Genomic DNA, 230,686 nt, shown 5'->3' on the forward strand with positions numbered 1-230,686 from the left:
TTTATTAACATGCTTGCTTTATTAGGCTGGAATGATGGAACTGAGCAGGAAATTTTCAGCATAGAACAACTGATTGAAAAATTCTCTATAGATCGCGTAAGCAAAGCAGGGGCAAAATTTGATTTTGAAAAAGCAAAGTGGTTCAATCATGAATATATAAAGAAATCAGAAGCAGCATCTTTAAAGCCTGAAATTCTTAAACTTTTAAAAGAACAAGACATAATTATTGCAGATGACGAATATCTCTTAAAAGTGATTGATATGGTAAAAGAGCGCCTTACTTTTTTGCAGGATTTTTGGGAACAGAGTTCATTTTTTTTCAACACTCCCGAAGCGTACGACCTGAATGCTGTTCAACCTAAATGGAATGATTCTAAAACTGAATTTTTTAAAATATTAAGCAGCGAATTCGCAGCATTCAATACCTGGGAAGTACCAGAGATTGAAGCAGATTTTAAAAGACTGATGGGCAGCAACAGCCTTAAACCGGGAGATTTATTGCTTCCTTTACGGGTTATGCTTGTAGGAGGTAAATTTGGTCCCGGCGTATTTGATATTGCTGCACTGTTAGGTAAAGAAGAAACAATAAAGCGTATTCAAAAAGCCATTATTGCATTTACCGAAAAATAATTTTACAAGAAAAATATAATTTGCTGTAACCGCAATTTAATAAGGTCAGTCATATAAGTATGAAAACAAAACTTATCTGGCTGATCTTTTTATTTTTAAATATTTCCTCTTTGGTAAGGGGAGAAGATCGAAAAATCACGACAAGCGATTCGGTTAATTTATTCATCAGTATAAAAGGGAAAGGAATTCCCTGTTTATATATTCATGGTGGTCCCGGTTCCGGATCTTCCTGGCTGGAAGCTTTTAGCGGTAAAATGCTCGAATCAAAATTCCAAATGATTTATCTGGATCAGCGTGGAGTTGGTCGTTCATCCAGCCCGGCAAATAGCGATTATTCTCTTCACAGGATGCTGAAAGATTTTGAGGAAATCAGGCAACAACTGGGAATTGCAAAATGGATTGTTTTAGGTCATTCATTTGCAGGAGGAATTCAAACTTCATATGCTGCAAATTATCCTCAATCTATATCGGGAATGATTATGCTGAACGGTACGGTGAATATTGCCGAATCATTAAAAGGTGTTGTTGAATACACCCGCAAGCGTGTTCCGACAGGCAAGTTGCAGGAATTGGATAATACTAACCTGCCCCTGATGAATCAGATGATGATTTGTCATCAGGCTTTGGGTGAAGATGTTTATAAAATGTATTATCGTGATAAAGCTTCCGCTGATACCATGAATGCGGTTATGGCAAAAATCTCTAACTGGAATCATGATTTTTCTTCCAAAGTTATAGCCTATTCCGAGTACTTTCAGGATTTTAGTCAGCTGACTGAAAAAATTACCGTACCCGTACTGGTTTTCAGTGGTATGACCGATTATGCCATTGGTCCTGAGCATCACCGCCTGATCCGCTTTCCTGAACAAATTCTGGTGAGAGCAAATGTGGGCCATTTACCATTTATAGAGGGCAAAGATGATCTTGAAAAAGCAATTAGCCGGTATTTAACTACGTATTTTAGGTCCGATAAAACAAAATCATAAAAGCTTATTCTTTGTATTTGTCCAATGAAAATGATAAACAGAAAGGAGTATTGAATTAATAATAGCTGTTTCCTTTCAAAAGTAATTCCTGATTTTCAGCGTTGCAAACAGCAAAGCTGAATCCTTTCTGAATCGCATACGAACCATATTCTCCTTTTTTATTAAGGGCAATAAAAGAAACCTGAATATGCTTCGCATTTTCAGGTTTCTTTTTAATGATCCGCATCACTGCTTCTTTGCAGGCATCAGCCGGAGAATATCCATTCCGCATCAACTCAACAACCAGAAAACTTCCCACATTCCGAATTACTTCTTCTCCAACTCCGGTTGCTGTGGCACCTCCAATTTCATTGTCAATGTACAAGCCTGCACCAATAATAGGCGAATCACCCACACGGCCATGCATTTTGTAAGCCATCCCACTGGTTGTGCAGGCTCCGGATAAATTTCCAAAACTATCTAAAGCCAGCATTCCTATTGTGTCATGATTATATTGGTTTCCCGGAAGTTTGTCAGGTCGGAAGGATTTATTTTCACTATTGATAATGGGTTTATATTCTGCTTTTTTTAGCCATGCTTTCCAGGCTTTTTCAGATTCTGAAGTTAATAATTTGACTTTTTTAAAGCCTTGTTCTAAAGCAAATTGCAAAGCGCCATCACCAACCAGCATTACGTGAGGCGTTTTTTCCATTACTTTACGGGCAACAGAAACAGGATGCAGAATTTGTTCCAATCCGGCCACGCTTCCGCAATTCCCAAATTCATCCATAATGCAGGCATCAAGGGTTACTTTGCCATCACGGTCAGGTAATCCGCCAAAGCCAACGCTTTGATTTTTAGGGTCAGCTTCCGGAACCCGGACACCTTTTTCTACGGCATCTAAAGCACGGCCATTATTATTAAGAACCTCCCATGCAGCCATATTCGCAGCGATTCCAAAATCCCAGGTTGAAATTACAACAGGTTTACTTTCAGAAGAGTGGTCTGATTTTACAGAAATAACTTCAGCAACCGAATTTGCCGCTATAAATAAAGATGCTCCGGTTAATACAGAAGTGTTGATGAATTTCCTTCGGGTATACATTGGTTTGAGTTTAAAAGTCTAAAATAGACATTCGCCTGATTTTTTATCATAACATGAAATTACTATATTGACATACCTGATTATGAGCGGTTCTAAAGGGTTTTACAATTTAATAATAAACATATGGCACTTAAAAGAAGAGCAACATCAACATGGACAGGCAGTGGATTAGAAGGTTCGGGCTTGCTAACCGGTCCAAGCGGGGTTTTAAATCATACACCATACAGTACAAAAGCACGTTTTCAAAATGAAGATGGGAAAGATGGCACTAATCCGGAAGAGCTGATTGCCGCCGCCCATGCAGGTTGCTTTAACATGGCCCTGAGTTTTCAGATTGACGGAGCAGGATTTACTGCCAGGGAACTGGAAACAACCTCTACTCTTACCATTGATAAGAATGGTAATGATTATGAAATTACAGGGATTGTTCTGAACCTTAAAGGTTCTGCAAATGGAATGGATGAAGCGAAATTTAAGGAACTTGCTGAAATTGCAAAACAAAACTGCCCGGTTTCAAAGGTGCTTTCATCAGTTCCGATTACGCTGCAGGTCAATTTTATTAAATAAATATTTTGTTTTTAGCTCTTGTCCATCAAAGCAACTATCTGAACTGTTCTCATGGATAAATCTCAAATATATGTTAACATAATAGAGGGGCTTTAAGCTTATGGGAATAGTAGCAAGTTTTTTAGAAAGTACTACAAGCGGAGAGGAATTGTTAAGGTTTGTACCCATTCTTGAAAATATATCAGATTTTGTTTGGATAACAGACATACATGATAGGATTATTTTCATCAATAGGGAAGCTAGGGATGCGTTAGATTACTCTGAAACAGATTCTGATTTATTAATAGAAAATCTATACTTACCATCAGCTTATAAGATTTTTAAGGAAGAAGGAGTTTTATCTGCTATACGTACTGGAATCTGGAAAACCCAAACAACCTGGATAGCAAAAAATAAAAGAGAAATTATAGTTTCTCAATCTCTTTTGTGCCATAAATCAAAAGAAGGAGTTCCTCAATATTTTTCCGCCATAGCCAGAAGTAATCCTGCCGTTAAAAATTCTGAAGAAGAATTATTGAAAATGAATGAGCAGTTGAGAAGTTTATCTGCACACCTTTTAAAAATTCGCGAAGAAGAGAGGTCGCGAATTTCACGAGAAATACATGATGAGCTTGGCCAATTACTTACGGGTATGAAAATGGATGTATCATGGATCAATAAAAGGCTAAAGAGTGAAGATTCGGCAATCCAAAATAAGATTGTTAGTTTGCTTGATCTCATAGATATGACTATTAGTTCTGTCAGGAGAATTTCTTCAGATCTGCGACCAGGTATTTTGGATGATTTTGGTTTATCTGAAGCTTTGGAATGGCAAGCAATTGAATTTCAAAAACGAAGCGGCATAAACTGCCATTTAGATTTAAGAGTTGATCTTCCATTAATTGATAAAAATCTGAGTATTACTTTATTCAGAATTTTTCAGGAAAGTTTAACGAATATTACAAAGCATTCCCAGGCTCAGAATGTGTGGTTACAAATAAAAACTATAGATAATTTTATTAATTTCAGAATAGAAGATGATGGAATAGGAATGGATATTTCCACCATAAAAACAAAATATACATTGGGGTTAATTGGTATGCAGGAACGTATTAATATGGTTAATGGCGAGTTTTCTGTCACTAGTTCTCCTGGAAACGGAACAGTGATAACTGTAAACGTTCCTATTATTTCACATCCGGATAATTGATCAAATGAAATGATACGAATTCTAATAGCCGATGATCATTCAGTTGTCCGAAAAGGGATTATTCAAATTATTGAAGAAGATTTTCCATTTTCAATTGTTCAGGAAGTTAACACCGGAGAAGAACTTGTGAAGCATGCATTAACTTCAAGTTGGGACATAATAATCAGTGATATTTCTTTGCCGGGACGCAGCGGTATAGATGCGTTGCATCAGATTAAATCAGCAAAACCTCAGTTACCGGTGTTAATTTTAAGCATGTATCCCGAGGAGCAATATGGTATTCGGGTTTTAAAAGCTGGTGCATCCGGTTATCTTTGCAAAGAATCTGCATCTGAGGTGTTAGTGAAGGCTATACACAGTATTCTTTCCGGGAAAAAGTATATAACAGCTACGATAGCCGATGCAATGGTTTCTAAATTAATGAATGATCAGAATTTAATGCCTCATCAATTATTATCTGATAGAGAATTTGAGGTAATGAAACTGATTGCAAAAGGTATATCTCTGTCTGAAATTGGAAATTTGCTGTCAATAAGTATAACTACTGTAAGCACTTACAGAACCAGAATTTTTCATAAAATGCATTTGCATACCAATACTGCATTAACGTTATATGCGCTCGAGCATAAATTATAATTTATTAAAGTTTCTTGTAGAATAATTACTACAAACAACTACTCACGTATTTCTACGTATTATAGCTATAAGTTCTATAATCTCTTCCTTGATTATTAGCTAAATTTAGAAATGGGATTGTTAATGGAAGTAACAAAAATCCATGTTCTGGTTATTGAGAAAAACCCAATTATATCCAATAGATTAATTAGTCTCATACAAGGAGTGCCGGAAGTGGACAAGGTAATTTTTGCCGATACTTTTAAAAAGGCATACAGGATTTTACAGAATTGCAAAATACACATAGTTTCTCTGGGGATTAAGGTATCTGACACAAATATTCTGGAATTATTAGCCGTCTGTAAATATGAACAACAATGTACCTTATTTATTTTGGCAGAAGATCTTCAGGATCGGTATAAATTACAATATGAGTATTTGGAGATAAAATATTGGCTTGATAAAGCCAGAGATTTTGATATGATACCTCAATTAATTTCTCAAATTGCAAATGAATTAAACCCGGCCCAAAAGCTAATTTAAGGTAATCTGAACTTTCAAAGCGATAAAGAATTACTGGACGTGATTTTTTGCTTTACTTATAGTTCTGCTGAAATTAGAATCAATAATTATCCAAATACGGGAACTTACAATATCCTAAAATTGCTCGCATCGAGTTTTAAAAGCAGGCTGGTAGGTGCTTATGAAATAAACAAATTAATCAAATCTCTTATGATGATTGTAGAAAATAAGACTCATGAAGCAGGGCGTCAAAGTATGATCAAAGAAATGAAATTCCGAAACACTTCTTCAAAGCAAGTATTGCGAAGTTCGGGCGAATTAATTAATGCTTCACAGTCGGCAAGAGCTGGTAATTGGGAATGGGACATCGCTCCCGATGCTTTGAAGTGGGACAATGTAATGGAATCTATAAACGGTATCAGTTCTGAATGTTTTGCAGGAGGATTAGAAGCCTGGGAAAAATGCATGCATCCGGATGATATTAGCCGCATCCGAAATGAAATCTATCTTGCGCTTACAGGAAAGAAGCATTTTGATACCGTTATCCGGATTGTGTGGCCGGATAATTCCTTTCATTTTATTAAAGCCGTAGCTACCATGCTAAAAAATGAAGAGGGAAATCCTGAGTATATGTTTGGATCAGTATGGGATATCACCGAAGAAAAATTCCAGGAACAGGAAATTATCAAAAGTGAAAAATTTTACCGCTCATTAATTGAAAACAGCCGGGATATAAAGTGCTTGTCAGATTTGAAAGGAATTATAACATACATAAGTCCGTCAGTTAAAGAAATCCTGGGTTTTGAACCAGATGAGCTTACCGGGAGGAATAGATTGGACTTGATTTTTTCTGAAGATCACAAAATGATCAATGAGAAAATACAATTATTATTAAGCTCTCCCCGAGAAACAGTTAAGGTTGAAATGAGATGCATCGACATAAACAACAAAATAGTGTGGTGTGAAGGTTACATCAGCAACTTACTTGACGTATCCGGAATACATGCAGTTGTATTAAATTTTTGCGATATAACTGTAAGAAAAGAATTTGAAGCAAAGATTGAAAATCAAAATACCGAACTTCTTAAAATTAATACCGAGCTGGATAATTTTGTTTATTCAGCATCCCATGAAATGCGGGCTCCATTATGTTCCATATTGGGACTTATAGATTTAGTATCCTATGAAGAAAAGGATATGGATAAAATCGAATTCTTTAATATGATGAAACAAAGTGTAGAGAATCTGGATAATTTAATCCGTGATATTGTTGATTATTCAAGAAATAATCGTCAGGAAGTTAAAATTGAGGAGGTCGATTTTAAAGATCAGATAACAGAAAGTATATTAAATTTAAAGTACTTACCTGAAGTACAAAATATCAGGATAGATACAGAAATTAAAAAAGAAACCAATTTTTACACCGATAAAAAGCGGATTGCAATTATTATTAATAACCTTTTAAGCAATGCTGTAAAATATCAGCAAGCGAAAATTGCTAATCCATTTATCAGAATATCCGCAAACATAACTGCCCAAAATGCATTTCTTACCGTTAGCGATAATGGATCCGGTATACCCGAAAATCATCTTGATAAAGTATTTAACATGTTTTACAGAGCCTCATCCGCTAAAAGAGGCGCCGGATTGGGTTTGTATATCGTAAAAGAAATTGTAGAAAAATTATCCGGCGAGGTATTTATCTTCTCAGAAGAAGGAGATGGTACCACAGTGTATGTATCAATTCCGAACCGTGTAAATCAATTCAATTAACGCGTCTCTTAAACTTTTTTCTTTGATAAAGAAAGTTCTGTAATACTTTTAAAATTCCGCTTTTCGGAACATTAGAAAAAGATCGAAGGGTATTTATAACGGGTACAACTTTGAAAAATTAACAGGTGATTCTTGCATGTCTGATCAAGCAACGACTGCAAAAAGAGAATTTTGATCACCTGATTTATGTTCTGAGTGAAGCGGGCGTTACATTGGAAAGTAATTAAGCACTTCATTGAAAAATGGGAGGAATGGTTTATGTATTCCCGAAATAGTTCTAAATTCAACACATGCAATCAGCCGCCAAAACTCCCGATGAATATATAAATTCTCTTCCTGAAGATCGTAAAACTGCAATTTCTGAACTAAGGAAAAATATTTTAAATAACCTCCCGGATGGATTTACAGAGACTATGAGCTATGGAATGCTGGGATATGTGGTTCCGCATTCAAAGTATCCGGCGGGTTATCATTGCGATCCCAGACTCCCATTACCTTTCATAAGTATTGCTTCGCAGAAGAATTTTATTGCAGTTTATCATATGGGCATTTATTCAGACAGCAAATTAATGGATTGGTTTATAGATGAATTGAAGAAACAATCCATATCCAAACCGGATATGGGTAAGAGTTGTATCAGGTTTAAAAAATTGGATCAGATTCCTTACAGCCTGATTGGTGAACTTGCTTCAAAAATGAGTGCAGATGAATGGATCAGTAAATATGAAAGTACTTATAAAAAGAAATCTTAATTAAGGAACAAATTGTTAGGCCTTATTTTTTTCTTCAATCCATTTAGACATGTATTTTGTTCCGGAAATTGTATGGTGCATCAGCATTGCACCCGTAAAATTCCGATGCCTGTGTTTGGAAAGATTATTTTTAATTTCTAAAATTCTATGGATTAATTCCAAGCCGGGAACTTCCAATGAGTAACATTTATTTATGATCCATATACCACGTTTCTGTGCATTTTCCCATTCCCGTTGATCGGTATATAATTTAACAGCCGCTTCGGCAATTCCATTTGCGTCGTCGGCAATAAATCCGCTCCATTCCAGCCCCGGATGCATGCCTTCGGCACCAATATACGTAGTTACACTCGGTGTACCGCATTGCATGGCTTCTATTAACTTTCCCTTAATACCAGCGCCAAAACGTAATGGAGCCAGACACACTCTGGCCGCTGTAACAACCTGAGCAGCATTTTCTGCCCTTCCTTTTATAAAAAAACCTTCTGCCGGCTTATTAAGTTCATTCACTTTTTGTGACGGATAAGCTCCATAAACATGCATTTCTGCACCGGGTAATTTTTTATGAATTATTGGCCAGATTTCCTCCTTTAGATATAAAACTGCATTCCAGTTAGGCTCATGCAAAAAATTTCCTATGGTAATAAAATTCTTTCTTGAATCAAAAGTCGGCCATTTGCTACTATCCTCCGGATTTATGGGCTCCAGTAAAAATGGAATATAATGAAGCAATGAATTATCAACCTTAAAAAAGTTGAGTAGTATGTTCATTTCTACATCAGAAATAATCAAAGATAAATCGCACCTCAAAATACTGGCTACTTCCCTTTTAGCAACACTGGATACAAGGTCATCTTCAGTAAATTCTCTTTTCTCTTTGAAGGCTTGTTGACGTGCTCTTCTAAGACTGTGTAAATCTTCGGTATCTAAAATGCGAATTGCATCCGGACAATTTTCTGCTACCCGCCATCCAAATTGTTCCTCGATCATAAAGCGGTCAAACAGCACTATATCCGGATTTAGGTTCTTGATAAATAGATCGAAGCCTGAATCATTTAATGAGATAGTGATTCTATCAATTTCCAATTGAGCAAAATCAAACATGTAATCACTATCGGAAGCTGCACTGGCAAATGTTACTTTCCAGTTTTGTGATATAAATAAATGAACTAACTGGATCATCCGCATGCCTGCAGCTGATGAATTAGGCTCTGGCCAAACGAAACCGATAATTAATACATGTTGTTTTGAATTTGTCATTTATTTTGAAAGCTCGGCAAATTTATCATTTTATAAATAGTAAGGTGATTTTGATGGCTGAATGCTGTGACCTAAAAATCAATTTAATTATATTTAAATCAGTCCAAACGAATGCTCAGCAAGAAAAAGCAAAAGAAGTTTCTTCTGAATAAATGCGTAAATATTATTTATTATATGAACGCATTTTGCCAAAGAAAGAATGCAGAAGATCTGCATCAAATGCGTGTTGAGATTAAAAAATTAAATGCCTTTATTTTCTTTTTAAAAAAGCAATTCGGCAGCAATTTCTATGCAAATATATTATCTCCTGTTAAAAATATTTTTAAAGAGGCCGGTGTAATCAGAACTGCACAGGTTAACTTAGAACTTGCAAAAAAAATTGATCTCAAAAATCCTAATGTGATTAATGATCTGATTAAAAGAATTGATACAGGGTCGTTGGAATTTTGTATGAATAGGTTGGAAGCCAGCAAAATGATGCAGCGATTTGTACTACAAATGTTGCCTAGTCTCAAAGAGATACGAACTTCCAGAATCAAAAAGTTTTTTAGAAAAGAAATTGAAAAATCAAATCCGCAATTGCTAGGAAAACTCAGTACAAAAGAATGGCATCATTTGAGGAAAAAAATTAAAATTCTCCTGTATGTTCATCAATTTTTAAATGAAGATATTCAGATGAAAATAAAATTAAATCGCTCTTACTTAAATAATCTGCAGGAATCAATTGGAATGTTGCATGATGTTGAAATTGTTTCAGGATTGATAGATAGAAATGAACGGGCCGGAAAAGCACTCGTTAAAAAATTGGGTGGCGAAATGGCTTTGCAAGAGAGATGTTTACATGAAGAAATTCAAAATTATAATTCTAAAGTTTTCTCACGCGGGTAAAAAAATAAAAAATAATTTGACAAAAATTTTAAATATTCATTATCTTGTACTTAAATAATTAAATTAATAAGATTTTATTATTTTTTTGGGGGTGATGCCAGAGTGGTCAAATGGGACGAATGGTAAATTCGTTAATTTTTGTTTACGGAGGTTCGAATCCTTCTCCCCCCACAATTTCTTGCACTTCCCTGTTTCTAAGGGTGATTTTAGACAATGAAGTTTGAGTATAAATATTCCTGTAAAGATTTTAAAGATAATTTTATGGAATATTTATACTCTTAAATCTTACAAATCTGTTTTAATTTTCAGCTCTTTTAACTGAACTTCAGAAATAGTTGAAGGCGAATCAATCATTACATCTCTTCCGGAATTGTTTTTAGGAAAAGCAATTACATCTCTGATTGAATCCAATCCGGCAAAAATGGAAACAAGGCGATCAAAGCCAAATGCTATTCCGCCATGCGGAGGTGCTCCATATTCAAAAGCATCCATTAAAAATCCAAACTGTTTTTGAGCCTCTTCATTGCTGAAACCAAGATGTTTAAACATTAAAGCCTGCAATGTACGGTCATGAATCCGGATAGACCCACCTCCAATTTCAGTACCATTAATTACCATGTCGTAAGCATTGGCTCTAACCTCGCCCGGATTAGTATCTAAAAGGGCAATATCGTCAGGTTTTGGTGAAGTAAACGGATGATGCATGGCGTGGTACCGCTCATTTTCCTCATCCCATTCTAAAAGCGGAAAATCAAGAACCCATAATGGTGAAAACACATTTTTATCGCGTAAGCCCAGACGGTTTCCCATTTCAAGGCGTAATTCACTTAACTGCTTCCGGACTTTTTCAGTAGGGCCGGCCATTACTAAAATAAGGTCACCGGGTTCAGAATGGTATAATTCTGACCATTTTTTCAGTTCATCTTCATTGTAGAATTTATCCACTGATGATTTCAGTGTTCCGTCGGAGTTGTGGCGTAAATAGATTAATCCGGTAGCGCCAATTTGTGGTCGTTTGATAAAATCGGTCAGTTCATCCAATTGCTTACGTGTATAAACCGCACAATTTTTGGCTTTTATTCCAACTACCAGTTCTGCATTGTCAAAGACAGGAAATCCTTTTTCTTTAACCAGTTCATTCATTTCAACAAACTGCATTTCAAAACGTGTATCGGGCTTGTCAGAACCATATAAGCGCATGGCATCTGCATAGGTCATCCGGGGAACATCTGCAAGATCAATGTCTTTGACATTTTTAAACATTATACGGATTAAACCTTCAAAAACATTTAGAATATCTTCCTGCTCAATAAATGCCATTTCGCAATCTATCTGTGTAAATTCAGGCTGACGATCCGCACGCAAATCTTCATCGCGAAAGCATTTTACAATCTGGAAATATCTGTCGAAACCCGACACCATCAGCAACTGCTTAAACGTTTGCGGCGATTGCGGAAGGGCATAAAATTCTCCCGGATTCATACGGCTTGGGACTACAAAATCTCGTGCCCCTTCCGGAGTTGATTTGATCAGAACCGGAGTTTCTACTTCTATAAAGTCCATTCCGTCCAAATATTTTCGGACTTCCTGGGCCATTTTATGTCGTAATACTAAATTATTTCTAACGGGATTTCTGCGAAGATCAAGATAACGGTATTTCATCCGAAGATCTTCTCCGCCATCGGTTTCATCTTCAATTAGAAATGGCGGTAATTTGGCGGCATTTAAAACCTCGAGACTGGAAACTTTAATCTCTATTTCGCCGGTTGACATTTTTAAATTTTTGCTGGAACGCTCAATTACTTTACCGCTTACTTTAATCACAAATTCACGGCCTAATTCACGGGCCTGAGCTCTTAAAGCTGCATTGTCATCCGAATTAAAAGTTAACTGAGTAATACCGTAGCGGTCACGCATATCAACAAAGGTCATCCCACCCAGATCGCGTGATTTTTGGACCCAACCTGTTAAGGTTACCTCTTTTCCCAGATCGCTGATAGTTAATTCGCCGCAGGTATGTGTTCTAAGCATTATTTTAAATTTAAATACCTGCAAAAGTATGATTTTTGATGGTATTGTCAGGCGTGGTTCTGTTCAATAATTGCTGTCAAATTTTCTACCCAATCTTATTACATAAAAAATTATACATTTGTCAGATCAATAAGGGGTGCCTTGTTTGCGAAATCAAACACAAAAACAGGCTGAGAACATACCCATCAAGGAGAGTAACAAGTTTTTAAAGCAGAAATTACTGCACAAAACCGTCACTTTCTAAGAGCACCTGATCCGGATAATGCCGGCGGAGGGAGGTAAAAAGTTAATAATCTATGCTTAACCCCTATGCATAGCAGTTTTAACTCATAAAAAACACACATTGAAAAAGATTACATTGATTGCCATCACGGCAATTCTGATTCCGTTCATTTCATGGGCGCAATTTTCATTAAGCGGAAAAATTTCAGACAAAAAAACAGGGAAATTTCTTGCCGGAGCAAGCATTAAGATATTAAACCCTGAAATTAAAATTCAGAGTAATGCCGATGGACAATATTTGTTAACAACACTTCCAAAAGGAAGTTACAGCCTGCAGGTTTCTTTTCTCGGTTTTAAAACAGAGATAATCGCAATTGAATTAGACAAAAGCAAGGTGCTTGATATTGCTTTAGAGCAAAGCAGTCTTTTAACCGAAGAAGTAATTGTAAGTGCAACACGTGCCCGACAGAATTCTTCCTCAACGTATCAGAATATTAGTAAAGCTGAACTTGAAAAAAATAATCTTGGTCAGGATTTGCCTTTTCTGCTTAACCAAACCGCTTCAGCTGTAGTTACATCTGATGCCGGAGCCGGCATCGGTTATACGGGAATCCGCATACGGGGAAGTGATCCAACTCGTATAAATGTGACTATAAATGGTATTCCATATAACGATTCTGAAAGCCAGGGAACATTTCTTGTAAATCTGCCGGATTTTGCATCCTCGGTAGACAATATTCAGATTCAACGCGGTGTTGGTACATCTACAAACGGAGCCGGAGCTTTTGGTGGAAGTATTAATATTCAAACAACAACCCGTTCTGATTCGGCTTATGCAAGCTTAAACAACACATACGGATCATTCGATACATGGAAAAATACGCTGAATCTAGGTTCGGGACTGATTAGCAATCATTTTAGTTTTGACGGGAGATTATCTCAGATTAAATCTGATGGTTACATAGACCGGGCTTCAACAGATCTCAAGTCTTATTTTGCCAGTGCTGCCTATTATGGAAAGCAGAATATTCTTAGGGCAAACATTTTTTCAGGTAAGGAAAAGACGTACCAGGCATGGAACGGCGTGCCTGAAAGTTTGTTGGTTATAAACCGTACGTATAATGGTTTTACCTACCAGGATCAGACAGATAATTATACTCAAACCAATTATCAGTTACTTTATTCACAAAATGTTTCTCCACAAATTTCTTTAAACGGAGCTCTGCATTACACTAAAGGGAAAGGATATTTCGAGGAATTTAAAGAAGATCAAAATCTGGAAGCTTACGGTCTTCCGTCTTTTGAAAGTGATGGAGCCACCATTAATCAAACGGATTTGGTCCGCCGCCGCTGGCTGGACAATGATTTTTATGGGTTAACCTATTCTTTAAACTATAATCCGCTAAACTATTTAAAGGTGACATTAGGCGGTGCATATAATGAATATAATGGCAAGCATTTTGGCGAAGTGGTTTCTGCTCCGTATCCGCAGGCTATTAATGGAAAAAATTACTACGAAGGACTTGGTTTTAAGACAGACTTTAATGTTTTTGGTAAGACAGAATGGCAACTTGGAAGACTGAATATATTTACGGATTTGCAGTATCGCAGAATCTCTTATAAAATTAATGGAACAGATAAAAACAGGTTTGCCCTTAACAATAATGAGCAATTAGGTTTTTTTAATCCGAAAATTGGGTTTTCTTATCAGCTGAATCCAGAGAGTAATATCTATGTATCATTCGCAGTAGCTAATAAAGAGCCTAACCGGGATGATTATATCAATTCAACAGATATGAATCAACCCAAATCTGAAAATCTCAAAGATATTGAGGCTGGCTTTAGGTTTGGGAAACAGAATTTTAATACCGCCATAAATGGTTTTGCAATGATTTATAAAGATCAGTTGGTATTAACCGGAAAAGTGAATGATGTTGGAGAATATATCCGTCAGAACGTACCTCAAAGTTACCGTATTGGTGTAGAAGCCACACAATCATGGCAGCTCAGCCCTCGCTTAAACTGGAATTTCAATGCAGCATTAAGCAGTAATAAAGTTCAGCGTTTTACCGAATTTGTAGATGACTATGACAATGGCGGTCAGCTGGTAAATAACTACAAAAATACGGATCTTGCTTTTTCACCGTCGTTTGTCGCTTCTTCAGAGTTTGCTGTAAAACCTTTTCAAAAAACAGAAATTGCATTATTAAGTAAATATGTAAGCAAACAATATCTCGATAATACTGGCAATACAAATCGGAGTATAGATGCATTCTTTGTAAATGACCTTCGCCTAAGTTACAATACAGCATTTAAGCGATTAAAAAATATTGGCTTAACCTTGCTTGTAAATAATATTTTTTCTGAATTGTATGAAAGTAATGGCTATACATTCAGCTATTTATATGATGGTAATTTTACAACAGAAAATTTTTATTACCCACAGGCAAAACATAATTTCCTGCTGTCATTAAATGTAAAATTTTAGAAATCACCTTTAGTTAACGTAAATATCACAATGATTTAAAATTTCATTGCTGATATTCGCGTTTTCTTTAAAATCATTCAAATGAAGATCAAATACCTGCTGTTCCTGCTATTATTTAGTTTTACACTTCCTTCCTCAGCCCAAAAAACAAAATCAGGTAATCCGCAAAATAAACTGGCCCGGCCGAAATTGGTTGTTGGTATTGTAGTGGATCAGATGCGGTATGATTTCCTATATCGTTTTTATAACAGGTATGAGTCCGGTGGATTTAAGCGTTTACTGAACGAAGGATTTAGCTGTGAAAATGCAAGCATTGATTATATACCCACTTATACTGCTATCGGCCACAGTACGGTTTATACAGGATCAGTTCCTTCTATTCACGGGATTGCCGGGAATGATTTTATTATTCAAACCACCGGAAAAACATTGTACTGCACAGCAGATTCAATAGTTAAAACTGTAGGAAGTACCTCTGCTGCCGGTGAGATGTCTCCAAGAAATTTATTATCCACTACGGTTACTGATGAGCTTAAAATGGCTACTAACTTCCGATCTAAAGTAATCGGAATCGCGATGAAAGACCGTGGCGCAATTTTACCTGCCGGACATTCTGCAAATGCGGCCTATTGGTTTGATGATCTGACCGGAAACTGGATCAGCAGTACCTATTATATGAATGCTTTACCCAACTGGGTTCAAACATTTAATCAGTCAAAGCGTGTAGAAAAATACATGAAACAGGACTGGAACACTTTGTATCCTATATCAACATATACTCAAAGTTATCCGGATAGCAACAGGTATGAAGGAAAGTTTTCTAATTCTGCTCAGGGTATTTTTCCGATTAAAACTTCGGCTATGCTGGCCAAAGGATTTGGCGGAATCCGGAGTACTCCGTATGGTAATTCAATTACCCTTGATCTGGCAAAAGCAGCAATTGAAAATGAAGCTTTGGGACAAAATTCAGATACAGATTTCTTAACAGTCAGTTTTTCATCAACAGATTATATCGGACACCAGCTGGGGCATAATTCAGTAGAAATAGAAGATACTTACCTGCGCCTGGATCATGATTTATCTTCTTTCTTTACTTTTTTAGATTCTAAAATGGGAAAAGGAAATTATACGGTTTTTTTAACCTCAGATCATGGTGCAGCTACCAATGCTAACCTGCTGAAAGATAAAAACATCCCGGCAGGCTTATGGCCCGGAAAAGAAATTTTAGCGGATCTTAATTCTTTGTTATTATCAAAATACAAAGCTCCCGGACTGGTAATTGGACTGGGTAATTATCAGGTTAACCTTAATAATTTACTAATTGCAAAAAATAAGCTAAATGAACAGGAAATAGTTACGGATTGCATTGCTTTCTTAAAAAATAAACCGGGAGTTGCTTTTGTAGTAAACATGCAAAATATTCAGAATTCTTCAATTCCTGATGAATTGCGCAGCCGGATTGTGAACGGATATAACGCCGAACGGAGCGGTGCTATTCAACTAATTTTAAAACCGGGCTGGTATCTGGGTTACAGCAGCACCGGTACAACACACGGAACCTGGAATTCTTACGATGCGCATATTCCTTTGTTATTTATGGGCTGGGGAATAAATAAAGGCAAAACCAATCAGGCGGTACGCATGACGGATATTGCACCTACTGTTTCTGCACTCTTACATATTCAGGAGCCAAACGGATCAATTGGAAAACCCATTGTTGAAGTATTAAAATAGAATGAGAAAATACATTTCCCGATTTCATTACCTTACTCAGGATCTTCCTCATCGAAGTCATGCAGAACAAACACAAATTGCCTGCGAAGCCGGGGCAAACTGGATACAGTATCGCTGTTTCAGTAAAGATGATGAGGAACTGATAAATGAAATACATCAGGTTGCTTCTATTTGTGATGACTGGGGAGCTACATTAATATTAACCGATCATTATCATTTGCTTCACCTGGTAGATGCGCAGGGCGTTCATCTGGAAAATATAGAAGCGGATTTTAAAATGATTCGTGAAAGAATTACGGATGAAAAAACTTTAGGTGCTTCCGCGAATTCCATAGATGACATTTACCGTATTTCCACGTCAGGCGTGGTTGATTATATTGGTTGCGGCCCATACGCCTTTACCAAAACTAAGCCTAATGATTATCCGGTATTGGGTTTTGAAGCATACCGAAGCATCATTTCTAAAATGAATGATCAGCAAATCGATATTCCTTTGATTGCCGTGGGAGGCATTAAACCGATGGATGTTGATGATTTGCTTACCACAGGAATACAGGGAATTGCTGTTTCTGCAGCAATTAATGCCGAGGAAGATCCATACTCAGCATTTAAAGAGTTTTATAAAAAGATTTCTTTGTAGGAAGTTGTAAAATTGCTTCGCTATTTTTGTTACATGTCGTCGCACCATATCATCCGTGAAAAACAGGAGCCAGCCCTGTTAATTATGTACTTTAAAGATTTTGACGATGAATATCTCGGGCAATTACTGGAATGGAGTCCAACTGTAATTGTACCAGAGAATATCTATGATCATGCCGAATCGCTTGGAATTAAAATTGATGGGATTGTAACTACTAATGCTGACATCTCAACTCAGGAAAATACAGCTATAATCTTAACCGTAGATAATCCTTTGGAGGATGCTCTAAAATACTTATCGGGAGAACAATATCCCGCGGTAAATATTATCGCAAAATCCTTTTCACTTAAAGATTATGCTTTGTTTGTTGATGATATAAATTTGGTAATTTTTTCTGGAGGAAAAAAAATCTATCCCGTACGTTCAGGATTCAGCAAATGGCAGGCTGCCGGTGAACAGCTTGAGCTGATGCATAACGTATCTAACCTGAAAGTTGAGGGATTGTATTATCTGACAGACCATATTTTGGAGACCGAAAAAGATGGTTTTTATACGCTCATCTTTCCGCAGCCATTTATATTTATTGCAGAATTTATTTAAATGATTATTCGTAAGGCTCAACTTTCTGACATTTCTACAGTTCACGAACTGGCAAACAAAATTTGGTGGCCAACTTACCACGGAATTATTCCTGATGACCAGATTGCTTTTATGTTGCAGGATATGTATTCTGAAAATGCGTTACTAAATCAGATGAGCCGGGGTTATCACTTTCTAATTGCAGAACAGAATAGCATCCCGGTAGGATTTGCATCTTATTCTTTGACCGAGCCGGAAAATCACGTTTTTAAACTTCAGAAATTATATGTTTTAAGCTCTGAGCAAGGAAAGGGGACTGGTAAAAAACTGATTGAGGAAGTAATTTCTATTGTGAAAATGCAGCATGCTGAGGTTCTCGAATTAAATGTAAACCGGGGAAATAAGGCTTTTCATTTTTACGAAAAACTGGGTTTTGAAATTTATCAACAGGTTGATATTCGGTACCACCAGTATGTTCTCAATGATTTTATAATGCGAAAGAAAATTTAACAACCATTACAGGCTTACGAATTTTTAAATCCGCAAGCCCGAGGGTTAATTGCTGATTATTTATCCAGCTTAGGAATTCTTTTAGGAGTATCTGCTCCTGCAATAATGCTCTTCGAACTTAGTGCAATAGCCCTGATCGTGGAAACAATGTTAGATACATCGAGCGTTTCAAATTCGTCATTTACGGTATGGTAAAATTTATCTGTATCAATTTGATCTGTAGAAATAGTATGAGCGGGTACGCCAAGAGCGGCTAATGTAGCATTGTCACTTCTGTAAAAAAGTTTTTGAGCAGGATATGGATCCGGGTAAAAGTTAAACTGCGTATTCTCCAGATTTTTTTGCAGAATTTCTGCAAAGTCTGATTTTTCATAACCGGTTACAAAAGCTGTGTTTTTTCCAAACTTGGAATCTTTGCCAATCATTTCAATGTTAAACATTGCAACCACATCATCCGGATTAAGCTGCTTAGAAAAATATTGCGAACCAAAGCCGCCAATTTCTTCTGCTGTAAAAGCAACAAAAATCAGAGTTCGCTCATTATTGTTAAGCTTTTTGTAATATTTAGCCAGAGAAATTACGGCGGTAATACCTGTTGCATCATCATCAGCACCATTTGCTATTGAATCGCCTTCTACAGATTTTACAATTCCTAAATGATCATAATGACCTGAGAAAACAACCAATTCTTTTTCCTTTGATTTGCCTGGGAACATTCCAACAATGTTGGATAGACTCAGAGTTTCAATTTTATTTTTAAAATTTACTGAAAAAGAAGTAGCCTCATTATATCCCAATGCAAAAATAATAGCCGTATTTTCATTTAAGTCGTCCACAACACGTGCACGCGAACTGAAATCTTTCAGGCGTTTAAATGCATCAGCATGTACCTGATCAACCAGTACAAAGGCTGATTTTTCAGACCTGATGATGCTTCGGTAACGGTCCATAAGGCTTTCTCCCGATTTGATAGTCAGTACTTCTACCTTATCCGCCTGACTTAAATTCAGTGCTTCTTTATCAGAAATAATGACGGCGGCCGTTGCAGGCACTAATTTACCATCTATAATAACTTCTAAAGTTTGAGGCTTGAGACGTTTCATCTCAAAAGACTGCCTGAAATTATTTTTGCCTTCGAGTGGTTGTAAACCAATAGACTTAAACTCGTTTTCAATGAAAACCGCGGCCTTTTCAATTCCGGGAGTAAAAGTAGCTCTGCCCTGCATTTCATCAGATGATAATGTTTTGATGATGCGCTCGACATCGTTTTCTTTAACAAGTTTGTTTGGAGTTTTTACAGCGCAGGAGGCAAGCAAAAGAATTGAGAACAGTCCCGGAAGTGTTTGCTTTATTAACATGTAGTTTTGAGTTTAATATTATTTTAAAAGGTCTGATTAGTTTAATGAAGAGGATAACCAGCTTTTTCTGAATTTTTCCATTGCTGGAGTTAGCTTTAATCCGGCCTTTTCTGCGGGTACAATTTCCATAGAATTATTAGCCTGCAGTTTAACTTTTACATTTTTAATTGTTTTGCGATGCTCGTAGGTTATTTCCACTTCTTCACCGGGCTTGTGCTTTGCCAGAATAGTTTCCAGGTCGGCAGATGATTTCGACTCATCAGAACCAATTTTTAATAGAAAATCGCCGATATCTAAACCAGCTTCATACGCCGCAGTTCCTTTCAAGGTATTCATCGCTACACGTAATTTTCCGTTTACCGGGGATAACCGAACCATTCCAATTGAAGCTTTATCAGCCATCGGATGTCTTAATACCAGTCCAGCTTTAGCTAATAATTTTTTGTAATCATTCTTATCCGTTCCATATACGTACCGAGTAAAAAAGTCATCCGCGAAAGCAGTATTGGTTAATTTCGAAAGCACTTTTTGCAAATCTGAAACGGTGTAAGGAATCTCGGTTTTACCGTGAGTTACCCAAACAGCTTTCATATAGTCATCCAGGCTCAGATTAAATTCGGAGCGTAAACGGAGATCTAAAGCAAGTGCGATAGTTGCACCGTAGATATAATACGATGTGAAAATATTCACCTGATTGGTCTGATCGACTGCTACGCCGGCATCAGCAAAAACGGCATATCTGCTCATTTGTGTAGCCGGAAATGTATTGGCTCCCGGAGCATTTAATACACCGTTTAAAAGATTTTTTAAAGTTCCGCAATATGTATCCAGATCTCTGTAACCGGCTCTTTTTAGTATTAGTTCGCCATAATATTGGGTAAATCCTTCGGCAAACCAAAGTTCGTTACTCATATTGGCATGCTCAAAATTAAAGGGCTCTAATGTTTTAGGACGAATCCGTTCCACGTTCCAGGCATGAAAGAATTCGTGCGAAAAAGTACTTAGCAGATCTTCTTCGTTTCCGGAGATTTTATCAGTACGCTCAACAATTACAGTCGAATTACGATGCTCCATGCCATCTCCTGCGTTTTCAGTATTTACATCCTGTAAAAAGGTATAGGTGCCGAAATCAAAAGTTGGGAGTTCTCCAAAAACAGCTTTGGCTTCAGTCACCATTCGCTCTACCATTTTTGCATATCCATCTATTACAGTCTGGTCATCAGCTGAATGTGCACTTAAACGAATAGTCTGAACATTTTTGTCCGTGTTAATATCTTTCCAGGAACTTAGTTTAAATGCAGAAAGTTCAACAGGACTGTCTAAAAAATATTGAAGGTTTGCAGCTGTGAAAATTTTGGCATCTGTATCAGGTTTTAACTGAGTAGCTACTTTCCATCCATATTTATCCAGATCATTTATCTGAAGCTGAATGGGGCGCTGCTCAAAACCTTGTGCCCACATAAAAGTAGCGGGCATATTCATATGAGCATGCGTTTCATCAATCCCCAGGTAAGTTCCGTCGATCCAGTTACCGAAAATGGTATAAGAAACTGTTAACTTTCCATTGTGATCCGGTATTTCGTAAACATCGCCCTGAACCTGGTTAATTGTTAGCGATTTCCCCTGCTCGTTGGCAGCCTGCACATTGTATACATTTTTTCCAAATTCATGCGTGGCATACCTGCCCGGTGATGAACGGCTCATACGAACAGTTAATTTTCCGGCCGGTATTTCTGAAATACTCATGCTGATGCGTGCTTCGTGATGAACAGCATTCGGAAATGAAATAACGTATTTTACAGGTTCATCAGCAACTGCTGCAAATGAAAAAAAGAACAGTATAATTGAGGATAAGGAAAGTATTTTTTTCATCTATTAAAATTATAATCGGGTTTAAAATAGAATTAATAGATGAATATCTGAAATTATCCCGTAAATGTGACAATCCGTATCAGGCTTCCCAATTATATTGCCGGAGATCCCTGACCGAGGTCTTTTTTATAATCTCTTTTTGTTTTTCTATTTCAGTTTCTACACGGGTATCCTGAACGCCGTTGGTAACTGCAATATCATAATCTTTTCCACGGTAAGAACCATGCATCGCTGCTTCCTCTGTATTTTGAAGTGCTACATCATATGGTCCTTTATTGCTCATTAACTTCACAAAAACAGGTAAACACTCGAATAATATAAAGAGGAAACCAATAAATGTAATAGCCAGATAATTATCCAGATCCCGTTTACCATCTTCCTTAAAAGTTAACTGCCCCAAAGCCCAGTTTCTGTCGGCAAAACCTGCAACATTAGAAAGACTGTCGAGCTGATAACCGCTAAACATACGCTGATCTGAAAGGCCGTCCAGTTCCTTTCGCCGGTTAAAGAAGTTGTCCATATTGAGCATTTCTGCCCGGATTGCTTCTAACCGTTGCTCTTTTTGCAATACCAGTGATTCTTTTTGTTTGGCATAAGTTCCATAGCCTGTAATGCCCGAAGTTTGATTGGTTTTATCACCAAATACTTCCTGATTTAAAATATATCTGGATTGCTTGATATCCTTCTCCAAAGAATCTTTCTCACGTTTTAAATCAGCCGTTTTACCTAGTTCGGAACTATATTTATTAGCGAAGGTTTTATTTAGGGTATCAATTTTGGAGCGCTGGCCATTTAAATAACTGGTTTTTAATTTCTGACGAATCTCCTTATCAAATATTTTTAGTTCCAGCGGACGTGAAATAACCAGTCCGATCATAATTGCCAGTAGAATTCGCGGAGTTGCCTGCATTATCTGCTGGTTGGTTGATCCGCTTTTACTGATACTGGATACAATGTAACGGTCCATATTGAAAATGGCCAATCCCCAAATTATTCCAAAAAAGAATGCAAAAAAGATAGCAGCCGGACTTCCGGAAAAAACAAAGTACATGGCATAACCGCCGGAAAGTGCTGCAAAAAATGCGGTAAAAAATATGGTAGCTCCAATTCCAACATATTTATTATGTTCTGTAGGATATTTTTGAAGTGTACCTACATGAGCTCCGGAACAGAACCAGAAAAAATCAGTTATGCTTTTCATTGAAAATTTTATTGTCTAAGATATGTTATTGTTGAGTTTGCCTATTATTTCTTAAGATTTCGGAGCAGTTAATATTCATAGTCATAAAAATTTGAGGGAGTTATGAAATAAGATTGGTTTAAAACCCTCCCTGATTTTTTAGTATCAATTAATGATCCGAAAATAGTTTAAAATTAAACGATTAGCTTTTAAACATGTTACTTAAATGCAAATATATTGCACATCTGATTGCACCAATTCAATAATAAAGATTTTGAGTGATTTTAGCATCTATTTGATATGCATTAAAAACGATACCTTTGATTAACAAGTTAATAAGCAATGAAAGAAATAACAGTACTGGAATTAAAACAAAAAATTGAAGCTGGCGAAGATTTTCAACTGATCGATGTTCGCGAACAATTTGAATACGAAATGTCTAACCTTAACGGCGAAAATATTCCTTTGGCAGGCATTCTGATCGAGGCAAATAAACTTCAGAAGGATAAACCGGTAATTATTCAATGCCGCAGCGGTGCCCGAAGTACAGCCGCCATTATACAGTTAGAAAAGCAGTTTGGCTTACAAAATTTATATAATCTTAAAGGAGGCATTTTAGCCTGGGCAGCTGAGTTTGATCCGGGAATGCAGGTTTACTAGAACAGAATGATACTAAAAATCCTGATAAATATTTTTTTGAACATAGCCATATTTACGTTAGTATTAAGCTTGTTCTGGTGTTTCAACCATCAATATTATGCTTACGGGGCAGGAGCACTGCTTGCTTTGGGTATGTTTATTTATCTCAAGATCCGGGTTATAAAAAGCGTCAGAAAGATGACGAAGAATCCTTGATTTTTCTTAACTTTCAAAGATAAAATGGGGCTGGATTATTTCCGGCCTTATTATTTATTCACCTAACCCATTCATTATGTTTTTAATTGTACTCGGAATTTTCATCGTAATTGTTGGTTTTTTTATGTCCGCTCAGGATACGCAAGCATCCCGTTTTGGGAATGTTGTGCGCATTGCCGGCGTTGTGGTTATTGTAATAGGAGCTTTAACTTCCATGTTTAAAGTTATAGAGGCCGGGCAGGTTGGCGTTAAAACTGTCTTCGGAAAAGTAGATCAGGATGTTTTATACAGTGGTTTGAATGTTATCAACCCAATTGCCGAAATAACAAGTTTCGATGTAAAAACCCAAAATTATACGATGTCCGGAGGAACGGATGAAGGAGGTAAATCTGCTGATGATGCCATGCGGGTCTTATCTGCAGATGGTCTTGAAGTGATCATTGATCTTTCTGTACTTTTCAGGGTAACGGCATCGTCTGCGCCAAATATTTTAAAAGAAATTGGAACAGATTATCTGGATAAAATTGTACGGCCGATTGCCAGAACTGCTATCAGAGATAATGCTGTAGCTTACGATGCAGTCTCTTTATATTCAAGTAAACGTGCCGAATTTCAGGCAAAAATATATCAGAACATTGGTAAAAGTTTCGCAAAAAGAGGCCTGGAACTTGAATCAATTCTGGTGAGGAATATTACTCTTCCGGCTTCCGTTAAAACTACGATTGAATCAAAAATTAATGCGGAACAGGATGCGCAAAAGATGACCTTTGTTTTGCAGAAGGAGCGTCAGGAAGCGGAACGTAAGCGTGTAGAAGCTCAGGGTATTGCAGATTATCAGAAAATTTTATCTACGGGTTTAAGTGATAAGCAATTGCAGTATGAATCTATCAAGGCTCAAAAAGAAATTGCATTATCGCCAAACTCAAAAGTTATTATTATGGGTAACAGCAAGGGTTCCTCAATAATTTTAGGAGGAAACTAATGGAACAACTCTTCCTGTTATGCGGGAAGAGTTATCTTACTTAATAATTGTGTTTATAAAATATGACTGAGTATGAGGAAAAGGCGTACCATGAATTAATTTTATGGCAGCAAAAAATGCAGAAAAAACCATCCATAATAGATCGGATGACTAAAGACCTGCAAACTAAAATCAACAGTTATATCCCCGAAAAAATTCATACGGCTATTACGGTCACTATCAGAAAAATGCTTGAAGCTGTATTGTTTGGAGCAAAATACAGTACGAAAAAGCCAAAGGAAGATTCTTCTTTATTTTTAAGAGAAGCCTATGTGCGGGAGCGGATTGAGTTCTATCGTAAAACAGCATCTGCTGAGGGCGCTATTACCGGAGCAGGCGGAATTCTGTTAGGCTTTGCAGATTTTCCAATCCTTATCGGGATAAAAATTAAATTACTGTTTGATATAGCGGCCCTATACGGACATGACGTTAAGGATTATAAGGAACGCTTGTATATCCTGTATATCTTTCAGCTGGCTTTCTCAAGTCAGAAAGGTCGTAATGAAGTTTATAAAAAAATTGCCGACTGGCAGGGTTATACCTCAACACTGCCGGAAGATGTATCTGAATTTGACTGGCGGACTTTTCAGCAGGAATACCGCGATTATATTGACATTGCAAAAATGGCTCAATTAATTCCGGTTATTGGTGCTGCTGTTGGTGCGGTGGTCAATTATAAACTCATTAATAAACTGGGAGAAACAGCAATCAATTGTTACCGGATGCGTAACATCAGTAAATTGAAAATCTTGAAGAATTAAAGATTTTAATTGAATTTAGTTCATTAAGTTTCCGCTTAGATCTACACGTACATTAAACGGTTGCAAGTACTTATCGGCCAGAACGGCAAATTCTCTTCTGTTTATTGCACGTTTAGGCTCATATTTAGTGCTGAACTTAAAGCTGTCTTTCCAGCCCTTTTCAATTTCTTTTCTTAATTCCTCTCCGCGAGCAACACTAAACATAAACAGGTTAATGACATCCTCAATACTGAGTTCTTCCATTTTGTTATCGGCAAACCAAATCTGACTTCTTGAGTAAAATTCTTTCATTGGAATCCGTAATTCGGCTGCCGAAACTGTACCCAGAGTATCAAAAATGAATTGTTCAGTAGAATCCGCCTTGGCTGTTTTCAGATTAATTAATCCGGTTAACGCAATATGCTGGAAAGCCATCGCATCCCGATCTTTAAAGTCAATGTCAGCAAAAGGAACCATGCGGCTTTCGAAAGCAAGTAATTCGCCTTGAATAACCCGGATGTTGAGGTTTTTAGTGGTGGTTTTAAAAAAAGCACAAAAGGCTGCAGAAGCGCCTGCAGCTTGTCCCGCGGACATAGAAACAGGTACAAATTTACCTTCTCCCCGAGGGACAATAATAAAATTCTCAATCCCGGAAGGCAATAAGCTGGCTAATGGAACCGGGAATTCGCTGCGGCTTCCGTTTTCAGTAATCAGTTCTCCGTAACCAACACTTGTCCGGTAAACTTTCGATAAGTATTGATTTTTATCTGTAGATGCCGAAAGGCTAAGAATTGTTTTTCCGGGATTTATGTTTAATAATGAGCTGGCCTTAAAATCAGAACTGGCGTCAACCAAAACGTCAGTTTTAACAGACTTCCCCGAAGTTAATTTAATCTCCCAGCCCTTGCCATTCTTTTCAATTTTTCTAAAATCAGTATTTAATAAAACTGTTAGATTTTTTACAGTATCAGTAATGCCTTTAATCAGTTGAGATAATTCTCTGCTGCTTAAATTTTTGGACAATAGCGAATCTGCCACAGCTGGCTTCGAGCCTTTTTTACCAGAAAAATGATTTCTGATTTTGTTCAGATAATCAATATCTTTTGCGGTAAGCGCAGTAGAAATCTCAGTTTCGGAGGAAAGCAGAATAGTTTTAACTCCCGAACGTGAAGCCTGAATTGCTGCTGCTAATGCTCCTGCTGTGTTTCCACTAACAACTACATCTGTACGGGTGGTTTGTGAAAAAGAAGGTATGCTAAAAAGGGTGAATAAAAAGATCAGGCTATATTTATAATTCATTTGTTAAATCGTATTAATGCAATGTGTTCTCAAACATAAAAAAATACGAGTTATTATTCATCACAGATTTTTTGTGAATTCGGCTGCAAGAAAATGGCTTTATTATGAACCTTTAATAATCTCTTTTTTATAGGTTCAGGGCTTTTAAGTTCTGGAACTAGTATTTGTAAAGCCATAAATTTTCAGATCGAAAATTTATAATTAATTTACCTGTAAAATCAAACAGCATATGCGGAAAATATTGTCAGTCAGCCTGATCGGCTTAGTACTTCTATCAATCAGTTTTGTGTTGGGCGCATTCGTTGCCGATAAATCTGCTGATGGTAAAATTACTTTAGCAATGATTCTTCAAGCACAAAAAATAATGGGTTTGGATTTTACGGATGCAGAAGCTGATTCTATGCTTACTGATGTGAATGATCAGCTTGATAGCTATGTCGCTCTATGGAAACTTCAAATACCTAATGAGGTTTCACCTGCTCTGAATTTTAATCCGCTTCCGGCCGGTTACCAGTTTCCTGATAAGGCAAATTATTTTAAAACGAATGAAATAAAAGGCGTTTTGCCCGTCAATCGTGAGGAGCTTGCATTCTATAATATCCGTCAGCTTTCATACCTCATAAAATCCCGCCAAATATCATCCGTAGAATTAACCAGATTTTTTATAGATCGGTTAAAAAAATACAATCCTGTATTGCTCAATGTGGTGACTATTACCGAAGAAAGGGCTATGAAGCAGGCCGCAAAAGCAGATGCGGAAATAAAAGCCGGAAAATATCGGGGTCCATTACACGGAATTCCTTTCGGGGCAAAAGATTTGCTGGCTGTAAAAGGCTATAAAACTACCTGGGGTTCTGTTGCTTATAAAAATCAGGATATTGATATGGATGCTACGGTAATAAGCAGGCTGGAAAATGCGGGTGCTGTATTGATTGCCAAAACTACGCTGGGTGAATTAGCCATGGGCGATGTTTGGTTTGGAGGTAAAACTAAAAATCCCTGGGATATTAACCGTGGTTCCAGTGGTTCTTCAGCTGGTTCGGCCTCGGCAGTTGCTGCCGGCTGCATGCCTTTTGCAATTGGGTCTGAAACATTGGGTTCCATCGTTTCGCCTTCTACAGAATGCGGAACTACCGGATTGAGGCCAACATTTGGGCGCATAAGCAAACACGGCGCTATGGCTTTGAGTTGGAGTATGGATAAACTGGGCCCCATTGCACGCAGCGCAGAAGATTGCGCCATTGTCCTTAATTCTATAGAAGGTGTTGATCAAAAAGATCTCAGTGTAATTGCGGCTCCATTTACTTATATATCTCCGGGTGCCAGTTTAAAAGGTGTAAAAATTGGCTATCTGAAAACCGAATTTGACCGTGCATATCCAAACCATAAAAACGATAGTCTGAGCCTGATTAAACTGAAAGAACTGGGTGCAGAGTTAATACCGGTGGAAATACCTAATATGCCTTACGGCGATATGACCATTGTTTTATCTGCTGAGGCTGGAGCTGCATTTGATGAATTAACACGAAGCAACCGCGATGACTTATTGGTAAAGCAGGATAAAAATGCCTGGCCAAACGCCTTCAGATCAGCAAGATTTATTCCTGCAGTTGAATATATTCAGGCGAACAGGGCCCGCTCACTCCTGATAGAAAAACTGCAATCTATGATGAAGGGAATTGATCTTTACATGGCTCCTTCCTTCAGCCAGAATTTAAGAGCTACTAACCTAAGCGGTCACCCATGTGTTGTTTTGCCAAATGGTTTTAATAAAGAAGGCAGGCCTTCGAGTATTACCTTCACCGGACAGCTTTTTGGAGAGGGTAAGCTATTGCAGGTTGCCGAAGTATACCAGAACTCAACCCAGTTTAATAAACAGCATCCTAAAATGAATTTTGCATTCTAAATTTGAAACAGAACATACCGGCAGTTTTTGAGCTTCAGAAAGCGCATAGCCTAACTCTTAGAAATACCAGCGCTTTACAGCGGATAAATAAACTCAGGAAACTCAAAGCAGTTATTGAAGCACATGAGAAAGAAATTTATGCTGCTTTATATGCAGATCTGCGGAAATCTGAATTCGAAGCTGCTTTCTCTGAAGTGTATTTCAGTTACGGCGAAATAGATTTTGCAATCAAGAACCTTTCCGGTTGGATGAAACCCAAAAAGGTAGCGGTAACGATGACCTCTATTCTCACTAAAAGCAGGATTTATTACGAACCGAAAGGAACCAGCCTGATTATTGCTCCGTGGAATTATCCTTTCCAGCTGTTAATTAGTCCCCTGATTTCTGCAATTGCAGCCGGTAATTGTGCTATTCTAAAACCTTCGGAAATTAGTGTGGCTACAAGCGCTTTAATTTTTAAAATGATCACCGATAATTTTGATGTAAGCGAAATAGCCTGCTTTGAAGGAGATGTAGAAGTTTCTAAAGCGTTGCTTGAATTGCCTTTTGACCATATATTTTTTACCGGCGGAACCCAGGTAGGTAAAGTTGTAATGGCTGCCGCGGCTAAAAACCTGACTTCTGTTACATTAGAACTTGGCGGAAAATCGCCGGTTATAATTGATGAACATATCAATCTTCAGAAAGCGGCTGAAAAAATTGTGTGGGGCAAGTTTATGAATGCAGGTCAAACGTGCATTGCCCCGGATTATATCCTGATTAAAAAAGAGCAGGAAGAGGAGTTTGTCAGACATGCTTCAGAAGCAATTGATAAAATGTATCGCCCGCAAGGCAAACTGGATAAAGGCAATTATGGCAAGATCATAAATGAGAAAAATTTTAACCGGTTGAGTGATTTGCTGAAGGACGCAGTTTCAGAAGGTGCCACCATCAGAGTTGGCGGCAGTCAAAATTCAGAAGATGCTACCATTGAACCTACGTTGCTTTCGGCCGTCAATCCTCAGAGTAAATTGATGCAGGAGGAGATTTTTGGTCCGCTATTACCTATATTAAATTACCGGAATACCGATGAAGCGATTAATTTTGTAAACCGGCGCCAAAAGCCCCTTGCTCTGTATATTTTTTCTGATGACAAGGAGGTAACCGGGAAAATTTTAAAGAATACTTCTGCCGGTGGTACAGCTGTGAACGATGTACTGGTCCATATTTCAAACCCCAACTTGCCTTTTGGCGGAGTTAACTCCAGCGGTACGGGGAGTTGTCACGGATTTTTTGGATTTAAAGCATTTTCTCACGAGCGTGCAGTACTTTTTCAATCTTCTTTAAATTTTAATAAGATGATATATCCTCCATTTAATCAGAAGAGTGGTATTTTAAAATGGCTTAAGAAACTGATGTAAAGATCAGGTTCTGAAGATTGCTTTAATGAGCAAAAAATCTTTACACTTTGCTGTAAACGCAGTATTTCAGATTCAATCCACTGTATATTTTTACTCATATAACGATGTAACAAACTGAATAAAAACAGTCTATTACTTATGATTTTATTTCAATCAAATTTTTGCAGGAGCCTTATTCTTTTACTACTGCTTACAACTCTTCCGACAATAGCTTTTAGTCAAAGTAAAAAAGATCAGATTGATATGCTGATGAAAGAGGCTCATGGACTTGGTCTTTTCAATGGCAATGTATTAGTCATGCAATCCGGTAAACGGATTTACAGACAATCTTTTGGTTCGGCTGATGCTGCCGGCAAAATCGAGCTGAGCAGAAAATTTCGCTTTAATATTGGTTCAATTGCAAAGGAGTTCAATGCTATTGGTATTATGATGCTGAAAGAACAGAATCTGCTGAGTCTGGATGATGTTATTTCAAAATATTTACCCGAGCTTCCGGCCTGGTCCAACAAAGTAAAGATTCGAAATTTGCTGCAATATGCAAGCGGTGTACCAAACAGTCCATGGAAAGACATGCGTGGAGATCAGGATAATATGAATTATTTGAAAAATGTGAAGGCGCTTGATTTCGAACCGGGAACAAAATACGCTTATAATAACAATAATGTTTTTCTGCAGAGGCAAATCATTGCCAGGATAAGCGGAATGTCTTTCAATGATTTTGTTAGGAAAAGAATATTAAAACCGATTGGGATTAAAAATGCAATTATTGATCCATCGGCTGCTGAGCCTTTGATTGCCAAAGCCTTTTCCAATACGGGCGTGTATGATGATTTGACACCACCTTTTTCTGGCTGGACAAATTTAAATGTAGATGACTTTTATACTTTTTCTGAAGCAGTCAATTCTTTTAAACTGATCTCTCCGGCTTCTACAAAAGAATTACTTATGCCTTTTTCAACAGGAAATCAATCCGGGCTTGGTAAGGGAGAAATGCAGGGAGATTTTTTGATTAATCATACACATGACGGATCTGCATATAACTACCAGGCATTGTTAGTCAGCCAGCTGGACAAAGAACTCACCATTATTCTCCAGACAAACAATCAGCAGAATAACCTCTATCCAATCAGCCGTTCGATTCAATCTATCATGGATAATTTGCCGTATGCAAAAATCAAAAAATCATTCCTAAAAGTTTATAGCGCTGAAATGGAGAAAATGGATGGAAAGCAAATTCTTTCTTTCTACCAGCAGACGAGGCTAAAGGAGTATAATAATTTTAATTTTGACAGTGAAGATTTGCTTAATGATGTTGGATATTTTTTGATCCGGCAAAAAAAGCTCAGTGATGCTTTAGAGATATTTGTTTACAATGCGCAGCTGTTTCCCGATTCCGCCAATGTATTCGACAGTCTGGCTGAGGCCTATCTAATGTTAGGAGACAAAGTCAAAGCTTTAGCAAATTATCAGAAAGCAGTAGCACTAAATCCCGCCCTGGAATCTGCAAAGAAAATGGTTGCCGAACTGGAGAAATAAATAGTCTGTTAACTTTTGTTATTTTTATTGGATTATAATATTTCTTTTAAAATGGATCTAACTCAGCACTAACAAAAGAGTGTAGGTTTATTAATCACGACCATCAGTTTCTGTTCAGCAAGTACAGATCAGCCGTGAATTGTTTCTTTTTTACCGTAATTCTGGACAACCTGAGCTTCGTAGGCCAGAAAATCTTTCCAGCGTTTTTCAACGTCAATCTTGCCGGCATATTTGCGGGCTAGTGTAATGAATGTAGTATAATGGCCGGCTTCACTTACCATCAGTTCATAATAAAAATCAGCCAGCTGCTTATCATTAATATGTTCTGACATTACTTTAAAGCGCTCACAGCTGCGGGCTTCGATCATGGCCGAAAAAAGTAAACGGTCTACCAGCTGCTGTTGCCGGCTTCCGCCCTTTACCAAAAACTGCATTAATTCATTCACGTAATTGTCTTTACGTTCACGTCCAAGCGTATAGCCGCGTTCCAGGATAATATCATGAACCCGTTTAAAATGGTCCATCTCTTCCTGTACAAGCAAGGCCATTTCCTGCACAAGATCAGAAAGATTGGGATTCTGAACAATCAGCGTAATTGCATTGCTGGCCGCTTTCTGTTCACAGAATGCGTGATCAGTTAATATTTCCTCAATATTACTCTCAACAACATTTTTTACCCAAAGCGGATCTGTTGGAAGCTGCAGTTTTAATATGGTTTTTTCGTTACTCACGCAGCAAAATTAAAAACTTCCGCGTAAAGAAACGATGAAATTACGCCCCGGCGCACTAATACCTGATGCAAAAACCCGGTAATTACGATCAAGAATGTTTTCAAGAGCTGTTTGAATTCTAAAGTTTTTATTTAAATCGAGCCCTGCCCGTACATTAACTGTGTACCATGCAGGCATTCCATTAGGTGTAGCCTGAGGTAAATTATCTTCCCCGTTCAGGTTATAATCTTTCAATTTTTTTCGCTGATTATATTGCACGAAAAATTCGCCTTGAAAGTTCTTAAAAGCATATTCAATACTGCTTAAACCCATAAAAGGCGGGATATGATCCAACGGTTGCTGCGGACTTAATGAGGTGATGCGTGCAAAGGTGTAAGCGGCATTGCTTTTTACAATTATATTTCTGAGGGGATTAAAAGTAAGATCTGCTGAAAATCCGGTTAAGTACGCTTTTTGAGCATTTACATTTGCCGTTACAATGCTTAATTCACCATCATAGAATATTTCACTTTGGCCATTAAATAAAAAAGGCTGAGTAGTAATTGCATTACGATACCATGTGTAAAAACCATTCAGGGTAATTGTCGCATTTTCTTTGAAATTTTTTTCAAATCCTAATTCTGCATTATAAGTGTATTCAGGTTTCAGATCCGGATTGGGAAGAATTACCGAGCCCGCTGTACTTTCAAAAACTTTCGCAAGATCGTCTACATTTGGCGCCCGAAAACCACTTGAACCAAGTAATGATATTTTAAAATCATTCTTTGGCTTGTAAATAATACTGGCATTTCCGTTCAAAGCAATATTGGCCTGATTCACAGAATTAAAATCAAAAGGGAAAAATCTTTTATCATTAAACTTCGCATATAGGTTTACGTGATTTAAACGCAAGCCTTCAGTAATTTGCCATTTTTTATTTATTTTGAAACGATGCGATACAAAAGCAGCAGCAGAAAATACATCAGAACCTCCATCAGGATACCTTGTATCCAGGTTTGTTATAGTGCCTGTGCTGATATTTAATCTATTTGCTCTGGATTGAACGTAATTTTGATTTAGCTCGATTCCATAGCCCAGATCGTTCTTTTTAAAGGTTTTATTGAAATCGGCATTTAAAGAAAAAATACCTACCTCCTCTGAGCGATTATTGAGGTTGCTACTGTTTAGTCGACGATCATGCCTGCTTTCCACTAAATTTTGGTAAGCAATAGTAATATTTGAATGATTGAATAGTTTCTTAAAATTATTAAGCTGAAGCTGATAGGATCCTGAAAATCTTTTTTGAGGGCCGTAATACCATTCTGCATAACGCGGCTGATTATTTTCAAGCTGCGCCAAACGGTCATAGCGTGGGATATCTCCCGAATTTGAATATTGAAAATTGAGAACCTGCGTTACCCTATCATTATTCCTGTAAAGAAATTTTTGAAGCAGATCCATCTGATTGTATCCGGTTTGGGTTTGAACTTCCGGCCGGGAATTGGTTCTGACCAAATCTGCGCCATTAGATTGCTCCACAAAATAAATGCTTTTCCATTTCTCTGTTCCAGGCTGATAATTATTGGCACCCTGCCGTAAATCACCTATTTTGCTGTAGGTAACCACAGTGGTAGCCGCCCATTTTTCTCTTCCGAAATTGAAATTAATGCTGGAGGTATATTCGTTTGCCGCAGTAGAAAAACGGGCTAAAGCACTTCCTGAAGTGGTATTTAACACCGGCTTTTTAGTGAAAAATTGAACAACTCCGCCAAGCGCATCGCTTCCATAAAATACCGAACTGGAGCCGAAACCGACTTCAATTTTTTCCAGAGAATTATTGTCAACAGTAATGCTGTTTTGTAAATGACCGCCTCTGTAAATAGCATTGTTCATGCGCACACCGTCTACTACAAGCAGAATCCGGTTGGCTTCAAATCCCCTGATTACCGGACTTCCACCACCCAGCTGACTTTTTTGAACAGATACACCTGGTGTTTGCTGAAGAACATCAGCCGTGCTGATTGAATTTAACTGCTTTAGCCGGGCCCCGGTAATAACCTGAACTGCCTGAGCTACATTTTCTTTGCTTTCCTCAAAACGGGAAGAAACCACAACCACTTCTTTTAATTTGGTTGTATCGGTAGCAGTTTTATTCTGAGCTCTTAAAAAGAAGGGAAATAATACAAGCCATGTAAGTAGTATGTAGTTCTTGATAAAAAGCATTACACAAATTATTTATACAGGTTCTTACTTTCTATGAATTTAAGAACCGGATCTGAGACGAAAAATTGGACGTTTTTACCTTCTTTAAATGATTTCCGGATAAACGTTGCCGAAAGTTCCATCAGCGGTGTTTGGGTTATGGTTACTGATGGATGATTGATCAGTTCAGCATTCTCAAAACCCGGCCGCGGATAAATGTGGATATGGTAATCCCGTAAAATGAGCTCATAATTTTTCCATTTTTTTAAGGAAACCAGATTATCAGATCCCATAATCAGGCTGAAGTGATGTTCAGGATATTTTTCATGAAGAAATGCAAGCGTATCAATGGTGTAAGACGGTTGTGGTAGTTTTAATTCCACATCGCTTACGCGGATATTTTGGGTGTTTTCCACCGCCAGCTTTGCCATCTCTAGGCGGTCGTACATATTGATAAGATCGCCTTTTTCTTTAAGGGGATTATGCGGAGATACAACCAGCCAGACCTGGTCAAGATCTGTGTAATTTGCCATATAATTGGCGATAATCAAATGCCCAATGTGTACCGGATTAAATGATCCGAAAAACAGACCGATTTTCATATTAATCCCTTTCCAGAAAATTACTAACCAATTCAACTGCTTCGGAACAGGCGGTTTCCAAATCGTAATTTTTTTGAATTACATCAAAGCGATTGGCATATTTTAATTCTTTATCTGCCTTCACAATCCGTTCAGCAAGTTTTTCATCGCTGTCTGTGCCGCGGCTGGTTAAGCGCTCAATCAGAATTTCCAGGGAAGGTGGCTGAACAAATACGGCCAGAGCCTGGTCACCAAATTTCTTCTTCAGGTGCAATCCGCCTTCTACATCAATATCAAAAATAACATGCTTTCCCTGGCTCCAGATACGTTCAATTTCTGAACGCAGAGTGCCGTAGAAAGTGCCTGTATATACTTCTTCAAATTCAACGAATTCTTTTTTAGCTATTTTATGAAGGAATTCTTCTTTACTGATAAAATAATAATCGCGGCCATGTACCTCATCAAAACGTTTGGTGCGGGTTGTTGCTGAAATGGAAAATTCCAACGCCGGTATCTTACCTAAAAGATGATGAACAATGGTTGTTTTACCTGCTCCGGAAGGAGCTGAAAATATAATGAGTTTGCCTTCTTGCATAATTCAGTTAGAAGCTAAAGCCGGGTGCCTAAAACTTTTGCTTTAAGCTTTTTCCTTTTGCTTACAGTACGTTTAATAATTGTTCTTTAATCTTTTCCAGTTCTTCTTTCATGCCCACAACCACCTGCTGCATTTTGGCATCGTTCGCCTTAGATCCCATGGTATTTATTTCCCGGCCAATTTCCTGAGAAATAAAACCTAATTTTTTGCCGTTTGCATCTTTATCTTTCAGAGCTTCGATAAAATAATCACAGTGACTTTTTAAACGAATCTTTTCTTCTGTGATGTCTAATTTATCGATATAATAAATCAATTCTTGCTCAAAGCGATTGTGATCTACATGTTCTTTTCCTACAGCTCCTTCAAGAAAATGATTCAGACGTTCCCTGATTTGGGGAATGCGCATCGGTTCATTTTCGGCAACTTTATTCATCCCTTCTAAAATATTTTTTATCCGGAATACCAGGTCCTGCTTTAACACATTCCCTTCATCCAAACGGAAAGTCTGAAAGTTCTTTAGGGCTTCTTCAAAGGTTTTATGAAGCTGTTTCCATTCGTCCTCGCTTACTCCATCCGCATCATACTGGATCACATCCGGAAAATTAAGAGCCAGCTGAAGCAGGTTTGCTGCATTATCACCCAGCTCATCGGCAGTAGATTTAAGCTGCTGATAATATTTTTTTAATAGCTCCTGGTTAATTGTAGCCGCTTTTGGATTTGATTCAGCATATTCTACATGCATGCTGATTTGTACTTTACCGCGTTCTATCTGTTTGCTGCACTCGTTGCGAAGCATAAACTCTTTATCAGAGAAAGCCTTAGGGAATTTAAGAGAAAGATCTAAAAATTTGCTGTTTAATGATTTGATCTCAACTGTATATTTTGCCTGTGCAAAATCATTAACAGCCAAGCCATAACCGGTCATGGATTTTATCATCGGGCAAAGATATGATTTATTGATGAATTGATTTTCCTGCTTATTAAGTTCTGAATATTTAACACTATTTAGCAAATGGAAAAGTAATCTATTGTTATTATTGCAGTTTTATCATTAGTTATGCATTTATACTTCACCAGGGCGGCCTTGTATTTACTTTTGATGTTCATCTTAAGTTCTTCTGCAAATGCTCAGCAAATTGTTATAAAGGGAGTGATAATGGATAATAGCACGGGCTTAAGAATTGCAGGAGCAGGCATTCATGTTAGCGGACGGGAATTAAATGCCAGAAGCAATACGTTGGGTGAATTTTCGATTACTGCTAATCCCGGCGATTCAATTCATATCAGGAAGGAAGGTTATACCAACTATTCTCAAAAAATTAACGCTGCTTCAGATCTTTTTATAAAACTACAACCGGTTATCCGTCTTACTGAAGTCACGGTTACATCTCAAACTAAAAAGCAGGAGATGGATGAAATTAAAAAGCAATACCGCAAAAAGGGAAGTTATTACGAAGGAAAACCACCCCTTCTGAGTTATATTTTTACTCCCCTAACGGCATTATACGAGTTGGTAGGCAAAACTCCACGTCAGGCCCGCAGGTTTAATAATTACTATAACCGCGAATTGCAGGAAACTGAGATTGACCGGAGATTTAACCGGTTTACAGTTGGCAAGTACAGCGGATTTGATGGAATGGATCTTCAGAATTTCATGGAGAATTATCGTCCTCAATATTCTGAATTAATTGGATGGGATGAATATAAGCTGCTGTTATATATTAAAAACTCTGCTCAGAAATTTGTAAGCAATGGGAAACCGGCAGGTAAATTTGCTTTACCGGTTCTTCCGAAAGCACCGGATTTAAGCATTAAAATGAAAGAAAATTAAGATTCACCTTTGATGATCATTTCTTCTAAGATACGGTATGCTTTTTCTTTTAACTGCGGCAAATCCTTCTCTGTCATTCCCAAAACTTCAATAGGTTTGCCATAAACACAGGTCACCTGTCCCGGCTTAATCAGCAGCATATTTTTTCTTGGAAGTAAATTTCGGGCATTAATTATAGCTACCGGAAGCAATGCTGTCTGGGTTTCTATAGCCAACCGAAAAGCTCCGTCATAAAATTCAGCCAGTGCTATTTCTGAGCGGTTCATAGTTCCTTCCGGAAAGATTAATATGGAGAGACCGAATGCAAGTTCTGTTTTCAGGGATTCCACACTTCGGGCTCTGCTCTCCTTATCTTTACGGTTAATGAGCACGACCATGCGTTTGTAAATCATCCCAAATATGGGAGCTTTTAGTAATTCTATTTTCCCTAATGGCTTAAAAGGCTGAGGTGTAGATACAACCATCGCCACGGCATCCAGATAGGAGTTGTGGTTGCAGATATAAATGTATGATTTGGATCGGTCTACTTCTTTGCTGTTGCTTTTGATAAAAAAGAAACACAAAGTACTGAAAGTATAGGCCCATAGTTTTAAAAAAAGAAATCCGATCCGGTGACCTGTTTTACCCTTAAATAGTGTTGTAAATAAAATGATAAATGGAAAAACCACCATCATTGACAGTGTAAAAACCAGAGCACACCATATTAAAAAAACAGCTGAAGAAATACGTTCAATAAACTTCATATCGGTTTTTTAATCGAAATATTGGAAGTTAAATTTGTAAGGCTTCGCAGGCTTTTTCAGCAGCAAGTTTTTCTGCGTTCTTTTTATTGTAATCACGTCCCAGAGCGTAATTCTCTCCGTCGATCACAATCTGGACAGTGAACAGCTTAGTATTTTCACCCTCGGCATTTGCAATAACTTCAAACATTATGTCTTTCCCGTGCCGCTGACACCATTCAATCACCTTGCTTTTGAAATTTGTTTCTGTAAGCTCCAGCTGATGAATATCTACGTGAGGTTTTATGATCCTGTTGATGAGAAATTCCCGGGTGAAGTTATATCCTTTATCTAAAAAAACGGCTCCTACCAGTGCTTCAAAAGCATCGCCCAGCAATGCACCCTGTTTATTAGGGAAATTTAGAACCCGGTTATCATATTCCAGAATTTCGCCCAGACCAAGCTTGCGGGATAGCTGATTGAGGTTAGAGCGGCTTACGATTTTTGAACGCATTTCTGTTAAAAAGCCTTCTTCCTTGTAAGGATATCTTTTAAAAAGAACCTCGGCCACAACAGATCCAAGAATAGCATCACCCAAAAACTCCATGCGTTCATTGCTGTTTTTGGAACCATTTTTTAAAGGCACCGCAACAGATTTATGTCTGAAAGCCATTCTGTATAAACTTAAATTACCCGGTACAAATCCCAGAAGGTTTCTTAAAACCTTAATGTAATTTCGGTGGGGTGAAAGGTAAAGTTTGTAAAGTCTGGAAACAGGCATAGATTAATTTATAGGATTGATAAGGTACTAAATTTAGCTCATCATCAATCCAAAATCAAGAATCTTTAAAGATTGGGGTTATTCCTGGTATTTCTTAAAAATTACAGATGCGTTATGACCTCCAAAACCAAATGTATTACTTAACGCTGCTCTGACAACACGTTTTTGAGCTTTGTTAAAAGTAAGATTCAATTTAGGATCCACATCAGGATCATCGGTAAAATGATTAATAGTTGGAGGAATAATATCGTTCTTCACGGCAAGTATTGCAGCAATAGCTTCAACTGCGCCGGCAGCACCTAACAGATGCCCCGTCATCGACTTTGTAGAACTGATATTCAGTTTGTAGGCATTTTCGGCAAAAAGAGCAATAATGGCTTTTGATTCGCTGATATCTCCTAATGGAGTAGAAGTTCCGTGAACATTGATATAATCAATATCAGAAGTAGTTAAGCCGGCATCTCTCAGAGCGTTAGTCATAACCAGTTTTGCGCCCAATCCTTCCGGATGAGGAGCTGTAATGTGATTGGCATCGGCACTCATTCCGCCACCTACAATTTCGGCGTAGATTTTAGCTCCGCGTGCTTTCGCGTGTTCCAGTTCTTCTAAAATAATACAACCTGCACCTTCACCTGCAACAAAACCATCGCGATCTTTATCAAAGGGGCGTGATGCTGTTGTCGGGTCATCATTACGGGTTGATAAAGCATGCATTGCATTAAATCCGCCCATTCCGGCTTCATTAATAATAGCTTCAGAACCACCGGAAACAATTACATCGGCCATTCCTAAACGCAGGTAATTGAATGAATCAATTAACGCATTTGTAGAAGAAGCACATGCAGAAACAGTAGAGAAATTTGGTCCGCGGAGACCGTACTTAATAGAAATGTGTCCCGGAGCAATATCCAGGATCATTTTAGGAATAAAAAATGGATTGAATCTTGGAGTTCCATCGCCTTTGGCGAAATTCACAACTTCATCAAAAAAGGTTTTTAAGCCACCAATACCAGATCCCCAAATTACGCCAATGCGATTGGTATCTAATTTTTCAAAATCCAGACCGGCATCCTTTACACCCTCATCTGTAGCGGCAAGGGCAAAATGAACAAATGGATCTAATTTGCGAGCTTCCTTCTTATCCATGAAATCTTCCGGATTGAAGTTTTTTACTTCGCAAGCGAACTTTGTTTTAAACAAGGTAGTATCATACCTGGTTATAGGAGCAGCGCCGCTTACCCCATTGATAAGATTATCCCAATATTCGGGAACAGTATTACCAATTGGAGTAAGCGCACCTAGTCCTGTAACAACAACTCTTTTTAGCTCCATTTATTTGAGATGGCGTAAATTACTTTACGTTTTTTTCTAAATAAGTAATAGCTTGACCAACTGTACCGATCGTTTCGGCTTGATCATCAGGGATAGCTACATTAAATTCCTTTTCAAACTCCATGATAAGTTCCACGGTGTCTAATGAATCGGCACCAAGATCATTGGTAAAAGATGCCTCGGGTGTAACTTCGCTTTCGTCTACACCTAATTTTTCAACGATAATTGCTTTAACTCTTGAAGCGATATCAGACATAGTTTTAATTTTAAATGGTTAAATATTTCTGTGCAAAGAAAAATAAATTCTGGCAATAATCAAACCTTTTTGTTTTTAACCAGATATATCCTGCAATTTAGAACATAAACCCTTTTACATTTGTACTTTAATAAAAAAATAATTTGAATAAAACTACTCTCAAATACGAACTGGACCTGGATTTTGTGTTGCTGGCCATTACAGCGCCACTAAAAGACTATCGGTTGTGCTTTAAAATAAATAAACAACTTAATTTTGATCTGAGTCGTAAAGATGAGTTGGAATTGTTTTTTAGTGCCAGCGAAGTGCCCGTTTATTATAGCCGCTACCTTTATCACCAGGCTCATACAGATACTGAATTTCATCTTATTGCCAATAAAGGTACCGGAGGCTTTCTGATACCTGAAATGAAAACTGTTGATTTCTTTTTATTAATTCGTAATTATATTGATGAAGAAGAGCTCAGAGCCCTTATTTCATCGTTAAATAAGATTCCAGAAATACTTGTAGCTGTAGAAGTTGATCCAAAAAAACTCAAATCCAAAGAAAATCTCATATTTTAGCATTCTTGGTGTACCTTGTACACCTCCGCAATAACAGTAAATAGAATTGTCCATTAAAATATATTCAAGATGAAAACGGTTCATAACAGAACTAAAATTGTAGCCACCCTGGGTCCGGCCTCGGCTAAAAAAGAAGTTTTATTAAGCATGATTAAAGCGGGGGTAGATGTATGCAGATTAAATTTTTCTCACGGCAGTACTGCTGACCATCAGAAAGTAATCGATATTATTCGTGAGATCAATAAAAAATATAAGACCAACGTAGGCATTCTGGCCGATTTGCAGGGTCCTAAAATTCGTATCGGTTTAGTTAAAGATGGTGGCGTTAATCTTTTAAGCGGTAATAAAATAACTATTACCACCAAGGAAATGATTGGCGATGATCAGCAGATTTATATCACTTATCCAAGTTTTCCGAAAGATGTTCGTGCAAATGAAATTATCTTGCTGGATGATGGTAAGATCCAGATGCGTGTAATTGAAACCAATAACAACGATACCGTTCTGTGCGAAGTGGTTTACGGCGGAATTCTTACTTCCCGTAAAGGTGTTAACCTGCCTAATACCAAAGTTTCTATTCCCAGTTTAACAGAAGAAGATCTTTCTAATCTGGAATTTGCATTAAAAAATGATGTGGAATGGATTGGGTTATCTTTCGTTCGTTCTGCAGATGATATTATTGATTTGAAAAGAATCATCGGACGCAGTCAGAAAAATGCAAGGGTTATTGCAAAAATTGAAAAGCCCGAAGCAATTGACAACATTGATGAAATTATCAGCGTAAGCGATGGGGTAATGGTTGCCCGTGGTGATTTGGGGGTTGAGATGCCAATGGAACAAGTTCCTTTATTACAAAAAATGATCATCCGGAAATGTTGTGCTGCCTCTAAACCGGTTATCGTGGCAACACAAATGCTCGAAAGTATGATTACTGCTGCCCGTCCAACACGTGCCGAAGTAAACGACGTTGCAAACTCTGTATTAGACGGAGCCGATGCGGTGATGCTGAGCGGAGAAACTTCGGTAGGAGAATTTCCACTAATCGTAATCGAGACAATGCAAAAGATTGTTCGCAATGTGGAGGAGAACGGATATACTTTTAACCTTCCAAAAGAATTAAACCCAAATTCTGCAACTTATATGGGTGATGCTGTTTGTGGTTCTGCGGTTTATCTGGCCGAAAAAACCAATGCTGTAGGAATTATTTCCATGACTTCATCCGGTTATACCGCCTTCGAAATTTCAAGTCACCGTCCTCAGGCCGGAACGTTTATTTTTACGAGTAACCATCAGTTGCTGAATACGCTGAGTTTGGTATGGGGTGTTCGCGGATTTTACTATGATAAATTTGAAAGTACCGACAAAACCATCAGTGAAGTAAATAAAATATTAAAGGCAGAGCGGTTAATTGAACCCGGAAATGTGGTGATTAACACTGCCGCTATTCCTATTGAGAAAAAAGGTAAAACCAATATGATTAAAGTTACTCTTGTAGATTAGATTCTTCTAAATAGTTGAATATGGAAAGCCGGTTTATGAACCGGCTTTTTTTATGTCATAAAGTTCTTCACATCTTCCGGTCCCCGGGAATAATCCGCAGCTAATTTCTCACAAGCTATTGAACACGGACCAACTAATTGAAATTGTATGATTATTAAATTCATTTTTGCAATAAAAGAATGCAGTTTTTTAATGGAGGCTTTCTTTTTATGACCTGTTATTAAGTGTGATACAAATTCGCAGTCGTACATGTTTTTCAGAGTTATCAACAGGTTTAAATGGCTATAATTCAGTGCTTTTAATAATGCAGCATTGCACCCTGCGGCATACACTAACAACTTGTGGAAAACTCAAATTGAGTTTAATTACCGGGAAGGATAAATTTGATTTAAAACTCCGTATGATTTTTAAGCGGTAATTCACTTACACCCAGTACTCAACATCAGCAATGGCAAAAACTTCTACAAACAAATCAGCAAAAGGAGCCGGAAATGGATTAGGCTTCCAGCGATATTTTACAAAAGCAGGTGTAAACGTATATGATCTGTTCACATACGAAAAGCGCACATCGGTAATCCGTAATCCGGCCGGCGATGCGGTGTTTGAAATGAAAGATGTAGAGGTTCCTGCTTCTTGGAGCCAGGTTGCCACCGATATTTTAGCACAAAAATATTTCCGTAAAGCCGGAGTGCCTAAACCCGACGGAACCACAGGTTCTGAAACCAGTATTAAGCAGGTTGCTCACCGTATGGCCGATTGCTGGAAATCATGGGGAGAACGCTACAATTACTTCGCAAGCAAAGAAGATGCATCTATATTTTATGATGAATTGGTCTATACAATTGTGGGTCAATTGGCCGCTCCAAACTCACCGCAGTGGTTTAATACCGGCTTACACAGTTCTTACGGAATCACCGGAAAGCCCCAGGGCCATTACTTTGTAGACCCTGTAACCGAAAAATTAGAAAGATCAACATCCGCCTACGAGCGCCCGCAACCACATGCCTGCTTTATTTTATCAGTTTCTGATGATCTGGTAAATGACGGCGGAATTATGGATCTCTGGGTTCGCGAAGCACGGATTTTTAAATATGGCTCGGGTGTTGGAACCAATTTTTCCGCTATCCGCGGAGAAAGTGAAAAGCTTTCGGGCGGAGGATATTCTTCAGGCCTAATGTCATTCCTTAAAATTGGCGACCGTGCAGCCGGTGCAATTAAATCCGGAGGAACAACCCGCCGGGCAGCCAAAATGGTTTGCCTGGATCTGGATCATCCCGAAATTGAAGGATTTGTAAACTGGAAAGTAGAAGAAGAGAAAAAAGTAGCCGCGTTAATTGCTGCCGGTTATTCTTCAGATTATGAAGGCGAAGCGTATCGCACCGTTTCCGGTCAGAATTCAAATAACTCGGTTCGTATTCCAAACAGTTTTTTCAATGCTTTGGAAGAAGGAAAAAACTGGGATTTGATTGGAAGAATCAGCGGAAAGGCTGTAAAATCGATTTCATCTGAAAAACTTTGGCAGGATATCGCCTTCGCAGCATGGGCTTGCGCCGATCCGGGTGTACAGTATGATACCACTATCAACGAGTGGCATACCTGTCCCGAAGGTGGACGCATCAATGCATCCAATCCATGTTCAGAATATATGTTCCTGGATAATACAGCCTGTAATTTAGCTTCCATCAACCTGGCGCATTTCTTTGATCCCAAAACATTGGTTTTTGATGTTAAAGGATTTGAGCATGCCTGCCGTGTCTGGACCGTTGTATTAGAGATTTCTGTACTGATGGCGCAGTTTCCATCTAAAGAAGTTGCCCAGTTATCGTATGATTACCGCACATTAGGTTTGGGTTACGCCAACCTGGGTTCCATGCTGATGGTAGCCGGAATTCCGTACGACAGTGAAAAAGCACGTGCTATTGGCGGTGCTATTACCGCGGTGATGACGGGAACAGCTTACGCAACTTCGGCAGAAATGGCTAAAGAACTGGGAACGTTCAGTAGCTACCAGGATAATAAGGAACACATGCTTCGCGTCATGCGCAATCATCGCTACGCGGCTTACAATACCGGTTCTTACGAAGGACTGGAAATCAATCCGCAGGGAATTGATCAGAACAGATGTCCTGATTATTTACTTTCTGCAGCCTGTAATTCATGGGATAAAGCCGTAGAATTAGGAGAGAAATACGGATACCGTAATGCACAAACAACTGTAATAGCTCCAACCGGAACTATTGGTTTGGTCATGGATTGCGATACTACCGGCATCGAGCCGGATTTCGCCCTTGTGAAATTTAAAAAACTTTCAGGAGGTGGATATTTCAAGATTATTAATCAGGGAGTTCCTGCCGCATTGCGCAACCAGGGATATCGCGAACATGAAATTGAAGCCATTGTAAATTATGCCAAAGGTGCCGCAACTTTAAATAAAGCTCCGCATATCAACTTCGACAGTCTTGCTGCCAAAGGGTTCACGCAGGATGAACTGGAAAAAGTGGACAAATCATTACTGGCCGCTTTCGAAATCGGTTTTGTGTTTAACCAATGGAGTTTGGGCGAAGATTGTCTGAAACGTTTGGGCTTTAAACCAGATCAGTACAATTCCCCTGATTTTAACTTCCTGAGAGCTATTGGTTTTAACCGTCAGCAAATCGCGGAAGCCAACGAATATATTTGCGGAACCATGACCATTGAAGGGGCGCCGTTCTTAAAAGAGGAGCATTACCCGATCTTTGATTGTGCCAACAAATGCGGTAATAAAGGTCAGCGCTATATTCATGCAACAGGTCATATCCGCATGATGGCCGCGGCTCAGCCTTTCTTATCAGGAGCAATTTCTAAAACCATTAACCTGCCAAACGAAGCAACGGTTGAAGAAATCAAGGAGTGTTATGAACTTTCCTGGAAACTGGCTTTAAAAGCGAATGCCTTGTACCGCGATGGTTGCAAATTATCTCAGCCATTGTCTACCAAATCATCAGATAGTAAGGAAGATAAGCTGGATTCAGTGGAAGAAGTTTTGGGCGAGGCCGCCAATGTGAAATTAAGCGATCTTACTCCGGATCAGGTTCTGGAAGCTGCACGTGCTATTCTGGAAAGATCTACCGACACGCATTTTAAGCGCCAGTTATCCTCGGTCGTAGAAAAGAAAAGTCTTCCTCACCGCAGAGCCGGTTTCACTCAGAAAGCAGCCGTAGGCGGACAAACCATTTTCGTTCGCACCGGCGAATATGAAGATGGAACATTGGGCGAGATCTTTGTAGATATGCACAAAGAAGGCGCAACTTTCCGCTCGCTGATGAACTGTTTTGCCATTGCCGTTTCGGTAGGATTGCAATACGGCGTGCCCTTGGAAGAGTTTGTAGATAAATTTACTTTCACCCGTTTTGAGCCTAGCGGGATGGTAGGCGGACATCAGAATATTAAATCGGCCACCTCTATTGTGGATTATATTTTCCGGATGCTGGGTTACGAGTATTTGGGCCGCGAGGACCTGGTACATGTAATCACCGAGCAGAAAGCGGTTTTGGGAAACCCCCAAATGACTGATGAAGATAAAAACCCGGATGAAAATAATTTTGCAGCCGCTCCAAAACCTCAGGATAAAGTTGCATCTGATAAAAAGCTGAAGCCTGTTTTTGATATCTCCGGCGGCGGACAAAGTGATGCCCCGTCATGTGGTAACTGCGGACATATTATGGTTCGCTCAGGTACTTGTTATAAGTGTTTGAACTGCGGAACGCAGGGAGGATGCAGTTAAGGGTAAGCGGCTGGCTTTAATGGTAGAATAGAGCAAAAAATTTAAGGTAGCCCTGCCGAATGGTAGGGCTTTTTTATGCTAGTTGGCTCTAAAGTATGAAATGTCATCGAAGCTATTTTATTAAAGTATGAAATATCAAATTTTGATTTAATAATTTTATGAAAGATTTACTTGAGGAAGTGCGCCATGGCCTAAAAGAGCGGCTTCGAAATCCCTTTGCAGGAGCTTTTTGTTTATCATGGATAGCATTTAATTGGAAAGCAGTTTTTAGTATCTTTCTCTCTACTAAACCAATTGAAGGGCGAATTAGTTATGTTAGTGCAAATTTTTCCGACCTAAATCACTTGCTATTCTTGGCATTTATTGTTGCTGTTGTATACCTTATTGTTCTCCCTTATATTAGTCTCGCACTCGAAACAGCACTAACTCATTCTTCCAATCGCCGCAGTGTCATATCATTGAAGCAGAAAAAGCTCAGGATATCACAAGAGACAGAGATAGAAATAGAGAGAATCAAACGTGAAAAAGCCAAGGCTGAATTTCGAGAACAAGATCAGTTTAATAAGGAAGTTAGAGACCTGAAGTCTCAACTATTAGCTGCTAATGAGCGAGCTGCAAAAGATAAATATGATTATTCGAGTTTAGTAAAAGTTTTACAAGACCAGAACACTAAAACGCAAGAAGACATGATTGAATCTGCTAAACGATTTGATGAATCTCTTTCAGTATTAAGAAAGGAAAAGGACGCTGACATACTGAGATCACAAACGCTTCTTCATGAGTCCCAATCCACTAAATTGGCTTTGGAGGTTAAAATATCGAGTCTTTCTGTGGAAAAAGATAGGTTATTAAAAGAATTACAGCAGACAAACGATAAAGGCCTCGGCAATGATCGTCCGATGAATAACAGTAGTTTATCTGTTGGAAGTCCCGCCATTGCGGCGGCAGGTCATTTTATTAAAGATAAAAAGTTCAAAGATGAATAACATACTCCAATCGTCCGCGTTTGTAACGCGGATGCATGAGAATTACATTTATAATGTACGCAAGCAGTCAGTCTTTTCAGATACTTTGAGCTTTTATTTAGATGAATAACGAGCGATACAATCGCTGTTTTCCTTCATCCTCGTTGCAAACGAGGACGATGATAAGTAGGGTTGAGAAGTATATTTATAATGTAAGCAAGCAGCCAGTCTTTTCAAATACTTTGAGCTTTTATTTAGGATAATAACGGGCGATACAATCGCAATTCTCGTTCATCCTCGTTTTAAACGAGGACGATAACAGTAATAAACGAGGACGATACAATTTCTTATATTGTATTAAAATCAGCCATGTCAGGAGACAGATATTTTATTCGTGATCAGCATCAAACTTATTTTATTACCTGCACTATTGTAGAGTGGATCGATTTATTCACCCGCCAGCATTACAAAACCATAATTACTGATTCTTTAAATTATTGCATTAAAGAAAAAGGGTTAAGAGTAAATGGCTGGGTTTTAATGACCAACCATTTGCACTTGTTAGCCCGATGTGAAAAGCCGCACCTGATGTCGGACTTTTTACGTGATTTTAAAAAGTTCACCTCCAAAAGATTAGCCGAAGTCATTCTAACGGAACCGGAAAGCCGCCGTGACTGGTTATTGGATAAGTTTAATTTCGAAGCCCGCAAAACAAGAAGAGCCGAACATTTTAAAATCTGGAGAGATGATAATCATGCAATTGATATGGATCATATTGACATCATGCAAAAGCTCAGCTACATACATGATAACCCGGTTCGGACAATGATTGTTGAAAATCAGGAGGATTATTTGTTCAGCAGTGCCAGAGATTATGCCGGGATAAAGGGTTTGATTGAAATTGAAATGATTTAAAAGCGGATAATTTTTTAAAAATTAAAAGGGCGATAAAATCACTATTCTCCTTTATCCTCGTTGCAAACGAAGACGGTGATAATTTTAATCGCTGTTTAGCAATTTATTCTTTAATAATTTGTCCTCTTACTTCGCCTTCTGGATGAGTAGTTGTCAGGATAATATAATACCATTGACCTGAAAGAAGCTGGCTCCCGGCTATTGAATTGAGGTTAAATGAACCTGTAGCCTCCCCCTCGACTGAAGGTGAAGCAGAAGAGGCAAGGTGTATTTCGGGGCCATTTTGTCCCGATGAGGAAGGGCCGTTGATACTGATTTTAGTCCATGGTCCGGAAAGATCCTTAAACCGGATTGTATAGATAAAAAGGTTATAATAACCTTTAGAATACACTCCGAAAAATGTCGAACTGGCATTTGTTGATATTTCAGGAACAACTTGTTTTCCGCTTCCATCTCCTACCATATTGGTGACTTCGAATTTTACCCGCTCTTTCTTGCAGCCAGGTAAAGAAATTGATAGGAATAAAATCGCAATCAAAAATCCAGGTAGCCCAATTTTAGTTTTCATAATCACGTTTCATAAATGACTGTAAGCAAATGCTATTGATTTTTTTTGCCCATAATCTATTAGATGATGTGTTTAACTTGTTACGGGGTAATATTTAAACCTATTTATACGGATTGAAGCCTAAAGATTTGGTGCACCAGCTTTCAAAATTCTTCTGAATGTCATCCATCGGCATACCTAAAACCTGTGTCAGAATATCAGAATTGGAGCGGATGTGTAAAACAGTCAGGTCTTCTTCGCCGGGTTTCCCGGGAATTTTTTCTTCGGTGGTGCGGTTCCGGTACGCTTCCATCACTTCGTTTAATTTATTCTGACTGGCTATAAATGCGACAAAGGCAAAGCTGTACGAATAATGAAGAGAGCTTTGGATAAGCCGATCGCCGGGCTTGCCGCTAAATTGCTGCCAGTTGTAATTAACCAGGGAAGTAACCGGAGGTGAGTTGATCTCATATTCACTTTTCAGCATATTCGATTTTCTCAGCAAATCGCTTCGGTAATTGCGCAAATTAACCGTGAGTTTATTGCTGCTCAGATTAGAAGACTCAAAGTAACAGGCGGTTCCTTCATCAAGCCATGCAGGAATATCGCCCACAAAAGATTTGATCATCAGGTGAAAAAGTTCATGTTTCATGGCGCCAAGCCAGGCAAAATTGGCGATACCCATCATTACCAGATCAGCGCTCGAAGCATACCCGAAAGTAGATTCGGGAATTTTTATTTTATGAATTTTTGAGCTGATGAGGTTAAGCTGTGTACGGTTGGGACAATAAAATACGGTGATCAGCCGGTTAACTTCCTGCAGCTTAAACTCCTTTTTGAAATACAGGTAATATTCTTCCAGAGCTTTGATTTGCGCAGAAATATTAATCTTGCTGTTGGGATAAAAGATAAGCAGGTTGGCAGTGGTATCCGACCTGTACGATTCGTCGTTAATCAGGTTTGAATAGTATTTCTCTGCGGCTGCTTTCTCATTCAGATTGAATTTTCGGTTTTCGGTATCGAAAGACAGGTTTTCAAAATCCAGCTCCTCTACCCTTGCGCTCGCACTTGGAATACCCATTTTTGATTCAATGCCTGCTCCGCCTGGTCCTTCAAAAACCTCGCTTCCAATGGTCTTTAGAAATGACTTCATGTCGTCAACCGACGGTGCAATGGCAGTTCCGCCCATGCAAGATTGGTTGAGTTGCTTCAGTTCACTGCGTTTTTTGCCCGACAAATTATCATATGAATTAAGAATGTGATTAAACCATTCAGTTGAAAGTTCGGGTTTGTTTAAACGACAGTAACCTACTGCCAGACAATAATCCATAAAGGCATTTTTATAATATTCTTTCTTTCGTAGCTGCGAAGTTCGGTTGACCAGCGAAACATACTTACCGGATTGCAGCAGGATTTTTAATTCATCAATTTCTGCCTTTGTTTGGGAGTTAACCGAATGAAGTGCAACAAAGGAGAGTACAATTACAATGAAGAATGCTTTCTTTTTCATGGCGTTTAGTTCTTTGGCGGAGGGTTTACCAAAATCAAATCAGTTGAAGAAGTATCATCTGGCTTCCTGATTACCTGTATTTTACTACCTGGAGGAAGTTCCTCAACAAGCGTTGCAGAATCTTTTTTTGCATAATCTTCCAGGTATTCCGAAACGGCATCTTCAGAATGACCTTTGCTGAAATAAGGAGCCACCAGATATTCTTTGGTGAGGTATAATCCGGCATCCCTGACATTTATTTTATCCTCATTTACCGATGCAATTCCAATGAGCAATGTGCCCAGCACCCCGAAAGCAACTCCGGGTGAAGAAGTTGCAAGAGTCGCTTTCCAGATCTCGCCCTTGGAGGCATTCATGTCCACCTTTTCTTTGAGCTTTAAAAGGATAAACAGAGACCCGACAATAATCATAATAATGCCGGTAAAAAATCCCAAGAACTGTCTGAACGTGCGGCTTACCAATGAGTAATGTCCCTGGTTATATCGTTCTGTCAGGCTTTCTTCTTCCAGTAATGCCAGTGTTATAAAGTTATACTGCTGTTCAGACAGGGATTGGGCAGAACCGAGTCGGGCGGTCATATCTTTAATAGCGGTTGATTTGCCGCTTTCAATTTTTGAATTAATCTGCTGCAACTGAAACATGGAAACCACTATGAAAACCACCAGAAAAAATACTGGGAATCCTATTAAGATGTATATGAGTTTATTATAAACCTTTTGGAAGCTATCATCCGGATTACTCATGATATTCTATTTAGCAGGCTGACTATTATTTTAGAACTATCGCTTAAAAGCATATTAAATTTATGCAATATTTCCTGATTGCACGCATAGCTGATATGAAGCTACAAATGATTGTTTTTGGTTTTATTAAATGAGAGTATAACGCTTCCGCTGATGGTCAGTGCAATAACCAGCAGAGAAATAAATGTTGGAATATGGATAAAATCTGACAGCACCATTTTAAATCCCACAAATGCCAGCACAATTGCGAGTCCGTATGACAAATAAACAAAGCGTGTTACAATGTGCGCCAGGGCAAAATATAGCGAGCGGAGACCCAAAATTGCAAAAACATTTGAGGTGTACACGATAAATTCATCCTGAGTAATAGCCAATATTGCCGGAATACTATCTACAGCGAAAATGATATCGGTTGTTTCTACAATAATCAACACCAGAAACAATGGACTTGCATACGTCTTCCCGTTCTTTTTTATAAAAAATTTATTGCCTTCTACCTGATCTGTTACGGGCATTATTTTCTTAAAGAATTTGATCACAGGGTTTTTATCGGGTTCAATATTCTGCCCCTTTTTAGTAAACATTTTATAAGCTGTGCAAATCAGAAAGATTCCGAAAATGTAAATGGTCCAGTGAAATTTTTCTATTAAGGCCACACCGGCAAAGATGAAAATCACACGCATAACCAGCGCCCCTAAAATGCCCCAAAACAATATTTTATGCTGGTATTGAGGCGCAACCTGGAAATAGCCAAAGATGATTACAAACACAAAGATGTTATCTACGCTCAGGGATTTTTCAATAAGATAACCTGTTAAAAATTCGATGGCCTTATTTTCTCCGAACCAATAGTAAATAAGGCTGTTGAAAATTAAAGCCAGGGTGATCCAGATCCCCGACCAGATCAGCGCTTCTTTTACAGATACTACATGTGCTTTGCGGTTAAATACTGCTAAATCCACGACCAGCATCAGCAGTACAAAAACATTGAATCCTATCCAGAATATGCTGTTAACTTCCATTGTTTTTTATTTAATGTCCGTAATCCATCACAAATAGTGATATTTTAAAAGGCATATTTCTGCACGAAGGTCTGGGAGAACTACAATAATAATTGGATAAACCTGTGTTTTAACCACCTGGAGCGGCTTGTTTAAATCCAGTTCTTCTTAGTTTAATTTACAATTTTGGAGTTAATGTGTTACTTAATATTTTCTTATATCTTTAAGTATAATGTAACCTTATCTGTAAAAAGTGGTCATAGACACATTCAAACAGACCATCCTGAAAGCTCTTTAATAAATCTTATTTATGAAAAAAATCATTTTCAAATTAGTTCCCATCGTTATTTTATCTGTATTTGTATTTCGGGCGGAAGCCCAGGTAAATGCGGATACCAAACCGGTACCGAAAATTTATCGCCAAACGGTAAGCAAAGTCAATAGTCTGGTACATACCAAGCTGGAAGTACGTTTTGATTATTCTAAACAATTTATGTACGGCAAAGCCTGGCTCACATTAAAGCCCTATGCGTATAGTACAGATTCTTTAAAACTTGACGCAAAAGGAATGGATATCAACAACGTTTCTATTGTTAAAAGCAGCAAGATTATTCCCTTAAAATATTCTTATGATAGCCTGGAGTTGCGAATTATTCTGGATAAAAATTATAAAGCCGATGAGCAGTACATGATTTTTATTGATTACACATCCAAGCCAAATCAGTTAAAAGCTAAAGGCAGCGCTGCCATAAGCGATGCAAAAGGTTTGTATTTTATCAATCCGGATAGCGCTGTTAAAAATAAGCCAGTACAGATCTGGACTCAGGGCGAAACCGAAGCTTCATCTGTATGGTTTCCTACTATTGATAAACCCAACCAGAAAACAACTTCGGAGATCAGCATGACGGTTCCGTCAAAATATGTCACTCTTTCTAACGGCCGCTTGGTATCACAAAAATCCAATACCAATTCAACCCGAACAGATACCTGGAAAATGGATCTCCCGCATGCCCCCTATTTATTTATGATGGCTGTAGGAGATTTTAAAATCTATAAGGATAAATGGAGAGATAAAGAAGTGAGTTATTACCTGGAACCGGAATATGCTCCTTATGCTAAGCAAATATTTGGGATGACTCCGAAAATGATGGAGTTCTTCTCTAAAAAACTGGGGGTAGATTATCCCTGGAATAAATATTCACAAATTGTAGTGCGTGATTATATCAGCGGAGCGATGGAAAATACGACCGCAACCATTCATGGTGATTTTGTACAGCAAACTCCGGGCGAATTAATTGATGAAAGCGCAGGAGAATTTGTAATAGCGCATGAACTTTTTCACCAATGGTTTGGTGATTATGTAACTGCCGAAAGTTGGAGTAACCTCACCGTTAATGAATCTTTTGCCAATTTTAGTCAGGTTCTTTGGAACGAATATAAGCATGGTAAAGATGCAGGCGATTACGGAAATTTCATAGATATGCAGGATTACTTGCGCTCGCCGGAGGATGTAAAGAAAGATCTTGTCCGCTTTAATTATAAAGATAAAGAGGATATGTTTGACCTGGTAAGCTATCAAAAAGGTGGACGGATACTGAACATGCTTCGCAATTATTTAGGTGAGGAGGTTTTTTATAAAGGGCTAAACATTTATCTCAAACAAAACGCTTTTAAAACAGGTGAGGCGCACCAGGTCCGCTTGGCGCTTGAAGAAGCCAGCGGCAAAGATCTGAACTGGTTTTTTGATCAGTGGTATTTTAGAAGTGGCCATCCGGTGCTTAAAATTGATTACAAGTGGGATGAAACAACAAAGAAACAAAGCGTTTATCTGCAGCAAACTCAGGAAGGAGAAGCATTTACGCTTCCGGTAGCCATTGATTTTTATGCCGGCGGTAAAATGGAACGTCATGAAGTGTGGATGGACAGCAAAGCCGATACGTTTATTTACTCATTCGCGGTTAAACCTGATTTGGTAAACGTGGATGCTCATAAAATTCTTCTGGCACAAAAGACAGACAGCAAGACACTGAATGAATATGTATTTCAATATTTCAACGCACCTTTATTTGTAGATCGCCAGGAGGCAATAACTGAAGCTTCAAAAAAACAGGATGATGCTGCCGCCCGTAAGGTGATGATTGCAGCGCTGAATGATAAATTTTTCAGGTTGAGAATCAAGGCAATCAATTCCCTTGACTTAAAAAATCCGGAAATTCTGAAAGAAGCCGCACCAATCTTGTCTAAGCTGGCAAGCAGTGATCCATCTACACTGGTTCAATCTGCAGCCATTCGATCTTTAGCAAGGTCAAATGATTCTTCAAATTTAACAGTGTTTAGCCAGGCCTTTAAAAGCAAATCATACAGCGTTCAGGCGGCGGCAATGAGCGGAGTTGCTGCATTGGATAATGCAGAAGGCTTGCGTTTAGCCAAAACAATGGAGAAAGACAGTAAAGGAGCAATAAGACAATCCGTAATCAATATATACAGTAAATATGGTGGTCCGCAGGAAGCGGCATTTGTAGTGAATGAATTTGATAATGCTTCTGTAAATGGTAAGTTCCAGATGATCGAAAATTTCTTTGTGTTATTAGGAAATATGAACGAAACAGCAGCTTTTAACACCAACTTTAATAAAATTACAAGTTTAATTGAGGAGTACAAGCAGTATGGTATCGGCAAACAACTTATTCCTTTGTTAACTATGCTGAAGGATGAGAAACTGGCTAAAGCAAAATCATCAAAAGAACTCAGCGCCCAGTTAAATACGCAGGCAGATTCTGTTAAAAAAGTAATCGAAAATATACAGGCTGGAAAGTAGAATGAAGGCGTTCTCCTTTTCATAATTCAGGAATTCTTCGATTTAAACCGAAGAACTCTTATTATTATTCTGAGCAAGCAAAACTATTAAATACCTGTACTGTTCCTTTTTTAAATAACAATAAATCATGACACAAGTAAAAGCATATGCTGCCGAAAAAGCAGACAAGCCATTAGGGCCATTTAAATTGGACAGGAGAGAGCCTGGAGAAGAGGATGTAGAGATTGAGATCCTGTATTGCGGAGTTTGTCATTCGGATATTCACACGGCCCGCGGTGAATGGCCCGGAACCATTTATCCGGTAGTGCCCGGACATGAAATTGTTGGGAAGGTAAATCGGATTGGCAGTAATGTCACAAAATATAAAGTTGGAGATACGGTAGGTGTTGGATGTTTTGTAGATTCTTGCGGGCATTGCAGTAATTGCGAGGAAGATCTGGAGCAATATTGTGAAAATGGCGTTTCAGCAACATACAGCTCCTATCTGCAGGATAAAAAAACAATCACGTATGGCGGTTATTCAACGCATATCGTAGTTAAAGAAAGTTTTGTATTAAAGGTTTCTGATAAATTGCCCCTCGAGGCCGTTGCTCCACTTTTGTGTGCCGGTATAACAACATATTCTCCTTTAAAATATTGGAATGTTAAAAAGGGAGATAAAGTTGCCGTAGTTGGCCTTGGAGGTTTAGGACACATGGCTGTTAAACTTGCGGCCTCCATGGGTGCTGATGTAACCATGCTGAGCCGTTCTCCTGAAAAAGCAAAAGATGCCGAAAGATTAGGGGCTCATCATTTTGAGCTGACTACTGATCAGGATAACATGAAAAAAATGGCGGGTACTTTTAATTTAATTATTGATACTGTATCTGCCAAGCATGATTATAACGAATATCTTGCCTTATTGAGAACCAACGGGGTAATGGTTATTCTGGGTGTACCGCCCGAGCCTGAAATGGTATATGCTACTTCTTTAATTTTTGGAAGAAGAAGTCTTGTAGGTTCTTTGGTTGGTGGAATTAAAGAAACACAGGAAATGCTTGACTATTGTGCAGAGCATGAAATTGTTTCGGATGTAGAAATCATCAATATCGATCAGATAAATGAAGCCTATGACCGCACCATTAGCGGAGATGTGCATTACCGATTTGTAATAGATATGGCTTCCTTAAAAAATTAGGAGCATAATTTAACCAGGAAGAGAGCTGATGAATTAATCAGCTCTTTTTTTTATGCGTTAAATTCGAGGATAAAATTTCCTGATTCAGCCTTCATAAGAAATTGTGATAAATATATATTCCTGTAATTCTTTCAGTTATCAATTTATTAATCCGGGTATTTATGAATTAGCAATTGATTTTCTATATTCATCAAAAAAACAATTATGAAAAAAATTTACCTTATTTTATTTTTATTGTTGCCAGCGACCCTTGGTTTTTCTCAGGGTTTTGAAGGATCAAAGCAGATTTTTGAAAGTCCGGTTTTAAAAACTGCTGTTGCTCAGCATAAATTGGTGGCGATTTTGCCTTACGATGTGAAAATCACGTATAAAAAACAGCCTAAAAACTTTAATGTAGAGGCCAATCGCGAGCAGGAAAAGACCATGTCAAAATCCATCCAGTCAAGTATGTATACTTTCCTGCTTCGTAAATCTAAAGATTACCGGGTAAGTTTTCAGGATGTTGATAAGACAAATATCCTGTTAAAGAAAGCGGGAATGACGGATAAAATGGATGAATTTACACGTGATGAAATTGCGAAGGCATTGGGAGTTGATGCTGTAATTGGCGGTAAATTTGAAGTAGAGCAAACAAAATCTGAAGCGGCTGCATTGGCAACTGCAGTATTATTTGGTGGTTTGGGCGGTAAAACCGGAACAGGCAGTTTGATCCTGACACTAAATAATGGATCGGATGGAGAATTACTTTGGCGTTTCTTTAAAACCATGGACGAAGGTATTATGTCATCAACCGATGATCTGGTAGAAAGAATGATGCGCAAAGTATCCAGAAATTTTCCATACGCTATATAGTAAATCAAAACTTAGTCAGCAGGATCAGATCCTTTTGGTGTTGTGTAAAATTAAATCAGGCCTCCTCATAATTGTGGAGGCTTTTTTGATGCTTTGATTTGTAGTTTGAAATCTTCCGGTGTTTAAGCGTTAAATAATAAAACAAGCATAAAAAAATGCTGTTGAAGAGTATTAATAAGATGTCAATCACTGGATTGAGCTTAAAGAATCTCACCATTTAAAACCAACATTCATATGAAAAAATCAATTTCTTTTAGTCTGAAAGCGCTAACCTTTACGTTTATTGCAGGAATTTTAATTCAGGCTTCATGCCGTCAGAATGTTTCTGCAGAGAAAAAGGCAGAAGCAGTTATCACAGCTACTAAAGCAGATTATCCCGCATCAGGTATTGCAAAGTTTGAGCAGGAAAAAGATGGAAAGGTAGAAATGAAACTCGAACTGACGGTTCCGGGTAAGGCCAATCAGAGCGTTGCAGTTCATTTTCATGAACATGGCATGTGCGGTAATGAAGGAAATGATGCTCACGGTCATTGGAATCCTACTAACAAACAGCACGGAAAATGGGGAAGCAGTTCATTTCACGCGGGCGATATTGGAAATATTACACTTGATGCAAGCGGTAAAGGTCAGCTGACTTTAGAAACTGATTTATGGACAATAGGTGGAGATTCTACCACCAATATCCTGAATAAAGGAATTATTGTTCACTCCGGAGTGGATGATTATACAACTCAGCCTACCGGAAATTCGGGTGCAAGAGTTGCTTGCGGCGTTATAATTATGAAATAACTTAAGGAGCTAAACTCTTATTATGAATCACAGGGTAAGATTTGATGAGTTATAAGCCTTTAAAATGTACTTATATTTAAGTTTATAAATAAAATCTAAACCCTAATGCATTTAATTTGTTACACTCTCAGTGTTTAATATTTTAAAAATAGTTTTATGAAAATAAAAATTGCAATGATTCTGCTTTTTTCCGGTGCGTTAATAGCAGGATGTGGTTCCACACAAAATAGTGGGATGTCTGATTCAGATTCAACAATGATTGATTCTTCAATGCGTGATACCACAGTTATGGATACTACTCCTGTTGATACTGTAAGCAGAGATACCGTAAAGAGAGATACTCTATAATATTTTCTTTATATAACCCGCTATGATCTTTTCATAGCGGGTTTATTTTTAAACTCTTAATAATTATCTGATGAATAAAATGAAACTATTTGCTTTTTTACTGCTTGCGGGTTTTTCTATTACATCCTGTACGTCTACTACCCAAACGGATAATGCAGATAGTACAGCAATTGATGCTCCTATGCCTGATACAGCCAGCAGTGCGCTTGGAGCTGATACAAGCAGAAATGATTCTATGCTTGTAGATAGCCTGAATCAATAAGCTTTAAAAAGAATATTATAATGATTTAATAAAATGCCTCAGTAAGCCTGAGGCATTTTATGTTTTAAATTTATCTCTGCAAAAGATTCTCGCCCTGCGGACTTGCCCTCATTGCATATACAGAATCAACAATATATTTGCTAAAGCCTCTCCATGGAAGAGTAGCATGATATTCTTTGTAATGAAGATCAAGGGTCTTGCCGGAATTTTTCATTAGAATATCTGCAATTTTTTCGTCCTCAACAGAAAATTCAAATTCATACGATTGAATGGAACCGGCAGCTCCAGGTCTTAATCCGCTTTGTATGAGCTTGCCTTCATACGTTTTAAAAACATTTCCTTTTTTAACCAGATAATTCAATTCCCCCGATTTAACTCCTTCTCCAAATACGTAATAGTATCTGAAAAAGACAAAAAGGCTTAGCGCAAAAACCAGTACAGTAACAAGTATCAAGGGTAAGTTTTTCACTTTAAATTTATTTGGCGGATAATTAATACCGCATTAATTCATATTAATTTCCGGAAATTATACTGCAATATAAGGTTCTTCGCTAATTAAAATGAATGGGAGTTATTGGCAATAAAAATCCCGCTAACATCTTTCGATGCCGCGGGACATTTAATTAAATAATCTAAACTTTGGTTAATTAAATCTTTAGAATTTAAAACCTAAACCTGCTTGTATAACCTGGTTTCTGAAAACCGGAGTTTCGCTTGTTCCGTTTTCATTATTTTTCTGAAAATCAAGAGCATAACGTGCGCTCAAACCAATTTTTGGTGTAATATCAAAACCAGCTCCCACAACTCCACCGGCAATGCTTTTTCTGAAATTATCAGAATCTTCATTAATAGTTTGTTCTGCTGTTCCAAAAGAACCTTCAAACTTGTTGGTAGTTTTAGTAAGGAAAGAAACCTGTGGTCCTAAAAAGATGTTGAATTTTGGTGCGGCCTGAATTTTAGCCAATACCGGAATTTCAATCCAGTTCGTAGTTTGAGTTAAAGTTCCCAATGTTCTTTCTGATTTATAACCTTTTTGAGAAAACATAAGTTCAGGTGCGAAAGAAAAAGTATTTCCTAAGCCAATCTCCATTGTTAAACCTGCGTGTAATCCCGGTTTGAAATCAGTTTTAAAACTCTCATCATCAGTTTTGATAATGTTTGATAAGTTAGCTCCTGCTTTTACTCCAAAAGATACATTCTGAGCATTTGCAGCTCCTGCAGCAAATACACCTATAGCAATAATTAATAATTTTTTCATTTTTATGTTTTTTTAGTTCAATACCCCCCTTATGAAATAACTATGCCAGAATAGTTTCATTCATAACATTGCTTATACACTCATATAAATTTTAAACACCTCATTATGTTCATTTTAAGTACCCTTAATAAATTTTAAAGTATTGTTAGAAGTTACCCCAGGATTATAAAATTACCGGTCGGGTTGTATTATTTTTAATACAAGTTCAAATAGTTTGCATTAACCGGACAGTTTTTTTTCTTTTATAAAATCTATTGGCGGGTAATTTGAGCAGTATATAATGGTTAATATTGCTGCTTGTTATTTTTACACCAGAATAGATCCTTATTATTTTGCTCATCCTGTATAAATTTAAAATGAACACATTAAAAAAAATTTGTCTCCTGCTCCTGATTTTATCGCCATTTATAAGTTCAGCCCAAAATTCTAAATCTTTTATACAAGGTTTAGAAGATGAAAACGCCTGGGTTGATTCGGTATTCCGGAAATTATCCCGTAAGGAGCGCATTGCCCAGTTATTTATGGTGCGTGCGCATACCGATAAAGGAAAAAAATATGAAGATTCTATCGCTAAGGTAATACGCAAGGAGCGTATCGGCGGTCTTGTATTTTTTCAGGGTGGTCCCGGCCGACAGGCTATTTTGACAAATTCTTATCAGGAGATCTCTAAAGTTCCGCTTTTAATTGCCCTTGATGGAGAATGGGGTTTAGGTATGCGTTTAGACAGTACCGTTTCTTACCCGTATCAAATGACTCTGGGAGCTATCGCTGACAATAAACTGATCTACCAGATGGGCAGGCAGGTTGCAGCAGATTTTAAACGGCTGGGCATGCATGTAAACTTTGCACCCGATGCCGATATAAATAATAATCCTAAAAATCCCGTAATCGGATACAGATCTTTTGGGGATAATAAATACAATGTAACCGCCAAAGTAGGCGAATACATGAATGGAATGCAGGACAATCGCATCCTGGTAAGCTTAAAACATTTTCCCGGCCATGGCGATACGGATGTAGATTCTCATCATGATCTTCCACAACTTCCTTTCAGTCGCGAACGGTTGGATTCTTTGGAATTATATCCTTTCCGCGAACTGATAAAGCAAGGCGCATCAGGTGTGATGGTTGCCCATATGAACATTCCGGTTCTTGATAATACGCCCAATTTACCTTCTACACTTTCAAAACCAATTATTACGGGTTTGTTAAAAAATGAGCTGGGTTTTAAAGGTCTGGTTTTTTCTGATGCCATGGGAATGAAGGGTGTTGTAAAATTCTTTCCAAACGGAGAAGCGGATGTTCGCGGAATTATTGCAGGTAACGATGTGCTCGAACTTTCTGAAAACTCAGTGCGTGCTGTAAAATTAATTCGTAAGGCTATAAAGGAAAAGAGGATCAGCTGGAATCAGATCAATACAAGTGTTCGTAAGGTTTTATATGCTAAATATTGGGTAGGATTAAATAATTATCAGCCCGTTAGTACTTCTAACGTTGTTAATGATTTGAATACTGCAGAATCGAAGGCTCTGAATCAAAAGCTGGCGGAGGCATCAGTTACCTTATTAAACAGCGACAGCTTAATAACCTCACTTGACAGAAACAAAAAAACAGCTTTAATTTCTATTGGAACTGGGTCTATCAGTACTTTTCAAAAGGAGCTGAATCCTAATTTTAATAATGTGGTTAATTTTATTGTTCCCAAAAATGCAAGCGCTGCCGACATACAAAATGTGAGCAGGGAGTTAAAGAATTTTTCCCAGATCATTATGGGTATTCATGATATGAGAAAGCGGCCTCAAAGTTCTCTTGATTACAGCGCTGGCGTAAAAATGCTGATTGCTGAGATAGCTTCTTTAAATACAATAACAAGTGTTTTTGCGAATCCTTATTCTATTGCAGGTTTGCCCGGAGTAGAACGAAGTAAAACGTTACTGATGAATTATCAGCAAAGCGAAGATTTAGAAAAAGCAGCTGCTAAAGTTGTACTCGGCAATTTAAAAGCCAGCGGAAAGCTTCCGGTAAGTATTAATACATTTTATACTAACGGAAATGGTTTAACTCAGTAAAGGTTAAAAATAGTCTGTGCTCTGATGTAAAGCTTAAGGCACAGGCTTGTTATTTCTAAAATTACTTTATCTTGCATAAGGAAAATCTCTAATGAGTTTCTTGTATTCTGCTGAAACCTAACATTAATATAATTCCTTGCTGATGATAAGAGTATTCTCTCTCTTATTTGTTTTTTTAGCACTGCAGTTTTCCACATTTACTGCCCGTTCAAATCCCTCTGATCAATTTTTTTTACAGCATCTGGATAACCGCAACGGTCTTTCTAACAGTGCTATCAATCATATATTTCAGGATTCTGACAATATTGTTTGGGTAGCTACCTGGGATGGACTGAATATGTTTGACGGAACATCTTTTCATGTATTTAATTACAGCAAGGAGAATGATTCAAAAAGCATAGGCAGTAACATCATACAGAATATCAGCGAAGACAGACGCCGGAACATTTGGATCAGCACTATTGAGGGAATTTCGAGGTATGATAAAAAATCAGGAAAATTTTATAACTATTTCTATAGCCAAATCCAGCGGGGCCGTATCAGCGAGCAGGAATATGAATTAGCGGTAGATACCGGAGGAAACGTTTTCTGTATGACTAAAAAATACGGACTGACTTATTATGATGCGGCTGCAGATACATTTCGGGTTTGTACATCCGCTCCGGCTTCATTTCAAAAGCAGCCCTCCGCCCGCATCAGCAAGCTGATATTTGATCGCTCCAATCATTTATGGCTATTAAATAATTCAGGCGATTTAGAAATGCTTTCCCGAAACGGAGCTTCCAAATTTACAATCAGGCGCACCTACCGGGATAAATCCGAGATTCTGAACTTTTTTTATCTGAATAACCGCATATTTTTTACCACGGCAACCAACCAGATTTTTGAAATAGATCCTGAAACCCTGGTCCAAAAATCAGTGAAACAACTCGACCGCGGAATCACCTCTATGATTTATTATAAAAATCATTACCTGCTTGCATGGTCTTCAAAAGGATACGGGGTTTTTGACGGTCAGTTTCGATCATCATTATTCCTTAATTCAGAAGTTCAGCAGATGAGGGATATAAAAATCACTTCATGGGCCCTGGGAAGCGAACAGATACTGTGGTACGGAACGGATGGAAATGGAATTATTAAGATTTTTCCCAAAACTAAATTTTTTGCAACTGTCAGCACTTCAGATAACGGAATGCCTTACAATAAATCTGTAAGGGCTTTTTGCGAAGAGAATGGAAATCTTTGGGTTGGAACAAAAGGAAGCGGAATTATTAAAATTCCGCAGTTCTGGTCAGAAACTCAGGGAGCTAAACAACATATTCTTTCGCCTGCAGAGCTTGATAATAATTCCGTTTATGTTCTTAAAAAAGGAACAGACAATCTGATTTACATAGGCACAGACGGAAAAGGATTAGGAGTATATGATCTTTTAAATAAGAAATTTAGTAAGTGGGCCAATATTAAAGGCTTTAATAAGTATGCCGAATTTGGTTCTGTGTATGCCATATTGCAGGATAAAGATCAGTCTTTATGGCTTGGAACCAGCGGTTACGGATTAATTCATTTGAAAGTAACCCGCGACCAGAATGGTAAATTATCTCTGGATTTTCTCGAACGGTATACCTTTAATAATAAAAATACAGGTCCCGCCAACGATATAATTTATTCCCTTGCCGAAGGCGATAGTAATTATTTATGGGTGGCCTGTCGTTATGGAGGCCTGAGTTTGCTGGACAAAAAGCAGCGTACTTTTAAAACGTTTAAGGCATTTTCTTATGAAGGCAGTTTGTCAAATAATGATGTACTATCACTGTACAAAGATAAAAAGAACAGGATATGGGTGGGAACCAGTTATGGCTTAAACTGGATTGATCAAAAGGATGCAGGCCTGTCAAAACCCATTTTTAAAAAGTTAACAACTGCAAACGGATTACCCAATAATACCATTCACGCAATTGAGGAAGATGGAGCTGGATATATTTGGGTAAGTACAAACAAAGGTCTGGCGAAAGTTCAGCCTTCAGATCTGGAGATCTCCCGTTACCAGCAACTTGATGGTTTGCAAAGCAACGAATTCAGTGATGGTGCCGTTTGGAAAGATCCTGCCGGATACCTGTATTTCGGCGGAACGTATGGATTCAATTACTTCCTCCCTCAGAATATTATCGGCAGCATTTTAAGGCCTAATCTCTTGGTTTCAGATATAAAGTTAGGCGGAGATAAAGGAGTTGAGAATAGTGTGGTAGTCTTGCGGCCGGGAATAAATTCTTCTCTTAATTATTCACTTAACCGCAAGGATAATTATTTCGAACTTCAGCTTAAAGCAGTCAGTTACCTGAATGCCGAAAAATGCGAATATGCCTATTATCTTGCAGGCAATGATAATGAATGGCATTATTCAGGTACTTCCGGTAAGGTTTCCTACAGTAATATTCCTCCCGGAAATTATTCATTAATGGTTAAATGGTCTAACGGCGAAGGACTCTGGACCGATGAGGTTAAACTGCTCGATTTGGAGGTAAAGCAATATTTTTGGCTCACCCTTCCCGCATTGCTTGTTTATTTTATAATTCTGTCTGCTACCGGCTATACCATTTATAGTTATCGTAAAAACAAGCTTCAGATAAAACACCAGCTGGATATGGAACACTTGCTTCGCCAGAAAGAAGAGGATCTGCATCAGGAACAGCTTAGCTTTTTTACAAACATTACACATGAATTGCAGACCCCGCTGACACTTATTATGGGTTCTACAGAGCGCTTTCTGGAAAAACATAAAGCAGAGGAAAAGAAGCAGGGGCGTCCGTACTTTCTTTCATTAATTCATCAGCAGGCTTCCCGGCTTTCTTACCTTGTTCAGCAATTGCTGGAGTTTCGCAAAGCGGAAGCCGGTTATCTTAAAAGTCAATACAGTTACTTAAACGTATCTGAGTTGCTTGATAAATTATCCAGTCTATTTATCCCATTGGCCGAACAGAACAGCATGCTGTTTAAGCGTACCATTTCGCCTGATATTATTGCCATGATTGATAAGGATAAACTGGAAAAGATCATGTTCAACCTGTTGTCAAACGCATTTAAACATTCGGGTAAGAATGAGAATATCTTCCTGAAAGTGGAAGAAAACAAGCAAACAGGTATGTTGCAAATAGAGGTTGCTAACTCCGGCTGCCATATTCCGTCTGATCAGCTTGATAAATTATTTGATAAATTCTATGTGTCGAATATAATGGGTCTTGAAAAATTTGGTGCCGGAATTGGTCTGGCATTTACCCGCGAGCTGGTACTGGTGCTTAACGGAGAGATAAAAGTAAGTAGTGAAAATAAATGGATCACCTTTAAAGTAGATATTCCACTGCCAGTTCGCGAAAAAGAATTGAAAACTGAAGATAAGCAGCAGCTGACCAGTAATCCTTCATCTTTTCTCTACAAATCCATGGTTTCCTATCATGAAGAATCCACCCAATCTACAGTTGATAATAACAAGCAGGCTATCATACTTGAGTTGGAAACCAATAAGCGGCAAAGCATATTAGTGGTGGAAGATGAATCGGCCATCAGATATTTACTGAAAGATATTTTAAAAGACCATTACACCATATTTGAATCAGAAAACGGAAGAGAGGCTCTGGAACTTATACATAAAGTTATTCCGGATTTAATTATTTGTGATGTAATGATGCCCGGAATGAGCGGCCTGGAATTATGCAATCGGGTTAAAAATGCGCCTGCAACCTGTCACATACCTTTTATAATCTTATCTGCACGGGGAAATATCGAGCATCGTACCGAAGGATACGAAGTTGGTGCAGATGCGTATATCGCTAAACCATTTCATACCGCACATTTGCAGGTACGAATCAGAAAACTGCTCGAATACAGAAAACGGTTAAATGATTTCTTTACCAATGAAAGTGCCGCTTATTCAGTTGTAGAATCAGATCTGGTAGATAGCGACAAGCAATTTTTAGGAAGAATATTATCTGTAATTGAGAAAAATCTGGGTGAGCCCGATTTTAATGCCGCCCGGCTGGAAAGCGAATTAGCGATGAGCAAAATGCAGCTTTACCGGAAACTAAAAACAATGACCAACTTAACCCCCGGCGAGTTTATAAAGCATATCCGTTTAAAGCAGGCTGCACATCTGCTACTGTCGACTAATCTTACAGTTTCAGAAATCTTTTACCGCACGGGATTTAACAACCAGTCTTATTTTTACCGGGAATTTAAAAAGCGCTACCAATACGCACCCAATGAATACCGCGAGCAGCAGAATGAGCAGGTTTAAATATCTGTTTATTTTAATTGGATTTAAGTGGGCAGAATCGCTCAATTTATGTGATTTGTGATTATAGTACAGTAAAATGTAAGCATAGTGCATAAGGGCGCACATCATAAAATATAGCTTTGGTTTTCAATCGCTGTATATGCTAACACGTAAAACCAGGCTGTCTATTTTTCCTCTTTTCCTGTTCAGCTTGTTAAATTATTCATTCGCCAATAGCCAGCAGCTTTCTCTTAAAGTTGCCGGAGATGATAAGTCGGGTTTTCATGTTGATATATATAATGGCAATCAAAGGCTGGTTGTTAATACCGAAGAATTTTATCTCCAACTCTTTAATCTTGATTTAAGTACGGTTTCGAATTTGCTATGGACAGGCCAAAAATGGACTGCTGATAAAAATAGTATCACTTTAAAAAGAGATTCTTATCTCAAAGAATTTGATGCTAATTTATCTGTTTCAGTAACTTATCAAGTTCTTAATACAAATCTTATTAAAAAGACTGTTGAGTTGAAACAGCCTTCCATGCCTGGAATGTATTATATTTTAACACAAACTTCCAGGCCTGCAGAAAACCCAAAAAAATATGTTTCATTTGAATATGATGATTTCCCCGGCGGCTTTGTTCATGAAATATTCCCTGCAGCCGGATTTATTACCCCCGATAATAATATAGTTGGATTTTTAACAGACGCAGGTTATAAAAATCAATTTACGAGAAATACCCGTCGCCGTTTCAGCAGTCGTGGAGGTGGTTTTGTAGGTATGCGGAGATTACCGGATCCTAATTTGGTTTCAGTGGCCAATCCCACAGAAAGAGCGCAAAATAATCAGTATATCAAACAAACATTTGGGGAAATGTATAATCTGGATGCCGGCACAAAAACAGTTTTAAAAACTCCGGTCTCCTATAAAAAAGAAGGAAATTCTGAAGTTATCAGGACTACGGATCTCATTTCCATAAATGGTCATCCGGGAGGCCGGGCCGGAATAGAATTCAGTGCTCCATTCAAAGATCAGAAGATCTATAGCATTTCTTTTCTGGCTAAAGGGAATACTGATCTGGCTTTAAAGCTTTTCAGAATTAATAAAGGGCAAAAAACTATTGAACTGGAACATGGAGTAAAGTACATCGATAACTTTCCCATTGTTGAAGACGAATGGACTCTCTTTGAAGGCAGTATACTCGTTCCCTATATTGAGAGGGATAGCGTATCCATGTTCATTGGTACACAATCCGGAAAAGAATGCAAACTGCAAATCAAAGATTTAAAATTTGTGGAGCATCAGCCACAGCAGGAACCTTTTAACCTGCTTCCGCTTGGCGAAAAGATTGAGAAAACGACCTATGTTTTTGTTGAGCCCTGGAAATCGCATCAGCAATTTATGATCTCATCACAGGTCCGGTTAGCCGAGGGAAAAGGCTTCAAGGGATCTTTGATTGAAAAAATGCTGTATGCCAATTTCAATATGCTAACCTGGATTACAGATACAAAGGATTTTACTCCGCTAAATGTTCCCAACATGAATTATGCACCCGATATGTATAATAGGGATTCTTTCTTCTCAACCATAGCATCTTATAATAAAGAGTTGAACCTTTCCATATGGGATCAATGGTCGAAAACGCAAACGCCCGAGGGAGGTATTGGCACAATCATAACACCGTTAATGGGATCAATAGAAGCGAAAGATAATGAAGCCACTATCGAATGGCTGATCTGGGCGATGATGAATAAACGTCGGTTCGGAGTTATTCTTCCTCAGGAGAAAATTAAGAAAGCGGTTGATTATGTATTGAATGAATTTGATGCCGATGGCGATGGAAAATGTGAATCCCATTTCTCCTTAAGTCAGGTAGATATTGTTGATTTTAATCCCAAAACGGATAGGTTGGGAGTTAACCAGGGTATGCTCGCCATCGCTTTAAGGACAATAAAGGAGTTGGGCTTTAATATTTCTGAAGAGTATATTCAAAAGGCAGAGCAGGAATATCGAAACTTTTATGACCCAAAAAGAAAACATATTCTGTTCGACAGGAATTTCCCCGACATCATTACACTTACAGACCTGGAGCCGGAATTTTTCTCCCTTTGGTTATTCAACAGGCCTCTGCTAACAGATGAAATGGTGAAAAATCACCTCGATCAGATCCCGGTTTTAAATAAAGTATCCAATTCGCCCCATCCGGAATATGGCACCACTGCACCCATATGCGTAAGATTAACTAATGATAGCAAAGGGTATGCTTACCTCAGCGGCAATTATCAGCCATTTGAAAAATTCGGTGAAGAAAATTACAGCGATGGTAAAAGTGACGGATTTTATTATAACGGCGGAAGCTGGTTCAGGGCTGAATATTGTGCTTATGTAGTTGGATTAAAGCATGGCTGGAAAAAAGCCAGTATCCTAATGGAAAACAGGGCCTGGGCAGAGATCTACTTAAATCCTAAATGGCCCTTCAGTAAAGAATTTATTCCAACAAAATGGAATACAACAGATACCTGGTGGCCCTCAACCAGGGGCCTTAGCTGGAATGTGTTTATCCTGATGGCCAATGAAGTTGCCGGTCTGCGAACTCCTGAAATGGATCCTGATTTTCTAAAAACGAATACCAAATAATATGATTTATCATCAACTAAGACTAACCTAATCAGCATTTAAATGAAACGAAAAGTCAATCACATGTGGCTAGTACTGCTTGTACTTGTATTCACAAATCAGGGGCTCTTTGCCCAGACCAGAATTACCGGAACGGTTAAAGATGTAAATGGATTAAGTTTGCCCGGAGTTTCTGTAACACAACTTAATACCCAAAACGCTACTGTCACCAATGCTCAGGGCAATTATTCCATCACCTTAACTGCAGGTGCATCTCAATCCCTGGTTTTTAGTTATTTGGGGTTTTTAGCCCAAACGGTAGCTGTTGCAGATAACCCCGTTATTAATATTATCCTAAAAGAAGATCAGGTAGCTTTAAGCGAAGTAGTGGTTGTTGGTTACACCTCCCAGAAGAAATCATCTATAACCGGAGCAGTTAGTACTGTGGATATGGCTGATTTAGAAAAAACAAGAATAGCTGATGTTGCACAGGCCTTACAGGGTCAGGTAGCAGGAGTTTTTGTTTCAGCTAATACCGGAGCACCCGGCGATGGTATAAAGGTGCGAATCAGGGGTGAAGGTACTTTAGGAAATAACGATGTTCTTTATGTGATAGACGGAGTACCTACACGGGATATTTCTTTTCTGAATCAATCAGACGTAAAGTCGATGACTGTATTAAAAGATGCATCGGCAACTGCAATTTACGGTTCAAGAGCTTCGGGCGGGGTAGTTGTGATTACCACCAATAGCGGCCAGCAGGGCAAAATGAATCTGGAGCTTGATTATTTCTCGGGCCTCTATAATGCAACCAATCTCCCTGAAATGTTGAATACAGATCAGTATTTAATGGTAAAAGATAAAGCCTGGCACAATACATTGGGTAATCCGGCTGATGGGATAAGCCCATACGCTGCCGATAGAACCAGAGTCGATTTGGCCAATACGAGTTGGTTAAATGAATTATTTACTACAGGGAGATCTCAAAATTTTCAGGCTTCGGCAAGTGGAGGAACGGAAAAATTACAGTATCTGTTATCGGCTGGTTATTTTGGTCAAAACGGTATTGTGGAATCAGATAATGATAAATATCAGCGTCTTAACCTAAGAACTAATATTAATGCCAATGTTTCAGACCGTTTTAAAGTAGGAACAAACCTGCAGCTGACTTATGCTAAGCAGGATAGAATTGCTTCCAGCGGAGAAAGTGTAATCCGCTATGCGGTATTAAGAACTCCTGTAATACCTGTTTTTAAAAGCCCGACAGATCCTACTTACAGCGAATCTAATCCTTACACCGATTTGCCTTTTTATCTTAATAATAACAGCAATGGAGGATGGTCCAGAAATTATGAATTTGTTGGTAACCCGCTGGCCTTTGTAAATTTTACTGATGATGAACGCAAAAGTTATCAAACCTTTGGAAATGTATTTGGCGAATTTGCTTTCTTAAAAGACAAATCCTTGAAATTCCGTTCTAACGTTGGGGCTGATATTGCTTTTTCACACAATAAAAATTTCGCACAAAACTTTGGTGATGACAATGATAATGATCCCGGAGAACTATATCCGGGTTTGGGCCGCAACAACAGGCCAAATAACCTGGACGAAAACCGCGGAGAAGCCATGACATTTACTTTTAGTAATACCTTAAATTATGTTAAAACCTTTAATGAAAAACATAGTTTAAATGCGCTGGCAGGAACAGAATACATAAGTTTTAAAACTTCTGGAATTGGTGGAAGCAGACAAAACTTTGATAATGCTACCAATACTTTCCGATACTTGGATTACGGTAGTTTGCCCAATCAGCGCAGTGGCGGTTCTGCCAACGAATGGAACTTGCTATCTTTCTTTGCCTCACAAACCTATGGTTACGAGAATAAATATTTTTTAACCTCAACAATTCGGGCAGATGCTTCCAGCCGCTTTGGCCCAAATAATAAATGGGGGTATTTCCCTTCCCTTTCGGCAGGATGGAAAGTTTCTGATGAGAAGTTTCTTGAAAATGCCGAATGGATATCTAATTTACAATTCAGGGCCAGCTGGGGGAAATCCGGAAATCAGGAAATACCCAATTATGCTTACGAAACTATTGTAAGTCAGGTTGGCGGCGTGGTGAATATAGATCGCTACGGTAACCCGGATCTGAAATGGGAAACTACGGCACAAACCAATTTTGGTTTAGATCTGGCCGTGTCAAATAATAAACTGTCTTTGTCTGCGGATTACTTTATTAAAAATACAAGCGATATCATATTACCGGTTGGATTACCGGCTGTATCTGTAGGAGTAATACAACGGACTTTTATAAATGCAGGTGAAGTAACTAACAAAGGGTTTGAATTTGGCTTGAATTACAGAAATAATGATCGTGCCTTTAAATATGGTGCCAATGCAAACATCGCAACCCTTACCAACCGGGTAGAAAAGCTATTTACATTTTTACCGAATATTACAGACGATGCTACCCGTACCAGGACAGAAGCAGGCCAGCCCATTAGTTCATATTTCGGCTACGTGTTTGATGGAATATACCAGAATACATCTGAAGTTAGCAGCCATTTATTTACCAATACTAACGGCACCCAGCCGGGAGATATTAAATTCAAAGACCTGGATGGCGATGGCCAGATAAACGCCAACGACCGTAATTTTATAGGTAATCCAATTCCAAAACTTACCTATGGATTCGCTTTTTCATCAGAATTTAAGCAATTCGACTTTTCGTTTTTATTGCAGGGTGTTCAGGGTGTCGACCGCTATAATGATATGAAACAAATTCTGAATTATGATACCAGACCGTTTAATTCTACAACGGATGTATTAGACAGTTGGGATGGTGAAGGAAGCAGCAACACTACGCCAAGGGTAACTTTTAACAATAATGGCGGTGGTAATGTATCGAGCGTTTTTGTCGAAGATGCTTCCTACTTCAGATTAAAAAACATTGAAATAGGCTACACTTTTAATGCAAATAAGATTGGAATACAGAACCTCCGCTTGTATGCATCCGGACAAAATGTTTTTACTGTTACTAAATATACAGGCCTTGATCCGGAGTCTACTTCATTAATAGACAAAGGAACTTATCCTCAATCTACCGCCTTTCTTTTTGGCGTAAGGGTTAAACTATAAATGTTCATTTCAAATATTATAGATTATGAAATCTGCATGGGCGATCACAGACAATCCGAAATAAATAATGGTCGGGCACATGCAAATTAATCAGCAATAAAAATTATTTATATGAAAGCAATATATAAAATAGGGTTCGTACTGGCCATTGCATCTGTTACAAGTTGTAAAAAACAGTTAACCACAGAACCAATAGGCCTGTTAACTTTAGATCAGGTAAATGCAACTCCAACCCTTAATACGGTAGAAACTTCCGTACGATCTTCATATCAGCTGCTTAGCAACAGACTAAATATTTTAGCTGAATGGGATTGGGGAGGCGGTCTGGTATTTCAGAACGATTACATCATGCAGGACATTGCTTCTGATGATATGGAGAAAAAGTGGAATGCAGATGGCGACCAGCCCTGGATAGATGATATCAACAACTTCACGTTTACTTCTACAAATGGCGGCCCCAACGGTCTGTGGAAATATAATTATGAGGGTATTAAAAGGTTGAATATTGCTATAAATTTTCTAACCAAGCCCGAAATAGAATCTATAACCGGCATTTCTACCACCCGTAAAAACCAGCTTTTAGGCGAAGCCTATTTTTTAAGGTCGTATTATTATTTCAGCCTGGTGACCAATTTTGGAGATGTACCTCTGATTTTAGCGCCGGTGCTCACATTTCAGGAAGCTTTTGATGTAGCAGTAAGAACCGATAAAAACCTTGTGTGGGATCGTATTAAAGGCGACTTGCTTACAGCAAAAACCTTGTTGCCTAATGCTAAATTCTCTTCTGATACAGAAAAATGGCGGATTAGCAAGGGAGCGGTAATTGCCCTGCAGGCTAAATCAGCTTTATATACTCAAAAATGGGCCGATGTTATTACCCTGGTTTCTGAATTAGAAACATTGGGGTTTTATAGTCTTAACGCTAATTATTTCGATTCCTTTAATGCTTCTAAAGAATTTGCTGATAACGAAGTAATTTTTTCTTACGATCATCAAACCAATCAGACTCCTAGAAATGGAAATGGTATTTGCGCTCCCTTAGGATGGGGATTTTTCGCTCCAAGTACTGATTTTCTGAACGCTTTTGAAGCGAATGATCCCAGAAAGTTTTACACTGTTGATGCACCTAACCAAAACGTGAATAAAATGCTTGGCAGTTTAGATGGAACCAATAAAGGTAATGATGATGCCGCCATCAATAAAGTATATATCCGTTTTGCAGATGTGTTGCTTTGGAAAGCGGAAGCCTATATCGAAACAGGTAATTTACAGGGTGCCATAGATATTATAAACCAGGTTAGAGCCAGAGCCAGAAATACCATTACTGCTGCAGGCACCATTCCTCCGGCCGGTACTTTACCAGATAGAGCAGCTTCAGCGGATAAAGCTACAGTTACCGGATGGCTGATATCTGAAAGAAGAGTAGAGCTTGGTTTCGAATCACAAAGAATGGCTGATTTAAAAAGATGGGGAACCGCAAAAGCAGTATTGGCCGCTAAGGGTAAAAATTTCCAGGACAGACATTATTTATACCCAATCCCACAGAGTGAAATTGATGCTTCTGCCGGAACTTTGACGCAAAATGCAGGGTATTAATTTCCTTCTGATATTAACTTATCAGATGTAAAATGAGTTAACTCATAATTGCATGAATTTTATTTTCCATGATCCATCTCATTAGTTTAAAATGAATGATATAGCCAAACGTTTTACAGAAAATCCTTTATTGTCACCCGCTGATCTGAAGTCCAGCAGCGAAGGATTGGAAATTACCTGTTTACTAAATCCGGGAGTTTTTAAATTTGAAAACAAAACCTGGCTGATAGTACGAGTAGCCGAAAGGCCCGGGCAAAAAGAAGGAATAATTTCTTTTCCGATACTAACGGAATCGGGTACTGAAATTATAGAAATTCAGCTGGATGATGCAGATCTCATAGCTACTGATGCAAGAGTTATAAATTACAAGAAAGTAGATTACCTGACTACTCTTTCGCATCTGCGCTTACTTTGCAGCGATGATGGAATTCGTTTTTACGAGCCTGAAGGGTATCCTTTACTAATGGGCGAAGGGATTTTGCAGAGTTTTGGTATAGAGGATTGCCGGGTTACATTTCTGGATGATAAATATTATCTCACATTTACTGCCGTATCCGGCAATGGGGTTGGTGTTGGAATGCGGAGCACACATGATTGGAAGCAATTTGAATCACATGGCATGATCATGCCTCCTCATAATAAAGATTGCGCAATTTTTGAAGAGAAAATAAATGGTAAATACTTTGCACTGCACCGTCCCAGCAGTGTAGATATTGGAGGTAATTTTATCTGGCTTGCCGAATCACCGGATGCAATTCATTGGGGAAATCATAAGTGCATTGCAAGAACCCGCGAAGGCCATTGGGATAGTGCCCGGGTTGGCGCAGGGGCATCTCCCATCAAAACTGAAAAGGGCTGGCTGGAAATTTATCATGGAGCCAACTCTCAGCATCAGTATTGTCTGGGCGCTTTACTTTTAGATCTGGATGACCCTTCAAAAGTTTTGGCACGTACAGAAGATCCAATTATGGTTCCCACAGCGCCTTACGAGTTAAGCGGTTTTTTTGGGAATGTAGTATTTACCAACGGTCATCTTCTTGATCCCGACGGCGACACACTTACACTTTATTATGGCGCTTCTGATGAGTTTGTTTGCGGTGCGCACTTTTCTATAAATGAAATTTTCACAATGTTAAAATACAATCATGCTTAATAAACTGAAAGTAGAAATAGCGCATTTTAAGAGCCAGCCTCATAATTTTCAGATTCTGATTATGACTAATCTGGTATATGCTCTTGTATTGCCGGTTATAGATATTTTTGTGGCCGCTTATGTAATGCGAAGTTCCAATGATCCCACAAAAGTGGTGATCTATCAGCTTACAATATACACCGGTATACCCCTTACATTCCTGTTAAACGGCTGGCTGCTTAAACATTTTAATATCCGTAAACTTTATTCGGCAGGCATGCTTTTGAGTGGCATTTCCATGATGATTATGATGTCATTAAAAACGCTTGATCTGGTAGGTATCGGCTTTGCCGGAATAACGATGGGTATGTCTTTCGGTTTTTACTGGGCCAACCGCGATTATCTTGCTCTGGCAATTACCAATGACGGCAACCGGAATTATTATTACGGCCTGGAAACGTTTTTTTATACCATCATTGCCGTAGTTATTCCGGTAGCAATTGGCTGGTTTATTGAGACTCAGGGAGGAAATGTGGAAAGTCTTCAGGCAGCGCAAATTAACCAGGCTTATAAAATCATAACCGGGGTAGTGTTTGCAATTACAATTGTTGCCTCAATTGTTTGTTTCAGGGGAACTTTCAGTAATCCTTTACAAAAGCAATATGTGTTCTTTAAATTCCATCCTTTATGGAATAAATTATTATTTCTGGCTTCATTAAAAGGATTGGTTCAGGGATTTCTGGTTACAGCTCCTGCTATGCTGATTATGCTGTTATTGGGAAAAGAAGGTGCGCTGGGAACTGCTCAATCAGTTGGAGCCATTATTGCCGCCATTATGATGTATATCGTTGGCCGGATTTCCAAACCAGAACATCGCTTAAAAATATTTGCAGCCGGTCTTATTTTATTTGCCGTTGCAGCGCTTTTAAACGGTATCTTATTTAACCAGGTCGGTGTGATTTTGTTCATGCTATTTCTGCTGGTAGCTAAGCCACTAATGGACCTGGCTTATTTTCCTATACAATTTAAAGTGATCGACATTGTTTCTAAAATCGAAAATCGGGGCGAATTCGCTTACATTTTAAACCATGAGGCCGGATTATATGTGGGCAGATTTCTGGGAGCCGGAACTTTTCTTCTTTTAGCCTATGGGTTTTCTGTGGAAATTGCTTTGCGCTATGCAATCATAATTGTTGCCGTACTGCAGTTGAGCTCGATCTGGGTTGCAAAAAACATCATTAATAAAGGCAAAGAACTTGCACCGGATACCAAAGAAATCAGCGAAGATGAAATTACGGGTCTGGTAAGCGAAGTTATCGTTTAACAGAATTGTAGTTCAAAGTTTAATTCATTAACTAAATCAGCAATACTCAATGAAGCATATTTTAAAGATCTCCATTATTGGGCTAGTGTTTACGGCCTGCAGTCAGTCTGTACAAATTCCGGTTACGCAGATTGAAAGCTCTCCTGTAAAGCAACAGAATTTGGCACGTGTAGATTTAATGTCTAACGTTCCCCAGCCTTTAAAAATAATTGATTACCAGCAGCTGGCCCTAAGGTTTGACAGTACCGTGTATGATTTTAATGCCAAAGGCGAGTTTTGGCCGATGGTATGGAGAGACAGCACCAATAAAAATTATCCCCAGACAGTTGTTGGTTTATATACCGCTGTGGGAGATGTGCGTCAGGGGCCGGCTAATAACAAAGGGATGTTTCATGAAGCATTGGGTGTTATGGGTGCCATTATGGGCGCTTCATTGGTTGGCGTTGATAAAAGCAATCAGCAAAACCTGAATTATGTAGGCATGCTGAAAAATTATTTTAATAAAGATACCGGCTGGGATATAATGATGAATAATACAGCTCCTGAAGTTGCACTTCTTGGGGGCGGTTACGGCCGAGATTGGTGGTATGATGTATATCCCAATGTATTGTTTTATGCCATCTATAATCAATATCCCAACGAGCCGGGTTTTGAGGAAATTGCCCGCAAAATTGCCGATAAGTTTTATAAAGCAGATTCTATTCTGAACGGCAACTACGACTATTCCTATTTTGATTATGGTCAGATGAAACCTATGAAAACCCATATTTGCGCACAGCCCGATGCTGCTGCCGGACATGCCTGGGTATTATATTCGGCCTATAAGAAGTTTGGAGATCAAAAATATCTTAATGGTGCACTAAGCGCCTTAAAAGCTTTGGAAGCACAGAAACTGAATCCGACCTACGAAGTTTTAATGCCTTTTGGAGCTTATTTATCTGCCCGGATTAATTCAGAAATGGGAAAAGATTTTGATGAGAATAAAATGATGAGCTGGACTTTTGATGGAACACCGATCTGTCGCGAAGGATGGGGCGTACTGGTAGGTAACTGGAACGGGACAGATATTTCTGGAATTGTTGGAAGTACGGTAGATCATGGCGGATACGGGTTTTTAATGAATACGTATGATGCCGCCTGGCCGCTTATTCCGATGGTGCGTTATAATCAGTCATATGCAAATGCCATCGGAAAATGGATGTTGAATGCCGCAAATGCCGCCCGGTTTTTCTATCCTGAATACATGCCTGATGAAAATGAAACCATTCCTCAATTTGCATCGGTTACCAAAGGAGTTATTGGTTACGAAGGGATCGTGAAAAAATCCACATTTGACAAATATGCCCAGATAAAATCTCCGGTTGCTCAGGGCGACGGGCCCAATTGGGTTCCCGGTAAAAATCCCGAAGTCTCCCAATTCAGCGTTTACGGAAGTGCCCATGTAGGGATATTTGGAAGTATTATCCGTAAAACGGAAGTAGAAGGGATTATGCAGCTTGACTTACTAGCCACTGATTTCTATCGTGATGAGGCTTATCCTTCATATCTGTATTACAATCCCTTTACAGAAAATAAAACAGTTTCGATCTCCTCAGAAAATGGACAAAAAAGAGATTTATATAATACCATTTCGGCCAAATTTATAGCACGAAACGTATCTTCTTCAACTCAGATTAATCTGCCTCCGCAAACTGCTGCGGTAATTGTTTCTGTACCAGCCGGAGGCAAAGTAACCTATGAAGGGAGCAAAATGATGGTAAACGGAATTGTTGTGGACTATAAGTTTAAGGGAAAATAGTACTCCTTTAAAAATATTTCCTAAAATTTATATAGAGGCTGTGTTGAAAATACAGCCTCTTTTTATTGACATATAATTTTTGTTTTGCTTTTGCTATCTTCTTTTTCATCAAAGCTATTAATCAATACCTTTGACTTTCTGTATATTCCCCCTTCATACGCGGGGGATTCTATCCCTTTGAAAAATATAATCAGCACATGCAAATCCTCTCTAAATACAACGATAATTTTCTTAAAGCGCTGGCTCAGCTGAATAAAAACCAGCTGGAAGCGGTGAACCGGATTGAAGGCCCGGTATTGGTAATTGCCGGGCCGGGTACAGGCAAAACACAGATATTAGCCGCCCGGATTGGTAAAATCTTATTAGATACCGATACCCAGCCCCATAATATTTTATGCCTTACCTATACCGATGCCGGAGCTGTTGCCATGCGAAAGCGCCTTTTCGATTTTATTGGTCCGGAAGCATATCGTGTAAACATTTATACTTTTCATGCTTTTTGCAATGATATCATTCAGGAGAACCTGGACTATTTTGGCAAAATGGAGCTGGATGCCATTTCAGATCTCGAACGTATGGATTTGTTCCGAAAACTGGTGGATAGTTTCGGTAAGGATCATCCGCTGAAGCGGTACCGCGGAGATGTTTATTTCGAAGTGAAACGTCTGCAAACCTTATTCTCTGTAATGAAGCGTGAAGACTGGAGTCCGGAATATGTTACTGAGAAAATTGATGAATTTAAATGTCTGGTAACCGATTGTGAGCCCGGATCTGATTATTATAAAGAATACAAATACAGCAAAAAGTACATGAACAAGGAAGCGGGCAGCTTTAAACCTGTTTATACTTCCCTGATTGAGAACCTCGAAAAAACCAGAGCGGGCGCTCTGGAATTTCCGAAATATCAGCAGATGATGCGGAATGCAGGCCGGTATGATTATGATGATATGATTTTATGGGTTTTAAATGCATTCAAAAATGATGAGCAGTTTTTACTCAATTACCAGGAGCGGTATCAGTACATTCTGGTGGATGAATATCAGGATACCAGTGGTGCACAAAATGAATTGATTTCCCTGTTAATCAGTTATTGGGAAAAGCCAAATATTTTTGTTGTAGGTGATGATGATCAGTCGATTTTTCGTTTTCAGGGAGCCAATATTCAAAATATTATGGAATATAGCTCGCGGTATGCCAGCTTTTTATATTCGGTTATGCTGACGGATAATTACCGCTCTTCCCAGCATATTCTGGATACTGCAAGAGTTTTAATTGATAATAATACAGAACGCATTCAGCTTACGGGTTTGAGCAAAAACCTTGTGGCTAAAAATATTCTCCATGAAGGTTCATTGGTAAAGCCAGAGATTCGTTCTTACCCAAGCCAGTTTCACGAGTTCGCAGCAATTACCGCCGAAATATCCGGTTTGGTAGAAGAAGGGGTAAACCCTTCCGAAATCGCGGTTATTTATAAGGAGCATAAATCGGGCGAAGAACTTGCACGCTATTTTCATATCAAAGGGATTCCGGTTAACACCAAACGGAAGGTAAATATTCTTAAAGAGCCTTTCGGCGAAAAGCTCATCAGCATTTTGCGTTATCTGGCTTTGGAAAATGAATTTCCCGGCAGTGGTGATGAACTGCTCTTCCCGATAATGCATTATGATTTTTATGCCATCGAGCCGATGGATGCAGCCCGGATAAGCATAGAAGTAAGTGAATATAATCGTAAAACCAAGGGTGAAAAAACGTCTATAAGGGCTAAATTACATGCTATTGCCCGCAAAACCGGGCAAACTCTTTTTGATACTGAAAGTGATAAACAGATTAAGCGCTTAAGTGATGATCTGGAATTCTGGATTAAAGAAGTTCATAACGTAACGCTGCAGAGTCTGTTTGAAAAAATTATGGTACGTGGCGGAATTTTGGCGTATGTCTTAAAATCTCCTGATAAAACCTGGCTCATGCAGGTGCTTTCTTCTTTGTTTAATTTCCTTAAAGAAGAAAGCCGGAAAAAGCCGGATCTTAAACTGAAAGAATTTGTAATGCTTCTGGATCTTCTAAAAGAAAATGATCTGTCATTAGAGCTTCATCAAACTATTTTTAATGAAGCCGGAGTAAATTTCCTAACCTGTCACGGGTCAAAAGGCCTCGAATTTGAATATGTGTTTTTGCCGGGAAGCACCAAAAACGTGTGGGAGAAAAAGCGAAAAATGAATTCGGGATACAAAATGCCTGATACTATTTTTTCATCTCTGGCTACTTCTAAAGATGAAGAAGAGTTGCGCCGACTGTTTTACGTAGCTATTACGCGGGCTAAAAGGCATCTCTACATTTCTTTTCCTCAAAAAGATACAAAGGGAAAAGATCTGGAGCCAACGGTTTTTATAGGCGAGATACTGGCAGCAACAGATCATCAGATTAATCATCAATTTGTTTCTGAGGATATTCTGACCGACTTTTTTGTACTTCAGTTTACCGAAGAGGATAAGCCGGATATAGGGTTAATTGATAAAGAATACGTGAGTCATCTGCTGGAGAACTATGCATTGAGTGTAACTCATTTAAATAATTATCTGGACTGTCCATTGAAATTTTATTTTCAGAATCTGATCCAGGTTCCGAGCGGCAAAAATGAAACCATGACTTTTGGTTCTGCCGTGCATTTTGCATTGAATCGTTTGTTCTATTCTCTGGCCGAAAACAATAATGAGTTTCATAGTTTAAAGCGCTTTATTGATGATTTTCATTGGTATATGCATCGCAACAGAGAAGCTTTTACCAGTGAGCAATTTAAAAGACGAATGGAATATGGGGAGAAAATTCTTCCGCCATATTATGCCAAATACATCAATGAGTGGGAAAAAGTAACACTTACAGAATACAGCATTAAAAATGTTGAAGTTGACGGTATCCCGATAAAGGGAGTACTTGATAAGCTGGAATTTAGAAATTCTCAGGTTAATGTTGTTGATTATAAAACCGGAAGTTATGAGCGGGCTAAAGCAAAATTTGCCAAACCTAATGACAAGCTTCCCGAAGGCGGAGATTACTGGCGGCAGGCAGTTTTTTATAAATTGCTGGTTGACAACGACCGCAGAAAAGATTGGCAGGTTTTAAGTTCTGAATTTGATTTTATTGAACCCGAAAAGGACGTGTATGTAAAAGAAAAAGTGACCATCATGCCCGAAGATCTGGAAACAGTTAAAACCCAAATTAAAGAAACGTACAGCAAAATTAAGAATCTTGAATTTACCAAGGGATGCGGTAAAAAGGATTGCAGCTGGTGCTCTTTTGTCAAGAGTAATTTTGCCCAGGTGCCTGATCTGCTTGAAAATGTAGAAGACCAGGAGAAAGATTAAATTGAAATTAGAATATTTTACATTTTAGAGAAACTATCCGCAATTAGTGTCTGCATTACACAGTTTAGTTTTCAAACATTAAACTTATATTTGCGTTCCAAAATTTGAATTTTCACAGATGAGAGAAATACAGTTCAGAGAAGCACTTCGGGAAGCGTTGAGCGAAGAAATGCGCAAAGACGAGAAAATCTTTTTAATGGGCGAAGAAGTAGCCGAATATAACGGAGCCTATAAAGTTAGCCAGGGAATGCTGGATGAGTTTAGTGCCAAACGTGTAATTGATACGCCAATCGCCGAGTTAGGTTTTGCCGGTATCGGTGTGGGTGCTGCAATGAATGGTTTAAAACCCATCATTGAATTTATGACCTTTAATTTCTCGCTGGTTGCGATTGATCAGGTTATTAATGCAGCAGCTAAAGTTCTTTCTATGAGCGGCGGTCAGTTTTCTGTTCCAATTGTATTTCGTGGTCCAACCGGTAATGCAGGTCAGTTAGGTGCCCAGCACTCTCAGAATTTTGAGAGCTGGTATGCAAATTGTCCGGGTTTAAAAGTGGTGATTCCATCTAGTCCGTATGAAGCTAAAGGTTTATTAAAACAATCAATCATCGATCCGGATCCGGTTATCTTTATGGAATCGGAAGTGATGTATGGCGATAAGGGAGAAGTTCCAGAAGAGGAATATTACATCCCCTTAGGAAAAGCAAATGTTGTAAAAGAAGGTACTGATGTTACGATTGTAACATTTGGCAAAATGCTTTCGCGTGTGGTAATGCCGGCTGTGGAAGAATTAACAAAAGAAGGTATTAATGCTGAAGTTATTGATTTACGTACTGTTCGCCCTATTGATTATGATACTGTACTGAAATCTGTTAAGAAAACCAACCGCATGGTATTTGTAGAAGAAGCCTGGCCTTTAGGTTCAATTGCAACCGAGGTTGCTTTTAAAGTTCAGAAAGACGCATTTGACTTTTTAGATGCTCCGGTTCTTCGTGTAACCTGCGCCGATGTTCCTCTTCCGTATGCTCCTACTTTAATTCAGGAAGCTTTACCTAATCCAGCGAAAGTTGTAAAAGCAGTTAAAAGCGTTCTTTACCTAAATGCTGATAAATAAGATAAATTTAACTATCATAAAAAAACCACCTGTTTTCAGGTGGTTTTTTTATTTAGTCCAGTTCGATCTGTCTTTTAATGCTTTCCTCCAGGGAGATAAAAGTTTCTGTACGCTGAATACCTTTTACAGCCTGGATGTTTTCATTTAAAACCTCACGCAAATGATTGGTATCGCGACAGATGATTTTAGCGAAAATGCTGTATGCTCCGGTACAATAATGCATTTCTACAATTTCTTTTATTTTTTTCAGGCTTTCTACCGCATCATGGTATTGAGATCCCTTTTCAAGATAAATTCCCAGAAATGCGCAAACGTCATAACCAATTTTTTGAGGATCGATGCTTAAATAAGAACCTTTAATTAATCCCATATCCTTCATCTTTTTTATACGAACATGGATAGTTCCGCCAGAAACGACCAATGTTTTAGCTATTTCGGTAAAGGGAGTATCCGCATTGTCCATCAGAATGCGTAAAATATCCAGATCTAATTTGTCAATTTCAGAATTTATACCCTTTTTTACTTCACTATTTTTCATGAAATCTAATATTTATATTATTTCATTACAAAAATGATAAAAATAACTTCATTTAGTTATTAAATTTTAGATTTTATCCCTTATTGGTTAATTTAGCCGTATAATAATTCGGTAATAATAGAGGGGATGATACAGATTCATTCTTTCTGAAAAGAGAAACCTTTGGTTAGGGTTTATAATTGGTTAGTTTAAACAAGCTCCTGCCCATCAGGAGCTTGTTTTTATTTAATGACGTTTGAAAGTCATTAAATAACCGGCCGAATTTGATAATCAGCCGGTTTTAAAGAGAAATAATTATTTCCCTTCGTATTTTTCAGAGTACCTTTTAAACAGTTGTTTGTGCAGGTTATCAAGGCTAATGTTTTTGCCGCGAATAAAGGCCTGCTCTACATCGTTGCTCATCATATCCAGCGCATCCCCTGCAGAAATGAATAACGTAGCATCTTTGCCAATTTCCAAACTTCCAACGGTTTTATCAATACCTAAAATTTTTGCCGTATTTAATGTAATAGAAGCCAGAGCCTGTTCTTTTGACAATCCGTAAGCAGCAGCGGTGCCGGCCATAAACGGAAGATTGCGTTGTTGCCAGTAACCGTCTATGCTTATTGCAAAATTGATACCCGCATCACTCAGCATTTTGGCTTGCTTATAAGGTAAATATACGTCATCATTTTCGTTGGATGGCAATGCATGTGGCTCATTAATGATGAGAGAAATGTTATTGTCTTTTAAAAACGAAGAAATAAGATGTGCCTCACGTGCACCGGCAATTACAGGATTAATTCCCATCTTTTTAAAGAAATTAACAGCTGCAATAATGTCTTTTGAATTTTGTGCATTCACAAAGAGTTTTTTACTGTTATTGAATAATCCTTTCATTGCATTAAAGCGTGAATTTGAAACATCAGGCTTGGATAATTCTGAATATGCCCGGGCTTCCGCAAAGTAGCGTTCCAGTTCGCTGAAAGCTTTTTGTGAATTTTCTTTCTGCATTTCGACAGGTAAAGCATTCGGTCTGCTTGAAATTTGGCTGCTCGGCCAGTTCATATGAATTCCAAGATCAGTTTTATAAGCCGCATCTTCCCAATTCCATCCGTCTAATTCCACTACTGATGACTGGCCGGAAATCAAACCTCCCTGCGGAGTTATGTGTGCCAGAAGAATTCCATTGGTACGCAGCGTATTCGGAATTTTAGAATCGGTATTGTAAGCAATTATAGATCTGATGTGTGGATTCAGATTACCCACTTCACTATTATCTAAAGTTGCCCTGATAGATGATGTTTCAATCAGCCCCAGATCTGTAACAGGAGAAATAAATCCGGGATAAATGTGCTTGCCTCCCGCATTGATCATCTCATACGTATTGGTATTAAACTTTACAACCCTTGCATCTCCAATTCCGGTAATTTTTCCCTGATCAAAAGTAATATATCCGTTTTCTATTACCTGTCCGGTACCAGTATGGATAGTAGCTCCTAAAATAGCAATAGCTTTATTCTGGGCTCTGGCCGGATATACCGTTGCCTGTCCGAAACCGGTATGGCAAATCGTTAGTAATCCTAAAAATATAATTATATGTTTCATTAGAATGTTTTTTAATGGTTAGTAATTAGAAAGTGCATCTGCTTTTATTTCTTCAGTATCAGATCCCTCTAAAGTTTCGCAGTCGTATAAGCGAACGCGTTCCACTCCAGGCTTCTGAGTAAGCGCTCCTTTGTTTTTTGCTTCCAGCATTTTTGCCACCAGTCTTGCTTCTTCTGCCTTCAGCTCTTTTTGCTTACCTGCATCTTTTTCCATATCCCAATAGGCAATACCATCTACAAATGTTTTTTCTGCTTTTGCGTAAACCGACAGCGGATTATCTGACCAAAGCACCAGGTCGGCATCTTTGCCGGCTTTAATGCTTCCCACACGGTTATCAATATGCATCATTTTTGCAGGATTTAAGGTAACCAGTTTTAAAGCGTCTTCCTGCGACATGCCGCCATATTTAACCGCTTTTCCCGCTTCCTGATTTAATCGACGGGCCATTTCAGCATCATCGGAATTGAAAGCAGTTAAAACTCCTACTTTGCTCATCAACACACCATTATATGGGATTGCTTCTGCTACTTCATTTTTATATGCCCACCAGTCAGAGAATGTAGAAGCGGCGATGCCTTTAGCAGCCATTTTATCGGCAACTTTATAGCCTTCCAGAATGTGGGTAAATGTATTAATCTTAAATCCCATGCTGTCTGCAACATGCATTAGCATATTGATTTCTGATTGAACATATGAGTGGCAGGTTATAAACCTTTTATTGTTTAAAATTTCTACCAGTGCATCCAGTTCCAGATCACGACGAACGTTGTTGCCTTTAATGGCTCTTGCAGTCTGATATTCTTTAGCCCTTGTAAATGCATCTACATAAACCTGTTCAACACCCATTCGGGTTTGAGGAAAACGCGTTCTGGCGGCGTCGCCCCAGTTACTTTGTTTTACATTTTCTCCTAATGCGAATTTGATAAAGCCATCATTGCCTCCAAATTTCATTTCTTCGGGAGATTTTCCCCATCTCAATTTAATCAGTTGCGACTGACCTCCGATTGGATTGGCCGATCCATGAAGTAAATGAGAAGTAGTTACTCCTCCGGCCAGTTGTCTGTAAATGTTTATATCTTCAGAATCAATAACATCTCCAATACGCACTTCGGATGTTACCGCCTGTGTACCTTCATTTACTCCGCTTGAAATAGCAATATGCGAATGCTCATCAATTATTCCAGCCGTTAAATGCTTTCCACTGGCATCAATAACTTTGGCTTTTCCTGCATTCAGGTTTTTACCGATTGCTTTTATTTTTCCGCCTTCTATCAGAACATCCGTATTACTGAGTTTTCCCTCTTTTTCATTTGTCCAAACGGTTGCGTTTTTAAATAACACAGTTTCCTGCGAAGGAGCTTCGCTGTAACCGAAAGAAACAAAAGGGTAAATGACAGTCCCGAGAGCCAAAACAGGTGCAGGGGTTTCTTTTTTAGCGTTTTCTTTAAATGGCTCTTTAAAGCTGGCGCTCCACAACCCGGTGTTTCCGTCCGCAAAAACGGCATCCCCTTTTAATGCTACTGGCTTGGCAGAATCCAGATATCCGTTTAAACGTATCGTTCCGGCAGGAGATTTTTTCAGGTCGAAATATAAACTTAAAAGATCGCCGCTGCGCACCATCGTTGCTTTAGCTTTTACACTGTCGGCACCTTCGCGTACAATATTTACATCATAAGAACCCGGCGTTCCTCCGATTTTTAGCATTAACTGTCCAACACCCGAAAGTGTCATGGCGTAATTTCCGCGAAGATCAGTTACATCCATTTTGTTGGCAACAAAACGTTTTCCCTGAACCCAGTTTTCATAGATAATGTTATCCTTTTGAAAGAGGCTGGAGGAAGTGATAATGAAATTGGCCAATTTGCCTTTGTTTAAAGTTCCAACCTGATCACTTACGCCCAGCATTTCTGCCGGAATTTGGGTTAATGATCTCAGGGCTTGCTTTTCTGTTAATCCAAATTCTATCGCTTTGCGAAGATTAGCCCAGAAATCACCGCTTTTTTCAAGTCCCAGTCCGGTTAAGGCAAATTTAATTCCTGCTTTTTCTAAAGCAGAAGGATTTGACGGAGCCAATTCCCAGTATTTCATCCTGGCCAAAGAAATATTACGGGCCTCGGCCGCATCTTCCACATCAAATGCTTTGGGGAAATTTAAAGGAACAATGAAACTTCCACCCGTCGCTTTTATTTCTTTGATTCGCTCAAACTCATTTCCGCCGGCTTTAAAAATATATTGCTTTCCGAATTCATCACCTACTTTATCGGCTCTTAATACATCCAGCATATCATCAATTTCAAAAATCTGCGGAAGATTTTGCTGACGATTAAATTCTTCGATCGAAATATTATGTTCCGTTTTCTGGCCTTTGTACCAGCCGGCGTCATAATAAGTTTGGCGTAATAAAGCTATTGCGCCCATTAATGACTGGGGATAATCTGTAGCTGCGGTTCCTTTATTAAACGAGTAATTGGCAGCTGCTTCTTTATTAATTATAACCTGATTTTCTTTTTCATTGCTGAGTGTACTTACCAGCGACGTGCCCCGGGCAATACCGTCGCGAATAACGGAGTGAACTGTTCCGAATCCAATTTTCTTTAATTCCTCCGCTTTTTTACTATCAACTGTAAAAATATTCTGGGCACTCATTTCAGGGCGAATGGATTCGTTCCATCCGTAAGCTCCTTTTTTGGTAGAGGTGTAAACTTCTCTTCTTCCAAAATTGAATGACTGTCGTGGTGTTTCTGGTAGTCCATAACTTGTAAAGGCATCAATAAGAGAAGGGTAGATAAATTTCCCTTCCAGATTAATTACTAAATACCCTTTTGGAATAGTAATATTCTGGCCGGCAGCTTCAATATTCTGGCCTTTTACCAGCAGCGTTCCGTTGTTAATGGTTTGATCTGCACTGATTACAATAGTGGCATTTGTAAAAGCAATTAATCCGGGGCGAACATCAAAAGACCCATTAACAGGAAATGTTTCCTGAGAATAGGACTGATGAAAAATTGCTAGGAGAAAGCAAAACAGTAGGGTTTTTTTCATTTTTTAAATTAATTAGAAACCTGTTCAGGTGAGATCAGGCAGGGTTTGAGGAATTATTCAATAGGTTTTTTGATCTGGATGTATATACGTAAATGAAAGAAATAAATTCATCTATTTATCATACATGAATATTTAGGATGCATGTTGAAGATTAATTTTTTTGGGGGAGCAAATACAAAGATCATTTTATGGAATTAGGTTTACTGTAAAACTGATATTGATTATTTGAGCTAAATCCGTCAGTTTAAGATCAGTATTAAACTCAGTATTCAGGTTTAAATCATGAAGATATTAAATTTTTCTAATAAGCGCTTTTTCTGTTACTTTGAGTTCAATAAAAACTTAACCACATGTATAAAATTTTATTAGGGGCACATTCAGGATTTCGCTACATCATTTTTGTATTAATTGCAGTAGCGCTAGTTATGGCTTTAACCGGATTATTCGGTAAGAAAAATTATACTGAATTAAACCGGAAGATCAATTTATTCACCCTCATTTCGGCACATATTCAATTGCTTTTAGGTTTGGTGCTATATTTTTTCAGTCCGTTTGTAAACTATGCAAATATGGGTGTGGCCATGAAAGATACTGTATCACGTTACTGGACGGTAGAACACCTGGTCATGATGATCTTTGCAGTTATCCTGATCACCGTTGGACACTCCAGATCTAAAAAAGCTGTGGATGCATTTTTTAAACACCGTTCCATTGCCATATATTATGGTTTGGCTATTCTGGTAATTCTGGCTGCAATTTATCAAAGCGGCAGGCCGCTAATTGGCTCAGCTTCATAATATTTTTAAGAAAACTTGGCAGTTTCAAATTTCTTTATATTTTTGTGATCTGTGATAGCGAATTTAAATACCCTAAACCGTTGGTGGCTTTTTTTAAAAGAAAGCGCCGGACAAGGTATATAGATATAAAATCAACCTAAACTTTAATCTTAAACCCGACGCCTAAACCTCGTCGGGTTTTTTTGTGAAATCTGCCCGGCTGCACATCATAGTCATTAACCATTTTTCTAATGAAACCGTTTAAATTTTATACTTCGCATAAGCGATTACTGGCTGATACAACCACGCCCGTGAGTATTTATTTGCGATTACGCGATATCTTCCCTAACAGTGTGTTATTGGAAAGTTCTGATTATCATAGCCGGGAAAATAGCATGAGTTACGTTTGTTTTGATCCCATAGCCGGCATTACTCTGGATGAAAAAACGTTAAGCAGTTATTATCCCGATGGAAGTTCACGCGAGATTGCTGCCGAAGGCCTGGATCTTAAAGAGGAGGTTTCGGCCTTTTGCATGCAGTTTGAAGATTCGTTTATACAGGACTACAAGTTTATATCCAATGGCCTCTTTGGATATTTCACTTATGAAACTGTTCAATATTTTGAAGATATCAAACTGCGTAAACGCGATGCTTCAGAAAACGCCATTCCTTTGATGCAATATCATGTGTACAGATATATCATCGCAATAGATCATTTTAAAAATGAACTGCATTTACTGGAACATCGCCTTGATGAAAATGAACCCGATGGACTGGAGAAAATCGAATATCTTATTCAGAATAAGAATTTTCCGGAATATAAATTCAATTTAAATGGTTCGGAGACTTCTAATTTTACAGATTCAGAATTTATCAGTGTAATAGATGATCTCAAAATTCACATTAACCGTGGCGATGTTTTTCAGATAGTTCCATCAAGAGCCTTTCAAACTCCCTTTTTGGGCGATGAGTTTAATGTTTACAGAGCATTAAGGTCTATCAACCCATCTCCTTACCTTTTCTATTTTGATTACGGAGATTATAAATTATTCGGGTCTTCGCCCGAAGCTCAGCTTACAATAAAAGATAATCTGGCAAGTATTTATCCCATTGCGGGAACATTTAAACGTACTGGAAATGACGTACTGGATGCCGAACTTGCAGAAAAATTAAAAGAAGATCCAAAGGAAAATGCCGAGCATATAATGCTGGTTGACCTTGCCCGAAATGATCTGAGCAGGCATTGCGAAAATGTAGAAGTGAAATCGTTTAAAGAAGTTCAGTTTTATTCGCACCTCATTCATCTGGTTTCAAAAGTTACCGGTAATTTTCAGGAAGGTGTAAATCCTTTTAATGTGGTGGGTGATACCTATCCGGCCGGCACTTTGAGCGGAGCTCCAAAATATATGGCCATGCAGCTTATTGATAAATTTGAAAAATCCAAAAGGGGTTTTTACAGCGGAGCTATCGGGTTTATGGGCTTTAACGGAGATTTTAACCATGCCATTATGATCCGTTCTTTTTTAAGTCAGAAAAACACACTGCATTATCAGGCCGGCGCCGGCATTGTGCTTGATTCCGATCCCGCAAGTGAATTACAGGAAGTGAATAATAAAATCATGGCTCTGCGAAAAGCTTTGGAAATGGCAGAAGGAATTTAAAATTGTTGCTGAATTCAAACCACGATACATACCAAACCACGACTATTTGAAATATGAATTCCTCTAAGAAAAATATATTGGTGATTGACAACTATGATTCCTTCACTTTTAATCTGGTTCACCTTTTAAATGAAACAGGAAATGAAGCTACAGTTTGGCGTAATGATAAATTTGACCTGACGCAAGTGGATGAGTTTGATAAAATACTTCTTTCTCCCGGACCGGGAATTCCTTCTGAGGCCGGACTGCTGCAGCAGGTTATAAAAACCTATTCGGCTACAAAAAGTATTTTGGGAATCTGTTTGGGTATGCAGGCAATTGCCGAAGTTTTTGGGGGATCCATATATAATCTTTCAAAACCGGTGCACGGCAGAGCTACTTTAATTGATGTTTTAGATAAAAATGATTCCCTGTTTTACGGTTGTCCTGATGAGTTTAAGGTTGGACGTTACCATTCATGGGCAGTAAATCAGGATGATCTTCCTGCAGATTTAAAAGTTACAGCTACAGATAGCTCCGGTGTAATTATGGCTCTTTCTCATGCCAGCTTAAATGTTAAAGGTGTTCAGTTTCATCCTGAATCTATTCTTACCGAACACGGGAAGCTATTAATAGAAAACTGGTTAAACAGTTAAATCCTTTAATTTAATATCTCACATCTCATATCTCCATGATGATTAAACAAGAAAATATTCTGGATCAAATCGTTGCTCATAAAAAGCTCGAAATTATCGCTGCAAAATCCATAATCAATACATCTGAATTAGAAAAATCAGAATATTTTGGCAGGGAATGCTATCTGCTGCGTGATTTTATTCTCGATAATCAATTAACCGGAATCATTGCTGAATTTAAACGAAAATCTCCCTCTAAAGGAATCATTAACGATGCGGTAGATGTAGCCGAAGTGACAAAAAGTTATGTTTCAGCCGGCGCTTCTGCACTATCTGTACTTACTGATTCTAAATTTTTTGGAGGCAAAAGAGAAGATCTGCAGCAAGCCAGAAAAGTAAATAACATACCCATTTTGCGTAAAGATTTTATACTAGAAGAATACCAGATTGTAGAAGCGAAAGCCTGGGGAGCGGATATTATTTTATTGATCGCATCCATATTGAATCCTTCCCGTATTCAGCAATTAGCAAAATTCAGCAAATCTTTGGGTCTGAATGTATTGCTCGAAGTTCATAATCTCGAGGAACTTAAACGAAGTTTATGTGATGAACTGGATGCTGTAGGTATTAATAACCGGAATCTGGGAACATTTGGGGTAACCGTAGATCATTCTTATAACCTGCTCTCAGAAATTCCGGATCAGTTTTTAAAAATATCCGAAAGTGGTTTAAGTAATCCGGAAACCGTTAGCGGTTTAAAAAAAGCAGGCTTTAACGGATTTTTAATTGGTGAAAATTTTATGAAAGAAGCCAATCCCGGCCAGGCAATGAAAGACTTTGTGAAGCATATTTAAAGATTTTTTTTCTTCTGATGATGGATTCAAGGAGGAATAATTGTATTCTGTTCCAGATGCTAAAATGCTGAAAAATCTAATAAATGAATTTTGAATTATACAATTTGCATATCAGCAGAACAACAAACTTGTATCTTTACGGTTGTTAAATGTATAGATGGCAAGACAAAAATTTTACGATACCGCAATTAAACCCGAAAGGGCAATTCTTGTAGGTATCATTACCCCGGGAGAAACAGAAGAACAGACGAAGGAATATCTGGATGAGCTTAAGTTTTTAGTAGAAACTGCAGGCGGTGAAACCATAAAGTCCTTTACTCAGAAAATGCTTAGGCCAGAACGTGCAACTTTTGTTGGTACGGGCAAGCTGGAAGAAATTGATGCCTTTGTTAAATCTGAAGAGATTGACATTGTTGTATTTGACGATGAGCTTTCGCCATCGCAGCTTCGTAATATTGAGAATGTACTGCAGGTTAAAATTTTGGATCGCAGTAATCTTATTCTTGATATTTTTGCAAACAGAGCGCAGACATCACAGGCAAAAACACAGGTCGAACTGGCACAATTACAATATTTGCTGCCGCGATTAACACGTTTGTGGACTCACCTCGAACGACAAAAAGGGGGTATTGGAATGCGTGGTCCGGGTGAGAGCCAGATTGAAACCGACCGTCGTTTAATTCTGAATAAGATCTCCGTTTTAAAGGAACGTCTCAAAGAGATTGATAAGCAAAATGAAACACAACGGAAAAATCGTAATCAGTTAATTCGTGTGGCTTTGGTGGGTTATACCAACGTAGGTAAATCTACTATCATGAATATGATTTCCAAATCTGAAGTGTTTGCAGAGAATAAGCTTTTTGCTACTCTGGATACAACCGTCCGTAAAGTAGTGATCGAAAATCTTCCCTTCCTGCTTTCGGATACCGTTGGATTTATCCGCAAATTACCTCATCACCTGGTTGAATGCTTTAAGTCAACGTTAGATGAAGTTCGTGAAGCCGACATTCTGATTCATGTGGTTGATATTTCGCATCCAAATTTTGAAGATCAAATGGCTACGGTTAATGAAACGCTAAAGGAACTGGGTGTTATAGATAAACAGATTATTACCGTTTTTAACAAGATTGATGCATACAAGCCGGCAGATTTTGACCCGCAGGATGATGTACCACCTCTAACCCTGGCTGATTACAGAAACAGCTGGATGAATAAACATAATAGTCCGGCGCTGTTTATTTCAGCACTCAATAAAGAAAATATTGAGGAATTCAGGGCGCTATTGTATGAGAAAGTTAAGGCTATTCATACACAGAGGTATCCTTACGATAAATTGTTGTATTAACGTTACAATCATTTTTCGGGATTTACAGCCCAATTTAAGATATTGGATTTTTTCGGACTTTTAATTTGCTTAAAAGGATTTCTCTGAAGCAGAATGCCGGAAAACGTTTAATATTTATCATTTTACAAAATGGATTATCAGCAATCAATTGCAATGATAAATCCGTAATACAAATACAGATGGAAAGTAAGCGTCAGCAAAAATTCTCAGGAGTTATTCAAAAAGATCTTGCTGAAATATTTCAGCGGGAAGGTTTGAATATTCTTCCCAATATTATGATCACCGTTACCAAAGTGCGGATCTCTCCTGATCTGGCCGTGGCACGCATATATCTAAGTTTTTTCAACAGTCCAAATCCGGCTTTATCATTAAATACAGTGAAGCTGCATGCCGGAGAAATACGCTATAAATTGGGTTCGCGAATTAAAGACCAGGCCCGCATTGTTCCGCAGCTTGATTTCTTTTTAGACGATACCAGTGATTATGTTGAAAAAATGGATAAGATTTTTGATAAGATCAGTAAAGAACCCCGTCAGGAAGAAAAACCGGAATCCGAAGAATAGAATAGTGTATGAGGCCGATCAGGGAACCTGTTAATTTTTTTACGCATGCCATCCCGGCGATACTGGTTATACCTGCAACTATTGCCCTTTTAAATTTATCTGAAACTAGTTTTGAACTGACAGCGGCCTGGGTATACGGCATTTGTTCATTTGTTCTTTTCAGTATCAGTGCAATCTATCACGGATATCCAAATACTGAATATGGCGTTCGCTTCTGGCAGAAATTTGACCATTGCAGCATTTATCTGATGATTGCCGGTTCTTATACACCCACTTCTTTACTTGTTTTTGAAGGATGGATGCGATGGGCTCTTTTTGGAATTGTATGGGCCATTGCCCTCACAGGTTGTGCCTTAAAAATATTTAACAAGCTTCAGCACAAAGGCATTTCATTAGGCATTTATATTGCCATGGGTGCTTTAATAGTTCCTCTTTTAAATAATATGCTCGAAAAACTGCCATTTGCAGCTATTGGCTGGATGCTAACCGGTGGTCTGTTTTATGCCGGCGGTACTATTTTTTATTACCAGGATAAGCCTTTAAGCAAATTTGTTCATACTCACGAGATCTGGCATATTTTTGTCATTGCCGGAGCCGTTTCACATTATGTTTATAACTTCATTTATTTATTTTCATGAGTTTAACCGACACGCAAAAATTCTATAAAATTATTGAATCGAATTCCGAAAAAATTGCATCTATTGTAGATTTTAATAAAAATAAAGATCAGCTGATGGATTTTGATTTTACCTCGGCCAATAAAGAATTAAATCCAGAAACGGTTGCCGATACTTACCAGTTTTCCATCTGGATCAATGATCAGCTTTCAAAAAGCCAGGCTCGTTATGGTATTGGCGGATATAATGAACATCGCACCGTTTATTCAAGAAGCAAACTTTTTGATACCCGGGAAGAACCCCGCCGTTTACATCTGGGAACCGATATTTGGGGAGCAGCCGGAACCAGGGTTTATGCTCCCCTGGAAGGCAAAATTCACAGCTTTAAATACAATGATAATTTTGGTGATTACGGTGCAACCATTATTCTGGAGCATCAGCTTGACGGATTAAAGTTTCATACCCTGTATGGCCATTTGAATTTGGCAAGCCTTGATAATTTAAAGCAGGGTCAGTTTATAGCGAAGGGCCAGTATTTTACTCAATTTGGAATACCCGCCGAAAATGGTCACTGGCCGCCTCATCTGCATTTCCAGATCATTTTTAATATGGGGTATTTCAAAGGAGATTATCCGGGCGTTTGCCGTTACACGCAAAGGGATATCTATCTGCAGAATTGTCCCGATCCAATGGAGATCTTAAAATATACGTTTAAATAAAACAGTTTATTTTTCGTTAGATTCAAAGATGCTTCTGAATATACTCTATATTATTGCACTCCAGTTTTTTGGATTTTCAGCTTCTGATCAGCCTGAATTTAAAGGTGGCAGAAGAAATCTGGATATTTTTATAAACAGTAACCTTCTCTATCCCGAATTTTCTAAAGAAAATTGTATTGAAGGTATTGTACAAGTGAGTTTTAAGCTGAATTCTAAGGGACGAATTTATGATTCTGAAGTGGAGAAAGGATTTGGTATTGATCTGGATGATGAAGCGTTGCGGGTGGTTCGTTTAAGCTCGGGCCGATGGATTGTGCCGGCCGGATATGATACAACTCAAGCAATTATTTTACCGGTAAATTTTTCACTTAAAGGATATAAGTGCGAAGAACGGACAAAAGATCAAATCAATGAGGCCATCAATGCTTATCATGCAAGAGCAAATTTAAGCAACGCGATTTTTAATTTTTATGATAAGAAATCTACTGGGGACTATGATGCGGCTGATGAACTCCGGATTATAGCCCTAAAACAACAGTTGGGTTATGATGAAAAGTATATTGACAGGCTTCTGAGGCAAGCTCAGCGTAAGCTTAAACAAGGCGATTTAGAAAGTGCCTGCGATGACCTGCACACCATTCGTAAACTGGGAAGTGATAAAGCGACCGGCCTGATTGAACAGAATTGCAAATGACCTATTTTAGCGGGATGAGAACCACCCTTCGCTTTTTTGCAATCCTGGATGCCGGAAGCATAATTTTACTGAGCCCGCAGATCTATTCTATTCTGAGCAATCTGGGCTCATTTCCTCCTGGAAATTTGTCACGGATAAAACTCATTTTATTACTTTTTGTATTCATTTTGCTATTCTTTTCATCTGCAGGATTATTTCTGATGAAAAAATTCGGTCTCATTTCTTATTACATTCAATTCCCCATACGGTTAATTGTATGGGTTTTTTCATTTGGTTTCCTGACGTTCATAAGTCAGTATTTCAGCAATCCCCTCATATTCGACTGGCTTTTCAGAATCGCTATAATCCTGGAATTTTTCCGCCTGTATTTTACAGGTAAAATTCATTTGAAATATTTTAAAATGGCCAGGTAATCACCTCTGCTGATTTTATATAAAACCCATCCCTGAAAATTTCTTATTTAAAATAGAGCTGCTGTTTACGTTCAGCCATTTATCCAGAATCTCTGCATACAAATTTCTAAAGTCTACCTGATACTTCAGATCACCATTATCCAGATTTTGCAAATCTGGTGCTTCGTTCAATATTCCGGGCTTTTTTAATTTGCCGCCGAATAAAAAAACATTATTTGCAGTACCATGGTCCGTTCCGTTACTTGCATTTTGTTCAACCCGGCGGCCAAATTCAGAGAATGTTAAAACCAGAGTATCATCCAGTTTACCGCTTTGCTTTAAGTCTTTGATAAACGCCGAAACTCCTTCTGCATATTGTTTCAGTAGTCGACCCTGCTGGGCCTTTTGGCCTGCGTGAGTGTCAAAGCCGCTGAGTGAAACATAATATACCCTGGTCTGTAATCCTGAATTTATAAATTTTGAAACTGTTTTAAGCTGGTTTGCAAACGGAGAATCGGGATAGATGAATTTACTGTTATACATTTTGGATGTGTTCTGAATATATTCTGCAGATGAAGAAGTTTCAATCATCGTTTTATATAAATATCCCAGATTATCTTCGTTCAGATGCTGGTCGTGATTGCTTAATACATCTTTAAAAAAAGGTTCACGTGTATTGCGAAAAAGTGCGGCAGGGTCTTTAACCGCTATCCCTTTTTTGCCGGCGCCTTTTAAAGCAAGCGAAAGTGTATCATCAACTTCAATTCCCGCGTAAGGCAGTGAGCAGTCTGCGCAACTGGAATCCAGATATCTGCCCAGCCATCCGGTAGAAAGAAATTCGTTTGATTCGCTTGCAGTTTGCCAGATATCCATTGAGCGAAAATGTGAACGATCTGGGTTTGGATAACCCACACTGTTCACAATATTCATCCAACCCTGATCGTATACTTCTTTTAAAGAAGCCAGCGCCGGGTTCATTCCCTGCAGATCGTCCAACTTTATAAGTTCATTTGGAGCTATTGAAATGGTTTTACGCTTTTGATAATAGGCATCCATTCCATAGGGAACAATGGTATTTAACCCGTCATTACCACCTGATAGCTGAATGATCAACAGGTTTTTATGCCCTGATAATTGTGAATTGGCCAGCGCCTCCAGTGGTTTTAAAAACGAAGGAATTAAAAATGCTCCTGCCGATGCTAATGCTGAATTCTTTATAAAGCTTCTTCTTTTCATGGTTAATTATATTTTCTTCGGTTTAGCACAACTGATATTCGGGCATACTGACAAGCTCTAAAGCCGCACTCTTCAGGCTTGAATTTGTTTCAAGGAGTTTCATTATTTCAGGCTTAACCGGAGTTTGCAGAAGAAAAGAAGCAAGATCTGCGGTATTAAAACCTGAGGGAAAGGCTGAAAGAAATTTATCCCAATCAGTTACTGACTGAATGCGCCGTTCTACAGACTTCATTTTTATCTGCATCATCGCCAGCAAAGCTTCGTCTTCAATATCGGCTTTGCCTTCAAAATCAATTATACCGGCATTCAGGATAAGTGAAGGTAATTTTAACCTCAGCATAAGCGAAGAGCTATCAATCCAACTTTTCCCGGCAGCCCATCCCGCTACATTGGGAGGATAAAATAAAACCTGTCCCATGGCACTTTGAAATTGAATTTGAACAGCCGGATTTTTATAGGTTACATGAAAAAGCTTATTGAGCCCTACCAATAGTTCTACGGGTGACTTAATTTTACTCCCAATCACCTGGTCGGAATAAAACCAGTCAGAGCTTAATAATTTTTTCATCAGGATAGCGATGTCGTAATCTGACTCATAAAAAGATTTGCCAAGCTCCTGAATGTGCTGGTCATTTTCTGTATCGCTTACAAAAAACAGGTACAATTTTCTTGCGATAAAAGTAGCTGTTTCGGGTTTTTTGAGGATAATATCAATGATATCTGTTCCGTTGAAGTTCCCTGTCTGACTAAAAAATGTTTTTTCAGCATAATCGTGCTGTTTTTCGCGAAACAGAAATTCTCCTCCTGGCATAAAACTCCAGCCTGTAAAAGCCCGGGCTGCTTCTTTAATGTCCTTTTCCGAATAATTTCCCCTGCCCAGGGTAAAAAGCTCCATCAACTCGCGGGCAAAATTTTCATTGGGTTTTCCTTTCCGGTTTTGCTGATTATTTAGAAATTGCAGCATGGCCGGCGATCTGGAAACTTCCAGCAAAAGTGTTCTGAAATTACCCAGAGCATGCTTTCGATGAATATTATTTAGTTGCTGAAGAAAGGACGGATTGACTGATCTGCATGCAAAATGGCCGTGCCAGAATAAGGTCATCTTTTCTCGCAGTGAACTTTTTGAAGAACCCATTTTCTCAATCCAGCTGCTGTTTAAAAAACGCACACCCATACGTGCTTTGCGAATCAAATCTTTGCGCTCCTGCTCATTTAGTTGGGCAAATTTCCTGCCGCCGGAATAGGGTAAATACTCTTCCGAAATGGAGATGGGTTCAAGCTTTTCAGCGTCTGCGAAAAGCTGCTTAACAGCTTTATCTACAGGCTGATCTGCAATTTTATTTAGTTCAGAATAAGAGATTCCGAAGCCGGCCCTGGCATAGAGGTGTTTTAATTTTTTAAGTTTTTCAGGAACTACCATAGCCGATTAATTTGCATTTCTGACAACGAAAGCTGATAGAGGTTTAATTATAGCGAAATAAAAGTTTGAAATATTCTATCTATAAACCTCTATAATTTTGATACTTTTAATTTTTAATTTAATAGTAAAACCTATGAAAAATATTTACCTCTTTTTAGTTACACTTTTCTATTCTGTTTCTGCTTTCAGTCAGGCAGACTTACAGGATTTTGGCAAAATAGATAAGAGTGACCTGGAAATGAAAGAGTGCTCCTTTGATAAGGAGGCCGATGCGATGGTACTTTTTGAAAAAGGGTCATTGTATTTCAGCGACCGTTTGGATGTTTACCTGATACTTCACAAAAGGATTAAAGTATTTAACGAAAATGGAAAAGATGAAGCTAATATCCGGATACCTTATTACTCCGGCGATAATACTGAGGATATCTCTTCGATAAGTGCTCAAACCATCTCCTTAAATGAAAAAGGAGAATCAGTAATTCAAAAATTGGAGAAGAAACTGATCTATGTAGAGAAGGTTACTGAAAATATCTCAGCAATTGTTTTTTCGTTCCCCAATGTACAGCCGGGTAGTGTGATTGAGTATAAGTATACTTTAAAGACTGATTTTATGAACATACCGGATTGGTATTTCCAATCTGATCTTCCTACCAGATACAGTTACCTTAAACAGGAGATTGTTGAAATTTTCGATTATACTGCGCAGATAACTCGCAACTATCCAATGGCGCTTGACAAATCGCAGCAGAAAAGTAAAAGTTTCTTTTTCGGTGGAAGTTCACCTTCAACCATGATTGTGATGGAGCGTGAACTTGCAGTTAAAAACATACCCGCTTTAAGAGATGAACCCTACATGACGGCTGATAAAAATTATCTTCAAAGGGTTACGTACCAGTTAAATCGTGTAAAGAAATTTCCGGCGGGCTGGGAGAACTACTTAAATACATGGGAGAAACTGGCCGAAAAGTTATTAGAGTCTGAACAATACGGATTGCAGATTCGCAAGAACATATCCGACACAGAGGACTTTATAAAGAAGGCTAAAGCAATAACTAATCTGGAATTAAGGGCCGCTTCGGTTTATGACTTTGTTCGCAAAAATATGAAATGGAATGGCTCAGATACCCGCGGCTCAACAGAGGTATTTTCTAAATCATGGCAAAAACATACAGGAACCAGCGGAGAGATTAACCTGATCTTACTGAATTTATTAAAAAAAGCTGACGTGCCGGCCAAACCACTTCTGGTGAGCACACGCGATCATGGAGAAGTGAACAAAAACTACCCGTTTTTAGATCAGTTCAATAAAACCGTTGCTTACGTGCCTTTGGACAGCAGCCGGTATCTGGTATTGGATGCTACAGAAAAGCATCTTCCCCACAATTTAATTGCCTATGATATTTTAAATACGCAGGGTTTTGTAATTCAAAAAGGAGCACCAGCCTGGGTTAATTTGGTTGAGACAACACCCAACCGCTTAGGTATAAGTTTTATTTGTGATATCAATAAAGATGGAACGCTAAGCGGAGAAGCCAATATATATAGTGCTAATTATGGACGAACAAGTCGCGTAAGCAGATTTATTAATGATGGTGAAGAGAAGTATAAGGAATTTCTGAAAGATGGAAATTCCAATCTATCCATCATTAAACTGGTGACCAGTAATGCAGATGTAGATACCCTGTCATTTATCCAGAATGTTAATTTTAAGCTACAAAATGCAAGCGAGGAAAGTAACTATATCTATTTTAATCCCAACCTTTTCCTGGGTTTATCAAATAATCCTTTCATTAAAGAAAAGAGAGTAACGGATGTGGATTTCGGTTACCTGAGAAGTTACAACCTGACAGGTAATTTTAAAATTCCGGAGGGTTTTACTGTTGATGAACTTCCTAAGAGTGTGACTATGATCATGCCTGATGAAAGTATAGTAATGCGAAGGATTGTGCAGGCAGAAGGTCAGAATATATCCTACAGATTTATCCTAACGTTTAAAAAAGCGGTATATAAAGCAGAGGAATACGACATGCTTTTCGAATTATATAAAAAGCTATACTCTACATTGAGTGAGCAGGTTGTATTAAAAAAGATATAATGATTTTGAAGAAAAACTTAGTCCTGGCATTGATGCTGGTACCGGTCATGGCCTTATCGCAAAAGCTGACTTTCCCTGCTGATTTATACAAAGCTTCCACTATACCGGATTCCATGAAAACCAATGCAAACTCTGTGGTACGCATAGAAGAAAGTAGTTTGGAAATCAAGTCGCCGGCGAAAGCCACATTAAGTATTAAAAAACTGATCACATTACTTAATTCCCAGGCTGCTGAGGAATTGACATTTGTTTATTATTATGATGATTTCAGAACCATCAATGAAGTTGAAATAAAGGTGTATGATGAATCGGGAACTTTAGATCGTAAATACTCTAAAAAAGATATGCGGGATATAAGTGCTAACGGTGGTTCGACATTAGTGTCAGATAACCGGTATTTATATCTTGAAATAGCTACTCCGGGATATCCGGCAACGATTGAAGTTTCCTATAAAATTTCAAGTAATGGCCTGATGGATTATAACGACTGGGAACCCCAGGGCTATGAACAAAGTGTGCAGAACAGCAAATTTACGGTTAGTTTGCCCGAAGCACAGGTGTTAAGGCACAAAACCACCAATATCCGGATTAAACCTTCTGAAACTTCGGTAAATGGACTTAAAAATTATACCTGGACAGTTGCGGGATTAAAGGCATTAAAAGTTGAAAAAGGAAGTCAGTATTGGGCAAGTTATCCACGGATAAATATGTCTCCCGCTGATTTTGAGATTGATAATGTGAAGGGAAATCTATCTTCCTGGGAAGAATTTGGCAGGTTTTATTATCAGCTTTCTTCAAAACAATTTGACCTGAGTGCGGTAAGGCAGCAGGAAATTCGGGAAATGACAGCCGGTCTAAAAACTGAGAGGGAAAAAATTGAATTCCTTTATCGCTACATGCAGCAAAATATGCGCTATGTTAGTATTCAGTTGGGAATCGGAGGATGGAAGCCTTTTGCAGCCAGTTTTGTTGATGACAAAAAATATGGTGATTGCAAAGCGCTTACGCACTATATGCAGTCTTTGCTGCAGGCGGTTAATATAACTTCTTATCCGGCATTGATAAATGCTGGTGAAAATGCAGAAAAGGCAGATCTGATGTTTTCAAACAATATCTTTAACCATGTTATCCTGATGGTTCCGCAACCCAAAGATACAGTTTGGCTTGAATGTACAAGCAATACGGCACTACCCGGAAAGCTGGGTACTTTTACTGAAAACAGAAATGCGCTGATCATTCAATCAGAAGGAAGTTATCTGCAAAGCACCCCTTTCAGTTCCGCTTCTGCAAATACTCTGGAAATGATCAGCGACGTGCAATTAACTGAAACCGGGGCTGCAAAGGTTAAACTTAATTTAAACGGAAAGGGAGAGTACCGTGATGATATGATCTACTCTTTTGCCCGTCAAAAATCTGAAGATCAGAAATTATGGCTTGTGAATAGTTTAGGATTAAAGCAGGCTGATACCTGGTCTACTCAGCATATGAGTGAAATGGATGAGGTTAAAAGGGCAATTATTGACTTGGAATATTCTAAACTTTACGAATTTAGTGCCGGTTCAAAGCAATTTTACCGCCCGCGGCTGCAAAAATTATGGCAGCTTTCTTTGCCGGAAGACCTTGAGCGCAAAACGGATTATTATCTGAACTGCCCGGTTATTAAAACAGATAAAACCGTGTTTCATTTGCCGGAGGGTTTTGAGCCCGAAAGTCTTCCGCTTAGCGTTGAGAAAATCACAGCAGCAGGAATGTATAAAAGCAACTTCGTTTACAATGAAGAAGAAAATACAGTTACCAGCACAGCCAGCATCAATATCCCTAATCAAAAAATTAGCGTGAAATTATACCCTGCAGCAAAGGCGTTTTTTGATGAGGTGATCAAAGCAGAATCCAGGCGACTGATTATTAGAAAAAAGGGATAAAAACTTAACACAAAAGCCTCAATTATTGAAAAATTAAAAAATAAATCAAGTAATGAAAAACACAATTGCAGTTATTACAATAACATTAATGATACTCTCTAAAGGAGTTTTTGCTCAATCACAGTCGGTTGAATATAAAGCTGGTCATTCTTTTAACATTAGTTTGCCGGATTACATGAGCAAAACCAGTGGGCTGAATAGCGCAGCAACAATACAATATAAAAATGCAGTAAAAGATGTTTATGGCTTTGTTATTTTCGATACGAAGGAAGAGTTAAGTCTTGTAGATATGAATTTTGCTTCTATTGATGAATTCTATGAAGAATTTATTAAAGATTTTCTGAAAGATCAAAAGAACAGACAAATATCAAAACCTGAATCAAAAACTATTGGCGAATATAAATTTATTCAAAGTGATGCAAGTTATTATGATGAGGATGTAAAGGGAGATATATATTATTTGGTTGGAGTTGTTGAAACAAAGAAAACATATTACAAAGTTTTGTCATGGGTACTTGCGGAAAATAAAAATAAGTTTAAGGAGGATTTTCAAAAAATACTTTATAGTATAAGAGATTAAAAAGATGGTAAAATTTATAGATAATTCATCCTTTCAATAAGCATATTTTCCTGTTCGTCAGAACATATTAATTATTGAGATGATAGTAATCAATTTTAAAAGTTGTTACAAGATATCACTTGAATGAAATGAATTTTTGACCGATTAGCAAATAGCTTACAGTAATTTATCCACCCTGCGAATCTATTAATTGCTTTACTTAAATGTCATTATCAAAAAAAATACTCTGGATTTTGATGGCTGCGTTTGCAATTGCTATTGGATTTTATCCGGCAATATATTTTTTGGCTGACAGGAATTTCGGGTTATTAAGTTCAAAATCAAATGAACTTTTAAGCAATGTATTTTGGAACATTGGATTTTATACTCATATAATTTTTGGCGGAATAGCATTATTAATTGGATGGGTGCAATTCGGTTCTAAATTCAGAAATCAAAATCTGAAATTGCATAAAGTTATTGGAATTGTTTATATGATGTCTGTTTTATGCAGTTCAATTGCTGGTATTGGAATTGGATTTTTTGCAACCGGAGGAATTGTAGCATCATCTGGTTTTATATCATTAGGTCTTATTTGGTTTTTTACAACATTGATGGCTTATCTGAAAATTAAAAGGAAACAAATCAAGTTGCATCAAAAATTTATGATCTACAGTTATGCTGCTTGTTTTGCCGCCGTGACTTTAAGGATATGGCTTCCGCTTTTAATTATGGCCTTTGGTAACTTTATAACCGCTTACACAATTGTAGCCTGGTTATGCTGGATTCCGAATTTAATTGTAGCTCATTTAATAATCAGAAGAATTGAATTGTAAAATGTATAAAATGTTCATTAGAAAGTATACTCATTCTGATAGAGACAGGATCATTGAACTGCTTCAATTGAACACTCCAGAATACTTTGCAGCAATTGAAGAAGATGATCTGCGAGCTTATTTACATAATCACAGCAGCAATTATTTTGTAATAGAAATTGATGATTTAGTAGTTGGAAGTGGTGGTTTTAATCTAGCTGATGATGGCGAAATTGCTAAGCTATCATGGGATATTTTTCATCCCGGATTTCAGGGAAAAGGACTTGGTACCGAATTAACTAAATATAGAATTCAGCAGATCAGAGAAATTAAAAGCGTGCGCATTGTTTCTGTCAGAACATCACAACTTGTCTATAAATTTTATGAACGTTTCGGTTTGGTTGTTAAAGAAATCGTTGCTGATTTTTGGGCCCCTGGTTTTGACCTTTACAGAATGAATTGTGATATTAAACTTGTTAAGATTCCATTAGGAAAGTAATTTAAAGGCCTGCATTTTTTTGTATTCTGATATGGCTTGATAACATCTTTTTTAAAAGGCGTATCATGGGATTTTATTATAGAACATTCAGATCGCAAAATATTTGTCAGAATTAACTTCATCGGGGCAAAGGCTGGTCTGATAAATGATAAGCATAAAAAAGAATCTAATTATTGTATTGGCCGGGCTAATTCATCAGCTTCGTTCAGAAAAAGTTAAGAACATGGAAATATTAATTATTGCTTTTTTGATTTTGCTTAACGGTGTTTTTTCGATGAGTGAAATTGCGCTGGTGTCATCCCGCAGGTTTACCCTGGAAAGTATCGCGAAAAAAGGAAACAAAAATGCCCAGAAAGCACTTGATCTGGCGGCCAGTCCCAATACTTTTCTATCCACGGTTCAAATAGGTATTACGTTAATCGGAATTTTAACAGGTGTATTCAGCGGCGAAACATTGACGAAACCTGTTGTTGAAAGTATAAATACTATTTCATTTCTGGCCCCATATTCAGACACACTGGCTGTAGTATTTGTGGTATTTATAATTACCTATTTTTCTATTGTGTTTGGCGAGTTAATTCCAAAAAGAATCGGATTGTCTTTTCCTGAAACTATTGCCACAATGGTTGCCCGCCCCATGAATGTACTCTCTTCTGCAACCAAGCCATTTATCTGGCTGCTGGTCAAAACAAATGATTTGGTACTGGGACTTTTCGGTATTAAGGAAAAGCAGGAAGGCATTATCACAGAAGAAGAAATCAAATCCATTATTGCAGAAAGCACCAGCAGCGGCGAAATTCAGGAAATTGAAGAAGATATTGTGAAACGTGTTTTTGCATTGGGCGACCGGAAAGCGGGAGAATTAATGACTCATCGCTCAGACATTATGTATATTGATATAACGGATGATATAGATGAAATCAGAAGGAAAATTAAAGAAGACCGGCATCCGGTATATCCGGTAATTAATAAATCTCCCGAAAAGTTATTGGGAACTATTTCTGTCAATCAAATATTTACCGAAAGTTACCAGAATGAACTTTTTGATTTGAACGGACTGTTACAAAAGCCGTTTTATGTTCAGGAAAATATGGCCGCTTATAAGGTACTCGAAAGATTTAAAGAAGATCAGGTTCATATGGTTTTTGTTGTGGATGAGTTTGGTTCCGTACAAGGCATTTTGTCTGTTACTGATGTGGTAGATGCCTTAATTGGCGAAGTATCATTAAGTGTCAATGAAGAATTAAGCATTGTTAAACGGAATGAAAATTCATGGCTTGCAGACGGGCAATATCCGTATCATGAATTTGTAGAATATTTTGGATTAAATGAAGCGGAAGAAGCGGATGGATTTACCACACTGGGAGGATTGATTTTAAAAAATGTACATCATTACCCTAAAACAGGCGAAAAAATAAGATGGCGGAATTTTGAATTAGAAATAATGGATATGGACGAGATGCGGATCGATAAAGTGTTAATTACAAAAATTCGCTAATTAGTATTTGAATCAAACAAATGAGCCTCAGAAGAAAATTATATGTCATTGTTTTTGGAACAGAAACCAAAGCCGGGCGACGTTTTGACTTGGTATTGTTGTGGCTGATTCTGGCAAGTGTTTTAGCGGTTATGCTCGAAAGTATATCCAGCGTAGGCAGTAAGTACAGTGAATTGTTTTTTAGAATTGAACTTATTTTTACAGTCATATTTTCAATTGAATACCTGCTAAGAATTTTTATAAGTCCTAAACCCCTTAATTACATTTTTAGTTTCTGGGGCTTAATAGATTTAATATCTATTCTTCCAACTTATCTGATTGTATTATTCCCGAATTTCCACTATCTGCTGATTATCAGGTCTATAAGGCTAATGCGGGTTTTTCGTGTTGCTAAATTAGTCAGGTTTACGGCCGAAGGAAAAATGCTCGGCGAAGCTCTTAAATCCAGTTATTATAAAATAAGCACATTTTTATTTACGGTGCTCATTACTGTTACGGTGATGGGAACCGTTATGTATGTTGTAGAGGGACCGGTAAATGGTTTTACAAGTATTCCGCAAAGCATTTACTGGGCAGTAATTACAATTACTACGGTAGGATACGGAGATATTGTTCCTTCCACTGTGGTTGGCAAGTTGGTTTCATCTATGGTCATGGTAATTGGTTATGCAATTATTGCCGTTCCCACGGGTATTTTTACGGTCGAAATGTTTAAATCGGTAAGCCATCGTACAGAGTGTAAAATTTGCAAACATAAAAATGAATCTTTAGCTAAGTTTTGCAGTAATTGCGGCAATCCGATCAATGAGCATTTAGAAGAATTTGAATCGAAATCATAGCAAACCAAAGAATTAATATTTTGATTTACCGATTAGACGAAAAGGAAATTTGGTTTCCCAAACCTGAGCTAGCCGATGAAGATGGCCTGCTGGCAGTGGGCGGAGATCTCTCTCCCGAACGATTATTATTAGCATATAGTCATGGAATTTTCCCCTGGTTTTCTGAAGAAACTCCTATTCTGTGGTATGCTCCGCATGAGCGTTTCGTGTTATTTCCTGATAAAATCCGAATTTCATCAAGCATGAAACAGGTAATTCGAAGGAAGCGCTTCCGGATTACCTATGATCAGAATTTCCCGGATGTGATTCGTGCCTGTGCTTCTGCAAATCGTAAAGATGAGCCCGGAACCTGGATCACTCCCGATATGATAGAAGCTTATATTCAATTGCATGAGATGGGTTTTGCGCATTCTATAGAAATTTGGGAAGGAAATAAATTAGCCGGTGGTTTATATGGAGTGGCCTTAAATGGTGTTTTTTGTGGTGAAAGTATGTTTAGCCAGGTAAGTAATGCTTCAAAAATGGCGATGATTGCTTTGTGCGAAAATAAAAAATACCGTATGATTGATTGCCAAATGCATACCAGCCATTTAGAAAGCATGGGTGCTGAATTTATTTCGCAGAAAGATTATTTAACTATTTTGCAACAAGCCTGATCTTAAATTATGCAGTTACCTTATTATATCGATTTACTCGGAACACTGGTGTTTGCAGTTTCGGGGGCATTGGCCGCCTCAGATAAAAATATGTACCGCGATATTTTCGGGGTAGCCTTTACCGGCTTTGTAACGGCTGTTGGCGGCGGTACCTTACGCGATATGATCCTGGGCGTCCGTCCGGTTTGGGTAGCCGACGGCAATTATCTTATTGTAGTTACTCTGGGCGTATTGCTGGCCCTTTTTTTTAAATATTATTTCCTGAAGTTCCGGCGTACTTTCTTTCTGTTTGATACGATGGGTATAGCCCTATATACAATTGTTGGCGTTCAGAAATCGCTGGCTTTTGGAGTCTCTCCGCTGGCAGCAATTATTCTGGGAATGTTTTCGGCGGTAATGGGCGGCGTAATACGCGATACACTGATCAACGAAATTCCCCTGATTTTCAGGAAGGAAATTTATGCCACAGCGTGTTTATCCGGAGCGGCCTTGTTTGTTTTGTTAAAATCCCTTGGCGTAGATGACAATGTGAATGCATTCTCGGGAGTAATTCTCATCTTCATGATCAGAATCTTATCCGTAAAATACAAGTGGACATTGCCAAAGGTAGGCTACCGGTAATCAGAGTAATTAATTAAGGATTTCCTGAATATCCTGAGCCGTTAATGATTTTACAAAACTTTCTTCAGTTGTAATTAATGAATCAGCAACACGCTTTTTCCTGTTTTGTAAGGCCAGAATCTTTTCTTCGACCGTGTTTTTACTGATGAATTTATAAATAAATACATTTTTGGTTTGCCCGATACGGTGAGTCCGGTCAATGGCCTGCTGTTCTACCGCCGGGTTCCACCAGGGATCAAGTATAAAAACGTAATCGGCCTCAGTTAAATTAAGGCCAACTCCTCCGGCTTTTATCGAGATCAGGAAAAGTTTTATGTCTTTATTCTCCTGAAATTCTTTCACTACTTCGCCCCGGTTAGTTGTGGCACCATCCAAATAGGTATAGCGTACATTTTCCCGATTAAAGTGCCGACGGTAAATATCCAGCTGTTTTACAAACTGCGAAAATATCAGCACTTTATGGCCTCTAGAAAGTATATTTTCCAGCGTATGAATTACACTTTCAAATTTTCCAGAATCTCCTTCATAGCCTTCATCAATCATGGAGGGATGATTTGCTATCTGCCGAAGTTTTGTTAAACCCTGCAAAACCTGAACCTGCGATTTGCTGAATGTTCCGTTTTCAAGACTCATCAAAAGTTCATTCCTGTATTCTGATTTTGTCTTTTCATAATATTCATTCTGATCTTCACTCATCTGGCAGTAATACAGATTTTCTGTTTTTGCAGGAAGCTCGGTAGCAACCTGGTTTTTGGTCCGCCTTAATATAAAGGGCTTTATCAGCGATTGCAATTTGCGGGCTTTTTCTTCATCCTTTTTCTTTTCTATCGGAATTACAAAATCAGTTTGAAAAAAATGCTGATTTCCTAATAATCCCGGATTGATAAAAGACATTTGCGTCCAAAGGTCATTAACCGAATTTTCTACCGGCGTACCGCTTAAAATCAGTTTGTTTTTAGACTTTAACATTTTAACCGCCCGGTATGATTTTGAAGCCGGATTTTTAATATTCTGACTTTCATCCAGAATGATATAATTAAAATATTGGCTGCTTAAAATCTCGGCATCAATGCGTGTAACTCCATAAGTAGTAAAAATTACATCGTAATTCATAAAATGATCCTGCTCCTTATTTCTCAAACTTCCGGTGTGAACCAGGATATTTAAATCCGGAGCAAATTTTGCCGCTTCGTTCTGCCAGTTATAGATCAGAGATGTTGGCATTATAATCAATGAAGTCGGACTTGTATTCATCTGCCCTGCTTCTTCTTTTACTTTCTGCAGCAGCGCCAGCGTTTGTACGGTTTTCCCCAGACCCATATCATCAGCAAGGCAGCCGCCGAAATTGTATTTTTTAAGGAAATGGAACCAGTTATATCCGGCCAGCTGATATGGTCTTAGTTTTCCTTTGAAATTTTTAGGAACTTCTATCTCATCAATTTCTTCAAAATCACTTAGCTGCCGAAGCTTTCGGTCCATGGTAATTCCTGCTAACTCACTTTCCTGAAATTCATTAATCAGACCGATATGATGTTTTTTAAGTTTTAAATTTGCGCCTCCGTCTGTAAACTGCATCAGGTTACTGAATTGTGAAAACCATTTTTCAGGGATAACGGCAATCTCGCCGTTAGGCAATTTAAACTCATGAATTTTATTAAGGATATGGTTTTTTAACTCGATAAACGGAATTTGATACGGGCCGAAATGCACTACGGCATGGATATCAAACCAATCGTTGTTTTCACGGATATCTAAATCTATTTTACTGCTTCCCAGAACAAACTTTTTTTGTCCGTCCGGCTGTTCAAAAGAAAAGCCTTTTTCTATTAATTCATCGTGATGTTCATTCAGCCAGTTAATAGCGCTGAAAGGTTTGCTTTCAGAATCTCCATCCTCGCTAACTTCTAGATTTGACAATATATTCCCGGTAGGTTTTAAACCCATACTTTTTAAAGTGTCCAGGTTTTTGCTCTCCCAAAGTAAAGACCGTTTTACCCGGTGGAAAATATAATTATCGCCGATTTTTTCTGTGCGCACAGAAACTTTGCGCTCATTGCCGGCAGGGAAAATAAAATTGCCGTATTTAAAATAAAGCTGAAGCTGAGAAGCTTCGCCTTCAGAAAAAAGTACTTTCAAAACCGGCTGAGCTTCAAATTTTTCTGTGAGGATTTCGAAGCCTTCCGCATATACGGCATGTTTTTCTATCAGCGGTGCTACAAATTTTTCGAAGTATGTATTTTCTGAAGATTTTGGAATGGCAATAAACCGCTTGTTTAAAAATGGCTGCAACTTTTTCCCTTCCAGATCATCCGAAAAATAATAAAGAGTATCATCCAGAAGAAGCCATGCAGGCTGATTGCAAATGACACTTGCATCTTTAAACATAAATTCAATCCGGAAACCTTTAAATTTTATGGTCGGAAAATATCTGGTTTCCAGTGCATTGCGTCTGAAGTGAAACAGTACAGAAGCCGCTTCTTCACTGATGTGCAGTCGCCGCTCAACCGGCCAGCCTTCTTTACTCATCAGATAAATTTCTTTATCAGCCAGAAGTTTAAAAGCCTCGATCAGCCTTTTTTCTATTTTTGGCCTGAAGGTTTCATAAAGTGTTTCATTAAAAATAGTGCTGAAATACTCTACAGGCCTGATCGGCTTTTTATGAAAACGCTTAATAATATTTCCCTGCTCCGTTTCTTCTAATAACTTAATCAGCTTGTGATCAGTTTCATCTAAAAAGACAGTAAACTCCTTTGCGGTGGCAGTAAATAAACGTTGATAAGTAAGCGAAAAATTGCCATCCTGATTTAACTGAACAATGTGAGGTTCAATCAAATATCCCAGAAATTCGTGTTTGCAAAGGGCATACACTATTTTACATGGCTTGCTGTTATCAACTCTTAACATTTTGGAAGGGGGAAAATAAAAGCAATGTAGGGGACTAAAAAATTCTAAACCTAATCAGAATTTTGCATTAATCATTAAGATTGTCTCTTAAAATTGCTTGAGTTTGATAAAATGGGTATTTCACCATTACAGAATAGGAAGAAATACTTTAAGCATTATGCCTTTGGGTAATTATTTAAATTTGAATTTGGCCTCTGAAGACAAAGGTTGCGGGTCCTTCTAAAAATATATTACTGAATTTTGTGCCATCATAATCGAATCTGACATTCAGCTGTCCACCCAAAACATGGATTTCTGTGTTAATCTGCCCGGTTAATCCCTTTTTTAAAGCCATTGCGAGAGCCACGGCAGTAGCACCTGTACCACAGGCAAAGGTCTCGTCCTCAACACCCCGTTCATAGGTCCTAACATATAAATGATCTCCAAAATCCTCAACAAAATTTATATTAATTCCTTCATCTTTATAAGTCTCATTAAACCGGATACTTTTTCCCTCCTCATACACATTTTTATTTTTAAGATCGGTGCTGCAGGATACATAATGCGGCGAACCCGTATTTAAAACAAACGCCTCTGCATCTTTTGTAATGCTTTCCACATCAATCATTTGCAAGCTCACCCAATCTCCAGATTCTGAAATTCTGGCATAGTGTGGCCCATCGACTGCCAAAAAGGTAGTTTCGTTTTTAATGATATTCAGAAATTTGGCAAAGGCAACAATACAGCGGCCGCCATTGCCGCACATGCTGCTAGGTTTCCCATCAGCATTATAATAAACCATTTCAAAATCGTACCCGGCGCTTTCCTGGATAAACATTATACCATCGCCGCCGATGCCAAAGCGCCTGTTGCAAAGCCGTTCAATCAATTCGGGATTGCTGTGATCAAAATCCAGGTTTCGGTTGTCCACTAGGATGAAATCATTGCCTGCGCCCTCGTATTTATAAAATTGTAGGTTCATAATAATAGTACAAAGATTGTAAAATTTAGTTTAGAAGTACCCAGAGGTAGATATTATTGATCGCAACTAAGTATTTTTATACCTAATCAATTTATTAGGTTTTTAGTACAAAAAGCCGTTGCGCAAAGAAAAACTAATTTCGGGTTTAACATTTTTTAACATTGTTTAGGGCATCTGTTTTGCAGTTAAATCGTTTAAGTGGTATTAATTTTGAATGCTTGATCAAATCTTATAATTAACAAAATATGAAAAAGATAGGTATAACTTTTTTAGCAGCCTGCCTCGGCGGGGCTGTTGCTATCGGTACGTATAAGCTGGTAGAAAACAAATACACTAACGGACTTACATTTGAGGAGAAGCAGAAAGTCTATTTTACAAATAATCCTTCAGCACCTATTTCTTCATCTACCGGAGATCTGGATTTTACGCAGGCCGCTGCCGCTGTAACACCTGCTGTGGTTCATATAAAAACTACTTACAATGCTACCGCAAAAGAAGGTGGCGGGCAGGATCCTTTCCAGGATATGTTTGAGGATTTTTTCGGTAACCGCCGCAGATCTCAGGGCCCGATGAAAGGCTCAGGTTCTGGAGTAATTATTTCTGATGACGGATATATTGTTACCAACAATCACGTGGTTGACAACGCGGATATAATTGATGTAATACTTCCGGATAAGAGATCTCTGAAAGGAAAAATTATTGGACGTGATGCCAATACAGATCTGGCACTGATTAAAATTGAAGGCAAAGGGTTTCCGATTGTAAAACTGGGAAATTCAGATAACGTACGTGTTGGCGAGTGGGTTCTGGCTGTAGGTTATCCATTTGCATTAAATACTACGGTTACAGCAGGTATTGTGAGTGCAAAGGGAAGAAGTATCGGAATTTTAAATCAGTCGAACAGACCTTCACCCGATGGATCTCCTCAGCTGAATACAGCTATTGAATCTTTTATTCAAACTGATGCAGCCATAAACCGTGGAAACAGCGGCGGTGCGTTGGTAAATACACGTGGCGAACTGATTGGAATTAATGCCGCGATTGCATCCCAAACCGGTAATTATGAAGGTTATGGTTTTGCAATTCCTATTAATCTTGCTAAAAAAATATTGGATGATTTCCGCGAATTTGGAACTGTTAAGCGTGGTTATATCGGCGTAAGCTTTCAGGATCTGGACGCCGAGCGAGCTAAAGCTTTAGGAGTTGATCAGATTAATGGCTTATATGTGCAGGATATTGTTCCCGGTGGAGGCGCTCAGGCAGCCGGCATTCAGCAGGGAGATATTCTTACCAAAGTAAATGGTACCACTATTACTTCCTCCTCAGATTTGCAGGAAATGGTAGGACGTTTGCGCCCTGGCGATAAAGTTCAGTTAGCATATTTGCGTGATGGAAAAGAACGCAATACTACTGTAGTGTTAAAAGGTGAAGAAAGTGTTAAAACAGCGGGTAATTCACGGTCGGCAGAGGTGGTGAAAAAAAATCTGGGGGCTAGCTTTGCTCCGCTGAATGAAACACTGAAAAAGAAATACAAAATCAATTCCGGGTTAATAGTTACTCAGGTTCGTCCGGGCGGATTTTTTGACCAGATTGAACTTCCTGAAGGAACTATCATTGTATCTATCAACGGAAAAGCAATTACTAAAGTTGAAGATATTGAATCTGCTATTTCTTCGGGTAAAAATAACATGGCCACAATAAATGCCATTACTCCTGATGGATATCAAATGAGATACCAGTTCCAGGTGAGATAAATCAATTAAAATCATTAAAAGCCTTTTCGGAATTCGGAAAGGCTTTTTGTATTTTTGGAGGAATGATTTCTGCCACTCCTCTTGATTTTAAATTTCTCGATCAGAATTTTCTTCTATTACCTCAAAAATCCATTTTCTGGATTGAGGAAAATGCATTAATTGTAGCAGATGTTCACCTCGGGAAAGTAGGCCATTTTCGTAAAGCTGGTATTGCTATTCCCCGCTCCATGGAACAGGAAGATCTGGCAATGCTTTCAGACCTGATGGTTCAGTATAGACCTTCATCAATTATATTTTTAGGCGATCTCTTCCACAGTGATATGAATAACGACTGGGGCTGGTTTATTCTTTGGCGTGATCTTCATAAAGATGTTGAAATGATTCTGGTTCGCGGAAATCATGATATCCTACATGAGCAGCATTATATAGATTCTCAGTTCAGGGTACATGATACTTTAAAAATAGGCCCATTTCTTTTCTCGCACGAACCTTTAAAGAAAATTGCACTTTCCAAAACTTCAGAATATGTTATCTCCGGTCACATTCATCCGGGCGTTAAGCTAAGAGGCAAAGGCCGTCAATCTGTAACCCTGCCATGTTTTCATTTTGGAAAAAGGCAGGCACTTGTTCCGGCATTCGGAAAATTTACCGGCAAAGCATGTGTAAAATGTGAAGATGGAGATCATGTTTTCGGCGTTTTAAAACATAAAGTTATTGCTTTATAAACCTTTTATTAATTTCCATTTTATTTAATAGTGCAGAAAATTATGCCCTTGTTCAATCGTTAAAATCTTCCTATCTTTTATTAATTTATTTAAGGGTAATTTAATAGTCATGTGATCATTATTGATCTGATTTTAAGACTCTAAGCATCTACGTTTTAATGGAGTATCTATGCCCTCAATTAATAACAAATCTGATTCTATTATTTCAAGTTTTGTTCCTGCACTGCTGCGTAAGCAATTTAACGAAGATCCTTCCAGAAAACCGGTGTCTGAATTAATCGGCGATCAGGCGGTTTTGCTGTGGATTGATATATGTGCATTTTCTCCGATGTCAAACCGCTTGCTGCTTGATCATGTAAATGGAGTTGAGCGTTTGTCAAAAATACTCCAGAGTCATTATGATTTTGTGCTGAACATGTTCAAAGAGTTTGGCGGCGAGCCGATGGTTTTTGCCGGTGATGGTGTGCTGGCAGCCTGGCATTGTAGTTCCGAAGACTTACCCGCCATGGCGAAAATGGCCATAGCCTGCGGTCATGAAATATTAAACAATAAAGGAGCACTGGATGATCTCGGCAATCCCTTGTTGCTGCATGTGGTTACCGCCTGCGGACCCTGTCAGTTACTCGAATTAGGGGGGACCGATAAACGCTGGCTTTATACCGTTTTAGGCGAAGCTTTAAATGATCTTCAGCAGGCTGCAAAAAACAGGGAGCCGGGCAAGGTGCTGGTATCGCCGGCAATTATTGAAACTTTGGGTGCTGAGCTCAAATATTTCCCGGCTAATTACCATTCGGGGATATTGGATGGGAGTGCCGGTTCAGTTTCATCTCCCGCCAGGGCCGATCTTTTTTTAAGCCCCCAAGCAATCAGTACGTTAAAAGTTTATCTTCCAAAACCTTTATCCCATAACCTGGATTTTGAACAGCTCAAATGGATTGATGAACTAAGACCGGTTTCTATCGTTTTTACACAACTGCATATTGCCGGTTCAAACAGTAAGGATGCCGCAAAATTAATTCAGAACGCAGTTAAAATAATAGGTCCCATTGTTGTAAAGTATGACGGGATTTTAAATCAGGTCTGGCTTGATGAGAAATCAGCAAATATTTTAATAATCTTTGGTCCTCCTCCTTCTGCTCATAAAGATAATCCGGTTAGAAGTTTGCGTACAGCTATTGATATTAAAGACGCTCTGGGCAAGGAGGGATACACCAATAGTGTTGGTGTTACAAGCGGAAAAGCTTTTTGTGGATTGATTGGAAATAATATTTTTCGCCAATATACAGTCATTGGGGATGTAGTCAATCTGGGTTCCCGCCTGGCTCAATTACAATTAAAGAATGTATGCTGCGATGAACCCACTATGAAAGCCTCAAGAGATGAGTTTGTTTTTTCTCTGCCTAAAATGGTTATTATTAAGGGACTGGTAGAAAAAGAGCAGATATGGGAGCTGGAATCAGGAGCTGCAAGGGAAGATAATAAAGTGACAGAAATGCCGGTAATAGGCCGGAGGAATGAGCTCGCCCTTTTCCAAACCTGCTTTTCCAGAGCTGTTTCCGGCGAAGCCGTCTCTCTGATTCTGGAAGGGGAAAGTGGCCTGGGGAAATCTAAAGTGCTGTCTGCTTTCCAGAGAAACGTCGAGTCCGGAGATAATCTGGTCTTAACAGGTTTAGGTGATCCGGTAGAACGCGGAATACCATATTTTTCATGGAGAGCCATTTTCTCAAAATTGATGGGTCTGGATAAAAGCCTTAATCAGCTATCAAAGCAGCAGGTTATTACTAACTTTCTGGGCGATGAATTTGCAGATCTGGTCAGCCTGTTAAATGTGGTTTTTGCTGCTGATTTTCCAGAAAGCGAAACGGTGCGATCACTTTCTGTACAGCAAAAATTTACTGAAACCAAGAAACTGCTGGTTCAGTTGATCAGCCGGGCGGCTGAGAAAACTCCCCTGGTTATTATTATTGATGATGCTGTATGGCTGGATCATGCATCCTGGAAACTTGCAATAGAAGTTGCTGCTAATGTGAAAAATTGTTTTCTGCTCGTATCGGTTCAAAATACGGAAGGAATTAAAGAAATTCAATCATTAAAAGAGGCCGGGGCAATACATTATAAGCTTAAAGGCCTTTCAGAGCAGGATCAGTTAAAGCTCATCAGCAAGGCTCTGGGAGTTCCGCAAGTGCCCGATGAAATAAATGAGACTTTAATATCGCTGTCTAAGGGTAATCCATTCTTTTGCTTTGAACTTATACAGTCTTTGATTAATGAGCAAGCAATTATTATTGAAAACGGAACCTGCAAGCTGGCAGGCGGTATTAATTTAGAAAACTTTCCTTTGCCTGAAACTATTCAGGGCACTTTAAGCAGAAGGATAGATACTCTGGAGCACGGTCCGAAACTGGCTTTAAAAGTTGCGAGTGTTACAGGTTTGCGGTTTTCAACTGATCTGATTCAGGATATATTCCCTGTACTTCAGGAAAGAACAATGGTTCCTGCTTTTTTAAGCAAGGATTATAAGATGGGGCTTCTGCTTCAGGAAGTTATTGATGGTGAACAGGGATACTCATTTAATAATGCCATTACCCGTGATGTTGCGTATGAAATGCTTCTTTTTGATCAAAAACAAGAATTGCATTATGAAATTGCAGAATGGTTTGAAAATACATTTGAAGATAATCTGGCTCCTTTTTATGCACGGCTTGCATTTCACTGGGAAAAAGCCGGAGAGAATATCAGAGCAGCCGCTTATCTGGAAAAACAATCTGTAAGGCTGTTCAGTACCGGTTTTGCCAGACAGTCAGTAGATATCGGTTTGCGTGGTGTTACACTTCTTGACGTTCATATTGTTCGCGAGCCCTCAGAAATTGGTCAGAAGATTGGTGAGAATATGGCGGTGATCGCTGCTTTAATGGATAAGCGTTCTCCTTCAGATTTGCTTTCTTTAAAAAAACTGGATGATCCCAAAGTTGAATGTGCAATAAATATTTTGCTGCGCATCGCTCCTTTTGCGTTTCAAAGTCAGCAGATTGATCTCTTTGCACTAATTTCTGTAAGCTGCTTAAGGATGACGCTTGAAAACGGAAGTTCAAAAGATGTTGCAGTTGTTTATTCACTTTATTCTATCATTTATAAAGGCATGACCGGAGATTATCTGGGTGCTAATTCCTGGAGTGAACTTGCTATAAAGGCTGATGAGGAAAATGGCCGCACGTTATTTTCCAATGTGGCTTTTGTTCATACCTGGTTTCACAGTCATTGGGTTAATCCATTTTCTTACAGCCTGCCACTAGCTTTATCTGCTGCAAACGCAGGATTTGCATCAGGCGATATTTTATTTGCATGCTTCAATTTATCCGGTTACGTAGTGTATTTAACGGCATGTGGCCGACCATTGCAGGAGGTAATGGATTTTGCCCGAGCACATCTGGCGCTGAATCAGAAAAGAGTAATGAATGCGGCATTTCATCTTATACTTGAATTGCAGTTTGCCAAAGCTCTTGCCGGAGAAACGTCGGAATATCTTTCTTTAACAGATGAGGAATTTAATGAGGACCAGGATATATCATCCATTTGTAATACCGAGCTGGGTAATCAGGTTGGTTATTGTTTAGTGGCAAGGGTAAAATTGCATACCCATTTCGGTAATTGGCAGATTGCTTTGGATTGGGCAGAACAGGTAAAACCTTTACTTAAAGCATTTGAAGGCCAGATTGCTGAAATTGATCTGGTACAGTACAAAGCAATCGCAGCACTAATAGGCGTGTTGAAGGGTAATAGGAAGGACAAAGATAAATTAATAGAGATTGCCAGCGATTCTCTTCAAACCATGCAGAACTGGGCCAAAATGTGTCCTGTAAATTTTAAACATAAAGCGCTTATTATTCAAGCTTTTTTAGAAGGTGTTCAGGGTGGTTTAACTACTGCGGAAGGGCATTTTACAGAGGCTGAAAAATTGGCTGAAATAGGAGGGTTTTTAAATGATAGTGCCCAACTTCAGGAATGTAAATTGATCCTCCAAAAGGCTGAAGGTAAAGAATTAACAGCTTTGGAACCTGCAATTAAAGCGTATGAGAAATGGGGTGCTTTTGGCAAAGCAGCATATCTTAAGAAACTATATTCCCAATCTTAAAAGGTTATTAAAAATTAAGTCTTCCGCTCAAAAAGCATTGCGTTGGTATGCATGTCAGGGCCAATTGCAAGCAGAATTAAATGATCTTTTTTTGCCGGATCATTTTTCTCTGACCAGGCCAGCGTAACCGGAATATTGGCAGGCGCCATATTTGCAAATAATTTAATACTGTTAATATACTGGGCGGGTTGAATAACATCATTCCAATGGTCCATCAATACGGATGAGGCCTGATGCGAAATCAGGCTAATGTCAGAGCCTTTTAAGTTATGTTTCCGCATAAGTTCAAGGGCGGCCTGCGGCGGAGAATTGATTCCGAAATCTTTAAATCCCGCAATCCCTTCATCGTTAATCTGAAAATATGTATCTGTCCACAACTTTTCATTGTTTCCTATGGGCGGCGAAATTTCAAAACTTTTTCCGCAAGAAAACATACTGCCGTAATACTGAGATTCTGTGATAGTATATTGATCAGTTAGCGTCCATTTTTCCTGATTGCTGCAGTTTGCCAGAACCGCTGCACCGGCACCATCGCCTGCACTTACTGCCTGTGGTGTTTCATAGCTAACGTTTCGGGTCCAGTTACCTCCCACGCAAATCAGCGCATTAAAAATTCTTCCCGATCTTATAAGTCCGTCAGCAAGTAATACAGAAGCATTGAAATTTGAAAATTCACAATCAACCGGAAGCACCCATACTCTTTTTGTAAGTTTCAGTTCTTTATGCAATAAGGAAAGCATATTGGGATTACGGTATTCACTTACAGATCCTGTCCCAATTAACAAATCAATTTCATCAGGGCTTACACCCGCATTTTGCATCGCCATTTCTGCGGCTGGAAGCATGATCGAGATAAGATCTTCATCCTTATCCAAAACATGCCTTTGTTCATATCCCTGAAAAAGTTTTTCACCATCGGTTACATTCTTTTTCAGCCAGCTAAAGACCGGATCATCATTCAATCGGATTTTATCCGGAACAGCATAGCCTAATCCGGTGATACGGGGCAGGTTCTCAGTCATTTTTCAGCCAGTCAGGTTCTGATAATTTAAAATGTTTTTGCAGCACAATTTCAGCGGTTTGCAAAGCTCCTTCAACCCAGGTTTGATTGGTAGAATAAGCTTCACCACAAATAAAGCATGGGAAATCATCTACAGGCCGGGTCATTTCATGAAGTATTTCCCATGATTTGTAGCCCGAGTTCCAGAAATGTACTGCGCCTCCGTAGGGATCATCAGACCAGTCCATATAAGCAGCTTCTAATGGTTCGGGCGCATCTTTAACATGATGCATTTCCATTAATTGCCGGTGCATTTCCATAGCCATTTTATGAGGAGCAGGCCGGTCTTCCCAGTTTTTTTTCAGCCTGTCACCCCATTCATCTGCCTGATCTGTTTTGGCATGGGGCATTGGTTTCCTTTCAAAAGATTTGTTTTTTGAAAGCAGGCTCCTGATTTTATGATTAACCGGAAGTGGCCACTCTATCGTATTGCCGGGTCCGAGAGGTGAATCTCTTAAACCGCCCCAGAATTCAGAATTACTCATATCATTATAAGCCATGATCATCGAATTCTTATTATTTGGGTCAGCTCCCGGTTGCTGGCCCTCAACACCCCAGTAGTAACATTGCCTGAGAGGAAGGTCGGTCAGCGAGCGGCCGGCTTTAACATACGTTTTCTCCCACCATGGAAATTCATAAGCCAGAAAAATTTTATACAGATCTACCGGTTCTACAGAATTCATCATGAAGCGAACATGAGGAGCTTTTACAGGATCCAGAACCGGACCTTTCTGTTGCAGCAATTCGAGAGATCTTTTCGGCATTGCCAATACGATTGATTTGGTTTTTACGGATTTCATTCCTCCTTCAGTTTTGAAAGAAAGCACCGCTCCGCCCGAACCGTCGGATAATGAGCTCTCTTCAAAACATTGCAGCCAGGAGTTTAAATGCACTTCACCCCCAGCTTCCTCAAATTGTTTTTGCAGGGTCCAGGGAACAGCATCATAGCCATCATTCAATAAATAATATTTAACCGTGGGAGTGAAGTTGAAATATTCTGCAATAGAATTTACTGCATTTGCATTCATCCCCAGGGAATCATAACCAACAGTTGTTTTTGCCAGCTGATACGCTTCATTGCTCATCACTTTGGCCAGAATATTCCAGAAGCCATGCTGATAAAGTGGAATATCATCCAGTGTAGCTTTTTGAAGAAATTTCTCCAGATTCTCACCACTTAGGGTTTTTACATCCGGAAATAATTGCTCAACGGCCCAGCCAATTAAATCACTCGCGGTATTTCCTTCTTTCAGCCACTCAGTTTCTTTTTCGCTTAAATTATAAGGCAGTACGTCCGAATCTGAAAGCTGGTAATTGCGTAACCTATGACCACGGGTGTAGACAATGTTTATTGGTTCATCCACATTTTGCTCATGCCGGGGCAGGTTTAGTTTGTTCTCTATCAGGCTCGAGGCTAATTTCTGTGATGAAACGTAACGCATACCACCAATTTCGCAGGTCATGTTCGGGAAACCCGGAGGCCTTGCAGATAGTAAGCGCCCCCCAATCCGGTCGCTACCTTCAAAAACGGCGATCCGTAAATTCTGATCTTTTGATTTTGAGATAAATGGGGTATTAATCTTCTCAGCCATTATCAACCTCCAGGCGGTATATATTCCGGATATTCCCCCTCCAACTATAACAACATCATATTCTGCGTTTTTTGTCTGTTCGTTTTTCATGAGCGATTTATTTAGACGTATAACAAGGATTTCAAATTCCTGAATGCTGGTTATTTGGGTTTTGATGGTGCATATAATGGATTGTAATAAGGAGGTATGCTTTTGCGGTTGATATTTGCAATTATCACCTGGGGACGATTCTGTTCATTGGCAAGTTTTAAAACGGAAGGCATTATTTTGTTTAGTTCCTCAGGTTCGTCTATTGAATAGGCATCTGCTCCCAGACCTTCAGCGAATTTTTTTAAATCCGGACTGCCAAGCTCATAAAGCTTCTCCCATTCTCCGGGATGTTCTTTATCAGGGAAAAACTGATCCATGCCCTGACTCACCATGGATAAATTATTATCATACAGTACTATCCAGATGGCGCCTATATTATACTGCCTGGCCGTTGATATTTCTGCTCCATGCATCATAAATGCACCGTCGCCTACAATGGCAATGCAGGTTGCATCCGGGCGACCGAACTTGGCACCAATAACAGCAGCAACAGCAAATCCCATCGGGCCCATAGATAAAGCGCTGTGAATAGCCCATGGGGGAGCGATTTCTAAATAATGAACCGCCCATCCTACGCAATTACCGGCATCTATAAATAGCTTAGTTTCTTTATTTGCAGGGAGAGATTCTTGTAAGCTGCGCATTAATGCGGCGGGTTCAATCGGGTTGGAATTTGAATTGTATTGCTCCGGATTGATAAAGGCGGGGTACTGCTTTTTGATAGTTTCAACTATAGATTTGCGGGTTTCAACAAGTTTTTTATCTGCCGGAAATTTTGGAATTAGTTTTTCCAGATCGCGAATAAATGCGCCTGCTTCTGCTACTATTCCATGGCTCACCGGAAAAGATCTTCCGATTATTGACTGATCAATATCTACCTGAATTAGCGGGCCATTTGCAGGTTGCAATAAAGGAAGCCACTTATTGGTAGAAAGTTCCCCCAGCGAGGAGCCTATTATTAACAGAGCATCGTATGCATCTTCGCTGCTTTCTGCGGTCATCCAGTAATAAGGCCACATGCAGTTTGCAATACCGTACACTCTTAACGATAGGGGATGAGATTCCGGAAATATTCCTTTGGCATCGGCAGTAGTTATTACCGGAATTCCATACTCCTCAACAAAGTTGATAAAGCAATTTAAATTGTCTTTTAGAGCTTCGCGGCAGCCATTTCCAAGAAAAATCAATGGCCGTTTGGAGCCATGTAAAACGCTCATAACCCTTTCGGCATCTTCAATGGGAGCGCCGGAAGGAATTACCCGGTAACTATTTGTGCTGTCTGGCAATACAGCCTTAGAAATCGTTTCGAAAGAAACATTATTGGGCATACTGATATGCACCGAGCGGCGTGGGATGGATAGTGCATCCCGCAAGGCCTGCTTAAAAATTGCTTCAAAGTCAGAACTGTCAGAGATCATAGCGCTGTAACCGGTAGCGGCGGCGTAAATGGCTTCAATATTTAATTTAGCGTCTGTGCCTTCCTGCAAATAACCCAGACCAAAATAGCTTTCATCTACCTCGCCGGTTAAAAGCATCATTGCTGAGCCATCATTCTGGGCATTCATAACTCCGGTAAGTGCATTGGTAGCTCCCGGTCCGGAGGTTACCATAACTACACCCATTTTTCCCGTTGCCCGGCAATAACCATCGGCAATATATGCTGCACCGGTTTCATGGCGGCAGATAATATACTTGAACTGATCGCTTTTGGCTTTAAAAGCGGTGAGCAAATTGGCCAAACCTCCTCCGGGAATTCCAAAAACGTGATCTACCTTTTCCAGAGAGAGATAATGCAACAAGGCGTCGGCAACAGTGATGGGTGTGCTATTAGAATTGGTAGTTTGCTGAGTCATACTTTTATTATGATCTGAAACTGATCTGAGACAGAATTAAATTTAAGAATAGATTTTCTTTAAAAAGAAAATTTTTGTCCTTATTTATTATATAAAATTCTGATAAGTAATTATATTGGAAATGCTTTGCCGTATGTGAAGTGTATTATTTGCAGGCTTAAAATTTTCATGTTATTATTAAATCCGCTTTTGGTTTCCGGTCAGTCATGGCGGATAAAAAAGGCTGGTATTTACTGAAGCCGGATAGATTGTAATTGTGCGATGTTTCATAAATGATTAGATTGTTTCTAAATAGATTTAAAACATGGGTTAATAGCTAAATGCTGTATATTTTTCAGCATATATTAAATACTTTTGCTACTCTTAAAAATAAAAATTAACACGAGGTAATGAGCAATTTCGCACAAACTTTCTCATCATCACTAGGGAAGAAACTGATAATGAGTTTAACAGGTTTATTCCTGTGTACTTTCCTGGTTGTACATTTAATCGGTAATCTTCAGTTGTTTAAAGATGATGGCGGACAGGCATTCAATGCCTATTCCTATTTTATGACCCATTTTCCACCAATTAAAATTATCTCTTACTTGCTGTATGCTTCCATCATTATTCATGCTGTTTACGCTTTGGTGCTTACAATTGGAAATAAAAAAGCCCGCCCGGTAGCTTATGCATCCTATAAAGGAGAAGCAAACAGTCCCTGGACTTCCCGCAACATGGGGATTTTAGGAACCATTCTGCTTGTATTTATTGTTGTACACATGAGTAATTTCTGGGCTCAATATCACTGGGGCGAACTGCCGTATGCAAAATATGAAGTTAGTTTAACTGATCCGCAGGATGTTAAAGTAACGCCAATTCCATTCAATGCAAGTGTTGCCGAGCCGGCTCATGCCGATTATGTGGATTCACAAGCTGGCAAAAAAGTTTTAATTGCAAAGGATTTGTACAAAATTGTTAACGAGTCTTTCCAGCAATGGTGGTATGTTGCATTATATGTTATTGCAATGGCTGCCATGTCATTCCATTTAATTCACGGATTTAGAAGCGCATTCCAAACACTGGGATGGGATAACAATAAATTTGTACCCCTCATCAGGTTTTTGGGTGTCTGGGTGTTTGGCGTTTTAATTCCTCTGGGATTTGCGGCCATGCCTTTATACTTTTTCTTTAAATAAGATTATCACGCATTCCGAATACTCGGAGTTAAAAAATAAATTTCTGAAATGAAATTAGATTCTAAAATTCCAGAAGGTCCTTTAGCCGAAAAATGGCCTAAGCACAAGTTCAATCTAAAACTGGTAAATCCCGCCAATAAGCGGAAATATACTGTTATTGTGGTTGGAACAGGTTTGGCAGGTGCTTCAGCGGCGGCTTCACTGGCCGAGCTGGGATATAATGTAAAAGCTTTCTGTTTCCAGGATAGTCCACGCCGGGCGCACTCTATTGCAGCTCAGGGCGGAATTAATGCTGCTAAAAATTATCAGAATGATGGCGACAGCGTTCAGCGTTTGTTTTACGATACCATTAAAGGTGGTGATTACCGTGCCCGTGAAGGTAACGTATATCGTCTGGCCGATGTGTCGGTAAATATCATCGATCAGTGTGTGGCACAGGGAGTTCCTTTTGCCCGTGAATATGGCGGCTTGCTGGACAATCGTTCTTTTGGAGGTTCTCAGGTTTCACGTACATTTTACGCACGCGGTCAAACCGGACAGCAATTATTGTTAGGTGCTTATTCGGCATTAAACCGCCAGATCCATCTTGGAAAAGTGAAGATGTATAACCGTCATGAAATGATGGATATTGTTAAAATTGACGGGCAGGCAAAGGGAATTATCACCCGCGACCTGATTTCGGGAAAGATTGAAAGCCACGAAGCACATGCGGTATTGCTTTGTACAGGTGGATATGGTAACGTATTTTATCTTTCTACCAATGCCATGGGTAGTAACGTAACCGCTGCCTGGAAAGCACACAAACGTGGTGCATTTTTCGGTAATCCATGCTTTACACAAATTCACCCAACCTGTATCCCGGTAAGCGGAGATCACCAGTCTAAGCTAACGCTGATGTCTGAATCATTACGGAACGACGGACGTGTTTGGGCTCCAAAAACAGTTGAATTAGCTAAAAAACTTCAAAAGGGAGAAATCAAAGTAACCGATCTGAAAGAAGAGGACCGCGATTACTTCCTGGAGCGTAAATATCCATCATTTGGTAACCTGGTTCCACGAGATGTGGCCTCACGTAACGCCAAAGAAATGGTAGATGAAGGACGCGGTGTTGGTGCTTCCGGAGTAGCAGTTTATCTTGATTTTGCCGAAGCGATCAGTCGTTTGGGTGAAGATGCCGTTCGGGCCAAATATGGTAACCTGTTCGACATGTATTACCAGATTACTGACGAAAATCCATATAAGCAACCGATGAGAATTTACCCGGCGGTACATTATACCATGGGCGGATTATGGGTTGATTACAATTTACAAACTACAGTTCCGGGTTTATACTGCCTGGGAGAAGCTAATTTCTCTGATCACGGAGCCAACCGTTTAGGTGCTTCGGCTTTGATGCAGGGATTAGCCGACGGATATTTTGTGATTCCTTACACTGTTGGTGATTATCTGGCTACCATTGGTCCAAAACCGGTAGACGTCAATCATTCCGCTTTCGCGGAAGCCAAAAAACAGGTGGAAGAACGCATACAGAAATTACTTTCCTTACGGGGAACCAAAACCGTTGATGATTTCCACCGCGACTTAGGTCACATCATGTGGGAATATTGCGGTATGGCCCGTACAGAAGAAGGGTTAATTAAAGCCAAGGGAATGATTCAAAATCTTCGTGCTGATTTCTGGAAAAATGCCATTGTGCTTGGTGTAAACGAAGAGATGAACCAGTCGCTTGAAAAAGCCGGCCGTGTAGCTGATTTTCTGGAGCTGGGGGAGCTGATGATAGACGATGCACTGAGCCGTAAAGAATCCTGCGGAGGTCACTTCCGTGTAGAAAGTCAAACGGAAGAAGGTGAAGCTTTACGCGATGATGAAAACTATTCCTTCGTTTCGGCATGGGAATATCTGGGCGATAACCAGCCGGAGCAATTGCATAAAGAAGAACTGGTTTTTGAAAATGTTAAGTTGTCACAAAGGAGTTATAAGTAATTAGATTGAGAGCTGAGACTTCAGATTTGATTTTTTTATCAGTCTGACATCTCATATCTCCGATCTCAAATCTCAAAGAAAAATGAGCGGAAATATGAATTTGACGTTAAAAGTTTGGCGTCAGAAAAACGCAGAAGCTAAAGGTAAATTAGTTACATATAAGGCCCAGGCAATATCTCCGGATATGTCATTCCTGGAAATGCTGGATGTGGTTAACGAAGATCTGATCAAAAAGAGCGAAGATCCGATTCATTTTGATCATGATTGCCGCGAAGGAATCTGTGGAAGCTGTTCGCTGCACATTAATGGCCAGCCTCACGGACCCAAACATGCCATTACCACCTGCCAACTGCACATGCGCAGCTTTAAAGATGGTGAAACCATAGTAATCGAGCCATGGAGAGCTTCTGCTTTTCCCGTTATAAAGGATCTGGCGACAGATCGCGGTGCATTTGAGCGTATTCAGCAAGCCGGCGGATTTGTTTCGGTAAACACCGGTGGCGTTCCCGATGCCAATGATATTCCCATTCCAAAAGTAATTGCAGACGAGGCATTCAACTCAGCGACCTGTATCGGTTGCGGAGCTTGCGTGGCAGCCTGTAAAAATGCTTCCGCCATGTTATTTGTTTCGGCTAAGGTATCTCAACTGGCATTATTACCACAAGGTCAGCCCGAGCGCTATCGCCGGGTTCAGGCAATGGTTGCGCAGATGGATGCAGAAGGTTTTGGTAACTGTACCAACACCGGCGCATGCGAAGCCGAATGTCCGAAAGAGATTTCGTTAACAAACATCGCCCGTATGAACCGCGATTATCTGACGGCGAAAATCTTTAAGGAAGAAGAAGTGTAAGTTGAAATTTTATAATTAAAAAGCCCGTTCAATTTTTCATTGAACGGGCTTTTTAATTACGGATTCCTGCTATTTGCAATCAATAGGGTCAAATTTAAACCGTCCTTTTTCAAAATCAATCGGTTTACTTTTATCAAAGTAAGAGCGGCCCACAGAGGTTACAATCTGTCCAACTCCCAGCATTAATTTATCATCTTTCTTTAACAAGGCCAATGGATTTTGATACAGGGTTTTATTAATCTTACCCGAATTATACAGATAGTTCAGAAATAAGGTATCGCCGCTAAATCTGCCGTCAACTTTTCCATTGTTAATCACCCTTTCGACTTCATTCGGTTTCAGACCGTACTTCATGATCAGGTCTCCGGTTACTTTGCCTTTTTCATCCGTACGGATAGTTAAATCGGCAGTATCCGGACCAGAAATAGACTGGTAACAGTAATCAACCAAATTTGCCGCTTGCTCTGAGTTATCTTTAGCGCCCTGACCGCAGCTGAACAAAAAAAATGAGCCGGTAACAGCGAAGTAATACAATGAATTTTTCATACTCAATAGTTTAGGGTTTACATTATAAGAGAGCATGCTGATGCAGGTGTTTTAAATTAAATTTTTGACCTGTGTCCGGATACAACCCGGACTAGTGCTGTCAAACCCGCGACAATCATCATGCTGTTCTTAAAGATAGTAAATCTAAGCCGCTCTAAAAATCCAAAGTCTTTAATGATCTGATAAGTCCGAATTTTTTATTTTTAGTATCCAGAACTAGTTTGTAATCCAGAAAAATTTTGTTTCCTGTCATGCCGCCTATACCCATCTTCATCATTTGCTCCACCTGTGAGTTGCTGGCCCCCTCCATATAAGTAGCATAATGAACAGGAATACTGGTATTGCCAATTTCTATTGATTCATTGCTGGCCAGGCTGTTTGCTGTTAAAATCCTGTCCCATGATTTAACCTTGCTTTGAACCAGGGATGTGTTTGGAACCGCAAGAGCCTGAGCCGTTTTTTTGTCGGTTAATAATTCATATCTGCTTGAACCGCTATCAAAGTAAAGCATTGTTTTTTTGCCCTGAACCGTGGCCGGAAACATAATGCTTCTGCCTGCATAAATAAAATCGCTTAATGCAAGTTGCGGATTTAATTCTGCCGGGATATTCTCAGAAATGGTCATCTTTTTGTTCGGGTAATCTATAATCAGCACTTTGCCGTCAATCAGATCGGTACCAAAGGTTCCGATTATTTCAATGCTTCTTCTGTTTTTCCAGTTGATGGATTCATTTCCCATTTTCCGGATAACAATTTCTTTTGCGGTAAGGGGCATTTTGCCTGCTTTGAAAGAAAAATCTGTCAGTTTAATAGCAGAATCAGTCATTTGAAGGGCCTTTGGATATTTGGAATGAATCGCTTTTAGTTTACTGGAATACAGCAGAGAATACGGTGAGCCGGAATCAAACTGCATATAAAACTGCTTCGGGCAGTTCTTTAATTTAACAGGGATAAGAATAGCCGAATGTGCCTCCCATCCGGAGTTGACCGAATCTCCAAGCCAGTAAAATGGAATGTTGTAAGTTTCTGATGGCAATACCAGCTGGTTGGCTGCCAGTTTAGGCATTTGCTGTGCCTTAACCGGCTTCATGTAAGCTGTGTTTCCAAGAATAATAGTCAGAGTAATAGCCTTTAAAAATTGTAATGTAGTCCGCATCATGTATGTGTTTGTTGATGCTGCAAAATTAATCCAGCCGCTGAATTTATTAGCCGTAGTTTACCCGACATTAGCCCGACATTAGCTCTGATTGGTTCCTTAAGAAAGATTTTGGAGAGAAAAATCCGTTTTTTGAATCCGTATTAAAGCTGCGCTGATTATCATCGCATTCAAAATATACATCAGCAGGAACAGCCACATATAATTCATGAGATATGACTTTTGAAAATAGCTTGCGCTGATAAAGTTAAAAGCCAGCGAAAACAAGATTAGCAGTTGAAGTGATACCATCCAGTACACCTGCACCCGTATGAGTCGTCTTGCAAAAGCGATCACTTTCGGGTTTTGTTCATTTGATCTTTTAAGAATCCATACGGGGACCAGGAAATGCAATAGCGGAATGAGAAGATAACTGAAACAGGAAAGGCAAAACATTTGAAGAAAATGCCTGTCTTCAGTAATATGATTAAGCAGTTCCGGTTTTAGGGGTTGTTTTGAGGGTTTTTCATCTCTGATCTGGTCAGATATAAATTCTTCAAAAGGGATCTCCAGTACAGATGCAATCGCCTTTAAAGTGAATGTTCTTGGAATACTGTCCCCACTTTCTATCCGCTGAATGGTGCGAACCGTCACATTTGTTAATTCTGCTACCTGCTCCTGTGTAAATCCTTTCTTTTTACGTGCATGAACAATCCGTTGATGTAGATCCATTTCTGAAAAGCCGTTTTGGCAAATATAAAAGTATTATGAATTTTGGCCGGCTTTATATAGTTCACAACAATGCCTGGCTGAGAAATAATGAAAAGCGGGAAATGCTTAGTTGGCTATCAAATTTTGATCCTCCTTCTCCAGCTTATCTTTCAGAACCAGTAATTTTTCACCTAAAACTATGGCCATTCCCTTATCCATCATATTGGGTAATTCGATGATGCTGGCCTTTATTTTCTCAAATGCCGTTTCCCGCTCGTTTTTCAAATGACTCATTGCCGCCTCCGCCGCAAAAACTTCTGCTTTAGAAATAAAAGTAGAGGGCTTAAACTGATCCCAATATTTACTTGCCTCATTCAGGTCATTTTTACCCAAGGCATAAAATAATGCTGCTTCCAGCCATACAGAATTTCTCATTCCCGCCGGAACTGCATCGGCCTTTTGAATATAATCCAGTAAATGTTGTTCTGCTAAATCCATATTGCCGCCGTCAAAAGCAGACTGGAATAGATATGCATGGAGGTAGACCCCAAATGGATTATTTAACTTTTCTGCCAAGAGCTGCGCTTCAATTAAATCCTCTTTATTCATCAGTCTCGGACGGATTCCGCTGGTGCTACCCGACACAATTTTTATAATCAGCACTTCAAATCTGGCCGCATCGCCGCCTTTTAACAATCGCAGCATGCGCATGCCGTCAGATGAAAAGCCACCGGAATGCATCGGGATCATGGTTGCCAGAAAAATAATCAATGAAAAGAGCGACAGAAGTAAAAAAGTATAACTAATGATCTGAAGGAGGGGTGAAGGACCGAACGCAAAACCGTTGAGGAGGTGATGCAATCCGTAAGCTATTCCGGCTAGCAGCAAGCTTGCTGCCGGTCCGCCGGCTGCATACACAGCAAAGCGTTCACGCAGATTTTCTGTACCTACCGGAAGACAAATTACTAAACCGCCGGCTGTGTTCACATTTTTATTCCAGTTAAACTGCCACTTATTTTGCTCCTTTTTCCAAAGAAGGGGACCAACAACATACATTCTGAAATCAAATTTCATCCGGATGCCGGCAAGCGCATGCCCCGCTTCATGAACAGCAATCACCACAAAGAATAAGGGAATTAAAAGTACAAGCAGCGTGATGCCAACCGGCATAAACGCGAATCTGGGAGTTCCGGCCGAAGGTCCAAAACCTATTTTACCGACAAAATATCCAACCACTGCTCCCAAAGCAAGGAAAAGAATAAACCCCATAGACTTAAGCAACTTATTTTTCTTCTTCATGTTACCATATGAATTTGATCCGGATGAGATTTTAATTGAACTCTCCAAAATGCCAGAGTATACCAGACGGATCAATCAAAAAGCATTCGCGGCCCCAATCCAGTTCCCGGATGGGCTTTAACTTTACATGCTCATATTTGCTTGTTAAATCTAAAGCTACAAGCTCGCGGTAATAGCGTGCAACATCATCCACCTCTAAGAATACCATAGTATTGTCTACCCAGTCTTTCACATACGCATCCTGTAAATAAAAGCCCGTTTCCCCGGTTTTAAAATAGGACATGGATGGCCCTAGCGGAATTTCCTCAAAATTCAGGTCGCGATAGAAATTTCTTGAAATCTCAAAATTTTTGGCTCCTATAAAGGGGCGGATTGATTTTACCTGATGTTCCATTATTTTTTCTTTGAATTGAGAATGGGTTTAGTGCAATGTGAAATTAATAAAACCGCAACAAGCGGGTATTAAAATTACTCTTTTCATGTTTAGGAAAACAATTCATTTGCGTTTAAAGGTAACCGAACCGTTTTCAGAACCATCACCTAAATTCATTCGAAGCAAACCATTTTGCGTCAATTGAATCGTGTCTAATTTAGGGGCTTTTCCCACAAGCAATACCGACAGATTCGGATGATAGGTGAACTGTTGTTTTTCGGCGTTCATTCCCGGAAATTTAAAAACAATGGTATTATCGCTATGGATAAAAATGGACCCGTTTGAAAGCATTTCAAAAGTCTGACTTAATACAATGCGAACTTCTTCGCTTTTAAATTTTTCCTGATCTTCTTTAGAAAAAATAGAAATTGAATCCGTTTGAAAGTTTTTGTACATCCGGCTGGTAGTCATTTCATAAACTTTCCATTCTCCAAAAATAGCTGCATTCGTTTGGCAAAACACTTGCTGGGAAATGAAGAGTAAAATGGAAAAAATTAAAATTTTCATACGCTTAGAAATTTGACAGTTTCCTCTTTTTGGTTGACGATATTATAGATGGATTTCCAGGTTTTTGTCTGTACTAAAGCACATGTGAAAATTGAAATTAGAATTACAAAAATGAAGTATTTCATTTAGAGGCTTAAGATTGATCCAAAGGGTTAAATATTCTGCACTGTTATTCGAAACTTGTGTGGGCACCTGGCTTATTTCAGAATTGCAAAGCCTTTCCAATTTTTAGATTGAGAATAAATTGTCATTCCCAATAAATTCCATTTAATCGTACCATCAACCTCGAATTCAAATTTCTGATTGTCATCTGTGCGATTTAAAATGATGGATATAGGTCTCCAAATTGTACCACTTTCAAAACCTGTGGTCCGGGTGTTAAATTTCAATGGATATTTATAATCCAATTCATAAAATTATTTTTATTAACATGCAATTATCGTAACAAAGTATTATAGTGAGGTCTACTTGATATATTCATTTATTTGAATTTTTAGACTATTTAAGCTTTGAAAATTGCAATTTTTAGCTATGTTGTAGCAATAAGAATCTGTATTTCGAGAAACTAAACCAAATAAAGATTCTATCAATTGTTTTAACATCTTAATCAAATATTTCCCTGGAATGTGAATAACACTTAATTCGTTATTATCAATATTAATATTTCTTTTTATTTTATTCAGTTGGCCATTTAAAGTTAATCTTCTATCAATTTGAAGCAACTCATTATTTATAGCATTTTTATAAATCAGCATTTGATCATTCTTAGATTGAAAATTCCCATTATTAAAATCAAAAAATCTCTCATGGTTTAGAGTTATATTTTTTAATCTTGGACATATCTTTTGTACAACCAGATGCAAATAAATTAGTTCTCGCAGTACATTACTGATTTTTGATATACTTAAATCTAAATTAAAATCATCAGCAATTTTAGACCGCTTTAATTTTGGTTTTTCGCTAATTATATATTCAATTATCGAATCTTTTTCTATAAGGTAATTCTCTATAGAATACCTTTCTAAATAAAATAGATTGTCACGTAAGATTTTTTTATTTAAAATGTCATCAAAATCTTTATCAACAATATATACTTTTTTTTTGTTGTCGATATTGTCTTTAGATTCTGCAATTACATTTTCTTTCCCATTTAACGGAAATATTTTTTCAATTTTTATTTCTGGGAATAGATTTTTTAAAATGCAAAAGAAAAAATTCTCCTGATCTTCATCCTCAATGTAAAATGCAATTTCATTAAATTGATAATAAAAAATATCCTCTGCAATTATATAATTCCAGTTCTTTGATGGTATACTTTCTTCTAATGTAATCATTAGTAGGGCAGTAGAACTTTACAGTAAAGTTTGTTTTTTCCAACAATAGCAGGTGAGTGGGTAGCAAATAGTAATTGAGTATTGTCAGGCATTACAGTTTTAATTCCTTCAAGAAAATTTTCTTGCCATTTAGGATGAAGAGACAGTTCTGGTTCATCAATAATAAATACTTTGCCTAATTTATTATTAAACTTTATATATGTAAAAAGTATTAATATCTGTTTTTCGCCTGATGATAGATTCTCAATTTCTCTATTGTCCTTAAGAATTTGAAAATTTTTATCTAAGATTCTAAATTTTAATCTAGAAGTATTTTTATCAAAATATAATTCTTTAGATGAATCTTTTAAAAAAATATTTATTGTATCTAAGTATTGTCTAAGAGGGTCAAAAAATTTTTTGCTTTTATTTTCAAATTCTTCAAAAGATGTAATCAGTTCCTTTATTTTACGGAACTGATTAAGATTTGTAATATATAATATGTCAAGGGATTCTTTTTTTTCAGCATTAACTTGCATTAAAATAGTTTTTAAATTGGAAAAATATATTTCAATTTTTTTAAATGCATCATCTTTATGTTTTGAAGGATAAGAAATAGGTATCCTTCTGTCTAGCATGTTTTCCTTGAAATAATTTTTAACGTTAATTTCTAAGGATTCAACTTGTTTTAAAGATATTTTGGGTGATTTTAAAATTTCGCTAATAGAGTCTCTTGTTAATGTCTCATCAAAAGATGAAAGCATAATTTTGTCATTTAATCGCCTGTTTAAATCAAGAATCTTATTTTTGAATCTCATATATTCTGTACTTGATAATCTCATGACTTTTTCCAAAGGACTTTTAATACCTTGACCTTTTGGTGAGAATCTTTTTCTTATAACACGATCGCTATCTTCTAAATAGGTTATTTCATCTCCTTCTTCTGTAAATAAATTCCTATCCAATCCTATCACAATAGGATTAGGTAATGTGGAAAATATAAAATTCCAAGTTTCTTCTTCATGTTTTTCAGGTTTTAATCCACTATAATCACTAATTAGCTTATCAATAATTTCTTTATCTCGGCCAATCTTTTTTGGGTGAATTTCAAGATCTGCCTGAATTTGCTGGTATTTATATTTAGTCGTTAAGTTCTCAAGGTCTATTGTAACTTCTTTCTCATTTTGCCTGCTAATAATTCTAAATTCATCTTTTAGAAATATAAAATCTACTTCTATTTTTTCATATTCATTCACACAGAGATTTGAAAACGAAGGAACTAAAATCCAATTTAAAGCATTTAAAATGCTTGTTTTTCCAGAGCCATTAATTCCAACAAGAAGGTTAATATCTTTATTAAATTCAACTTCTTTATTTAAATAACCATAAAGATTTTTAATTAGAATTCTTTTTATGTTCATATAATATTTTTTTACCGTTTTTACTCTCCATTAAGGCGAAACTTTTAATTACCATAGACTGCAATATTTATATACAGTCTTTATTTCTTAAAGATGTGTTATTTTTCTAAATATTACATCTACTTTATGCTAATAGGTTTTTATGAATGAAATAGGTTAATTCGAGCTGATTTAATAGAAGTTATTTATTCGTATCTAAATCTAGTTAACGTTGGATCATTTAACTTCAAGCATTCTCCATTTGGCTCAAGTTGGTCCGTTGCTTCTTTTAGTCCTTCCGTTTGAGCTCCGAGTCTCTTCCTTGACTCTTTTAGTCTTTCCGTTTGGAGCTCCCAGTCCTTCCGTTAACTCTTTTAGTGTTTCCGTTTTAGCTCCGTGTCTCTCCGTTGACTCTTTTAGTGTTTCCGTTTGAGCTCTGAGTGTTTCTGTTGATTCTTTTAGCCTTCCGTTGGGGTTTCGGACTGCTCCCTTACAGGGCCAAATCCTTAACAAGAAAAGGGAACACAGGAAAATAAGAGCCTGGATTATTTAAAAAAGCAATGAAAATAAAATTATTGTTGACTTAGAAATATCAATCCTATTGATAGGTTATCCAGTAAATAGCAGGCTCCATACCACCGACATCTACTCTGAATTTGCCATACCGGCCATCTTTGGTTTTGAAAACAATAACCATCCCCTCGCTTAACTGATCCATAGTAATCACATCTTCTGAATAGGCTTTCATTTGAAGTTCTTCCAGCCCGATGGCGTCAAAATCCTTTTTACCCAGTAAATGAAATTTACCCAGGTCGGGATGTAATGCATATTCCATAGAAGTAGGATGTTCCCAGATAAAATCGACCTCCTCATTATTTTCAGACGGTCATTCTTTACCCAAATCAAGATCGTATGAATACGGATAACGAATATTCAATCTACCCTTAGAATATACAGCTTCAACCACATCGGGGTTTTGTACGGTTTGCTGCGTTGAAATTACGGAGTCGTTTGTCTGAACGGCTGCGGCACCGGGACTGCTGTCAAACAGGCCAACAGATTTTAAAATTATTAACAGACCACCCACGGCGGTGATCAGGGTTGCAATAGCAGTGATGATACCGGGCACGGTGCTCCAAAAACCATTTGTTTGTTTTTCACCATCACTCATTATTGATCTTTTTGGATAGAAATGAATAATTACTAATAAGCTTGTGCTTATAAATATATCAAACAAAACAGAGAAATTATAGAGGAATTATAGCCGTCGGCTGCAGTAAATTTCAATAGCAATACGGGTAAATTCAATTTATTAAACGGTATCCCGAAGTTCAGCAATAGGAGTAAAAGCATGGGGAAAACCAGACCGGGGAAGTCTCAATATTTATTTTCTAGCATTGTAATTTTCATATCCCCCTAAGCACCATAATTACTGTTATGAAGTGCAAATAATGAAATCCGCCTGACCCGCTTTTTTGCAATTACAGTTAATTTAGTAGGGAATCTAATTCTGGATTTTAAAAATTGCAAATCATGGCAGCAACAGTTTTACAAAAAGAAACAAGCCAGGTACATCGTGAAGTACTGGAGGCTAACAAAAGCTATGCATCGTCATTTGGCGAAAAGGGGCAGCTGGCTTTACCGCCTGCCCGTAAATTTGCCATACTCACCTGCATGGACGCCCGTTTGGATCCGGCTAAATATGCGGGTTTGTCTGAAGGCGATGCGCATGTTATTCGTAATGCCGGGGGGCGGGCTTCCGATGATGCCATCCGCTCGCTGGTGATCTCTTATAAATTACTGGGTACCAGGGAGTGGTTTGTGATTCATCATACCGATTGCGGAATGGAACTGTTTACAGACGAAATTATGCGTACTCTTTTATCCTCAAGTTTACAAACGGCCACGATTGATGAAAAAGGCTGGCGGAATGTGGAAGAAAACGGGGGATCGGATGAGGCAAAATTTATTTCCTTTCTAACCTTTAAAAATCTTGCTGACAGTGTTACAGAGGATGTGAAACGCATTCGCAATCATCCGCTGGTGCCTAAAGATATCCCCGTTTACGGATATATTTATGATGTTAAAAGCGGTAAATTAAATGAAGTGGCCGAAGCAACTGCAGCCGGCAAAGCAGGCTGATGAATTTTTTTCCGGATTGTTAAAAATAGTAAAAAGAGAGCCCGTTCAATTCAGTTGAACGGGCTCTTTTCACAGGGGGCTTTCGTGTGAAAATTAATTCTTCTTCAGTGTAATCTCAATAGCGCCTTCTTTTGCCTTGTCGCCGTATTTTTTAATGGCGCTTTCGCGATCCAGCACATTCATTGATTCAATGGTATTGGGATCAAGCGTTTTGAGTTTGCTGCTACTGGCCGGTATTCCGTCGACTACCACATGACCTTTAAAATCCGAAATTCCTGATTTGCCTGATGGCGTGATCACGACCTGATCCAATGACTGCCCTGTAGATTTGTTAGAACCAAAACCTTTTGGGTTTGTTAGAGCAGCCGGCGGACTGCTGTTTACAAAAATTTCTACCACACCGGCCTTTGCTTTTTCTCCGTATTTGGCTGTCGCCTGCTCGCCTCTTAAAACATTCATCAATTTAATCGACTTTGTATCCACTGCACCAACCTGCTCCTGACTGATTTCTTTTCCATCCAGAATGAAAATGGAATTTTGCGGGATATTCGTAATGGTTACGCCTTCATTTGTTTTGTTAACAGCACCTGTCTTTTGGGCAGGAGCGCTGAATGAAATAGGCAATGTGTATTGAACCCGTACGGCTTTACCGTTTTGCAAACCGGGTTTCCAGTTTGGCGACGCATTTAAAACACGCACCGCTTCTTCGTCCAGTCCGTAGCCTACACCTCTCAGCATTTTGATTTCAGTAAGCTTGCCGTTTCTTTCTACCACAAACTGCAGGATTACTCTGCCGCTCGCATTGTTCTTTATGGCATCGGCAGTATATTTAAGGTTTTTACCCAGGTAGTCATAAAATTCTTTCATTCCACCGGGAAATTCTGGACTTACTTCCACCTGAGTAAACAATGGACCGTCTTGTTTTTCTGAACTTACCTGCGGCATATTGGGCTGCTGCATAGGTGGCGGGGGCGGTGGAGGCATCGGGAAAGTTCCGTACAGTCCTTGGGCGGTTTTTAATTCTGTCTGGTTTTGCAGATCGTATGTTTCCCTGTTCCCGTTTTTTAACAGCACGCTTACGCGGAAAGCCGAACTCCATCGCAATGCGCTTACAGTCGGATTTCTTTTCAGGAATTGTTCATAATCTGTTTGGGTTGAATCTGCGGGTTGAATCAGTTGCAGTGCTTCTGATGAAACTTCGCTGATCTGTTCAGCAACCTGATCAGATTTAAAACTTGCCGATGATAAAACCATCATGCCGGCAAACAGCGGCGCCGACAGGCCGTACTTGATTAATGCGTTTCGGGTTGATTTTGATTTGTGAAGCATAATGATTCTTCGTTTAAGGAGTGATTGATTATAGAAACTGTTGGTTAGGTGCTGGGGTGTTATGCCGAATGTTTTGCTTAGCAAAACCACGGCGTATGCAGATTTACTTTCTTCGCGGCGTGAGGCGATCTCATCAGCGGTAAATTCATGAATGTATTTGATGGCTTTGCGATAGAGGTAAACCACCGGGTTAAACCAGTTGATAATGCCGATGATCTCAAATAAGATCACATCTGCAGAATGCCATTCGCGGGAGTGAACCAGCTCATGCTCATACACGGTTTGACGATTTAGAACCGAGGTTCCCACTTTTACGCTGTTGAAAAACGAAAAGGCATGTTCCGTTTCTGCTGAATGGAGGATAACACGCACCCGGTATAATTGCCACAGGAAACGCAGTAAGAACAATCCGGCACCTGCCAGGTAAATATACAGCAGGATGTCGGCGGTTTGAAATGCGCTTTCCCTGGCAGGGATAATAATTTGCTGCTGACTGAAGGTCATGCTGATATTCTGAGTCACTACTTCTACCTGTTTGGTAATAAACAGCGACCTGATCCATTCGGATTGCAGGAAAGGAACTAAAAAAGACATGCTTGCGCCGCCCACCAGGTAGATGCGGTTCAGTTTAAAAAAGGTTTCGTTTTTGAGGAACAGCGCATAAAATCCGTAAAATAATACCAGGTAGATATTTACCAGCAGGAGGTAGTTAAGGGCATCCATAGCTATTTATTTTTAAGTTTTTCAATCAGTTTTAATATTTCATCCGCTTCTTTCAGGTCGATTTTTTCTTCTTTTACAAAAAAGGAAAACATGCTTTCTACCGAGTTGCCGAAATAATTAGTTAGCAGTTTGCCGGTTGCGAAACTTTTATAGTCTTCCATGCTGATGAGCGGATAATAGCGGTGGCTTTTGCCGAAAGCTTCGTGAGCTACAAAACCCTTGGTTTCTAAAATCCGGATAATGGTAGATACTGTATTGTAGGCCGGTTTAGGCTCGGGCAATTCGTCGATGATTTCTTTCACGAAAGCTTTTTTCAGCTTCCATAAAACCTGTATCACCTGTTCTTCTGCCCGTGTTAAATCTTTAATTTCCATTGCTGTGATGATCAGTTGTTAATTTTTTTGCTTGATTACCCGGACTTACTTCCCTTTCCGGAACTCCGAGTTTATAGGTAAAGGTTTTGATCAGTTTCCCGGCCGGATCAAAAAAGGCCCAGTCGCCGGAGTAATACCAGTGTAGTCCCGTTGCCGATGAATCCAGCAGGGTAATGCCGCTGGCCATCACTTTTTTGTTGGGATGATAAAAAGTAAGTTTAGAACTGTTGCCCCTGTATTTTTCTCGCTTGTAAATATTTTTCCCATGCTTAAATTTCCAGGTGCCGGTTTCACGGCCTTGTTTAAATCTGCCGCGACTTTTATAAATGCTTCCTTCGTTTTCATCTTTAGTAATCCACAAGCCGGTTCTTAGTCCGTCTTCAAAACGATTTATCTTGCATGATGCCAGCATCATGACTATCATTGCTGATATAATAAATCCTGCTTTTTGAATCATAATCTAAAGTAAAACTATTTATTTAGTTTTACAACTATATTTTTAGTTTGATTAAAAAAACACAATTTACAGGATGCTGCTGTTAGCATCATTTACTAAGTATATATGGAAATAGCCTTTCACGGAGCCGCACAAACCGTAACCGGAAGTAAGCACCTCATCACTTTAAAATCGGGAAAAAAAATTTTACTGGATTGCGGATTGTTCCAGGGAATGGGCGAGGACACCGAAGCCATGAACGAGCATTTCGGTTTTTCTCCCGCAGAACTGACCTATTTGGTTCTTTCTCATGCCCACATTGATCATTGCGGATTAATTCCGCGTTTGGTGGCACAGGGTTTTAAGGGGCCGATATTTTGCACCGCCCCAACCATGGACCTGGCCCGAATCCTGTTGATGGACTCAGCCAAAATACAGGAGCAGGATGCCGAGTACAGTAACAAGCACCGCATGCGCAAAGGCCTTCCCCTGATAAAGCCTTTATATACTGATGACGACGCTATCGAAGCGATGCGCCAGTTTAAGATCGTGGATTATAATACCGATTTTGAAATTGATGCAGATATCAGTCTGCTGTTTACAGATGCCGGGCATATTGTAGGCAGTGCCGCCGTTCATTTAGCCATTAAAGAAAACGGAAAGATAACCCGTATCACTTTTAGCGGCGATGTGGGCGGATATGAGGACATGCTTTTGAAATCTCCACAGCCTTTTCCGCAGGCAGATTATATTTTACTGGAATCAACCTACGGCGATTCGCTGCATGCGGAACTGGAATCTACCGAAGAGCAGCTTCTGGAGATTATACGCCATACCTGTATTCAAAAAAACGGAAAATTAATTATCCCCGCATTCAGTGTGGGGCGTACGCAGGAAATTCTGTATGCTATAAATGCCCTGGAACTGAAAGGTGTTTTACCGTATATTCGCTATTATGTGGATAGTCCTTTGTCTGCAAAAGCAACTCAGGTTTTAAAAGATCACGAGCTGGAATTTAATGCCGACGTAAAGAAAGTTCTGAAGCTGGACGACGATGTATTTCATTTCAAAGGATTGAAATTTATCCAGACCACGGAAGAATCAAAAGCTTTAAATGATGATCCGAGACCATGCGTTATAATTTCAGCTTCGGGTATGGCAGAAGCCGGAAGGGTAAAGCATCATATTAAAAACACCATCGGAAATTCAAAGAATACCATTTTAATGGTGGGATATTGTGAGCCGCGTTCATTGGGTGGCCGCTTAATAGCGGGTAATAAAGTGGTTTCGATCTTTGCAGAAGACTATAACGTTAACGCAGATATCCGCTCTATTAAATCCATGAGCGCCCACGGCGATTATGCCGACCTGCTTCGTTTTGTATCCTGCCAGGATCCGGCTAAGGTGAAAATCCTTTTCCTGGTTCACGGGGAGTATGAAGTACAACAGCGGTTTAAGCAGCGGCTTTTAGAAAAGGGTTTCCCCGTTGTGCATATTCCGGCAAGGCACCAGATGAAAGAACTGGAGTAAATATTTGTGGGAAAAAGCAGTTGTGTTAAATGAATTCTATAGTCATGTTGAGATTGTCGAAACATGCCCTAAACACTACCCTTCGACAGGCTCAGGGTGACCGACGTTATGAGCCTGTTATTCGTCAATGTGACTATCACAAAAATTAGTTTGCGCCCAAAAAAAATGTCACCCTCAAACAAGCTGAGGGTGACATTCTGTGATTTTTAGGACAACCTTTTACAAGGTAAATTATAATTAATTTCCTGTTGCGGCAGGAGCCTTTGGTAAAGCTTTACGCGGAATTTTCTCCGCTCTCTGAGCAGTATTGTAAACAAAAGAGGCAATAATAGTAGAAGCCTGTTTCAGATCATCTTCAATTAAGCGATCGTAAGTATCCATATTGGTGTGGTGCGTACGGGTGTTGTACTCAATTTCATCCTGTATAAACTGGAATCCCGGAATTCCCAATGCATCAAAAGCCTGGTGATCTGTTCCGCCGGTATTGCGAATGGTTACCGTATTTGCGCCCAGATCCTGGAAAGGACTAAACCATTCTTTAAAAATTGATCCGGCTGCTTCATTACCCTGCAGATAAATACCGCGTATTTTACCGGTTCCATTATCCAAATTGTAATATGCAGAAATCTTTTCCTGCTCCGGTTTCAAAACCATCGTTTTAGGATCACCGAAATGAGTGGCAACATATCCTCTGGAACCAAACAAGCCCTGCTCTTCAGAACTCCATAATGCAATGCGGATGGTGCGTTTTGGTTTTAAATTCAAGGCTTTGATAATACGAACTGCTTCTATCATCACCGCACTTCCGGCAGCGTTGTCGGTAGCTCCGGTTGCTGCATGCCATGAATCCAGGTGGCCGCCAAGCATCACTACTTCATTTTTCAATTTTTTGTCGGTACCCGGAATTTCTGCAATTACATTATATCCCTTCGTATCGTTATCAAAGAATTTGGTTTTAATATCTGCTTCGAATTCAACTTTTATTCCGGCCTTAATCAGGCGAAGTAATCGTAAATAATCCTCGTTAGAAATTTCTAATTCGGGAGCTGTTTCAGGAGCATCAACTGCGTACGAAGCACCGTTGCTGGTGAAATACGTTCCATGATTACCACGGCCGCTGTTTAAAATTAAGCCTACATTCTGCTCTACTAAAAAACTGCTTACCTGCGTGCGGAAAGCTCTCATTTTCATGAACTGAGCACGCTGATCAGCAGACATGGTTCTGTTTCCGCCCTGAGCGGCTACAGGTGGGGCGGCAAGTTTTTCCAGTTCTTCATCAGTATAGCGTAAACCATCTGGTTTGAAAGAAGTATTGATGCGGCTCTGATTATCAAAAATCACAATTTTACCTTTCAGGTTCCCTTTGTATTTTTCCAGATCGCTGGCAGAATCGGCTTTAAGTAATACTATTTCTGATTTAACCGGACCGTTGGTGCTTTTTGTCCATGCCTTCGGAGTCGCGATAATGGCATGGTAATACGGGCTGGTCATCGCCGAATAGTTTTTTTCAATTTCCCATCCTTTACCAAAATTTCCCCAAGGCTCTAATTTAACATTCTGCAATCCATAAGACTGAAGCGTTTTAACTGCCCATTCTTCGGCACGTTTTAAACCCGGAGAATTGGATAAGCGTGGTCCGGAAACATCTGTAAGATAAAAGGCTGTTTCCATAACTTTTGAGTTATTGAGACCTTCTGTCCGAATTTTCTGAGTAACTGCTGCATCAGCAGATTCTGTTTGTGCCCATACAGGCGAACAAAGCGCTGACAAAAGTACAGCTGAAAGAATAAACGTTTTTTTCATTTGAATGATTTAGATACTGATTATCAGCAAACTTATTTAATTAGCTTAAGATTCATGTTGACAAACGCTAACAAATTTGTTACAACTTAGAGAGCTAATATTTTGCAAATTGTTACATTAGAAACTTAGTTCAGAATTATGAAGCGATTTTTTTTAGTGTCCTTTTTACTTTCCTTGTTTTTAAACGGATTTAGTCAGACTGCAATTATAAAGCAGGATCCGGTAATTAATCAGATGATAACCGAGGTTTCGGCTCAAAATATAGAAAGCATTGTGCGAAAGCTGGTGAGTTTTGGAACCCGCCATACCTTAAGTGATACGACCAGTAAAAAAACAGGTATCGGCGCCGCCAGAAACTGGATTAAACTGGAAATGGAAAAGTATGCTAAAGAATCGGGAGGGCGTTTGAATGTGGAATTTGACACATTTACACTTCCTGCTGATGGCCGCAGGGTACTGGTACCAACCAGCATGAAAAATGTACTGGCCATTTTGCCCGGAACAGATCCCGCAGATGACCGCATATATATAGTTTCCGGCCATTATGATTCACGTGCATCAGATGTAATGGATGCAAAAATTGCAGCTCCGGGTGCCAATGATGATGCATCGGGTACGGCTGCAACCATGGAAATTGCCCGAGTAATGAGCAAACAAAAATTTAACTGCACGCTCATCTTTGTGGCTATGGTTGGCGAGGAACAGGGACTTTACGGAGCCTCTAACCTGGCTAAAAAAGCGAAAGAACTGAAATGGAACGTAGCCGGTATGATCACTAATGATATAGTTGGCAATACCTATGGCATGGAAACGGGGCTGAAAGACAACAGAAGTGTACGGGTTTTTAGCGAAGGAGTTCCGGGAGGAGAAACACCGCAGCAGTCTTCCTCACGTGCTAACACAGGTTCTGAAAATGATTATGATGCCCGCCAGTTTGCCCGCTATTTTAAAGAAGTTGGAGAAAGGTACGTAGAGCAGGCGGATGTGAAATTGATTTATCGCCGCGACCGCTATCTGCGTGGAGGCGATCATACCGCTTTCTCCAGAGAAGGTTTTAGCGCCATCCGGGTTACCGAAATGAATGAAAACTTTGAGCGCCAGCATCAGGATCTGCGAACAGAAAATGGAGTTGATTATGGTGATACGCCCGATTTTGTAGATTATGCCTATACACAAAAAGTGGCCAGATTAAATTTAGCAACTCTGGCCAACCTTGCTTTGGCACCGCGGCAACCCGAAAATGTGGGTGTAATCACGTCGGGCCTCACCAACAAAACCAGTCTGAAATGGGAAGCGCCGAAAGGTGAAAAACCGCAAGGATATTATGTAGTGATGCGTGAAACCAGCAGCCCGGTATGGGAGCGTAAGTTTTTCTTTACGGATACAAAAGCAGAGCTTTCTTATTCAAAGGATAACTTTATTTTCGGCGTGCAGTCGGTTGATGCCGATGGTCATGAAAGCATGGTAGTAATCCCGAAAGCGGTGAGATAAAAATTACCGGTTGCATTAAGCTGCCGGCAATTTATTTTAAATTATTTAACGCTTCTCTTGCTGATGATAAAATAACCGGCAATAAAAGCCACCACCGCTACGCCCAGGCTAACATAAATTTCGCGGGTCATAAGCTCAAAATAAAGTGACTGCATGTCGCTGGATTTCTTGGCAGAGAAAATACTGATCATGGCCAGGCTTGGATGTGAATAAGGGATGGTGTAAGCATATTTCCAGCCCATATTACTGCATATTACTCCGGCTACGGTTAGTACAAATCCAATTCCCATAGGTTTCAAAAAATCGGCCCACAGCAGGCTCAGTATAAACTGAATGGAAACAATGCCTAAAGACGCCAGGAATAATTTGAGATGGATTTTAAATAACAAACCAACGATGTCGAACTGGTTGAACTTTAATTCGGGCAGCAGCAAATTCATGAGCCATGCCGATAATAATATACAGGTAGCAAACAGGGATAGACACAGCGCATCCAGAAAAACAGCGTAGACAAATTTGCTGCTATAAATGCTCCATTTTGGAATAGGAAGACTGAATACACTTTTCCACATATCCGAGCGGTGCTCGATGCTGTTGATAGAGTAAGTTTGAAAAATTACGAGCATGGGTAAAATTAAAGCACCCATAACTCCCAGAATAGCGCCCATGTATCTTGCCCACTGCTCTAATGGAGAATAGGGAGTCAGCTTATCAGAATAAAGATAAAATCCTGTAAACAGAAAACCGCAAAGTATTAGAGGCAATAATATGGCTGACAGGAAAGTGAGGGTTTTGCGGGTTTTGTAAAATTCTGAGCGGAAAGAAAGAACGAAAGCGTGCATACAATTAGTTTTGGGTGATGTTCATGAACAACTGCTCTAAATTTTTCCTTGTCTGACTGAGGCTGTAAACGGTGTAACCTTTGCTGATGAGCAGACTATTGATGCTTCCCATTTCCTCGTGTGATGAATATGGAAGACAAATTGAGTCGACCTCGACATCTACCTGATAGCCGTTTCTGAGTAAAAGGTTAGCTGCAGAAACCGTATCGTTAACTTGAAGAGAAATTAAGCTGTTATTAGCCCGCTGAAGTTCTGCAATGCTTCCCTGAAATAGAAGTTTGCCGTGGTTAATGATACCGACATGTGTAGCCATTTTTTCTACTTCGGCTAAAAGGTGACTGGAAACAAAAACAGTTTTCCCTTCTTCACGGGATAGTTTCTGTAATAATTGTCTGATTTCCATAATCCCGTTAGGATCCAGGCCGTTGGTCGGTTCATCCAGTATCAGTAGCTGCGGATCTGGAAGCAGGGCAAGTGCAATGCCCAGACGCTGCTTCATTCCGAGAGAGTAGTTGCCGGCTTTTTTATCTGCTTGAGTATCCAGATCTACCAGTCGAAGTAATTCATTTACCCGCTTGCGATCTGTTTGTAAAAGTATGCATCTGTTTATCAGGTTTTCCCTGCCGCTTAAATGCGGATAAATAGCAGGCTGCTCAACCAGTGATCCGATTCTGGATAAAATACTGATCCGGGAATGATTAAGTTCCTCTCCGAAAACAAAAACGTTTTCAGAAGAAGAGTATAAAAGATTTAAAAGTATTTTTATTGCCGTTGTTTTACCGGCGCCGTTTGGTCCCAGGAAACCATAAATACAGCCTTTTGGAACTTGCAGCGATACATTGTCTAACACTTTTTGTGTTCCAAACCAATATGAAAGCTGCCGGGTCTCTATTTCTAAAGGCTGATCCATAACTGCTTAAAAAATATTACGGATCAGGAGCTTAAAGGATGGCACCTGCAAACTGATACTGGCCTGATGCTTTTCTGCGGGAATTTCCTTTTCTAAATTGAGTACCAGAACGCCTATCATTAAAAATATTGGAACCAATAACATGATAAACGGAGAAACGGAGTTTGTTAACTTTTTCATTGCAATAAGGTTTAGCAGAAATGAAACTTCAATTAAATTTCATCGCTGTGTTTTAATTTGATAATTAAAGTAAAAGCTAATTTTTTGCTCCCTGAAATCTTTTAGACCAATCTGCGATAGTCTCGGATGAAGTGTATATTTTAGCGGATCAACGGTTTGGCCAGTTAGAGCGGAGTTGGCAGATGATTTTTACCGATTGGTCGAATTAGCGGCTGTGAAAATGGCTGAATAAATAGATTTAGAGTATAATTTTTAATAATGAATAAAACAAAGCAGATATTTCTACATTCAGCAATTTGGATATCTATTCTGCTATTGTTCATCTACATCGGCAGCAACGGGAAATACACTTATCACACCCTTGTTGTTATTGTGTATTTCGGACTAATCAACATTCTGATATTTTACATCAACTACCTGTTGATCCTGCCCAAATTCTTAAATAAAAAGAGATATTGGTGGTGCGCTGTCAGCATGATTTTGCTTGTGTTTTCAGCTGCTCTGATTAAATACGGGCTGGCAAGCATTTTTAAGGATTTTATATTAATTCGCGGTCCAAAAAAGGTGCTAATTTCTTTTTATGATTATTACCTGAGTGCCGTTTTTGTAAGTTCGTTTTTTATATTTCTAAGCACTGCCTTAAAATTTATGGCGGATTGGTTTGAAAACGAAAAGGTTAAAACCAATCTTGAAAACGAAAAGCTTACAGCCGAACTTGCGTTTTTAAAGTCACAGATCAATCCGCATTTCCTGTTCAATTCCCTCAACAATATTTATTCTTTAGCCTATCAGAAATCTGCTAAAACTCCTGAGGCAATATTAAAGCTGTCGGAAATTATGCGCTATATGTTGTATGAGAGTAATGATAATATGGTTTCACTGGCAAAAGAAATACGCTACCTCGAAAATTATATTGAACTTCAGAAACTTCGTTTTAAGGACGAGTCATTTGTTCATTTAGATATCAGCGGTGATCCGGAGAATCAGACAATTATGCCGCTTGTGCTTATTTCATTTGTAGAAAATGCCTTTAAACACGGAGTAGCTACCGATGAAAAAAGTCCTATTCGGATTACTATAAAGATAGAATCAGGGAAATTATTCTTCAGGGTAATTAACAGAAAAAGTGATTTTAATAAGGATGAAACCGGCGGAATAGGTCTGTTGAATGTTCACCGCAGACTCGACCTGATTTACAAGGACAAATACAAACTAACAATTGATAACAGCACAGATTATTATTCCTGTGTTTTAAACCTTGAATTATAGATGCTCGTTCAGGATTTAAATTCTATGAGAATAGCATTTATTTTAAATTCTGATGAGGAGAATTAACCTTAATATCTAAATTTATATTATGATACGTTGTCTGGTTGTTGATGATGAGCCTCTTGCCCTGGATATACTGGCTGATTACATTTCCAAAATACCTTTTTTAAAACTGGTTAAAACAACAATCAGTGCCATTGAAGGCTTGTCGCTGGTACAAAATGATGAGGTGGACCTTGTATTTTTAGATGTACAGATGCCCGAACTCACCGGCATTCAGTTTTTAAAAATCATCAATGGCAGGTGCGATGTTATTTTAACTACCGCTTATTCGCAGTATGCATTAGACGGGTATGAATTGGATGTGACAGACTATCTTTTAAAACCTATTGCTTTTGATCGTTTTTATAAGGCTGCTCAAAAAGTTTTGAATAAAAAGCAGGATAATGCAGCCATTCCGCTTCCTGCTGCCGAGCCTCCGCTACATACCAACAGCAACAATTTTATTTTTGTAAAAACAGAGCATAAAATTCAAAAAATATACCTGGATGATATTCTGTATATCGAAGGACTAAAAGACTACATTTCTATTTTTACCAAATCAGAGCGGATCATTATTTTGCAGAACATGAAAAAAATGGAAGAAACCCTGCCTTCCAAAAGTTTCGTGCGGGTGCATAAATCCTATATCATTGCATTAGATAAGATTGACAGTATAGAACGCAGCCGAATCCAGATTAAGGACAAAATTATTCCTGTGGGAGATACCTACCGGGAATATTTTTTCAAACTGATTGAGAATAAAAATGTGTAGTTTTTATTAGCTTTATTATAGGTCAAGATTACAATTACTTATGAAAAAGCTGCTATTAGCCACCATAATTATTAGTCAATTATTTACTGCCTGTAGTAAAAGTAAGAATTCAGATCCTGTGTTAATTAGTATTGAAAATCAAACGGGATTTGAGGTTGAAGAAGTTTTTGTGGCTATGGAAAATTTTGAAAATAGCAATACCTACGGGAACATTAAGGCAGGAGATAGTTCTCCTTATAAGGTTTTTAAATTGGCATATAGTTATGGTTACATCAAATTATATATAAATAAGGAAGAATTTATCCAGCAGCCAATTGATTTTGTAGGTGAGACAAATTTAGCTCCCGGCAAACACACCCTTATTCTCAAACTACTAGACCAAAATGATCAAAGGATTCTACGGTCTACTTATCGAAAAGATTAAAAAAACATCATCCTGAAAAGTTATTTTGTAGCGATAGAGTTTCTGACGGCATTTTCGGCTATTAATACCACATCTTCAAGCGGCCTTTTTTCAGGCTCTATCGGATCAAGAACGGTAATGGTCATTTTTTCGCCAAAACTTAATGGGAATTGACCAAACTGAACAATTTTCCAGGAACCTGTAATAGCTATCGGAACCAGTAAAGCATGAGGGGCTTTTTTCAACAGGGTCGCAATTCCCCCAACTGCAAAAGGTTTTAAACGTCCATCCCGGGAACGGGTTCCTTCCGGAAAAATAACGGCCGACCAGTTATTCTTTTCCATTCGCTGGCTCAGTTTTAAAATTTCGCCCACTGCCTGCTTGCTGTCTTTGCGGTCAATATTTGCACCTCCGCCGTATTTAAGGTTAAAAGAAATACTAGGAATGCCCTTGGTTAACTCAATTTTAGAAATAAACTTGGCGTGATATTTTCGCAGATACCAGATCAGGGGAGGTATCTCATACAAGCTTTGATGATTGGCTATAAAAATAATCGGTCTGTTAAGAGGTAAATTCTGTTCATTCTTAAAAACGATTCGGGTGCCAATCAGTAATAAAGTGCCCGTCAATAAAAGGTTTAAGATATCAACCGTTTTTTTATGTGCCTTATATCCTCCAATTTTTAGAGCCAGCCATTGTATGGGATGAAATATCGCTAAAAGCAAGCCGAATGCGAGGTATTGAAAAGGTGTAAAAAGATATCCGAGAATTTTATTCATGATAGGGCAAACTTACAATTTCATCTATCCAATACCATTCAGAAACTATCTAAAATTTTCTATCTGTACATAGTCAATCTCACAACTGGCAGGCAGGTCTGTAAGATTAAGGCTTCCGGCCCAATCAGAACTTTTGGAGGGCCATGTATTGAGCAATAATTTTAAAGACTGCCGGGGAATAAATTCCCTGACTGAATAAATTATTTTTCCGTCGACTTCCCAATCAATTCGATTTGCACGCCATATAATTGAATAGGTATGAAAATCTTTTGAGGCATCAAAACCTAAATCAATCTCCTTGTGATGACTTTCTTCATCTATCCAGTGATTAAAATGAACAACGCCGGAATTTTTTCCTGTGAACTCAATGTCAATTTCAGGATTTGGTTCTTTTCCGGGAGAGTATAAAAAGAATGCAGAAACAATTCCGGGGGTTGCCGAAGCTTTCATACGAACTGTAAATTTTCCGTATTTGAAACTTTGCAGGGATCTGATTTCGGCGGCGCTTATTCCTTTTGCCGCCCGGGAGTCTTTGTCGACTTTTAAAATCAGTTTACCTTTTTCAATATAGCTGTTTCCGGAGTTGAAATTGGCAAGGTTGTTTGCAAAGGTATGGCTGAATTTCTTCCAATGAACCTTGTTAAACGTATTGAAATCATCACGGTACACTAATTTATATATAGACTTTTTTTCCTGGCCAACGGGATTGAAGAATAATATGGAAACTAAAATCAGCAGAAATCTCAAATTTTGGTTCCCTCCATCAGTAAGATTTTAAGTTTTAAAATTGCCGCAACGCTCATCGAATCTGTAATTTCTCCGGATACGACCATTTGATACGCCTCTTCAAAATGTATTTTTTTAACTTCCAGAAGTTCGGTTTCTTCCGGTTGGGAAACGCCAAAGCTAAGATCTCTGGCCAGGTAAATTATTGCCAGCTCATCACTTACTGAATTAGATAAATGCATTCTCTGAATTTCAACCCAGGAGGAAGCCGTCATTCCGGTTTCTTCTAAAAGTTCTCTTTTGGCAGAATCTAAAGGATCTGTACCATGTAATCCTCCGCCTTCCGGAATTTCCCAGCTATATTGATCCAGAGGAAAACGATGCTGGCCAACAAGCCAGGTATAATTTTCATCATCCAGAACGATAATGCCAATGGCCAGGTTTTTAAAATGAACCTGTCCGTAAATTCCTTTTCCACCACCGGGATTAATTACCTGATGCTCGGTTAAACTAATCCATGGATTGGAGTATATATCATTACTGGCCAGAATTTGCCATGGATTTTTCTTTTCTATCATAAAAGAAACGTAGTGTAAGTTGTGAAGTAGCAAATAGCACTATTATTAATCAAAAAAGCCTTCTTCAAATTTTGAAGAAGGCTTTTAATGATTTTCCTCTTTATAAACCGAAAGCTTCCTTCAGTTTTGAAACGTAATCCAGTTTTTCCCAGGTAAATAATTCTACCTCGATACTTTTCTTTTCACCGGTAGCGCCTGTAAATTCTTTAGTTACTGTTTCGTTTTTGCGACCCATGTGACCATAAGCGGCTGTTTCTGAATATATAGGGTTGCGCAATTTTAAGCGGGTTTCGATACCGAATGGAGTCATATCGAAAATGCTCAATATTTTATCAGAAATCTCGCCATCTGTAAGGTTGATTTTAGAAGACCCATATGTATTTACATAAACTCCCATCGGATTTTTTACGCCAATAGCATAAGAAACCTGCACCAGTACTTCATCGCAAATTCCGGCAGCGACCATATTCTTAGCAATGTGACGGGTTGCATAAGCTGCAGAGCGGTCTACTTTTGAAGGATCTTTTCCTGAGAATGCGCCACCACCATGCGCACCTTTGCCACCATAAGTATCCACAATGATTTTGCGGCCTGTCAGTCCGCTGTCGCCGTGCGGTCCGCCGATTACGAATTTCCCGGTAGGATTAATATGATATTTAATATTATCGGTAAATAATGACTGTAAATCCGGGTTTAACTGTGCTTTTATGCGTGGAATAAGAATGGATTTAATATCCTCCTCAATTTTGGCCTGCATGGCTTTTTCGTCGTCGAAATCATCATGCTGGGTAGAAACCACTATTGTATCAATGCGAACCGGCTTGTGATCATCTGCATATTCTATAGTCACCTGCGATTTTGCATCGGGGCGCAGATAGGTTATTTCTTTATTATCGCGGCGTAAATCTGCAAGTTCGATCAGGATTTTGTGGGCAAGATCTAAAGCTAAAGGCATGAAATTCTCCGTTTCGCTGGTTGCGTAACCAAACATCATTCCCTGGTCTCCGGCACCCTGATCTTGTTTTTCAACACGGTCAACACCTTGGTTAATATCGGCAGATTGTTCATGGATGGTAGAGATTACACCGCATGAATCGGCCTCGAACATGTATTCTGATTTGGTATAGCCGATTTTTCGGACAACTTCCCTTGCAATTTTTTGAACGTCAAGGTAAGTGGTAGACTTAACTTCTCCGGCCAAAACAACCAGCCCGGTGGTAACCAAAGTTTCGCAGGCTACTTTTGAATCGGGATCCCAGGCTAAAAAATTATCAATTAATGCATCCGATATTTGATCGGCTACCTTGTCAGGATGTCCTTCAGAAACAGACTCTGAAGTAAATAAGTATGGCATAATGCTTGGATTTTAAATAATAAATGCAAGCGAAAAGAAGCTGTGATTGGATGAGTAAAAATTAGTAGATGTTTTAGCACTTTTTTTTACGTGGTTGCAATCAACGCAAATCGATCCACTTTTTTGCACCGCAAAAATAGGATAATTTTTAAATTCGGAAAAAATAAAAACTATTTTTACATCCCGTTTAGGTATAAACTCATTGAAAAAGAATATTCTTTTTATAATCAATCCCATTTCAGGAGGGATCAGCAAATTAAACTTTCCTCTATTAGCAGACCGGTATCTGGATAAAAATCATTTTAATGCCCGCTATTTATTTAGTGAACGTATTGGGCATGCACATATACTGGCAGCAGAAAATGTTAAAAATGATACTGACATTATAGTTGCTGTTGGAGGCGATGGTACTATTAATGAAATAGCTTCTGCGCTGGTAGGTACTAATAAAACCATGGGAATCATTCCTTGTGGTTCAGGTAATGGATTGGCAAGAGCTTTGAAAATCCCACTGGGTCATAAGCAAGCTGTTAGCAGGCTGAATAAAATACATGCAACCTGCATTGATTCGGGATTATTTAATAATAAATGTTTCTTTAACATGGCGGGGATAGGTTTTGACGCACATATAAGCAAACGCTTCGCGGATGATGTAACCCGGGGTTTGAAAGGCTATGTGCGTACTACCTTTACAGAAATTAATCAGTATCGATCTCAGAATTATAAAATTTCTATAGATGGTAAGTTGTTTGAGCGTGATGCTTTTATGATTAGTATCGCTAACTCATCTCAATTCGGAAATAACGCTCATATATCGCCGTTCGCATCTGTTTCTGACGGGCTTCTGGATGTTTGTATTATAAAGCCATTTCCAATGTATCATTTTCCGGTAATGGGATTTCATATGTTTAGTAAAACGGCACACCGCTCCAGGTTTGTTGAAATTATACAGGGGAGGGAAATAAAAATTATTCGTAATGATGCCGGAGCGGTACATCTGGATGGAGAGCCGCAGCTTATGGGTGCAGATCTGGAAATTGAGATCAGACCGCTGTCATTAACCATATTAACTTAATAATCATGTCAAAGAAAAATAAGGGAATTACCGGAGTGGTTTATTCTACTGATCCGGGTTTTGAGTATAATCAAGAACAAGAGCAGGAATTTGACACTTTGCCACCTCAGCAGCAAAATTTAAAAGTGCAGTTAGACCGCAAGCAACGCGGAGGTAAAGCGGTTACTCTAATTACAGGTTTTATTGGGACAACAAGCGATCTTGAAGCTTTAGGAAAAAAAATAAAGCAAAAGTGCGGAGTTGGAGGATCTATTAAAGATGGTGAAATTCTTATTCAGGGAGATTTTCGTGAAAAGACGATGAGTTTGCTTGTGGGCGACGGATTTAAAGTAAAAAAAATTGGCGGTTAAATTTGTCATTAAAATTACCTTATATGATTGAATTTTAATGATTTATAACTTAGTGTAATCTATACAATTAGTTGATTCATAGTGTGTTTTATTTTCGAAAAGGTTCTTTTTACTTATTACTTTTATAAAAAAAATAAAACGTGCACTCAACTTTATGAGCAACCAAACTAAAAATTTTCCGGATCTTAATTATTTAAACTTAGGTCATGCCAATAAAATTCACTGGCAATTAAGTCCTGCAGAACTTATTGAAAAAGCTATTTGTAATGGCGAAGGCACTCTTGCTGATAGTGGCGCACTTGCAATTGATACAGGTAAATTTACCGGCCGGTCTCCCAAAGACAGGTTTATTGTTGCCGATGAAATAACAGAAAATTCGGTTTGGTGGGGTGACATTAACATAAAATTCAGCTCTAAGAAATTTGATGCCTTAATGAATAAGGTAACAGATTACCTTTCTGACAAAGAAATATATATCAGAGATGCATACGCCTGCGCAGATCAGGATCACAAATTAAATATCCGTGTAGTTACAGAAACTGCCTATCAAAACCTTTTTGCCAACAATTTATTTTTGCGTCCTGATTGTATTAGTGAATCAGAACCAGAATGGAGTATTATTGCCGCTCCGGGGTTTTTGGCAGATCCGGCAACTGATGGAACCCGGCAGTCAAACTTTGCTATACTGAACTTTACCCGAAAAATAATTCTTATTGGCGGTACAGGTTATACAGGTGAAATTAAGAAAGGGATTTTTTCTGTTTTAAATTTTATCCTTCCGCATCAAAAGCAGGTTCTTTCTATGCATTGCTCTGCTAATGTGGGCAAAGAAGGTGACACCGCTATTTTCTTTGGCTTATCCGGTACCGGAAAAACTACTTTATCTGCCGATCCGAACAGAGGTTTAATTGGCGATGATGAGCATGGCTGGGGAAATGAATCTGTATTTAATTTTGAAGGAGGATGTTATGCCAAATGCGTTGACCTGACCGCTCATACAGAACCGCAAATTTTTAAGGCAATCAGATTCGGGGCCCTGCTGGAGAATATTCATTATTTTGAAGGCTCAAGATCGGTTGACTTTTCAAATATTCAAAAAACCGAAAATACCAGGGTAGCATATCCTATTAATTATATTGATAATGCTATAGAGCCATCTATTGCTCCCGTTCCGAGAAACATTTTCTTTCTTACAGCTGATGCATTTGGCGTATTGCCTCCGATTTCAAAATTAAATTCAGGGCAGGCTATGTATCATTTTATTTCAGGATATACTGCAAAAGTTGCCGGGACTGAAGCCGGTATTACAGAACCTCAAACCACTTTTTCTGCATGTTTCGGGAAGGCATTTTTACCATTGCATCCCACAAAGTATGCTGAATTGCTGGGGAATAAAATGAAAAAGGGGGAGGTAAATGTGTGGCTTATCAATACCGGATGGACCGGAGGCCCTTATGGGATCGGTTCACGCATGAAGCTGGGATTTACCAGAGCCATGATCACTGCTGCTTTAAATAATGAGCTTTCTGATATTCAGTTTGAAGAGCATCCTGTGTTTGGTTTAATGATGCCTTTAAGCTGTCCGAATGTTCCGGCAGAAATTTTAAATCCTAGAAATACCTGGAAAGATAATAAGGCTTATGATCAGAAATCAGCTGATTTAGCACAGGCTTTTGTAAATAACTTTAAGCAGTTTGCCGAATTCGCAAATGAAGAAATTATGAGTGCAGCGCCAAAAATTGCGTTAAAGGTATAATTGTATTATTTACACTCAAATTTGCATTTCCAACAAAATTTAGTTTTCATTGTAAAAGAATGTCTCACAGGGAGACATTCTTTTTTTAATATAAGCGTTATAAAAATTTTCCAAATTTGTTGATTTGGGAATAAATGACAAATAAATTCTATATTTAGCATGCCTTTTTAATGAGAATTTAAAAGCATTATTTTAAAAACTAATAAGCAAAACTTTGTTATAACATTCACAATTCATAACAAATCCACCAGCAAATCAATTAATTCATATATTTAATCAAAACTAAAAACTAAAATTTTAAAAAAATGGCAAACGCACCAAAACCAACATCGGCGAAGAAAGAGAGCTCTGGTTCTAACCTTTTTGCAAGTTTATCGATTGTCATCTGTATTCTTGTAGGTATCCTGTTATGGAAATTCGTTATGGGAGATGCCTCAAATTTCGAGGGCGGAGACAATACAGGGCACCCACTACCCGGTAATTATTTTGGAATGGTTTATAAAGGCGGATACATTGTACCTGTTTTGATGGGCTTATTTTTAATGGTAATTGTATTTTCTTTTGAGCGTTTCTTCGTGATCAGCAAAGCTACAGGTAAAGGAAATATCGATTCTTTTGTAAAAAGAATTCAGGAATTCTTAGGAAGAGGAAATATCGATGCAGCTATGGCTGAATGCGATAAACAAGAAGGTTCTGTTGCTAACGTAATCAAGTCTGGCTTGAAGAAATATAAAGAAATGGAAGTTGAACCTAATATGGATACTGAGCAAAAATGTTTAGCTATTCAGAAGGATATCGAAGAAGCTACTGCTTTGGAAATGCCAATGTTAGAGCAAAACTTAACCATCATCGCTACTTTAGTATCTATTGGTACTTTAATGGGATTGTTAGGAACAGTAACTGGTATGATCAAGGCCTTCGCAGGTTTAGCAACTGCAGGTTCTCCGGATCAGGCAGCATTAGCAAATGGTATTTCTGAAGCACTAATTAATACTGCAACAGGTATCGCTACATCTGCTTTAGCTATCATCATGTACAACTTGTTTACTTCTAAAATTGATAAATTAACTTATTCAATTGATGAGGCAGGTTTCTCTATCGTGCAGACTTACGCCAGCACACACAAATAATAGTTTTGAAAAATAAATTAATCCGGGTTATGGAAAACCCGGATTAATTTCATCACTAAATAAATCAGATATTAATTTTAAAAAATAAGCAATGCCTAGAATTAAAATTGCCAGAAAAAGTACAGCTATCGATATGACGGCAATGTGCGATGTGGCTTTCCTGTTGCTTACGTTCTTTATTCTGACCGCAACTGCACGTCAGCCTGAGCCATTACCGGTTGATACCCCGGCCTCTACGGTGAAAATTAAATTACCGGATTCGGATATTGCAACTCTTACAATAGGACAGGGAAAAGTGTTTTTTGGTATTCCTGGTCAGGATGTTCGTACACTTCTTTTAGAAAAAATGAGCAAGCAGTACGGTATTCAGTTTACACCGGAAGAAATAAAAAGATTCTCTGTTATGGAAAGTTTTGGAGTACCAATAGGTAATCTAAAGCAGATAATTGCATTGAAAGGCGAGGAACGTAATAAAGAAGGATTGCAACCGGGTATTCCTGTAGATTCAGTAGGTGTACAGCCTTCAGAATTACACCAATGGATTTACCAGGCTCGTTATGCGACCAAAGAATTGCATAATGTAGATATGCGTATCAGTATCAAAGGGGATTCCAAAGAAGAATATCCGGAAATCAAAAAGATCATTGGAATTCTTCAGGATCAAAATATTAATAAATTCAGCTTGATCACTTCGTTAAGAGGTGAAGACAACTAGTTTTTAAACTAAAAGATTTATACAATGGCAGAATTAGATACCTCCGGCGGGGGTAAAAAAGGCGGCGGTAAAGTAAGAACCAAAAAAATGTCTACCCGTGTAGATTTAACTGCAATGGTAGATTTGGCTTTTTTACTTATTACCTTTTTTATGCTTACCACCACTTTATCAAAGCCCCAGGCAATGGACCTGGCGATGCCGGATAAGGAAAAAACAGATGAACAGCAACTTACTATTGCTGATAATCGCACGATGACTATTTTGTTAGGGTCGGGAAACAGATTAGAATGGTATATGGGTTTAGTTGATAAGCAATTAACTCCGCCTACTGTTGAAGGTTATGGTAAAAATGGAATCCGTAAAGCCATTTTAGATAAGTCAAAAGAGGTTGTTGGTATTACCGGAGATCCCAAAAAGGGATTGATTGTTTTAATCAAGCCCAGCGATAAATCTAATTACAGGAATTTGGTAGATATCCTGGATGAAATGAAAATTTCAAACGTGCAGACTTACGCTATTGTTGATATTTCAGATCCTGAAATAGAATTACTTACGCGTGACGGTATCTACAAATAATAATAAGTTACAATAATAAACCCTTTAAAAAATATTAAAATGTCCAAAATAGATTTATTTAAACCTCAGTGGCTGGACGTTGTTTTTGCAGGAAGAAACAAATCATACGGTGCGTATGACTTAAGGAAGGGAAATTCCCGGACAACCAATAAAGCAGTAGTTATTGGTGTTATTCTTTTTGTTGTAGCAGTGAGTACTCCTCTTATAGTTCGTTATATCTCCGGTATTTTACCTGAAGAAGAAGCTGTAAAGGTTACAGAAGTTGTTCTTGCTCCACCTCCTCCTATTAACAAGGAAGAAGTTCCGCCACCTCCGCCAGAACCGCCGAAACCAAAGGTAGATCAGGTGAAATTTCCTCCTCCGGTAGTTGTTCCGGCTGAAGAAGTTAGAGATGAAGAGCCACCTACAGTAGAAGAATTAAAAGTTGCTGATCCAGGTCAGAAGACAATTGAAGGTGATCCGAATGCTGAAATTAAAATTGATGAGCCGGTTGGCGAAGCTCCAAAGCAGGCAGAAGTAACTGAAGATGTCAATACAATCTTTACAAGCGTAGAGGTTGCTCCAGAATTTCCTGGTGGTATCAAAAAATTCTACGATTATCTTGGAAAAAATTATCGTTATCCTGCTATGGCCCGTGAACAGGGTGTACAGGGAAAGGTTATTATGCAATTCGTTGTAGAAAGAGACGGAAGCTTAACCGATATTAAAGTTCTTAGAGATCTGGGTTTAGGTACTGGAGAAGAAGCTGTCAGATTACTGAAAAGCATGCCTAAATGGAAACCAGGTATTCAAAATGGACGCCCGGTTAGGGTAGCTTATACTTTACCTTTTGCGCTAAATTTGGCAGGACAGTAAGATGTTAAAGAATGATAAAGTACAGAAATCGCCCGCAAAGCGATTTCTGTTTGTTTTAGGCCTTGCCATGTTTGCACTTTATTTTGTGCTGGGCTTGATTATAATTTTCTGGAAAGATTTTCCGCTTGCTTTAACTCTTGGATACAGGATAGCTTTTGGTGTACTTTTAATAGTATATTCATTCTTTAGGTTTATTCGATTATTAAAACAGCAGTCATGAAACTTAATCAAATAATTATATTGTATTTGATATCTGTATTAAGTATTTCCTGTGGTAGTTCAACAAATGAAAAATCTACTTATACAAGCGGAACTGCTAAAATACTGGTAGATGAGTCCTTTTCACCGATTGTAGAGGATCAGGCTTATGTGTTTGAAAATGCTTATCCAAATACCAAACTTGATATTATTTATAAGGCCGAAAATGAATTGCTTAATCTCTTTTTCAAAGACAGCATCAGGGTTGCGATACTCTCCAGAGAATTAAAACCTGATGAATCTAAGTTCTATGAAAATAAAAACATTAAAATTCGCGTTAATCGGTTTGCAATAGATGGAATAGCCTTGGTAAATCACCAATCCAGTCCTGACAGCACCATTACTGTATCAGAAATAATAACTTTAATGCAGGGAAAGAAAGGAAGAATAAAAAGTTTAGTTTTTGACAATCCTAATTCAAGTACGGTAAGATATTTTAAAGATTTGTCGGGTATTAAAGATCTGCCCAAGGACGGAGTATATGCGTTGAAGTCAAATCCGGATGTGATCAGATATGTGAATGATAATCCAGGAGCAATAGGTGTTATTGGAATCAACTGGATCGTTCAGCCGGATAAAGACCTGGAACCAATAGTGAATAATTTAAAGATACTGGGTGTAAAGAATATTGAAGGCAAGAGTGGTTCGGATAAATTTTATAAACCTAATCAGAATGATCTGGCAATGGGTTTATATCCGTTAACCCGAAGCTTATATATCATAGATGCTGAAGGCAGGCCTGGTTTAGGCACAGGATTTGCAACCTTTATTGCAGGAGAACGTGGTCAGAGGATCGTACTAAAATCCGGACTTCTGCCAGATAGTATCCCATCACGCGAAGTGATAATCAGACAGAATAATTAACAATTTAAACTTGGACCATGAAAATGATTAAAATGGCAATAAAAACAACCTTAGGGTTGGTTTTGGTAGGTTCATCTGTTTTTGCACAAAGTTTAGCTGATGCAAAAAAAGCAATTGACGCAGAACAATACCAAAAAAGTAAAACTATATTAAAAGGGTTAATTAATTCTCAGCCAACAAATGCTGAAAATTTCTTTTATCTCGGTAATGTTTATTTAAAAACTGATTATATTGATTCGGCAAAAATGACTTATAATAAAGGAATTACTGCCAATGCTACATTTCCTTTAAATTATGTAGGACTTGGAGCAGTCGATCTTGCTTTAAATATACCTAATCCTAAAACTCATTTTGATAAGGCTCTTTCTGTAACGCCAAAGAAGGATCATAAAACTCTTCTTTACATTGGTAAGGCTTACGCTGCTGCGCCAAAACCAAATGGTGCTGCTGCTGTTGAGGCATTGGAGAAAGCAAAATCAATGAATGCAAAGGATGCAGAAATATTCTTAGCGCTTGGTGATGCATACCGTGCTCAGCAAAAGAATAGCGAAGCGTTTAGCAGCTACCGTACAGCTTTTGACATGGATAAGAAATTATTGCGTGCTAAAATTGAACTTGGAGTGTTAAATAAATTATCTAAAGCATATCCTGAATCTGTTGCAGAATTTAACAGTGTTATTGCTTTAGACCCTAATTATGGTCCTGCATACCGCGAGTTGGCAGAAACTTACTACTACTGGGGTAATGCCGAGTCATCTAAATATGATGAGCGTATTAAGCAGGCCTTAACATTTTACGAGAAATATATGGATCTTACAGACAGATCTTTAGAGTCTCGTGAGCGTCATGCTACATTTTTAATTCTTGCTAAAGAATACAAAGCTTTAGAAAAAGAGGCTAATGAAATGGCTTCTTTAGATAAAACAAATCCAAGAATCTTAAGATATTTAGGATACGCTGCTTTTGAAAACGGAAATTATCCGGCTAGTATCCAGGCATTGAAAGACTGGACCAGCAAAGCTGATACAAGTCGTTTAATTGCTTTGGATTATTTATACCTGGGCCGTGCTCAAATGAAAACTCCTGGATTAGAAACAGAGGGAATCAATAACCTGAAGAAAGCTATCGATATAGATTCTACAAATGCGGAAGTGATGAGTGATATAGGTAAAGCATTATTCACCGGAAAGAAATATGGAGAAGCTGCTCAGACATTTGAGATTGCTATTAAAAATCCTGCTTCAAAAACGGTGGCTTACGATAATTTCTATTTAGGAATGTCTCACTATTTTGATTATGCAAGTAAAGCGAATGCAAAGCAAAATCCTGATGTAAGTATATTAACTAAAGCAGATTCTGCATTTAGCTATGTTATTAAAGTGGCTCCTAATAATCCGGATGCATATTTATACCGTGCAAGGGTTAAAAAATTAGTGGATGATCAGGAAAATATGAAAGGTTTAATGGTTCCTGATTATGAAAAATATCTTGAAATTATATTAGCAAAACCTAATGCTACTGCTGAATCTCGTATTAAAAATACGGTGATAGAAGCTTACAACAATCTGGGTGCTTATTATATCAGGACTGAGCCTTCAAAGGCTAAAGAATACTTTAACAAAGTAACTCAACTTGATCCATCCAATCCGTATGCGTCAAGTGCCCTTAAACAAATGGGCGGAAGTAAAAAATAAGTCATTCCTTAAAATCAAACAGAAAGAGCCGAAATTTTCGGCTCTTTCTGTTTATATTTGCCCCCGTTCAATATTTTATTATGGAAGCGCAAAGTACCGCTGTTAATTATTTGCCCATCATATTCCAAATCCTGGTTGCTCTGGGATTTGTGTTATTTACTATGTTTTTAACACATATGATTGGTCCAAAACGCAAAACTAAAGATAAATTGGTTTCGTTTGAGTCAGGAATTGAATCTATTGGAAATGCCAGACAGCCATTTTCAATTAAGTATTTTTTAGTAGCTATTCTTTTTGTGCTATTTGATGTGGAGGTTATATTTATGTACCCCTGGGCCGTTAATTTCAGAGATTTCGGTGTAAATGGATTGATTGAAATGTTCATTTTTATAGGAACCTTACTATTAGGATTTATCTACATCATTAAAAAGGGTGCCCTGGACTGGGAATAGCATTTAGATCGGTTCTAAATCCTCGATAAAACCGGGATTAGAGATCAAAATTGTAAATTTGCCATTCAATTAGTAATATATTGAATGTTAACTGGAAAGAGTAGTATGAGTGAAGTTAATTTAGTTGAAGCTCCTCCGGGTGTTGAAGGATCAGGATTTTTCGCCACCTCAATGGAGAAAGTGGTTGGCCTGGCAAGATCACATTCATTATGGCCTTTACCTTTTGCTACTTCCTGTTGTGGTATAGAATTTATGGCCACCATGGGTTCGCATTATGATTTTTCAAGATTTGGCTCTGAGCGTCCAAGTTTTTCTCCGCGTCAGGCTGATTTATTAATGGTAATGGGAACCATCGCAAAAAAAATGGGACCCGTTCTGAAACAGGTTTACCTTCAAATGGCCGAACCCAGATGGGTGATTGCTGTTGGCGCCTGTGCATCAAGCGGTGGTATTTTTGATACCTATTCAGTAATGCAGGGTATTGATGAAATTATTCCTGTAGATGTATATGTTCCCGGATGCCCACCGCGGCCCGAAGCTATAATTGATGGATTTAATAAAATTCAGGAATTAGTAAAGCACGAATCGCTGCGTCGCAGGGATTCTCCAGAATATCAAGAATTATTGTCTAAATACGGAATCCTGTAATGGGTAAATTAAGCAAGCAGATTATACTGCAAAAAATAACCTCACGTTTCGGCGAACAGATATCTGTTCCAACAGATCCGTTTGGATTATTAACGTTTGAAACCAGCAAGGATAATATTCGTGAAATATTAACCTTTTTAAAGGAAGACAAAGAATTACAATTCAATTATCTTACTGATATTACCGGTATTCATTACCCGGAAAATGAATTAGGGATTGGTGTAATTTATCACTTACATAGTTTAATTAACAATGTAAGGGTACGCATTAAGGTTTTTTTAAATACAGAAAATCCTGTAATTCCTACTGCTACCACTTTATGGCAGGGTGCAAACTGGATGGAACGAGAAACTTACGATTTCTTCGGAATCAATTTTGAAGGCCATCCGAACCTGGTTCGTATTTTAAATGTTGACGATATGACGGTTTTCCCGATGAGAAGAGAATATCCATTGGAAGATCCCAATCGTGTTGATAAAAAAGATTATTTCTTCGGTAGATAATGAATAACCATCCTGTTTTCACAGATAACGATCCTCAGAAGGAGACCATTACTTTAAACCTTGGTCCTACCCACCCGGCTACGCATGGAGTTTTCCAGAATGTGCTGGAGATGGACGGAGAGCGAATTGTAAGCGGAGTTTCTACTATCGGATACATTCATCGTGCATTTGAAAAAATTGCCGAACACCGTCCGTTCTATCAAATTACGCCGCTTACAGACCGGATGAATTACTGTTCCTCTCCAATTAATAATATGGGATGGCACATGACGGTTGAAAAGCTGTTAGAAATTCAAACTCCCAAACGTGTAGATTATCTTCGGGTAATTGTTATGGAGCTGGCCCGTATTTCTGATCATTTGATCTGCAATGGAATTTTAGGTGTAGATACCGGTGCATTTACCGGCTTCCTCTGGTTAATGGAAGAACGCGAACATATTTATGAGATTTACGAAGAAATTTGCGGAGCTCGTTTAACTACTAACGTAGGCAGAATAGGCGGCTTTGAGCGGGATTTTAATGATATCGCTTTTGCGAAAATCAAACAATTTCTGGTAAAGTTCCCGCCAATACTAAAGGAATTCGAAAAGTTATTTAATCGTAACCGGATTTTTATTGAACGTACTTCTGGTGTTGGAGCGGTAGATCCGGAAACCGCTTTAAATTACAGCTGGAGCGGTCCTATTCTTCGTGCCACAGGCGTGGATTATGATGTGCGTGTAAATGAACCCTATTCTTCGTATGAAGATTTTGATTTTGATATCCCGGTAGGAAATACCGGCGATGTATATGATCGTTACATAGTTAGAAATGAAGAAATCTGGCAGAGTTTGCGAATAATAGAGCAAGCCCTGCAGAAGATAGAAAAGGAACCTAAAGGCGTTTTTCATGCCGATGTTCCTGAATTTTACCTTCCTCCAAAAGAAGAGGTTTACAATAATATGGAAGCCCTAATTTATCATTTTAAAATAGTGATGGGCGAAATTGATACTCCGAAAACCGAAGTTTATCATGCGGTAGAAGGAGGAAACGGCGAGTTAGGCTTTTATCTGGTAAATGATGGCGGACGTTCTCCGTATCGTTTGCATTTCCGCCGCCCAAGTTTCATTAATTATCAAATGTATGCGCCGATGAGCGCAGGGATGCTTTTGTCTGATGCGATAATTAATATGAGTAGTTTAAACGTAATTGCAGGAGAGTTAGATGCTTAAAGTTACAGAAACAGAACAGGTAGAATTTCCGGCAGCGATGATTTCAGAATTTGAAACTATCGTACAAAGATATCCCGAAGGGAAACAAAAATCAGCCTTACTGCCACTGCTTCATTTGGTGCAGGCCGAATATGGATGGTTGAGCACCGCTTCCATGGATCGTGTAGCCGGATATCTGGATATTCATCCTATCGAAGTTTATGAGGTAGCTTCTTTTTATACCATGTTCTTTTTAAAACCTCAGGGAAAATTTGTTCTGGAGGTTTGCCGTACCGGTCCTTGTTGTCTGGTTGGAGCCGAAAAGATCATGAAACATATTGAAGTAACTTTAGGTGTAAAAGAAGGCGAAGTTAGCGAAGATGGCATGTTCAGCTGGAGAGGTGTAGAATGTTTGGCTGCATGCGGCATGGCGCCGGTACTTCAGATCGGTCCGGATTATACATTTTACGAAAACCTAACAGAGGAAAGCGTAAATCAGTTGATAAAAGATTTAAAAAATAAGATTTGAGAAACGGTTGCAAAATCTGGAGCATATCCCAGAAAGTAATGTCTCAATCCAGCATCTACTAGAGAATGGCTCGTAAATTATTATTAGAACATATTAATGTCCCAGGCATCCATACTTTCGACGTATATCGTCAGAAGGGCGGATACCGTTCGGTAGAAAAAGCTTTGAAAACCATGTCAACAGACGATGTGGTTGAGGAAGTTAAGAAATCCGGCTTACGGGGTCGTGGTGGTGCAGGTTTTCCTACCGGGATGAAGTGGAGCTTTCTGGCAAAACCAGAAGGCAAGGCACGTTATCTGGTTTGCAATGCCGATGAATCAGAACCTGGAACATTTAAAGATCGTCACCTGATGACCTATCTTCCGCATCTTTTAATAGAGGGAATGATTGTTTCAAGCTATGCTTTAGGTGCTGCTACTTCCTTTATCTATGTTCGCGGTGAAATGATGCCGCAAATCCGCATACTCGAAAAGGCGATTGCAGAAGCAAAAAACGCCGGATTTTTAGGAAAAAATATTTTAGGATCCGGATACGATCTTGAATTACATGTGCAGCCGGGTGGCGGTGCATATATTTGCGGCGAAGAAACCGCATTAATAGAATCCCTGGAAGGCAAGCGTGGTAATCCACGAATTAAACCTCCTTTCCCTGCAATCTCGGGTTTGTATGGATGTCCTACCGTAGTGAATAATGTAGAATCTATTGCTGCAGTTGTCCCAATTATTAATGATGGTGGTGATGAATATGCCAAAATAGGCATAGGCAGAAGTACCGGAACAAAGTTAATTTCGGCATCGGGTAATTTAAACAAACCGGGCATTTACGAAATTGATCTGGGCTTACCTGTTGAAGAATTTATATATTCTGATGAGTATTGCGGTGGTATTGCCAATGGCAAACGCTTAAAAGCAGTTGTTGCCGGCGGATCATCAGTTCCTATTCTGCCTGCTAATCTGATTTTAAAAACATTAACAGGCGAAAGTCGATTAATGAGTTATGAATCTTTGGCCGAGGGTGGATTCCAATCCGGGTCTATGATGGGTTCAGGTGGTTTTATTGCTTTTGACGAAGATCAATGTATTGTACGCAACACCTGGAACTTCAGCCGTTTTTATCATCACGAAAGTTGCGGACAATGTTCGCCTTGCCGTGAAGGAACAGGCTGGATGGAGAAGGTTTTACACAGACTTGAATACGGTCATGGTAAAATGAGTGATCTGGATTTACTGGTAGATGTTTCTAAAAAGATAGAAGGAAATACAATTTGCCCGCTGGGCGATGCGGCAGCCTGGCCTGTTGCCAGTGCCATCCGTCATTTCCGTGATGAATTTGAATGGCACGTAACAAACCCTTCTGATGCATTAAACAGAAATTATGGGATTGCTAACTATGCAGATCCATTGCCAAAGCTTGAGGAAATAAGTTAATACACGTCATTTTTAACAAATGACTAAATAAAGAAATAGAGAGATCTTTAACATGAGTGAAAAAGTTAAAGTTACCATAGATGGGATTACGGTTGAAGTAGAACCGGGAACAAGCATCCTCAATGCCGCAAGGCAGATAGGCGGGGATATTGTACCTCCTGCTATGTGCTATTATTCGAAGCTGGAAGGTAGTGGCGGTAAATGCCGTACTTGTTTGGTAAAGGTGAGTAAGGGTTCAGAAAAAGATCCCCGTCCGATGCCGAAACTGGTGGCTTCCTGCCGTACCGGTGTAATGGATGGAATGGAGGTTGAGAATATTACTTCTCCTGAAGTTATTGAAGCCCGCAAAGGTGTTGTGGAGATGTTATTGATTAACCATCCATTAGACTGTCCAATTTGTGATCAGGCTGGAGAGTGCCATTTGCAGGATCTGAGCTATGAGCACGGTGTTGAGAAAACCCGGTATGAATTTGAACGACGCACTTTCGATAAAATCGATATCGGCGACAAAATTCAGCTGCATATGACCCGATGCATTTTATGTTATCGTTGCGTATATGTTGCCGATCAGATAACCAATAATCGGGTTCACGGAGTATTGGGAAGAGGAGATGCATCAGAAATTTCCACGTACATAGAAAAGGCTATTGATAATGATTTCTCAGGAAACGTTATTGACGTTTGCCCTGTTGGTGCCTTAACTGACCGCACCTTTCGTTTTAAAAACAGAGTATGGTTTACCAAACCTGTTGACGCCCACCGCGATTGCCCAACCTGTAAAGGAGAAGTAACCCTTTGGTATAAGGGAGAAGAAGTTTTACGTGTTACCGGTCGCAAAGATCAGTTTGGCGAAGTAGCTGATTTTATTTGCAATACCTGCCGGTTTGAAACAAAAAAGACCAGTGATTGGGTAATTGAAGGACCAAGGCACATTGCCAAAACTTCTGTAATATCATCTAATCATTATGAAATGGCTAAACCGTTGGATGTAATAAAACATAATCCAATACTGATAGAAGCTAATAAGGAAGAATTCGAACGAGCAACGAAAATTTAATGGAACTATCATTTATCATAGAGAAATTTATTCTGATTACCGTGATCTTTTTGGTCAGCCTGGGAATCGCGGCTTATTCAACACTTGCCGAACGTAAAATTGCGGGTTATCTGCAAGACCGGGTAGGCCCTAACCGTGCCGGTCCGGGTGGTATGTTTCAGCCTCTTGCAGATGGTCTGAAAATGTTTATGAAGGAGGAAATAATTCCCGCAGACGCAAACCGGTTTTTGTTTATTGCCGGCCCTTCACTTGCATTATTAACTGCCTGTATTGGTAGCGCAGTTATTCCCTGGGGGCAGGATATGGTGATAGGGGATCGTATTATTCCATTGCAGGTAACTGATATTAATGTTGGTATTTTGTACATTTTTGGCGTAGTTTCTTTAGGAGTATACGGCTTAATGATTGGTGGCTGGGCCTCCAATAATAAATTCTCATTAATGGGAGCTATACGTGCGGCCTCACAAAATATCAGCTATGAAATTCCTATGGGACTTTCGATCATTGCTCTCTTATTAGTAACCAATACGCTTAGTCTGAAAGAGATTTCTGAAATGCAGCACGGAGGTAACTGGAATATTTTGTATCAGCCTTTAGGTTTTTTAATATTCATGGTGTGTTCATTTGCCGAAACAAATAGAACACCTTTTGATTTACCCGAATGCGAAACCGAACTGGTTGGCGGTTATCATACGGAATATTCAGGTTTTAAAATGGGTGCATTCATGTTTGCCGAATATCTGAATATGTTTGTAGCATCGGCAGTGATGTCTACCTTATATTTTGGTGGATACAACTACCCGGGAATGGATTATGTAAATGGATTGGTTGGCCCGATAATAGGACCGCTGATTGGAATGGCGGTATTATTTGCTAAAGTATTTGCATTTATTTTCTTCTTCATGTGGGTTCGGTGGACAGTTCCACGTTTCCGCTACGATCAGTTAATGAATTTGGGATGGAAAGTTCTGATTCCTTTAGCTATAGCAAACATCGTGATCACCGGAATATGGATTACGATTTACGATAAACTTTAATAATTTTATCCTCTCCATTAGAGGATTAGAGGTGGGAATATGGAATCATTAAGTAACAGAAAGAAAGTTCTGGATCAAAAACCAATGAATTTCTGGGAGCGTTTATATCTCCCTGCAATTTTTCAGGGTATGGCCATTACTTTCAAACATATGTTTAAAAAGAAGGAAACTATTTTTTATCCTGAAGTAGAGAGGGAGTTTTCTGAAAACTGGCGTGGATTACATTCTTTAAAAAGAGATGAACAGGGACGTGAGCGCTGTACTGCCTGCGGATTATGTGCATTATCTTGTCCCGCAGAAGCAATTACAATGATTGCTGCCGAACGTCAAAAAGGAGAAGAGAACTTATATCGCGAAGAAAAATATGCAGCCGTTTATGAAATAAATATGCTGCGTTGTATTTTTTGCGGATTATGCGAGGAGGCCTGTCCTAAAGAAGCAATTTATCTGGATGGCCCTATAGTAAAATCAGACTATTTGAGAAAAGACTTTATCTACGGTAAAGACAAACTTGTTGAAGAACCCCTAAAATCGTAAAATATTATACCTTTGCAGCCTTATAAACAGGCTAAAGGCTAAACTATAGCATTGATGAGTATATCTCTATTTTATTTAATTGCATTTTTATCAATCTTTTTTTCTGTAATGGTGATCTTTTCAAAGAACCCCATTCACAGTGTTTTATATCTCATTATCACCTTTTTCACCTTCACCATACACTACATTTTACTTAATGCCCAGTTTCTGGCCATCGTAAATTTTATTGTGTATATGGGAGCCATCATGGTATTATTCCTGTTTTTACTCATGCTTCTAAATCTCAACGAAGATTCAGAGCCTATGAAATCTAATCTGCTTAAAATTGCCGGAGTGATTGCAGGAATGAGCCTATTAATTACTCTGGTGGGATCATTAAAATCATTACATATTTCTGATCCGGTTATTTTACAAACTCAGGATCTGGGCTTGGTTAAAAATCTGGGGAAAGTTTTATTCAGCGAATTTTTGCTTCCTTTTGAAGTTTCTTCAATTCTGTTGCTGGTTGCAATGGTAGGAGCAGTTTTATTGGCCAAAAAAGATACTAAACGCATATAATGGAAAATGTAACTCAAGCCATGCAGGGCGTTCCTTTAAATCATTACATATTATTAAGTGCCATTGTTTTCGCAATTGGTGTAATGGGTGTTTTGATACGCAGAAATGCGATCATAATTTTTATGTCGGTAGAATTAATGCTGAATGCGGTTAATTTGTTATTAACGGCGTTTTCTGTACATCACAATGATGCTTCGGGACAAGTGTTTGTATTCTTTATTATGGCACTGGCCGCCGCCGAAGTTGCGGTAGGACTGGCAATTATTGTAATGATCTACCGGAATACACATTCAACCGATATTGATGTGTTGAACAAATTAAAGTGGTAAAATACTCAATGTAATCCTGCGCAGATCAAATGATTTGCAATCGATAGTACAGATCCTTCTTTTATAAGGATGGAAATTATATAGATAAGAATGATAAATTTAGTTTGGTTAGTTCCTTTAATCCCTCTGATTGGTTTCCTGATCAACGGACTGGGACGTAATTTTTTGCCTAAAAACCTGGTCGGAGCTATTGCCAGTTTGGCGGTTTTGCTTTCTTTCGGAATTAGTTTAGGGATCTTTTTTGAATTAAATTCTTCTGAAGTTAAATCCTTTACAATCCCTCTTTTCGATTGGATTAATGCAGGAAGTTTAACTGTACCATTCTCTTTCTTGGTAGATCCGCTAAGCTCATTAATGCTGCTGATCGTTACCGGGATAGGTTTCCTTATCCACATTTATTCTATAGGTTACATGCATCATGATGCTGGTTTCGCAAAGTTTTTTGCTTACCTCAACCTTTTTATATTCTTCATGCTATTGTTGGTACTTGGTTCTAACTATGTCATCATGTTCATCGGTTGGGAAGGAGTAGGATTATGTTCTTATCTGCTAATCGGATTTTGGTTTACCAATATTTCTTACGCAAGCGCAGCTAAAAAGGCATTTGTTATGAACAGGATTGGTGATTTGGGTTTCCTGATTGCAGTTTTCCTGATCTATACCATGTTTGGGAGTGTAGAATTTTCAAAAATATTTCCGCAGGCCGCATCAATGGTTTCAGGCGATTCTACATTAATTTTAATTACAGCCTTACTTTTTGTAGGAGCTATCGGTAAATCAGCGCAAATTCCTTTGTTCACCTGGCTTCCCGATGCGATGGCTGGACCAACGCCGGTTTCAGCTTTAATACATGCGGCAACAATGGTTACAGCCGGTATTTACATGATCGCCCGTTCTAATATTCTTTTTACACTTGCACCTCAAACGCTGGAGGTAGTGGCAGTAATTGGATTAGCTACCGCAATTTTGGCGGCCACCATCGCCTTAACCCAAACTGATATTAAAAAGGTTCTGGCATATTCAACCGTTTCTCAGTTGGGCTATATGTTTCTGGGACTTGGAGTTGGCGCATATACAGGTGCATTCTTTCACGTGATTACGCACGCATTTTTTAAGGCGCTTCTATTTCTGGGTGCAGGTTCTGTAATTCATGCGGCAAGCAATGAGCAGGACATGCGTCATATGGGCGGGTTAAAAAAGAAACTTCCGGTTACATTTTTAACGATGATGATTGGTACTATCGCTATAGCGGGTTTACCACCATTTGCGGGATTCTTTTCAAAAGATGAAATTCTGGCCCACGTTTATGAACACAACAAAGTTTACTGGGTAATTGGAGTAATTGGTGCAATGTTCACCGCATTTTATATGTTCAGAATGATGTTCCTTACTTTTTATGGTAATTTCCGCGGAACTTCAGATCAGGAGCATCATTTGCATGAGTCTCCCAAATCAATGACCATTCCCTTAATTATTCTCGCAGTTTTATCGGTTATCGGAGGATTCATTGGAGTTCCCGAAGTATTGGGCGGAGGGCACTGGTTGTCTAAATTTCTGGAACCGGTATTTCAAGCTTCAAATAATAAAATGGCTGGTTTAACTCTGGATCATAGTACTGAATTCGTATTGATGGGAGTTTCTGTTGCCGCGGCACTGGCAGCATCCATGTATGCTTACATTCGTTATGTTAAAGGTGCACATGTTCCTGTTGCAGATACTATCGCCCGACCTGCCTTCTCTAAAATATCTTACAATAAATATTACATAGACGAGATTTATAATGCTGTTTTCACCCGTCCTCTGGATGCTTTATCAGGATTCTTTTATAAGATAGTGGATAAACGTGGAATCGACGGATTGGTTAACGGCTTGGGTGCAGGTGCCAATGAAGCAAGTAAAGGCTTCAGGTTAATTCAGTCAGGAAATGTAGGTTTCTACATATTCATGATGGTAGCCGGTATAATTGCTTTGCTGGTATATGGTTTTTATAAAATTTAATAACAAGGATTAGAACGATAAAATGAATCAATTACTACTAATCTTACTTTTCCCTTTATTATTAACAGTAGTTTCTTTATTTAAAGGAAGTGCAGTTTCTAAATGGGCTTTTGCAGCTTCGATTGTACCCTTATTGTTTACAATAGGTCTTATAAACAAATTCGTTCCGGATGCGTCCACACAGTTTCTTATTGATCTGCCATGGATTCCATCTATGGGAATTCATTTCAAATTGGGTGTGGATGGGATCAGCATGATGATGATCATTCTTACCAATTTACTGGTGCCTATTATTATCTTGGCAAGCCAAAAACATAAGTACAGCAACCCTAATGCTTTTTATGCGCTCATATTTTTTATGCAGGCCGGATTGCTCGTGGTATTTACCGCACTGGATGGTTTCCTTTTTTATATCGGCTGGGAAGCCGCTTTAATCCCGATCTATTTTATTTGTGCCCTATGGGGAGGCGAAAACCGAATTCGTGTTAACCTCAAGTTTTTCATTTACACCATTGCGGGAAGTTTGATAATGCTTATCGCGATCATTTATCTTCATCTGCAAACTCCGGATAATTCTTATGATATCGCTTCATTTTATAAGCTGAATTTGCCGGCTAATATTCAGGGATGGATCTTTATCGCTTTCTTCCTGGCTTTTGCTATCAAAATGCCGGTATTCCCATTCCACACCTGGCAGCCGGATACGTATACCGAAGCTCCAACAGCAGGTACCATGCTGTTATCGGGTATTATGCTTAAAATGGGAATCTACGGCGTTATCCGCTGGTTGATTCCTGTTGCACCGCTTGGTTTTTCGGAGTGGGGACAAACCGCCATGATTTTATCCATCATCGGTATTGTGTACGCATCTGTTATCGCGTTTACGCAAAAAGATATGAAGCGTTTGGTGGCTTATTCTTCCATTGCCCACGTTGGACTGATATCCGCAGCTATTTTTGCCTGGAATGTACAGGGATTACAAGGGGCTATGATTCAAATGCTGAATCACGGGATTAATGTAGTCGGGATGTTTTTCGTTCTGGATATTATTATCCGCAGAACAAATACCCGCGATATGACTTTAATGGGAGGTATTGCAAAAGTTGCTCCGGGCCTCGCCATAGGCTTTCTGATCCTGTTATTGGGTTCAGTAGGTTTGCCATTAACCAATGGATTTATAGGAGAGTTTTTGTTGCTGATGGGGGTATATAATTACAACATCTGGTATGCTGCAGTTGCTGGTCTTACAATTATTTTCGGAGCGGTTTACATGCTTCGGATGTATCAGAAAATCATGTTTGGAGAGCTTAATGAACGTACTTCATTATTTGGGGATATCGATTTGACCGAAAAAGCAGTTCTGCTGATTCTGTGTGTGCTGGTGATCGGTATTGGTATTTATCCAAATCCGCTGCTGCATATTTCTGAAGCTTCAGTGATTAATTTAATTGAACAGGTAAATCAAAAGATTTTAGTTAAGTAAAGCATGAATACCTTAATAACCTTATCTATTTTAGCAATTGTAGTTTTATATTTAGGACTATTTAAAGCTAAAAAAGCATTGTTGCCTGTTACTATGTTTGGGCTTGCAGCGGCCTTGGGCTTAGCGGTAATTGAATGGAATTCTAATGCCGTTCCCATTTATAGCGGAATGATGTTATTTGATAATTTCGCTGTTGCATTCTCCTCGATCTGTATTTTTTCTTCCATGCTGATATTGCTGGTTTCCAAAGATTACTTTGAGCGGATTAGCGAACATGTGGCCGAATATTACGCCATCATCATTTTTGCCCTTGCCGGGATTGTTGTTATGGTTTCTTATCATAATCTTTCTATGCTTTTTATTGGAATAGAAATTATGTCTTTAAGTCTCTACATTCTTGCCGGTATTCGTAAAAAGAATTTCGCATCAAATGAAGCAGCCCTTAAGTATTTCCTTATGGGAGCCTTTTCTACCGGTTTTTTATTGTTCGGTATTACGCTGCTTTACGGTGCAACCGGATCATTTGATCTGCTGGAAATTAAACAATATGTAATTTCAAATCCAACTATTATTTCTCCGCTGTTTTACGGGGGATTATTATTGCTGATTATCGGTTTAGGTTTTAAAGTGGGCGTTGCTCCATTCCATTTCTGGGCTCCTGATGTGTATGAAGGTTCTCCAACCCTGATTACAGCATTTATGAGTACCGTTGTAAAAACAGCTGGCTTTGCTGCTTTTCTAAGAATCTTTTTAATTTGCTTCGCACCCCTTCATGATTTCTGGATGCCGCCATTATTGGTAATGACGGTAGCAACATTATTTATTGGAAATATTACTGCGCTGTACCAGCATAGCTTTAAGCGCATGCTCACTTATTCCAGTGTATCTCATGCCGGATATATGATGTTTGCCATTATAGCTTTGGGAACTGCATCGGTAAATGCGGTATTTGTATATGCCACAGCTTATTCTATTGCATCTATAATTGCTTTTGCCGTACTAATTCTTGTAAAAAGACAAACAGGTTCTGATAGCTTTGATAGTTTTAACGGATTGGCAAAACGCAACCCTTTTATGGCTTTCACCTTAACTGTGGCGATGCTTTCTCTGGCCGGAATACCTTTAACAGCAGGTTTTATAGGTAAATTCATGATGTTCTCATCAGCACTTTCTGAGTACCATATCTGGCTGATAGTTCTGGCAGTGGTCAACGCTGTAATCGGAATATTCTATTATTTAAGAGTAGTTGTGGCAATGTATTTTAAAGATGCAGAGCGCTCGATTGTGGCAGAATCCCCCTTTTTTAAAGTGGTATTAGCCCTTTCGGCAATAATCACCATTATTTTGGGAATATATCCGGGTGTCATATCAAATCTTTTCTAAGCCGAAAATTATTAATTTAATGTCGTAGATTTACCCATATTCAACATATGTACGAAATTTGGGATACCCTTCAACATTTGATTGATCCGGAAAAATTACTTCGAGAGGGTGGCTTTTATGTAGTCCTGTTTGTTGTTTTTGCAGAAACCGGTTTATTTTTTGGCTTCTTTCTTCCCGGAGATTATTTATTGTTTTTGGCAGGAATGTTTGTTGCCACAAATAAGTTGGATGTTACTATTTATACTTTAATAGCTGGATTAATAGCGGCTGCGGTATCCGGTAATTTCGTAGGATATTGGTTCGGATTAAAAACCGGGCCCGTATTATACCAGAGGCGGGATTCGTTTTTTTTTAAGAAACGATATTTACGGGCAGCCGAAGTTTATTATAAGAAACAAGGCGCTTTTGCTTTAATAATGGGACGATTTATCCCGATAGTTAGAACCTTTGCTCCTATTTTTGCCGGAGTTGTAAAGTTAGAATTTAAGAGATTTGCCTTCTATAATATTTCAGGAGCAGTACTCTGGATTGGATCTTTAACACTGCTGGGTTATTTTTTAGGCCGGAGATTTGAGAAAGAAATTGATCAGTACCTGCTTTATATAATAGTAGGATTTATAATAATTACAACTATACCTCTTATTTGGGGTTACCTTAAAAGGAAAATAGGAGTAGACAAAACTGAAGAAGAAGAGTTAAATCAAGTAGAATAAATATGAGTAAAGACCACCCGTGGCACAATGTTTCCCCAGGTAATGACATTCCATCTATTGTCAACGCCATAATTGAAATACCAAAAGGATCAAAAGCTAAATATGAAATTGATAAAGAATCTGGGCTGATAAAGCTTGACAGAGTTCTGTTTTCATCAGTAATGTATCCTGCAAACTATGGCTTTATACCGCAAACCTATTGCGATGATCATGACCCTTTAGATATATTGGTGTTATGCTCTGTAGATGTTTATCCAATGTCTATTGTTGAAGCAAAAGTAATTGGCGTAATGCATATGGTTGATAATGGGGAGCAGGATGACAAAATTATCGCGGTAGCGAAAAATGATATGTCAGTTAATTATATCAATGACCTGTCCGAATTACCTCCGCATGCAATGAAAGAGATTGTTCGGTTTTTTCAGGATTACAAAGCTCTGGAAGAAAAAAATGTAAGTATTGAACATTTACTTGGTAAAAGATATGCTTATAAAGTAATTAAGGAAAGCATGGAATTGTATCAATCAACTTTCGTTAATAAGTAAAAAATGGGCTTTCAGATTTTTGTTACGTTTTTTCTGGTATTTCTGAACGGATTTTTCGTAGCAGCTGAATTTGCAATTGTGAAAGTAAGAGCTTCACAAATAGAGATTCAAGCGAAAACAGGCAGTAAAGTTGCTAAAATCGCCAAGCACATGACCCAGCATTTGGATGGCTATTTAGCGGCCACCCAGCTGGGTATAACTCTTGCCTCATTAGGCTTAGGTTGGGTGGGTGAAGAAGTAATGGAACACATGCTAAGAAATGTTCTGACTTTTTTCGGCGCTTCAGCCACCTTTGTAAACTCATTCTCAGGCACATTTGCACCTGTAATTGCTTTCAGTATAATTACTGTTCTGCACATTGTATTTGGCGAGCTGGCTCCAAAATCTTTGGCTATCCAGAGACCGGTTAAAACAACAATGGGCATCGCTTTACCGCTACATTTCTTTTACTTAGTTTTCCGCCCGTTTATCTGGTTGTTAAACGGATTCGCAAATGTAATCCTCAAGTTATTCGGGATAAACACTCTAGGTACCCACGAAGCTCACCACAGTTCAGAAGAGCTTCAGTATCTTTTAGATCAGGGAAAAGAAAGTGGCGCATTAGAAAATAATGAGCACGAACTGATTAAAAACGTATTTGATTTTAATGAGCGTGTTGTAAAGAATATAATGGTTCCCCGCACAAAAATTTCGGCGGTTGAACTAACTACTTCACACGACTTGTTTTTAGATAACATTATAAAAGAAGGATATTCCAGAATACCGGTTTATGATGAGACCATTGATAAGATAGTGGGTATTGTTCATGCAAAAGATATTCTGCCCTTACTGGCAAAGAAGCAGGAACTGGTTTTAAAAGACATTATCAGGAAGCCATATTTTATTCCGGAAACTAAAAAGATCAACGATTTGCTGAGTGAATTGCAATTAAAAAGAATTCAAATTGCAATTGTACTGGATGAATTTGGAGGAACAGCCGGAATGGTAACTCTGGAAGATATTGTTGAAGAGCTGGTTGGCGAGATTCAGGATGAGTACGATGAGGAAAAACCGATTGTCGATAAAATATCTGAAACCGAATTTATTGTAAATGCTGAGGCCAGCATTTATGATGTAAATGAATATCTCCCCCATGATCTTCCGGAAGATGGGGATTATGACACCTTAGCTGGTTTGGTTGGCGATTTGTTCGGTAAATTTCCGGAAGTAGGCGAAATGCAGGAATTTAACGGGTACAACATTATTATCCTTAAAAAGACCGAGCAAAATATTGAATCAGTAAAACTGGAATTGGTCATTAATAATTCTGACGCAATAGACCTTCATTAATTATTGCGGCTTTAACTGTTAGAGATATGCATCTTTTTTACACTCCTTTAATTAATGGGAAACTCCATCTTTTAAATGAGGAAGAAAGTAAACACTGCATAAAAGTACTGCGGATGCAGCTTCATGATGAGATTTATCTGATTGACGGCAAAGGAGGTTTTTACACAGCACAAATAATAGATCCGCATCCTAAAAGAACTGCTTTAAAAATTACGGAGGCCAGGTTTGAATACGGCAAACGTAATCATCATTTGCATATCGCTATTGCGCCAACTAAAAATATTGAGCGTACCGAATGGTTTCTGGAAAAAGCGGCTGAAATTGGTATCGATGAAATTTCCATCATGATCTGTGATAGGTCTGAAAGGAAGGAAGTCAAAACCGAGCGGTTGAGTAAAGTTATAACAGCAGCCGTTAAGCAATCCTTAAAAGCGTATCATCCAAAACTTAATGAAGCTGTATCCTTTAAAAAAATTATTGAAAGTGATTTTCCCGGTGAAAAATATATTGCTCATTGCATAGACAGCGACAAGCAGTTTTTAAAACAGAATCTTATTCCACACTCCCGGTATTTAATTTTGATAGGACCAGAAGGAGATTTTACAACATCTGAAGTTGATCTTGCTCTGAAAGCCGGATTTAAACCTATAACTTTAGGAGAATCCCGGCTAAGAACCGAAACAGCAGCGCTGGAAGCAGTTTTTGAGATAAATTTTTTAAACCGATGAACAGGAACATTTTTCTTTACCTCATATCAGGTTTATTTTGCTTTGTTCTGCTTTCTTTCTATTCTCCCACATATAAATTGGCCAAACTTAAATACAGCGGTGGTGGAGACTGGTATGCAAACCGGAGTGCTCTGCCAAACCTTATTAAATTTTGCAACCAAAATTTGAATACTAATTTTGATGACGAGGATGCTATTGTTGAGGTTGGAAGTGCTGATTTGTTTAATTACCCTTTTGTTTATTTAACAGGTCATGGAAATGTGTCGTTTTCTGACCAGGAAGCTCAGAATTTGGCAACTTATCTTAAAGGTGGAGGCTTTCTTCATATCGATGATAATTATGGATTAGATCAGTTCATAAGGCCTCAAATGAAAAAGGTTTTTCCCGAGCTGGATTTTATTGAGCTACCAGCCAGTCACCCTATTTATAATCAAAAATTTAAATTTCCTTCAGGGCTTCCCAAAATCCATGAACATGACGGAAAACGCCCGCAAGGTTTTGCTCTTATATTAAAAGGAAGAGTAGTATGTTATTATACCTTTGAAACAGATTTAGGTAATGGTTGGGAAGATTTTGGTACATATCCCTCCGACAGCGAAGAAACCCGTCTCAAAGCCCTGAAAATGGGAGCTAATCTAGTGCAGTATGCGTTAACTCAATAAATATGTTAAAAATTAAAGTAAACAAAAAGTTTGATTTCCAGATAGTTGAGGATAAGTCTATTCTAAAGATTAATAATACACCTGTCGCTGCTGATATATATCAAATTAATAAAGATCATTTTCATGTAATCTCCTCCGGCAAATCTTTTAGAGTTGAAGTTGTGGAGTATAATAAAAATGAAAAACGCTGTACTGTAAAAGTAAACTCAACTATTTATACTCTGGAAATTAGCAATCAATATGATGAGTTACTGCATCAATTGGGTCTTGACCATTTAACAACTGCCAAACCCGGTGATTTGAAAGCTCCAATGCCTGGACTGGTTCTTAAAATTCTTGTATCAGAAGGTGATGAAATTAAAAAGGGCGATAATCTTCTGGTACTTGAAGCGATGAAAATGGAAAATATCATTAAAGCTTCTGCAGATGCTAAAATTAAAAATATTAAGATTAAACCTGCCGATAAGCTGGAGAAAAACCAGGTAATGATTGTTTTTGAATAATTGATATTTTTATTTCTATAAAGTTTGATGTAATAAATAATATCTAGGTTAATTATTTTGGATAGTTTTTGCTAACTTCCTTAAACACAATTTAATCTGAGATTATTTATGAAAAAAATCTTACTATCTATTCTAGGCCTTCTGCTATCTTATTCCTTAACTTTTGCTCAAAGCACTACAGTTAATGGAAAAGTTACTGCAGTAAGTGACGGTTTACCCTTACCGGGGGTGAGTGTATCCGTTAAAGGAAATCCGGCAGTTGGTACGCTAACAGATGCTCAGGGATTATTTAAATTAAATGTTTCTGCTAATGCCACTACGCTTGTATTCAAGTATATTGGTTACCGGCAAAAGGAAGTTCCTGTTTCTACCTCCATGATGGACGTTCAGATGGATGAAGAACAAAAGCAATTATCTGAAGTAGTTGTAGTGGGTTATGGAACTCAGATTAAACAGGATTTAACAGGATCGATATCCGGTGTTAAAGCCAAGGATATCGCAAATCTTCCACTTCCAACATTTGAAACAGCCCTGCAGGGTCGTGCAGCCGGTGTATTTATTAATTCTGGTTCCGGAAAGCTAGGGCAGGCAATCAATATTCGTATCCGGGGTATTTCATCTGTTTCTGCCAGTAATCAGCCTCTGTTTGTAATTGACGGACAGCCGGTAATTTCTCAAAGCCTGGGCAGTTCTACCGAGCCTGATAATCCGCTTTCATCAATTGCGCCGGAAGATATTCTTTCTATTGATGTGTTAAAAGATGCTTCAGCAGCGGCTATTTATGGCTCAAGAGCCGCAAATGGTGTAATTCTGGTAACTACTAAAAGCGGTATTCAGGGCAGAACCCAGGTTTCTGTAGGATATTATACCGGTTTCAGTCAACCAACCCGCAAACAGGAATTTTTAAATGCTGCACAATACAAAGAATTATTTGGCGAAGCAGCATCAAATATGGGATATGACGCAGCAGAGGAGTTCGAGGCTGAGTCAGGAACCACAGACTGGAATGAAAACTACGATACCAATTGGGCAGATAAAGCTTTTCAGGACGGTGCAATTTCTCAGTATTCAGTTTCTATGAATGGTGGCGACAGCAAAACCAGATTTCTGGTTAATGGGGGGTATAGTGATCAAAAAGGAATAATAGCCGGAAATAAACTTAATCGGGCAAATGGCCGGATTAATCTGGATCATTCTGTCGTTAAAAATCTAAAAATAGGATTAAATTTATCCCTTAATAAAACCGTTAATTACCGGGTTGCAAGTGATAATGCATTTACCAATCCATTGCAGTTGAATGCTATCCCTTCTATTCAGGCTTTTATAGATCCGGCCACGGGATCATTAAACAGATCTACATTTTATTATAATAATCTAATAGATCTTGTAGAAGCTACCAATGAGTCAAAGCAATTCAGATCATTAAGTAATGCTTTTTTAGATTGGGATATTATTCCGTCTTTGAAATTCAGATCTGAATTTGGTTTTGATATTGTGCAGCTGGAGGAAGAACAATTTAACGGTCGTGAAACCCTGGATGGTGCACCTTCCGGTTATGCGTTTAATAATCAGGTTCGTGCTTCGTCTTACAATACCAATAACGTTTTAACGTATACTAAGGTATTCGATAAGCACAATATTGAATTATTGGGTGGAGTATCTTTTCAGGAAGCACGTACTTTTTCTACGTCCTCCACCGGACAGGGTTTTCCAAGTGATAAGTTTACAAAGATTGCCAGCGCCGCTATTATAAGCGCCGGTAATTCTACTGAAACCGGGTTTAGCTTTTTGTCATATTTCTCACGTGCCAATTATAAATTTAATAACCGGTATTTATTAAGCGGTTCTGTTCGGGTTGATGGTTCGTCCAGATTTGGAAGTGATAACCGGTATGGTGTATTTCCTGCAGTCTCTGCCGGATGGATTGTTTCCCAGGAAAATTTCCTGAAAGAAAGTACCGCTATTAGTTTCTTAAAATTGAGAGCCAGTTATGGAACTACCGGAAACTCGGAGATTGGAAACTTTGCTTCCCGTACTTTATACGGTGCTTCTCCTTATGCAGATCAATCTGGAATTGTTTTCAGCCAGCTCGGCAGACCTGATTTAAGCTGGGAAAAAACGAACCAACTGGATATCGGACTCGATTTTGGTTTATTCAATGATCGGATAAGCATGGAATTGGATTATTTCAATAAGCAAACATCTGATCTGCTGTTAAATCTTCCTTTACCTGCAACCAATGGTTTTACGGTTATTACCAAAAACCTGGGCAGTCTGGAGAATAAGGGATTTGAAGCCTCGTTGAATACTCAAAACCTTGTTGGAGACTTTAAATGGAGTACCAGTTTTAATATTTCTACGTATAAAAACAAATTAACCAATTTAAATGGCTCTACGATAGATGGTGGAGGAAGGCAGCTTGGTAGAATATCTGAAGGAGAACCTTACGGATACTTCTACGGTCCGAAATATGCTGGTGTAAACAGAGAGAATGGCAATGCTCAGTATTATGAAGAAGATGGTTCAATTGTAGATCAGGATGATTTCTCCGGTTACAGCCAGAAAGTAGGTGATCCAAATCCGGAGTTTATTGGTGGTTTTGGTAATAAATTTTCATTCAAGAATTTTGATCTGGATGTTCAGACTCAGTTTGTTTATGGAAATGATCTGTATAATATCGCTGGTTTCTTCCAGTCTGTAAACGGAGATTATTTTGATAATCAAACGGTAGATCAGTTGAAAAGATGGCAAAAGCCCGGTGATATCACCAATGTTCCACAAGCCAGGCTTTACGAAGGTAACGGTGCAATTAAATCTTCTCGTTGGGTACAGGATGGTTCTTACTTCCGCGTAAAAAATGTGGTTTTAGGATATAATCTTCCGAAATCATTTATTTCTAGAGCCAAAATTCAGAATGCCCGCATTTTTGCCGCAGCTCAAAACCTGTTTACTTTTACAGATTACAGCGGATATGATCCGGAAGTGAATGCTACCTATACTGGTAATGTGAATTTGGGCCATGATTTTTATACACCACCTCAGGCCCGTACCATTACGTTTGGAATAAATATGGGTTTTTAAGCTGACTAATAACTAAGAAAACATGGAAAAGAAATATATAAAAAAGGCGTTAATGATTGTTTTTTTGGCAACATTAACTACTTCGTGTGATAAAAAGCTCGAATTTGAGCCCAGACAAAATATTGATGCCACAACAGCTCTCGAATCAAGTTCGGACATAAGAAGTGCTGTAATTGGTGCCTATTCAATTATGGGTGGCGGAGCTCTTTATGGTACCAATCTCAATATTTTACCGGAACTCCTTGGCTCAGATAATTATGTACGCTGGGCCGGAACATTTCAAAGTTACCGTCAGGTAGCAAACAGAGCTATGTTACCTAATAATGCGGATATTACCCGCACCTGGATTCAGGCTTATGCTGCTATTAATAATGTTAACAATGTTCTGGAGAATTTAGATAAAGTTACTGATGTAGCAGAAAAATCCACTTATGAAGGTGAATCACTTTGGGTAAGGGGAATTATGCATTTTGAACTGGTTAGACTTTATGCTTTACCTTATGATAGTGCAACTCCCGGAGCTAATACCCAGCTTGGGATTCCCATTTCTGTAACAGCGGTGAAAGCCGAAGAAACTGCCGCAGTTAAAGGAAAAAGAAATACGGTTGAGGAAGTTTACAATCAGGTTTTGGCCGATTTGACTGCTGCTATTTCTAAATTACCTGAGGATAATGGCGCCAGGGCAGATATTTACACTGCTTTAGCTTTCCGATCAAGAGTATATTTAGCAATGGGAAGATATGCAGACGCTCTTGCAGACGCTAATACAATAATTGACAATCCACGTTTTAGATTAAGTGCTACTCTTGAATCTGTATTTTCTAACAAACGTACCAGTGAAGCCTTATTTGAGATTGAGCAAAATGATCAGAATAATGCAGGAACATCCAATGACGGACTCACCACGTTTTATGCGAGCCTTGTTGGAATAGGCAGAGCTGATTTGCGGGTGAATGCAGCCTTCCAGGCTTTATATCCTGCCAATGATGCACGGGGCAAAGATTTAATTTATACAGGTGTCGGTGCCCGTCCTGGAAATTTATATACCGGGAAATGGAAAACATTCGGTCAGAATATTCCTGTAATCCGCCTAGCGGAAATGTATCTAACCAGAGCTGAGTGTAATTTCAGACTGGGGAGTTCAGTTGGCAACACACCTTTGGCAGATGTCAATGTAATCAGAACGCGATCCGGAGCCGCTCCTTTACTTGCAGTTACTTTAAATAATATTTTATTAGAAAGAGAACTGGAGCTTGCTTTTGAGGGATCACGCATTCATGATCTCAGACGAACCAAAAGATCTACAGGGGCATTTGCATATAATAGTCCGGAATTAGTTTTTCCTATTCCTGAAAGGGAGATCAGGGCGAATACTGAGCTTGTTCAGAATCCGGGTTATTTGTAGTCAAACAAATATCCAATACAAAACGTCTAAAGGGATTTTCCCTTTAGACGTTTCTTTTTTTAAAGGCCATCGAATATCTTATTATTATCCGCCTTAAATAATTACGGATATAGAGTGAATGCTTATGTTAACTGCCGACCAGTGGTTACCATGTATAGCATTATTATTCAGCTGTAATTATATGTCGGGGATGAGCAAAAAAAGGGATCGCTTAGCGATCCCTTTTTTTGTAAGGTAATTTTTATCTACCCTTTTTTAAAGATTTTGCTTTTGATTTTGGCTGATCAAAATGCGGTTTACCTCCGGTGTTAATCTCAGGCTCACCAACTAATGTCATGGCACATCTGAAACCCAATTCAGCACCAGCTTCTTCCTGTTGTTTAAATCTTCTGGTAGCTGGATTAAGCCAATAAGCTCTGTCATTCCATGAACCGCCTTTGAATACTCTTGATTTATCATTAACCAGCGTAGTAACGCCGTAAAGGTCCTGATTTACTGAATCTAAATGTCCACGGAAATCAGGATTATATGGTTTGCCTGCAATTGCAGAACTATCTCTTGAAGCCTGATCGCTTTGAATCTCAGCCCATGTTTGTTTTTTACCGGCCTTGGCAGCATCTTTAATCGGGCGACCGTATTTATCTTTTGCGTAAGTACCCTTATCTCTGTCAGATAAACGCTTATTTACATATTCATTTCCACGGAAAGGATTAAAATCTGCAAAATCCTCAAATGACAGTTTTCGGTAAACATCAGCCGTCCACTCATTTACATTTCCTGCCATATTATATAAGCCGAAATCATTTGGAAGGTAATTGCGAACTGGAGCAGTTATATCGGCTTTATCATTCAGATATCCGCCTGTACCCATGTTATCACCTTCACCCCGTTTAAAGTTGGCCAGAATCATACCCTGCGTTTTCTTTTTAGGAGAACGTACGCCTAAACCATTCCATGGATAGATTTTTCCGTCAGAGATGTTTTCGTATTCAGTATTTCCTGCTAAGGAAAGCGCAGCATATTCCCATTCTGCCTCAGTAGGTAAACGGTACGGTTGTTTTAAAACACCATCCTCTAATCTAACCGGACGTGTTGGACCTTTGCTACCTTTAGCGGTTGCACCAGTTGTGGTGGTGTTTGGATTTAAATCTCTTGGCATTTTCTTGCCGTCAATTCCTTCGCCTCTGTACTGTCCATTTAAATAAATATCGGTGTTGAAAGGTTCAGAAGAGGTAGCAGTAGTTGTAGTGGCTCCTGCAGATTTGCCTTTACCTGCACCTGCTAAAGTTTTATAATCAATTAAAATTCCACGCTGGCGTAAAATTTCTTCATTCACACGATCTGTACGCCATTCGCAATATGCATTAGCCTGTTCCCAGGTAACTCCAACAACAGGATAATCCTGAAATGCAGGATGACGTAAATAGTTATTTACGTAAGGCTCATTATATGAAAGGGGTTGCCTCCAAACTAAAGTATCGGGCAATGCATTATAATAGTATTCTCTGTCTTCAGGAAAATTTCTTCTGATCCAGTATAAATATTCCAGCCAGTCAACATTTGCAACCTCCGTTTCATCCATATAAAAAGAGGCAACAGTAACGCGTCGGCGAACATTATCGAATTCATATCCCAAATCCTGATTCAGACTTCCACCCATTACAAATGTACCGCCCTCAATAGCTACTAATCCCGGACCTGGACCTGGTTTTACCTTTTTATTTACTTCGAAACCGCCGTTGTACTTATCATTGTAGGCCATTCCCGTTTTTGAGGATGCCTGACGTTTTTTACAGCCGGTTCCTAAAAAGAAAACTGCCAAAATAGCGGTACAGAAAATTATAGATATTCTTATCATTAGGTGTAAATGAGCATTTAATTTTTAAAAATACTAAATCAGAATAATATCACAAATCAAATAGATCGTAATGTACGTGGTTTAATAGTCAATTTACTTTTACTACTCAAACGAAAATCCGATAAAAAGAGTTACAAACTGTTTGGATTTTTTGAAATCAATTTTGAAACGATTTGTGCCTCAGATTATTGTTCCAATTTTACACAATGATCATTGTTCAGGATGATGCCCGTTGATTTTTAAAATTTAAGCGCAAAATAATTTCATGTTTTTTTGAAGAAAGAATTGATGATGCATTTTCAAGGAAGTTTTTATGTGGTATAACAAATCGGTAAGAATATTTTACAGTCAATACAAACAGTATGGCCATGACAAATTTGTTAGCTGTAACTGTAATTTTGGATTCTTTAGACAAGCCGAAATTAGTTATATTGAAATATCTTAATTAATTCTATTTTTGGTGTTAATGCTACTCTTAAAAATATGACATTGAATACAATCATGCGGGGATCACTTCTTTCTTTGAGCTTAACTTTAGTATATAGTTTCGCTTTTAGTCAAACACAAAGTGACGGCAGGCAAACCAATACCATTCAGACCGCAGCCCCATTTTTGCTGATTGCTCCCGATGCCCGTTCTGGCGCCATGGGCGACGTAGGCGTAGCAATTTCTGCTGATGCGAATGCAATGCACTGGAATCCCGCTAAATTGGCTTTCATGGAAAATTCAACTGGTTTTTCCGTTTCCTACACTCCCTGGCTAAGAAATCTTGTTCCCGATATTGATCTGGGTTATTTATCTGTTTATCATCGTTTGGATGATCGAAATACGATTGGAGGTTCTCTGCGTTATTTCTCATACGGTCCTATTCAGCTAACCGATAATAACCAGAATGACATTGGTATTTACAGCCCTAACGAATTTGCGATAGACGGAACTTTTGCACGTCAGTTTGGAGAGAATTTTTCATTGGGAACTGCAATCAGGTATATCAGATCGAGTTTAAGTAACGGGCAGTTTAACGGACAGGAAATCAGACCTGCTTCAGCACTTGCAGCAGATGTTTCGGCTTATTACAAAAAACCTGGAACCTTGTTAGGTAAAGATGCCGAGATAGCTTTAGGACTGAATATTTCGAATATCGGCACGAAGGTGAATTATTCTGATGCCGCTGAAAAATCATTCCTTCCTACGAATATGAAATTAGGTGGAGCTACCACACTTAATATTGATGATCTGAATCAGTTTACTGTTGCATTGGATTTTAATAAGTTATTGGTGCCAACCAGCCCAATACGTGATGAGGACGGAAATATAATCAGCGGTAAAGATCCTGACCGCTCTGTTCCTTCCGGAATATTTGGTTCCTTTAGTGATGCTCCCGGAGGATTTTCCGAAGAGCTGAGAGAAATCAGTTATTCTATAGGCACAGAATACTGGTATAATAAACAGTTTGCCGTTCGGGCCGGATATTTTTATGAAAACCCAAGCAAGGGCGACAGACAATATGCTACGCTGGGAGCAGGTTTAAGATATAATGTATTCGATCTGGATATTGCCTACCTGCTGGCTAATCAGCAAAAAAGTCCTTTGGCGCAAACTCTCCGCTTTTCCCTCATGTTCAATTTTGTCAAAAAGTAATTTCAATTTATGAAGATCCGGGTTGGGTTTGGGTTTGATGTCCATCAATTGGTGGAAAATCATCCTTTTGTAATGGGAGGTGTAAGCCTGGAACATCATTCCGGGGCTTACGGACATTCAGATGCCGATGTGTTGCTTCATGCTATATGCGACGGACTTTTAGGTGCCGCTAACCTGCGTGATATTGGTCATCATTTTTCGAATACTGATGAGCGCTGGAAAGGAATCAGCAGTTTGTTATTGCTCCAGGAATGTGTAAAATTATTGGCAGAAAAAGGCTGGACTATTGGCAATATAGATGCGATGATTTGTCTGGAGGCTCCTAAAATTAATCCCCATGTAGCCGAAATGAAAAAAAATATTGCGGAAGCAATTTTGATCAGCGAAGAAGATATTTCTATTAAGGCAACCACTAACGAAACCATGGGATTTATCGGGCGTGGCGAAGGTGTTGTTGCTTACGCGGTTTGCCTTATTGAAAAAGCATAATTCAGTTTTTCGGGGTCGGGATTTTTATTTTACTAAAATCTGCAGCACATTTATTGCAATTACTTGCACATCCGTTTTTAGAATTTAAGCTTCGGTAAATTATTCGCCCAACATAAAATAGTGCCCCTGCAAATAAAATAATCAATATTATTTCCTGAATTCCCATTAAAGCAAAATTAGATTATTGTAAAATAATAATTGTCAATTGATCTTCAGATTAATAGATATCTAAATATCAGATTTAAAAAGCTACCTTTGCAGAAATTTTCATAAGTAGTTTTTGCATGCAAAATATCCGGAATATAGCGATCATCGCACACGTTGACCACGGTAAAACGACCCTGGTTGATAAAATTTTACATCAAACCAATCTTTTTCGGGACAACCAGGCAAAGGGTGAATTGATACTTGACAGTAACGATCTTGAACGTGAACGTGGTATAACCATCGTTTCAAAAAACGTATCTGTTAACTATAAAGGTGTTAAAATCAATATTATTGATACCCCAGGTCACGCCGATTTTGGCGGTGAAGTTGAGCGGGTACTTAAAATGGCTGATGGCGTTCTGTTATTGGTCGATGCGTTTGAAGGTGCAATGCCTCAAACTCGTTTTGTTACTCAAAAAGCATTGGCTCTTGGCTTAAAACCAATTGTTGTTGTTAATAAAGTGGATAAAGAAAACTGTCGCCCAGAGGAAGTTTACGAATCTATTTTTGAATTATTCTTCAACCTGGAAGCAACTGAAGATCAGTTGGATTTCCCCGTTATTTACGGTTCATCCAAACACGGATGGATGAGTACTGACTGGAAAAATCAAACAGAAGATATCACTCCATTAATGGATGCTATCCTTGAATTCATTCCACCTGCTCCTACATTTGACGGAACATTGCAAATGCAGATTACCTCATTAGATTATTCATCTTTTGTTGGCCGTATTGCTGTAGGTCGTGTTGCACGTGGTACCATTAAAGAGAACCAACCGGTTTCTTTAGTAAAACGTGACGGAACTATTCAGAAGTCAAGAATTAAAGAATTATATACCTTCGAAGGTCTTGGTAAAATTAAAGTAACCGAAGTTGGATCAGGAGATATCTGCGCAGTTGTAGGTATTGAAGGATTTGATATTGGTGATACAATTGCTGATTTTGAGAAACCGGAACAACTGGCCGTTATCAAAATTGATGAGCCAACCATGAACATGTTGTTCACAATCAATAACTCACCTTTCTTTGGTAAGGAAGGTAAATTTGTTACTTCCCGTCATCTTCGTGATCGTTTGATGAAGGAAATGGAGAAAAATCTTGCCCTGAAAGTGGTTGAGACAGATTCTCCGGATTCATACCTGGTTTATGGCCGTGGAATTCTGCATTTATCAGTATTGATTGAGACTATGCGTCGCGAAGGATATGAGATCCAGGTAGGACAGCCGCAGGTAATCGTTAAAGAAATTGACGGTGCCAAATGTGAGCCTATTGAAACTCTTATTGTTGATGTTCCCGGAGAAGTTTCCGGTAAAGTTATCGAGCTGGTAACTCAGCGTAAAGGTGAGTTATTGGTGATGGAGCCTAAAGGAGATCTTCAGCATCTTGAATTTGAGATTCCTGCACGCGGTATCATCGGTCTTCGTAATAATGTTTTAACGGCTACAGCCGGAGAAGCAATTATGGCTCACCGTTTCAAAGCATACGAGCCATGGAAAGGAACAATTCCAGGTCGTTTGAATGGTGTATTGGTTTCAATGGATAAAGGTCAGACAACAGCTTATTCAATAGATAAATTACAGGATCGCGGTCGGTTCTTTGTAGATCCGGGTGTGGATGTGTATGAAGGTCAAATACTTGGCGAGCATATTCGCGATAATGATTTGGTTGTAAATCTTGTAAAAGGAAAAGCATTGACTAACATGCGTGCTTCCGGAACGGATGATAACACCCGTATTGCACCGGCTATCAAGTTTTCACTTGAAGAAGCCATGGAGTACATCCAGGCTGATGAGTATATCGAGATTACGCCAAAAAGCATGCGTCTGCGTAAAATTTATCTTACTGAATCTGAACGTAAAATCAATTCTAAGAAATTTACAAATCAGTAAAATTTTAATAAAAGTATTCTGTGAGGGGATATGTAAGGGCTTAGCGAGTGTTAAGCCCTTTTTTTTGACTATATTTTTTTTCCAGGGATACGGATTAATTTCCTTCAGCCGCCGGCAGAGTTTTAATAACTTAATCATCTCTAATCAATCACACAATAAATTTCTGTTACATTTGCCGTTAATGAAGATACCCGCCATTACCGGTTTTGATCCGCAGGCTTTCGAAAAATACTTCAAAAATACAGCATGGCTTATGCTCGGCCGTATTTTAAGTATGATCGTTGGCTTTATCATCGCCCGCTATCTTGGACCTTCCTCTTTTGGTGATCTTAGCTTTGCAATGGCATTCACCGGATTATTTGCTGCTGTGGCAACTCTTGGATTAGATAGTTTTATAATCCGCGAAATTATTCATACTCCCGAGAAACGCGATTTAATTTTAGGTACTTCATTTTGGATGAGATTGATGGTGAGTTTGTTGCTTATTCCATTGTCCGTAGTTCTGTATGTGTTTTTCAGGGAATTATCGCCCGTTCAGGGGATTTCTCTAACAGCCTTAATCAGCTTATGCGCTTTTGCATCTGCATTTAAATCATTCAATGTAATAGATTCCTATTTTCAGTCGCAGGTTAAATCAAAATACATAGTTCATATTCAGAATATATGCCTATTTATCTCAGCGGCCATTAAAGTAAGCCTTATCTTATTAAAATTACCTGTTGTATATTTTGCACTTGCCCTGGTTATTGACGGATTTATGCTGGCTGCCGGATTTATAATCATTTACCAGAAAAAATCTTCCCAGCATATTTATAACTGGAAATTCAGCTGGGAAATGGCGGCTGCCCTTCTGAAAAAATCATGGCCTTTAATATTTACTGCCGTGATGATATCCATTTATATGCAGATAGATTTGGTTATGCTGAAGTCATTGGGGGCCGAAGTTGTCGGAATATACAGCGCTGCGGCAAGAATAAGCGAAGCCTGGTATTTTATTCCGGTTGCAATAATTACATCTGTAATGCCGGCAATAATACAGGCAAGAAAGTCAGATGTGGATCGTTATACAAAAAGATTGCAGAACCTGTATGATCTGCTGGTTGCAATAAGTTTGCCTGTGGCGCTTATAGTTAGTTTGAGCGCAAATTTTATAATAAATCTCTTATACGGCGATCAGTTTGAAGGAGCGGGATTAATGTTAAGTATCCACATTTGGTCAGGTGTTTTTGTGTTTTTGGGAAGTGCCAGCAGTCAGTATTTACTGGCCGAAGGTTATACCATCATATCTTTTAAAAGAACTGCATTGGGAGCTGTGGTTAATATTTTATTAAATCTTTGGCTCATTCCTTTATACGGCGGTGTCGGATCAGCTATTGCCACATTAATAGCTTATTTTACGGCCACATTTTCCATATTATTATTTCCTCATACACGCCGGCAAGGCCTGATGATGCTAAAATCATTATTTTTAATATCATTAATTCAAAAGATTTATAAAAGGTGAAACAGAATATTTCAACAAGCAGCTTATTTAAACCTGCCAAATTACGTGCTTTATTATCTTTCGGGATTAAAGGATATCTTACAGAAATTGGCTGGTTCAATGCCTTCAACACTAAATCTCCTGTCGACGAAAATGGCAACCCAATTCCCTGGGTAACTTATTCCTTTATTGATTTTATTAAAACCCGGATAAAGCCAAATCATTTAATATTTGAATTCGGATCTGGAAATTCAACATATTTCTATGCAAAAACAGCAAGTAAAGTAATCTCTGTTGAACATGACAGGGCCTGGTTCGAAAAGATCTCCAAATCAAAACCTGCCAATTCTGAAATGATCTTTTGCGAACTGGATAAAGGCGGCAGCTATTGCAAAATGCCGCTTACCAGGTCAGAAAAATTTCATCTGATTATTGTGGATGGTCGCGACAGGGTGAATTGCTGCTTGCAGGCAGTAAATGCCCTGACCGAAGACGGGGTATTAATTCTCGATGATTCTGAACGTGAATTTTACAATCCGGCAATTGAATTTTTAAAGCTGAAGGGATTTAAAGAATTATCTTTCAGCGGCATCTCGCCTGGTTTATTCTACAAAAAAAGTACAACTGTTTTTTACAAAACCCAAAACTGTCTGGACATATAAAGCATGAGTGAAAGCCACAAAATGATTAGTGCCGGAGTTCAAACGGCTTATGATCACTTTTATCAGAATCATAATGAGCAGTGGCGTTTGCTGGGTGCCAAGTACAAAGCGCAGAATATTCTGGATGTTTGCCGGGGCCACCATTTTAAAAAAGTTCTGGAAGTTGGCGCCGGGGACGGCAGCATTCTAAAGTTTCTGGATGAATGGAATTTTTCTGAAGAGCTGCATGCCCTTGAAATTGCAGAAAGCGGAGTGGAGCTTATCCGTAAGAAAAATTTAAAACATCTTAAATCAGTACAGTCTTTTGACGGGTATAAAACTCCTTTTGCCGATAATGAATTCGACCTGGTTATTTTAGCGCATGTACTGGAGCACGTAGAACATGAACGCATATTAATCCGCGAATTAAAACGAATTTCAAAGTATCAGGTTATTGAAGTTCCCAGAGACTATAAATACGGAATTGATAAGCGGATGAAACATTTCCTTGATTATGGACACATCAACATGTATACTCCATCGGGCTTGCGTTTTATGCTGCAATCAGAAGGTTTAACAATCGTAAAAGATAAAACCTCTGTAATTCCGCCCGAAGTAACTAAGTTTAATTTATTTGTCAATCAGGCTAAACCAAAAAGCGTTTTTAAATCGTTAAAAATTGATTTAGAATTTAGGGTTAAGAATTTTTTGGGAAAGATAGCCGGAAAAAGAGTTTCTGATCACTTTGCGAATGCGTACACGGTACTTACTAAGGGATCAACAGATTTGAATATTTTTTAAAATGCAGAATTTAGCGCCCATTGCATTGTTTGTTTATAACCGTCCGGATCATACACGGCGTACTCTAAAATTTCTAAAGGAAAATATTCTTGCTGATGAATCACGCTTGTTTATTTTTTCTGATGCGGCTGCAAACCCGGCGGAGGAAGAAAAGGTCAGAGAAGTTCGCGAGCTGATTAAAAATACCGAGGGATTTAAAACAGTCGAAATTCTTGAAAGAAAAACTAATCTGGGCCTGGCAAACTCCATCATTAGCGGCGTTAGCAAGCTGGTACAGGAATATGGTAAAGTCATTGTTTTGGAGGATGATCTGATCACCTCGCCATATACGCTTCAATATTTTAATGATGCCCTGATTAAATATGAGCGGGATGAAAAAGTAATGCATATCGGGGCATATATGTACCCTTTAAATACCGACAAACAGAACAATCTTCCCGAAACATTTTTCTACAGGGCGGCAACCAGCTGGGGCTGGGCAACCTGGCATCGTGCCTGGAATAATTTTGAACCCGATATTGAAGCACTTTCCGCCCAATTTGATTCAAAGAAAATTCATGAGTTCTCCATAGAAAATAACATGAATTTCTGGAAGCAGATGAAAGATTTTAAATCGGGAAAGAATAATTCATGGGCTATACGCTGGTACGCCAGTATTTTTCTAAAAGGAGGCTTAACTTTAAATCCTTCCCAGTCACTGGTGAATAATATAGGGCATGACGGGAGCGGAGTTCATTCCGGCCTGAACGATATTTACAACGTGGTGGTCAACCACAAACCTGTCAGCTATTTTCCTGAACTTATTGAAGAACATCCGGATGCATATCTGGCTATTAAGCATTTTCTGAAAAACCGAAAAGGAAGTTTATTACAGCGGCTGGTCCGGTATATAAAACAAAAACTGAACAGGAATTAATCTGCTATTTTCTTGCCTCTAAAACGATGTATGGCGACAACCATTTAGATTCAACCGGGACTAATTTTGTAGCAACTTTTCCGATAAACCAGATTGATTTAATAAAGGCTTTTGTAAAAGCCGATTTCTTGTTTTTATTTTCCAGCCAAACGCTGTACCTGCCCCAGTAGGAAGCATTTATTACGGTCAGGTTGAGATCTTTCAGTATGCCCGCCAGCAATTCAGGGTCCATGCAATTGATGTTATGCTTCAGATAGTTCTCCTGGTCAAATGTTTTCTGTACCCAGCCATTTACACTTTTAAAATTTGGCAGGGTGATGAACAGCGTTCCTCCCGGTTTTAAAAATTCCAGATGCCTTGCAATAATGTCACGGGTATCATTAAAATGTTCAATCAATCCGCATGAAAGTACCAGGTCATATTTTTGATCGGGATGATAGTTAAAGAGGTCATTTTCTATAACCGTAATATCAGTTTCCTTCAGCCCGTTTTTATGGAGTACTTTTTTTAGAATCTCCGGATGCACAAAATAATCAAACAGTGTTGCACGGATGCCCAAATGCTTTTTCAGGAAGATCGAATAATACCCCGGAAATCCGCCCAGTTCAATAGCGGTTTCCACTTTATATTTTTTAACTATTTGTTCCAGCTGCTGGTGAAACAAATAGTTTTTATCTATTGAAAGAGCCAGATCCGGTTTGGATTCCCAGTACTTGGTCCAGAATTTCCGGTCAGTCAGTTGATTCTCCATGCATCAGCAAAGAAACAAAAAGAATACAAATGCTGACAAATATTTATTTGTGATCGGTTTGTGATTCTGAAAGGGAGTGACAAAAAATTGTATTTTTGAAAACAGTGAGAATAATCCATCTGAATACATATGCCGGAAATGGCGGGGCGGGGAAAGCCTGCCTCCGAATTAATAAAGCTTTGCAGGATCAGCAAATAGATTCACAGGTGTATGTTAATTTTTTATTTCAGGAGAACAAAGAGGTTCATAACTTATCCCGCGGTTTTTTCCCGAAATGGTTTGCCGTTTTTGGAATTTTACTGGAAAGGATAGTTTCCAAATTTTTTACCAAATCGCTTCCGGTTCCTTTTTCTGTTCCGGTTTGGGGCAGAAACCTTTCAGCAATGAAGTTTTTGAAAAACGCAGATATTATCCATATTCACTGGATTAATCATGCGTTTTTAAAACCGGCCGATTTGAGAGCGCTGGCTGTATTAAATAAGCCTGTTGTCTGGACTTTTCACGACAGCAATGCCTTTACAGGCGGCTGCCATGTGCGGTACAGCTGCATCAATTATAAGAATGAATGCGGTGAGTGTCCATTGTTAAAAAAGCCTTCTTCAAATGATCTTTCTCACCGCATTTGGCTGAGTAAAGAAAAGGCCTACCGGGATTTAAAACTGAATATTGTAGCTCCCAGCAACTGGATGGCAGCATCTGTTCACGAAAGTAAATTGCTTGGATCGAGACCGGTGCAGGTGATTCCCAATACGCTGGATACCCAGGTTTTTAAACCCTGGTCTAAATCAGAAGCACGTAAAAAGCTGGGCTTACCTGCCGATAAATTTATTCTGATGAGTGGTTTTATGCCATCCCGCAAGGATATGCATAAGGGAACGCCTTATTTGCTCGATGCCTTTACAAGCCTGATGGCGAATTATCAAATAGAACCCGGAAGCATGCACCTGGTTATATTCGGAAACCGGGATGCTGCCAATGTTCCTGACTTTGAGATACCGGCCACCTTTTTGGGAACCATTGCCGAGGAAGAAAAACTGGCCCTTTGCTACAGTGCCGCAGATGTGTTTATCAGCTCCTCGCTAGAAGATAATCTGCCTTATACGGTAATGGAAAGCCTTGCCTGCGGAACGCCCGTGGTTGCCTTTACAACAGGCGGAATTCCGGATATGGTAGAGCATATGGAAAACGGGTACCTTGCCGAATACAAATCTTCCGGCGACCTTGCCGCCGGCATAAATTGGATGTACGCACATCCCGACAGACAAAAGCTGAATGCCATGGCCCGTAAAACCGTAGAAGATCATTTTTCTGAGGAGCGCATTGCCCGCAAACACATTCAGTTATATCAGTCATTAATAAATAAATCAAATGTTCAGGCCTAAGCTCAGTGTCATCACAATTGTGTACAACAATGCCCGAGATATTGAGCGGACCATGTTGTCGGTGCTGAACCAGACTTATTCCAATATTGAATATCTGCTGATCGACGGCGCATCCACCGACGGAACACTCGAAATCATTTCAAAATACAAGGACCGCATTATCCTCATCTCCGAAAAGGATAAGGGAATTTACGATGCCATGAATAAAGGTTTGAAATTAGCCGGCGGGGAGTATGTTTTGTTTATGAATTCAGGCGATGAGATCTATGCCGCCGATACGGTTGAAAAGATTTTCGCTTCCGCGGATGATGCCGATATCTATTATGGCGAAACAGAAATGTATGATCAGAACTGGCAGAGTTTAGGTCAGCGCAGGCACCGTGCTCCTTTAAAATTTACCTGGCGAAGTTTTATTTTCGGAATGAGCATCAGCCATCAGGCTATTTATATTAAAAAGTCTTTAACCGAAGCATACGATTTAAATTTTCAGCTGAGTTCAGATATCGACTGGATAATTAAAGCAGCTAAAAAGGCATCTAAAATTGTAAATACGCATACTTACGTAGCCAAATACATGGTTGGGGGAATGTCTAAACTAAAACACCGCCAAAGCTTAAAAGAACGTTTCCGGATATTTTCAAAACACTACGGTTTGCTGCCCAATGTTATTAATCACGGAGTGATAGCCGCCCGCCTGGCATTTTACTATTTAAAGCATAAACGTACCAACGACTAGGTGCAGGAAACAATGCGGAGAACTAAATTTTACGTAGCCACAAATCTCTGTCAGTCCTTGTAAATCATTTTGGTTTAATGCGTGATTTTAAAACTGAATTTGCAATTTCAAGCGAAATACCCGTCAAAACAAAAACGCCTGTGGCCATAAGAAAATAATCTTTGTTTGTGTCCCCGTCTTTAGTTGCTAACGTAGACCATATTAAACTCACAAGCGCCAGGAGCCAAATGTAGTTTAGATATTTTTTTGCTTTTATGGTTTTGGATGCAAGAAGCCAATTTCTATACTTGTCGTTATCGGGATACGTGTCAACCAGATACTGAAAGTCCTGAGCCGCAGTTTTATAATTCTTATTGTTGTAATGCTCTACACCTCTGGTCCAAACCAGCATTTAATACATCTGGACTTTTGTTAAGTCCTTAACCGAACTGTTTTTGAAAAGCTGAATGGATTTATCAAGATATGGAATTGCTTTTCTGGAACTACCATACTGCGAAAGTGAGAGGGCATAGTCAGATGTTAATCTTAATATGCCGTCATAGTCCGGATTGGCTGTTGATGGGTCAGCACCTTCAATTAAATTTTTGTTTTCTTCATAGAGGTTAATAAAATATTTTGGGTCCCGGGTCAAATTGTCCGAATAAGTTTTGTCGTAGAGTATTCTTATTTCGGTCATAACTTTGGGCGGATGGTTAATGCTATGTTGAGGGGTTATGCTTATGGTTAACATTTTGCCAAACGCCTGTTATGGGCTGGGCTTATTTTCTTTTAAATCTGCTATTTTCTTCTTGATTGCGTTAAAGCGTTGAATTTCTTCGTTTAGATTTTCCAATTCAGGTTTCTTGTACGCATATTTATCACTATGGGAGTGTCCCTCCATATAGCGGCAGCATAGATAAAAGCTTTCTAATATTTCATCTCTTATTTCTGTTGTGAAAAATACGCTTTTCAAACTATTAACACTAACTCTTTCTTCAAAGCGTTGAACTACTCCTTTGAACAATCCAAACACAACTTGCGTTTCATAACTTGTTCTTAAAGCGGCAAAACCGTTTTTCATTTTATCTTCTCTTTGTTCCGGGGCTAATTTTTTTGCTTCATCATAATATCCCTGTGCCTTTACTGAAGTTTTGTAATCTTTTTCAAACGATGGTGTATTTCGTAGCCAAATTGTTCCCGGCTGGCTTCCATCAACATTTTCAATCCAATGGCAGTCATTGCCTGTATTATTTTGTTTACAATGTCCAATTAAGGAAGAAACAAAAACTAAATCATGTGTAAAAATGATGACCTGTTTTAGCAATGCTTCTTTTACAAGCCGTTCAGCAATTTCACTTTTTCTCTTTTCGTCTAACGAGGTAACAGGGTCGTCAAAAATAATTCCTCTGTTTACTTCCGATAATTGCATTTCTGAAAGAAAGTCAGCAATGGCAATTACTTTTTGTTCGCCTTCGCTCAAAACAGCATTTGGGTTTCTTCCTTTTAATTTCAGTTGTCTGTATGATTTTCCTGCCGAACCTGTGTGATTGATGTCAATTCCAAAATTTCCGTTTAGCTTTTTACATTCATCGTTAAAAGTGTCAATGTATTTTTGGTTGAAATATTTGTTTGATAGTGCTTTTTCTGTATCGGTAATTTTACGCTTTGCATATTCGGCTTTGTTAGCTTTTTTAAGCCACACCTGATTATTAACGTAGGTTTCAAACTTTGAAAAATGTGTGTTGAATTTTTCTTTGTGTTCTAAAAGAAGCTTAGCGTTCAATAATTTTTCTAATTCTTTACTTTGCTCATCTTCTTTTAGCAATTTGATAGAAGCATCAATAGCTGCTTCTATTACTGTGTGTTGTTCAATGCTGATTTTTATTTCCGCTCTCTCGGTTGCTACTTTGCTCTCAATATCGGAAACGATGTTTTGACCAAGTGATTTTTGTTCCGAAAGTTTTTGTTTTAGTGCTTCTAATTTATTGGGATATTTTTCAGAAAGCCAAACAGTAAGCGTATTTTCTTGCGGAAACAAATCAAAGTTTAAATTCTCATAGTTTTGTTTTGCCTTTTCAAGTTTTTCTTGTGCTTGTTTTGCATTTTGCTCTGCAACACTTTTTATGAAAGTCCAATAATTTAAAACAAGTTTTTGTGCTTCCTCTGAAATTGGCTGTTGGCAGAGCAAACAGTTATCACCGTTTTCAGGATAAATTGCATTTTCTACTTTCTGCGTTTTAGCATATGTTTCGGCAGCAACGATAAAATTTTTCCATTCCTTTGTTCCTATTCCTTGAATTTTATCGGTTTTAAAATTTTCAATGCCTTCAGCTTTTGCTGAAGCTACTTTTGTTACGCAATCGGTAATTGCGTCGGTTACTTTGGCAATTACTTCCGTTGTAAAATATTGATTTAGTTTCTCAATTGTTTGCTTATTTGGAGCTAACAAACTTTTAATGCCTTCAAGGGTTTTTATTTCCTTCTCCTTTCCTTTTGAAGCTAAAAGAAGTTCATCGTATTGCTTCTGTATTGCTTCTTTTTTGCTTTTATCGTCATCAGAGAAAGGCGTATACTTCTTTAAGTCATCAATTTTTGTTTCTGAGTTTAGATTTTGAACAAGTATTTTTATTTCTGAATTGCCGTCAAACAAAGCAGACAAATCGTCTGCTGTGTAACCTGATTGTTTGGTTTGAATGTCAGCAATTAGTTTCTGTTCTACATGATTGATTGCATTTGAGTAATCAGCAAAAAAGCTCAATCCTGCTGGTCTAAATTCAAATTCGTTTTTGTTTTCAAGATGGCTTAAAACACTTTTTCCGTCAAATACCGCAAACTGCTCAAACTCTGCATTGTCTTTGTCTGAAAATTCTAAATGTATTTCAGTGTTATTTGATTTGAAAGAAAATTTTGCATAAACGGCTTTGTGTCCATTTTCAATATGAATATTTGACAAAATGGTTTCAGGTGCTTTTGAATAAAAAACATTTTTCAAAAGTCTTATATAGCCTGATTTTCCTGAACCATTTGCACCGTAAACTATGGTCAGGTTTGGACAAAACTCAATTGTTTGATTTTCGGTCAACGCATTTACCCCTTCAACGTTTTCAAGTTTTGTTAGAAGCAAATCAGATTTGTAGTTACCTGCATTGGCGGTATTGTAGTCAATGGAAATTTCGGGTTTTTCTGTTTCTTCTTTGAGTTTTAATTGTTCCAGTAAATAAGAGTATGATGTATCAATGTCATTATCTGAAACAACATTGCCCGACAAAGTTTTCTCTCCAAGAAATTTTGCCCAATAAGGAAGTCCATTAGCAAATTTCTTTACTTCCGTTTCAAGTGTTTCAACTTGTTGTTCAACTTCCGTATTATCGTTCATATTTTATGTGATTGTTTATAGTAGGGTTGTCGTCATAGCCTTGCCGGTAACGGTTTTGTATATGAGCTGTGGCGTGTCTCGGCACAAACCTCTCCAAAGAAAAACTGGCTTTGGGAAATCCGCAGGATTTTCCAAGAGAGGACAGACCAAGCCATAGCTTATATACGATGTTACCAGCAGTATTTTTATTTTTTTTCATTCAAGAATTCGTTTAAAAATGCCATTGCAAATTTCGAATTCAAAACATTTCCTTTTCCTAAATCAAAAGGTTCACTTAAATTTTGGCTGTTTGCTAAAATCACTAAAGTCAAATCCTTTTCAAGAACCTTGAGATATAATCCCGAGTAAGCGTTTGGTTGTAAGCCATAGTGCCAAACCAAAGTATAGCCGTTATACTTCTGTATAAACCAGCCATAACCATAAGGAGAAAGACTTTTGTCTTTCAGCTCAAATGGCGTTAATACTTTTTCTTTACTTTCTTTTGAGATAATGGTGTTGTTGTCAAAAGCTTTGTCAAATAGCAATAAATCATTGGCAGAAAATACAAGACCAGCACCTGCGTTTAATTCTGGGTCAGGAAATTCAACCATTTCAAAATTTCCGTTATCATCAATTTTATATGGCAAGGCAATTTTATCCAATACTATTCTTTTTGATTCATCTAATTGCGAAGATGCTGAATTTTGTAAATTCAGTTTTTTAATAACCAAACTGTCAACCCATTTGTCAAATTTTTGATGTGTAGCCGTCTCTACTACATCAGAGAGCATTCCATAAAGAAATCCATTATATTTATAAGCTGTTCCGGGAATGTTTTCAGCTGTATGGGATAAATGATGTTTTAAAAAGATGTCATCACGTTCAGGATGATACTGATTTAAGAGAAAAGAGTATTCTGGCATTTCTTCGTTGAAATATCCAAGTATTCGTGTACAACTTCCAACGTAGTCTGGGTAATAGTCCTTAATTTTCCAGTTTAAATTAATTTTTCCTTCTTCTGTTAAGCGCATAAAGATTGTTGAAAAAATAGGTTTGGTCAATGAAGCAATTCGAAAAGGTGTATTTCCTGTCACTGGAATTTTTTGGTCAACGTTAGCCACTCCAAAACCTTTAATTAATTGTATTGAATCATTGATTGAAATTCCTACACTAATTCCTGGTATTTTATATTCTATTCGTAAAGAATCAATTTGTTTCTCAAATTGGGTTAATTTATTAATTTCATTTATTTCCTGTGATTTACACGAAACAACAAGAATGACATAAAAAAGTAGAGTTAATTTATTCATACTCGGTATTTTCATATTGCCACTAACTAGTATGTATATGCATATCTTAAACTATAGCGTAGATATTTCCGATATATACCTTACCCCGGTAGAATTGTGAATTATTGAAAATATACCTGATTCAAGTATTTAGTAATTTTCTTAAAGATATAAGTGATATCTTAATAATCAAGTAAAGTTCAAAAATCTAATCTCTTTCATTTGATTTTGAACTAGATATAATGAAGCGCTTTAATAATTAAAAAAAAAGAGGCTGATCATTTATCCAATGATTCAGCCTCTTCAGCATATACAGTAATTCTGAAATTACGAAGTCTTTTTAGCTACCGTTTCTTTTTTCCGGAACTGAACATATATCGCGTATGCTAATCCCAATATCAAAAGGATAGAAGCTATTAAGGAAATGGTTTCGCCGGTATAATACGATTTAGGTTCAAATTTAAATTCTAATTTGTGGTTTCCGCCCGGCAGTTGCGCCGCTCGCAAAATATAATTGGCACGGAAATACGGAATTTGCTCTCCGTCGACATAAGCGTTCCAGCCTTTATCGTACCAGATCTCCGAGAATACGGCCATCATATCTTTTCCGGCAGAATATTCATAGGTTAAATGATCGGGTCTGTAATTGGTTAACCGGATAAAGGCATTCGCGTCGAAACCAATTTTGGTCTCATCAATTAGTGGTTTGAATTCATCACTTACAAAAGCCTCTTTTTTAGGATCGAAACTGCTGATGGCGGTCATTTCTTCATCGGCGCTTTTCACATACGTAATACTTGGAACAAACCACGCATTTCCGGCAGCGGTGCTGCGGTTCTGTACCCGCTGCGACTGCCCGCTCTGATCTGCGGTGATCACATATTTTGTGTTCAGCATATCCAGAACATCTTCGTTTATAGATTTGCTGAATTGTCTTTCAATAACTTCCTGATAACGTTTCAACTTTGCTGCGTGATAACCGCCTACATTTTTGTGAAAGTAGCTGGCATTTGCACTGGAGAATGCGGAAGTTGTCAGATCTAACACGCGGTAATTTGGATTCGGATCACGCATAATCATCTGATCCACATCCCGCGGCTGAAATTGCTGTTCCAGAACATTCTTTTCTACGAAGTTTTCATTGTTAAGATAGCGGCGGTCTACAGACCACATATCTACCAGAATGGCTACCGCGAAAAGAATAAATGTAAGCTGCGGATTAAGCTTCTGTTTGATAAGCGCCCAGATTAAGCCGGCACCGATTAATACAAATACCAAAGATCTCAAAGCATCCATTCGGGCAAGCGAAATACGATCCTGCACCAGTGCGTTCGCTATGGATTCGGCCATTACCTGGTTGCCGCCCGTTACCTGCAGCATTTGCTGTATAAAGTCCTGATGACCGGCAGTTTTAAAGGCGAAGAAAGCGGTAGGTACCAGAATAACAATCAGTAATAAACCTGCGGTGATGGCTACCGAATACAACAATTTCTTTTGAAGCTTTTTAGGATCTTCAGTATGAAATGCAATTTCTTTGATCGCTAAAATGGCAAGTACCGGAACAAGGAAACCCGCAATAACCAATACCGATTCTACGGCTCTGAATTTATTGTAAAGCGGAAAGTAGTTGAAGAAAATATCGGATACAAAGGACAGGTTTTTCCCGAATGCAAGGAATATGCTTAAAACTGTTGCGCTGATGATCCACCATTTTAAACGATCGCGGACTACAAATAATCCCAGAACAAAAAGGAAACATACAATGGCACCAAAATACCATGGTCCGGAAGTAAATGATTTATCTCCCCAGTACGTTGGAAGCTGTTTGGCAAATCCTACGGCCTGATCCTGAGGAACTCCGTTTTGCGAAAGCGTTTTCGCTACTTCAGAAGTTTCGTCCAACTGCGGGGTAGAAGCACCGCCGTACGCATTCGGCACCAGGAAAGTCATGATTTCTCCAACACCCTGACTCCAGGCATAGGCGTATTCTTTATCCAAACCATTAGATGGTTCGGCTTTATCTGTGCTTAAATTAGATTTACCGCGAATGGTTTCCTGTCCGTATTCATAGGTGGTCCATAACATGCCCGCATTTACTGCCACAGCCAGAACAGAAGCTACTACTAAATAGGAAAGCGATTTGAAAAACTCTTTGCTTGTTTTTAGTTTAATGGCGTAGTATAATTCTATTCCCACAAAAATTAACAGAGCGATGAACAGGTAATAGGTCATCTGTATGTGATTGGTCCTGATTTCTATAGCCAGGAACAAAGCCGTCAGTACGGCTCCCCACAAATATTGCCGTCTGAATGTGAGGATGATCCCCGCCAGGATAGGCGCAAAAAAAGCAATGGCCATCGCCTTATTGCCGTGGCCGGCTTCAATAATGATGAAATTGTAGGATGAAAAAGCAAATGCTATTGCTCCCGCAGCCGCCAGCCAGGGGTTCATCTTTAAAACGCAGAATAAAAGATAGGCTCCTAAAAGATATAATAAAACGGTATCCACCGGGTTTGGAAGAACTGTTTTAAAAAATGAAATGACGTAGGTAGTTACGTTGTTTGGATATTGAACCCAGATCTGGTAAGCCGGCATTCCGCCAAACATGGCGTTGGTCCATAAAGGGGCTTTGCCGTCTTTAGCCTTAAAATCCATGATTTCTTTTTGCATGGCCTGGGCTTGCAAAACGTCATTCTGAATGAGGGATTTTCCTTGTATAGCAGGACTGAAATAGACAAAACACAAGGCAATGAAAATTCCAATAATGGCCAGGTGAATGCCATTGCGTTTAAACCAATTATTCATTTTTTAATTTTTAACTGAAGCCAAAAATAGAAAAAAGGTTAAACGTAAGGTGTTCTTAACTAAGCTTTATTGAAATAATTAAATTTTGTGCGGAAAATAGCTGTTCTGATTGCTTAAAACCGATGGGCGATTACTTGATCTCTTCGTAATCTACAAAATCACCAATCTTCTCAGTCTTTTCATTTTTCTCTCTCGGGGGAACATAATCTACCCTGATCCGGCCATCAGGCTTGGGTTGCTGGTATTGCTGGTTAGCCTGATTCTGCACCTTGCTAACCATCTTTTTTAATAATAGAGGAATCGCAAACCGGGCCACTATTCTAATGAGCCATAGCACAGAAATTGCGATAAATAAAAATCTTAATAATGCCATTTGAAATAAATTCTATACAAATATAGACGTTAATTTATCTATTATGTTTCAGGAGGCAGGTAAAAGCTGACATTCACCTGAATTTTACAAATCAGTTATCTTCGATAATTTCAACAACTCTTCCAACCTGTCCGTCTTCCAGTCTCACTTTTATTCCTCTGGAATGAAATGCTGAACTGGTAAGTAAAGCATCCACAATACCTCTTGTGCGATTGCCATTGCGCTGGTCTTTTTTCAGGATGATATCCACTTCTAATCCGGGGTATATGTCTTTTCTGTTTTGTCCGTTCATTTTTTAATTCTTTGCAGAGCTTAGTTTGCGGAGCTCATGTTGCTTTTGTTTTTTAGAGGAGGCTTAAACCTTAGTAAAACGCTCGGTCATGATTTTTTCAAGTGCAAACATTTCATCGCGAAGTTTGGCTGCCTGTAAAAAGTCCATTTCCTTAGCCGCCGTTACCATGTCTTTCTTGGTTTTTTCAATTGACTTTTGAAGCTCGGGCTTGCTCATGTACTGAACTATCGGATCTGCGGCCAGACTGTCGGTCATTTCTTTCTCGACATACATTTTCTGAACCCCTCCTTTAAAGTCCATTACAGAAGTTTGCTCTATAATTTCCTCACGTGATTTTCCTATGGTTACAGGGGTGATTCCGTTTTCCAGATTATACGCAATCTGCTTATCCCGGCGGCGGTTGGTTTCGTCGATAGTTACCTTCATGCTGTCGGTTATTTTATCGGCATACATAATTACCCTTCCGCGGTCATTACGGGCCGCACGGCCTATGGTTTGAATCAGGGATCTTTCAGATCTCAGAAATCCTTCTTTATCCGCATCCAGAATAGCCACCAGCGAAACTTCGGGTAAATCCAAACCTTCGCGTAATAAGTTAATCCCGATTAAAACATCAAATACACCCAGGCGCAGATCTCTTAAAATTTCTACACGGTCAAGGGTTTTAACTTCTGAGTGAATGTACCGAACCTTAATTCCCAAACGATCCATGTATTTGGTCAGCTCTTCTGACATGCGTTTGGTTAGCGTAGTAACCAAAACCCGGTCGCCGAGTTTAATCGTTTTATCTACCTCATCCAGTAAATCATCCACCTGGTTTATAACCGGACGGATTTCTATGGTGGGATCAAGCAATCCAGTAGGCCTGATGACCTGTTCTACAAAAATCCCTTCCGTTTTTTCCAGTTCATAGTCGCCGGGAGTGGCGCTTACATAAATTGTCTGGGGGGCAAGGCGTTCAAATTCGTTGAAATTTAATGGCCTGTTATCCAGTGCTGCCGGTAAACGGAAACCATAATCTACCAGCGCCATTTTGCGTGAACGGTCTCCGCCATACATCGCCCTGATCTGCGGAACGGTTGCGTGACTCTCGTCGATAACCATTAAATAATCATCGGGAAAATAATCCAGCAAACAGAAAGGCCGCATTCCGGGAGTCCGTCCGTCAAAAAATCTGGAATAATTTTCGATACCGCTGCAATACCCCAGCTCACGGATCATTTCCAGATCGTAATTCACCCGCTCTTCTAATCGCTTTGCTTCTAAAAATCGTTTTTCCTGTACAAATTGTTCCTTACGGGATTCCAGTTCTTCCTGAATAGACCAGATGGATTGTGTGAAACGGTCTTTGGGCGTCACAAATAAATTAGCCGGAAAAACTGCCAGATGTGACATTTTTTCAATGGTTTTTCCTGAAGCCGGATCAATAGAAGTAAGTTCTTCGATATCATCCCCAAAAAAAGATACCCGGTAAGCAAAATCCATATAGGCCGGATAAATATCTACGGTATCGCCCTTAACCCTGAAAGTTCCACGCTTAAAATCTGTGGTGGTGCGAGAGTACAGGATTTCTACCAAACGGTGCAAAAATGCATTTCTGCTGATTTTGGTTCCTACCGCAAAGCGAAATACTGAATTTGCAAAATCTTCCGGATTTCCCATACCGTAAATACAGGAAATCGAGGAAACTACAATGATATCTCTTCGGCCTGACATGAGAGAAGAAGTGGTCCGCAGCCGCAGCTTCTCTATTTCTTCATTTATCTGAAGATCTTTTTCAATATAGGTATTAGAGGAAGCGATGTAGGCCTCCGGCTGATAGTAATCGTAATAGGAAACAAAGTAATTAACCGAATTTTCAGGAAAAAACTGCTTAAATTCCCCGTAAAGCTGTGCAGCCAGGGTTTTATTGTGGCTTAAGATCAGGGTTGGCTTTTGAGTATTCTGAATGACATTGGCAATGGAAAAAGTTTTCCCCGAACCTGTAACTCCTAATAGGGTTTGATAATGTTCGTCTCTTACAACGCCCTCTGTTAATTGGCGTATAGCTTCCGGCTGATCTCCGCTGGGCTTATACTCAGATGTTAACTTAAATTCCATGAATGCGCAAAGATAATAAACTTAGATAGCAGATAGCTTAATGTATTGTGGCCCTAAATAGTTTTAGGAATAACTAAAAAACAAGGGAGCCACATGTTATGCAGCTCCCCCGAATCAAACCTTATTTATGGACATTACTTTCGTAATGACACTATTAATTACGCTTTATGTGTGTTTTTAGTTTGTCGGGTTGAAAATATTTTGTCATTTAAGGCTCATAATCTGCAAGCGAAAGTTCAATACCCGGTTTTGATCTTTCTAACAGATAAGCAGAATTAGAAACTATTTGCAGCGTAAATGCTTTCCTATTAAAGAAGATTTAAAACTCATCCTGCGCTAAGCTCGTTCAAGAAATAATAATTAGTATTTTTAAACATGATTTTTCTTTTAAATAAAACTCTTTCTATCGGCAATCATTTTCTTGCAGAACTCCGGGATTCGCAGATTCAGCAGGACAGCATGCGTTTTCGCAGAAACATGGAGAGGCTGGGCGAACTATTTGCTTACGAGATCAGCAAGGAACTGGAATATGTAGACACCGATTTCGAAACTTCACTCGGCACAGCAACCGTTCCGGTTTTGAAAGAAATGCCGGTGCTGGCCACTATTTTAAGAGCAGGTTTACCGCTTCACCAGGGTTTACTGAACTATTTTGACCGTGCTGATTCTGCCTTTATTTCTGCTTACAGGAAAACAACCAAGGGCGGTAATTTTGAAATAAAGATGGAATACGTTTCTACGCCATCATTAAATGGTAAAATTGTAGTGGTGGCTGATCCGATGCTGGCAACCGGACGAAGCATGGTTCTTTGCTGCAAAGAATTGCTTACCCAATTTAAAATCAAAGAACTCCATATTGTAGCCGCAATCGCAAGTCAGGAGGGATTGGCACACGTGCAGGCAAATTTGCCCAAAGCGAAATTATGGCTGGGCGCAATTGATGAGGAATTGACTACCAAAGCTTATATTGTGCCCGGTTTAGGTGATGCCGGCGATCTGTCGTATGGCATTAAAGAATAATTATATTTTATATCCGGATGCAAACTGGTTTCAATAATCACCCGCTTGCGGGTATACAGCAAATAAAGTCACAGCTTAATCACCTGTTTTTTGATCTGGATCATACCATATGGGATTTTGATAAGAATGCGGAAGAAACGCTTCATGAACTTTATCAGTCTTATTCTTTAAAAGAACTGGGCCTGCACTCTGCGGATAATTTTATAGAAGTTTACACCCGTAATAACCACCAGTTATGGGCAGATTATCATCTTGGAAAAATTACCAAAGAGGTATTGCGTGAAACCCGATTTTCAAAAACCTTTATTGATCTCGGACTTTCCTCAGACTGCATTCCTGTAAATTTTGAAGATGATTACGTACGGATTTGTCCGACCAAGACAAATCTTTTTCCGGAAGCACATCAAACTCTTGAATATCTTGCAGGATCGTATACACTTCATCTGATTTCAAACGGATTCAGGGAGTCTACAGAAATGAAAGTAGGAAATACAGGTCTTGCCAAATATTTTTCCACGGTAGTCATTTCAGAAATCGTTGGCTTTAATAAGCCCGATAGAGCTATTTTTCAGTTCGCACTGGCCGGAGCAAATGCCCAAATTCACGAAAGTTTAATGATTGGCGACAGCATTGAAGCCGACATTCGCGGAGCGCAGAATTTCGGCATGAAAGCCATCTACTTTAATCCCGATAAAAAGGAAAAGCCTGCTGATGTAGAATTTGAGATCACGGGTTTAAACGAACTAATGAATATTTTATGAGTATTGGCAGCCAGCAGCGTTCTATTTTAAAATCAGTTGATGAATACAGTAAACTGCTCGAAAGCATAAGCGAGGAAGATTTTCAACGAAGTCCGGAGGAAGGATGGTCCTATTCAGAAGTGTATTCGCATATTTTTCAGGCAAATCTGGTCTCTTTGGTGGCAGCAGAAAAATGCATTAACGGAACAGGCGAAAAAACGGATAAGAGAATACATTGGATACCACGGGCAATTTTATTTTTCGGCCGTTTTCCTCCCGGGAAATTTAAAGCTCCGGAAAGAATTGCCGCCATGGTGGCAAAAATTGATAAGGAGCAAGCCAGAAATCTCATCGTTAAATTTAAAACGAGACTTGCAGAAATTTCACCCAGGATTGATAAAGCTTTGGCAAATGTTAAAGTGGTGCATCCGCGACTTGGTTTATTAAATGCCAGACAATGGTTCAGATTTGTTGAGATACATACCCGCCACCATCAAAAGCAATTGGTACGCATTCAGATGATGTTTAATTCTGCAAAAAATTAAGTTATTCGATTGGACTGTTTAATCAGGTGTTTTTTATGCTAAGGGCAACGGAAACGACTGATTTATTGCTGAATGAGATTTTTTTTTGGGCTAGGTATTCAAATCATAACAGACTTAATTTGCTGATTTTAGGTATTTTTAAAACAGCTAATCGATATCAGAATCTTGAAATTCTGTAGCTGATGCTTACCTTGGCGTAATTTTTTATACTATCAGGGAAGGAAAGCAGTAAATCAGGAATGAAAATTTTATTTGCCATACAGGGAACCGGAAACGGTCATATTAGCAGGGCACGTGAAATTGTTCCATTATTGCAACAGCACGGCCACGTAGATTTGCTGGTTAGCGGCACCCAGGCTGATGTTTCTCTTGATCAGCCACTCTCTTATCGTTTTCATGGATTCAGCTTTGTATTTGGTAAAAAGGGGAGTGTAAATCACTGGAAAACCTACCGGAGCATGAGCTTGCTGCGATTGAAGAAAGACATCAGCTCCCTTCCTTTAAATAATTACGACCTGATTATTAATGATTTTGAACCGGTAACCGCATGGGCCTGCCGCATGAGCGGAAAACCAAGTGTTTCATTAAGTCACCAGGCTTCATTTTTATCGCACAACACTCCGCGGCCCTCCAGTAATTTTAACTGGGCCGAGTGGATATTTAAATATTACGCACCCACCACAGATCATGTGGGTTTCCATTTTAAAGCATACGATCATTTTATTCATACTCCGGTAATTCGTAAAGAAATCCGGAATCAGGAAATTACTGACAATGGACATGTAACTGTTTATCTGCCTTCTTTTGATGATCGCTTATTAGTTCCTTTTCTAAAACAGCTGCCCGAAATTAAGTGGGAAATATTTTCAAAGCATACTCTAAAAAGCTACCGCGATGGAAATGTATTTGTGAACCCGGTTTCGCATCAGGCGTATAATCAAAGTCTGGCTTCTTCGCATGGTTTACTAACCGGCGGCGGGTTCGAAGGTCCGGCAGAAGCGCTTTTTATGGGGAAAAGGGTACTGGTAATACCCATGAAAAACCAGTACGAGCAGCAATGCAATGCAGAAGCTTTAAGGCAAATGGGTGTTCCGATAATCTACAATCTGGATTCGCTGTTTGTTCCCGCACTTCGCAGGTGGCTGTCTCAGCCATTTATGGTTCAGGTTGATTTTCCGGATCATACCTCTAAAATCATCGGGAATATTGTTAACACATATTCTTCCCGGTCTTCATTTTTATCATCCGGGCTTTTATCTTAATATTGCTTCCGAAAAAGATATAGAATTTTAGTAGCCGCATGATTAAACAGTTCCGGAGTCTTAATCCCGTTAATATCATTTTGCTGATTGGCTTCGCGATCTTATTACGACTGGTTATTTTTTTTAAACTGCCGGAGCATGTCAGTTTCGACTTTATCGAGCCTTTCACCAAATTATTAGTTACTATTCCGCTCCAGAATGCGTTTTCTCCCGGTGCCAATGTTCTTATTGCTTTGGTTATCACTTTAGTGCAGGCATTAATTTTCAATAAAATTGTCAATCATTTTAACCTTCTGGGCAAACCCACCTTTTTGCCGGCTCTTTTATACGTTACCACCTCCAGCTTATTAACTCCCTTTGTATTACTAAGTCCTACGCTGATCTGTAATTTTCTGGTTTTGTGGATGATCAGCAAATTTCTGAGTATTTACCGGAGAGATGATGTGCGTTCCGTTATGTTTGATCTGGGAATGATTGTAGGTATTGGAACCCTGATTTATTTTCCTTTTATTTCTATGCTTCCACTGCTGTGGATCAGTTTAGTGATTTTTCGTCCTTTCAACTGGCGTGAGTGGCTGATTGGGATCATTGGTTTCATCACCGTTTTCTTTTTTCTGGCTGTATTTTATTACTGGAACGATTCTCTGGATCAATTTTACAGGATCTGGCTTCCGCTAGCAACCCCTTTTCCTACACGCCTTCAATTTAATATTTACCAGTATTTAGTGCTTCTGCCGCTACTCCTTATTTTTATATTATCAATTGTACAGTTACGACAGAACTTTTTTAAGAGTTATGTGCAGATCCGGAAATCTTTTCAGCTGCTCTTTTTTATGTTTTTACTGGGTCTGGCTTCTTTCTATTTAAAATCTGATTTCCGGGTATATCATTTTCTTCTTTGTGCTCCGCCGGCAGCGGTATTAATGGCTTATTATTTCTTACATGCCGGCAAAAAAAGGTGGATATATGAAAGTCTGTTTCTGCTTTTGCTGGGATTTATCATTTATTTTCAATTGCTGTAGTGCGGTTTTTAATTGTATTAAAACCGTATAAAATCATCTTATTCATCATCTTTAACCTTTTTTAACACAAGGGTTCTTCATCAATCTTAAAATTTGAATAGCTTTGTGACATGAAGTTCGGTGTTGTAATTTTTCCCGGGTCTAATTGCGATGAAGACGTAATTTACGTTTTAGAGCATATAATGGGCCAGGAGGTTGTTCGTCTTTGGCATAAAGACCACGACCTTAAAGGTGTTGATTTTGTAGTTTTACCAGGCGGGTTTTCTTTTGGAGATTACCTGAGATCGGGGGCTATCGCCCGTTTTTCTCCGGTAATGCAGGAAGTTATTCAGTTTGCCAATAAAGGCGGTTATGTTCTGGGAATTTGTAACGGATTCCAGATTCTGGCCGAAGCCGGTCTTGTTCCGGGCGCTTTATTACATAATAGTACCCGTAAATTCATTTGCAAGAATATTTACCTTAAAACAGAAACAACCAATTCGCTGATTACTTCTGCTTTAGATCCTGATAAAATTCTTAAAATACCGATTGCACACGGTGAAGGAAATTATTTCGCGGAAGCAGATGTACTTAAAAAATTAGAGGACAATGATCAGATATTGTTCCGCTACTGCGATGAAGCCGGAAACATCACTCAGGATTCGAACATTAACGGCTCCCTGGTTAATATTGCGGGAGTTTGCAATGAGAAAAGAAATGTTTTTGGTATGATGCCACATCCCGAAAGAGCTGCAGATTCTATTCTGGGCAATCAGGATGGTTTGGGGATCTTTGAATCGATATTAAAAACGGTGAATGCTTAATGGCAAATCTTGTTATTGACATTGGAAATTCAAGAACCAAATTTGCCGTATTCAATAACAGCGATCTTAAAGAAGTATTTACTGACCTTACCGTAAAAGATGTTGAATTACTGATTTCGAAATTTCAGATCAGCTCCAGCATACTTTCATCAGTAAGAAATGATGCTGAAGAATGGGAAGCGGTTTTAAAACCGAACACTTCTTTTTTAAGATTCTCCGCTCATTCTAACCACAATATTCAAATTGGCTATAAATCGCCACAAACTTTAGGACTTGATCGATTGGCCGCCATTATTGGTGCACAATCTTTATTTCCGCGGCGAAACTGCCTGGTTATTGATTCCGGAACCTGCATTACTTATGATGCCATTGATGCAGAAGGATATTACTCAGGGGGAAGTATTTCGCCGGGTTTAAACATGAGGTTTCAGGCGATGCATACTTTTACCGGCCGGTTGCCCTTATTAGAACTTGACGAAAATTTTTCGGACTGGCAGGGCACCGATACAATCTCCGCTATGCAATCGGGCGTAGTAAATGGCGGCTGCGCCGAAGTAATTGATTTTATAAAAAAGTACGATTCACGATATCCAAACCTGCAAATTATACTCTGCGGGGGCGACGCGAATTTTTTTGATACTCGGTTGAAAAGTAGCATCTTTGCGCACACTTTTACGACCGAGCCACATTTGGTTCTTATTGGCTTAAACAAAGTTATACATCAGCATAATGATAAAAATTTTTAAATCTGTTCTTGTTGCTTTTATATTATTTACAGCAATTTCTGTTTCTGCACAAACTACATCCAGTTCTCCATATTCACAATTTGGTTTAGGCGATTTAAAAGGATCTTTGTTGCCTCAGAACAGGGCAATGGGTGGAATCAGTGCCGGATACCGTAAACCGGGTCCGTACAGTAATATAAACCTGGCTAACCCTGCTTCGTATTCTGCCATACAATTAACCACATTTGATATTGGAGCTTATACAGGTTTACGCCAGCTCAGCAATTCCAGTACGTCTGAAAACAGTTTCAATGCCTCTTTAAGCCATATCACCTTTGCCATGCCGGTTAACAAAAAATCAGCATTAAGCTTTGGTTTATTGCCTTACAGCGAAGCAGGTTATCAATACAAAAATTCAGGGACTATTGATACAACCAAAGTAGATTATATATATGGTGGCGATGGAGGCTTATCCAAAGCATATCTTGGTTACGGATTGCTGCTTGGTAAGAATTTAAGCCTTGGCTTTAACGTGGGATATATTTTTGGTAACATCAAAGAAATCCGTTCTGCAGAATTTCCAACAGAACCTTCTGCATTAAATTCACGCACTCAGCAGGGCAATAATATCAATGGCTTAAGTTATGATTACGGTTTGCAATACATTGCAAACGTTTCTAAAACCAGTAAATTAATCATCGGCTATTCCGGAAATGCGGGAAGTAAGCTGAATTCCACAAGTTCTACAGTTGCCACCCGGTACCGTAAAGATTTTTTCCTGGGAGATGAATCACCTGCGCTGGATACAACTTTCATTGCAGAGGGAACCAAGAGAAAACTGAATCCGCCTTTAACGCATACCATAGGTTTTGCTTTTGAAAAAACGAATAAATTATTAATTGGTGCCGATGTATCTTACGCTAGATGGTCTGAATATACCGATGGTGGTGTAAATAAAGGTTTAAATGATACCTATGGCATTGCTTTGGGAGGTCAGTATACGCCTGATATCTCAGCTGTTTCTAATTATTTTAAGCTGGTTGATTACCGTTTTGGTTTAAAGTACGACAAGACCTATGTTAACATCGGCAATAATGATATTAACCAATATGGTTTGACTTTCGGAATGGGCCTTCCGCTTCCTTCAAATCGCTCCAGCTTTTATAAAATAAATTTTGCAGCCGAACTTGGGCAGCGTGGCACAATGAATAATAGCCTGATTCGGGAGCGTTATATAAACCTGTCGCTGGGATTTACGCTTAATGATCAGTGGTTTATCAAGCCAAAATTTGATTAATCCAAAAGTACATGAATAGTTTTCGAATCATCGTTCTAGGTTCATTTTTAATGATTGCGATGGTTTCGTGCGAAAATGATTTAAAAGACGTCGAAAAGATTTCATCAAAGAAAATAGCGGTTCCTGTAGACCGATCAACCGGTGTGGAGATCATATACAGTGATTCGGCTAAAGTAAAAGCCAGAATGATCACTCCTGAACTTTTGCATTTTAAAACCAGCAACCCTTATTATGAGATGAAAAAGGGAGTTGAAATCATTTTTCTGGATGCTAATCAGAAACAAAATAGTCGTGTAACCGCAGATTATGCTATCCGTTATGAAAATGAACGTAAAGTGGAATTGAAAAAAAATGTGGTGGCCGTTAATGAAAAAGGGGAAACCTTTAAATCTGACGAGCTGATCTGGGATGAAAATAAGAAACGGTTTACATCCAATAAACTGGTCAGCATTACTTCCAGCGGAAATACATTATCCGGAACTAGTTTTTGGGCCAATGAGAACTTTTCATATTATGAGATCACTCAGTCAACGGGCGACTTAAGCCTATCTGATAAAGCAGGATTTTAGTTATATCTGATCTTTAATATGCTTTATTATTAAACAGAAATATGTTTTTAAGCGATTTTTTACTCAATACTGAGAATCAGAATTTTGTCTTAGTATATTTTTCTAAAAATTGTATCTTGCGCCTCTTTTGAAATAACTGAAATAAATTTGATATGGGAATAATGAGTTTTTTGCGGAACCGTGCCGGAGCAATCATCGTAGGGGTGATCGGTTTTGCAATTGTTGCTTTTTTGCTTGGCGATGCTATTCAGGTGGGTACTCCATTCTGGCAGGCAAGTCAGAATGAGGTTGGTGAAGTTGCTGGCGAAACAATATCGATCCAGGAATTTAATGACAAAGTAGAAGTCAATAGTAATAATTTTAAGCAGCAAATGGGTCAGAGTAATCTGAACGCACAAATGACTGCCTATGTAGTTGAAAATACCTGGAACCAGACTATTTCTCAAATCCTGATGGATAAAGAAATTAAGCGATTAGGCATGCAGGTAAGTAAAAATGAGCTGAATGATCTGATTACAGGTAAAAATCCTGATCCGCAGGTAGTTCAGAATTTTGGCGATCCGCAAACCGGTCAGGTAAATCGTGCACAGTTGAATTCATTTTTAGATAATATTAAAACTCAGGATCCCAACAGCGAATTAAGCAAGCAGTGGACTCAGTTTTTAGTAAATATTCGTCTGAACAGATTGTCTGAAAAATACAACAATCTTGTAAAAAACAGTTTATATGTAACCTCATTAGAGGCACGTGAAGATTACAGCCAGCGTAATAAATTAGCTAATTTCAAATATGTAAGCCTGGATTATTCATCTATTGCTGATGCAGAAATTAAATTGACTGATGAGGATTACAAAACTTATTACAATGAAAATAAGCATCTTTTTAAGAATCCTGAAGAGACCCGTACGTTTGAATATGTAGTTTTTGATGCCAATCCTTCAAAAGAGGATTCAATAGAAACGAAAGCTCGTATTAATAAATTGGTGACTGATTTCAGAGCTACTACAAATGATTCACTTTTTGTGAGCATTAATTCAGATACAAAAACTCCAGTATCTTATGTACGCAAAGGACAGTTAGATCCAGCGTTGGATTCTTTGGTATTTTCTGCTTCCAGCGGAACATTGGTTGGTCCGATATTCAGCAACGGAACGTACCGTTTAGCTAAAGTGCTGGATGTTAAAGTTGGTCCTGATTCAGTAACAGCAAGTCATATATTAATTAATCCTGCTGCCGAAGGTGGTTTGGATAAAGCTAAAGTGAAAGCAGATTCAATTAAAAACCTGATACAGTCTGGCGCAAGTTTCGCAGAATTGGCCGCTAAATTCGGAACTGATGGTTCTAAAGAAAAAGGTGGTGAATTAGGAACATTTGCAAGAGGTGCTATGGTGCCTGCATTTGAAGAGGTGGTTTTTAACGGCAAGCCTGGCGATCTTAAAGTTATCAGTACTCAGTTTGGAGTTCATGTTATAAAAATCAATGCACAGAAAGGTTCATCAAAAGTAGCGAAGGTTGCTTTGGTTGATAAAGCCCTGGCAAGCAGTAATAAAACACAGCAGGAAGCTTACGGAAAAGCATCTGCTTTCTTAAGTCAGGCAGATAATGCCAAATCTTTTGACGAACAGGTTAAAAAATCAGGTTACCGCAAACTGATTGCAGAAAACGTAAACGCTTCTCAGGCTTCTATTGCAGGTATTGAGAATCCGCGTGAATTAGTTCGCTGGGCATTTAAATCTGATGAAGGAGATGTTTCAGATCAGGTTTTTGAAATGGACAACAAATTTGTGATCGCTAAATTGATTACAGTTTCAGAGAAAGGTACGCTTGCATTAGATAAGGTAAAAAATCAGATCGAGCCGATGGTTCGGAAGCAGGTAAAAGCTAAAAAATTAAAAGAGAAATTAACGAACGCATTAAGCGGAGTAAATTCTATCGATCAGCTTGCTCAGAAAGTTGGAAAGACAGCTGTTCCGGTTCAAAATGTTGTTTTTGCCAACCCGATGATACCAGGAGTTGCGCAGGAAAATAAAGTTGTAGGTACGGTCTTTGGTTCTAAGCCAGGCAAATTGTCTCCTGTTATTGAAGGCGAAAACGGAGTATATGTAATTGTTTTAAATGGTTTCAGCAACCCTGCACCTTTAACAAATGCATTTAAGCAAAAGGCTCAAATATCTCAGGGTCTTGTTCAGAGAGCACCAACAGAAACATTTAAAGTATTACGTGACAAAGCAGAGATCAAAGACAATCGTGTTAAGTTCTTTTAATAGCTTTAATCATTAACTTTGTATCCGGAAGAGATTTATGCTCTTCCGGATTTTTTGTTTTAAATGCTTTTATAATTAAAGCGGTTATTTATTCAGGATAATGGACATTCAGGAAAATATAATAAATAAAGTTGCCCAAAGCGGCCTGGTCAGTATCGATCTGGCAGATCTTTATCCGGCTGGTGAACGGGTTTTATATGATATCAAAGACAATCTGTTTCATGGACTGATTCTTCGTGAAAAGGATTTCAGAGAATTTGTAAAAGAACATGACTGGACTCAGTATCAGGATAAACATGTAGCTGTGATTTGTTCTGCCGACGCTATTGTTCCAACATGGGCATTTATGTTACTGGCAACTAAATTATCTCCTTTTGCAGCAAGTGTTGTATTCGGGAACCTGGACACTTTAGAAACTATATTATTTCAGCGGCAATTGTCAAATATTGATGCCGAGCTTTATCGGGATCAGCGGGTTGTAATAAAAGGATGTGGCGAAATTGCAGTGCCAATATCAGCGTATCTGGAAATCACTTCCCGGTTAACCGGAATAGCTAAAAGTATTATGTATGGCGAGCCATGCTCTACAGTGCCAATTTATAAGCGTAAAGATTAATGGTTTGCTTTTTGTAATATTCTGATCATGAGAAAAATATCCGTTATTCTGCTGTTTGTTTTTGCTTCATCGTTTGCTGTGTCGCAGGATCTTCTAAATAATTTGCAACCGGTTTTTAAAGCCGGAGAACAATTGAATTATAGATTTCGCTATGGATTTATTACTGCAGCAGAAGCTACATTGAAGGTTTCTGATTCAAATATAAAGTTTGATAATAAACCAATATTTCATTTAACCGCCGAAGGTCGTACGGCAGGCACATTCAATGTTTTTTATAAAGTACATAATCGCTATGATTCATACATCGACCGTTCCGGATTGCTGCCGTATCTTTACACAGAGAATATTCGTGAAGCAACTTATCGCCGAAGTGACAAGGCAAGATTCTACCAGAATGAAAAGAAAGTAGTAGCTAAAAAGGGAACTTTTAAAGGCGGCAGTCAGACATTTGATATTGTTTCAGCGTATTATTTCGCCCGAAGTCTGGATATTTCCCAACTTAAAAAAGGTGATAAATTTGATCTGGATTATTTTCTGAAAGATGGAATTTCTACGATGAGTATCCAGTATGTTGGAAAGGAAAAAGTTAAAACTGCATTAGGAAATGTTAACTGTCTTAAATTCAGCCCCTCAATTCAGCCCGGCCGTATTTTTCGCAAGGACAGTAAATTATACCTTTGGATAACCGATGACGGCAACCGTATACCGGTAAAAGCACAGGTTGAAATATTGGTGGGATCTGTTACCATGGAATTAACAAGTGCAAACGGCTTAAAATATCCGTTTACAGCAGCGGTTAAATAGCTCATAACAACATAAGCCTGTGGGCAATAATATAATAGTGAATGATAGAAGTACAGGGCACTTTGGTGCATGAGGATATTGTTAAAGAAAACTTTGTCTGTAATTTAAATAAGTGCAAAGGGGCGTGTTGTGTCGAGGGTGATTCAGGTGCTCCGCTGGAACGTTCTGAACTGGCAATTCTTGATGAAATTTATCCTCATGTTAAGCCTTACATGACAGAAAAAGGGATCAAAACTATAGAGGAATCAGGAACTTTTGTGAAAGATTTTGAAGGAGATTATACAACTCCTTGTGTAGATACTTTTAAAGAATGTGCCTATGTTACTTTTGAAAACGGGATCACCAAGTGCGCAATTGAAAAAGCATATGAAGATGGAAAAATAGCCTGGAAAAAACCCATTTCCTGCCACCTTTACCCTATCAGAATAACCAACTATCCCGAATTTGAAGTTCTGCATTATGATCGCTGGAATATATGCAGTCCCGCATGTGCGTTTGGCAATGAGCTTAAAGTTTCTGTATATGAGTTCCTCAAAGATCCGCTGATTCGGAAATATGGTGCCGACTGGTATGCCGAACTGGAAGAAAAAGTAGTTTATCTTAATCAGGCTAAACTGATCTGAGAATTTAATTAATTTTTAATCCTCTGAACTGCATTTCCGTTTAACGAAATGCTTTGATTCTTAATCCAATAATTAAGGGAAGGATTAAAAGACTCAGGTTTATCCTTAATTATTATCTTTACGCGAATTTTAAAATCCACAATTTGAAAGGTATAATATTAGCAGGCGGTTCAGGTACCAGGTTGCATCCGCTAACGTTGGCAATGAGCAAGCAAATGATGCCGGTTTATGATAAACCGATGATCTATTATCCATTGTCTATTTTAATGCTGGCTGGCATACGCGAAATATTAATTATTTCTACTCCGCATGATCTGCCTAATTTCGAAAAGCTTCTTGGAGATGGCAGCCAGATCGGTTGTAAAATTTCTTATAAAATTCAGGAGATACCAAACGGCCTGGCTCAGGCTTTTGTAATTGGAGAAGAATTTATTGGTAAAGATAAAGTGGCGCTGGTTCTTGGAGATAATATTTTCCATGGTGATGGCTTGTCACGTTTACTGCAAACAATGAATGATCCCGACGGAGGTGTAGTTTTTGCCTACCAAGTTTCAGACCCTGAACGATATGGAGTGGTGGAGTTCGATAAGAATAATAACGTATTGTCAATCGAAGAAAAGCCTGAACATCCGAAGTCAAATTATGCTGTTCCGGGACTATATTTCTATGATAATTCTGTTGTAGAAATAGCTAAAAATATAAAAGCTTCCCCAAGGGGAGAATTTGAAATAACAGATATAAATAAAGAATATCTGCAGAATGGGAAATTAAAAGTAGGAGTACTGAGCCGCGGAACAGCCTGGTTAGACACCGGAACATTTGCTTCTTTAATGCAGGCCGGCCAGTTTGTTCAGGTTATTGAAGAACGCCAGGGTTTAAAAATAGGTTGTATTGAAGAAGTTGCTTACCGAATGGGTTTCATTAACGCAGATGAACTTAGAGAAATAGCGAAGCCATTGTTTAAAAGCGGGTATGGCCAATATCTTCTTAAATTGCTGAAGTAAATCAGACATCATCATATTAAATGATGTCAAAAATTTGCTCAGAGTTTCATTAAGATTAATAAAGTGCTGTTTAATAGGATGATAAATGCCTTACCTTTGATACTCTTTAGTTTACACCACTGGTTTAAAAACAATTCGCCAATTTAAATGATTGATATTTTCAGGATAGTTAACAGATATAAAAATTAATGAAGGTTGCTTTAATAACAGGGATTACAGGCCAGGATGGAGCTTATTTGGCTGAATTTCTGCTCAAAAAAGGCTATTTTGTTCATGGTTTGAAAAGAAGAAGTTCTCTGTTCAATACTGATAGAATTGATCATTTATATCAGGATCCTCATGAAGAGAATCTGAAAATTAAACTTCATTATGGAGATTTAACGGATTCTACCAACCTGATAAGGATCATTCAGGAAACACAACCCGATGAAATTTACAACCTGGCTGCAATGAGCCATGTAAAGGTGAGTTTCGATACACCCGAATATACTGCCAATGCAGATGGCATAGGCACACTTCGTATTCTCGAAGCTGTGAGATTATTGGGTTTGAGCAAAAAAACACGTATTTATCAGGCATCCACTTCAGAATTATATGGTTTGGTTCAGGCTGTGCCCCAAAGTGAAACCACGCCTTTTTATCCCAGATCTCCGTATGCCGTTGCAAAGATGTATGCTTACTGGATTACAGTAAACTATCGCGAAGCTTATGATATTTTTGCCTGTAACGGAATATTGTTTAATCATGAAAGTCCGGTGCGGGGAGAGACTTTTGTAACCCGCAAAATTACCAGAGCTGCTGCAAAAATAGCCTTGGGATTGCAAAATTGTTTATACCTGGGCAATTTATCCGCCCAACGGGATTGGGGTCATGCAAAAGATTATGTGGAGGCGATGTGGTTAATTCTTCAGCAAGAAAAGCCGGAAGATTTCGTTATTGCAACCGGAATCACTACTCCCGTACGTGAATTTGTGCGGATGGCTTTTGCGGAGTTAGGAATTGAAATCGCATTTAGCGGAAAGGAAGAATTTGAAAAGGCTGTGATTATTGATGTGGATGAAAATCGCTGTACTGAACTTGGACTGGATTCAGATCTCTTAAAAATGGGCCAAACTGTTGTGAAGGTTGACCCTAAATATTTCAGGCCGACAGAGGTTGATCTGTTATTGGGAGATCCGTCAAAATCCAATTCTAAATTGGGATGGATTCCTAAGTATGATTTGGCGGCATTGGTAAAGGAAATGACTCTTTCAGATTTGCATCTGATGAAAAAGGATGAATACCTGAAAAAAGGTGGTTACAAGGTTTTAAATTACTTTGAATAATATCCCTCAGCATGAGGTTAAAAATAGCCTGTGAATGTGGCTAAAAAATAGAATAATGAAATTAACATACATAAAACTTAGCCGGTTTTTTTTACTTTTTGCAGCACTGTGCTTTGCGGCTCCGGTATTTTCCCAAACAGTAAATCCTCAGAACCTGAGCAGCATTCGCGTGGATGAGCTGAGTGATGACCAGGTCCGCCAGTTTATGAAACAGGTTGAATCAACCGGACTGGGCGAAAGCCAGCTGGAACAGGTTGCATTGGCCAGAGGAATGCGTCCGGAAGAAGTTCAAAAATTACGGGCAAGAATAGAGAAACTAAAACAGGGCGGTCAGACTAAATCTCAAACCACTGTTGAATCTCCTGCAGTAAAGCAGAATGGCAGAGAATTAAACTATACACCTGATACCACAGAAGTCAGAGTTGATGCTAAAACGGAAGCAGAAAAAGCTCTTGGTGAATTGAGAGCTAAAATATTCGGGGCAAGTCTGTTTAAGAATACCAATCTTACTTTTGAACCAAATTTAAGGATTGCAACACCAAGAAACTATGTTATTGGCCCTGATGATGATATTCAGATAGATATTACCGGAGATAATGAGGCTAATTATACACTAAAGGTCTCACCGGAAGGTACTATTCGTATTGAATATGCGGGCATGGTATCGGTTAGCGGTTTAACAGTTGAACAGGCTTCTTCAAAAATCCGGTCACGGCTTGCGGCAACTTATCCGGGAATCAGAAGCGGAAGAACCAGTGTTGCAATTGGAATAGGCAATATCCGCAGCATCAAAGTAACCCTGCTTGGAGAAGTAGTTAAGCCCGGTTCTTATACTCTTCCGTCGTTAGCAACAGTATTTAATGCATTATATGTTTCGGGCGGGCCCAATGAGAACGGATCATTTCGCGAGATCGAAATAATCCGTGGTAACCGGGTTGTTGGAAAACTGGATGTTTACGATTTTCTTTTAAAAGGATTCCAAACAAATAACATCCGATTGCAGGACAATGATATCATTCGGGTTCCAACGTATCGCACACGTGTTGAATTTGTTGGAGAAGTAAAAAGACCGGCTTTATTTGAAGTGCTCCCCAATGAAACTTTACAGGATGTAATTAATTTTGCAGGCGGTTTTTCTGACCAGGCTTATAGTTCGAGAATTAAAGTTCTTCAAAATACAGATCGTGAACGAAGAATAACAGATGTTTTTTCGGGTGATTTCAATAAATATAAGCCCAAAACAGGGGATAAGTATTTCGCGGAAACCATACTCGATCGTTTTGAAAACCGGGTAGTGATTGAAGGAGCTGTTTTTCGTCCCGGCCAATTTGAACTTGAAAAAGGTCTGACTTTATCACTTCTTATACAAAAAGCCGAGGGAGTTAAAGAAGAAGCATTTTTACCCAGAGGATATATAACACGCCTTAAAGCGGATAACAGCCCTGAACTTATCTCCTTTGATCTTGAAAAAATATTATCAGGCGCTATTCCTGATATTCCGCTGCAGCGTGAAGATATTATTACCATTTCTTCCATATTTGATTTAAGGGAAGAATTTACGGTAAGTATTACCGGAGAGATCAGAGAGCCCGGGGATTTTAAGTACTCGAATAATATGACACTGGAAGATCTGATTATTTTATCCGGTGGATTTAAAGAAGGAGCCAGTGCCAAGCGAATTGAAATTTCCAGAAGGGTAAAGGACAGTGATGTGAATTCTATTTCTGCAGTTTCCTCTCAGGTATATCAGGTAGATGTGGATAAGGACCTGAAGTTTAAAGGAGATAAGTTTATTATTCAGCCTTTTGATATTGTTGCTGTACGTAATGAAAGTGGATATGAAATTCAGCGTCAGGTAAAAGTGGAGGGACAGGTTAAATATCCGGGAACCTACACCATCAGCCGTAAGGATGAGCGGATTTCGGATATTGTGGAACGTGCCGGTGGTTTAACAGCGTTAGCCTATCCTGCAGGAGCTTCTTTAAAGCGCCCCGGTGTAGAAGATTCTGCTGATAAGAATAAATTGAATAAAAAAGAAGAGGATACTGAAAGAATGGCCCGGCTGGAACGCATACAGGGAAGTACTCAGGATACATCAGCGATAGATATCTCATCAATCGTAAAAAACGTTTATGTAGGTATAAATCTGGAACGGATACTGGAAAAGCCCCGTTCAAAGAATGATTTAATACTGGAAGAAGGTGATATTCTGAGAGTGCCAAAGCAATTGCAAACTGTAAAGATCAGCGGGGAAGTTCTTTACCCGGTAACAACAATTTATAATTCGGGAAGCGGTTTTCAGCAATACATTTCTCAGGCCGGAGGATTCTCAGACAGATCTTTAAAACGCCGGGCGTACGTTGTATATGCCAATGGTGCGGTTAAGAGCACCAAGAAGTTTTTATTTTTCAATAACTATCCCATAGTTAAGCCCGGTGCAGAAATATTTGTTCCCAAAAAGAGTGATAGAAATAAATTAAGCATACAGGAAGTGGTGGGAATATCTACGGGTTTGGCTTCATTAGCGGCTATTTTCATAACCTTATTCAGATAATAAGAGATAACAGATTTAATGGAAAAGAATCAAATAGATACACCAAATGCTTATTCCGCAGAAAGCAATGAAATATCTCTTCAGGAGGTAGCTTTCAAATTTCGTGTATGGTGGGATTATCTGATATCTAAATGGATGGTTATTCTATCAATGGGTTTATTGGGGGGAATCCTGGGATTGGCTTTTGCCTTTTATAAAAAACCGGAATATATTGCTGTTACCACATTTGTATTAGAAGAAAGCGGGGGCGCAGCCGCAGGAGGCTTAGGCCAGGTTGCAGGTTTGGCAGCCTTAGCCGGTATTGATATTGGCGGCGGTGGAGAAGGGATATTCCAGGGAGATAATATTGCCGCTTTATATAAATCCCGGTCCATGCTGGGAAAAGCTTTATTAACCGAAATAGATGTAGATGGCAATAAGCAATTACTTATTGACCGATATATAGATTTTATGGGTCTTAGAGATAAATGGGAAAATAAGCCCGCATTGGTAAATTTAAAATTTTCGAAAGCTGTTGATCAGCCCAGAACTCGTCTTCAGGATAGTGTTATTGGGGAGATCATTGAAGATATTAATAAGAAATATCTGAAAGTTGAAAAGCCCGATAAAAAGTTAAACGTTATTGATGTTTCTTTTGCCGCAGAAGATGAAATATTTGCCAAAACGTTTAATAATACGATAGTTTCAACGGTGAACGATTTTTATGTTCAAACCAAAACAAAAAAATCATTATTGAATATTGGGATATTGCAGCATAAAACCGATTCGGTGAGAGCGGTTATGAACGGAGCGATAAGTTCTGCAGCCCGCGTGATCGATGCTACACCAAATCTAAACACCACGCGGCAGGCTCAGCGGGTAGCACCTGTTCAAAGGTCGCAGTTTACTGCAGAAACAAACAAAGCCATACTGGGTGAACTTGTTAAAAATCTGGAGCTATCTAAAATGAATTTCCTGAAAGAGAAACCGCTTATTCAGGTTATTGATGAACCTGTATATCCGCTTAAGAAGGAAAAATTAAGTAAGATTAAGTTAGGTGTTATGGGCTTTTTTATAGCCACAGTATTAACAGTTTTTATATTAATTTTTAAACGTTTTTTTAAAAAACTGGGAGAAACGGCTCAATAAATTTCAATGGAAGTTTTAGAGAAAGTTATCGCAATAATTTACAGCATAATCATTTTAGCCAATGCTCTTGTTTTAAGAAGAATGATGGGAACATGGTTATTTCCGGCCTGCATTCTTTCTTTATTCTGGTTTTTTTATACTTTCTTTCCGCTGGTTTTTTTATTTGAAGTTCCCGTAAATTCAAATTCCATTGCTTTCATCACACTGGCAATTTTACTATTCTCAGCTCCATCTCTGTTGTTTAATTGGGGCAAAGCATTTAAGGACAATTTAAAAAAACCCAATCCGGCCATGGTATTCAATACCAGGTTTCTGAAACTGACCCTCTTTTGTTCAATTTTAATATCGGTGTTTTCATCCCTTTTACATGTTACGGCGCAGGGTTTTGGGTTTATGGATGTTTTTACAGATCCGGTATTGGTTGCAACCACATTTGCTGCTTCAAGATATGCCGAAACCTTGGTTTATACGATGTTTGGTCCGCTAAGTCTGGTGTTTTCAAACATATCCGTGGTAATTGGAGGCCTTGTTTTTGGATCATCGCAAAGCGGGAAAAATAAAAAAATTCTATTCGCTTTCCTGCCATCCATTATTATTATGCTGACGCAATCCTCCAAGGGTTTACTCTTTTTATCTCTCTTTCTTTTCCTTGGCGGCATTTTGGTAAGCCGGGTTTATTTTAACAAGCTATCGACCTTTAATTTTAAGATTATCATCAAAGTTATAGGTGCCGCTGTATCATTAATTATTCTGATCGGTTTATCATTTATATCCAGGGGCCTTCAGAATATTGAAGATCAGGGATTATTACTTACCAAATTAAGAGGACTTTTTGCTTCCTACTTTTTTACCCATATATATGGGTTTTCAGAATGGTTTACGGCGTATACCGGGGGCAGCACATCCATAAATTACGATACCAGTAATTACTATATGGGTTTTTATACACTCACTTCATTCTTTAAAATGCTGGGAGCCGAAAAGGTTACCTCTCCGGGCGTGTATGATGAGTTTTTTGTATATAAAGATCTGCTTGAATCGAATATCTATACCATTTTCAGAGGTTTGATCATGGATTTTGGAATGCCGGGCTCTCTGGTATTTATGTTGGTGATGGGCTTTTTAGTGCATTTTGTTTATTACCTGTTTTTAAGGCAAAGCCGACCGGTTCTTACAGTTTTGCTGGTCATATTTATGCTTGGCTTCTTTTACATGACTTTTATAATAAGTATGTTAACATGGGTAATTATTCCATTTACATTCCTGATATGTTATCTGATTTTGAAATTTAATAATTACGACTTTGTTGTTAAGCGAACTGTTTAAAAATAATAAGATCCGCTATTCTTTATACATTCTGATTGCTCAGGGTTTATTCATGTTATCCAATTTATATATCAATCACTGGATAAGTAAAACCTGGGATGTGGAGGGCTTCGCTACCTATAATCTGGTTAAAAGAATCTCTGCCTTTATTGCATTTCCGCTGTTAATAGGTGCTGGCATAGGTATTCCCAGGTATATCAGCTTTCTGAAAACCGAAATTAACAATCAGAGTGTTGAGTACCTGATTTCGGGATTGCTTCTGTTTTTAAGCAGCTTTTTAGTATTCACCGGTATTGTATTTATCTTCCCACAGATTTTATTAAAAGCTTTTGAAGATTCCTCTTTCAACTCAGCTAAAATTATTCTTAGTGTACTGATATTTGTTTTTAGCCAGGGTCTTTACATTCTTCTTAACGCATATTACCGGGGCCGTATTCAGTTTGGACTTACAAGTTTATGGAATGTGCTGATCATGTCCATATTGCCCTTGCTGGTTTTGTTCTTTGTGCCCAATGTATTTGTTTATTTCTACTATTATTCGCTGGGAACAATTATTCTAATTGGCAGTATCTTCGTTTATCTGGGGCGTAAAAGCCAGATCTCCGGAAGAAGAATCAAGTATAAAAGTTTAAGATTGTTCAAGTATGGATATCCCCGCATCATTGCCGATCTGGGATTATTTTCACTTGAATTTATTCCTATATTCCTGGTAAGCCTCTATATCGGATTGGCAGAATCCGGTTATCTGTCTATGAGTTTTATTCTGCTGAAACTTGCCTCAATGGTTTTTGAATTGGTTGGATCTTTAATTTTGCCGTATTTTGGTAAATTATTTAAAAATGAAAGCTCATCAGTATTTATTTCAAAAGTGAATCAATTATTAGTAATCGGAGTTTCTGTTTCAGTGCTCATATCTATTGTAATGTATTTTTTGATTCCGGTTATTATAAGCGAATTTTTTCCCGCTCTTGAAAAATCTATTTTACCCTCGCAACTCATCTTTATCGTATTCCCTGTTTACGCTATGTACCTGTTACTAAGAAATATTTTAGACGTAGTGATAAACAAGGCTTATAATTCTATCAATTTAAGCATCGTTTTTGTTATCCAGCTTATTATACTGGGAACGGGCTTTTATTTCAATAATTTTATTATTTATTCAGTCATGTCTGTTCTGATACCCTACTTCATTTTGGGGTTGCTTACGTACTGGGTTTGGACAAAAATGAGGAGAACTTTAAAACATGGATAATGCACTAAAAATCGCATTCGTATGTGTAAATTATAATAATTCTGATATTACACTTGAATACATTTTGAATGTAATTAAGATTAAAAAATCTCATGAGGTTAAAATCATTGTAGTTGATAATGCTTCTGCCCCGGGTGATATCGCTAAATTAGAAAAACATGTGGCTGACTACTCAGATGCTATACTGATCAGGTCTGATACTAATTTAGGATACTTTAAGGGATTAAATTTAGGGATAGACTGGGCTTTAAAAAATGGGTTCAATCAATATCAGGTGGTAGGAAATAACGATATTGAGTTTCACGATAATTTTTTGGAAGTTCTTCAGAATTTACCTCTTTCAGAAAACGAGCTTATCATTTCTCCGGATATCATAACCATCAACGGCATTCATGAAAATCCCCATGTAGTTAAAAGGGTATCGCCTGTAAGAATGCTCATGTTTGATATATATTACAGCAATTATTTTTTTGCTAAAATTATCACTTCATTTTATTCTGAGGCCCGAAAACCCAAACCTTTTGATCCGGAGAGAAAGCATATTTATATGGGAAATGGGGCACTCTATGTGTTAACGCCATATTTTTTTAAACACTTTCATAAATTGTGGGATATTCTTTTTCTATACGGCGAGGAAGCAATTTTAGGTGGACAGATTGCAAGCGTAGATGGGAAGATTTTATACGAACCCGAATTAAAATGCAATCACAATGAGTCTTCAACCACATCCAAACTGGGCTCTAAGAAAAAATATTATATAGTCAGAGAATCATACAAGGTTTACAGGAAATATCTAAAAGGAAATGCAAAACATACACAATAAAGTACTCTTAATTACAGGCGGAACAGGTTCGTTTGGTACTGCGGTTTTAAATAGATTTTTAAAAACAGATCATTTCAGGGAAATCCGGATTTTCAGCAGAGATGAGAAAAAGCAGGACGATATGCGTAATCAGTATAATAATGAAAAACTGAAGTTTTATATCGGCGATGTTCGCGACTATCAAAGTATTGAAAGGGCCATGCATGGAGTAGATTATGTATTCCACGCTGCTGCTTTAAAGCAAGTTCCTTCCTGTGAATTTTTCCCTTTAGAGGCTACAAAAACCAATGTTTTCGGCACCCAAAATACTATAGATGCCGCTGTTGCCAACAAAGTTTCCAAAGTAATTTGCCTGAGTACTGATAAAGCTGCTTATCCAATCAATGCAATGGGAATTTCTAAAGCTTTAATGGAAAAAGTGGCTATTGCTGCTTCCAGAAATATTATTGAAGACCGCACTATTGTTTGTTTAACGCGATACGGAAATGTAATGGCCTCCCGCGGATCTGTAATTCCTCTTTTTATAAAACAAATAAAAGAGGGTGGAGCGTTAACGCTTACCGATCCTAATATGACTCGCTTTTTGATGTCCTTAGATGAAGCCGTGGAGTTGGTTTTGTTTGCCTTTGAGCATGGAAACCAGGGCGACCTTTTTGTTAATAAGGCGCCGGCCGGTACCATTGGAGATTTAGCTCAGGCAATTAAAGAACTGTGCCGGGTAGATCGTGAGATAAAAATAATAGGAACCAGACACGGAGAAAAACTATACGAAACCCTGTGTACCCGCGAAGAGATGACCAAGGCACAAGATATGGGTGATTTCTACCGTATTCCGGCGGATAACCGCAACCTTAACTACAATCAATATTTCTCCGAAGGCGAGGTTGATATTTCTAAAATTGATGATTATCACTCCCACAATACGCAGCAATTAGGGGTGGAGGGAATGAAAAAACTATTGGTAAAATTGCCGGTTATTCAGGAAGCTATTAAAAATCATGCGGAATAAAGTTCCACAACTTATTGAAGGCGCCATATTCCGGGATGATCGCGGAACGATCAGCTCGTGTAACGGGTTCAACATGTCTGATGTTCAAAGGATGTATATGATTGCTCCTGCTTCGGCTGGCTTAGTCCGTGCATGGCAGGGTCATAAGCTGGAAGAAAAATGGTTTTTCTGTGTGGATGGCTCTTTTGAAATTAAATTGGTCGGTATCGATGATTTTGAAAATCCTGCCGATAATTTGTTTGTACAAAATTTCAGTCTGGAAGCCGGGCTTCCGCAGGTGCTGTTTATTCCCGGTGGCTATGCGAATGGATTTAAAGCCAGCTCTGAGAATTCAAGGTTAATAGTTTTTTCAAATTTTAATTTAACACAATCAACAGCAGATGATTTTCGATATCCTGCTGATAAATGGAACGTATGGTAAAAATTAAAGTCGGTATCACAGGCCAGCATGGCTTTGTGGGTGCTCATTTACATAATTATTTAAGCTTAAAAGAAGAAATTGAACTGATTCCTTTTGAGAAGAATTACTTTGATGATTCTGATAAACTCCAGAGTTTTGTTCAATCCTGCAATGCAATTGTTCATCTGGCAGCGATGAATCGCCATGAGGATCCGCAATTTATTTATGATACCAATGTAGGGCTTGTCAATAAACTAATTGAGGCATGCAAAGCTGCAGAGGTTCAGCCTCACATTTTGTTTTCATCATCTACTCAGGAAGAGAATGATAACTTATATGGGAGATCAAAACGTGACGGAAGGCTCGCTCTTGAATCATGGTCGAAGGAAAATAATTCTCTAGTAAGCGGTTTGGTGATCCCAAATGTATTCGGTCCATTCGGAAAACCATTTTACAACTCGGTAGTTGCAACTTTCTGTCACCAGTTAACCCACGGCGCTCAGCCGCAAATTAATGTAGACTCAGAAGTTTCTTTGATTTATGTAAATGATCTGATTGAAGAGATATTTTCAATCATCATTAATCCGAATAAGATTGAGGGAAGAGCGGAAGGTGCTTTAAGATATTGTATTCCCGCTCCTTACAAGAAAAAGGTATCACATATATTGCAACTTCTGGACTCTTACAAACTAGATTATCTTGAAAATGGTGCTTTCCCGGATTTAACAGATCCCTTTAAAAGAGATTTGTTTAATACGTTCAGATGTTATGTTCCGCAGGAATACTATCCGCATGCTTTTAAGTTGAACATAGATAACCGCGGCCAGTTTGTTGAAATTGCCAGAACAAATACACCCGGTCAAACATCATATTCTACAACCGTACCCGGAATTACCAGAGGTAACCATTTTCATACCCGAAAAGCTGAGCGCTTTGCAGTTATTAAAGGCAAGGCCCGCATTCAGCTCCGCAAAATAGACAGTGATGAGGTTATAAATTATTACCTGGATGGCGAAAAGCCTTCGTATGTGGATATGCCGGTTTGGTTTACACACAATATAACCAATATTGGTGAGGAGGAACTGATCACATTATTCTGGATAAATGAACCCTTTGATCAGGAGAATCCGGATACCTATTTTGTGAATGTATAATAAGCCTAGTTTTAATTCCCAAATATCAAATCTTTTTTAATGAAGAAATTAAAAGTTGTTACCGTAGTTGGTACCCGCCCCGAAATTATAAGATTATCATGTGTATTGCAGGCTCTTGATGCTTCAGAAGCTATTGAACATGTGCTGGTGCATACCGGTCAGAATTACGATTATGAATTAAATCAAATATTTTTTGACGATCTGGGGCTTAGAAAGCCCGATTATTTTCTGGAGGCTGCGGGAGTTACTGCCACAGAAACTATCGGGAAAATATTAATTAATATTGACCCTGTTTTAGAAAAGGAGCAGCCTGATGCATTTTTG

General features: G+C 38.6%; 203 protein-coding genes and 1 tRNA gene (2 of these 204 cut by a window edge). 139 read left to right on the forward strand and 65 right to left on the reverse strand.

From position 1 onward, the window contains the following. On the forward strand, positions 1-630 hold the end of the coding sequence (gene gltX, locus G521_RS0104955) for a glutamate--tRNA ligase (protein ID WP_026897548.1). Its footprint begins 897 nt before the window's first position; 630 of the gene's 1,527 nt are visible here — the last part of the coding sequence; its start codon lies beyond the left edge, outside the window; its stop codon occupies positions 628-630. Between the two features lie 59 nt (positions 631-689). Further along, positions 690-1,616, forward strand: a complete 927-nt coding sequence (locus G521_RS0104960; protein ID WP_026897549.1) for an alpha/beta fold hydrolase — start codon at positions 690-692, stop codon at positions 1,614-1,616. A gap of 55 nt (positions 1,617-1,671) precedes the next feature. Here G521_RS0104960 and G521_RS0104965 read toward each other — a convergent pair whose 3' ends face one another. Continuing rightward, the gene (locus tag G521_RS0104965; protein ID WP_026897550.1) at positions 1,672-2,700 is read right to left on the reverse strand and encodes a N(4)-(beta-N-acetylglucosaminyl)-L-asparaginase; all 1,029 of its coding nucleotides are present in this window, start codon (positions 2,698-2,700) and stop codon (positions 1,672-1,674) included. 123 nt (positions 2,701-2,823) lie between these two features. On the opposite strand from G521_RS0104965, the gene G521_RS0104970 reads away from it, so the two are divergent. From G521_RS0104970 to G521_RS0104995, 6 genes are all read left to right on the forward strand, one after another. Next, the gene (locus G521_RS0104970; protein WP_026897551.1) at positions 2,824-3,267 is read left to right on the forward strand and encodes an OsmC family protein; all 444 of its coding nucleotides are present in this window, start codon (positions 2,824-2,826) and stop codon (positions 3,265-3,267) included. 100 nt (positions 3,268-3,367) lie between these two features. Next, positions 3,368-4,456: a PAS domain-containing sensor histidine kinase gene (locus tag G521_RS16525; protein WP_051189473.1), complete on the forward strand. Its 1,089-nt coding sequence runs from the start codon at positions 3,368-3,370 to the stop codon at positions 4,454-4,456. A gap of 9 nt (positions 4,457-4,465) precedes the next feature. Then, entirely contained in the window at positions 4,466-5,092 is a 627-nt protein-coding gene (locus G521_RS0104980) for a response regulator (RefSeq protein ID WP_026897552.1), read from the forward strand. A 123-nt stretch (positions 5,093-5,215) separates the two neighbouring features. Next, positions 5,216-5,614 carry a response regulator gene (locus tag G521_RS0104985; protein WP_155975661.1) on the forward strand — a complete coding sequence of 133 codons (399 nt, stop codon included), beginning with the start codon at positions 5,216-5,218 and terminating at the stop codon, positions 5,612-5,614. 189 nt (positions 5,615-5,803) lie between these two features. Beyond that, positions 5,804-7,366: a sensor histidine kinase gene (locus G521_RS17690; protein WP_155975663.1), complete on the forward strand. Its 1,563-nt coding sequence runs from the start codon at positions 5,804-5,806 to the stop codon at positions 7,364-7,366. Positions 7,367-7,656: 290 nt separating this feature from the next. Then, the gene (locus tag G521_RS0104995) at positions 7,657-8,118 is read left to right on the forward strand and encodes a DUF1801 domain-containing protein (protein WP_026897554.1); all 462 of its coding nucleotides are present in this window, start codon (positions 7,657-7,659) and stop codon (positions 8,116-8,118) included. Between the two features lie 15 nt (positions 8,119-8,133). On the opposite strand, the gene G521_RS0105000 is transcribed toward G521_RS0104995, so the two are convergent. Then, positions 8,134-9,378 (reverse strand): glycosyltransferase, encoded by a 1,245-nt coding sequence (locus G521_RS0105000; RefSeq protein WP_026897555.1) that lies wholly within the window; start codon positions 9,376-9,378, stop codon positions 8,134-8,136. A 174-nt stretch (positions 9,379-9,552) separates the two neighbouring features. On the opposite strand from G521_RS0105000, the gene G521_RS0105005 reads away from it, so the two are divergent. Then, the gene (locus G521_RS0105005) at positions 9,553-10,266 is read left to right on the forward strand and encodes a CHAD domain-containing protein (protein WP_162141783.1); all 714 of its coding nucleotides are present in this window, start codon (positions 9,553-9,555) and stop codon (positions 10,264-10,266) included. A gap of 87 nt (positions 10,267-10,353) precedes the next feature. Next, a tRNA-Tyr gene (locus G521_RS0105010) sits at positions 10,354-10,437 on the forward strand. 114 nt (positions 10,438-10,551) lie between these two features. Here the strand turns inward: G521_RS0105010 and aspS are convergent. After that, positions 10,552-12,297 carry an aspartate--tRNA ligase gene (aspS, locus tag G521_RS0105015; protein ID WP_026897557.1) on the reverse strand — a complete coding sequence of 582 codons (1,746 nt, stop codon included), beginning with the start codon at positions 12,295-12,297 and terminating at the stop codon, positions 10,552-10,554. A gap of 343 nt (positions 12,298-12,640) precedes the next feature. Here aspS and G521_RS0105020 point away from each other — a divergent pair, with 343 nt between their 5' ends. The 5 genes from G521_RS0105020 (at position 12,641) to G521_RS0105040 (ending at position 18,470) form a co-directional block, all read left to right on the forward strand. Beyond that, complete coding sequence (locus G521_RS0105020) at positions 12,641-15,007, forward strand: TonB-dependent receptor (RefSeq protein ID WP_026897558.1); 2,367 nt, start codon at positions 12,641-12,643, stop codon at positions 15,005-15,007. An 81-nt stretch (positions 15,008-15,088) separates the two neighbouring features. Next, the gene (pafA, locus tag G521_RS0105025) at positions 15,089-16,741 is read left to right on the forward strand and encodes an alkaline phosphatase PafA (protein ID WP_026897559.1); all 1,653 of its coding nucleotides are present in this window, start codon (positions 15,089-15,091) and stop codon (positions 16,739-16,741) included. 1 nt (position 16,742) lies between these two features. Next, entirely contained in the window at positions 16,743-17,381 is a 639-nt protein-coding gene (locus G521_RS0105030; RefSeq protein ID WP_026897560.1) for a thiamine phosphate synthase, read from the forward strand. Positions 17,382-17,414: 33 nt separating this feature from the next. Next, positions 17,415-17,981, forward strand: coding sequence for a hypothetical protein (locus G521_RS16535; RefSeq protein WP_051189477.1), 567 nt, complete (start codon positions 17,415-17,417; stop codon positions 17,979-17,981). After that, on the forward strand, positions 17,982-18,470 hold the full coding sequence (locus G521_RS0105040) for a GNAT family N-acetyltransferase (protein ID WP_026897561.1): 489 nt from the start codon (positions 17,982-17,984) through the stop codon (positions 18,468-18,470). A gap of 56 nt (positions 18,471-18,526) precedes the next feature. Here G521_RS0105040 and G521_RS0105045 read toward each other — a convergent pair whose 3' ends face one another. The 3 genes from G521_RS0105045 to G521_RS0105055 form a co-directional block, all read right to left on the reverse strand. Then, positions 18,527-19,828: a M28 family metallopeptidase gene (locus G521_RS0105045; RefSeq protein ID WP_051189479.1), complete on the reverse strand. Its 1,302-nt coding sequence runs from the start codon at positions 19,826-19,828 to the stop codon at positions 18,527-18,529. A 36-nt stretch (positions 19,829-19,864) separates the two neighbouring features. Then, entirely contained in the window at positions 19,865-21,700 is a 1,836-nt protein-coding gene (locus G521_RS0105050; RefSeq protein ID WP_026897563.1) for a M61 family metallopeptidase, read from the reverse strand. A gap of 79 nt (positions 21,701-21,779) precedes the next feature. Next, complete coding sequence (locus G521_RS0105055) at positions 21,780-22,901, reverse strand: DUF4407 domain-containing protein (RefSeq protein WP_026897564.1); 1,122 nt, start codon at positions 22,899-22,901, stop codon at positions 21,780-21,782. Between the two features lie 321 nt (positions 22,902-23,222). On the opposite strand from G521_RS0105055, the gene G521_RS0105060 reads away from it, so the two are divergent. The 4 genes from G521_RS0105060 (at position 23,223) to G521_RS0105070 (ending at position 25,517) form a co-directional block, all read left to right on the forward strand. After that, entirely contained in the window at positions 23,223-23,540 is a 318-nt protein-coding gene (locus G521_RS0105060) for a rhodanese-like domain-containing protein (RefSeq protein ID WP_026897565.1), read from the forward strand. 6 nt (positions 23,541-23,546) lie between these two features. Beyond that, entirely contained in the window at positions 23,547-23,735 is a 189-nt protein-coding gene (locus G521_RS18485; protein WP_220096043.1) for a DUF6358 family protein, read from the forward strand. Between the two features lie 76 nt (positions 23,736-23,811). After that, positions 23,812-24,717: a prohibitin family protein gene (locus G521_RS0105065; protein WP_026897566.1), complete on the forward strand. Its 906-nt coding sequence runs from the start codon at positions 23,812-23,814 to the stop codon at positions 24,715-24,717. Between the two features lie 62 nt (positions 24,718-24,779). Continuing rightward, a complete protein-coding gene (locus G521_RS0105070; RefSeq protein ID WP_026897567.1) occupies positions 24,780-25,517 on the forward strand; it encodes an EcsC family protein in 738 nt (245 codons plus the stop codon). A 15-nt stretch (positions 25,518-25,532) separates the two neighbouring features. On the opposite strand, the gene G521_RS0105075 is transcribed toward G521_RS0105070, so the two are convergent. Then, positions 25,533-26,795, reverse strand: a complete 1,263-nt coding sequence (locus G521_RS0105075; RefSeq protein WP_026897568.1) for an FAD-dependent oxidoreductase — start codon at positions 26,793-26,795, stop codon at positions 25,533-25,535. 229 nt (positions 26,796-27,024) lie between these two features. On the opposite strand from G521_RS0105075, the gene G521_RS0105080 reads away from it, so the two are divergent. The 3 genes from G521_RS0105080 (at position 27,025) to G521_RS16545 (ending at position 31,637) form a co-directional block, all read left to right on the forward strand. Beyond that, the gene (locus G521_RS0105080; RefSeq protein ID WP_026897569.1) at positions 27,025-28,701 is read left to right on the forward strand and encodes an amidase; all 1,677 of its coding nucleotides are present in this window, start codon (positions 27,025-27,027) and stop codon (positions 28,699-28,701) included. 2 nt (positions 28,702-28,703) lie between these two features. After that, the gene (locus G521_RS16540) at positions 28,704-30,101 is read left to right on the forward strand and encodes an aldehyde dehydrogenase family protein (RefSeq protein ID WP_245580831.1); all 1,398 of its coding nucleotides are present in this window, start codon (positions 28,704-28,706) and stop codon (positions 30,099-30,101) included. A gap of 138 nt (positions 30,102-30,239) precedes the next feature. Next, positions 30,240-31,637: a serine hydrolase domain-containing protein gene (locus G521_RS16545; protein ID WP_051189481.1), complete on the forward strand. Its 1,398-nt coding sequence runs from the start codon at positions 30,240-30,242 to the stop codon at positions 31,635-31,637. Between the two features lie 128 nt (positions 31,638-31,765). On the opposite strand, the gene miaE is transcribed toward G521_RS16545, so the two are convergent. From miaE to G521_RS0105115, 5 genes are all read right to left on the reverse strand, one after another. Further along, entirely contained in the window at positions 31,766-32,368 is a 603-nt protein-coding gene (gene miaE, locus G521_RS0105095) for a tRNA-(ms[2]io[6]A)-hydroxylase (RefSeq protein WP_272480954.1), read from the reverse strand. 9 nt (positions 32,369-32,377) lie between these two features. Next, positions 32,378-34,570, reverse strand: coding sequence for a TonB-dependent receptor plug domain-containing protein (locus G521_RS0105100; RefSeq protein ID WP_051189482.1), 2,193 nt, complete (start codon positions 34,568-34,570; stop codon positions 32,378-32,380). Positions 34,571-34,578: 8 nt separating this feature from the next. Next, positions 34,579-35,151 (reverse strand): nicotinate (nicotinamide) nucleotide adenylyltransferase, encoded by a 573-nt coding sequence (gene nadD, locus G521_RS0105105; RefSeq protein WP_026897572.1) that lies wholly within the window; start codon positions 35,149-35,151, stop codon positions 34,579-34,581. A gap of 1 nt (position 35,152) precedes the next feature. Then, positions 35,153-35,725, reverse strand: a complete 573-nt coding sequence (gene gmk / locus G521_RS0105110; RefSeq protein ID WP_026897573.1) for a guanylate kinase — start codon at positions 35,723-35,725, stop codon at positions 35,153-35,155. Between the two features lie 61 nt (positions 35,726-35,786). Further along, positions 35,787-36,662, reverse strand: a complete 876-nt coding sequence (locus tag G521_RS0105115; RefSeq protein ID WP_245580832.1) for a YicC/YloC family endoribonuclease — start codon at positions 36,660-36,662, stop codon at positions 35,787-35,789. Positions 36,663-36,782: 120 nt separating this feature from the next. Between G521_RS0105115 and G521_RS16550 the strand changes: the two genes are divergently transcribed. Beyond that, positions 36,783-37,556, forward strand: coding sequence for a carboxypeptidase-like regulatory domain-containing protein (locus G521_RS16550; RefSeq protein WP_155975665.1), 774 nt, complete (start codon positions 36,783-36,785; stop codon positions 37,554-37,556). Here the strand turns inward: G521_RS16550 and G521_RS0105125 are convergent. The 4 genes from G521_RS0105125 to G521_RS0105140 form a co-directional block, all read right to left on the reverse strand. Then, complete coding sequence (locus G521_RS0105125; RefSeq protein WP_026897575.1) at positions 37,553-38,299, reverse strand: lysophospholipid acyltransferase family protein; 747 nt, start codon at positions 38,297-38,299, stop codon at positions 37,553-37,555. The genes G521_RS16550 and G521_RS0105125 overlap by 4 nt on opposite strands. A gap of 28 nt (positions 38,300-38,327) precedes the next feature. Continuing rightward, complete coding sequence (gene rnc, locus G521_RS0105130; RefSeq protein ID WP_026897576.1) at positions 38,328-39,056, reverse strand: ribonuclease III; 729 nt, start codon at positions 39,054-39,056, stop codon at positions 38,328-38,330. Positions 39,057-39,134: 78 nt separating this feature from the next. After that, positions 39,135-40,388, reverse strand: a complete 1,254-nt coding sequence (gene fabF / locus G521_RS0105135; RefSeq protein ID WP_026897577.1) for a beta-ketoacyl-ACP synthase II — start codon at positions 40,386-40,388, stop codon at positions 39,135-39,137. A gap of 19 nt (positions 40,389-40,407) precedes the next feature. Beyond that, positions 40,408-40,644: an acyl carrier protein gene (locus G521_RS0105140; protein ID WP_026897578.1), complete on the reverse strand. Its 237-nt coding sequence runs from the start codon at positions 40,642-40,644 to the stop codon at positions 40,408-40,410. Positions 40,645-40,787: 143 nt separating this feature from the next. On the opposite strand from G521_RS0105140, the gene G521_RS0105145 reads away from it, so the two are divergent. From G521_RS0105145 to G521_RS0105170, 5 genes are all read left to right on the forward strand, one after another. After that, positions 40,788-41,207 carry an IPExxxVDY family protein gene (locus tag G521_RS0105145; protein WP_026897579.1) on the forward strand — a complete coding sequence of 140 codons (420 nt, stop codon included), beginning with the start codon at positions 40,788-40,790 and terminating at the stop codon, positions 41,205-41,207. 69 nt (positions 41,208-41,276) lie between these two features. After that, complete coding sequence (gene pyk, locus G521_RS0105150) at positions 41,277-42,707, forward strand: pyruvate kinase (RefSeq protein WP_026897580.1); 1,431 nt, start codon at positions 41,277-41,279, stop codon at positions 42,705-42,707. Positions 42,708-43,155: 448 nt separating this feature from the next. Continuing rightward, entirely contained in the window at positions 43,156-46,470 is a 3,315-nt protein-coding gene (locus tag G521_RS0105160; RefSeq protein WP_026897582.1) for a vitamin B12-dependent ribonucleotide reductase, read from the forward strand. Between the two features lie 158 nt (positions 46,471-46,628). Continuing rightward, positions 46,629-47,456 carry a hypothetical protein gene (locus G521_RS0105165; RefSeq protein ID WP_026897583.1) on the forward strand — a complete coding sequence of 276 codons (828 nt, stop codon included), beginning with the start codon at positions 46,629-46,631 and terminating at the stop codon, positions 47,454-47,456. A gap of 348 nt (positions 47,457-47,804) precedes the next feature. After that, on the forward strand, positions 47,805-48,350 hold the full coding sequence (locus tag G521_RS0105170) for an REP-associated tyrosine transposase (RefSeq protein WP_051189486.1): 546 nt from the start codon (positions 47,805-47,807) through the stop codon (positions 48,348-48,350). 103 nt (positions 48,351-48,453) lie between these two features. Here G521_RS0105170 and G521_RS17695 read toward each other — a convergent pair whose 3' ends face one another. The 4 genes from G521_RS17695 to G521_RS0105190 form a co-directional block, all read right to left on the reverse strand. Continuing rightward, positions 48,454-48,918: a CHRD domain-containing protein gene (locus G521_RS17695; protein ID WP_051189488.1), complete on the reverse strand. Its 465-nt coding sequence runs from the start codon at positions 48,916-48,918 to the stop codon at positions 48,454-48,456. Between the two features lie 100 nt (positions 48,919-49,018). Next, positions 49,019-50,407 carry a hypothetical protein gene (locus tag G521_RS0105180; RefSeq protein WP_026897585.1) on the reverse strand — a complete coding sequence of 463 codons (1,389 nt, stop codon included), beginning with the start codon at positions 50,405-50,407 and terminating at the stop codon, positions 49,019-49,021. A 5-nt stretch (positions 50,408-50,412) separates the two neighbouring features. Further along, positions 50,413-51,150, reverse strand: a complete 738-nt coding sequence (locus G521_RS0105185) for a hypothetical protein (RefSeq protein WP_026897586.1) — start codon at positions 51,148-51,150, stop codon at positions 50,413-50,415. A 101-nt stretch (positions 51,151-51,251) separates the two neighbouring features. Beyond that, entirely contained in the window at positions 51,252-52,172 is a 921-nt protein-coding gene (locus G521_RS0105190) for a TerC family protein (protein ID WP_026897587.1), read from the reverse strand. Between the two features lie 289 nt (positions 52,173-52,461). On the opposite strand from G521_RS0105190, the gene G521_RS0105195 reads away from it, so the two are divergent. The 6 genes from G521_RS0105195 (at position 52,462) to G521_RS0105220 (ending at position 58,397) form a co-directional block, all read left to right on the forward strand. After that, on the forward strand, positions 52,462-54,969 hold the full coding sequence (locus tag G521_RS0105195) for a M1 family metallopeptidase (protein ID WP_026897588.1): 2,508 nt from the start codon (positions 52,462-52,464) through the stop codon (positions 54,967-54,969). 127 nt (positions 54,970-55,096) lie between these two features. Then, on the forward strand, positions 55,097-56,146 hold the full coding sequence (locus G521_RS0105200; RefSeq protein ID WP_026897589.1) for an NAD(P)-dependent alcohol dehydrogenase: 1,050 nt from the start codon (positions 55,097-55,099) through the stop codon (positions 56,144-56,146). Between the two features lie 204 nt (positions 56,147-56,350). Beyond that, positions 56,351-56,998: a hypothetical protein gene (locus G521_RS0105205; protein ID WP_026897590.1), complete on the forward strand. Its 648-nt coding sequence runs from the start codon at positions 56,351-56,353 to the stop codon at positions 56,996-56,998. Between the two features lie 234 nt (positions 56,999-57,232). Beyond that, a complete protein-coding gene (locus G521_RS0105210) occupies positions 57,233-57,787 on the forward strand; it encodes a superoxide dismutase family protein (RefSeq protein ID WP_026897591.1) in 555 nt (184 codons plus the stop codon). A gap of 156 nt (positions 57,788-57,943) precedes the next feature. Further along, positions 57,944-58,135, forward strand: a complete 192-nt coding sequence (locus G521_RS0105215) for a hypothetical protein (RefSeq protein WP_026897592.1) — start codon at positions 57,944-57,946, stop codon at positions 58,133-58,135. 70 nt (positions 58,136-58,205) lie between these two features. Beyond that, positions 58,206-58,397, forward strand: coding sequence for a hypothetical protein (locus G521_RS0105220; protein WP_026897593.1), 192 nt, complete (start codon positions 58,206-58,208; stop codon positions 58,395-58,397). 70 nt (positions 58,398-58,467) lie between these two features. On the opposite strand, the gene G521_RS0105225 is transcribed toward G521_RS0105220, so the two are convergent. Both G521_RS0105225 and G521_RS0105230 read right to left on the reverse strand, forming a co-directional pair. Further along, complete coding sequence (locus G521_RS0105225) at positions 58,468-58,866, reverse strand: hypothetical protein (protein WP_026897594.1); 399 nt, start codon at positions 58,864-58,866, stop codon at positions 58,468-58,470. A gap of 186 nt (positions 58,867-59,052) precedes the next feature. Further along, positions 59,053-59,655, reverse strand: coding sequence for a porin family protein (locus tag G521_RS0105230; RefSeq protein WP_026897595.1), 603 nt, complete (start codon positions 59,653-59,655; stop codon positions 59,053-59,055). A 356-nt stretch (positions 59,656-60,011) separates the two neighbouring features. Here G521_RS0105230 and G521_RS0105235 point away from each other — a divergent pair, with 356 nt between their 5' ends. The 10 genes from G521_RS0105235 (at position 60,012) to G521_RS0105280 (ending at position 82,069) form a co-directional block, all read left to right on the forward strand. Beyond that, positions 60,012-61,724 (forward strand): glycoside hydrolase family 3 protein, encoded by a 1,713-nt coding sequence (locus tag G521_RS0105235; protein ID WP_051189492.1) that lies wholly within the window; start codon positions 60,012-60,014, stop codon positions 61,722-61,724. A 142-nt stretch (positions 61,725-61,866) separates the two neighbouring features. Continuing rightward, positions 61,867-66,012, forward strand: coding sequence for a hybrid sensor histidine kinase/response regulator transcription factor (locus G521_RS0105240; protein WP_026897597.1), 4,146 nt, complete (start codon positions 61,867-61,869; stop codon positions 66,010-66,012). 139 nt (positions 66,013-66,151) lie between these two features. Further along, positions 66,152-68,629 carry a hypothetical protein gene (locus G521_RS0105245; RefSeq protein ID WP_051189493.1) on the forward strand — a complete coding sequence of 826 codons (2,478 nt, stop codon included), beginning with the start codon at positions 66,152-66,154 and terminating at the stop codon, positions 68,627-68,629. A gap of 63 nt (positions 68,630-68,692) precedes the next feature. Next, positions 68,693-71,746: a SusC/RagA family TonB-linked outer membrane protein gene (locus G521_RS0105250; protein ID WP_245580833.1), complete on the forward strand. Its 3,054-nt coding sequence runs from the start codon at positions 68,693-68,695 to the stop codon at positions 71,744-71,746. 111 nt (positions 71,747-71,857) lie between these two features. Continuing rightward, complete coding sequence (locus tag G521_RS0105255; protein WP_026897600.1) at positions 71,858-73,342, forward strand: RagB/SusD family nutrient uptake outer membrane protein; 1,485 nt, start codon at positions 71,858-71,860, stop codon at positions 73,340-73,342. Positions 73,343-73,433: 91 nt separating this feature from the next. Continuing rightward, a complete protein-coding gene (locus G521_RS0105260; RefSeq protein WP_026897601.1) occupies positions 73,434-74,495 on the forward strand; it encodes a glycoside hydrolase family 130 protein in 1,062 nt (353 codons plus the stop codon). Beyond that, entirely contained in the window at positions 74,488-75,798 is a 1,311-nt protein-coding gene (locus tag G521_RS0105265; protein WP_026897602.1) for an MFS transporter, read from the forward strand. Before G521_RS0105260 ends, G521_RS0105265 begins: the two co-directional genes overlap by 8 nt. Positions 75,799-75,847: 49 nt before the next feature. Then, a complete protein-coding gene (locus G521_RS0105270) occupies positions 75,848-77,596 on the forward strand; it encodes a glycoside hydrolase family protein (protein WP_245580834.1) in 1,749 nt (582 codons plus the stop codon). A 197-nt stretch (positions 77,597-77,793) separates the two neighbouring features. Continuing rightward, the gene (locus G521_RS0105275; RefSeq protein ID WP_026897604.1) at positions 77,794-80,958 is read left to right on the forward strand and encodes an ATP-dependent helicase; all 3,165 of its coding nucleotides are present in this window, start codon (positions 77,794-77,796) and stop codon (positions 80,956-80,958) included. Between the two features lie 118 nt (positions 80,959-81,076). Further along, positions 81,077-82,069: a pyruvate dehydrogenase complex E1 component subunit beta gene (locus G521_RS0105280; protein WP_026897605.1), complete on the forward strand. Its 993-nt coding sequence runs from the start codon at positions 81,077-81,079 to the stop codon at positions 82,067-82,069. 52 nt (positions 82,070-82,121) lie between these two features. Here the strand turns inward: G521_RS0105280 and G521_RS0105285 are convergent, their stop codons facing one another. The 3 genes from G521_RS0105285 to G521_RS0105295 all read right to left on the reverse strand — a co-directional run bounded on the left by G521_RS0105285 (position 82,122) and on the right by G521_RS0105295 (position 87,236). Further along, positions 82,122-82,607 (reverse strand): Lrp/AsnC ligand binding domain-containing protein, encoded by a 486-nt coding sequence (locus G521_RS0105285; protein WP_026897606.1) that lies wholly within the window; start codon positions 82,605-82,607, stop codon positions 82,122-82,124. Positions 82,608-82,901: 294 nt separating this feature from the next. Then, complete coding sequence (locus tag G521_RS0105290; protein WP_026897607.1) at positions 82,902-84,194, reverse strand: amidohydrolase family protein; 1,293 nt, start codon at positions 84,192-84,194, stop codon at positions 82,902-82,904. Positions 84,195-84,212: 18 nt separating this feature from the next. Then, positions 84,213-87,236 carry an amidohydrolase family protein gene (locus G521_RS0105295; RefSeq protein WP_026897608.1) on the reverse strand — a complete coding sequence of 1,008 codons (3,024 nt, stop codon included), beginning with the start codon at positions 87,234-87,236 and terminating at the stop codon, positions 84,213-84,215. A 350-nt stretch (positions 87,237-87,586) separates the two neighbouring features. On the opposite strand from G521_RS0105295, the gene G521_RS0105300 reads away from it, so the two are divergent. The 10 genes from G521_RS0105300 (at position 87,587) to G521_RS0105345 (ending at position 95,492) form a co-directional block, all read left to right on the forward strand. Continuing rightward, entirely contained in the window at positions 87,587-88,033 is a 447-nt protein-coding gene (locus tag G521_RS0105300) for a hypothetical protein (RefSeq protein WP_026897609.1), read from the forward strand. A 230-nt stretch (positions 88,034-88,263) separates the two neighbouring features. Then, on the forward strand, positions 88,264-89,673 hold the full coding sequence (locus G521_RS0105305) for an anthranilate synthase component I family protein (RefSeq protein WP_026897610.1): 1,410 nt from the start codon (positions 88,264-88,266) through the stop codon (positions 89,671-89,673). A gap of 53 nt (positions 89,674-89,726) precedes the next feature. After that, on the forward strand, positions 89,727-90,308 hold the full coding sequence (locus G521_RS0105310) for an anthranilate synthase component II (RefSeq protein WP_026897611.1): 582 nt from the start codon (positions 89,727-89,729) through the stop codon (positions 90,306-90,308). A 38-nt stretch (positions 90,309-90,346) separates the two neighbouring features. Further along, the gene (trpC, locus tag G521_RS0105315; RefSeq protein ID WP_036678551.1) at positions 90,347-91,141 is read left to right on the forward strand and encodes an indole-3-glycerol phosphate synthase TrpC; all 795 of its coding nucleotides are present in this window, start codon (positions 90,347-90,349) and stop codon (positions 91,139-91,141) included. A 157-nt stretch (positions 91,142-91,298) separates the two neighbouring features. Next, the gene (gene hflX, locus G521_RS0105320; protein WP_026897613.1) at positions 91,299-92,486 is read left to right on the forward strand and encodes a GTPase HflX; all 1,188 of its coding nucleotides are present in this window, start codon (positions 91,299-91,301) and stop codon (positions 92,484-92,486) included. 179 nt (positions 92,487-92,665) lie between these two features. Next, positions 92,666-93,049 carry a 30S ribosome-binding factor RbfA gene (rbfA, locus tag G521_RS0105325; protein ID WP_026897614.1) on the forward strand — a complete coding sequence of 128 codons (384 nt, stop codon included), beginning with the start codon at positions 92,666-92,668 and terminating at the stop codon, positions 93,047-93,049. An 8-nt stretch (positions 93,050-93,057) separates the two neighbouring features. Beyond that, positions 93,058-93,687, forward strand: a complete 630-nt coding sequence (gene trhA, locus G521_RS16560) for a PAQR family membrane homeostasis protein TrhA (RefSeq protein WP_051189495.1) — start codon at positions 93,058-93,060, stop codon at positions 93,685-93,687. Beyond that, positions 93,684-94,385, forward strand: a complete 702-nt coding sequence (locus G521_RS0105335; protein ID WP_036678192.1) for a peptidoglycan DD-metalloendopeptidase family protein — start codon at positions 93,684-93,686, stop codon at positions 94,383-94,385. The genes trhA and G521_RS0105335 overlap by 4 nt, the downstream gene beginning before the upstream one ends. Before the next feature lie 28 nt (positions 94,386-94,413). After that, positions 94,414-95,079, forward strand: a complete 666-nt coding sequence (locus G521_RS0105340; RefSeq protein WP_051189497.1) for a TonB family protein — start codon at positions 94,414-94,416, stop codon at positions 95,077-95,079. After that, the gene (locus tag G521_RS0105345) at positions 95,076-95,492 is read left to right on the forward strand and encodes a hypothetical protein (RefSeq protein ID WP_026897617.1); all 417 of its coding nucleotides are present in this window, start codon (positions 95,076-95,078) and stop codon (positions 95,490-95,492) included. Before G521_RS0105340 ends, G521_RS0105345 begins: the two co-directional genes overlap by 4 nt. A gap of 15 nt (positions 95,493-95,507) precedes the next feature. On the opposite strand, the gene G521_RS0105350 is transcribed toward G521_RS0105345, so the two are convergent. Beyond that, entirely contained in the window at positions 95,508-96,707 is a 1,200-nt protein-coding gene (locus G521_RS0105350) for a DUF1501 domain-containing protein (protein ID WP_026897618.1), read from the reverse strand. A 22-nt stretch (positions 96,708-96,729) separates the two neighbouring features. After that, positions 96,730-98,127 (reverse strand): DUF1800 domain-containing protein, encoded by a 1,398-nt coding sequence (locus G521_RS0105355; RefSeq protein ID WP_026897619.1) that lies wholly within the window; start codon positions 98,125-98,127, stop codon positions 96,730-96,732. A 133-nt stretch (positions 98,128-98,260) separates the two neighbouring features. Between G521_RS0105355 and G521_RS0105360 the strand changes: the two genes are divergently transcribed. From G521_RS0105360 to G521_RS0105400, 9 genes are all read left to right on the forward strand, one after another. Continuing rightward, a complete protein-coding gene (locus G521_RS0105360) occupies positions 98,261-100,222 on the forward strand; it encodes a DUF3857 domain-containing protein (protein ID WP_026897620.1) in 1,962 nt (653 codons plus the stop codon). A 5-nt stretch (positions 100,223-100,227) separates the two neighbouring features. Further along, positions 100,228-102,144, forward strand: coding sequence for a DUF3857 domain-containing protein (locus G521_RS0105365; RefSeq protein WP_220096044.1), 1,917 nt, complete (start codon positions 100,228-100,230; stop codon positions 102,142-102,144). Between the two features lie 52 nt (positions 102,145-102,196). Next, the gene (locus G521_RS16565) at positions 102,197-102,724 is read left to right on the forward strand and encodes a hypothetical protein (RefSeq protein WP_051189500.1); all 528 of its coding nucleotides are present in this window, start codon (positions 102,197-102,199) and stop codon (positions 102,722-102,724) included. Positions 102,725-102,927: 203 nt separating this feature from the next. Continuing rightward, positions 102,928-103,539 carry a DUF2306 domain-containing protein gene (locus G521_RS0105375; RefSeq protein ID WP_026897622.1) on the forward strand — a complete coding sequence of 204 codons (612 nt, stop codon included), beginning with the start codon at positions 102,928-102,930 and terminating at the stop codon, positions 103,537-103,539. A 10-nt stretch (positions 103,540-103,549) separates the two neighbouring features. Beyond that, positions 103,550-104,017, forward strand: a complete 468-nt coding sequence (locus G521_RS16570; RefSeq protein WP_051189583.1) for a GNAT family N-acetyltransferase — start codon at positions 103,550-103,552, stop codon at positions 104,015-104,017. 223 nt (positions 104,018-104,240) lie between these two features. Then, positions 104,241-105,515 (forward strand): hemolysin family protein, encoded by a 1,275-nt coding sequence (locus G521_RS0105385; protein WP_026897623.1) that lies wholly within the window; start codon positions 104,241-104,243, stop codon positions 105,513-105,515. Positions 105,516-105,535: 20 nt separating this feature from the next. Further along, positions 105,536-106,354 carry an ion transporter gene (locus G521_RS0105390; protein ID WP_026897624.1) on the forward strand — a complete coding sequence of 273 codons (819 nt, stop codon included), beginning with the start codon at positions 105,536-105,538 and terminating at the stop codon, positions 106,352-106,354. A 20-nt stretch (positions 106,355-106,374) separates the two neighbouring features. After that, the gene (gene aat / locus G521_RS0105395; protein ID WP_026897625.1) at positions 106,375-107,010 is read left to right on the forward strand and encodes a leucyl/phenylalanyl-tRNA--protein transferase; all 636 of its coding nucleotides are present in this window, start codon (positions 106,375-106,377) and stop codon (positions 107,008-107,010) included. 9 nt (positions 107,011-107,019) lie between these two features. After that, complete coding sequence (locus G521_RS0105400) at positions 107,020-107,631, forward strand: trimeric intracellular cation channel family protein (RefSeq protein ID WP_026897626.1); 612 nt, start codon at positions 107,020-107,022, stop codon at positions 107,629-107,631. A gap of 9 nt (positions 107,632-107,640) precedes the next feature. On the opposite strand, the gene G521_RS0105405 is transcribed toward G521_RS0105400, so the two are convergent. After that, on the reverse strand, positions 107,641-110,535 hold the full coding sequence (locus G521_RS0105405) for a DEAD/DEAH box helicase (RefSeq protein ID WP_026897627.1): 2,895 nt from the start codon (positions 110,533-110,535) through the stop codon (positions 107,641-107,643). A 175-nt stretch (positions 110,536-110,710) separates the two neighbouring features. Continuing rightward, positions 110,711-111,496, reverse strand: coding sequence for a diaminopimelate epimerase (gene dapF / locus G521_RS0105410; RefSeq protein ID WP_026897628.1), 786 nt, complete (start codon positions 111,494-111,496; stop codon positions 110,711-110,713). A 245-nt stretch (positions 111,497-111,741) separates the two neighbouring features. Here dapF and G521_RS0105415 point away from each other — a divergent pair, with 245 nt between their 5' ends. From G521_RS0105415 to G521_RS0105425, 3 genes are all read left to right on the forward strand, one after another. Further along, entirely contained in the window at positions 111,742-113,250 is a 1,509-nt protein-coding gene (locus tag G521_RS0105415) for a Do family serine endopeptidase (protein ID WP_026897629.1), read from the forward strand. 62 nt (positions 113,251-113,312) lie between these two features. Further along, a complete protein-coding gene (pdeM, locus tag G521_RS0105420; RefSeq protein WP_036678198.1) occupies positions 113,313-113,975 on the forward strand; it encodes a ligase-associated DNA damage response endonuclease PdeM in 663 nt (220 codons plus the stop codon). A 169-nt stretch (positions 113,976-114,144) separates the two neighbouring features. After that, a complete protein-coding gene (locus tag G521_RS0105425; protein ID WP_026897631.1) occupies positions 114,145-118,107 on the forward strand; it encodes an AAA and adenylate/guanylate cyclase domain-containing protein in 3,963 nt (1,320 codons plus the stop codon). 14 nt (positions 118,108-118,121) lie between these two features. Here the strand turns inward: G521_RS0105425 and G521_RS0105430 are convergent, their stop codons facing one another. Genes G521_RS0105430 through G521_RS0105440 form a run of 3 tightly spaced genes read right to left on the reverse strand, consistent with a single transcriptional unit; the run spans position 118,122 to position 122,702 of the window. Continuing rightward, positions 118,122-119,129 (reverse strand): 3-oxoacyl-ACP synthase III family protein, encoded by a 1,008-nt coding sequence (locus G521_RS0105430; protein WP_026897632.1) that lies wholly within the window; start codon positions 119,127-119,129, stop codon positions 118,122-118,124. Beyond that, on the reverse strand, positions 119,122-120,849 hold the full coding sequence (locus G521_RS16575; RefSeq protein WP_036678200.1) for a flavin monoamine oxidase family protein: 1,728 nt from the start codon (positions 120,847-120,849) through the stop codon (positions 119,122-119,124). Before G521_RS16575 ends, G521_RS0105430 begins: the two co-directional genes overlap by 8 nt. Positions 120,850-120,899: 50 nt before the next feature. Continuing rightward, a complete protein-coding gene (locus G521_RS0105440; RefSeq protein WP_026897633.1) occupies positions 120,900-122,702 on the reverse strand; it encodes a thiamine pyrophosphate-binding protein in 1,803 nt (600 codons plus the stop codon). Between the two features lie 389 nt (positions 122,703-123,091). On the opposite strand from G521_RS0105440, the gene G521_RS0105445 reads away from it, so the two are divergent. The 3 genes from G521_RS0105445 to G521_RS0105455 all read left to right on the forward strand — a co-directional run bounded on the left by G521_RS0105445 (position 123,092) and on the right by G521_RS0105455 (position 126,713). Then, positions 123,092-123,880 carry a succinate dehydrogenase cytochrome b subunit gene (locus G521_RS0105445; protein ID WP_026897634.1) on the forward strand — a complete coding sequence of 263 codons (789 nt, stop codon included), beginning with the start codon at positions 123,092-123,094 and terminating at the stop codon, positions 123,878-123,880. A 48-nt stretch (positions 123,881-123,928) separates the two neighbouring features. After that, positions 123,929-125,863, forward strand: coding sequence for a fumarate reductase/succinate dehydrogenase flavoprotein subunit (locus tag G521_RS0105450; RefSeq protein WP_026897635.1), 1,935 nt, complete (start codon positions 123,929-123,931; stop codon positions 125,861-125,863). Positions 125,864-125,945: 82 nt separating this feature from the next. After that, complete coding sequence (locus G521_RS0105455) at positions 125,946-126,713, forward strand: succinate dehydrogenase/fumarate reductase iron-sulfur subunit (RefSeq protein ID WP_026897636.1); 768 nt, start codon at positions 125,946-125,948, stop codon at positions 126,711-126,713. A 69-nt stretch (positions 126,714-126,782) separates the two neighbouring features. Here the strand turns inward: G521_RS0105455 and G521_RS0105460 are convergent, their stop codons facing one another. The 11 genes from G521_RS0105460 to G521_RS0105520 form a co-directional block, all read right to left on the reverse strand. Beyond that, positions 126,783-127,259, reverse strand: coding sequence for a hypothetical protein (locus G521_RS0105460; RefSeq protein WP_026897637.1), 477 nt, complete (start codon positions 127,257-127,259; stop codon positions 126,783-126,785). A 154-nt stretch (positions 127,260-127,413) separates the two neighbouring features. Beyond that, a complete protein-coding gene (locus G521_RS0105465; protein WP_026897638.1) occupies positions 127,414-128,418 on the reverse strand; it encodes a hypothetical protein in 1,005 nt (334 codons plus the stop codon). 96 nt (positions 128,419-128,514) lie between these two features. Next, on the reverse strand, positions 128,515-129,126 hold the full coding sequence (locus G521_RS0105475; protein ID WP_026897639.1) for a helix-turn-helix domain-containing protein: 612 nt from the start codon (positions 129,124-129,126) through the stop codon (positions 128,515-128,517). Positions 129,127-129,231: 105 nt separating this feature from the next. Continuing rightward, positions 129,232-130,404, reverse strand: a complete 1,173-nt coding sequence (locus tag G521_RS0105480; protein WP_155975669.1) for a M50 family metallopeptidase — start codon at positions 130,402-130,404, stop codon at positions 129,232-129,234. Between the two features lie 31 nt (positions 130,405-130,435). Beyond that, positions 130,436-130,798: a VOC family protein gene (locus G521_RS0105485; protein ID WP_026897641.1), complete on the reverse strand. Its 363-nt coding sequence runs from the start codon at positions 130,796-130,798 to the stop codon at positions 130,436-130,438. A gap of 102 nt (positions 130,799-130,900) precedes the next feature. Next, a complete protein-coding gene (locus tag G521_RS0105490) occupies positions 130,901-131,344 on the reverse strand; it encodes a hypothetical protein (RefSeq protein ID WP_026897642.1) in 444 nt (147 codons plus the stop codon). 197 nt (positions 131,345-131,541) lie between these two features. Further along, positions 131,542-131,751, reverse strand: a complete 210-nt coding sequence (locus G521_RS0105495) for a hypothetical protein (RefSeq protein ID WP_026897643.1) — start codon at positions 131,749-131,751, stop codon at positions 131,542-131,544. A 57-nt stretch (positions 131,752-131,808) separates the two neighbouring features. Beyond that, the gene (locus G521_RS0105500; protein ID WP_026897644.1) at positions 131,809-132,678 is read right to left on the reverse strand and encodes a DUF4435 domain-containing protein; all 870 of its coding nucleotides are present in this window, start codon (positions 132,676-132,678) and stop codon (positions 131,809-131,811) included. Then, positions 132,678-134,078 carry an AAA family ATPase gene (locus tag G521_RS0105505; RefSeq protein ID WP_026897645.1) on the reverse strand — a complete coding sequence of 467 codons (1,401 nt, stop codon included), beginning with the start codon at positions 134,076-134,078 and terminating at the stop codon, positions 132,678-132,680. Before G521_RS0105505 ends, G521_RS0105500 begins: the two co-directional genes overlap by 1 nt. A gap of 577 nt (positions 134,079-134,655) precedes the next feature. After that, positions 134,656-134,892: a hypothetical protein gene (locus tag G521_RS0105515; protein ID WP_026897647.1), complete on the reverse strand. Its 237-nt coding sequence runs from the start codon at positions 134,890-134,892 to the stop codon at positions 134,656-134,658. Between the two features lie 51 nt (positions 134,893-134,943). Continuing rightward, positions 134,944-135,228, reverse strand: coding sequence for a hypothetical protein (locus G521_RS0105520; RefSeq protein WP_026897648.1), 285 nt, complete (start codon positions 135,226-135,228; stop codon positions 134,944-134,946). A 362-nt stretch (positions 135,229-135,590) separates the two neighbouring features. On the opposite strand from G521_RS0105520, the gene G521_RS0105525 reads away from it, so the two are divergent. After that, positions 135,591-136,199 carry a beta-class carbonic anhydrase gene (locus tag G521_RS0105525; protein WP_026897649.1) on the forward strand — a complete coding sequence of 203 codons (609 nt, stop codon included), beginning with the start codon at positions 135,591-135,593 and terminating at the stop codon, positions 136,197-136,199. A 93-nt stretch (positions 136,200-136,292) separates the two neighbouring features. Here the strand turns inward: G521_RS0105525 and G521_RS0105530 are convergent, their stop codons facing one another. Genes G521_RS0105530 through G521_RS16580 form a run of 3 tightly spaced genes read right to left on the reverse strand, consistent with a single transcriptional unit; the run spans position 136,293 to position 139,082 of the window. Next, positions 136,293-138,251, reverse strand: a complete 1,959-nt coding sequence (locus G521_RS0105530) for a M56 family metallopeptidase (protein ID WP_026897650.1) — start codon at positions 138,249-138,251, stop codon at positions 136,293-136,295. A 2-nt stretch (positions 138,252-138,253) separates the two neighbouring features. Beyond that, positions 138,254-138,625 (reverse strand): BlaI/MecI/CopY family transcriptional regulator, encoded by a 372-nt coding sequence (locus G521_RS0105535; protein WP_026897651.1) that lies wholly within the window; start codon positions 138,623-138,625, stop codon positions 138,254-138,256. Further along, positions 138,615-139,082, reverse strand: a complete 468-nt coding sequence (locus G521_RS16580) for a toxin-antitoxin system YwqK family antitoxin (RefSeq protein ID WP_036678205.1) — start codon at positions 139,080-139,082, stop codon at positions 138,615-138,617. Before G521_RS16580 ends, G521_RS0105535 begins: the two co-directional genes overlap by 11 nt. A 105-nt stretch (positions 139,083-139,187) precedes the next feature. On the opposite strand from G521_RS16580, the gene G521_RS0105545 reads away from it, so the two are divergent. Beyond that, positions 139,188-140,591: an MBL fold metallo-hydrolase RNA specificity domain-containing protein gene (locus tag G521_RS0105545; protein WP_026897652.1), complete on the forward strand. Its 1,404-nt coding sequence runs from the start codon at positions 139,188-139,190 to the stop codon at positions 140,589-140,591. A gap of 237 nt (positions 140,592-140,828) precedes the next feature. Here G521_RS0105545 and G521_RS0105550 read toward each other — a convergent pair whose 3' ends face one another. Continuing rightward, positions 140,829-142,394, reverse strand: coding sequence for a M28 family metallopeptidase (locus G521_RS0105550; RefSeq protein ID WP_026897653.1), 1,566 nt, complete (start codon positions 142,392-142,394; stop codon positions 140,829-140,831). Positions 142,395-142,532: 138 nt separating this feature from the next. Between G521_RS0105550 and G521_RS0105555 the strand changes: the two genes are divergently transcribed. Beyond that, on the forward strand, positions 142,533-143,885 hold the full coding sequence (locus tag G521_RS0105555; protein WP_026897654.1) for a M28 family peptidase: 1,353 nt from the start codon (positions 142,533-142,535) through the stop codon (positions 143,883-143,885). 41 nt (positions 143,886-143,926) lie between these two features. Here G521_RS0105555 and G521_RS0105560 read toward each other — a convergent pair whose 3' ends face one another. From G521_RS0105560 to G521_RS18090, 3 genes are read right to left on the reverse strand one after another with little or no spacing between them, the layout of a single operon-like run. Then, positions 143,927-144,727, reverse strand: a complete 801-nt coding sequence (locus G521_RS0105560) for an ABC transporter permease (protein WP_026897655.1) — start codon at positions 144,725-144,727, stop codon at positions 143,927-143,929. A gap of 4 nt (positions 144,728-144,731) precedes the next feature. After that, positions 144,732-145,637 (reverse strand): ABC transporter ATP-binding protein, encoded by a 906-nt coding sequence (locus G521_RS0105565; RefSeq protein ID WP_026897656.1) that lies wholly within the window; start codon positions 145,635-145,637, stop codon positions 144,732-144,734. A gap of 6 nt (positions 145,638-145,643) precedes the next feature. Then, complete coding sequence (locus G521_RS18090; protein WP_155975673.1) at positions 145,644-145,817, reverse strand: hypothetical protein; 174 nt, start codon at positions 145,815-145,817, stop codon at positions 145,644-145,646. Between the two features lie 258 nt (positions 145,818-146,075). On the opposite strand from G521_RS18090, the gene G521_RS0105575 reads away from it, so the two are divergent. The 3 genes from G521_RS0105575 (at position 146,076) to G521_RS0105585 (ending at position 148,324) form a co-directional block, all read left to right on the forward strand. Further along, the gene (locus tag G521_RS0105575) at positions 146,076-147,086 is read left to right on the forward strand and encodes a sensor histidine kinase (RefSeq protein ID WP_026897657.1); all 1,011 of its coding nucleotides are present in this window, start codon (positions 146,076-146,078) and stop codon (positions 147,084-147,086) included. 88 nt (positions 147,087-147,174) lie between these two features. Then, positions 147,175-147,900 carry a LytR/AlgR family response regulator transcription factor gene (locus G521_RS0105580; protein ID WP_026897658.1) on the forward strand — a complete coding sequence of 242 codons (726 nt, stop codon included), beginning with the start codon at positions 147,175-147,177 and terminating at the stop codon, positions 147,898-147,900. A 40-nt stretch (positions 147,901-147,940) separates the two neighbouring features. Further along, positions 147,941-148,324 (forward strand): hypothetical protein, encoded by a 384-nt coding sequence (locus G521_RS0105585; RefSeq protein WP_026897659.1) that lies wholly within the window; start codon positions 147,941-147,943, stop codon positions 148,322-148,324. A gap of 20 nt (positions 148,325-148,344) precedes the next feature. Here the strand turns inward: G521_RS0105585 and G521_RS0105590 are convergent, their stop codons facing one another. The 4 genes from G521_RS0105590 to metK form a co-directional block, all read right to left on the reverse strand. Then, positions 148,345-149,082 carry a lysophospholipid acyltransferase family protein gene (locus G521_RS0105590; RefSeq protein WP_026897660.1) on the reverse strand — a complete coding sequence of 246 codons (738 nt, stop codon included), beginning with the start codon at positions 149,080-149,082 and terminating at the stop codon, positions 148,345-148,347. A gap of 45 nt (positions 149,083-149,127) precedes the next feature. After that, positions 149,128-149,829, reverse strand: coding sequence for a glycoside hydrolase family 16 protein (locus G521_RS17700; protein WP_051189502.1), 702 nt, complete (start codon positions 149,827-149,829; stop codon positions 149,128-149,130). Continuing rightward, positions 149,826-150,386: an NUDIX domain-containing protein gene (locus G521_RS0105600; RefSeq protein WP_026897661.1), complete on the reverse strand. Its 561-nt coding sequence runs from the start codon at positions 150,384-150,386 to the stop codon at positions 149,826-149,828. Before G521_RS0105600 ends, G521_RS17700 begins: the two co-directional genes overlap by 4 nt. A gap of 100 nt (positions 150,387-150,486) precedes the next feature. Then, positions 150,487-151,740 (reverse strand): methionine adenosyltransferase, encoded by a 1,254-nt coding sequence (metK, locus tag G521_RS0105605; protein WP_026897662.1) that lies wholly within the window; start codon positions 151,738-151,740, stop codon positions 150,487-150,489. Positions 151,741-151,942: 202 nt separating this feature from the next. Here metK and G521_RS0105610 point away from each other — a divergent pair, with 202 nt between their 5' ends. From G521_RS0105610 to G521_RS0105765, 31 genes are all read left to right on the forward strand, one after another. After that, positions 151,943-152,815 (forward strand): diacylglycerol/lipid kinase family protein, encoded by an 873-nt coding sequence (locus tag G521_RS0105610; RefSeq protein WP_026897663.1) that lies wholly within the window; start codon positions 151,943-151,945, stop codon positions 152,813-152,815. A gap of 5 nt (positions 152,816-152,820) precedes the next feature. After that, the gene (locus G521_RS0105615) at positions 152,821-153,165 is read left to right on the forward strand and encodes a translation initiation factor (RefSeq protein ID WP_026897664.1); all 345 of its coding nucleotides are present in this window, start codon (positions 152,821-152,823) and stop codon (positions 153,163-153,165) included. 154 nt (positions 153,166-153,319) lie between these two features. Next, complete coding sequence (gene pckA / locus G521_RS0105620; RefSeq protein ID WP_026897665.1) at positions 153,320-154,921, forward strand: phosphoenolpyruvate carboxykinase (ATP); 1,602 nt, start codon at positions 153,320-153,322, stop codon at positions 154,919-154,921. 305 nt (positions 154,922-155,226) lie between these two features. After that, complete coding sequence (locus tag G521_RS0105625; RefSeq protein WP_026897666.1) at positions 155,227-156,051, forward strand: MotA/TolQ/ExbB proton channel family protein; 825 nt, start codon at positions 155,227-155,229, stop codon at positions 156,049-156,051. Between the two features lie 91 nt (positions 156,052-156,142). Beyond that, on the forward strand, positions 156,143-156,766 hold the full coding sequence (locus G521_RS0105630; RefSeq protein ID WP_026897667.1) for an ExbD/TolR family protein: 624 nt from the start codon (positions 156,143-156,145) through the stop codon (positions 156,764-156,766). Between the two features lie 24 nt (positions 156,767-156,790). Beyond that, the gene (locus G521_RS0105635; RefSeq protein WP_026897668.1) at positions 156,791-157,342 is read left to right on the forward strand and encodes an ExbD/TolR family protein; all 552 of its coding nucleotides are present in this window, start codon (positions 156,791-156,793) and stop codon (positions 157,340-157,342) included. A gap of 39 nt (positions 157,343-157,381) precedes the next feature. Next, positions 157,382-158,197 carry an energy transducer TonB gene (locus G521_RS0105640; RefSeq protein ID WP_026897669.1) on the forward strand — a complete coding sequence of 272 codons (816 nt, stop codon included), beginning with the start codon at positions 157,382-157,384 and terminating at the stop codon, positions 158,195-158,197. Between the two features lie 216 nt (positions 158,198-158,413). Next, positions 158,414-159,319, forward strand: a complete 906-nt coding sequence (locus tag G521_RS0105650) for a PstS family phosphate ABC transporter substrate-binding protein (RefSeq protein WP_036678211.1) — start codon at positions 158,414-158,416, stop codon at positions 159,317-159,319. 17 nt (positions 159,320-159,336) lie between these two features. Then, a complete protein-coding gene (locus tag G521_RS0105655) occupies positions 159,337-161,013 on the forward strand; it encodes a tetratricopeptide repeat protein (RefSeq protein ID WP_026897672.1) in 1,677 nt (558 codons plus the stop codon). Between the two features lie 80 nt (positions 161,014-161,093). Beyond that, positions 161,094-161,465 (forward strand): NADH-quinone oxidoreductase subunit A, encoded by a 372-nt coding sequence (locus G521_RS0105660; RefSeq protein WP_026897673.1) that lies wholly within the window; start codon positions 161,094-161,096, stop codon positions 161,463-161,465. Between the two features lie 105 nt (positions 161,466-161,570). Continuing rightward, entirely contained in the window at positions 161,571-162,113 is a 543-nt protein-coding gene (locus G521_RS0105665) for an NADH-quinone oxidoreductase subunit B (protein ID WP_026897674.1), read from the forward strand. Beyond that, complete coding sequence (locus G521_RS0105670; protein WP_026897675.1) at positions 162,113-162,616, forward strand: NADH-quinone oxidoreductase subunit C; 504 nt, start codon at positions 162,113-162,115, stop codon at positions 162,614-162,616. Before G521_RS0105665 ends, G521_RS0105670 begins: the two co-directional genes overlap by 1 nt. Beyond that, complete coding sequence (locus G521_RS0105675) at positions 162,616-163,827, forward strand: NADH-quinone oxidoreductase subunit D (RefSeq protein WP_185095042.1); 1,212 nt, start codon at positions 162,616-162,618, stop codon at positions 163,825-163,827. Before G521_RS0105670 ends, G521_RS0105675 begins: the two co-directional genes overlap by 1 nt. Next, positions 163,820-164,335 (forward strand): NADH-quinone oxidoreductase subunit NuoE family protein, encoded by a 516-nt coding sequence (locus tag G521_RS0105680; protein ID WP_026897677.1) that lies wholly within the window; start codon positions 163,820-163,822, stop codon positions 164,333-164,335. The genes G521_RS0105675 and G521_RS0105680 overlap by 8 nt, the downstream gene beginning before the upstream one ends. 65 nt (positions 164,336-164,400) lie before the next feature. After that, the gene (gene nuoF, locus G521_RS0105685; protein ID WP_026897678.1) at positions 164,401-165,762 is read left to right on the forward strand and encodes an NADH-quinone oxidoreductase subunit NuoF; all 1,362 of its coding nucleotides are present in this window, start codon (positions 164,401-164,403) and stop codon (positions 165,760-165,762) included. 52 nt (positions 165,763-165,814) lie between these two features. Beyond that, positions 165,815-166,819, forward strand: coding sequence for a 2Fe-2S iron-sulfur cluster-binding protein (locus G521_RS0105690; protein ID WP_026897679.1), 1,005 nt, complete (start codon positions 165,815-165,817; stop codon positions 166,817-166,819). After that, the gene (gene nuoH, locus G521_RS0105695; protein WP_026897680.1) at positions 166,819-167,856 is read left to right on the forward strand and encodes an NADH-quinone oxidoreductase subunit NuoH; all 1,038 of its coding nucleotides are present in this window, start codon (positions 166,819-166,821) and stop codon (positions 167,854-167,856) included. The genes G521_RS0105690 and nuoH overlap by 1 nt, the downstream gene beginning before the upstream one ends. A 39-nt stretch (positions 167,857-167,895) precedes the next feature. Further along, a complete protein-coding gene (locus G521_RS0105700) occupies positions 167,896-168,393 on the forward strand; it encodes a NuoI/complex I 23 kDa subunit family protein (RefSeq protein ID WP_026897681.1) in 498 nt (165 codons plus the stop codon). Positions 168,394-168,447: 54 nt separating this feature from the next. Next, complete coding sequence (locus G521_RS0105705) at positions 168,448-168,951, forward strand: NADH-quinone oxidoreductase subunit J family protein (RefSeq protein WP_036678213.1); 504 nt, start codon at positions 168,448-168,450, stop codon at positions 168,949-168,951. Beyond that, positions 168,951-169,280 carry an NADH-quinone oxidoreductase subunit NuoK gene (gene nuoK, locus G521_RS0105710; RefSeq protein WP_026897683.1) on the forward strand — a complete coding sequence of 110 codons (330 nt, stop codon included), beginning with the start codon at positions 168,951-168,953 and terminating at the stop codon, positions 169,278-169,280. The genes G521_RS0105705 and nuoK overlap by 1 nt, the downstream gene beginning before the upstream one ends. A gap of 90 nt (positions 169,281-169,370) precedes the next feature. After that, a complete protein-coding gene (gene nuoL / locus G521_RS0105715) occupies positions 169,371-171,278 on the forward strand; it encodes an NADH-quinone oxidoreductase subunit L (protein WP_026897684.1) in 1,908 nt (635 codons plus the stop codon). A 22-nt stretch (positions 171,279-171,300) separates the two neighbouring features. Continuing rightward, complete coding sequence (locus G521_RS0105720) at positions 171,301-172,761, forward strand: complex I subunit 4 family protein (protein ID WP_026897685.1); 1,461 nt, start codon at positions 171,301-171,303, stop codon at positions 172,759-172,761. A gap of 3 nt (positions 172,762-172,764) precedes the next feature. Next, positions 172,765-174,144 (forward strand): NADH-quinone oxidoreductase subunit N, encoded by a 1,380-nt coding sequence (locus G521_RS0105725; protein ID WP_026897686.1) that lies wholly within the window; start codon positions 172,765-172,767, stop codon positions 174,142-174,144. A gap of 47 nt (positions 174,145-174,191) precedes the next feature. After that, positions 174,192-174,857: a DedA family protein gene (locus tag G521_RS0105730; protein ID WP_026897687.1), complete on the forward strand. Its 666-nt coding sequence runs from the start codon at positions 174,192-174,194 to the stop codon at positions 174,855-174,857. A 2-nt stretch (positions 174,858-174,859) separates the two neighbouring features. Then, positions 174,860-175,402, forward strand: a complete 543-nt coding sequence (locus tag G521_RS0105735) for an inorganic diphosphatase (protein WP_026897688.1) — start codon at positions 174,860-174,862, stop codon at positions 175,400-175,402. Between the two features lie 3 nt (positions 175,403-175,405). Next, positions 175,406-176,731 (forward strand): hemolysin family protein, encoded by a 1,326-nt coding sequence (locus tag G521_RS0105740; protein WP_026897689.1) that lies wholly within the window; start codon positions 175,406-175,408, stop codon positions 176,729-176,731. Positions 176,732-176,757: 26 nt separating this feature from the next. Then, entirely contained in the window at positions 176,758-177,459 is a 702-nt protein-coding gene (locus tag G521_RS0105745; protein ID WP_026897690.1) for a 16S rRNA (uracil(1498)-N(3))-methyltransferase, read from the forward strand. Beyond that, positions 177,456-178,121, forward strand: coding sequence for a DUF4159 domain-containing protein (locus G521_RS0105750; protein ID WP_026897691.1), 666 nt, complete (start codon positions 177,456-177,458; stop codon positions 178,119-178,121). The genes G521_RS0105745 and G521_RS0105750 overlap by 4 nt, the downstream gene beginning before the upstream one ends. Before the next feature lie 2 nt (positions 178,122-178,123). Next, positions 178,124-178,624, forward strand: coding sequence for an acetyl-CoA carboxylase biotin carboxyl carrier protein subunit (locus G521_RS0105755; protein ID WP_026897692.1), 501 nt, complete (start codon positions 178,124-178,126; stop codon positions 178,622-178,624). A 108-nt stretch (positions 178,625-178,732) separates the two neighbouring features. After that, entirely contained in the window at positions 178,733-181,705 is a 2,973-nt protein-coding gene (locus G521_RS0105760) for a SusC/RagA family TonB-linked outer membrane protein (protein WP_026897693.1), read from the forward strand. Positions 181,706-181,727: 22 nt separating this feature from the next. Next, entirely contained in the window at positions 181,728-183,110 is a 1,383-nt protein-coding gene (locus G521_RS0105765) for a RagB/SusD family nutrient uptake outer membrane protein (protein WP_026897694.1), read from the forward strand. Between the two features lie 241 nt (positions 183,111-183,351). Here the strand turns inward: G521_RS0105765 and G521_RS0105770 are convergent, their stop codons facing one another. Then, positions 183,352-184,968: an SUMF1/EgtB/PvdO family nonheme iron enzyme gene (locus tag G521_RS0105770; RefSeq protein WP_026897695.1), complete on the reverse strand. Its 1,617-nt coding sequence runs from the start codon at positions 184,966-184,968 to the stop codon at positions 183,352-183,354. Positions 184,969-185,451: 483 nt separating this feature from the next. Between G521_RS0105770 and porV the strand changes: the two genes are divergently transcribed. Both porV and ispF read left to right on the forward strand, forming a co-directional pair. Continuing rightward, entirely contained in the window at positions 185,452-186,609 is a 1,158-nt protein-coding gene (porV, locus tag G521_RS0105780; protein ID WP_026897696.1) for a type IX secretion system outer membrane channel protein PorV, read from the forward strand. A 9-nt stretch (positions 186,610-186,618) separates the two neighbouring features. Next, a complete protein-coding gene (ispF, locus tag G521_RS0105785; RefSeq protein ID WP_026897697.1) occupies positions 186,619-187,098 on the forward strand; it encodes a 2-C-methyl-D-erythritol 2,4-cyclodiphosphate synthase in 480 nt (159 codons plus the stop codon). A gap of 1 nt (position 187,099) precedes the next feature. Here the strand turns inward: ispF and G521_RS17995 are convergent, their stop codons facing one another. Continuing rightward, a complete protein-coding gene (locus tag G521_RS17995; RefSeq protein ID WP_081675018.1) occupies positions 187,100-187,264 on the reverse strand; it encodes a FeoB-associated Cys-rich membrane protein in 165 nt (54 codons plus the stop codon). 118 nt (positions 187,265-187,382) lie between these two features. Here G521_RS17995 and typA point away from each other — a divergent pair, with 118 nt between their 5' ends. The 5 genes from typA to G521_RS0105815 all read left to right on the forward strand — a co-directional run bounded on the left by typA (position 187,383) and on the right by G521_RS0105815 (position 193,035). Next, positions 187,383-189,194: a translational GTPase TypA gene (gene typA, locus G521_RS0105795; RefSeq protein ID WP_026897698.1), complete on the forward strand. Its 1,812-nt coding sequence runs from the start codon at positions 187,383-187,385 to the stop codon at positions 189,192-189,194. 181 nt (positions 189,195-189,375) lie between these two features. Then, positions 189,376-190,698, forward strand: coding sequence for a flippase (locus G521_RS0105800; RefSeq protein WP_026897699.1), 1,323 nt, complete (start codon positions 189,376-189,378; stop codon positions 190,696-190,698). Continuing rightward, positions 190,695-191,339, forward strand: coding sequence for an FkbM family methyltransferase (locus G521_RS0105805; protein ID WP_026897700.1), 645 nt, complete (start codon positions 190,695-190,697; stop codon positions 191,337-191,339). The genes G521_RS0105800 and G521_RS0105805 overlap by 4 nt, the downstream gene beginning before the upstream one ends. Before the next feature lie 3 nt (positions 191,340-191,342). Further along, positions 191,343-192,119 (forward strand): class I SAM-dependent methyltransferase, encoded by a 777-nt coding sequence (locus G521_RS0105810; RefSeq protein ID WP_245580835.1) that lies wholly within the window; start codon positions 191,343-191,345, stop codon positions 192,117-192,119. 1 nt (position 192,120) lies between these two features. After that, on the forward strand, positions 192,121-193,035 hold the full coding sequence (locus tag G521_RS0105815; RefSeq protein WP_026897702.1) for a glycosyltransferase: 915 nt from the start codon (positions 192,121-192,123) through the stop codon (positions 193,033-193,035). A gap of 4 nt (positions 193,036-193,039) precedes the next feature. Here G521_RS0105815 and G521_RS0105820 read toward each other — a convergent pair whose 3' ends face one another. Beyond that, entirely contained in the window at positions 193,040-193,786 is a 747-nt protein-coding gene (locus G521_RS0105820) for a class I SAM-dependent methyltransferase (protein WP_026897703.1), read from the reverse strand. A gap of 104 nt (positions 193,787-193,890) precedes the next feature. On the opposite strand from G521_RS0105820, the gene G521_RS0105825 reads away from it, so the two are divergent. Continuing rightward, positions 193,891-195,168: a glycosyltransferase gene (locus G521_RS0105825; protein WP_026897704.1), complete on the forward strand. Its 1,278-nt coding sequence runs from the start codon at positions 193,891-193,893 to the stop codon at positions 195,166-195,168. Then, positions 195,155-195,904: a glycosyltransferase family 2 protein gene (locus tag G521_RS0105830; protein WP_026897705.1), complete on the forward strand. Its 750-nt coding sequence runs from the start codon at positions 195,155-195,157 to the stop codon at positions 195,902-195,904. The genes G521_RS0105825 and G521_RS0105830 overlap by 14 nt, the downstream gene beginning before the upstream one ends. Before the next feature lie 64 nt (positions 195,905-195,968). Here G521_RS0105830 and G521_RS0105835 read toward each other — a convergent pair whose 3' ends face one another. The 8 genes from G521_RS0105835 to uvrB all read right to left on the reverse strand — a co-directional run bounded on the left by G521_RS0105835 (position 195,969) and on the right by uvrB (position 206,097). Next, the gene (locus G521_RS0105835; RefSeq protein WP_026897706.1) at positions 195,969-196,295 is read right to left on the reverse strand and encodes a hypothetical protein; all 327 of its coding nucleotides are present in this window, start codon (positions 196,293-196,295) and stop codon (positions 195,969-195,971) included. Further along, the gene (locus tag G521_RS0105840; protein WP_026897707.1) at positions 196,296-196,580 is read right to left on the reverse strand and encodes a hypothetical protein; all 285 of its coding nucleotides are present in this window, start codon (positions 196,578-196,580) and stop codon (positions 196,296-196,298) included. Between the two features lie 69 nt (positions 196,581-196,649). After that, complete coding sequence (locus tag G521_RS0105845) at positions 196,650-199,259, reverse strand: AAA family ATPase (RefSeq protein ID WP_220096045.1); 2,610 nt, start codon at positions 199,257-199,259, stop codon at positions 196,650-196,652. 185 nt (positions 199,260-199,444) lie between these two features. Beyond that, positions 199,445-200,548 (reverse strand): serine hydrolase domain-containing protein, encoded by a 1,104-nt coding sequence (locus tag G521_RS0105855; protein WP_162141784.1) that lies wholly within the window; start codon positions 200,546-200,548, stop codon positions 199,445-199,447. A gap of 306 nt (positions 200,549-200,854) precedes the next feature. Continuing rightward, positions 200,855-203,332 (reverse strand): YfhO family protein, encoded by a 2,478-nt coding sequence (locus tag G521_RS0105860; protein ID WP_026897711.1) that lies wholly within the window; start codon positions 203,330-203,332, stop codon positions 200,855-200,857. Between the two features lie 130 nt (positions 203,333-203,462). Continuing rightward, positions 203,463-203,705 carry a hypothetical protein gene (locus tag G521_RS0105865; RefSeq protein WP_026897712.1) on the reverse strand — a complete coding sequence of 81 codons (243 nt, stop codon included), beginning with the start codon at positions 203,703-203,705 and terminating at the stop codon, positions 203,463-203,465. A 91-nt stretch (positions 203,706-203,796) separates the two neighbouring features. Beyond that, positions 203,797-203,997 (reverse strand): YwbE family protein, encoded by a 201-nt coding sequence (locus G521_RS0105870; protein WP_026897713.1) that lies wholly within the window; start codon positions 203,995-203,997, stop codon positions 203,797-203,799. A gap of 63 nt (positions 203,998-204,060) precedes the next feature. Further along, positions 204,061-206,097 carry an excinuclease ABC subunit UvrB gene (uvrB, locus tag G521_RS0105875; RefSeq protein WP_026897714.1) on the reverse strand — a complete coding sequence of 679 codons (2,037 nt, stop codon included), beginning with the start codon at positions 206,095-206,097 and terminating at the stop codon, positions 204,061-204,063. A gap of 375 nt (positions 206,098-206,472) precedes the next feature. On the opposite strand from uvrB, the gene upp reads away from it, so the two are divergent. The 24 genes from upp to wecB all read left to right on the forward strand — a co-directional run. Continuing rightward, on the forward strand, positions 206,473-207,117 hold the full coding sequence (upp, locus tag G521_RS0105880; protein WP_026897715.1) for a uracil phosphoribosyltransferase: 645 nt from the start codon (positions 206,473-206,475) through the stop codon (positions 207,115-207,117). A 17-nt stretch (positions 207,118-207,134) separates the two neighbouring features. Next, positions 207,135-207,878 carry a YjjG family noncanonical pyrimidine nucleotidase gene (locus tag G521_RS0105885; protein WP_051189504.1) on the forward strand — a complete coding sequence of 248 codons (744 nt, stop codon included), beginning with the start codon at positions 207,135-207,137 and terminating at the stop codon, positions 207,876-207,878. Next, positions 207,875-208,402, forward strand: a complete 528-nt coding sequence (locus tag G521_RS0105890; RefSeq protein ID WP_026897717.1) for a DinB family protein — start codon at positions 207,875-207,877, stop codon at positions 208,400-208,402. The genes G521_RS0105885 and G521_RS0105890 overlap by 4 nt, the downstream gene beginning before the upstream one ends. Positions 208,403-208,641: 239 nt before the next feature. Further along, positions 208,642-209,664 carry a glycosyltransferase family protein gene (locus G521_RS16590; RefSeq protein ID WP_036678215.1) on the forward strand — a complete coding sequence of 341 codons (1,023 nt, stop codon included), beginning with the start codon at positions 208,642-208,644 and terminating at the stop codon, positions 209,662-209,664. A gap of 38 nt (positions 209,665-209,702) precedes the next feature. Then, a complete protein-coding gene (locus G521_RS0105900; protein WP_026897718.1) occupies positions 209,703-210,686 on the forward strand; it encodes a DUF6427 family protein in 984 nt (327 codons plus the stop codon). 110 nt (positions 210,687-210,796) lie between these two features. Next, positions 210,797-211,489: a phosphoribosylformylglycinamidine synthase subunit PurQ gene (gene purQ, locus G521_RS0105905; protein WP_026897719.1), complete on the forward strand. Its 693-nt coding sequence runs from the start codon at positions 210,797-210,799 to the stop codon at positions 211,487-211,489. Continuing rightward, positions 211,489-212,235: a type III pantothenate kinase gene (locus tag G521_RS0105910; protein WP_026897720.1), complete on the forward strand. Its 747-nt coding sequence runs from the start codon at positions 211,489-211,491 to the stop codon at positions 212,233-212,235. Before purQ ends, G521_RS0105910 begins: the two co-directional genes overlap by 1 nt. Beyond that, positions 212,219-213,511 (forward strand): PorV/PorQ family protein, encoded by a 1,293-nt coding sequence (locus G521_RS0105915; RefSeq protein WP_026897721.1) that lies wholly within the window; start codon positions 212,219-212,221, stop codon positions 213,509-213,511. The genes G521_RS0105910 and G521_RS0105915 overlap by 17 nt, the downstream gene beginning before the upstream one ends. Before the next feature lie 11 nt (positions 213,512-213,522). Then, positions 213,523-214,080: an LPS export ABC transporter periplasmic protein LptC gene (lptC, locus tag G521_RS0105920; protein ID WP_051189506.1), complete on the forward strand. Its 558-nt coding sequence runs from the start codon at positions 213,523-213,525 to the stop codon at positions 214,078-214,080. A 161-nt stretch (positions 214,081-214,241) separates the two neighbouring features. Next, a complete protein-coding gene (locus G521_RS0105925; protein ID WP_309425077.1) occupies positions 214,242-216,344 on the forward strand; it encodes a SurA N-terminal domain-containing protein in 2,103 nt (700 codons plus the stop codon). A gap of 100 nt (positions 216,345-216,444) precedes the next feature. Further along, positions 216,445-216,960, forward strand: a complete 516-nt coding sequence (locus G521_RS0105930) for a DUF2480 family protein (protein ID WP_026897724.1) — start codon at positions 216,445-216,447, stop codon at positions 216,958-216,960. A 27-nt stretch (positions 216,961-216,987) separates the two neighbouring features. Next, positions 216,988-217,764, forward strand: coding sequence for a DUF3108 domain-containing protein (locus G521_RS0105935; protein ID WP_155975675.1), 777 nt, complete (start codon positions 216,988-216,990; stop codon positions 217,762-217,764). A gap of 41 nt (positions 217,765-217,805) precedes the next feature. After that, on the forward strand, positions 217,806-218,387 hold the full coding sequence (locus G521_RS0105940; RefSeq protein ID WP_026897726.1) for a DUF3109 family protein: 582 nt from the start codon (positions 217,806-217,808) through the stop codon (positions 218,385-218,387). Between the two features lie 143 nt (positions 218,388-218,530). Beyond that, a complete protein-coding gene (gene rfbA, locus G521_RS0105945) occupies positions 218,531-219,391 on the forward strand; it encodes a glucose-1-phosphate thymidylyltransferase RfbA (RefSeq protein ID WP_026897727.1) in 861 nt (286 codons plus the stop codon). Between the two features lie 188 nt (positions 219,392-219,579). Continuing rightward, positions 219,580-220,716 carry a GDP-mannose 4,6-dehydratase gene (gene gmd, locus G521_RS0105950; RefSeq protein ID WP_026897728.1) on the forward strand — a complete coding sequence of 379 codons (1,137 nt, stop codon included), beginning with the start codon at positions 219,580-219,582 and terminating at the stop codon, positions 220,714-220,716. A gap of 55 nt (positions 220,717-220,771) precedes the next feature. Beyond that, a complete protein-coding gene (locus G521_RS0105955) occupies positions 220,772-223,270 on the forward strand; it encodes an SLBB domain-containing protein (RefSeq protein WP_036678219.1) in 2,499 nt (832 codons plus the stop codon). 18 nt (positions 223,271-223,288) lie between these two features. Continuing rightward, a complete protein-coding gene (locus G521_RS0105960; protein WP_026897730.1) occupies positions 223,289-224,398 on the forward strand; it encodes an LPS biosynthesis protein in 1,110 nt (369 codons plus the stop codon). 6 nt (positions 224,399-224,404) lie between these two features. Then, a complete protein-coding gene (locus tag G521_RS0105965; protein WP_026897731.1) occupies positions 224,405-225,724 on the forward strand; it encodes an O-antigen polymerase in 1,320 nt (439 codons plus the stop codon). Beyond that, entirely contained in the window at positions 225,705-226,976 is a 1,272-nt protein-coding gene (locus tag G521_RS0105970; protein ID WP_026897732.1) for an MATE family efflux transporter, read from the forward strand. The genes G521_RS0105965 and G521_RS0105970 overlap by 20 nt, the downstream gene beginning before the upstream one ends. Then, positions 226,969-227,799 (forward strand): glycosyltransferase family 2 protein, encoded by an 831-nt coding sequence (locus tag G521_RS0105975; protein ID WP_026897733.1) that lies wholly within the window; start codon positions 226,969-226,971, stop codon positions 227,797-227,799. The genes G521_RS0105970 and G521_RS0105975 overlap by 8 nt, the downstream gene beginning before the upstream one ends. Further along, a complete protein-coding gene (locus G521_RS0105980) occupies positions 227,780-228,808 on the forward strand; it encodes a polysaccharide biosynthesis protein (RefSeq protein ID WP_026897734.1) in 1,029 nt (342 codons plus the stop codon). The genes G521_RS0105975 and G521_RS0105980 overlap by 20 nt, the downstream gene beginning before the upstream one ends. Next, complete coding sequence (locus G521_RS0105985; protein WP_026897735.1) at positions 228,798-229,229, forward strand: WxcM-like domain-containing protein; 432 nt, start codon at positions 228,798-228,800, stop codon at positions 229,227-229,229. The genes G521_RS0105980 and G521_RS0105985 overlap by 11 nt, the downstream gene beginning before the upstream one ends. Further along, entirely contained in the window at positions 229,223-230,362 is a 1,140-nt protein-coding gene (locus G521_RS0105990; RefSeq protein WP_036678221.1) for a polysaccharide biosynthesis C-terminal domain-containing protein, read from the forward strand. The genes G521_RS0105985 and G521_RS0105990 overlap by 7 nt, the downstream gene beginning before the upstream one ends. A gap of 39 nt (positions 230,363-230,401) precedes the next feature. Beyond that, positions 230,402-230,686, forward strand: the start of a protein-coding gene (wecB, locus tag G521_RS0105995; RefSeq protein ID WP_026897737.1) for a non-hydrolyzing UDP-N-acetylglucosamine 2-epimerase. 852 nt of this gene lie beyond the right edge of the window; 285 of the gene's 1,137 nt are visible here — the first part of the coding sequence; its start codon is at positions 230,402-230,404; its stop codon lies beyond the right edge, outside the window.

The sequence above is a fragment of the Daejeonella oryzae DSM 19973 genome (genome assembly GCF_000422945.1).
Taxonomy (GTDB): Bacteria; Bacteroidota; Bacteroidia; order Sphingobacteriales; family Sphingobacteriaceae; genus Daejeonella; species Daejeonella oryzae.

What these genes read in the sequence shown, in the direction of transcription:
- G521_RS16580 (WP_036678205.1), bottom strand. Translation starts at nt 139,082, where the DNA reads ATGATTCAAAAAGCAGGATTTATTATATCAGCAATGATAGTCATGATG.
- pyk (WP_026897580.1), top strand. Translation starts at nt 41,277, where the DNA reads ATGAAAACGGTTCATAACAGAACTAAAATTGTAGCCACCCTGGGTCCG.
- pafA (WP_026897559.1), top strand. Translation starts at nt 15,089, where the DNA reads ATGAAGATCAAATACCTGCTGTTCCTGCTATTATTTAGTTTTACACTT.
- G521_RS0105930 (WP_026897724.1), top strand. Translation starts at nt 216,445, where the DNA reads ATGGACATTCAGGAAAATATAATAAATAAAGTTGCCCAAAGCGGCCTG.
- G521_RS0105275 (WP_026897604.1), top strand. Translation starts at nt 77,794, where the DNA reads ATGCAAATCCTCTCTAAATACAACGATAATTTTCTTAAAGCGCTGGCT.
- G521_RS0105430 (WP_026897632.1), bottom strand. Translation starts at nt 119,129, where the DNA reads ATGACTGAGAACCTGCCCCGTATCACCGGATTAGGCTATGCTGTTCCG.
- G521_RS0105585 (WP_026897659.1), top strand. Translation starts at nt 147,941, where the DNA reads ATGAAAAAGCTGCTATTAGCCACCATAATTATTAGTCAATTATTTACT.
- G521_RS0105615 (WP_026897664.1), top strand. Translation starts at nt 152,821, where the DNA reads ATGTCAAAGAAAAATAAGGGAATTACCGGAGTGGTTTATTCTACTGAT.
- G521_RS0105290 (WP_026897607.1), bottom strand. Translation starts at nt 84,194, where the DNA reads ATGAAACATATAATTATATTTTTAGGATTACTAACGATTTGCCATACC.
- G521_RS0105845 (WP_220096045.1), bottom strand. Translation starts at nt 199,259, where the DNA reads ATGAACGATAATACGGAAGTTGAACAACAAGTTGAAACACTTGAAACG.
- G521_RS0105270 (WP_245580834.1), top strand. Translation starts at nt 75,848, where the DNA reads ATGAAGCATATTTTAAAGATCTCCATTATTGGGCTAGTGTTTACGGCC.
- G521_RS0105980 (WP_026897734.1), top strand. Translation starts at nt 227,780, where the DNA reads ATGCAAAACATACACAATAAAGTACTCTTAATTACAGGCGGAACAGGT.
- G521_RS0105800 (WP_026897699.1), top strand. Translation starts at nt 189,376, where the DNA reads ATGAAGATACCCGCCATTACCGGTTTTGATCCGCAGGCTTTCGAAAAA.
- G521_RS0105455 (WP_026897636.1), top strand. Translation starts at nt 125,946, where the DNA reads ATGAGCGGAAATATGAATTTGACGTTAAAAGTTTGGCGTCAGAAAAAC.
- G521_RS0105870 (WP_026897713.1), bottom strand. Translation starts at nt 203,997, where the DNA reads ATGAACGGACAAAACAGAAAAGACATATACCCCGGATTAGAAGTGGAT.
- upp (WP_026897715.1), top strand. Translation starts at nt 206,473, where the DNA reads ATGATTTTTCTTTTAAATAAAACTCTTTCTATCGGCAATCATTTTCTT.
- gmd (WP_026897728.1), top strand. Translation starts at nt 219,580, where the DNA reads ATGAAGGTTGCTTTAATAACAGGGATTACAGGCCAGGATGGAGCTTAT.
- G521_RS0105480 (WP_155975669.1), bottom strand. Translation starts at nt 130,404, where the DNA reads ATGAAGAAGAAAAATAAGTTGCTTAAGTCTATGGGGTTTATTCTTTTC.
- G521_RS0105675 (WP_185095042.1), top strand. Translation starts at nt 162,616, where the DNA reads ATGAATAACCATCCTGTTTTCACAGATAACGATCCTCAGAAGGAGACC.
- G521_RS0105045 (WP_051189479.1), bottom strand. Translation starts at nt 19,828, where the DNA reads ATGTTAATAAAGCAAACACTTCCGGGACTGTTCTCAATTCTTTTGCTT.
- G521_RS0105925 (WP_309425077.1), top strand. Translation starts at nt 214,242, where the DNA reads ATGAGTTTTTTGCGGAACCGTGCCGGAGCAATCATCGTAGGGGTGATC.
- G521_RS0105520 (WP_026897648.1), bottom strand. Translation starts at nt 135,228, where the DNA reads ATGAGTGATGGTGAAAAACAAACAAATGGTTTTTGGAGCACCGTGCCC.
- G521_RS17695 (WP_051189488.1), bottom strand. Translation starts at nt 48,918, where the DNA reads ATGAAAACTAAAATTGGGCTACCTGGATTTTTGATTGCGATTTTATTC.
- G521_RS0104980 (WP_026897552.1), top strand. Translation starts at nt 4,466, where the DNA reads ATGATACGAATTCTAATAGCCGATGATCATTCAGTTGTCCGAAAAGGG.
- G521_RS0105865 (WP_026897712.1), bottom strand. Translation starts at nt 203,705, where the DNA reads ATGGCATTATTAAGATTTTTATTTATCGCAATTTCTGTGCTATGGCTC.
- G521_RS16525 (WP_051189473.1), top strand. Translation starts at nt 3,368, where the DNA reads ATGGGAATAGTAGCAAGTTTTTTAGAAAGTACTACAAGCGGAGAGGAA.
- G521_RS0105940 (WP_026897726.1), top strand. Translation starts at nt 217,806, where the DNA reads ATGATAGAAGTACAGGGCACTTTGGTGCATGAGGATATTGTTAAAGAA.
- G521_RS0105295 (WP_026897608.1), bottom strand. Translation starts at nt 87,236, where the DNA reads ATGAAAAAAACCCTACTGTTTTGCTTTCTCCTAGCAATTTTTCATCAG.
- G521_RS0105835 (WP_026897706.1), bottom strand. Translation starts at nt 196,295, where the DNA reads ATGCTGGTTTGGACCAGAGGTGTAGAGCATTACAACAATAAGAATTAT.
- G521_RS0105590 (WP_026897660.1), bottom strand. Translation starts at nt 149,082, where the DNA reads ATGAATAAAATTCTCGGATATCTTTTTACACCTTTTCAATACCTCGCA.
- G521_RS0105285 (WP_026897606.1), bottom strand. Translation starts at nt 82,607, where the DNA reads ATGAAAAATAGTGAAGTAAAAAAGGGTATAAATTCTGAAATTGACAAA.
- G521_RS0105745 (WP_026897690.1), top strand. Translation starts at nt 176,758, where the DNA reads ATGCATCTTTTTTACACTCCTTTAATTAATGGGAAACTCCATCTTTTA.
- fabF (WP_026897577.1), bottom strand. Translation starts at nt 40,388, where the DNA reads ATGGAGCTAAAAAGAGTTGTTGTTACAGGACTAGGTGCGCTTACTCCA.
- G521_RS0105180 (WP_026897585.1), bottom strand. Translation starts at nt 50,407, where the DNA reads ATGAAAAAGAAAGCATTCTTCATTGTAATTGTACTCTCCTTTGTTGCA.
- G521_RS0105440 (WP_026897633.1), bottom strand. Translation starts at nt 122,702, where the DNA reads ATGACTCAGCAAACTACCAATTCTAATAGCACACCCATCACTGTTGCC.
- G521_RS0105885 (WP_051189504.1), top strand. Translation starts at nt 207,135, where the DNA reads ATGCAAACTGGTTTCAATAATCACCCGCTTGCGGGTATACAGCAAATA.
- G521_RS18485 (WP_220096043.1), top strand. Translation starts at nt 23,547, where the DNA reads ATGATACTAAAAATCCTGATAAATATTTTTTTGAACATAGCCATATTT.
- G521_RS0105125 (WP_026897575.1), bottom strand. Translation starts at nt 38,299, where the DNA reads ATGAAGTTTATTGAACGTATTTCTTCAGCTGTTTTTTTAATATGGTGT.
- G521_RS0104970 (WP_026897551.1), top strand. Translation starts at nt 2,824, where the DNA reads ATGGCACTTAAAAGAAGAGCAACATCAACATGGACAGGCAGTGGATTA.
- G521_RS0105205 (WP_026897590.1), top strand. Translation starts at nt 56,351, where the DNA reads ATGAAAAAAATTTACCTTATTTTATTTTTATTGTTGCCAGCGACCCTT.
- G521_RS0105565 (WP_026897656.1), bottom strand. Translation starts at nt 145,637, where the DNA reads ATGGATCAGCCTTTAGAAATAGAGACCCGGCAGCTTTCATATTGGTTT.
- G521_RS0105555 (WP_026897654.1), top strand. Translation starts at nt 142,533, where the DNA reads ATGAAGCGATTTTTTTTAGTGTCCTTTTTACTTTCCTTGTTTTTAAAC.
- G521_RS0105200 (WP_026897589.1), top strand. Translation starts at nt 55,097, where the DNA reads ATGACACAAGTAAAAGCATATGCTGCCGAAAAAGCAGACAAGCCATTA.
- G521_RS0105655 (WP_026897672.1), top strand. Translation starts at nt 159,337, where the DNA reads ATGAAAATGATTAAAATGGCAATAAAAACAACCTTAGGGTTGGTTTTG.
- gmk (WP_026897573.1), bottom strand. Translation starts at nt 35,725, where the DNA reads ATGCAAGAAGGCAAACTCATTATATTTTCAGCTCCTTCCGGAGCAGGT.
- G521_RS0105240 (WP_026897597.1), top strand. Translation starts at nt 61,867, where the DNA reads ATGATAAGAGTATTCTCTCTCTTATTTGTTTTTTTAGCACTGCAGTTT.
- G521_RS0105160 (WP_026897582.1), top strand. Translation starts at nt 43,156, where the DNA reads ATGGCAAAAACTTCTACAAACAAATCAGCAAAAGGAGCCGGAAATGGA.
- G521_RS0105040 (WP_026897561.1), top strand. Translation starts at nt 17,982, where the DNA reads ATGATTATTCGTAAGGCTCAACTTTCTGACATTTCTACAGTTCACGAA.
- nuoK (WP_026897683.1), top strand. Translation starts at nt 168,951, where the DNA reads ATGGAAAATGTAACTCAAGCCATGCAGGGCGTTCCTTTAAATCATTAC.
- aspS (WP_026897557.1), bottom strand. Translation starts at nt 12,297, where the DNA reads ATGCTTAGAACACATACCTGCGGCGAATTAACTATCAGCGATCTGGGA.
- G521_RS0105960 (WP_026897730.1), top strand. Translation starts at nt 223,289, where the DNA reads ATGGAAAAGAATCAAATAGATACACCAAATGCTTATTCCGCAGAAAGC.
- G521_RS0105165 (WP_026897583.1), top strand. Translation starts at nt 46,629, where the DNA reads ATGAAAGATTTACTTGAGGAAGTGCGCCATGGCCTAAAAGAGCGGCTT.
- G521_RS0105210 (WP_026897591.1), top strand. Translation starts at nt 57,233, where the DNA reads ATGAAAAAATCAATTTCTTTTAGTCTGAAAGCGCTAACCTTTACGTTT.
- G521_RS0105460 (WP_026897637.1), bottom strand. Translation starts at nt 127,259, where the DNA reads ATGAAAAATTCATTGTATTACTTCGCTGTTACCGGCTCATTTTTTTTG.
- G521_RS0105530 (WP_026897650.1), bottom strand. Translation starts at nt 138,251, where the DNA reads ATGGATGCCCTTAACTACCTCCTGCTGGTAAATATCTACCTGGTATTA.
- G521_RS0105310 (WP_026897611.1), top strand. Translation starts at nt 89,727, where the DNA reads ATGAATTCCTCTAAGAAAAATATATTGGTGATTGACAACTATGATTCC.
- G521_RS0105910 (WP_026897720.1), top strand. Translation starts at nt 211,489, where the DNA reads ATGGCAAATCTTGTTATTGACATTGGAAATTCAAGAACCAAATTTGCC.
- G521_RS0105760 (WP_026897693.1), top strand. Translation starts at nt 178,733, where the DNA reads ATGAAAAAAATCTTACTATCTATTCTAGGCCTTCTGCTATCTTATTCC.
- pdeM (WP_036678198.1), top strand. Translation starts at nt 113,313, where the DNA reads ATGATTTCTGCCACTCCTCTTGATTTTAAATTTCTCGATCAGAATTTT.
- G521_RS0105700 (WP_026897681.1), top strand. Translation starts at nt 167,896, where the DNA reads ATGGAATCATTAAGTAACAGAAAGAAAGTTCTGGATCAAAAACCAATG.
- ispF (WP_026897697.1), top strand. Translation starts at nt 186,619, where the DNA reads ATGAAGATCCGGGTTGGGTTTGGGTTTGATGTCCATCAATTGGTGGAA.
- G521_RS0105080 (WP_026897569.1), top strand. Translation starts at nt 27,025, where the DNA reads ATGCGGAAAATATTGTCAGTCAGCCTGATCGGCTTAGTACTTCTATCA.
- porV (WP_026897696.1), top strand. Translation starts at nt 185,452, where the DNA reads ATGACATTGAATACAATCATGCGGGGATCACTTCTTTCTTTGAGCTTA.
- G521_RS0105725 (WP_026897686.1), top strand. Translation starts at nt 172,765, where the DNA reads ATGAATACCTTAATAACCTTATCTATTTTAGCAATTGTAGTTTTATAT.
- G521_RS0105235 (WP_051189492.1), top strand. Translation starts at nt 60,012, where the DNA reads ATGAACACATTAAAAAAAATTTGTCTCCTGCTCCTGATTTTATCGCCA.
- G521_RS0105635 (WP_026897668.1), top strand. Translation starts at nt 156,791, where the DNA reads ATGGCAGAATTAGATACCTCCGGCGGGGGTAAAAAAGGCGGCGGTAAA.
- G521_RS0105475 (WP_026897639.1), bottom strand. Translation starts at nt 129,126, where the DNA reads ATGGATCTACATCAACGGATTGTTCATGCACGTAAAAAGAAAGGATTT.
- G521_RS0105000 (WP_026897555.1), bottom strand. Translation starts at nt 9,378, where the DNA reads ATGACAAATTCAAAACAACATGTATTAATTATCGGTTTCGTTTGGCCA.
- G521_RS0104995 (WP_026897554.1), top strand. Translation starts at nt 7,657, where the DNA reads ATGCAATCAGCCGCCAAAACTCCCGATGAATATATAAATTCTCTTCCT.
- G521_RS0105525 (WP_026897649.1), top strand. Translation starts at nt 135,591, where the DNA reads ATGGCAGCAACAGTTTTACAAAAAGAAACAAGCCAGGTACATCGTGAA.
- hflX (WP_026897613.1), top strand. Translation starts at nt 91,299, where the DNA reads ATGGCAAGACAAAAATTTTACGATACCGCAATTAAACCCGAAAGGGCA.
- G521_RS0105860 (WP_026897711.1), bottom strand. Translation starts at nt 203,332, where the DNA reads ATGAATAATTGGTTTAAACGCAATGGCATTCACCTGGCCATTATTGGA.
- G521_RS0105545 (WP_026897652.1), top strand. Translation starts at nt 139,188, where the DNA reads ATGGAAATAGCCTTTCACGGAGCCGCACAAACCGTAACCGGAAGTAAG.
- G521_RS0105890 (WP_026897717.1), top strand. Translation starts at nt 207,875, where the DNA reads ATGAGTATTGGCAGCCAGCAGCGTTCTATTTTAAAATCAGTTGATGAA.
- G521_RS16565 (WP_051189500.1), top strand. Translation starts at nt 102,197, where the DNA reads ATGAAAAACACAATTGCAGTTATTACAATAACATTAATGATACTCTCT.
- G521_RS0105055 (WP_026897564.1), bottom strand. Translation starts at nt 22,901, where the DNA reads ATGAAAAGCATAACTGATTTTTTCTGGTTCTGTTCCGGAGCTCATGTA.
- G521_RS0105625 (WP_026897666.1), top strand. Translation starts at nt 155,227, where the DNA reads ATGGCAAACGCACCAAAACCAACATCGGCGAAGAAAGAGAGCTCTGGT.
- G521_RS0105030 (WP_026897560.1), top strand. Translation starts at nt 16,743, where the DNA reads ATGAGAAAATACATTTCCCGATTTCATTACCTTACTCAGGATCTTCCT.
- G521_RS0105600 (WP_026897661.1), bottom strand. Translation starts at nt 150,386, where the DNA reads ATGATAGAAAAGAAAAATCCATGGCAAATTCTGGCCAGTAATGATATA.
- G521_RS0105740 (WP_026897689.1), top strand. Translation starts at nt 175,406, where the DNA reads ATGGGCTTTCAGATTTTTGTTACGTTTTTTCTGGTATTTCTGAACGGA.
- G521_RS0104960 (WP_026897549.1), top strand. Translation starts at nt 690, where the DNA reads ATGAAAACAAAACTTATCTGGCTGATCTTTTTATTTTTAAATATTTCC.
- G521_RS0105450 (WP_026897635.1), top strand. Translation starts at nt 123,929, where the DNA reads ATGAAATTAGATTCTAAAATTCCAGAAGGTCCTTTAGCCGAAAAATGG.
- G521_RS16590 (WP_036678215.1), top strand. Translation starts at nt 208,642, where the DNA reads ATGAAAATTTTATTTGCCATACAGGGAACCGGAAACGGTCATATTAGC.
- G521_RS0105975 (WP_026897733.1), top strand. Translation starts at nt 226,969, where the DNA reads ATGGATAATGCACTAAAAATCGCATTCGTATGTGTAAATTATAATAAT.
- G521_RS0105670 (WP_026897675.1), top strand. Translation starts at nt 162,113, where the DNA reads ATGGGTAAATTAAGCAAGCAGATTATACTGCAAAAAATAACCTCACGT.
- G521_RS0105955 (WP_036678219.1), top strand. Translation starts at nt 220,772, where the DNA reads ATGAAATTAACATACATAAAACTTAGCCGGTTTTTTTTACTTTTTGCA.
- G521_RS0105575 (WP_026897657.1), top strand. Translation starts at nt 146,076, where the DNA reads ATGAATAAAACAAAGCAGATATTTCTACATTCAGCAATTTGGATATCT.
- trhA (WP_051189495.1), top strand. Translation starts at nt 93,058, where the DNA reads ATGAGGCCGATCAGGGAACCTGTTAATTTTTTTACGCATGCCATCCCG.
- G521_RS0105515 (WP_026897647.1), bottom strand. Translation starts at nt 134,892, where the DNA reads ATGGAATATGCATTACATCCCGACCTGGGTAAATTTCATTTACTGGGT.
- G521_RS0105840 (WP_026897707.1), bottom strand. Translation starts at nt 196,580, where the DNA reads ATGACCGAAATAAGAATACTCTACGACAAAACTTATTCGGACAATTTG.
- G521_RS0105215 (WP_026897592.1), top strand. Translation starts at nt 57,944, where the DNA reads ATGAAAATAAAAATTGCAATGATTCTGCTTTTTTCCGGTGCGTTAATA.
- dapF (WP_026897628.1), bottom strand. Translation starts at nt 111,496, where the DNA reads ATGAACCTACAATTTTATAAATACGAGGGCGCAGGCAATGATTTCATC.
- G521_RS0105280 (WP_026897605.1), top strand. Translation starts at nt 81,077, where the DNA reads ATGAGAGAAATACAGTTCAGAGAAGCACTTCGGGAAGCGTTGAGCGAA.
- G521_RS0105560 (WP_026897655.1), bottom strand. Translation starts at nt 144,727, where the DNA reads ATGCACGCTTTCGTTCTTTCTTTCCGCTCAGAATTTTACAAAACCCGC.
- G521_RS0105345 (WP_026897617.1), top strand. Translation starts at nt 95,076, where the DNA reads ATGACCTATTTTAGCGGGATGAGAACCACCCTTCGCTTTTTTGCAATC.
- rbfA (WP_026897614.1), top strand. Translation starts at nt 92,666, where the DNA reads ATGGAAAGTAAGCGTCAGCAAAAATTCTCAGGAGTTATTCAAAAAGAT.
- nadD (WP_026897572.1), bottom strand. Translation starts at nt 35,151, where the DNA reads ATGAAAATCGGTCTGTTTTTCGGATCATTTAATCCGGTACACATTGGG.
- G521_RS0105250 (WP_245580833.1), top strand. Translation starts at nt 68,693, where the DNA reads ATGTGGCTAGTACTGCTTGTACTTGTATTCACAAATCAGGGGCTCTTT.
- G521_RS0105735 (WP_026897688.1), top strand. Translation starts at nt 174,860, where the DNA reads ATGAGTAAAGACCACCCGTGGCACAATGTTTCCCCAGGTAATGACATT.
- G521_RS16545 (WP_051189481.1), top strand. Translation starts at nt 30,240, where the DNA reads ATGATTTTATTTCAATCAAATTTTTGCAGGAGCCTTATTCTTTTACTA.
- G521_RS0105415 (WP_026897629.1), top strand. Translation starts at nt 111,742, where the DNA reads ATGAAAAAGATAGGTATAACTTTTTTAGCAGCCTGCCTCGGCGGGGCT.
- G521_RS0105820 (WP_026897703.1), bottom strand. Translation starts at nt 193,786, where the DNA reads ATGGAGAATCAACTGACTGACCGGAAATTCTGGACCAAGTACTGGGAA.
- G521_RS16570 (WP_051189583.1), top strand. Translation starts at nt 103,550, where the DNA reads ATGTTCATTAGAAAGTATACTCATTCTGATAGAGACAGGATCATTGAA.
- G521_RS0105500 (WP_026897644.1), bottom strand. Translation starts at nt 132,678, where the DNA reads ATGATTACATTAGAAGAAAGTATACCATCAAAGAACTGGAATTATATA.
- G521_RS0104985 (WP_155975661.1), top strand. Translation starts at nt 5,216, where the DNA reads ATGGAAGTAACAAAAATCCATGTTCTGGTTATTGAGAAAAACCCAATT.
- G521_RS0105375 (WP_026897622.1), top strand. Translation starts at nt 102,928, where the DNA reads ATGTCATTATCAAAAAAAATACTCTGGATTTTGATGGCTGCGTTTGCA.
- G521_RS0105705 (WP_036678213.1), top strand. Translation starts at nt 168,448, where the DNA reads ATGAGTATATCTCTATTTTATTTAATTGCATTTTTATCAATCTTTTTT.
- G521_RS0105060 (WP_026897565.1), top strand. Translation starts at nt 23,223, where the DNA reads ATGAAAGAAATAACAGTACTGGAATTAAAACAAAAAATTGAAGCTGGC.
- G521_RS0105465 (WP_026897638.1), bottom strand. Translation starts at nt 128,418, where the DNA reads ATGATGCGGACTACATTACAATTTTTAAAGGCTATTACTCTGACTATT.
- G521_RS0105005 (WP_162141783.1), top strand. Translation starts at nt 9,553, where the DNA reads ATGAACGCATTTTGCCAAAGAAAGAATGCAGAAGATCTGCATCAAATG.
- G521_RS0105630 (WP_026897667.1), top strand. Translation starts at nt 156,143, where the DNA reads ATGCCTAGAATTAAAATTGCCAGAAAAAGTACAGCTATCGATATGACG.
- G521_RS0105340 (WP_051189497.1), top strand. Translation starts at nt 94,414, where the DNA reads ATGCTTCTGAATATACTCTATATTATTGCACTCCAGTTTTTTGGATTT.
- G521_RS0105660 (WP_026897673.1), top strand. Translation starts at nt 161,094, where the DNA reads ATGGAAGCGCAAAGTACCGCTGTTAATTATTTGCCCATCATATTCCAA.
- nuoL (WP_026897684.1), top strand. Translation starts at nt 169,371, where the DNA reads ATGATAAATTTAGTTTGGTTAGTTCCTTTAATCCCTCTGATTGGTTTC.
- trpC (WP_036678551.1), top strand. Translation starts at nt 90,347, where the DNA reads ATGATTAAACAAGAAAATATTCTGGATCAAATCGTTGCTCATAAAAAG.
- G521_RS0105765 (WP_026897694.1), top strand. Translation starts at nt 181,728, where the DNA reads ATGGAAAAGAAATATATAAAAAAGGCGTTAATGATTGTTTTTTTGGCA.
- G521_RS0105580 (WP_026897658.1), top strand. Translation starts at nt 147,175, where the DNA reads ATGATACGTTGTCTGGTTGTTGATGATGAGCCTCTTGCCCTGGATATA.
- G521_RS0105550 (WP_026897653.1), bottom strand. Translation starts at nt 142,394, where the DNA reads ATGAAAAAAACGTTTATTCTTTCAGCTGTACTTTTGTCAGCGCTTTGT.
- G521_RS0105195 (WP_026897588.1), top strand. Translation starts at nt 52,462, where the DNA reads ATGAAAAAAATCATTTTCAAATTAGTTCCCATCGTTATTTTATCTGTA.
- G521_RS0105360 (WP_026897620.1), top strand. Translation starts at nt 98,261, where the DNA reads ATGAAAAATATTTACCTCTTTTTAGTTACACTTTTCTATTCTGTTTCT.
- nuoF (WP_026897678.1), top strand. Translation starts at nt 164,401, where the DNA reads ATGGCTCGTAAATTATTATTAGAACATATTAATGTCCCAGGCATCCAT.
- metK (WP_026897662.1), bottom strand. Translation starts at nt 151,740, where the DNA reads ATGCCATACTTATTTACTTCAGAGTCTGTTTCTGAAGGACATCCTGAC.
- G521_RS0105990 (WP_036678221.1), top strand. Translation starts at nt 229,223, where the DNA reads ATGGTAAAAATTAAAGTCGGTATCACAGGCCAGCATGGCTTTGTGGGT.
- rnc (WP_026897576.1), bottom strand. Translation starts at nt 39,056, where the DNA reads ATGCCTGTTTCCAGACTTTACAAACTTTACCTTTCACCCCACCGAAAT.
- G521_RS0105900 (WP_026897718.1), top strand. Translation starts at nt 209,703, where the DNA reads ATGATTAAACAGTTCCGGAGTCTTAATCCCGTTAATATCATTTTGCTG.
- G521_RS0105305 (WP_026897610.1), top strand. Translation starts at nt 88,264, where the DNA reads ATGAAACCGTTTAAATTTTATACTTCGCATAAGCGATTACTGGCTGAT.
- G521_RS0105535 (WP_026897651.1), bottom strand. Translation starts at nt 138,625, where the DNA reads ATGGAAATTAAAGATTTAACACGGGCAGAAGAACAGGTGATACAGGTT.
- pckA (WP_026897665.1), top strand. Translation starts at nt 153,320, where the DNA reads ATGAGCAACCAAACTAAAAATTTTCCGGATCTTAATTATTTAAACTTA.
- G521_RS0105230 (WP_026897595.1), bottom strand. Translation starts at nt 59,655, where the DNA reads ATGAAAAAATTATTAATTATTGCTATAGGTGTATTTGCTGCAGGAGCT.
- G521_RS0105255 (WP_026897600.1), top strand. Translation starts at nt 71,858, where the DNA reads ATGAAAGCAATATATAAAATAGGGTTCGTACTGGCCATTGCATCTGTT.
- G521_RS0105335 (WP_036678192.1), top strand. Translation starts at nt 93,684, where the DNA reads ATGAGTTTAACCGACACGCAAAAATTCTATAAAATTATTGAATCGAAT.
- G521_RS0105915 (WP_026897721.1), top strand. Translation starts at nt 212,219, where the DNA reads ATGATAAAAATTTTTAAATCTGTTCTTGTTGCTTTTATATTATTTACA.
- G521_RS0105075 (WP_026897568.1), bottom strand. Translation starts at nt 26,795, where the DNA reads ATGAATTATAAATATAGCCTGATCTTTTTATTCACCCTTTTTAGCATA.
- G521_RS0105810 (WP_245580835.1), top strand. Translation starts at nt 191,343, where the DNA reads ATGAGTGAAAGCCACAAAATGATTAGTGCCGGAGTTCAAACGGCTTAT.
- G521_RS0105770 (WP_026897695.1), bottom strand. Translation starts at nt 184,968, where the DNA reads ATGATAAGAATATCTATAATTTTCTGTACCGCTATTTTGGCAGTTTTC.
- typA (WP_026897698.1), top strand. Translation starts at nt 187,383, where the DNA reads ATGCAAAATATCCGGAATATAGCGATCATCGCACACGTTGACCACGGT.
- G521_RS0105985 (WP_026897735.1), top strand. Translation starts at nt 228,798, where the DNA reads ATGCGGAATAAAGTTCCACAACTTATTGAAGGCGCCATATTCCGGGAT.
- G521_RS0105265 (WP_026897602.1), top strand. Translation starts at nt 74,488, where the DNA reads ATGCTTAATAAACTGAAAGTAGAAATAGCGCATTTTAAGAGCCAGCCT.
- G521_RS18090 (WP_155975673.1), bottom strand. Translation starts at nt 145,817, where the DNA reads ATGAAAAAGTTAACAAACTCCGTTTCTCCGTTTATCATGTTATTGGTT.
- G521_RS0105855 (WP_162141784.1), bottom strand. Translation starts at nt 200,548, where the DNA reads ATGAATAAATTAACTCTACTTTTTTATGTCATTCTTGTTGTTTCGTGT.
- G521_RS0105050 (WP_026897563.1), bottom strand. Translation starts at nt 21,700, where the DNA reads ATGAAAAAAATACTTTCCTTATCCTCAATTATACTGTTCTTTTTTTCA.
- purQ (WP_026897719.1), top strand. Translation starts at nt 210,797, where the DNA reads ATGAAGTTCGGTGTTGTAATTTTTCCCGGGTCTAATTGCGATGAAGAC.
- G521_RS0105750 (WP_026897691.1), top strand. Translation starts at nt 177,456, where the DNA reads ATGAACAGGAACATTTTTCTTTACCTCATATCAGGTTTATTTTGCTTT.
- G521_RS0105425 (WP_026897631.1), top strand. Translation starts at nt 114,145, where the DNA reads ATGCCCTCAATTAATAACAAATCTGATTCTATTATTTCAAGTTTTGTT.
- G521_RS0105720 (WP_026897685.1), top strand. Translation starts at nt 171,301, where the DNA reads ATGAATCAATTACTACTAATCTTACTTTTCCCTTTATTATTAACAGTA.
- G521_RS0105965 (WP_026897731.1), top strand. Translation starts at nt 224,405, where the DNA reads ATGGAAGTTTTAGAGAAAGTTATCGCAATAATTTACAGCATAATCATT.
- nuoH (WP_026897680.1), top strand. Translation starts at nt 166,819, where the DNA reads ATGGAACTATCATTTATCATAGAGAAATTTATTCTGATTACCGTGATC.
- G521_RS0105680 (WP_026897677.1), top strand. Translation starts at nt 163,820, where the DNA reads ATGCTTAAAGTTACAGAAACAGAACAGGTAGAATTTCCGGCAGCGATG.
- G521_RS0105665 (WP_026897674.1), top strand. Translation starts at nt 161,571, where the DNA reads ATGAGTGAAGTTAATTTAGTTGAAGCTCCTCCGGGTGTTGAAGGATCA.
- G521_RS0105355 (WP_026897619.1), bottom strand. Translation starts at nt 98,127, where the DNA reads ATGGTAGTTCCTGAAAAACTTAAAAAATTAAAACACCTCTATGCCAGG.
- G521_RS0105400 (WP_026897626.1), top strand. Translation starts at nt 107,020, where the DNA reads ATGCAGTTACCTTATTATATCGATTTACTCGGAACACTGGTGTTTGCA.
- G521_RS0105830 (WP_026897705.1), top strand. Translation starts at nt 195,155, where the DNA reads ATGTTCAGGCCTAAGCTCAGTGTCATCACAATTGTGTACAACAATGCC.
- G521_RS0105650 (WP_036678211.1), top strand. Translation starts at nt 158,414, where the DNA reads ATGAAACTTAATCAAATAATTATATTGTATTTGATATCTGTATTAAGT.
- G521_RS0105260 (WP_026897601.1), top strand. Translation starts at nt 73,434, where the DNA reads ATGAATGATATAGCCAAACGTTTTACAGAAAATCCTTTATTGTCACCC.
- G521_RS0105485 (WP_026897641.1), bottom strand. Translation starts at nt 130,798, where the DNA reads ATGGAACATCAGGTAAAATCAATCCGCCCCTTTATAGGAGCCAAAAAT.
- G521_RS0105170 (WP_051189486.1), top strand. Translation starts at nt 47,805, where the DNA reads ATGTCAGGAGACAGATATTTTATTCGTGATCAGCATCAAACTTATTTT.
- uvrB (WP_026897714.1), bottom strand. Translation starts at nt 206,097, where the DNA reads ATGGAATTTAAGTTAACATCTGAGTATAAGCCCAGCGGAGATCAGCCG.
- G521_RS0105815 (WP_026897702.1), top strand. Translation starts at nt 192,121, where the DNA reads ATGCAGAATTTAGCGCCCATTGCATTGTTTGTTTATAACCGTCCGGAT.
- G521_RS0105390 (WP_026897624.1), top strand. Translation starts at nt 105,536, where the DNA reads ATGAGCCTCAGAAGAAAATTATATGTCATTGTTTTTGGAACAGAAACC.
- G521_RS16535 (WP_051189477.1), top strand. Translation starts at nt 17,415, where the DNA reads ATGTCGTCGCACCATATCATCCGTGAAAAACAGGAGCCAGCCCTGTTA.
- G521_RS0105140 (WP_026897578.1), bottom strand. Translation starts at nt 40,644, where the DNA reads ATGTCTGATATCGCTTCAAGAGTTAAAGCAATTATCGTTGAAAAATTA.
- G521_RS0105690 (WP_026897679.1), top strand. Translation starts at nt 165,815, where the DNA reads ATGAGTGAAAAAGTTAAAGTTACCATAGATGGGATTACGGTTGAAGTA.
- G521_RS0105185 (WP_026897586.1), bottom strand. Translation starts at nt 51,150, where the DNA reads ATGAGTAATCCGGATGATAGCTTCCAAAAGGTTTATAATAAACTCATA.
- G521_RS16550 (WP_155975665.1), top strand. Translation starts at nt 36,783, where the DNA reads ATGCATTTATACTTCACCAGGGCGGCCTTGTATTTACTTTTGATGTTC.
- G521_RS0105115 (WP_245580832.1), bottom strand. Translation starts at nt 36,662, where the DNA reads ATGATAAAATCCATGACCGGTTATGGCTTGGCTGTTAATGATTTTGCA.
- G521_RS0105755 (WP_026897692.1), top strand. Translation starts at nt 178,124, where the DNA reads ATGTTAAAAATTAAAGTAAACAAAAAGTTTGATTTCCAGATAGTTGAG.
- G521_RS0105350 (WP_026897618.1), bottom strand. Translation starts at nt 96,707, where the DNA reads ATGAAAAGAAGAAGCTTTATAAAGAATTCAGCATTAGCATCGGCAGGA.
- G521_RS0105220 (WP_026897593.1), top strand. Translation starts at nt 58,206, where the DNA reads ATGAATAAAATGAAACTATTTGCTTTTTTACTGCTTGCGGGTTTTTCT.
- G521_RS0105405 (WP_026897627.1), bottom strand. Translation starts at nt 110,535, where the DNA reads ATGTTAAGAGTTGATAACAGCAAGCCATGTAAAATAGTGTATGCCCTT.
- G521_RS0105730 (WP_026897687.1), top strand. Translation starts at nt 174,192, where the DNA reads ATGTACGAAATTTGGGATACCCTTCAACATTTGATTGATCCGGAAAAA.
- G521_RS0105065 (WP_026897566.1), top strand. Translation starts at nt 23,812, where the DNA reads ATGTTTTTAATTGTACTCGGAATTTTCATCGTAATTGTTGGTTTTTTT.
- G521_RS0105445 (WP_026897634.1), top strand. Translation starts at nt 123,092, where the DNA reads ATGAGCAATTTCGCACAAACTTTCTCATCATCACTAGGGAAGAAACTG.
- G521_RS17690 (WP_155975663.1), top strand. Translation starts at nt 5,804, where the DNA reads ATGATGATTGTAGAAAATAAGACTCATGAAGCAGGGCGTCAAAGTATG.
- G521_RS0105935 (WP_155975675.1), top strand. Translation starts at nt 216,988, where the DNA reads ATGAGAAAAATATCCGTTATTCTGCTGTTTGTTTTTGCTTCATCGTTT.
- G521_RS16575 (WP_036678200.1), bottom strand. Translation starts at nt 120,849, where the DNA reads ATGAAAAACGAACAGACAAAAAACGCAGAATATGATGTTGTTATAGTT.
- G521_RS0105070 (WP_026897567.1), top strand. Translation starts at nt 24,780, where the DNA reads ATGACTGAGTATGAGGAAAAGGCGTACCATGAATTAATTTTATGGCAG.
- G521_RS0105300 (WP_026897609.1), top strand. Translation starts at nt 87,587, where the DNA reads ATGTATAAAATTTTATTAGGGGCACATTCAGGATTTCGCTACATCATT.
- G521_RS0105505 (WP_026897645.1), bottom strand. Translation starts at nt 134,078, where the DNA reads ATGAACATAAAAAGAATTCTAATTAAAAATCTTTATGGTTATTTAAAT.
- G521_RS0105490 (WP_026897642.1), bottom strand. Translation starts at nt 131,344, where the DNA reads ATGAAAATTTTAATTTTTTCCATTTTACTCTTCATTTCCCAGCAAGTG.
- G521_RS0105245 (WP_051189493.1), top strand. Translation starts at nt 66,152, where the DNA reads ATGCTAACACGTAAAACCAGGCTGTCTATTTTTCCTCTTTTCCTGTTC.
- G521_RS0104965 (WP_026897550.1), bottom strand. Translation starts at nt 2,700, where the DNA reads ATGTATACCCGAAGGAAATTCATCAACACTTCTGTATTAACCGGAGCA.
- G521_RS0105385 (WP_026897623.1), top strand. Translation starts at nt 104,241, where the DNA reads ATGGAAATATTAATTATTGCTTTTTTGATTTTGCTTAACGGTGTTTTT.
- G521_RS0105640 (WP_026897669.1), top strand. Translation starts at nt 157,382, where the DNA reads ATGTCCAAAATAGATTTATTTAAACCTCAGTGGCTGGACGTTGTTTTT.
- lptC (WP_051189506.1), top strand. Translation starts at nt 213,523, where the DNA reads ATGAATAGTTTTCGAATCATCGTTCTAGGTTCATTTTTAATGATTGCG.
- G521_RS0105100 (WP_051189482.1), bottom strand. Translation starts at nt 34,570, where the DNA reads ATGCTTTTTATCAAGAACTACATACTACTTACATGGCTTGTATTATTT.
- G521_RS17995 (WP_081675018.1), bottom strand. Translation starts at nt 187,264, where the DNA reads ATGGGAATTCAGGAAATAATATTGATTATTTTATTTGCAGGGGCACTA.
- G521_RS0105190 (WP_026897587.1), bottom strand. Translation starts at nt 52,172, where the DNA reads ATGGAAGTTAACAGCATATTCTGGATAGGATTCAATGTTTTTGTACTG.